The 179,784-nt window shown below is 66.3% G+C and carries 164 protein-coding genes and 1 riboswitch (1 of these 165 cut by a window edge); of the genes, 57 read left to right on the top strand and 107 right to left on the bottom strand.

Annotated features, from left to right (window positions below; genetic code table 11):
• Positions 1-181: 181 nt before the first annotated feature.
• A riboswitch (TPP riboswitch) is annotated at positions 182-298 on the top strand.
• 92 nt (positions 299-390) lie between these two features.
• Genes thiC through MUU56_RS24460 form a run of 5 tightly spaced genes read left to right on the top strand, consistent with a single transcriptional unit; the run spans position 391 to position 4,774 of the window.
• Complete coding sequence (thiC, locus tag MUU56_RS24480; RefSeq protein ID WP_244769884.1) at positions 391-2,214, top strand: phosphomethylpyrimidine synthase ThiC; 1,824 nt, start codon at positions 391-393, stop codon at positions 2,212-2,214.
• A 2-nt stretch (positions 2,215-2,216) separates the two neighbouring features.
• Positions 2,217-3,203, top strand: coding sequence for a glycine oxidase ThiO (thiO, locus tag MUU56_RS24475; RefSeq protein WP_244769883.1), 987 nt, complete (start codon positions 2,217-2,219; stop codon positions 3,201-3,203).
• Positions 3,200-3,397 (top strand): sulfur carrier protein ThiS, encoded by a 198-nt coding sequence (gene thiS, locus MUU56_RS24470; RefSeq protein ID WP_244769882.1) that lies wholly within the window; start codon positions 3,200-3,202, stop codon positions 3,395-3,397. Before thiO ends, thiS begins: the two co-directional genes overlap by 4 nt.
• Before the next feature lies 1 nt (position 3,398).
• Positions 3,399-4,172, top strand: a complete 774-nt coding sequence (locus MUU56_RS24465) for a thiazole synthase (RefSeq protein WP_244769881.1) — start codon at positions 3,399-3,401, stop codon at positions 4,170-4,172.
• Entirely contained in the window at positions 4,169-4,774 is a 606-nt protein-coding gene (locus MUU56_RS24460) for a thiamine phosphate synthase (RefSeq protein ID WP_244769880.1), read from the top strand. The genes MUU56_RS24465 and MUU56_RS24460 overlap by 4 nt, the downstream gene beginning before the upstream one ends.
• Here MUU56_RS24460 and MUU56_RS24455 read toward each other — a convergent pair whose 3' ends face one another.
• Positions 4,775-5,620 (bottom strand): amidohydrolase family protein, encoded by an 846-nt coding sequence (locus MUU56_RS24455; RefSeq protein WP_244769879.1) that lies wholly within the window; start codon positions 5,618-5,620, stop codon positions 4,775-4,777.
• Positions 5,621-5,795: 175 nt separating this feature from the next.
• Here MUU56_RS24455 and MUU56_RS24450 point away from each other — a divergent pair, with 175 nt between their 5' ends.
• Complete coding sequence (locus MUU56_RS24450) at positions 5,796-6,005, top strand: TOBE domain-containing protein (RefSeq protein WP_244769878.1); 210 nt, start codon at positions 5,796-5,798, stop codon at positions 6,003-6,005.
• Between the two features lie 56 nt (positions 6,006-6,061).
• Here the strand turns inward: MUU56_RS24450 and tsaA are convergent, their stop codons facing one another.
• Both tsaA and MUU56_RS24440 read right to left on the bottom strand, forming a co-directional pair.
• A complete protein-coding gene (gene tsaA / locus MUU56_RS24445) occupies positions 6,062-6,583 on the bottom strand; it encodes a tRNA (N6-threonylcarbamoyladenosine(37)-N6)-methyltransferase TrmO (RefSeq protein WP_244769877.1) in 522 nt (173 codons plus the stop codon).
• 116 nt (positions 6,584-6,699) lie between these two features.
• Positions 6,700-7,581 carry a helix-turn-helix domain-containing protein gene (locus tag MUU56_RS24440; RefSeq protein WP_244769876.1) on the bottom strand — a complete coding sequence of 294 codons (882 nt, stop codon included), beginning with the start codon at positions 7,579-7,581 and terminating at the stop codon, positions 6,700-6,702.
• Positions 7,582-7,676: 95 nt separating this feature from the next.
• On the opposite strand from MUU56_RS24440, the gene MUU56_RS24435 reads away from it, so the two are divergent.
• The 8 genes from MUU56_RS24435 to hpaI all read left to right on the top strand — a co-directional run bounded on the left by MUU56_RS24435 (position 7,677) and on the right by hpaI (position 15,366).
• Positions 7,677-9,236, top strand: a complete 1,560-nt coding sequence (locus tag MUU56_RS24435) for a 4-hydroxyphenylacetate 3-hydroxylase family protein (RefSeq protein ID WP_244769875.1) — start codon at positions 7,677-7,679, stop codon at positions 9,234-9,236.
• Positions 9,237-9,246: 10 nt separating this feature from the next.
• On the top strand, positions 9,247-9,759 hold the full coding sequence (locus MUU56_RS24430) for a flavin reductase (RefSeq protein ID WP_064331339.1): 513 nt from the start codon (positions 9,247-9,249) through the stop codon (positions 9,757-9,759).
• Positions 9,760-9,833: 74 nt separating this feature from the next.
• Positions 9,834-10,220, top strand: a complete 387-nt coding sequence (locus MUU56_RS24425; RefSeq protein WP_244769874.1) for a 5-carboxymethyl-2-hydroxymuconate Delta-isomerase — start codon at positions 9,834-9,836, stop codon at positions 10,218-10,220.
• Positions 10,221-10,242: 22 nt separating this feature from the next.
• Entirely contained in the window at positions 10,243-11,760 is a 1,518-nt protein-coding gene (gene hpaE, locus MUU56_RS24420; RefSeq protein ID WP_244769873.1) for a 5-carboxymethyl-2-hydroxymuconate semialdehyde dehydrogenase, read from the top strand.
• 60 nt (positions 11,761-11,820) lie between these two features.
• On the top strand, positions 11,821-12,801 hold the full coding sequence (hpaD, locus tag MUU56_RS24415) for a 3,4-dihydroxyphenylacetate 2,3-dioxygenase (RefSeq protein WP_244769872.1): 981 nt from the start codon (positions 11,821-11,823) through the stop codon (positions 12,799-12,801).
• A gap of 73 nt (positions 12,802-12,874) precedes the next feature.
• Positions 12,875-13,744, top strand: coding sequence for a fumarylacetoacetate hydrolase family protein (locus tag MUU56_RS24410; RefSeq protein WP_244769871.1), 870 nt, complete (start codon positions 12,875-12,877; stop codon positions 13,742-13,744).
• Positions 13,745-13,746: 2 nt separating this feature from the next.
• On the top strand, positions 13,747-14,550 hold the full coding sequence (hpaH, locus tag MUU56_RS24405; RefSeq protein WP_244769870.1) for a 2-oxo-hept-4-ene-1,7-dioate hydratase: 804 nt from the start codon (positions 13,747-13,749) through the stop codon (positions 14,548-14,550).
• Positions 14,551-14,559: 9 nt separating this feature from the next.
• On the top strand, positions 14,560-15,366 hold the full coding sequence (gene hpaI / locus MUU56_RS24400) for a 4-hydroxy-2-oxoheptanedioate aldolase (protein ID WP_244769869.1): 807 nt from the start codon (positions 14,560-14,562) through the stop codon (positions 15,364-15,366).
• A 12-nt stretch (positions 15,367-15,378) separates the two neighbouring features.
• Here hpaI and hpaR read toward each other — a convergent pair whose 3' ends face one another.
• Positions 15,379-15,882 (bottom strand): homoprotocatechuate degradation operon regulator HpaR, encoded by a 504-nt coding sequence (gene hpaR, locus MUU56_RS24395; RefSeq protein ID WP_244769868.1) that lies wholly within the window; start codon positions 15,880-15,882, stop codon positions 15,379-15,381.
• Between the two features lie 132 nt (positions 15,883-16,014).
• Between hpaR and MUU56_RS24390 the strand changes: the two genes are divergently transcribed.
• From MUU56_RS24390 to MUU56_RS24375, 4 genes are all read left to right on the top strand, one after another.
• Positions 16,015-16,728 carry a fumarylacetoacetate hydrolase family protein gene (locus MUU56_RS24390; RefSeq protein WP_244769867.1) on the top strand — a complete coding sequence of 238 codons (714 nt, stop codon included), beginning with the start codon at positions 16,015-16,017 and terminating at the stop codon, positions 16,726-16,728.
• Positions 16,729-16,921: 193 nt separating this feature from the next.
• Positions 16,922-17,359 (top strand): pseudoazurin, encoded by a 438-nt coding sequence (locus MUU56_RS24385; protein WP_244769890.1) that lies wholly within the window; start codon positions 16,922-16,924, stop codon positions 17,357-17,359.
• Positions 17,360-17,577: 218 nt separating this feature from the next.
• Positions 17,578-18,249 carry an ankyrin repeat domain-containing protein gene (locus tag MUU56_RS24380; RefSeq protein WP_317633309.1) on the top strand — a complete coding sequence of 224 codons (672 nt, stop codon included), beginning with the start codon at positions 17,578-17,580 and terminating at the stop codon, positions 18,247-18,249.
• 60 nt (positions 18,250-18,309) lie between these two features.
• Entirely contained in the window at positions 18,310-19,146 is an 837-nt protein-coding gene (locus MUU56_RS24375; protein WP_244769866.1) for a bifunctional allantoicase/(S)-ureidoglycine aminohydrolase, read from the top strand.
• Between the two features lie 48 nt (positions 19,147-19,194).
• Here MUU56_RS24375 and MUU56_RS24370 read toward each other — a convergent pair whose 3' ends face one another.
• Positions 19,195-20,382: a cyanate transporter gene (locus tag MUU56_RS24370; protein WP_244769865.1), complete on the bottom strand. Its 1,188-nt coding sequence runs from the start codon at positions 20,380-20,382 to the stop codon at positions 19,195-19,197.
• Between the two features lie 135 nt (positions 20,383-20,517).
• Here MUU56_RS24370 and MUU56_RS24365 point away from each other — a divergent pair, with 135 nt between their 5' ends.
• The gene (locus tag MUU56_RS24365) at positions 20,518-21,381 is read left to right on the top strand and encodes a LysR family transcriptional regulator (RefSeq protein ID WP_244769864.1); all 864 of its coding nucleotides are present in this window, start codon (positions 20,518-20,520) and stop codon (positions 21,379-21,381) included.
• Positions 21,382-21,520: 139 nt separating this feature from the next.
• The gene (gene treY, locus MUU56_RS24360; protein ID WP_263194210.1) at positions 21,521-24,079 is read left to right on the top strand and encodes a malto-oligosyltrehalose synthase; all 2,559 of its coding nucleotides are present in this window, start codon (positions 21,521-21,523) and stop codon (positions 24,077-24,079) included.
• Positions 24,080-24,125: 46 nt separating this feature from the next.
• Here treY and MUU56_RS24355 read toward each other — a convergent pair whose 3' ends face one another.
• The 5 genes from MUU56_RS24355 to MUU56_RS24335 form a co-directional block, all read right to left on the bottom strand.
• Positions 24,126-25,757, bottom strand: coding sequence for an FGGY-family carbohydrate kinase (locus MUU56_RS24355; RefSeq protein ID WP_244769862.1), 1,632 nt, complete (start codon positions 25,755-25,757; stop codon positions 24,126-24,128).
• 65 nt (positions 25,758-25,822) lie between these two features.
• Positions 25,823-26,551, bottom strand: coding sequence for an SDR family oxidoreductase (locus MUU56_RS24350; protein WP_244769861.1), 729 nt, complete (start codon positions 26,549-26,551; stop codon positions 25,823-25,825).
• Positions 26,552-26,577: 26 nt separating this feature from the next.
• The gene (locus MUU56_RS24345) at positions 26,578-27,822 is read right to left on the bottom strand and encodes a sugar ABC transporter permease (RefSeq protein WP_244769860.1); all 1,245 of its coding nucleotides are present in this window, start codon (positions 27,820-27,822) and stop codon (positions 26,578-26,580) included.
• A complete protein-coding gene (locus MUU56_RS24340; RefSeq protein WP_244769859.1) occupies positions 27,819-28,637 on the bottom strand; it encodes an ATP-binding cassette domain-containing protein in 819 nt (272 codons plus the stop codon). Before MUU56_RS24340 ends, MUU56_RS24345 begins: the two co-directional genes overlap by 4 nt.
• Before the next feature lie 74 nt (positions 28,638-28,711).
• Positions 28,712-29,758 carry an ABC transporter substrate-binding protein gene (locus MUU56_RS24335; RefSeq protein WP_244769858.1) on the bottom strand — a complete coding sequence of 349 codons (1,047 nt, stop codon included), beginning with the start codon at positions 29,756-29,758 and terminating at the stop codon, positions 28,712-28,714.
• A gap of 272 nt (positions 29,759-30,030) precedes the next feature.
• On the opposite strand from MUU56_RS24335, the gene MUU56_RS24330 reads away from it, so the two are divergent.
• Complete coding sequence (locus MUU56_RS24330) at positions 30,031-31,050, top strand: LacI family DNA-binding transcriptional regulator (protein ID WP_244769857.1); 1,020 nt, start codon at positions 30,031-30,033, stop codon at positions 31,048-31,050.
• 107 nt (positions 31,051-31,157) lie between these two features.
• Here the strand turns inward: MUU56_RS24330 and MUU56_RS24325 are convergent, their stop codons facing one another.
• Genes MUU56_RS24325 through MUU56_RS24300 form a run of 6 tightly spaced genes read right to left on the bottom strand, consistent with a single transcriptional unit; the run spans position 31,158 to position 39,011 of the window.
• Positions 31,158-31,850 carry a response regulator gene (locus tag MUU56_RS24325; protein ID WP_244769856.1) on the bottom strand — a complete coding sequence of 231 codons (693 nt, stop codon included), beginning with the start codon at positions 31,848-31,850 and terminating at the stop codon, positions 31,158-31,160.
• Positions 31,847-34,531, bottom strand: a complete 2,685-nt coding sequence (locus tag MUU56_RS24320) for a sensor histidine kinase (RefSeq protein ID WP_244769855.1) — start codon at positions 34,529-34,531, stop codon at positions 31,847-31,849. Before MUU56_RS24320 ends, MUU56_RS24325 begins: the two co-directional genes overlap by 4 nt.
• An 8-nt stretch (positions 34,532-34,539) precedes the next feature.
• Entirely contained in the window at positions 34,540-35,109 is a 570-nt protein-coding gene (gene kdpC, locus MUU56_RS24315; protein WP_244769854.1) for a potassium-transporting ATPase subunit KdpC, read from the bottom strand.
• Positions 35,110-35,111: 2 nt separating this feature from the next.
• Entirely contained in the window at positions 35,112-37,148 is a 2,037-nt protein-coding gene (kdpB, locus tag MUU56_RS24310; RefSeq protein ID WP_244769853.1) for a potassium-transporting ATPase subunit KdpB, read from the bottom strand.
• 11 nt (positions 37,149-37,159) lie between these two features.
• Positions 37,160-38,869 (bottom strand): potassium-transporting ATPase subunit KdpA, encoded by a 1,710-nt coding sequence (gene kdpA, locus MUU56_RS24305; protein WP_244769852.1) that lies wholly within the window; start codon positions 38,867-38,869, stop codon positions 37,160-37,162.
• Between the two features lie 19 nt (positions 38,870-38,888).
• Positions 38,889-39,011 (bottom strand): potassium-transporting ATPase subunit F, encoded by a 123-nt coding sequence (locus tag MUU56_RS24300; RefSeq protein WP_244769851.1) that lies wholly within the window; start codon positions 39,009-39,011, stop codon positions 38,889-38,891.
• A 265-nt stretch (positions 39,012-39,276) separates the two neighbouring features.
• Here MUU56_RS24300 and MUU56_RS24295 point away from each other — a divergent pair, with 265 nt between their 5' ends.
• From MUU56_RS24295 to MUU56_RS24285, 3 genes are read left to right on the top strand one after another with little or no spacing between them, the layout of a single operon-like run.
• A complete protein-coding gene (locus MUU56_RS24295; RefSeq protein ID WP_244769850.1) occupies positions 39,277-39,651 on the top strand; it encodes a COG4315 family predicted lipoprotein in 375 nt (124 codons plus the stop codon).
• Positions 39,635-40,201, top strand: coding sequence for an RNA polymerase sigma factor (locus MUU56_RS24290; RefSeq protein WP_244769849.1), 567 nt, complete (start codon positions 39,635-39,637; stop codon positions 40,199-40,201). The genes MUU56_RS24295 and MUU56_RS24290 overlap by 17 nt, the downstream gene beginning before the upstream one ends.
• On the top strand, positions 40,198-40,977 hold the full coding sequence (locus MUU56_RS24285) for an anti-sigma factor family protein (protein ID WP_244769848.1): 780 nt from the start codon (positions 40,198-40,200) through the stop codon (positions 40,975-40,977). The genes MUU56_RS24290 and MUU56_RS24285 overlap by 4 nt, the downstream gene beginning before the upstream one ends.
• An 83-nt stretch (positions 40,978-41,060) precedes the next feature.
• On the opposite strand, the gene MUU56_RS24280 is transcribed toward MUU56_RS24285, so the two are convergent.
• Complete coding sequence (locus tag MUU56_RS24280; protein WP_244769847.1) at positions 41,061-42,362, bottom strand: four-carbon acid sugar kinase family protein; 1,302 nt, start codon at positions 42,360-42,362, stop codon at positions 41,061-41,063.
• Between the two features lie 3 nt (positions 42,363-42,365).
• Positions 42,366-43,622 carry a 3-oxo-isoapionate-4-phosphate decarboxylase OiaX gene (gene oiaX, locus MUU56_RS24275; RefSeq protein WP_244769846.1) on the bottom strand — a complete coding sequence of 419 codons (1,257 nt, stop codon included), beginning with the start codon at positions 43,620-43,622 and terminating at the stop codon, positions 42,366-42,368.
• 150 nt (positions 43,623-43,772) lie between these two features.
• On the opposite strand from oiaX, the gene MUU56_RS24270 reads away from it, so the two are divergent.
• The gene (locus MUU56_RS24270; protein WP_244769845.1) at positions 43,773-44,483 is read left to right on the top strand and encodes a transcriptional regulator NanR; all 711 of its coding nucleotides are present in this window, start codon (positions 43,773-43,775) and stop codon (positions 44,481-44,483) included.
• Between the two features lie 3 nt (positions 44,484-44,486).
• Here the strand turns inward: MUU56_RS24270 and apnL are convergent, their stop codons facing one another.
• From apnL to MUU56_RS24205, 13 genes are all read right to left on the bottom strand, one after another.
• Complete coding sequence (apnL, locus tag MUU56_RS24265) at positions 44,487-46,355, bottom strand: D-apionate lactonase (protein ID WP_244769844.1); 1,869 nt, start codon at positions 46,353-46,355, stop codon at positions 44,487-44,489.
• Positions 46,352-47,386: a Gfo/Idh/MocA family protein gene (locus tag MUU56_RS24260; RefSeq protein WP_244769843.1), complete on the bottom strand. Its 1,035-nt coding sequence runs from the start codon at positions 47,384-47,386 to the stop codon at positions 46,352-46,354. Before MUU56_RS24260 ends, apnL begins: the two co-directional genes overlap by 4 nt.
• Positions 47,387-47,388: 2 nt before the next feature.
• Complete coding sequence (locus MUU56_RS24255) at positions 47,389-48,456, bottom strand: ABC transporter permease (RefSeq protein ID WP_244769842.1); 1,068 nt, start codon at positions 48,454-48,456, stop codon at positions 47,389-47,391.
• Positions 48,456-50,000, bottom strand: coding sequence for a sugar ABC transporter ATP-binding protein (locus MUU56_RS24250; protein WP_244769841.1), 1,545 nt, complete (start codon positions 49,998-50,000; stop codon positions 48,456-48,458). Before MUU56_RS24250 ends, MUU56_RS24255 begins: the two co-directional genes overlap by 1 nt.
• Position 50,001: 1 nt before the next feature.
• A complete protein-coding gene (locus MUU56_RS24245; RefSeq protein ID WP_244769840.1) occupies positions 50,002-50,640 on the bottom strand; it encodes a DUF2291 family protein in 639 nt (212 codons plus the stop codon).
• Positions 50,641-50,709: 69 nt separating this feature from the next.
• Positions 50,710-51,651 carry a D-ribose ABC transporter substrate-binding protein gene (locus MUU56_RS24240; protein WP_244769839.1) on the bottom strand — a complete coding sequence of 314 codons (942 nt, stop codon included), beginning with the start codon at positions 51,649-51,651 and terminating at the stop codon, positions 50,710-50,712.
• Positions 51,652-51,755: 104 nt separating this feature from the next.
• On the bottom strand, positions 51,756-52,583 hold the full coding sequence (locus tag MUU56_RS24235; protein WP_244769838.1) for a phosphogluconate dehydrogenase C-terminal domain-containing protein: 828 nt from the start codon (positions 52,581-52,583) through the stop codon (positions 51,756-51,758).
• Between the two features lie 324 nt (positions 52,584-52,907).
• Positions 52,908-54,608: a dihydroxyacetone kinase family protein gene (locus MUU56_RS24230; RefSeq protein ID WP_244769837.1), complete on the bottom strand. Its 1,701-nt coding sequence runs from the start codon at positions 54,606-54,608 to the stop codon at positions 52,908-52,910.
• Positions 54,609-54,679: 71 nt separating this feature from the next.
• Positions 54,680-55,534 (bottom strand): DeoR/GlpR family DNA-binding transcription regulator, encoded by an 855-nt coding sequence (locus tag MUU56_RS24225; RefSeq protein WP_398432045.1) that lies wholly within the window; start codon positions 55,532-55,534, stop codon positions 54,680-54,682.
• A 116-nt stretch (positions 55,535-55,650) separates the two neighbouring features.
• Complete coding sequence (locus tag MUU56_RS24220) at positions 55,651-56,598, bottom strand: D-ribose ABC transporter substrate-binding protein (protein ID WP_244769835.1); 948 nt, start codon at positions 56,596-56,598, stop codon at positions 55,651-55,653.
• A 117-nt stretch (positions 56,599-56,715) separates the two neighbouring features.
• A complete protein-coding gene (locus tag MUU56_RS24215; RefSeq protein ID WP_244769834.1) occupies positions 56,716-57,756 on the bottom strand; it encodes an ABC transporter permease in 1,041 nt (346 codons plus the stop codon).
• A gap of 103 nt (positions 57,757-57,859) precedes the next feature.
• The gene (locus tag MUU56_RS24210) at positions 57,860-59,398 is read right to left on the bottom strand and encodes a sugar ABC transporter ATP-binding protein (RefSeq protein ID WP_244769833.1); all 1,539 of its coding nucleotides are present in this window, start codon (positions 59,396-59,398) and stop codon (positions 57,860-57,862) included.
• Complete coding sequence (locus MUU56_RS24205) at positions 59,395-60,045, bottom strand: DUF2291 family protein (RefSeq protein ID WP_244769832.1); 651 nt, start codon at positions 60,043-60,045, stop codon at positions 59,395-59,397. The genes MUU56_RS24210 and MUU56_RS24205 overlap by 4 nt, the downstream gene beginning before the upstream one ends.
• Positions 60,046-60,818: 773 nt before the next feature.
• On the opposite strand from MUU56_RS24205, the gene MUU56_RS24200 reads away from it, so the two are divergent.
• The 7 genes from MUU56_RS24200 to derI all read left to right on the top strand — a co-directional run bounded on the left by MUU56_RS24200 (position 60,819) and on the right by derI (position 67,975).
• Positions 60,819-62,369, top strand: coding sequence for an FGGY-family carbohydrate kinase (locus MUU56_RS24200; RefSeq protein WP_244769831.1), 1,551 nt, complete (start codon positions 60,819-60,821; stop codon positions 62,367-62,369).
• Positions 62,370-62,413: 44 nt separating this feature from the next.
• Positions 62,414-63,925 carry a glycerol-3-phosphate dehydrogenase gene (locus tag MUU56_RS24195; RefSeq protein WP_244769830.1) on the top strand — a complete coding sequence of 504 codons (1,512 nt, stop codon included), beginning with the start codon at positions 62,414-62,416 and terminating at the stop codon, positions 63,923-63,925.
• 8 nt (positions 63,926-63,933) lie between these two features.
• Positions 63,934-64,869: a sugar phosphate isomerase/epimerase family protein gene (locus tag MUU56_RS24190; protein ID WP_244769829.1), complete on the top strand. Its 936-nt coding sequence runs from the start codon at positions 63,934-63,936 to the stop codon at positions 64,867-64,869.
• Between the two features lie 72 nt (positions 64,870-64,941).
• Positions 64,942-65,886, top strand: coding sequence for a sugar-binding transcriptional regulator (locus MUU56_RS24185; RefSeq protein WP_244769828.1), 945 nt, complete (start codon positions 64,942-64,944; stop codon positions 65,884-65,886).
• A gap of 85 nt (positions 65,887-65,971) precedes the next feature.
• Positions 65,972-66,742 (top strand): DeoR/GlpR family DNA-binding transcription regulator, encoded by a 771-nt coding sequence (locus MUU56_RS24180; protein WP_244769827.1) that lies wholly within the window; start codon positions 65,972-65,974, stop codon positions 66,740-66,742.
• A complete protein-coding gene (locus MUU56_RS24175; protein WP_244769826.1) occupies positions 66,739-67,503 on the top strand; it encodes a triose-phosphate isomerase in 765 nt (254 codons plus the stop codon). The genes MUU56_RS24180 and MUU56_RS24175 overlap by 4 nt, the downstream gene beginning before the upstream one ends.
• A 13-nt stretch (positions 67,504-67,516) precedes the next feature.
• Entirely contained in the window at positions 67,517-67,975 is a 459-nt protein-coding gene (gene derI, locus MUU56_RS24170; RefSeq protein ID WP_244769825.1) for a D-erythrulose-4-phosphate isomerase, read from the top strand.
• 57 nt (positions 67,976-68,032) lie between these two features.
• On the opposite strand, the gene MUU56_RS24165 is transcribed toward derI, so the two are convergent.
• The 6 genes from MUU56_RS24165 to MUU56_RS24140 all read right to left on the bottom strand — a co-directional run bounded on the left by MUU56_RS24165 (position 68,033) and on the right by MUU56_RS24140 (position 73,383).
• Positions 68,033-68,746 carry an aspartate/glutamate racemase family protein gene (locus MUU56_RS24165; protein WP_244769824.1) on the bottom strand — a complete coding sequence of 238 codons (714 nt, stop codon included), beginning with the start codon at positions 68,744-68,746 and terminating at the stop codon, positions 68,033-68,035.
• 1 nt (position 68,747) lies between these two features.
• Positions 68,748-69,470 carry an ABC transporter ATP-binding protein gene (locus tag MUU56_RS24160; RefSeq protein WP_244769823.1) on the bottom strand — a complete coding sequence of 241 codons (723 nt, stop codon included), beginning with the start codon at positions 69,468-69,470 and terminating at the stop codon, positions 68,748-68,750.
• A 3-nt stretch (positions 69,471-69,473) separates the two neighbouring features.
• Positions 69,474-70,256: an ABC transporter ATP-binding protein gene (locus tag MUU56_RS24155; protein WP_244769822.1), complete on the bottom strand. Its 783-nt coding sequence runs from the start codon at positions 70,254-70,256 to the stop codon at positions 69,474-69,476.
• Positions 70,253-71,224 carry a branched-chain amino acid ABC transporter permease gene (locus MUU56_RS24150; RefSeq protein ID WP_244769821.1) on the bottom strand — a complete coding sequence of 324 codons (972 nt, stop codon included), beginning with the start codon at positions 71,222-71,224 and terminating at the stop codon, positions 70,253-70,255. The genes MUU56_RS24155 and MUU56_RS24150 overlap by 4 nt, the downstream gene beginning before the upstream one ends.
• Before the next feature lie 4 nt (positions 71,225-71,228).
• Positions 71,229-72,098: a branched-chain amino acid ABC transporter permease gene (locus MUU56_RS24145; RefSeq protein WP_244769820.1), complete on the bottom strand. Its 870-nt coding sequence runs from the start codon at positions 72,096-72,098 to the stop codon at positions 71,229-71,231.
• A gap of 97 nt (positions 72,099-72,195) precedes the next feature.
• Positions 72,196-73,383 carry an ABC transporter substrate-binding protein gene (locus tag MUU56_RS24140; RefSeq protein ID WP_244769819.1) on the bottom strand — a complete coding sequence of 396 codons (1,188 nt, stop codon included), beginning with the start codon at positions 73,381-73,383 and terminating at the stop codon, positions 72,196-72,198.
• Positions 73,384-73,637: 254 nt separating this feature from the next.
• On the opposite strand from MUU56_RS24140, the gene MUU56_RS24135 reads away from it, so the two are divergent.
• Positions 73,638-74,318 (top strand): GntR family transcriptional regulator, encoded by a 681-nt coding sequence (locus tag MUU56_RS24135; protein WP_244769818.1) that lies wholly within the window; start codon positions 73,638-73,640, stop codon positions 74,316-74,318.
• A gap of 87 nt (positions 74,319-74,405) precedes the next feature.
• On the opposite strand, the gene MUU56_RS24130 is transcribed toward MUU56_RS24135, so the two are convergent.
• The 10 genes from MUU56_RS24130 to MUU56_RS24085 all read right to left on the bottom strand — a co-directional run bounded on the left by MUU56_RS24130 (position 74,406) and on the right by MUU56_RS24085 (position 83,902).
• Positions 74,406-75,542, bottom strand: a complete 1,137-nt coding sequence (locus MUU56_RS24130) for a GNAT family N-acetyltransferase (RefSeq protein WP_244769817.1) — start codon at positions 75,540-75,542, stop codon at positions 74,406-74,408.
• A gap of 31 nt (positions 75,543-75,573) precedes the next feature.
• Positions 75,574-76,437, bottom strand: a complete 864-nt coding sequence (locus MUU56_RS24125) for an ROK family protein (RefSeq protein ID WP_244769816.1) — start codon at positions 76,435-76,437, stop codon at positions 75,574-75,576.
• Between the two features lie 53 nt (positions 76,438-76,490).
• Complete coding sequence (locus tag MUU56_RS24120) at positions 76,491-77,585, bottom strand: ABC transporter ATP-binding protein (RefSeq protein WP_244769815.1); 1,095 nt, start codon at positions 77,583-77,585, stop codon at positions 76,491-76,493.
• Between the two features lie 4 nt (positions 77,586-77,589).
• Entirely contained in the window at positions 77,590-78,399 is an 810-nt protein-coding gene (locus MUU56_RS24115; RefSeq protein WP_244769814.1) for a carbohydrate ABC transporter permease, read from the bottom strand.
• A complete protein-coding gene (locus tag MUU56_RS24110) occupies positions 78,399-79,313 on the bottom strand; it encodes a carbohydrate ABC transporter permease (protein ID WP_244769813.1) in 915 nt (304 codons plus the stop codon). Before MUU56_RS24110 ends, MUU56_RS24115 begins: the two co-directional genes overlap by 1 nt.
• Before the next feature lie 11 nt (positions 79,314-79,324).
• Entirely contained in the window at positions 79,325-80,617 is a 1,293-nt protein-coding gene (locus tag MUU56_RS24105) for an ABC transporter substrate-binding protein (RefSeq protein WP_244769812.1), read from the bottom strand.
• Between the two features lie 93 nt (positions 80,618-80,710).
• Positions 80,711-81,724, bottom strand: a complete 1,014-nt coding sequence (locus MUU56_RS24100; protein WP_244769811.1) for a Gfo/Idh/MocA family protein — start codon at positions 81,722-81,724, stop codon at positions 80,711-80,713.
• Between the two features lie 25 nt (positions 81,725-81,749).
• Positions 81,750-82,415, bottom strand: coding sequence for an N-acetylmannosamine-6-phosphate 2-epimerase (locus tag MUU56_RS24095; protein WP_244769810.1), 666 nt, complete (start codon positions 82,413-82,415; stop codon positions 81,750-81,752).
• A 96-nt stretch (positions 82,416-82,511) separates the two neighbouring features.
• On the bottom strand, positions 82,512-83,351 hold the full coding sequence (locus tag MUU56_RS24090) for a MurR/RpiR family transcriptional regulator (RefSeq protein ID WP_263194196.1): 840 nt from the start codon (positions 83,349-83,351) through the stop codon (positions 82,512-82,514).
• A gap of 116 nt (positions 83,352-83,467) precedes the next feature.
• On the bottom strand, positions 83,468-83,902 hold the full coding sequence (locus MUU56_RS24085; protein ID WP_244769809.1) for an Lrp/AsnC family transcriptional regulator: 435 nt from the start codon (positions 83,900-83,902) through the stop codon (positions 83,468-83,470).
• Positions 83,903-84,028: 126 nt separating this feature from the next.
• On the opposite strand from MUU56_RS24085, the gene MUU56_RS24080 reads away from it, so the two are divergent.
• Positions 84,029-87,079 carry an aminotransferase class III-fold pyridoxal phosphate-dependent enzyme gene (locus MUU56_RS24080; protein WP_244769887.1) on the top strand — a complete coding sequence of 1,017 codons (3,051 nt, stop codon included), beginning with the start codon at positions 84,029-84,031 and terminating at the stop codon, positions 87,077-87,079.
• A gap of 24 nt (positions 87,080-87,103) precedes the next feature.
• Here MUU56_RS24080 and MUU56_RS24075 read toward each other — a convergent pair whose 3' ends face one another.
• The 3 genes from MUU56_RS24075 to nirK form a co-directional block, all read right to left on the bottom strand.
• The gene (locus MUU56_RS24075) at positions 87,104-87,799 is read right to left on the bottom strand and encodes a Crp/Fnr family transcriptional regulator (RefSeq protein ID WP_244769886.1); all 696 of its coding nucleotides are present in this window, start codon (positions 87,797-87,799) and stop codon (positions 87,104-87,106) included.
• A 75-nt stretch (positions 87,800-87,874) separates the two neighbouring features.
• A complete protein-coding gene (locus MUU56_RS24070) occupies positions 87,875-88,789 on the bottom strand; it encodes an SUMF1/EgtB/PvdO family nonheme iron enzyme (protein ID WP_244769808.1) in 915 nt (304 codons plus the stop codon).
• Positions 88,790-88,922: 133 nt separating this feature from the next.
• On the bottom strand, positions 88,923-90,065 hold the full coding sequence (gene nirK / locus MUU56_RS24065) for a copper-containing nitrite reductase (protein WP_244769807.1): 1,143 nt from the start codon (positions 90,063-90,065) through the stop codon (positions 88,923-88,925).
• 212 nt (positions 90,066-90,277) lie between these two features.
• On the opposite strand from nirK, the gene MUU56_RS24060 reads away from it, so the two are divergent.
• Complete coding sequence (locus MUU56_RS24060; RefSeq protein ID WP_244769806.1) at positions 90,278-91,492, top strand: NnrS family protein; 1,215 nt, start codon at positions 90,278-90,280, stop codon at positions 91,490-91,492.
• A 40-nt stretch (positions 91,493-91,532) separates the two neighbouring features.
• On the opposite strand, the gene MUU56_RS24055 is transcribed toward MUU56_RS24060, so the two are convergent.
• From MUU56_RS24055 to MUU56_RS24040, 4 genes are read right to left on the bottom strand one after another with little or no spacing between them, the layout of a single operon-like run.
• Positions 91,533-91,832: a metal-sulfur cluster assembly factor gene (locus MUU56_RS24055; protein ID WP_244769805.1), complete on the bottom strand. Its 300-nt coding sequence runs from the start codon at positions 91,830-91,832 to the stop codon at positions 91,533-91,535.
• Positions 91,833-91,836: 4 nt separating this feature from the next.
• A complete protein-coding gene (locus tag MUU56_RS24050; protein WP_244769804.1) occupies positions 91,837-92,370 on the bottom strand; it encodes a DUF2249 domain-containing protein in 534 nt (177 codons plus the stop codon).
• Between the two features lie 3 nt (positions 92,371-92,373).
• Positions 92,374-93,726 (bottom strand): hypothetical protein, encoded by a 1,353-nt coding sequence (locus MUU56_RS24045; RefSeq protein WP_244769803.1) that lies wholly within the window; start codon positions 93,724-93,726, stop codon positions 92,374-92,376.
• Positions 93,727-93,759: 33 nt separating this feature from the next.
• Positions 93,760-94,038 (bottom strand): DUF2249 domain-containing protein, encoded by a 279-nt coding sequence (locus tag MUU56_RS24040; RefSeq protein WP_244769802.1) that lies wholly within the window; start codon positions 94,036-94,038, stop codon positions 93,760-93,762.
• A 227-nt stretch (positions 94,039-94,265) separates the two neighbouring features.
• On the opposite strand from MUU56_RS24040, the gene hemN reads away from it, so the two are divergent.
• The gene (gene hemN / locus MUU56_RS24035) at positions 94,266-95,618 is read left to right on the top strand and encodes an oxygen-independent coproporphyrinogen III oxidase (RefSeq protein ID WP_244769801.1); all 1,353 of its coding nucleotides are present in this window, start codon (positions 94,266-94,268) and stop codon (positions 95,616-95,618) included.
• A gap of 67 nt (positions 95,619-95,685) precedes the next feature.
• Here hemN and MUU56_RS24030 read toward each other — a convergent pair whose 3' ends face one another.
• From MUU56_RS24030 to MUU56_RS24005, 6 genes are all read right to left on the bottom strand, one after another.
• Entirely contained in the window at positions 95,686-97,584 is a 1,899-nt protein-coding gene (locus MUU56_RS24030) for a nitric oxide reductase activation protein NorD (protein ID WP_244769800.1), read from the bottom strand.
• A gap of 9 nt (positions 97,585-97,593) precedes the next feature.
• Positions 97,594-98,406 (bottom strand): CbbQ/NirQ/NorQ/GpvN family protein, encoded by an 813-nt coding sequence (locus MUU56_RS24025; RefSeq protein WP_244769799.1) that lies wholly within the window; start codon positions 98,404-98,406, stop codon positions 97,594-97,596.
• 65 nt (positions 98,407-98,471) lie between these two features.
• Positions 98,472-99,818: a nitric-oxide reductase large subunit gene (locus MUU56_RS24020; RefSeq protein WP_244769798.1), complete on the bottom strand. Its 1,347-nt coding sequence runs from the start codon at positions 99,816-99,818 to the stop codon at positions 98,472-98,474.
• A gap of 84 nt (positions 99,819-99,902) precedes the next feature.
• Positions 99,903-100,355 (bottom strand): c-type cytochrome, encoded by a 453-nt coding sequence (locus tag MUU56_RS24015; RefSeq protein WP_244769797.1) that lies wholly within the window; start codon positions 100,353-100,355, stop codon positions 99,903-99,905.
• Positions 100,356-100,512: 157 nt separating this feature from the next.
• Positions 100,513-100,788, bottom strand: a complete 276-nt coding sequence (locus MUU56_RS24010) for a cytochrome C oxidase subunit IV family protein (RefSeq protein WP_244769796.1) — start codon at positions 100,786-100,788, stop codon at positions 100,513-100,515.
• 7 nt (positions 100,789-100,795) lie between these two features.
• Positions 100,796-101,347, bottom strand: coding sequence for a cytochrome c oxidase subunit 3 (locus MUU56_RS24005; RefSeq protein ID WP_244769885.1), 552 nt, complete (start codon positions 101,345-101,347; stop codon positions 100,796-100,798).
• A gap of 109 nt (positions 101,348-101,456) precedes the next feature.
• Here MUU56_RS24005 and MUU56_RS24000 point away from each other — a divergent pair, with 109 nt between their 5' ends.
• The gene (locus tag MUU56_RS24000) at positions 101,457-101,612 is read left to right on the top strand and encodes a hypothetical protein (RefSeq protein WP_023514989.1); all 156 of its coding nucleotides are present in this window, start codon (positions 101,457-101,459) and stop codon (positions 101,610-101,612) included.
• 9 nt (positions 101,613-101,621) lie between these two features.
• The gene (locus MUU56_RS23995) at positions 101,622-102,083 is read left to right on the top strand and encodes a hemerythrin domain-containing protein (RefSeq protein WP_244769795.1); all 462 of its coding nucleotides are present in this window, start codon (positions 101,622-101,624) and stop codon (positions 102,081-102,083) included.
• 6 nt (positions 102,084-102,089) lie between these two features.
• Here the strand turns inward: MUU56_RS23995 and ubiV are convergent, their stop codons facing one another.
• From ubiV to ubiT, 3 genes are read right to left on the bottom strand one after another with little or no spacing between them, the layout of a single operon-like run.
• Positions 102,090-103,025 (bottom strand): ubiquinone anaerobic biosynthesis protein UbiV, encoded by a 936-nt coding sequence (gene ubiV, locus MUU56_RS23990; protein ID WP_244769794.1) that lies wholly within the window; start codon positions 103,023-103,025, stop codon positions 102,090-102,092.
• A 9-nt stretch (positions 103,026-103,034) separates the two neighbouring features.
• Complete coding sequence (gene ubiU, locus MUU56_RS23985) at positions 103,035-104,012, bottom strand: ubiquinone anaerobic biosynthesis protein UbiU (protein ID WP_244769793.1); 978 nt, start codon at positions 104,010-104,012, stop codon at positions 103,035-103,037.
• Positions 104,003-104,503: a ubiquinone anaerobic biosynthesis accessory factor UbiT gene (gene ubiT, locus MUU56_RS23980; RefSeq protein WP_244769792.1), complete on the bottom strand. Its 501-nt coding sequence runs from the start codon at positions 104,501-104,503 to the stop codon at positions 104,003-104,005. Before ubiT ends, ubiU begins: the two co-directional genes overlap by 10 nt.
• A gap of 107 nt (positions 104,504-104,610) precedes the next feature.
• Here ubiT and MUU56_RS23975 point away from each other — a divergent pair, with 107 nt between their 5' ends.
• Both MUU56_RS23975 and MUU56_RS23970 read left to right on the top strand, forming a co-directional pair.
• On the top strand, positions 104,611-106,122 hold the full coding sequence (locus MUU56_RS23975) for a UbiD family decarboxylase (RefSeq protein WP_244769791.1): 1,512 nt from the start codon (positions 104,611-104,613) through the stop codon (positions 106,120-106,122).
• Entirely contained in the window at positions 106,119-106,697 is a 579-nt protein-coding gene (locus tag MUU56_RS23970) for a UbiX family flavin prenyltransferase (protein ID WP_244769790.1), read from the top strand. Before MUU56_RS23975 ends, MUU56_RS23970 begins: the two co-directional genes overlap by 4 nt.
• Positions 106,698-106,750: 53 nt before the next feature.
• Here MUU56_RS23970 and putA read toward each other — a convergent pair whose 3' ends face one another.
• Positions 106,751-110,437 (bottom strand): trifunctional transcriptional regulator/proline dehydrogenase/L-glutamate gamma-semialdehyde dehydrogenase, encoded by a 3,687-nt coding sequence (gene putA / locus MUU56_RS23965; protein WP_244769789.1) that lies wholly within the window; start codon positions 110,435-110,437, stop codon positions 106,751-106,753.
• A gap of 176 nt (positions 110,438-110,613) precedes the next feature.
• On the opposite strand from putA, the gene MUU56_RS23960 reads away from it, so the two are divergent.
• Positions 110,614-111,087: an Lrp/AsnC family transcriptional regulator gene (locus tag MUU56_RS23960; protein ID WP_244769788.1), complete on the top strand. Its 474-nt coding sequence runs from the start codon at positions 110,614-110,616 to the stop codon at positions 111,085-111,087.
• A 6-nt stretch (positions 111,088-111,093) separates the two neighbouring features.
• On the opposite strand, the gene MUU56_RS23955 is transcribed toward MUU56_RS23960, so the two are convergent.
• From MUU56_RS23955 to MUU56_RS23900, 12 genes are all read right to left on the bottom strand, one after another.
• Positions 111,094-111,843 (bottom strand): ABC transporter ATP-binding protein, encoded by a 750-nt coding sequence (locus MUU56_RS23955; protein WP_244769787.1) that lies wholly within the window; start codon positions 111,841-111,843, stop codon positions 111,094-111,096.
• Positions 111,840-112,673 (bottom strand): ABC transporter ATP-binding protein, encoded by an 834-nt coding sequence (locus MUU56_RS23950; RefSeq protein WP_244769786.1) that lies wholly within the window; start codon positions 112,671-112,673, stop codon positions 111,840-111,842. The genes MUU56_RS23955 and MUU56_RS23950 overlap by 4 nt, the downstream gene beginning before the upstream one ends.
• Entirely contained in the window at positions 112,670-113,587 is a 918-nt protein-coding gene (gene nikC, locus MUU56_RS23945) for a nickel transporter permease (protein ID WP_244769785.1), read from the bottom strand. Before nikC ends, MUU56_RS23950 begins: the two co-directional genes overlap by 4 nt.
• A complete protein-coding gene (locus tag MUU56_RS23940; protein WP_244769784.1) occupies positions 113,584-114,630 on the bottom strand; it encodes an ABC transporter permease in 1,047 nt (348 codons plus the stop codon). Before MUU56_RS23940 ends, nikC begins: the two co-directional genes overlap by 4 nt.
• Positions 114,631-114,669: 39 nt before the next feature.
• Positions 114,670-116,319 (bottom strand): ABC transporter substrate-binding protein, encoded by a 1,650-nt coding sequence (locus MUU56_RS23935; RefSeq protein WP_244769783.1) that lies wholly within the window; start codon positions 116,317-116,319, stop codon positions 114,670-114,672.
• Positions 116,320-116,541: 222 nt separating this feature from the next.
• Positions 116,542-117,507 (bottom strand): glucokinase, encoded by a 966-nt coding sequence (locus MUU56_RS23930; RefSeq protein WP_244769782.1) that lies wholly within the window; start codon positions 117,505-117,507, stop codon positions 116,542-116,544.
• Between the two features lie 10 nt (positions 117,508-117,517).
• The gene (locus tag MUU56_RS23925) at positions 117,518-118,543 is read right to left on the bottom strand and encodes a Gfo/Idh/MocA family protein (protein WP_244769781.1); all 1,026 of its coding nucleotides are present in this window, start codon (positions 118,541-118,543) and stop codon (positions 117,518-117,520) included.
• Positions 118,534-119,601 (bottom strand): Gfo/Idh/MocA family protein, encoded by a 1,068-nt coding sequence (locus MUU56_RS23920; RefSeq protein ID WP_244769780.1) that lies wholly within the window; start codon positions 119,599-119,601, stop codon positions 118,534-118,536. Before MUU56_RS23920 ends, MUU56_RS23925 begins: the two co-directional genes overlap by 10 nt.
• A gap of 66 nt (positions 119,602-119,667) precedes the next feature.
• On the bottom strand, positions 119,668-120,711 hold the full coding sequence (locus tag MUU56_RS23915; protein ID WP_244769779.1) for an ABC transporter substrate-binding protein: 1,044 nt from the start codon (positions 120,709-120,711) through the stop codon (positions 119,668-119,670).
• Positions 120,712-120,734: 23 nt separating this feature from the next.
• On the bottom strand, positions 120,735-121,514 hold the full coding sequence (locus MUU56_RS23910; RefSeq protein WP_244769778.1) for an ABC transporter permease: 780 nt from the start codon (positions 121,512-121,514) through the stop codon (positions 120,735-120,737).
• Complete coding sequence (locus tag MUU56_RS23905; RefSeq protein ID WP_244769777.1) at positions 121,511-122,302, bottom strand: ABC transporter permease; 792 nt, start codon at positions 122,300-122,302, stop codon at positions 121,511-121,513. Before MUU56_RS23905 ends, MUU56_RS23910 begins: the two co-directional genes overlap by 4 nt.
• Complete coding sequence (locus MUU56_RS23900) at positions 122,299-123,096, bottom strand: ABC transporter ATP-binding protein (RefSeq protein ID WP_244769776.1); 798 nt, start codon at positions 123,094-123,096, stop codon at positions 122,299-122,301. Before MUU56_RS23900 ends, MUU56_RS23905 begins: the two co-directional genes overlap by 4 nt.
• 257 nt (positions 123,097-123,353) lie before the next feature.
• On the opposite strand from MUU56_RS23900, the gene MUU56_RS23895 reads away from it, so the two are divergent.
• The 8 genes from MUU56_RS23895 (at position 123,354) to MUU56_RS23860 (ending at position 132,564) form a co-directional block, all read left to right on the top strand.
• The gene (locus tag MUU56_RS23895; RefSeq protein ID WP_244769775.1) at positions 123,354-124,457 is read left to right on the top strand and encodes a GntR family transcriptional regulator; all 1,104 of its coding nucleotides are present in this window, start codon (positions 123,354-123,356) and stop codon (positions 124,455-124,457) included.
• Positions 124,458-124,611: 154 nt separating this feature from the next.
• Entirely contained in the window at positions 124,612-126,162 is a 1,551-nt protein-coding gene (locus MUU56_RS23890) for a CehA/McbA family metallohydrolase domain-containing protein (RefSeq protein WP_244769774.1), read from the top strand.
• Positions 126,163-126,269: 107 nt separating this feature from the next.
• Positions 126,270-127,625: an extracellular solute-binding protein gene (locus MUU56_RS23885; RefSeq protein ID WP_244769773.1), complete on the top strand. Its 1,356-nt coding sequence runs from the start codon at positions 126,270-126,272 to the stop codon at positions 127,623-127,625.
• Between the two features lie 10 nt (positions 127,626-127,635).
• Positions 127,636-128,571, top strand: a complete 936-nt coding sequence (locus MUU56_RS23880; protein WP_244769772.1) for a carbohydrate ABC transporter permease — start codon at positions 127,636-127,638, stop codon at positions 128,569-128,571.
• The gene (locus MUU56_RS23875) at positions 128,568-129,395 is read left to right on the top strand and encodes a carbohydrate ABC transporter permease (protein ID WP_244769771.1); all 828 of its coding nucleotides are present in this window, start codon (positions 128,568-128,570) and stop codon (positions 129,393-129,395) included. The genes MUU56_RS23880 and MUU56_RS23875 overlap by 4 nt, the downstream gene beginning before the upstream one ends.
• A 1-nt stretch (position 129,396) precedes the next feature.
• Positions 129,397-130,932, top strand: coding sequence for a sulfatase (locus MUU56_RS23870; RefSeq protein WP_244769770.1), 1,536 nt, complete (start codon positions 129,397-129,399; stop codon positions 130,930-130,932).
• Positions 130,925-131,998 (top strand): ABC transporter ATP-binding protein, encoded by a 1,074-nt coding sequence (locus MUU56_RS23865; protein WP_244769769.1) that lies wholly within the window; start codon positions 130,925-130,927, stop codon positions 131,996-131,998. The genes MUU56_RS23870 and MUU56_RS23865 overlap by 8 nt, the downstream gene beginning before the upstream one ends.
• A 356-nt stretch (positions 131,999-132,354) precedes the next feature.
• Positions 132,355-132,564 (top strand): hypothetical protein, encoded by a 210-nt coding sequence (locus MUU56_RS23860; RefSeq protein ID WP_244769768.1) that lies wholly within the window; start codon positions 132,355-132,357, stop codon positions 132,562-132,564.
• Positions 132,565-132,711: 147 nt separating this feature from the next.
• On the opposite strand, the gene MUU56_RS23855 is transcribed toward MUU56_RS23860, so the two are convergent.
• On the bottom strand, positions 132,712-133,281 hold the full coding sequence (locus tag MUU56_RS23855) for a hypothetical protein (RefSeq protein WP_244769767.1): 570 nt from the start codon (positions 133,279-133,281) through the stop codon (positions 132,712-132,714).
• A 215-nt stretch (positions 133,282-133,496) separates the two neighbouring features.
• On the opposite strand from MUU56_RS23855, the gene MUU56_RS23850 reads away from it, so the two are divergent.
• From MUU56_RS23850 to MUU56_RS23820, 7 genes are all read left to right on the top strand, one after another.
• Positions 133,497-133,874, top strand: a complete 378-nt coding sequence (locus MUU56_RS23850) for a hypothetical protein (protein ID WP_244769766.1) — start codon at positions 133,497-133,499, stop codon at positions 133,872-133,874.
• 44 nt (positions 133,875-133,918) lie between these two features.
• Positions 133,919-135,919 (top strand): amidase, encoded by a 2,001-nt coding sequence (locus MUU56_RS23845; RefSeq protein ID WP_244769765.1) that lies wholly within the window; start codon positions 133,919-133,921, stop codon positions 135,917-135,919.
• 302 nt (positions 135,920-136,221) lie between these two features.
• Positions 136,222-137,307, top strand: coding sequence for an ATP-binding protein (locus MUU56_RS23840; RefSeq protein ID WP_244769764.1), 1,086 nt, complete (start codon positions 136,222-136,224; stop codon positions 137,305-137,307).
• Positions 137,279-139,606 (top strand): DUF5682 family protein, encoded by a 2,328-nt coding sequence (locus MUU56_RS23835; protein WP_244769763.1) that lies wholly within the window; start codon positions 137,279-137,281, stop codon positions 139,604-139,606. The genes MUU56_RS23840 and MUU56_RS23835 overlap by 29 nt, the downstream gene beginning before the upstream one ends.
• 21 nt (positions 139,607-139,627) lie before the next feature.
• Positions 139,628-143,569 carry a DUF4132 domain-containing protein gene (locus MUU56_RS23830; RefSeq protein WP_244769762.1) on the top strand — a complete coding sequence of 1,314 codons (3,942 nt, stop codon included), beginning with the start codon at positions 139,628-139,630 and terminating at the stop codon, positions 143,567-143,569.
• Positions 143,566-144,705: a VWA domain-containing protein gene (locus tag MUU56_RS23825; RefSeq protein WP_244769761.1), complete on the top strand. Its 1,140-nt coding sequence runs from the start codon at positions 143,566-143,568 to the stop codon at positions 144,703-144,705. The genes MUU56_RS23830 and MUU56_RS23825 overlap by 4 nt, the downstream gene beginning before the upstream one ends.
• A 3-nt stretch (positions 144,706-144,708) precedes the next feature.
• Positions 144,709-146,667 carry an SWIM zinc finger family protein gene (locus MUU56_RS23820; protein WP_244769760.1) on the top strand — a complete coding sequence of 653 codons (1,959 nt, stop codon included), beginning with the start codon at positions 144,709-144,711 and terminating at the stop codon, positions 146,665-146,667.
• 116 nt (positions 146,668-146,783) lie between these two features.
• Here MUU56_RS23820 and MUU56_RS23815 read toward each other — a convergent pair whose 3' ends face one another.
• The 18 genes from MUU56_RS23815 to MUU56_RS23730 form a co-directional block, all read right to left on the bottom strand.
• Positions 146,784-148,877 (bottom strand): xanthine dehydrogenase family protein molybdopterin-binding subunit, encoded by a 2,094-nt coding sequence (locus tag MUU56_RS23815; protein ID WP_244769759.1) that lies wholly within the window; start codon positions 148,875-148,877, stop codon positions 146,784-146,786.
• A 2-nt stretch (positions 148,878-148,879) separates the two neighbouring features.
• Complete coding sequence (locus tag MUU56_RS23810) at positions 148,880-149,356, bottom strand: (2Fe-2S)-binding protein (RefSeq protein ID WP_244769758.1); 477 nt, start codon at positions 149,354-149,356, stop codon at positions 148,880-148,882.
• Positions 149,353-150,411 carry a helix-turn-helix transcriptional regulator gene (locus MUU56_RS23805; RefSeq protein WP_244769757.1) on the bottom strand — a complete coding sequence of 353 codons (1,059 nt, stop codon included), beginning with the start codon at positions 150,409-150,411 and terminating at the stop codon, positions 149,353-149,355. The genes MUU56_RS23810 and MUU56_RS23805 overlap by 4 nt, the downstream gene beginning before the upstream one ends.
• A gap of 48 nt (positions 150,412-150,459) precedes the next feature.
• Positions 150,460-151,410: an electron transfer flavoprotein subunit alpha/FixB family protein gene (locus tag MUU56_RS23800; RefSeq protein ID WP_244769756.1), complete on the bottom strand. Its 951-nt coding sequence runs from the start codon at positions 151,408-151,410 to the stop codon at positions 150,460-150,462.
• Positions 151,407-152,159 (bottom strand): electron transfer flavoprotein subunit beta/FixA family protein, encoded by a 753-nt coding sequence (locus tag MUU56_RS23795; protein WP_244769755.1) that lies wholly within the window; start codon positions 152,157-152,159, stop codon positions 151,407-151,409. The genes MUU56_RS23800 and MUU56_RS23795 overlap by 4 nt, the downstream gene beginning before the upstream one ends.
• A gap of 70 nt (positions 152,160-152,229) precedes the next feature.
• Complete coding sequence (locus MUU56_RS23790) at positions 152,230-153,474, bottom strand: acyl-CoA dehydrogenase family protein (RefSeq protein ID WP_263194175.1); 1,245 nt, start codon at positions 153,472-153,474, stop codon at positions 152,230-152,232.
• Between the two features lie 191 nt (positions 153,475-153,665).
• A complete protein-coding gene (locus tag MUU56_RS23785) occupies positions 153,666-154,718 on the bottom strand; it encodes an alpha/beta hydrolase family protein (protein WP_244769753.1) in 1,053 nt (350 codons plus the stop codon).
• A 132-nt stretch (positions 154,719-154,850) separates the two neighbouring features.
• On the bottom strand, positions 154,851-155,183 hold the full coding sequence (locus tag MUU56_RS23780; protein WP_244769752.1) for a cupin domain-containing protein: 333 nt from the start codon (positions 155,181-155,183) through the stop codon (positions 154,851-154,853).
• Positions 155,184-155,192: 9 nt separating this feature from the next.
• Entirely contained in the window at positions 155,193-156,197 is a 1,005-nt protein-coding gene (locus tag MUU56_RS23775; protein ID WP_244769751.1) for a quinone oxidoreductase family protein, read from the bottom strand.
• Positions 156,198-156,228: 31 nt separating this feature from the next.
• Complete coding sequence (locus tag MUU56_RS23770) at positions 156,229-157,107, bottom strand: beta-keto acid cleavage family enzyme (protein WP_244769750.1); 879 nt, start codon at positions 157,105-157,107, stop codon at positions 156,229-156,231.
• Complete coding sequence (locus MUU56_RS23765) at positions 157,107-157,868, bottom strand: SDR family NAD(P)-dependent oxidoreductase (protein ID WP_244769749.1); 762 nt, start codon at positions 157,866-157,868, stop codon at positions 157,107-157,109. Before MUU56_RS23765 ends, MUU56_RS23770 begins: the two co-directional genes overlap by 1 nt.
• Before the next feature lie 3 nt (positions 157,869-157,871).
• Complete coding sequence (locus MUU56_RS23760; protein ID WP_244769748.1) at positions 157,872-158,798, bottom strand: dioxygenase family protein; 927 nt, start codon at positions 158,796-158,798, stop codon at positions 157,872-157,874.
• A gap of 17 nt (positions 158,799-158,815) precedes the next feature.
• Positions 158,816-159,601: a glutathione S-transferase family protein gene (locus MUU56_RS23755; RefSeq protein WP_244769747.1), complete on the bottom strand. Its 786-nt coding sequence runs from the start codon at positions 159,599-159,601 to the stop codon at positions 158,816-158,818.
• Positions 159,602-159,664: 63 nt separating this feature from the next.
• Positions 159,665-160,708 (bottom strand): branched-chain amino acid ABC transporter permease, encoded by a 1,044-nt coding sequence (locus MUU56_RS23750; RefSeq protein WP_244769746.1) that lies wholly within the window; start codon positions 160,706-160,708, stop codon positions 159,665-159,667.
• Positions 160,708-161,586 carry a branched-chain amino acid ABC transporter permease gene (locus MUU56_RS23745; RefSeq protein ID WP_244769745.1) on the bottom strand — a complete coding sequence of 293 codons (879 nt, stop codon included), beginning with the start codon at positions 161,584-161,586 and terminating at the stop codon, positions 160,708-160,710. The genes MUU56_RS23750 and MUU56_RS23745 overlap by 1 nt, the downstream gene beginning before the upstream one ends.
• 12 nt (positions 161,587-161,598) lie before the next feature.
• A complete protein-coding gene (locus MUU56_RS23740) occupies positions 161,599-162,327 on the bottom strand; it encodes an ABC transporter ATP-binding protein (protein ID WP_244769744.1) in 729 nt (242 codons plus the stop codon).
• Positions 162,327-163,073: an ABC transporter ATP-binding protein gene (locus MUU56_RS23735; protein WP_244769743.1), complete on the bottom strand. Its 747-nt coding sequence runs from the start codon at positions 163,071-163,073 to the stop codon at positions 162,327-162,329. The genes MUU56_RS23740 and MUU56_RS23735 overlap by 1 nt, the downstream gene beginning before the upstream one ends.
• Before the next feature lie 84 nt (positions 163,074-163,157).
• Complete coding sequence (locus MUU56_RS23730; protein ID WP_244769742.1) at positions 163,158-164,435, bottom strand: amino acid ABC transporter substrate-binding protein; 1,278 nt, start codon at positions 164,433-164,435, stop codon at positions 163,158-163,160.
• 318 nt (positions 164,436-164,753) lie between these two features.
• Here MUU56_RS23730 and MUU56_RS23725 point away from each other — a divergent pair, with 318 nt between their 5' ends.
• Positions 164,754-165,806 (top strand): LacI family DNA-binding transcriptional regulator, encoded by a 1,053-nt coding sequence (locus MUU56_RS23725; protein ID WP_244769741.1) that lies wholly within the window; start codon positions 164,754-164,756, stop codon positions 165,804-165,806.
• 87 nt (positions 165,807-165,893) lie between these two features.
• Here the strand turns inward: MUU56_RS23725 and MUU56_RS23720 are convergent, their stop codons facing one another.
• The 12 genes from MUU56_RS23720 to MUU56_RS23665 all read right to left on the bottom strand — a co-directional run.
• Positions 165,894-166,640: an SDR family NAD(P)-dependent oxidoreductase gene (locus tag MUU56_RS23720; protein WP_244769740.1), complete on the bottom strand. Its 747-nt coding sequence runs from the start codon at positions 166,638-166,640 to the stop codon at positions 165,894-165,896.
• A 15-nt stretch (positions 166,641-166,655) separates the two neighbouring features.
• The gene (gene rhmD, locus MUU56_RS23715; RefSeq protein ID WP_244769739.1) at positions 166,656-167,837 is read right to left on the bottom strand and encodes an L-rhamnonate dehydratase; all 1,182 of its coding nucleotides are present in this window, start codon (positions 167,835-167,837) and stop codon (positions 166,656-166,658) included.
• Positions 167,838-167,865: 28 nt separating this feature from the next.
• Positions 167,866-168,648 (bottom strand): L-rhamnose 1-dehydrogenase Lra1, encoded by a 783-nt coding sequence (gene lra1, locus MUU56_RS23710; protein ID WP_244769738.1) that lies wholly within the window; start codon positions 168,646-168,648, stop codon positions 167,866-167,868.
• A 12-nt stretch (positions 168,649-168,660) separates the two neighbouring features.
• Positions 168,661-169,074 (bottom strand): hypothetical protein, encoded by a 414-nt coding sequence (locus MUU56_RS23705; protein ID WP_244769737.1) that lies wholly within the window; start codon positions 169,072-169,074, stop codon positions 168,661-168,663.
• Positions 169,071-170,699 (bottom strand): GMC family oxidoreductase, encoded by a 1,629-nt coding sequence (locus MUU56_RS23700; RefSeq protein WP_244769736.1) that lies wholly within the window; start codon positions 170,697-170,699, stop codon positions 169,071-169,073. Before MUU56_RS23700 ends, MUU56_RS23705 begins: the two co-directional genes overlap by 4 nt.
• A gap of 3 nt (positions 170,700-170,702) precedes the next feature.
• Entirely contained in the window at positions 170,703-171,710 is a 1,008-nt protein-coding gene (locus MUU56_RS23695; RefSeq protein WP_244769735.1) for an ABC transporter permease, read from the bottom strand.
• The gene (locus tag MUU56_RS23690) at positions 171,703-173,274 is read right to left on the bottom strand and encodes a sugar ABC transporter ATP-binding protein (RefSeq protein ID WP_244769734.1); all 1,572 of its coding nucleotides are present in this window, start codon (positions 173,272-173,274) and stop codon (positions 171,703-171,705) included. Before MUU56_RS23690 ends, MUU56_RS23695 begins: the two co-directional genes overlap by 8 nt.
• Positions 173,275-173,378: 104 nt before the next feature.
• Complete coding sequence (locus tag MUU56_RS23685) at positions 173,379-174,356, bottom strand: substrate-binding domain-containing protein (protein ID WP_244769733.1); 978 nt, start codon at positions 174,354-174,356, stop codon at positions 173,379-173,381.
• A 108-nt stretch (positions 174,357-174,464) separates the two neighbouring features.
• Complete coding sequence (locus MUU56_RS23680; protein ID WP_244769732.1) at positions 174,465-175,226, bottom strand: FadR/GntR family transcriptional regulator; 762 nt, start codon at positions 175,224-175,226, stop codon at positions 174,465-174,467.
• Between the two features lie 52 nt (positions 175,227-175,278).
• The gene (locus MUU56_RS23675) at positions 175,279-177,363 is read right to left on the bottom strand and encodes a GGDEF domain-containing protein (protein ID WP_244769731.1); all 2,085 of its coding nucleotides are present in this window, start codon (positions 177,361-177,363) and stop codon (positions 175,279-175,281) included.
• Entirely contained in the window at positions 177,360-177,839 is a 480-nt protein-coding gene (locus MUU56_RS23670) for a putative pterin-binding protein (protein WP_244769730.1), read from the bottom strand. The genes MUU56_RS23675 and MUU56_RS23670 overlap by 4 nt, the downstream gene beginning before the upstream one ends.
• Positions 177,840-177,865: 26 nt before the next feature.
• Positions 177,866-179,784, bottom strand: partial view of a putative bifunctional diguanylate cyclase/phosphodiesterase gene (locus tag MUU56_RS23665; protein ID WP_244769729.1) — the 3' portion only. Its footprint extends 139 nt past the window's final position; only the last 1,919 of its 2,058 coding nucleotides appear in the window; its start codon lies beyond the right edge, outside the window — the gene reads right to left on this strand; it ends in the stop codon at positions 177,866-177,868.

The following is a 179,784-nucleotide window of genomic DNA, read 5'->3' as shown; positions in this document are numbered from 1 at the left end:
CAAACGGCGGCCTGGATCCTCTCGGCCTCCTTCCCGCAACCATCTTACATCAGACCAAACACACAGGATCCTCGGGTTAAACCCGAGGATGACGGAGGAGTGGTTTTCGCACAATATAATGTAAGATTTTACTTACGTATTTTACCATGTTGACAAATCATCCCCGAGCGTCTTTGCTTAGGGCATTCACCAGGGGGGTCCCGACAAGGGGCTGAGATACTGCTGGCATTCGCAGCGCAGTGACCCGTTGAACCTGATCCAGTTCATACTGGCGTAGGGACGGTGCGAGCGCTGTAGAACCCGAAATCCGCAGCCCGGATTCCGCCTACGCGTCCTTCCATCATTCCGGCTCTAGGACTGGGTCTCCAACCGCAAACTTGGAGCCTCACGATGAACATTGCCGCCCAGAAGCTCACCCCCACCGTCACGACCGGCGCCCTGCCCGCCTCGCGCAAGATCCACATAGCCGGCGAGCAGCACCCGGAGATCCGCGTGCCGATGCGCGAGATCGCGCTGCACCCGACCTCCGGCGAACCGCCGGTCATCGTCTACGACGCCTCCGGCCCCTATACCGACCCCGCCCATGTCGTCTCGATCGAGAGCGGCCTGCCGCGGCTGCGCGAGGCCTGGGTCGCGGCGCGCGGCGACACCGAGGACTATGAAGGCCGCCACATCCGCCCGGAAGACAACGGCTTTGCCACCGGCGAACGGCTGACGCCGGAATTTCGCGTGCGCAACCGGCCGCGCCGGGCAAGGGACGGCAAGGCGGTGACGCAGCTCGCCTATGCCCGCGCCGGCATCATCACGCCGGAAATGGAATTCATCGCCATCCGCGAGAACCTCGGCCGCAAGGCCGCAAAGCAAGCGCTTGTCCGCGACGGCGAGAGCTTCGGTGCCCATATCCCCGACTTCGTCACGCCGGAATTCGTTCGCCAGGAAGTCGCCAGCGGCCGGGCCATCATCCCGGCCAACATCAACCATCCGGAAGCCGAGCCGATGATCATCGGCCGGAACTTCCTGGTGAAGATCAACGCCAATATCGGCAATTCCGCCGTCACCTCCTCCATGGCGGAAGAGGTGGAAAAGATGGTCTGGGCGATCCGCTGGGGCGGCGATACGGTCATGGACCTTTCCACCGGCCGCAACATCCACAACATCCGCGAATGGATCATCCGCAATGCGCCGGTCCCGATCGGCACCGTGCCGCTCTACCAGGCGCTGGAGAAGGTGAACGGCATTGCCGAGGACCTCACCTGGGAGGTCTTCCGCGACACGCTGATCGAGCAGGCCGAACAGGGCGTCGACTATTTCACCATCCATGCCGGCGTGCGGCTCGCCTATATCCCGCTCACCGTCAACCGCGTCACCGGCATCGTCTCGCGCGGCGGCTCGATCATGGCCAAGTGGTGTCTCCATCACCACCGGGAAAGCTTCCTCTACGAGCATTTCGAGGAGATCTGCGACATCTGCCGCGCCTATGACGTCTCCTTCTCGCTGGGCGACGGGCTGCGTCCCGGATCGATCGCCGACGCCAACGACGCCGCGCAGTTCGCCGAACTCGAAACGCTCGGCGAGCTGACGCAGATCGCCTGGGCAAAGGATTGCCAGGTGATGATCGAAGGCCCCGGCCATGTGCCGATGCACAAGATCAAGGAGAACATGGACAAGCAGCTGAGGACCTGCGGCGAGGCTCCCTTCTATACACTCGGGCCGCTGACGACCGACATCGCCCCCGGTTACGACCACATCACCTCGGGCATCGGCGCGGCGATGATCGGCTGGTTCGGCACGGCCATGCTCTGCTACGTCACGCCGAAGGAACATCTCGGCCTGCCCGACCGCGACGACGTGAAGGTCGGCGTCATCACCTACAAGATCGCCGCCCACGCCGCCGACCTCGCCAAGGGCCATCCGGCGGCGAAGATACGCGACGACGCGCTGTCGCGCGCCCGCTTCGAGTTCCGCTGGGAGGACCAGTTCAACCTCTCGCTCGACCCGGAGACCGCACGCGCCTTCCACGACGAGACGCTGCCGAAGGAGGCGCACAAGGTGGCGCATTTCTGCTCCATGTGCGGCCCGAAATTCTGCTCCATGCGCATCTCGCACGATATCCGCGCCGAAGCGCAGAAGGAGGGGCTGGAGGCCATGGCGGCGAAATATCGCGACGGCGGCGACCTCTACATGCCGCTTGCCGGCGTCCCGGCCGGAGAATGACCATGCGCGTCCTCGTCAAGGGGGCCGGCGTTGCCGGCCTCACGGTCGCCTGGCAGCTCTATCGCCACGGTTTCGACGTCACCATCACCGAGCGCGCCGAAAAGGTCGGCCTCGGGGCCTCCGGCTTTGCCGGCGGCATGCTGGCGCCCTGGTGCGAGCGGGAGAGCGCGGAGGAGCCCGTGCTCATGCTCGGCCGCTCGGCCGCCGACTGGTGGGAGGCGGCCGTGCCCGGCCATGTCAGCCGCCGGGGAACGCTGGTCGTCGCCGCCGGCCGCGATGCCGGGGAGCTCGACCGCTTCGCCCGCCGCACGAGCGGCTGGGAATGGCTGGATGCCGCGGCCATCGCCGAGCTGGAGCCGGATCTCGCCGGCCGCTTCCCCAAGGCCCTGTTCTTCCGGCAGGAGGCCCATCTCGATCCGCAACGGGCGCTCTCGGCCCTCACCGCCGGGCTGGAGGAGGCGCGCATGCGCTTCCTCTTCGGCGCGGACGGCACGCAGGATGCGGCACGCTACGACCGCGTGGTCGACTGCACCGGCGCGGCCCGGATCGGCGTGCTGCCGGACCTCCGGGGCGTGCGCGGCGAGATGCTCTATGTGGAAACCCCGGAGATCAACCTCTCCCGCCCTGTCCGCCTGCTGCATCCGCGCCATCCGATCTATGTCGTACCGCGCGGAAGGAACCGTTTCATGGTGGGCGCGACCATGATCGAGAGCGCCGACGGCGGCGGCATCACCGCCCGCTCGCTCATGGAACTGCTGAACGCCGCCTACACGCTGCACCCGGCCTTTGGCGAGGCGCGGCTCACGGAAACCGGTGCCGGCATCCGCCCGGCCTATCCCGACAACCTGCCGCGCGTCAGCGAGCACGACGGCACGCTCCATGTGAACGGCCTCTATCGCCACGGCTTCCTGCTGGCCCCCGCCATGGCGGCGGAGGTCGCGCGGCGGCTTCTTGCAGAACAGGCACGACCGGAAAGGAGGGCATCATGACCTTCATCATCAACGGCGAGGAACAGGAGGTCGCGGCCGCGACGCTCGCCGACCTCCTCTCCGCCCTCGATTATGAGGGCGAATGGCTGGCGACGGCGGTCAACGGCGAGTTGGTGCACCGCGAGGACCGCGCCGGCTTCACGCTCGGCGCACGCGATCGCATCGAGATCCTCTCGCCCATGCAGGGAGGCTGACATGCTGAAGCTCTACGACAAAGAGGTGCGCTCCCGCCTGCTGCTCGGCACCGCCCGCTATCCCTCCCCCGCGATCCTCGCCGAGGCCGTGCGCCGCGCGAAGGCGGAGATCGTCACCGTGTCGCTGCGGCGCGAAACCGCCGGCGGCAAGGCGGGCGGCGCCTTCTTCGAGCTGATCCATGCGCTCGGCGTGCATGTCCTGCCCAACACCGCCGGCTGCCACAGCGTTCAGGAGGCCGTGCTGACGGCGAAAATGGCGCGCGAGGTCTTCCGCACGGACTGGATCAAGCTGGAGGTGATCGGCCATCACGACACCCTGCAGCCCGATGTCTTCGGCCTCGTCGAGGCGGCGCGCATCCTGACGGGCGAAGGCTTCCAGGTCTTCCCTTATACGACGGACGACCTCGTCGTCGCGGAAAAGCTGATCGAGGCCGGCTGCCGCGTGCTGATGCCGTGGTGCGCGCCGATCGGCTCGGCCATGGGGCCGGTGAACCCGATGGCACTGCGCACCTTCCGGGCGCATTTCCCCGACGTGCCGCTGATCGTCGATGCCGGCATCGGTCGCCCCTCGCACGCCGCCGGCGTCATGGAACTCGGCTATGACGCCGTGCTGCTCAACACCGCCGTCGCCGGCGCCGGCGATCCGGCGGCGATGGCCGAGGCCTTCGCGCTCGCCATCGATGCCGGCCGCCTCGCCCATGCCGCCGTGCCGCTGGAGCCGCGCGACATGGCCGTTCCCTCCACCCCCGTCATCGGAAAGGCCGTCTTCTCATGACGCTCGATCCCTTCTACCTCATCGTCGACAGCGCCGACTGGATCGACCGGCTCGTGCCGGTCGGCGTGAAACTCGTGCAGCTGCGCATGAAGAACACGCCGGACTATCGCCTGCGTGACGAGATCCGCCGGGCGAAAGCCACCTGCGCCGAACATGGCTGCCAGCTCATCGTCAACGACTACTGGCAGATCGCCATCGAGGAGGGCTGCGATTACGTGCATCTCGGACAGGAGGATCTGGCGACCGCCGATGTCGGCGCCATCCGCGCGGCCGGAATGAAGCTCGGCCTTTCCACCCATGACGATGCGGAGCTCGACATCGCGCTTGCGGCAAGGCCCGACTATGTGGCGCTCGGCCCGGTCTGGCCGACGATCCTGAAGAAGATGAAATGGGCGCCGCAAGGCGTCGAGCGGCTCAGGGACTGGAAGACGCGCATCGCGCCGCTTCCCCTCGTCGCCATCGGCGGGCTCAACCCGGATCGCCTGCCGGCCGTCTTCGAAAACGGCGCCGACAGCGCCGCCGTGGTGACCGACATCACGCTGAACGCCGATCCGGAGGCGCGCACGCGCGAATGGATAGAACGCACGGCACGCTGGCGGTGATCACGCCTTCGGCGTGATCTTCCAGAGCCGCCCGGCATTTTCCGAGAGCACGCAGCGCTTGTCTTCCAGGCTGACGCCTGACAGCAGCGCCTGCGTCGCGCCGACCCAGGTGGAAAGCCCGCCGCCGAGCGTGCAGACCGGCCAGTCACTGCCCCAGACCATGCGCTCGAAGCCGAAATGCTCCACCACATGGGCGAAATAGGGCTTCAGGTCCTCCAGCGTCCAGTCTTCCGCGCCATAGGCGGGGATGCCGGACAGCTTCACCGTGACGTTCGGCCGGCGCGCGATCTCCGCGACCGGCCCCTTCCAGGCATCGAAGCCGCCGCCCTTGATGTCGGGCACGCCGCAATGGTCGAGCACGAAGGAGGCGTCGGGCGCAAGGTCCGCCAGCGCGATCGCCTTCTCGATCTGGTGCGGCAGGACGCAGAGATCGAAATTGAGGCCGGTGCCCGCCAGCCGCCCTATGTTCTCGCGAAAGAGCGCGCCTTCGGAGACATCGTCCGGCACGACATGCAGCACGCGGCGGAAGCCGCGCACGAACGGATTGGCGAGGGCCGTCTCGAGATAGGCCGGAAAATCCGGCGATTCCGGCCGGCAGGCGGCGATGGCGCCGACGAGCAGGCTGCCCGCCTCTCTCGCAAGCCCCTCGACCATGGCCGTCTCGCGCGCAATATCGCCCTCCGCCACGTCCACTTCCATATGCAGCGCCGCGACGATGCCGAGGCGGCGCGCTTCGCGCGCATAGGTCTCCTGCGTGAAATCGGCATCGAGCGGCGGCACGCCGGCAAGCCAGGGATAGGACAGCCGGTCCCGGTAGATGAGATGCAGGTGCGTATCGACGATCATGCGCGGCCTCCTCCAAGCACGGCGAACACTGCCATAGAAGAATTGTCCATTCAAATACGAATTAACCGGAGCGCGGCGTCCCGCTTCACCCGGCGGTAAACAGCATGAACAACCGCAAAGGCTACCAATCCGGCCCGCCCCTCCTACCTTCCCTTCCAGCAACAGGAGGAACCGCATGAAGATCAGCGCACGCAACCGCCTCAAGGGCAAGATCGTCGAGGTCGTTCTCGGCGCGACGACGGCCCATGTCCGCATCGATGTCGGCGGCTCGATCATCACCGCCGCCATCACCAACGATGCGGTGAACGAACTCGGCCTTGCCGCCGGCCGAGAGGCCTATGCGCTGATCAAGGCATCGGACGTGATGGTGGGCGTCGACGATTAGAATGTGCCGGCGCAATTCCGGGCGCAAGACCGCTTCGCACTTTCACTGGAATTGCTTCATTCGTCGATTTTCTTGCACATACGCACCGGCTCGGTCGCGAAATCGCCCTTCTGCGGCGGCGCGATCGGCTTGAACAGGCTGCGCTCCGGCTTCAGGTCGATCAGCGGCGTGCCGTCGAGGCAGTCGAGCCCGCGCACGAAGAGCCGGTTGCCCTCGATCTTCTCCAGGACGACGATCGACGTGCCGATCGGATTGGGCCGGACGGGCGAGCGCAGCGAGAAGGTGCCGTGCACCTCGCCATTCGAGGCCGGGCTCTGCAGCACGAGGTCGCGGCGCGACTGATGCAGCCAGTAGAGCACCTCCAGCCGCTCGAAACGCTCCGTCCCCTTCAAGGCCTGCACCCAGGGCTCGAAGACCTCGATGGTGCAGACCGGTCCGTCGGGGCGCCCCTGGCGCGGCGTTTCCATGCGCGAGGTCCAGGGCGTCGAAATCCGGCCGATGAAGACGATGTGCGCATCCGCGGTCTCCGGCGGGGTGATGGCCACCTCGTTCTCGCGGATCTCATTCAACCGGACCATGCAACGCTCCATCGCTGTATTTCTTGAAATATGACGATAACCTCCGAACGCGATGAGGGAAAGATGCCCGGAGACAGGAAGACGGCGACAGATTGACCACCTTGGCGCAGGCAGCCTCAGCCGGCACCGGACGCCTCGGCATTCCGCGCACGCCAGTCCGTCGGGGAAAGGCCGGCCCGCTTGCGGAAGAAACGCGAGAAATAGGCGGGATCCTCGAAGCCGATCTCCCGGCCGATATCCTCCACCGGACGAATGGTGAAGCGCAGCAGGCGCTTGGCCTCCAGCAGGCGCCGTTCCAGCACCATGTCCTTCACCGTCTGGCCGAAGACCGTGCGCGCCGCCTTGTCGAGCAGGTGCGGCGTCGTCGCCAGCCGCTCGACATAGCGCCCGACCGGCCAGTCCTCCCGGTAGTGCCGGTCGATGGCGCGGCGCAATTCCAGCCCCAGCACGACCGCTGGCGAGGCCGCCGCAAAGCCGCCCGGACCGCCGAGCCGCGCCATCAGCGAGAGGACGACGCCGATCAGCCCGGCAAGCACCCGCTCGCTCGCCCCCGCGCCGCCGCGATACTCCTCCATCACCATGGCGAGCAGCGCGTCGATCCGCATCCAGCCGGGGGCATCCGCCGCGCCGGAAAGCAGCACCGGCGCATCGAGCGCCAGATCCACCTGCGGCGCCATCGCCCGCAGCTGGTCGTCCGAGATGGAGACGACGATGGCATCCGACTGTTCGCCGACATCGAAGCCGTGCACGACGTTGCTCGGCACGAAGCTGATCGCCGGAGCAGAAAAATTCCAAGTCCGATCCTCGATCCGGTAGCGCCCCTCGCCCTTGAACCAGTAGGTGATCTGCCCCATCAGCGGATGCTTGTGCGGCGCGACCTGCCCGAAATGCAGGCTTTTCCGCTCCATCACCGTCTCGACATGGAGGAAGCCGACGTCGAGCGTGCGGCTCGGCTCGCCATAGACGAAGAAGGCAGGAACATCCTTGCGAAGGGTCATGCCGGAAAAAGTACCAGCGAATTGCCGTGTTTGTCCATGGTGCTCCTGGCGGCCCCGACTTAGCGTTTGTCAGGATTTTCAAGGAGGAGCACCCCATGCGCGCGGAAGACCATCGCAGCGACAAGACCCGGCCGTTTACCGGCGCCGAATATCTCGCAAGCCTGCGCGACGGGCGCGAGGTCTATATCAACGGCGAACGCATCGCCGACGTCACCAGCCATCCGGCCATGCGCAATTCCGCCCGCTCCATCGCCCGCATGTACGATGCGCTGCACGACCCGAAGCGCAAGGAACGCCTGACATCGCCGACTGACACCGGTTCCGGCGGCTACACGCACAAATATTTCCGCGTCGCCCATTCCGCCGCCGATCTCGTCGCCCAGCAGGGCGCCATCGCCGATTGGGCGCGCATGTCCTACGGCTGGATGGGCCGCACGGCCGATTACAAGGCGGCGCTGATGAACACGCTCGGGGCGAATGCCGACTGGTACGGCCCGTTCAAGGACAATGCGCTTTCCTGGCACAGCCGCGCGCAGGAAAGCGTGCTCTTCATGAACCACGCCATCGTCAACCCGCCGATCGACCGCCACAAGCCGGCCGACGCGGTGAAGGACGTCTTCGTGCACATCACGAAGGAGACCGATGCCGGGATTTATGTCTCGGGCGCCAAGGTCGTCGCCACCTCCTCGGCGCTGACGCACTACAATTTCCTCGCCCAGAGCTCGGCCACCGTCACCGAGGACCCGTCGCTGTCGGTCATGTTCATCCTGCCGATGAATGCACCCGGCGTAAAAATGTTCTGCCGCACCTCCTACGAACAGACGGCAGCGACAGCGGCCCACCCCTTCGACTACCCGCTTTCCTCGCGCTTCGACGAGAACGACGCGATCCTGGTGCTCGACAATGTCTTCGTGCCCTGGGAGGACGTGCTGGTGCTGCGCGACGCGGCCAAGATCCTGTCCTTCCACCCGGCCTCGGGCTTCATGCACGGCTATTGTTTCCAGGGCTGCACGCGCCTTGCGGTGAAGATGGACTTTCTCGCCGGCCTGCTCGCAAAGGCCCTGCGCGCCACCGGGGGCGATGCCTTCCGCGGCAACCAGGCGATGCTCGGCGAGGTGATCGCCATCCGCCACCAGTTCTGGTCCTTCTCCAACGCCATGGCCTACAACCCTATCCCCTGGGCGAGCGGGGCGGTGCTGCCGAACCTGGAAGCCGCGCTCTGCTACCGCACCTTCATGTCGGAGGCCTATCCGAAGGTCATCGACATCGTGCGCCGCACGGTGGCCTCCGGCCTCATCTACCTGCCCTCCTCGGCAAAGGACTTCTCCAACCCGGAGATCGACCGCTATCTCGCGCAATATGTGCGCGGCTCTAACGACATGGGGCATGTCGAGCGCATCAAGATCATGAAGCTCCTGTGGGATGCGACCGGCACGGAATTCGGCGGCCGCCACGCGCTCTACGAATTGAACTATGCCGGCGCGCCGGAAGAGGTCCGCCTGCAGGTGCTGAAGGGCGCCGAGCGCGGCGGGCGGCTGAAGGAGATGGAGGCGCTGGTCGACGAGTGCATGGCCGACTATGACGAAGGCGGCTGGACCGGCGACACCTGGCTGCCGCCGCTTGGCGGCGATTCCGTCCGCGACGCGGCCGAATGAGGGGGCTGCCATGGACACCGGCATTTCCAGGACCGAGTTCCGCAATGCGATGGCCCGGGTTTGCGCCCCGGTCAACGTGATCACCACCAAGGGCGCCGCTGGGCGTGGCGGCTTCACCGCCACCGCCATGTGCTCGGTAACCGACGAGCCGCCGACGCTGCTCGTCTGCATGAACAGCCGTTCCGCACAGAGCGGGCTCTTCATCGAGAACCGCCGCTTCTGCGTCAACGTACTGACGCAGGAGCACAAGGCGCTCGCCGCCTCCTTCGCCGGGCGCGAGGCCGATATGGAGGCGCGCTATGCCGATGCGGCCTGGACCGACCTTCCCTCCGGCAACCAGGCGCTGGCCGATGCCATCGTCTCCTTCGATTGCCGGCTGACGGAGGCCCGGCTGGTGGGCACGCACAACATCCTCATCGGCGAGGTCGTGGACATCCGTTGCCGGCGCGACGGGCATGCGCTCCTTTATTTCGACCGCAACTACGTCCATGTGCCGACCCAGGCCGGCAGCTTCGGGGGCTGAGAACGGCGATAGCCCCTTGACAAGCGGCCTTCTATTTAACATGTTAAATAAAAATGCCGTGCGCGGGAGGAACCATGCCGCATCTGACAGTGGAATATTCGGCCAATCTGGAAGGCCGCGCGGATCTCGGCGCCCTCTGCGCGGCGCTGCTTGAAACGATGCTGGAAACCGGCCTTTTCGAGATCGGCGCCGTGCGCGTCCGGGCGCTGAGGGCCGACCACTACGCTATCGCCGACCTTCTGCCGGAAAACGCCTTCGTCGACCTCAACCTGCGCATCGGCAAGGGCCGCAGCGCGGAGGAGAAGAAACGCACCGGCGAGGCGCTGTTTGCCACCGCAAGCCGGCTCCTCGCCCCGCTCTTCGAGACGCCGCACTTCGCGCTTTCGCTGGAAATCCGCGAGATCGACGCGGAGCTGAGCTGGAAGAAGAACGCCATCCATCCGCGCCTGCGCGCCAAATAACGGAAATTCCCAGGAAGATCTCATGTCGAAACACCAGGAAAACATGGCGAAGGCGGCGGCCTATCTTGCCCGCTTCAAGGAGACGGGCGTCCTCAACCGCATCGCCGGCGAGGACCTGCCGGCCGAGGGCGGCGCGACCTTCGAGACCATCTCCCCCGTCGACCTCGCGCCGCTCGCCACGGTGGCGAAGGGCACGGCCGCCGATATCGATCGCGCGGCGAAGGCCGCCAGGACCGCCTTCGCCGACTGGGCCGCCATGCCGGGCGGAACGCGCAAGAAGCTCATGCACAAGATCGCCGACGCCATCGTGGCCCGGGCCGAGGAGATCGCCTTCGTCGAATGCATGGACACGGGACAGTCGCTGCGCTTCATGGCCAAGGCCGCGCTGCGCGGAGCGGAGAACTTCCGCTTCTTCGCCGACCGCGCGCCGGAGGCCCGCGATGGCAGGACGCTGCGCGCCGAGGGCCAGGTCAACATGACGACCCGCGTGCCGATCGGCCCGGTCGGCATTATCACGCCGTGGAACACGCCCTTCATGCTGTCCACCTGGAAGATCGCCCCGGCGCTCGCCGCCGGCTGCACCATCGTGCACAAGCCGGCCGAGTTCTCGCCGCTGACGGCGCGCCTGCTCGTGGAGATCGCCGAGGACGCGGGCCTGCCCAAGGGCGTGTGGAACCTCGTCAACGGCTTTGGCGAAGATGCCGGCAAGGCGCTCACCGAACATCCCCTCATCAAGGCCATCGGCTTCGTCGGCGAAAGCCGCACCGGCTCGATGATCATGAAACAGGGCGCCGACACGCTGAAGCGCGTGCATTTCGAGCTCGGCGGCAAGAACCCGGTCATCGTCTTCGCCGACGCGGACCTCGAACGCGCGGCGGATGCCGCCGTCTTCATGATCTATTCGCTGAACGGCGAGCGCTGCACCTCCTCCTCCCGCCTGCTGGTGGAGGAGAGCATCTACGATCGCTTCACCGCCCTCGTCGCCGAGAAGGCGAAACGCATCAAGGTCGGCCATCCGCTCGATCCGGAAACCGTCGTCGGCCCGCTCATCCACCCGGTGCATGAGAAGAAGGTTCTCGAATATATCGCCATCGGCCGGTCCGAGGGCGCGACGGTCGCGGCCGGCGGGGAAAAATTCGACGGGCCGGGCGGCGGCTGCTATGTCGAGCCAACGCTCTTCACCGGCGCGAACAACGGCATGCGCATCGCCCAGGAGGAGATTTTCGGGCCGGTGCTGACCGCCATCCCCTTCAAGGACGAGGACGAGGCGCTCGCGCTCGCCAACGATGTCCAGTACGGCCTCACTGGCTATCTCTGGACGGCGGACGTCACCCGCGCCTTCCGCTTCACCGATCGTCTCGACGCCGGCATGATCTGGGTGAATTCGGAGAATGTGCGCCACCTGCCGACGCCCTTCGGCGGCGTGAAGAATTCCGGCATCGGCCGCGATGGCGGCGACTGGTCCTTCGACTTCTACATGGAGACGAAGAACATCGCCTTCGCCACGAGCGCCCATGCCATCCCGAAACTCGGCGGCTGACCGCCGGAAGACCAGAATGCGCCCGTCCTCGCCTGCCGAGGCGGGCTTGAGGAGGAACCCATGCCCGTACCCCAGCCAAACCTCTACCCGCCGTTCAACATCGTGCGCCTCAGCCATGTCGAGTTCGGCGTCACCGACCTTGCAAAGTCCCGCGCCTTCTACGTCGACACGCTCGGCCTGCAGGTGACGGACGAGACCGCCGACACGATCTATCTGCGCGCCATGGAGGAGCGCGGCCACCATTGCATCGTGCTGCGGAAATCCGGCAAGCCGGAAGCCCGCGACCTCGGCTTCAAGGTCTTCGACGAGGAGGACCTCGAAAAGGCCGTGCACTTCTTCAAGGGCAAGGGCATGCCGGTGGAATGGGTCGAGCGCCCCTACCAGGGCCGCACCTTCCGCACGCGCGATCCGCACGGCATTCCCCTGGAATTCTACACGAAGATGGACCGCCTGCCGCCGATCCACCAGAAATATGCGCTCTATCGCGGCGTCAAGCCGCTGCGCATCGACCACTTCAACTGCTTCTCGCCCGATGTCGATGCCTCCGTCGCCTTCTACAACGAGCTCGGCTTCCGCGTGACGGAATATACTGAGGACGAAGAAACCGGAAAGCTCTGGGCGGCCTGGACCCATCGCAAGGGCGGCGTGCACGACATCGCCTTCACCAATGGCCGTGGACCCCGCCTGCACCACACCGCCTTCTGGGTGCCGACGCCGCTCAACATCATCGACCTGCTCGACCTGATGGCGACGACCGGCTGGGTCGACCATATCGAGCGCGGCCCCGGCCGCCACGGCATTTCCAATGCCTTCTTCCTCTATATCCTCGATCCCGACGGGCACCGCATCGAGATCTACTGCTCGGACTACCAGACGGTCGACCCAGACCTGGAACCCATCAAGTGGGACCTGAAGGACCCGCAGCGCCAGACGCTCTGGGGCGCTCCGGCGCCGAAATCCTGGTTCGAGCACGGCAGCCTCTTCGCCGGCACCGAGGTCGCGGATTCGCAGCTCAAGGCCCAGCCCATCATCGCGCCCTGAAGGGCGCGCCGACCGCATCGAGGACGCCGCCGGCAGAGGCCCCTGCCCGGTGGCACTGCCAGGGAACACCAGGATGGACCATCCCAGATTTGCCAGCTTCAGCATCGGCCCGCGCAAGGGCTACGGCCTGATCGCCGCGGACGGCGTGATCGACCTTTCCGCCCGGTTTGCCGGCCGCTTCCCGACGCTGAAGGAGGTCGTGGAAGCCGATGCCTTCGGCGAACTGCTGAGTGCCGCAGCCGGGCAGAAGCCGGATCATGCGCTGGACGAGATCACCTACGAGATCCCGATCCCCGCGCCGGAGAAGATCGTCTGCGTCGGCGTGAACTTTCCTGACCGCAACGCGGAATACAAGGACGGCCAGGCCGCCCCCGACAATCCCTCGCTGTTCATCCGCTTCCCGCGCTCCTTCACCGGGCACGACCGGCCGCTGATCCGCCCGCCGGAAAGCCCGCAGCTCGACTACGAGGGCGAGATCGTCATCGTCATCGGCAAGGGCGGGCGACGGATTGCCGAAGCCGACGCACTGAGCCACATCGCGGCCCTCTCGCTCTGCAACGAGGGCACCATCCGCGACTGGGTGCGCCATGCCAAGTTCAACGTCACCCAGGGCAAGAACTTCAACCGGAGCGGCTCGATCGGCCCCTGGCTCGTGCCCTATGCGGACGAAAGCCAGCTTGCCGACATCCGGCTCGAAACCCGCGTCAACGGCGATGTGCGCCAGAGCGACCGCACCGGCCGCATGATCTTCTCCTTCCGCAAGATCATCGCCTATATCTCCACCTTCACGACGCTCGTGCCCGGCGACGTCATCGTCACCGGCACGCCGACCGGCGCCGGCGCGCGCTTCGATCCGCCGATCTGGCTGAAGCCGGGCGACGTGGTCGAGGTCGAGGCCGAGGGCATCGGCACGCTCCGCAACACCATCGCCGACGAGGTCTGATCATGATGACGCCAGAGGAGATCCACGCCGCCGCGGCCAGCCTCGACGAGGCCGAGCGCACCCGCATCCAGACCGGCCTTCTCTCGCTGAAGCACCCCGGCATCACCATGGACGACGCCTATGCGATCCAGGGGGCCTGGGTGAAGAAGAAGATCGCCGATGGCCGCCGGGTGATCGGCTGGAAGATCGGCCTCACCTCCAAGGCCATGCAATATGCGCTGAACATCGACATCCCGGATTCCGGCGTGCTCTTCGACGACATGGTCTTCGAGGACGGCGCGACCGTGCCGGCCGGCCGCTTCATCCAGCCGCGCGTCGAGGCAGAGATCGCCTTCGTGATGAAGGCGCCGCTGAAAGGGCCGGGCATCACCATCTTCGACGTGCTGAACGCCACGGACTACGTCACCCCGGCGCTGGAAATCCTCGACACGCGCATCCTGCGCGCCGACCCCGAAACGAAGAAGGCACGCACCATCTTCGACACGATCTCCGACAATGCCGCCAATGCCGGCATCGTCACCGGCGGGCGCGCGGCGCGGCCGGACGCGATCGACATGCGCTGGATGGGCGCCATCGTCAGCCGCAATGCGGAGGTCGAGGAAACCGGCCTCGGCGCCGGCGTGCTCAACCAGCCGGCGCGCGGCGTCGCCTGGCTCGCCAACCGGCTCGCGCAGTATGGCGACGGCATCGAGGCCGGCCAGATCGTGCTCGCCGGTTCGTTCATCCGGCCGGTGGAAGCCCGCCACGGCGATACGATCGTCGGCGATTTCGGCCCCTACGGCACCGTCAGCCTGTTCTTCGCCTGAGGTGGAAAGATGCCCGCTCCGAAAAACCGATTCAAGCAGGCGCTCCGCGAAGGCCGCGCGCAGATCGGCCTCTGGCAGGCGCTCGCCAATCCCTACACGGTCGAGATCTGCGCCGAGGCCGGCTACGACTGGCTGCTGCTCGATGCCGAGCACGCGCCGAACGATGTGCCACTGCTCGTCTCGCAGCTCCAGGCGATGAAGGGCACGGCAAGCCACGCCGTCATCCGCCCGCCGATCGGCGAGACCTGGATCGTCAAGCAATTGCTGGATATCGGCGCGCAGACGCTGCTCATCCCGATGGTCGACAGCAAGGCGATGGCCGAGGCGATGGTGAAGGCCGTGCGCTATCCGCCGCATGGCGTGCGCGGCGTCGGCGCGGCGCTCGCCAGAGCCTCCGCCTTCAACCGCACGGCGGACTATCTGCAGACGGCGAACGCGGAAATCTGCCTGCTGCTGCAGGTCGAAAACCGCACCGGGCTGGAAGCGCTCGACGACATCGCCGGTACCGAGGGCGTGGACGGCGTCTTCATCGGCCCGGCCGACCTTGCCGCCGACATGGGCTTCCTCGGCAGACCGGGCGCGCCCGAAGTGCAGGCCGAGGTGGAAAAGGCGCTGAAGAAGATCCAGGCACACGGCAAGGCGGCGGGCATCCTGATCGGCGACCTCGGGCTTGCCAAGCGCTACCTGGAGCTCGGCGCCACCTTCGTCGCCATCGGCAACGACGTAACGCTGCTCGCCAATGCCACGACGAAGCTGCTCGCCGATTTCAGGGCCGCCGAGCCGGCGGAGGCACCGGCCGGCGCCGGGGTCTACTGATCCGGAATTGCCCTATTCCTCGCCGCCCGCCTTGCCGTCGAGCTTGAGGGCGGCGAGCTCTTCCAGCATGTCGAGCAGTTCCTCGACGCGCTCGGCGCCGAAACGGGCGTCGATATCCGCATAGACGCGGCGGGAATCCGGCATGACCTCGTCGATGACCGCCTGGCCGGCCGGCGCAAGCCGCAGCAGCACGCGGCGGCCGTCTTCCTTGTCCTTGTGCCGGGTGATCAGGCCGCGCTCCTCCAGCGACCGCAGCATGCGCGTCAGGCTCGGCGCCAGGATGAAGGCCTTCTCCGCCACTTCCGTCGCATCGAGGGTACCGGCTTCCGAAAGCGCGCGGATCACCCGCCATTGCTGCTCGGTCACGTCGTGATCGGCAAGGATCGGCCGGAAATGGCTCATCACCGCCTCGCGCGCCTTCAGGAGGCCGATGGCCAGCGACCGGCGGCGTTCGCGCGGCAGGGCATCCTTCGTTTCGTCGGGAATGTTCATGTCCAGAGGGGCACCGTTCGTCATCCTGCCTCTATCCGCGATTTTTCCGGCCTGCGCAATGTGCCGGGCCGCATGGGACAGCGTCAACGGATCGATTGCGGCCGCCCGGCGTGCTAGCGTCGCCGATGAAGCCAGCCAGCGAAAGTGCAACAGCCCATGACGCCTGAAACATCCACGTCCGACACGAACCTTCTTTTTCCGCCCGCGCCCGTCCCCTGCCTGCCGATCCGGGGCAGCGCCGCGCGCTTTCCGGTTCACCGGATCTATTGCGTCGGGCGCAACTTCGCAGACCACGCCATCGAAATGGGCCATGACCCCGACAAGGAGCCGCCCTTCTTCTTCCAGAAGAATCCCGACACGCTTGTACCGCCGGGCAGCGCCTTTCCCTATCCCGCCGCCAGCCGCGACGTGCACCACGAGGTCGAGCTGGTCGTCGCGCTTCACGGCGGCGGCACGGACATTCCCGTCGAGCGGGCGCTCGCCTGCGTCTACGGCTATGCCGTCGGTCTCGACATGACGCGCCGCGACCTGCAGGCGGAGGCGAAGAAACAGGGCCGGCCCTGGGAGGTCGCGAAGGCCTTCGAGCATTCCGCCCCCTGCGGACCGATCCACCCCGCCGCCGACATCGGCCATCCGGGCGAAGGCGCGATCCGGCTCACGGTCAACGATACGGTCCGCCAGGACGGCAACCTCAACCAGATGATCTGGAAGGTGCCGGAAATGATCGCCTACCTCTCGCGCCTCTTCACCCTGAAGCCCGGCGACCTGATCTTCGCGGGCACGCCGGCCGGCGTCGGCGCGGTGGCAAGGGGCGACAGGATGCTGGCGCATATCGACGGACTGGACGAGGTCGCCTTCACGGTCGCCTGAAAGCGGGTCGGAAACGGCGCCACGCCCGGCACCTGCCGGCGCCCCTCAAGGGCGCCTGCAGGACCTGCGACAGGACGCCACGCGCCATCGCCGCGTTGTTTGATTAAAGTCAAAGAGCAGGACCGCCGGCAGGTCTACTTCCTAGCTCATGAACGAGAGACGTTCGTCAGCAAGGAGAATTCCAGTGCGTACCATGGCAAAGAGCATCGTCGGCGCGGCAGCAGTCATTCTGGCGCTTGCGCTTCCGGCAGCAGCGGCAGATTTCGAAGTGCATATGCTGAACAAGGGCGCCGAGGGTGCCATGGTGTTCGAGCCCGCCTTCGTGAAGGTCGCCCCCGGCGATACCATCACCTTCATCCCCACCGACAAGGGACACAATGTCGAGACGATCAAAGGCATGATCCCCGAGGGGGCGGAGGCCTTCAAGAGCAAGATCAACGAGAACTTCAAGATCACCCTCGACAAGGCCGGCGCCTATGGCGTCAAGTGCACGCCGCATGTCGGCATGGGCATGGTGGGCGTGGTGGTCGTCGGCGATGCGCCGGCCAATCTCGACGCGGTCAAGACCGGCAAGCTGCCGAAGAAGGCCCGCGAGCGCATGGACGCGGCGATCGCGGCAGCGGGCCTGTAACGGCCCTTCTTTCGGGGCGGGGCGGAAACCCGGAGCGGAGCGATCCGCTCCGGGTTTTATTTGCCCGGTGACGGAGGAGCGCGGAAGCGCCATGCCCGTCTTCACGGCCGGTGCGGTGCGCGCAAGTTCCATCTTGTGCATGATGTGGATTTACACATTTAATTTTCTAATGGCATCCACCCCTGCTAATTTGCCGCCGTGAACCAACGGGAACGCGCATGCTGAAACTTGCCCTGCTGTCGGCCTGGCTCTTCCTCGCGGCCCTCTGCCCTCCCCTTCTTGCCGCCGAAAACGCCATGGATACGCAACTGCACAAGGCAGCCGCCGCCGATGATGTCGCCGCCATCAAGACGCTGCTCGCCAAGGGCGCCAGCATCGACGCGCGGGATGCCCGCGGCGCGACGGCGCTGCTCGTCGCCACGCACGGCAACACGGTGAACGCCGCCCGCGCGCTGATCGAGGCCGGCGCCGACGTCAATGCAAAGGACGATATCAGCGACAGCCCCTATCTCTATGCCGGCGCGCGCGGCCATCTCGAGATCCTGAAGCTGACGCTGGCCCACGGCGCCGATCTCACGAGCGTCAACCGCTACGGCGGCACCGCCATCATTCCGGCCGCCGAGCGCGGCCATGTCGAGACCGTCGACACGCTGATCAAGGCCGGTACCGATGTCGACCATGTCAACCGCCTCGGCTGGACGGCGCTCCTGGAGGCGATCATCCTCAGCGACGGCGGGCCGCGCCATGTCGAGATCGTCGCGCTGCTGATCGCCGCCGGCGCCGATGTCGAGCTTGCCGACAATGACGGCGTCAGCCCGCTCCAGCACGCCCGCGGCCGCGGCTATGGCGAGATCGCCGCGCTGCTGGAAAAGGCCGGCGCGAAAAGATGAGCGGGCGACGAACGCCCCGCCGAAGACCACCGGAAACACGCAACCAAAGGGCCTGAGACGATGCAACGAAGCTACTATTCCTCCCTCGGCGGGCACCCCCCGCAGAGCGACCTCCTGACCGGCCGCGCCGTCTTCACCGAGGCCTATGCGGTGATCCCAAAGGGGGTGATGCAGGACATCGTCACCAGTTTCCTGCCCTTCTGGAACGACACGCGCTGCTGGGTCATCGCCCGCCCGCTTTCCGGCTTTGCAGAGACCTTCTCGCAATATGTCATGGAAGTGGCGCCGGGCGGCGGCAGCGACCGGCCGGAACAGGATCCCGAGGCCGAGGGCGTGCTCTTCGTCGTCGATGGCGAGGTGGAGCTGACGCTGCCGACCGGCAAGCACACGCTGCAGCCGGGCGGCTACGCCTTCCTGCCACCGGCCCTGAAATGGTCGCTGCGCAACCGCTCCGGTGCCCATGCCCGCTTCCACTGGATCCGCAAAGCCTATGAGGCCGTCGATGGCCTTGCCCATCCCGATCCGCTGATCCTCGACGAGAAGGACATCACCCCCGCCGCCATGCCGGGCACGAACGGCGGCTGGGCGACGACGCGCTTCGTCGATCCGAACGACCTGCGCCACGACATGCATGTGACGATCGTCACGCTGATGCCCGGCGCCGTCATTCCCTTCGCGGAAACCCACGTCATGGAGCATGGGCTCTACGTGCTGCAGGGCAAGGCCGTCTATCGCCTGAACCAGGACTGGGTGGAGGTGGAGGCCGGCGACTTCATGTGGCTGCGCGCCTTCTGCCCGCAGGCCTGCTATGCCGGCGGCCCCGGCCCGTTCCGCTACCTGCTCTACAAGGACGTCAACCGCCATATGAACCTGCGGCCCTTCGGCGGCCGCCGTTAGGCCTGTCATCCTTCAAAGAAGCCCGCGCCGCCCGGCGCGGGTTTCCGGTCATGGAGCAAGGGGCATCGCCACCGGATAGTGCCGCGGGTCGAAGCGCAGATAGAGCAGCGCCGTTGCCAGCACGCAGCCGAGATGCATCCCCCAGCCCGCCGCAAAGCCGCCCGTCCAGTGGTGCAGCAGCGCCATCGCATAGGGGCCGAGCGCCGCGATCAGGAAGCCCCCGCCCTGCATCAGCGCGGCCAGCGCACCGGCCTGTTCCGGCTGCGGCAGGTGGTCGAGCGCCGTGACGATGGCAAGCGCGAAGCTGCCGCCGAGGCCCGCGCCGCACAGCCCGGCCCACACGGCCGGCGCCATGCCGGGAAGGCTCGCAAGACCGAAGAAGCCTGCGGCCTGGAAGAAGATCGTCAGCCAGAGCCAGCGGCGGCGGTCGACATTGCCACGCGCCAGGATGGGAAGGCCGAGCGCGGCGACGGCCTGGCAGATCGCCATGATCGCGACAAGGCCGCTGCTGTCGGCACTCGTCCAGCCCTGCGCCTGGTAATAGGGCGAAAGCCAGGCGATCATCGAGCAATAACCGGCATTGACCAGCCCGAAGGCACCCATCAGAGCCCAGGTCCTCGGCCGGCGCAGGAGCTGCCGCGTCAGCGCGCCGTCGGGCCGGCTCGACGGCACGGCCGGCAGGATGCGCCAGGACGCGGCGAGCGCGATCGCAACCGGCAGCGCCAGCCAGGCGAGCGCCGCCCGCCAGCCGTAGCCGGCATGCACGAGCACCGGCATCAGCCGCGCCCCGAAGGCGCCGCCGGCCATGATCATTGCCGAATAGAGCCCCGTCACCACCGGCACGCTTGTCGGGAAGCGCGCCTTGATGATGCCGGGAAAGGCCGCCTGGATGAAGGCGACGCCGATGCCGCAAAGCGCCGCCATCACGATCAGCGACAGGCCGTCCCATACAACGAGGCGCAGCGCCGAGCCGGCGAAGAGCACGGCCAGCGCGACCAACAGGCCACGCCGCGCGCCGAGCCGCACCAGAAGACCCGGCGCCACGAAGGCGCCGAGGCCCATCAGGACCATCGGCAGCAACGTCAGCATCGCGATGCCACCATAACCGAGGCCGGTATCGGCGCCGATCTCCATGAGGATCGGCGCCGGGGCCGCGAGGAAGGGCCGGAGGTTGAGGCCGATCAGGACCACCAGTGCAAGCATTGCCCAATCGCGGCTGGAGCGCGTATCCGTCATGGTTCGACTTTCGTGCTGAAAAGACGTGTCGGGCCGGGGCGCAGCCACCGGCCTCGCCTACCGCTATCACCCGCTTGAATCATGCGCAAATTAGATGTTTAGATAGCTATCATTCTGATTTTCGATGGAGATACTGTGCTCGATCCGCGCCTGCTCCGGGCTTTCGTGGCGATTGCCGATGCCGGCAGCTTCACCGCCGCAGCCGACCGGCTGCACATGACCCAATCGACGATGAGCCAGCAGATCGCACGCCTCGAGGAGGTGATCGGCCGGGAGCTGGTCGACCGCGCCGCGCGGCCGGTGCGCCTGACCGTGACGGGCGAGCGCCTGCTCGGCCACGCCAGGCGCATCCTCGCGCTGCAGACCGAGGCGCTGACGCTGGTTGCCGAGACCTCCGGCACCACCTCGGTGCGCATCGGCATGCCCGATGACATCGCGACGCCCGAAATGGCCCATGCCTTCGCCGCCTTCGCCAAGCGCCACAAGGAGGCGCGCCTCGACGTCACCACGGGGCTGCGCGCCGACCTTGCGCGGCGCTACCGCTCCGGCGAACTCGACATCGTCGTGCTCAAGGAGGACACGCCGAGCACCGACAGCTGGGCAAGCTTCGCGGAACCGATCGCCTGGTTCACCGCGCTGGATGCGCCGGCGGACCTGCCCGACCCTGTCCCGCTCGTCACCTTTCCGCTGGGCGGGCTCTACCGGGACGCCATGTTCGAGCGGCTGGAACGGGAACGGCGGCGCTGGTATGTCGCCTTCACCTCCGCCAGCCTGCGCAACGTGCTGATGGCCATCGAGGCCGGCCTCGGCCTCTCGCTGCTGCCCATCGATGCCGCGAAAGGGTGGCGCGTCAGGCCCTTCACCGATTTCCCGCCGGAACCGCCGATCATCGCCTCGCTCTACTCCTGGGAACAGAACGGCATCGTCGGCGAGCTCGCAAACGAGGTCCTCGATATCCTCAGGCGGCATTTCGCGCACGAAAGGCACACTGCCTCATAACGCCCCCGCCCATCTCGCCGCCCTCTTCCCCAACCGGGAGGCAGACGAAGCGAGACGGGGAACGCACCCGCAAGACGCTTTGGAACAATTCGGGAGGATTTGCGTTTTCTGGGCGAGAAAACGCACATTCCAGGACCCTATGACCCGCCCTTCCTCCACCTATCGCCTCCAGTTCCGAAATGGCATGGACTTCGGGAGGGCGCGTCAACTGGTGCCCTATCTTCAGCATCTCGGCATCAGCCATCTCCACGCCTCGCCGGTGATGACGGTCGTGACGGGCTCGTCCAACGGCCACGATATCGTCGATCCCAACGCGATCGATCCCGCCCTCGGCGGTCTCGATGGCCTGCGCCGGCTTGCCGGCGATCTTAAGGCACGCGGCCTCGGCCTCGTCCTCGACATCGCGCCGAACCACATGGCCGCGAGCCTCGAAAATGCCTGGTGGCACAGCGTCGTCACCTGGGGCGAGCAAAGCCTGTTTTCCCGGCATTTCGACATCGACTGGTCGAAAAAGCTGGCCTTGCCCGTTCTCGAAAAGGATTTCGCAACGGAGGTCGCGAACGGCGCGATCCGCCTCGCGCTGGACCCGGAGCGGGACATCCTGGCGCTGCATTATCGCGGCTCCTTCTATCCCCTGCATCCCGAGACGTACCGGCAGGCACTTGCCGCATATGAGGAACTGCTCCTGGTCACCGCCCCGGCGGCGGCCTTCGAAGGCGCGGCCGCCCTTGCCGGCCCGCTCGCCTTCCTCGACGAGCAGGAGGTCGTTGCACGGATGCTTGCCGAAATCTCGCGCGACCCCGGGCGGATCACGGCGATTCACGCGGCACAGCCATGGCGGCTGGTGGAACGAAAGACGGCGCACCGGCCGGCCGGCGACCGGCGCCTGTGCGGCTCCGCCGAGCTTGTCCGGCTGCGCCTCGAGGATGCCCGGGTTTTCGACGACAGCCACCGGCTGGTCCTCGACCTCGTCCGCGAAGGCACGGTGGATGGGCTGGCCATCCTGCATATCGACGGGTTCGCCGATCCGCATGCCTATCTGCAGCGGCTGCGCGCTGCCGTCGGCTCCGCCTACCTGATCGTCGACAAGCACCTTGCGGGAAGCGAACAGCTTGCGGCGGAATGGCCGGTCCATGGCACGACCGGGGGCGAGATCATCACAGCCCTCACGGATATGATGGCCAGTCATCCCCACCAGGCATCCAGTCCTCCCGATGGCAGTCCGCGGACGGAAACGGCGAGGGAGGCCGGCAAGCGGCAGATCTTCGGGACGGAACTCGAAGGCGAGGCTGCCCGCCTGACCCTTCTGGCGAAGGCTCTCGCCGACCAGTCCCACGCCGACCTCTCCCGCAGCGCCCTTGCCGAGGCGATCCGCGCCCTGATCGTCGCCCTGCCGGTCGCGCGGACCTATGCGACGGCCACGCATGTCAGCGAACGCGACCGCGAGATCATCGCGACAGCCCGGCAACAGGCACAGGAGGACAACCGGCCGGAGGTCCGCGAGGCGATCGATTTCATCTGGGAATTGCTGGCCGACGACAGGATACCGGCCACTCTGGCGGGCTGCGCCGAATTCCGCGCCCGCTTCCAGCAATTGAGCGGCTGCGTGGCAGCAGGGGCGCCGGATGACCTGCTTTTCTCCCGGGAGAATGCCGGCCGGCCGAGCGAGCCGGCGGACGGCCCCGCAGCGTTCCACGCGGTGATGCGGGCCCGTGCCGAAACCATGCCGCATGGCCTGTCCGCGATATCCCCGTCCGGTGTTGCCTATGGCGGAGACGCCAGGGCCAGGCTCCATGCCCTCGCCGAGGCGCCGGACCGCTGGCACGCGGCGCGGCAACGCTGGTCCGCCCTCGGCGCCGAGATGGTTCGCAACCCTGCCGGCCGGGCTGCTCCCGAGCCGGATACGGAACGGCTGCTCCACAATGCGATCGCAGCCCTCTGGCCGGTCACGGGCCTTCAGGATACCGCGGCGATCCGGTCCCTTGCCGCCGATCTGGAGATATTCATAAGAAGCGAAGGGCAAGTCAGCCCGCATGGCTACGCATCGGCCGGCAATCCTGCGCGGGCGCTGGCCGGCGTCATCGAAGGCCTGTTCGGCAACGATGCATTTCTCCGGGAACTCGACGCGACACTCTCGCCCTTCGTGGATGCCGGGCTGATGAACTCTCTCGCACAGACGCTGATAAAGCTGACCATGCCGGGCATCCCGGACATCCGGCAGGGCAGCGAACGTGGCGACTTCTCCTTGCGGCAGGCCGGCGCCCGGATGTTCGACACGCCCTCCCACGTCATGCCGGAAAAGCCGGCCGCGACGCGGGCGTCCTTCGCTTCCTACAAACAATGGCTGGTCGCGACCGTCCTCGCCGTGCGGGCGAAAGACCCGGATGGTCCGTTCGCCGGCCCCTACCTTCCCCTCGACCTTTCCGATGGCGGGGCCCAGGCCCTCGCCTTCCTGCGCGGCGCGCCGCAGGCCTTCGCCATCACCGTGGTCCCGCACCACACCTTCGGCAAGACACCGCCCGGCAGCCTGCGCCTGACGGAGGACGCCATGCGGGGAATTTCCATCACCATCCCCGATCGCTTCTACGGCCAAACGGCGCGATCCGTGCTTGACGACCGCCGATTGGTGCTGGGCAGCGGCATGCCGCTCGCCGAGGCGCTTGCAGGCGAGCCTGTCGCCCTCTTCGTCAGCGCCTGAGGCCGTTTCTGCAGACCACCAAGTGGCCCTGCAAAAAAACAGGCGCCTACCGGATCGTCCGGGCCAATGCCTGCAGCCGCGTGAAGGCGTCGTAGCGCTTGGCATGCAGGGCCGCGATGTCCGCGCCGGCCGGCCGAAAGGTGCGGTCGGTCGCCGAAAGGGCCGCCATCGCCGCGCGCACGTCCGGGAAGGCACCGGCGGCGACACTGCCGAGAATGGCGGCGCCGAGCAGCACCGGCTCTTCCGCCCGTGTTGCGAGCAATGTCTTTCCCGTCGCGTCCGACAGAAGCTGGCGGATGAGATCGAGCTGGCCCGCACCGCCGCTGATCACGATCCTGTCGATCGGCGCACCGGCGGCCGCCTGCGCATCGATGATCTGGCGCAGGCCATAACCGATGCCGCAAAGCCCGGCAACGTAGAGCGAAACGAGATTGGCAAGGTCCCGCTCCATGCCGAGGCCGACGATCGCCGCGCGCGCATGCGGATCGGCGAAGGGGGCACGGTTGCCGAGGAATTCCGGCACGACATGCAGGCCGTCCGCCAGCCCCGCCACGGCCGAAAGCGTCGGCGCCCCCTCCGCCGCAAGCCCCGCCAGGAAGACGGGCAGGGAAAGGCCCCGCGCCTTCGCCAGCGCCGCGGCCTCGCCGGCCGCCGGGTGGAAGGACAAGAGCTGCTCGATGGCCGCGCCGGCCGCCGATTGCCCCCCTTCGTTCAGCCACATGCCCGGCACCATGGCGGAATAGTACGGGCCCCAGACGCCCGGCACGAAGACCGGCTCGCGGGTCGAGGTCATGGTGCAGGAAGAGGTGCCGAAGACATAGCCCAGATTGTTTTCCGGCGGGCCGTCCACCCCCACCGTGCCGATGCCGCCCGCATGGGCATCGATCATGCCGGCGCCGACCGGCGTGCCGGCGACAAGGCCGAGTTCCGCCGCCGCCCGTGCCGTCAGGCCGCTGCCGAGCGGCGTGCCCGGCTCGACGACACGCTGGCCGATGCGGGCGAAATCCTCCTCCGCGAGGACCCCGAGGCCGATGCCGTGGAAGTAGCTCGGATCCCAGCGTTTCTCATGCGCGAGATAGGTCCATTTGCAGGTGACGGTGCAGGTGGAGCGCGCAAGATCGTCCGTTGCGCGCCAGGTCAGGAAGTCCGCAAGGTCGAAGAACTGCCAGGCGGCATCGAAGACCTGCGGGCGGTTCTCCTTCAGCCACAGCAGTTTCGGCGTCTCCATCTCCGGCGAGATGATGCCGCCGACATAGCGCAGCACATCGTGCCCCTCGGCATTGATGCGTTCGACCTGCTCGACCGCCCGGTGGTCCATCCAGACGATGATGTCGCGCTCCGGATCTTCCGACGGGCCGACGGGCAGCGGCTTTCCCCCTTCTCCCAGCACGACGAGCGAGCACGTCGCGTCGAAGCCGAGGCTGGCGACCTGCTCGGGTGCGACGCCCGCCTTGGCGACGGCCTCGCGCACCGAAGCGCAGACGGCGGCCCAGATCTCCGTGCTCGACTGCTCGACCATCGCGCCGGGTTCGCGGAACAGCGAGATGTCGCGTTTTCCCGAGGCCAGCATGCGGCCGGTCATGTCGAAGAGGCCGGCTCGGGCGCTTCCCGTACCAACATCGACGCCGACAAGGTAGCGTTCGCCGTCCGCAGGGCGTGCGGAGGAAGGAGTGCTCATGGGTCTACCGCCTGCAATCAGGAGTTCCTCGGGCAGGCGGCCCCATGCCGCCCGCGGGCTTTGCTTCAAAGATCGACGCTGTTCGGCAGGATCACCAGGTCGCGGACCGTGACATTGCGCGGCCGGGTCAGCATGAAGAGCACGGCGTCGGCCACCTCCTTCGGCTGCATCAGGCTGCCATTGGCCAGCGCCTCGTCCATCTTCTCCTTCGGCCAGTCATCGAGCAGCGCCGTCACTACGGGGCCGGGCAGCACCGCGCCGACACGCACGCCATGCTGTGCCACCTGCCGGCGCGTCGAATGCACGAAGGCCTGCACCGCGAATTTCGAGGCCGTGTAGATCGGCTCCCAGACGACCGGCACGACACCGGCGATGGACGAGGTGAAGAGGATGTCGCCCGTCTTCTTCCCGATCATGTAGGGCAGCACCGCATGAACGGAGCGGAAGGCCGCGTTGATGTTGAGGTTCAGCATGCGGTCCCAGGCGTCGGGATCCCCCTCCGCCACCGGTCCGCCGATATAGGCGCCGGCATTGGCGTGGAAGACGTCGAGCCCGCCGGCAATGTCGAGAATGCGCGGCAGCATGCCCGAGACGTCCTGCGGGTTCAGGAGGTCGACGACGAGCGGCAGGGCATTCGGGCCCAGCTCCTTGCAGAGCTGTTCCAGCTTGTCCTGCGCCCGGTCGACGAGCACCACCGTCGCGCCTTCGGCAAGGAGGGTCCTGGCGCATTCGAGGCCGATGCCGGAAGCGGCACCGGTGATGGCGGCGATCTTGCCCTTCATGAGGTCAGCCATGATCTAGAACTCCATTCCAGTATTCGTTAGGCGCGGCCGTGGCTGACGCGCGAGCGTCGGGCGAGCGAATCGACGATGACGGCGATGGCAAGGACGCCGCCGGTGATCATGTAGCGCAGCGACGACGAGAGGTTGAGCAGCGTCAGGCCGTTCGAGATCGCCTGGATCACGATGATGCCGAGGAGGGCCGAATAGGCGCTGCCGCGTCCGCCGAAGAGGCTGGTGCCGCCGATGACCGCCGCGGCGATGGCGTTGAGGTTGACGTCGCCTGTGCCGGCCTGCTGGCTGGAGGAGGCAAGGCGCGAGGCCGAGAGGATGCCGCCGAGCGCCGCGAGCGTCGAGCAGAGCATGAAGGCGCTCATGTAGATGCGGCGCACATTGATGCCCGAGCGGCGCGCCGCCTCCTTGTTGCCGCCGACGGCGAACATGGAACGGCCCCATTTCGTGCGCGTCAGCGCATAGTTGAGGATGACGGCGAGCGCGATGAAGAGCGCGAACATCCACGGAATGCCGCGGCCGAGATTAAGGTAGAAGACGGCGATTTCCAGCGCGGCCGTCAGCACGACGGCCTTCAGGATCAGCGCTCGCATCGGCTGGGCCGAGAGATTGGCGGCAAGGCGCTGGGTGCGGGTGCGAAGGCCCCGGCCGATCATCACAAGGCCGGGAACCAGCGCCAGCGTATAGGACAGCCAGTCGGGCATGATGAGGATCTGACCGAAACGCACCAGCGAGGAGGCATAGGGCAGGTTGATCGAGCCGGTCGGGCCGAGGATGTAGAGCTGCATGCCGAGCAGCGCCAGCAGGCCGGCGAGCGTTGCGACGAAGCTCGGCATGCCAAGCCGGTTGTAGAGCGTGGCATAGAGGAGGCCGACGGCCGCACCGACCACGAGGGCGGCAAGGATGGCCCCGACGATCGGCCAGCCCTGGTTCACCCAGAGCACGCCGACCATGGCGGAGGCAAGGCCGCTCATCGAGCCGACCGAGAGGTCGATCTCGCCGAGCACCAGCACGCAGACGATGCCGAGCGAGATGACGCCGACGGTGGCGCAGTCGAACAGGAGGTTCACGAGGTTGTTCGGCGCAAGGAAGATCGGGTTCAGCGCGGAAAAGACGACGGAGATGACGACGAGGCCGACGGCGACCGGCAGCATGCCGAGGTCGCCGGAGCGCACGCGGTCGATGAAGCCGCGCGCCATGGCGGAGAGGCTGTCGTCGTGGCGTACGCGCTCGTCGCTGCGGTCCAGCATCGGCTGGGAAGAGTTCTGGCTCATGCGGCACCCCCGTGGTTTTCCTGGACATGGGACTTGCGCTCGGCGCGGCGCGAGACGGAATTGTCCGTCGCGCCGGTAATGGCGGAAACGAGTTCCTGGTTGGAGGAATCCGGCGTGAAGATGCCGTTGTTGCGTCCGAGCCGGAGCACGACGATGCGATCGGCGACGGCCCGCACGTCCTCCATGTTGTGGCTGATGATGATGACGCCGAGGCCGCGGTCGCGCACGCGCTCGATGAGGTTCAGCACCTCAGCCGTCTGCGCCACGCCGAGGGCGGCCGTCGGCTCGTCCAGCATGATGAGCCTCGGGTTGAGCAGCAGAGAGCGGGCGATGGCGACCGTCTGGCGCTGACCGCCGGAGAGCGAGGCGATCGGCTCGCGCACGGACGGAATGCGCGCGGCAAGCTCGCGCAGCAGCGTCCAGGCCCGCACTTCCATGGCCACTTCGTCGAGCGCCCAGGGCGACATCTCGTGGCCGAGGAAGAGGTTGGCGACGACATCGAGGTTCTCGCAGAGCGCGAGGTCCTGGAAAACGGTGGCGATGCCGAGGTCCAGCGCCTTGGCGGGGCTGTCGAGCGTCACCTGCTGGCCGCAGAATTCGATCGTGCCCGAAGAGGGCTGGTGCACGCCGGCGAGCACCTTGACCAGCGTCGACTTGCCGGCCCCGTTGTCGCCGACCAGCGCGACGACCTCGCCGGCCTTCACCTCAAGCTCGATATCCGTCAAGGCGGAGACGGCCCCGAAATTCTTGGACACGCCGCGAAGACGCAGCACCGGTTCTCCCTTGGCGGGAGCATTTTGAAGCGTGGCTGTCATGGCCCCAGAACCTTCAGACTTACGGCGGATCGGAATGCCCGGCCGCAAAAGCGGCCGGACACGGATGGCGACGCTTACTGGATGATGCCCAGTTTGCGGCAACCTTCAACATATTCGCCGGTGCACACTTCCTCCGGCTTGTTGATGCCCTTGTCGAAGATCTCGGCCTTGATGTTCTCCGCCGTCACCACCGCCGGAACGAAGAGCTGCGAGGGCGTTTCATAGAGCTTGTGGGTGGCTTCCGGCGTTTCGCCCTTCAAGAGCTGAACGGCGACATTCGCCGCCGCAGCGGCCACGATCTCGGACGGCTTGGAGATCGTGTTGTACTGATCGCCCGAGATGATGAGCTGCAGTGCCGCGATGGTCGCGTCATTGCCGGTCACCGGCGGCATTTCCTTGACGCCGGCCGCCTTCAGCGCCGCGATCGCGCCGCCGCCCGTGCCGTCGTTCGCCGCAACGATGCCCTTGATCTCGTCGCCGAAGCGGGTGATCTGGCCGGCCGCCCATTCCTGCGCCTTCGGCGGCGCCCAGTCCGGCGTGTCGAACTCGGCGAGCGTCTTGTAGGGCGAGGCGTCGAGCGCGGAATCGATGCCGTCGCGGATGAGGCCGGCGGCGGCATCGGTCGGCGAGCCGTTGATCTGAAGAACGCCGGCACCGTCCGGAACGCCCTTGGCCTTCAGGTGGTCGACGAGCGACTGCGCGATGGCCTGGCCGATGCCCTGATTGTCGAAGGAGACGTAGTAGTCGGCCGGCTTGTCCGGGATCGGGCGGTCATAGGCGATGACCTTGACGTCCTGCGACTGGGCGATCTCGACGAGCGCCGCGGCGGCGGCCGAATCCACCGGATCGAGCACGACGACCTTGGCGCCCTGGGCGATCACCGAGTTGAACTGCTGCTGCTGGAGCGCGACGTCGGCATTGGCGTTCTGGTAGATCACCGTGCAGCTCGGGCACAGTTTCTCCATCTCAGCCTTGAAGCCGGGATAGTCGTGCTGCTCGTAGCGGGTCGAGGCCTGGTCGGGCATCAGGAAGGCGACGGTCGCCCCTTCCTGGGCAAGGGCGGCACTGCCGAGCGACAGGACGAGGCCGGTCGAGGCGAGCAGATGGGTAAGCGTCTTCATTGGGTTCCTCCACGGTTGATTTTTCGCCAGTTCCCTCAAGCCTCCCAGGGCGACAGGACCGACGGCCTCCACGCATCGAAAGGGCGCAGATCATCGTTCGCCGCGGCAATGCCGCAACGTCCGGCTCGTCGATGCTCCGTCTGACTCCTCCCTTGGGTCAGCCTTGCTGTTCAGGCAACTTCATCGATGGAGCATGCTTGCTCAATCGATGAAGCAAGAATTGCCACCAATCGCCATTGGTGTCAAGGTGGCTCGTGAAACGGAGAGGACATGTGAACAGGACGACGCAGACGAAAAGGACGACCATCTACGATCTGGCGGAGCTGGCGGGCACCTCGGCCAGCGCCGTCAGCGCCGTTTTGAACGGCAACTGGAAGAAGCGGCGCATCAGCGCGAAGCTTGCCGACAAGATCACCAAACTCGCCGAAGAACAGGGCTACGCGCTCAACATGCAGGCGAGCGTGCTGCGCCGCGAGCGCTCGAAGATCATCGGCATGATCGTGCCGAAATACGACAACCGCTATTTCGGCTCGATCGTCGAGCAGTTCGAGACGCTGGCGCGCGAACGCGGCCTCTTCCCGATCATCACCTGCACGCGGCGCGATCCGGCGCTGGAGGTGGAGGCGGCCCGCGCCATGCTTTCCTACCAGGTCGATTGCCTGATCGCCACGGGCGCGACCGATCCGGACCGCATCGTCGATCTTTGCGCCGCCGCCGGTGTGCGCACCATCAATCTCGACCTGCCCGGGGCGCGCGCGCCGTCGGTCATCTCCGACAACTATGGCGGCGCGCTGGAGCTGACGCGCCGCGTGCTCGCCAATTGCGAGAAGGAATATGGCGAGAAGACGCCCCTGCTCTTCGTCGGCGGCCGCGGCACGGACCACAACACGATGGAGCGCGTGCGGGGCTTTCGCGATGCCCATGCCGAGGCCGGCGTCACGGTCGACGAAACGCTGATGCTGACCTGCGGCTATGCCCCGGAAAAGGCGGAGAGCGCCATGCGGCAGCTTGCCGAGCGGCTCAGCCCGCTGCCGCGCGGCATGTTCGTCAACTCCACCATCTCGCTGGAAGGGGTGATGCGCTGGATCCGCCGCTCCGGCCACTATGCCGGCCGGGTGCCGCAGCTCGGCTGCTTCGACTGGGACCCCTTCGTCGCCATGCTGGGCGATCATATCGAGATGGTCCGGCAGGACGTGCCGAAAATGCTGGAGGCCGTGTTCGGCATCATCGATTCCGGCGCGACGGACCTCACCGTCGTACAGATCCCTCCGATCGTCGAGAAGATCGGCTGACGAGGTTTCGAGCATTGCCGGCCGAAGCGAAGTCGCTTCGACGTCGGATAATGCGGAAAGAGCAAGAATCGAGAGCATTTCCGGTTCACCGGAAATGCTCTAGAAACTCAGTCGCCCTCGACGACGAGCCGGTATCCGACGCCCGGTTCCGTGCGCACGACGGCCGGACGGGTCGGCTCGCGCTCGATCTTCTGGCGTAGCTGGCCGATGAAGACGCGGAGATAATGCAGGTCCTCGCCATGCGCCGGCCCCCAGACGGAGGTCAGCAACGTCTTGTGCGTGACGACCCGCCCGGCATGCCGCGCGAGCAGCGTGAGGAGATCGTATTCCTTGGGCGTCAGCCGGATCGCCTCCCCGTTTCGCGACACCAGCCGCCGCACCGTGTCGATGACGAGGCCATCGGTGACGAGCGTCGCCGGGGCCGCCTCCGCCCGCTCGCGATGGCGCAGCGCATTGCGGATGCGGGCAGTGAGCTCGCCGATGCCGAAGGGTTTTTCGATATAGTCGTCGGCGCCGAGATCGAGGGCGGCGATCTTCTCGCTCTCCCGCTCGCGGGCGGAGAGGATGATGATCGGGATCTGCGTCCAGCCGCGCAGGCTGGTGATGACCTCCTTGCCGTCCATGTCCGGCAGGCCGAGATCGAGGATGACGAGATCGGGCGCGGCCGTCGCCACCGCCTTCAGCGCCTCGCCGCCGGTCGCCGCCTCCACCACGTCGTAGCCCGCCGCCTTGAGGGCAGGCTTGAGGAACCGCTGGATCTGCGGCTCGTCGTCAACCACCAGAATGCGCTCGTTCGTCATGTCGCCTTGCCAGTCCTTGCCTTTTCACCCGCGGGGAAGCGGATGACGATGCGCGTGCCCTTCTTCTTCACCGCCGGGCTTTCCGCATGGATCCTGCCGCCCATCGCCTCGACGAAGCCGCGGGCGATGGAGAGGCCGAGGCCCGTTCCCGGCGCGCGGCCGTCCGGCCTGCCCCGACGGTAGAATTTCTCGAAGACACGGTCGATCTCGGCCGGCGGAATGCCCCTGCCGAGATCGGTGACGGAGATGAGCACATCCTGCCCGTCCCGCCGCGCATAGACATTGACCGGCTCGCCGCCGCCATATTTCACCGCATTGTCGAGCAGGTTGAACAGAACCTGGCCGAGCAGCACGCTGTCGCCCTCGATGAGCGGCAGGTCGGCCGCAATGCCGGTCTCGATCACCTTGCCGGGAAAATACTTGCGCGCTCGCTCCACGGCGGACTGCACGACGTCGGAGACGTCGACCCAGTCGCCCTTGGGTTTCAGCGTGCCGGATTCGATGCGCGTCATGTCGAGCAGGTTGGAGACGAAGCGGCTCATGCGGCTGCCCTCCTCCTCGATCGACTGCAGAAGATCGTCGCGGCTCTCGGCGGTCATGCGCTCGCCGAGCTGGCGCAGGCTCGTGACGGCACCCATGATGGTGGCGAGCGGCGTCCTGAGGTCATGCGAGATCGAGGAGAGCAGCGCCTCCCGGTAGCGCTCGCCCTCGAGCTTTGCCGCCTGCATCACGCTCTCCTCCGAAAGCCGCGCCCGGTCGAGCGCGATCGCCGTCTGGTCGAGGATGGCGGACAGCGCCCGCTCCGCATTGAGGTCGAGGCGCTCCTCTCCCTGCTGGATGCCGCAGACGCCGACAAGACCGTGCGGCCCCATCAGCGGGCGGAATTCGAAGCGGCTGTTCGGCAGGGTACCGGTGCCGAAGCCGGCCTTCTCCTGCTTGTCGCAGGTCCAGCGCGCCGCCGTGAAGTCGGTGACGTCGAGCTCGGTATCCGGCGGCCAGACGGCGGCGACCTTGAGATCGTTCTTCTCCGGCAGGAGCAGCACGATATTGCGCTTGAGGCTCGCCTGCAGATGCGACACCGCCACCCAGTTCGCATCGTCGGCCTTGCCCGTCGTCGAAAGCTTTCGCGAGAAATCGTAGAGCGATTGCAGCGCCGTTGCGCGCACGCGGGCGACCTCCGCCTGCTCCTTGATGCGCGAGGCGAAGCCGCCGGCGATGATGGCGACCGACAGGAAGACGATCAGCGCGAACACCTCGTGCGGCGCGGTGATCGTGAAGGTGTGCAGCGGGTCGATGAAGAGGAAGTTGTAGGCGAGCGCCGACAGGAAGGCAGCGATGAAGGCGGAGGCATACCCGCCCAGCACCGCCGCACCGAGCACGGCAAGCAGGAAGAGCAGCGAGATGTTCGGCAGCTCGGCAAAGAGATAGACCAGCTTGCCCGCCGCCGCCGTGGCGACGACGAAGGCCGCCGCGATGAGCGCCGATTGCCGGAACGAAGCGATGGCCGGAAGCGCAAGCCGCGCCGGCACCGGCGCCCTCTCCTTCCTGTCGGGCGTCACGAAATAGACGCCGAGGCCGGCCGCCTTGCGCGAGAGCGCATCGGGCAGGGACGGCGAAACGAACCGCCGCCAGCCGCGATCGCGCCGGGCGCCGATGACGATCTGCGTCGCGTGCTCACGGCGCGCCAGCTTCAGGATCTCCTCGACGAAATCGTTGCCGACCACCCGGCGCGTCTCCGCGCCAAGCTGCTCGGCGAGCCGGAACAGCGCCTCGATGCGATGCAGGTGCTCGGTCGTGCCGACCTCCCGGTCCGCCCGCTCGATCGACACGACGATCCAGGGTGCATTGAGGCCGGAGGCAAGCCGGCTCGCCACGCGCACGACCTTTTCCGACAAGTCGTCCGGCCCGACGCAGACGAGCAGGCGCTCGCCCGTCGCCCAGGGGCCTTCGATCGCATGCTGCTTGAGATAATCGACCATCTGGTCGTCGACCCGGTCGGCCGTGCGCCGCAGCGCAAGCTCGCGCAAGGCCGTCAGGTTGCCCAGCCGGAAAAAGCGGTCGATGGCGCGGCTGGCGCTGTCCGGCAGGTAGACCTTGCCCTCCTTCAGCCGCTCGATCAGCTCCGTCGGCGGCAGGTCGACAAGCAGGATCTCGTCGGCCTTCTTCAGGACGACGTCGGGCACGCGTTCGCGCACCGTGACGCCGGTGATCTGCGCGACAAGGTCGGCAAGGCTTTCGAGATGCTGGATGTTCAGCGCCGTCCAGACATCGATGCCGGCCGCGATCAGCTCCTCGATATCCTGGTAGCGCTTGGGATGCCGGCTTCCCTCCGGGTTGGAATGGGCCAGCTCGTCGACGAGCACGATGCGCGGGCGGCGGGCAAGCGCACCGTCGAGATCGAATTCCTCCAGCCCGCGGCCACGATGGGTGATCTGTCTTCGCGGCAGAACCTCCAGCCCGTCCAGCAGGGCGGCCGTCTCCCCGCGCCCATGGGTCTCGACGAGGCCGACGACGACATCGACGCCCTCGGCCTTGAGGCGGCCGGCGCGCGACAGCATGGCATAGGTCTTGCCGACGCCGGGAGCGGCCCCCAGGAAAACGGTCAACTTGCCCCGGCGGTCTTTCTCCGCCAGGGCAAGCAATGTGTCGGGGTCCGGCCTGCGGCTGTCGTCGTCCGCCATTCGTCTTCTCATGATCCGAGCGCGTCGAGCGCCATGTTGAGCTGCAGCACGTTCACCCGCGGTTCGCCGAACACGCCCAGGAGCCGGCCTTCGACCTGCCGCCCGACAAGCGCCTCGACCGTCGTTTCCTCCATGCCCCGCGCCTTTGCAACCCGCGCGACCTGCGCCCGCGCGAAATCGGGCGAGATATGCGGATCGAGGCCCGAACCGGAGGTCGTGACCGCATCGGCCGGGATCGGCACCGCCATGCCCGTCGCCGTCAGCCGGCCGACATCCGCCGCGACACGATCCCTGAGCTTGGCCGAGGTCGTTCCGAGGTTCGAGCCGGACGAGGCAGCCGCGTTGTAGGCTTCCGGCCCCGTCGCCGAAGGACGCGGCCAGAAATATCTGTCCGAGGCGAAGGCCTGGCCGATCAGGTCGGAGCCGACCACCACCCCGTTCCTTTCAACGAGCGAGCCATTGGCGACAGCCGGCATCAAGGCCTGCGCGATGCCGGTCACGGCGAGCGGATAGGCAAGGCCGAGAAGCGCCGTCAGGGCGAGGACGAGGGAGAGGGCCGGGCGAAGTTGTTTCAGCATGATCACACCAGATTTAGGGCGCTGACGGCAAGATCGATAGCCTTGATGCCTGCAAAAGGCAGGACAAGGCCACCGAGACCATAGACGAGGAGGTTACGGCGCAGTAGTGCGGCCGCCCCCGCCGGACGATAGGCGACGCCGCGCAGGGCCAGCGGAATGAGCGCCACGATGATCAGCGCGTTGAAGATGACGGCCGAGAGGATGGCCGATTGCGGCGAGGCGAGGTGCATGATGTTGAGCGCATCGAGCGCCGGATAGGTGGCGACGAAGAGGGCCGGAATGATCGCGAAATATTTGGCGACGTCGTTGGCGATCGAGAAGGTGGTCAGCGAACCGCGCGTCATCAGCAACTGCTTGCCGATCTCGACGATCTCGATGAGCTTGGTCGGGCTGGAATCGAGGTCCACCATGTTCGCCGCCTCGCGGGCCGCCTGCGTGCCGGTCTGCATGGCGACGCCGACATCCGCCTGGGCGAGCGCCGGGGCGTCGTTGGTGCCGTCGCCGCACATGGCGATCAGACGGCCGCCCTGCTGTTCGCGGCGGATATAGGCGAGCTTATCCTCCGGCGTCGCCTGGGCGAGAAAATCGTCGACGCCGGCTTCCGAGGCGATGGCCGCGGCCGTCACTGGGTTGTCGCCCGTCACCATGACGGTGCGGATGCCCATGGCGCGCAGCGCGGCGAAACGCTCCTTGATGCCCGGCTTGACGATGTCCTTGAGGTGGATGACGCCGAGCAGGCGCGAGCCATCGGCAACCGCGAGCGGCGTGCCGCCGCTGCGCGCGATCGTCTCGACGGCGCGACGGAACTCGGCCGGCGCATCGTCCTCCTGAAGGCCGGCAAAGCGCAGCACGGCGTCGACCGCACCCTTGCGCAGCCGCCGGCCACCGAGATCGATGCCGGAAAGGCGGGTCTCTGCCGTGAACTCGATCACGGCATCGAAGCGCACCCGCGGCATCGCCACCGAAAATTCACCCGTGGCAAGCGCCACGATCGACCGGCCCTCGGGCGTCTCGTCGGACAGGCTGGCAAGCAGCGCGGCTTCGGCCAGGTCCGAGGGGCTTACGCCCGGTGCCGGCAGGAAGTCGCTCGCCATGCGGTTGCCGAAGGTGATGGTGCCGGTCTTGTCGAGCAGCAGCGTGTCGACGTCGCCCGCCGCCTCCACCGCGCGCCCGGAGGTGGCAATGACGTTGAAGCGCACGAGGCGGTCCATGCCGGCAATGCCGATGGCCGAGAGAAGGCCGCCGATGGTCGTCGGGATGAGCGTGACGAGAAGGGCGGCGAGTACGGTGACCGTCAGCACCGTGCCGGAATAGCCCGCAAGTCCCCAGATGGCGACGCAGACGAAGAGGAAGATCAGCGTCAGGCCCGAAAGCAGGATCGACAGCGCGATCTCGTTCGGCGTCTTCTGCCGCTGCGCACCCTCGATGAGCGCGATCATGCGGTCGACGAAGGAGGAGCCGGGCGCGACGGTGATCTTCACCGTGATCTCGTCGGAAAGCACCTGCGTGCCGCCGGTGACGGCCGAGCGGTCGCCGCCGGATTCGCGGATCACGGGAGCGGATTCGCCGGTGATCGCGCTCTCATTGACCGAGGCGACGCCCTCGATCACCTCGCCGTCGCCGGGAATGAGCTCGCCGGCGGCGACGAGCACGATATCGCCGATGGCAAGGCTGGTGGCCGGGACCGTCTCGACCGTGCCGGAAGCCGTGCGCCGCCGGGCGACGAGTTCCGACTTCGTGCGCTTCAGGCTGTCGGCCTGGGCACGGCCCCGCCCCTCGGCAACAGCCTCCGCGAAGGTCGCGAAGAGCACGGTGAACCAGAGCCAGGCGGCAATCTGGCCCGAAAAGCCGGCCTGCGCGCTGCCGGTGACGAGATCGCGCAGGAAGAGCACGGTGACGACGGCCGCGACGGCCTCGGTGACGAAGATCACCGGATTGCGCACGAGCTGGCGCGGATCGAGCTTTGCGAAAGCGTCGCGCGCGGCCGGCAGGAGGATGGCAGGGTCGAGAAGGCCCGGCGCGTGGTGGTCCTTTGACATGGTCTGTTCCTTCAGAAGGTCTGGCCGGCAAGCATCGCCAGGTGCTCGACGATGGGGCCGAGGGCAAGCGCGGGGAAGAACTGCAGGCCGCCGAGAATGAGGATGATGCCGATGAGGAGACCGACGAAGAGCGGCCCGTCCGTCGGGAAGGTGCCGGACGACGGCGGCACCTTCACCTTGGCCGCCAGCGAGCCGGCGATCGCCATGACGGGCACCACATAGGCGAAGCGGCCGAGCAGCATGGCGATGCCGAGCGTCGTGTTGTACCAGACGGTGTTGCCCGTCAGCCCGCCGAAGGCCGAGCCGTTGTTGGCGGCCGCGGACGTATAGGCATAGAGGATTTCCGACAGGCCATGCGGGCCGGCCGTGCCGATGCTGGCGACGGCCAGGGGCAGCATGGCGGAGATCGCGGTGAAGCCGAGGATGGCGAGCGGCAGGACGAGCACGGCGAGCATGGCATATTTCATCTCGCGGCCCTCGATCTTCTTGCCGAGGAATTCCGGCGTGCGGCCGACCATCAGGCCGGACACGAAGACGGAAAGCAGCGCGAAGACGAGCATGCCGTAGAGACCGGACCCGACGCCTCCCGGCAAGACCTCGCCGAGCTGCATCAGGAACATCGGCACGAGACCGCCAAGCCCGGTGAAGGAGCCGTGCATGCCGTTGACGCCGCCATCCGAAAGGCCGGTCGTGACGGCGGCATAAAGCGCGGTCATCGCCTGGCCGAAGCGCACTTCCTTGCCCTCCATGTTGCCGGCGGCGGCATCGACGCCAAGGGCGGTCAGGACCGGGTTGCCCGCGGCTTCCGCCCAGTAGATGGCGGCGACGCCGGCAATCAGCAGGATCGCCATGGCGCTGATGATCGCCCAACCCTGGCGACGGTTGCCGACGAGCTGGCCGAACGTGTAGACCAGCGCGGCCGAGATCGACAGCATCGCGAAGATATTGAGATAGTTGGAGAACGTCGTGGGGTTCTCGAAAGGGTGGGCGGCGTTGACGTTGAAGAAGCCGCCGCCATTGGTGCCGAGCTGCTTGATCGCCTCCTGCGAGGCGACGGGGCCGAGCGCGATCGTCTGGCTGGCGCCCTCGAGCGTGGTCGCCGTCACGGCACCGTCCAGCGTCTGCGGCAAGCCCATGGCGACGAAGGCGAGCGCGACGACGATCGCCATCGGCAGCAGCACGTAGAGCACCGCCCGCGTCATATCCACCCAGAAGTTGCCGAGCGTTGCGGCCTTCGAGCGGACGAAGGCCCGTGTCAGCGCCATGGCAAGCGCCATGCCCGTTGCGGCGGACAGGAAATTCTGCACCGTCAGCCCGGCCATCTGGCTGAAATGGCTGAGCGTGGTTTCCCCGCCATAGTTCTGCCAGTTGGTGTTGGTGACGAAGGAGACGGCCGTGTTGAAGGCGAGGTCCGGCGCCATGCCGGCAAAGCCTTGCGGATTGAGCGGCAGATGGGCCTGGAGGCGCAGGATCGCGTAGAGCGCGAGGAAGCCGGCGACGGAGAAGGCGAGCATCGAGGCCGTATAGGCGAGCCAGCCCTGCTCCTTGTTCGGGCTTATGCCGGAAATGCGGTAGAGATCGGCCTCCAGGCGCCCGAGGACCGGCGACAGCGCGGTGCGCTCTCCGGCAAAGACACGGGCCATGTACAGTCCGAGCGGCTTGATCGTGACGAGCACCGCGAGGAAGAAGAGGGCGATTTGCAGCCACCCGATCATGGTCATCAGGGTTTCTCCTCGAAGATCAGAAGCGTTCGGGCCGCAGCAGCGTGACCACGAGATAGGCGCCGAGGACAAGCGCGACGAAAAGGCCGAAAAGGGGTTCGAGCACCGTTGCCTCCTCAAAGCCGGTCGAGCGCGCGGGCATAGGCGGCGAACACGACGAACGTGGCGCAGCCGAGCGCGAGGAATATGAAATCGGACATGGCCGTCTCCTGTTTATGCTGGCGGCACACTAGGAGCGGACGGGATCAGGTTTCGATTGGGAAGGCGGGAAGGCGACGTAAGGAAAAGATAAAGAGGCGCTGTCCGGTTCTCGGTCGGTTTTTTCAAGGCGCCGGGAATAATCGGGCAGGCACCGGTGTCTTGGCAGGGGCGGCTCAGGAAAGTCGCCGTAACGATGGGAGACGACCATGAAGTTCCTAGTCCTCGTGCCATTCGCCGTCGCGGCCCTTGCGGGTACGGCCTTCGCCGCCGAGCCGTTCACGACCGTCAAGACCGACAAGGGCGAGGTGCTTGCCGGCGAGAAGGGCATGACCCTCTACACCTTCAAGAACGACACGCCCGGCACCTCGAACTGCTACGACAAGTGCGCGACGAACTGGCCGCCGGCCATCGCCGCTTCCGACGCGGTGGCGGAGGGTGCATATTCCCTCGTCACCCGCAGGGACGGGGCGAAACAATGGGCCAAGGACGGCATGCCGCTCTACTACTGGATCAAGGACACCAAGGAAGGCGATACGACCGGCGACGGCGTGAACGGCGTCTGGGATGTCGCAAAGCCCTGACCCGCATGGCGCCGAGGCGGGCAGCGGGCGGGAGGGCGCTCCTGCCCCGCCCCTTTCCTTCGACGCCGAGATCCTTGCCCTCCTGCCGCAGCTCCGTCGCTATTCCCGCAGCCTGACGCGATCGGACGCGGAGAGCGAGGACCTGTTGCAGGACTGTGTCGAAAAGGCCCTCAGCCACCGGACGCAATGGCGCGGTGCGAACATTCGCGCCTGGGCCTACCGGATCATGACCAACCTGCATCTCAATGCCCGCCGCGCCGTTGCCCGGCGGCCCTCCGTCGGCATCGAGGCGGCGGAGGGCCTCGCCGAAAGCGTGCCGCCCTCCGATCCGCTGGCGAGGAACCGCCTCGTCCAGGCGCTCGATACCCTGCCGAAGGAGGCAAGGGCCGTGCTGATGCTGGTCGCCGTCGAGGGCCATACCTATCAGGAAGTGGCCGAAATCCTGGATATCCCTGTCGGCACCGTCATGTCGCGCCTCTCCCGCGCCCGGCAGATGCTGCGGGAGAAACTGGCAGCCGAAAACGTCATTCACCTGCGGAGCCCCCGATGAGCGAGAGCCGCCCCGTGACCGAAACGGACCTGCACGCCTATGCCGACGGCTTTCTGGATGCGGCCGAGCGCGAGCGCGTGGAGGCCCATCTTGCCCATAATCCCGAGGCCGCACGCCGCGTGTCCGACTGGCAGGCACAGAACGACGGCCTGCGGGACGCCTTTGCCGCCTATGCCACGGCCCGCCCCTCCGATCTCCAGCTCGTCGTCGGCCACCGGGCCGCGACGAAAGCCGCAACACCGCGCCTTGCGATGGCGGCCGCGGCCGCGCTCGTCTTCATGCTCGGTGGCCTTGCCGGCCATTTCGGCCCGATGCTCTTCGAAAAGGCGCCGACGGCGACGGCCATGGATGCCCTGCCGCACGAGGCGCGCAACGCCTATCTCATCTATGCGAGCGAGGTGCGCCACCCGGTGGAGGTCTTCGCCGACGAGGAGGCGCATCTTGCGCGCTGGCTGGGAAAACGCCTCGCCATCGACGACCTGAAGGTCCCGGACCTCAAGGCGATCGGCTTCAAGCTGGTCGGCGGGCGCCTCCTTCCCGTCACCGACAAGCCGGGCGCCCTGTTCATGTACGAGGACGAGACCGGGCGGCGCGTCACGGTCCTCGTCGCCCGCAACGAGGAGAACCGGACGACGAGCTTCCGCTTCGCCGCCGCCAGCGGCGTGGAGACCTTCTACTGGATCGACGGCGACCTCGGCTACGCGGTGACCGGCGACATTTCCCGCGAGCGGCTCCAGCAGATCGCGGAGGAGTGCTACCGGCAATTCCCGACATGAGGCCTTCGCAAATCCGGGCATTGCAGCCGGAAAGCCGGATTTGACGCGCGGCCTGCCGGTCAAGGTGATGGCGGTCGATGCGATCAGGCCCGGCCGGCGCGGATCATCGAAAAATAGTCGTCGCCACCGACCTGCCCGCCCTTCAGCGCGATCTCGAGGCCATCCGCCGCCCCGCCATGAGCGATGCAGAGCGGCGAGCCCGGCGTCTGCGGCAAAGGCATTTTCAGCGTAAGCGCCGCAATGCCCATCTCGCCGAGCGCATGGCTGGATGTATCACCGCCGGCGACAACCGCGCGGGCAAGCCCGGCACGCGCGACGAGTTCCGACTGGATACGTCCCAGCGCACGTCCGAGGCGATGGCGGGCGCCGGTCGAGGAATTGAGCGCGCCGCCGCGATCCTCCGCCGGTCCGAGCGCGGTGTAAAGCACCACGCTGCGCCCCTCCCGCAGAACGCCGAGACCGGCCTCGACGGCCGCCTCCACCGCAGCCCCGCTCCCCTCGCCCGACAGCGCAAGCGGATCGAGCGTGACCCCGGCAAAGCCGTTTTCCAGCGCGTGGCGGATCTGCCGCTCGGTGGTGGGCGAGACGCTGCCCGAAACGACGGCGATGCGATCGACCGGCCCGGCGACCGGGAAGCGGGGCTTTTCCCCGATCAGGCCCTGCTCCCGCCAGGTCGGGATCAGGGCATATTCGAGGCCGGAGGAACCGCAGGCGAAGCGGCTCCTTTCGCGCAGCCGGTTCCACAGCAATGCGCCGGCGGCGGCCTGCGTCGCCGCGTCGAGCACGTCGATGAGCAGGATATCGGCGTCCTCGGGCTGCGGGCCGGCCAGCAGCGCGACCATGTCGATGAGCGCGGAGGAGAGCGTCGTCTGCCGCGAGAGATGCAGCAGCAGGTTAGCCTCGTCCATCGGCGTCACCGGATGGCGCGCCATGACCGGGTGGCGATCGATGCGATAGTTGCGCCCCTGATAGGCTGCGAAAAGTTCCCCGAAGGCCGTGTAGCGGCGGATCTGCGGCGCGCCCACGATGAGCGGCACGGTCGCCTTGCCGAAGACGGCGCGGCCGATCTCGATGGCCCTGCCGATATTGCCGACATGGGGGGCGGAATCGAAGGTCGAGCAGACCTTGTAGTGGCAAAGTGCGGCATCGAGCGTCTTCAGCCAGCCGAAGGCCGAGCGAAGATGCACGTCCATCCAGTCCGGCGTCTCGCTGCGGCTGGTGCCGGCAAGGCCGAAGGCCCGCGCGCCGGCAAACCGCGACAGGAGATCCGCATCCGGCACATCAAGGAAAAGCACGGTCTCCACCCCGTTCGAGGCGAGTGCTTCCATGACGTCGGTCGAACCGGTGAAATCGTCGCCGTAATAGCTGATGAGGGGACGCGTCATGGTCTAGGCCGCCTTGCCATCGGAAAACTTTGCGATGGATTGCGCAAGTTCGGCATGGTCCTTTGCATAGGTCTCAAGCGGCACGCCCGCCACGGCTGCCTCCCAGGCCTGCCGCACGGCCTTCACGCCCGCGCCCGGTCCGCCCGGATGGCTGACGATGCCGCCGCCGCACAGATAGAGGAGGTCCGTCGAGCCACCCGTCGCCGCGATCGTCTCGGGCGCCTGCCCGCCCCATTGGCCGGAGCCGATGACCGGCAGCGCCACGTCCCTTTCCGAAAACAGCGGCGTGCTCACCGCCTCGTAGGAGCGCACGAAGCTCTCGTCCGGCTCCCAGTATTTCACGCGGATGCCGTTGATCTGGAACTGGTCGATGCCGAGCAGACGCCAGAACTGCTGCCAGACGGAGAATTCGAAGCCGAGGCCGGCATGGCGGGTCAGGATATCCCAGCCGTTGCGATGGGCATGTAGCACGAGGCCGGAGCGCTTGCGCAGGAAGGAAAGGCCGCCGAAGCCGATGGAATTGATGTTGACCACGGCGCAATTGCCGCCGGCCGCAAGCACCAGATCATGGTTTCGCATCATCTCGTCGGGATCGGCGTGGCTGATGCCGAAGGCATACATCACCTTCTTGCCGGTCTTCTGCTCGTGGTCGAGGATCCTCGGCATGATCGCCGCCACGCGGTCCTTCAACGGCGAATAGGCCGGGCTCATCAGCTTCTCGTCGTCCTTGATGAAATCGACGTCCGCCTCGATCAGTTCGCCGACCATCTCGGCCGTCTCGTGCGGCCGCAGGCCAAGCGCCGGCTTGACGATGGTGCCGATGATCGGCCGGCCCGTCACGCCCGTCAGCGCGAAACTGCCGGGAACGCCGAATTGCGGACCGGGATGGGCGGCGGCGAATTCCGGCGGCAGCTTCATGCCGACGATGCGGATGCCCGTCATGCCCTTGATGGAGAACACGCCGCCGATCGCGATGGTCATCAGCGCGGAAAGATCGGTGCCGACCGCATCCATCGGAAAATCGATATCGGCATCCGCCCGGTGGAAGAGACCGGCCCCACCGGCCTCGTCGGGGAAAGAGGCCCGCTCGACGGGCGGCAGGGGACGGATGGCGACGACGCGCGCCGCAACACGCGCCTTCAGCTCCTCCGTCTCGCCGGGCAGGGCCACGAAGGTGCCGGTCGACTGGTCGCTGGCGATCTTCCGCGCCATGGCCTCGGGCGAGCCTGCGGTTTCTATCCGATAGGTCAGACGGATCACGTTTTCTCCTCCCGCTTCTGCCGCGTCCCGCTTGTGCAAATACATCAACTGGTATAATGAGTATTTATGTTATTGCAAGCTGGCATTCGCGAAAGCTGTTGCGGCAATGGAACTTGATGCATATTCAAACCTGTCGAAACCAGGTGCCCTATGAACGTCGCTTCCGAACCGATCGTCCGCAAGAAACTCTCCGACGAAGTCTTCGCCCGACTGAAGAACATGATCGAGACCGGCGAGTTGAAGGCCGGTGACGACATGCCCTCCGAGCGCGAGCTGATGGAGCGCTACGGCGTCGGCCGCCCGGCCATCCGCGAGGCGATGCAGGCGCTCGCCGGCAAGGGCCTGGTCGAGATTTCGCAGGGCGAGCGCGCCAAGGTGCTGCGCATCACCGCCGAATCCATCATCCGCCAGGTCGACCTGCCGGCCAAGCTCATGCTCTCCGGCTCCTCGGACACGCTGGAGCACCTGAAGAGCGCCCGTATCTTCTTCGAGCGCGGCATGATCCGCGAGGCCGCTGCCAAGGCGAGTCCCGCCCACATTGCCGAATTGCGCGCCCTGCTCGACAAGCAGAAGCAGAGCCTCGGCGATGCGGACGCCTTCATCGAGGCGGACATGGAGTTTCACCAGTGCATCGCGCGGATTTCCGGCAATCCGATCTTCGCGGCCGTCAGCGGCGCGATGCTGGGATGGTTGAAGTCCTATCATACGGAAATGCTCATCTGGACGGGCCGCGAGAATTTCACGCTGGCCGAACACGAGGAAATCATCCGCACCATCGAGAAGGGCGATTCCGACCTTGCCGAAAAGGCGATGATCAAACATCTCGAACGCTCCCGCGCGCTCTATGCCCTCAAGAAATAGGGCTCAGAGCACGACCTCGACCGCACCATAGGGCGGCAGGCCGATCCTTTCGGCCGCCGGCAGCTCGGCGCCATCGCCGCCGATCAGCGACACCTTGCGCGGCAATGCGGGGAGAACAACCGCCTGCATGTCCCGCGTGATGTTCGCCAGCAGCAGCCTGTCCGTCGTGGCAAGGCCCAGCACCGCATCCGGACGGGACGTCTCGACGGCGACCAGCACCGCGCCCGAGAGGCTGCCGAGCCGCGCCAGCACATGCGCGAGCGGCCGAAGCCCCCCTCTGGGTGTCGCCTCCCCCTCGCCCGCCACGAGCCCGAACGGTCCTGCCAGCGTCGACAGCGTCAGCACCTCCGGCCCGGCCGGAGCGACTGTCGCGGCATAGGCCAGCGTCCAGGCCGCACCGAATGCCCCGTTGTGGCGGGGGTCCGCATTGGCCATGGGAATGCGGCCGCCCGCCGGATTGTCCTTCGTCGCGCTGCCATAGGGATTCTGCCGCATGGCGATCGTCGAGGGGCCGATGCGGTAAGGCCTGTCGCCATAGAGCGCGCGCACCGAACGTGTGACGAAGCGCAACGCCTCGAAGGTCTGCATGACGGAAAGATCATCGGCCGCATGCACGATCGGATTGGTGCAATGGCTGATATAGTCCAGCAATTCGTCCGGCACGCGCTTGCGGTTGAGCTCGGTGAAATAACTCATCATGCCGCCGCCGAGCCGCACGCCCGGAAAGGCCGCCCGCGCCGCGGCATAGACCGCCTCCAGCGGCGGGCATTCCGGCCAGGTGCTGCCGGGCGGCGTCGATTGCCGGTCCACCGCGGGGCAGACGAACAGCGTGTCGAGTCTCAGCCCAGACTTACCGACAAGTGCCGCAATGTCCGCCATCTCCTCATCGAGCGGCTGCTGGCATGGCACGGCAAGTTCCAGCGTCACCTTGAGGCCGGACCGCGCGGCGATCTCCGCATAACCGGTCAACGCGTCGATGCCATGGCCGGCGGCAGGATCGAAATGGGCGATCAGGTGCCGTGCACCCACCATCTTCAGGACATCAAGCGCAGCCCGTTCCCCGGCAAGGCATTCCGGCCTGAGCCCGACGCCGATCTCGGGAAACCGGCGCGGCGTCGGCGCCAGCCGCAGCGAGACGGCATCCGCGGCGCCGGCCGCGGGCGCGGCGTCGGCGTCCGCCTCGATCACGACGGAAATCCGCTGGCTGAACGGTTCGTTCTTCGGCACGCGATAGGGCCAAGGCAGGGCCAGCGGCCGTACATAGGTCTTATAGGAGCCGTCGGTCCAGTTGCGCTGGTCCTCCATCTCGAAGACATTGCCGGAAAATTCCGTCGTCGCCGCAATGCCGGGCGCGACGCGATGGGTGATGGCGGCGATCTCCTTGAAGGGCTGCCAGGGCTCGATCCGGTCGGGCCACAAGGCCCGCTCGATGCTGCCGTCGCCATGGCGGATTTCGACCGGCTCGCCCGCAACGCCGACGACCGGATGCAGCACGACGAAGCCGGCACGGGCAGTCTCGAAATCGGCATCGCTGACGCAATCGGCGGAAAGGGTCACGCCCTCGGCGCTGCCGGCAATCGAGATGGCGCAGTCGAGATTGGCGCCGGACGGGGCCCTGAAGCGGGCATCGTAGCGAACGGAGAAGCCAGCCGCCGTCTCCTCCACCGCGAGGTTGGCGATGGCGGCACCGCAGGTGCCCCAATCCTTGTCGCGCACGAGGAAGGCAATGGCGCGCAGCACTTCATGGCCGCGAAACCGCAGGGTGCGCAGGTTGCCGTCCTGAAGCTCCACGTGCAGATCACCCGCCATGAGCGTCCGGCTTTCCGGCTCCTTCTCGCTTGTGCCGTAAAGCCGGAGCAGGTCCTCGCTCATCCCAGTAGGTCCCCGAGATCGACCGTCTCGCCGCGTTCGGCGCTGAGATAGGCCGCCTCCACCAGCGCGAAGGTCTTGAGGTTGTCGCGGCCGGACGTGTCCGGTTCGCGGCCCGCAGCCAGACGCTCGACCCAGTGTTTCTGGATCAGCGCCACGCTTTCCTGAATGTTGTGCCAGGGCCGCGAAGCCCAGGGCAGCAGGGTCGGCGCAACGCGGTTTTCGCGCGTGCCATCGGGCCCGTGGACCGTGAGCCTGTAGTCCTTGCCGAGCCGCAGCGTGCCCCTGCTGGCGTCGATCTCGACGAAAGTCTCCGGAAACGGCTCTTCCGGCAGCTTCGTCGCATAGCTGACATCGACGATCGAGGTGACGCCGCTGTCATGGTCGAGCAGCATCGTCGCCACGTCCTCGCCGGCGATGTCGGGGTTGATGCGGCGCGTGCGGGCCGTCATGCGGCTGGCATCGCCGAAGAGGAAGCGGGCGATGTCGAGCGAATGGATGCCGAGATCTTCGATGATGAAGCGCTTGCCCCTGGCGAGATAGGGCTGGCCGGAGAAGACGTCGAAGCCTGAGCGGAAGGAGACGCGGCCCCAGAAAGGTTCGCCGATCGCGCCGCTGTCGAGCACCGCCTTGACGGCGAGGATCGGCGTCTGCCAGCGGAAGTTCTCATGGATCATCAAGGGTATGCCGGCCACCTCGGCGGCGGCGACCATGGCCTTGGCATCCTCCAGCGTCGGCGCGAAGGGTTTCTGGCAGATCGCCGGAACCTTGTGCCGCACGGCAAGTTCCACCAGCGCGCGATGGCTGCCGACCGTGGTGGCGATGTCGACGAAATCGAAGCCGCCATCGAAAAACATCGCCTCCGCCGACTGGTAGCGCCTGTCGACGGCGAATTCGTCGCCGACGATGCTGAGCCGCTCCGGATCACGGTCGCAGATCGCCACCATCTCCACCTCCGGCAGGTCCCGCCAGCCATGCATCTGGTTGACGGCGAAGAAGCCGCAGCCGATCAGCGCGCCCTTCAATTTCCTCATGCTCAGCCCGCCTTCGCCATCTGCATCAGGGTGACGCGCTGCTGCAGCCGGCGCTGCGCCTGGTCGACCACGACGGCCACGATGATCACGAGCCCCTTGATCACCATCTGCCAGAAGGAACTGACCCCCATCATCACCAACCCGTCGGAAAGAATGCCGATCACGAAGGCGCCGATGATCGTCCCACCGATCGTGCCGCGCCCGCCCGACATGGATGTACCACCGAGAACGGCCGCCGCAATGGCGTTCAGCTCGAGATTGGTGCCGGTCGCCGGGTGCGAGGCCATCAGTTCCGAGGAGATGATGAGGCCGACGATTGCCGCACAGAAGCCGGAGAACATGTAGACGAACATCTTCACGCGGTTGACGCGGATGCCGGACATGCGCGAGGCGCGCTCGTTGCCGCCCACCGCGAAGATGTGCCGGCCGAGCGGCACGAAGCGGGCGAAATAGGCAGCGCCCAATGCGACGACGATCAGTATCCACACGGAGACCGGCAGGCCGAGGATCGAACCGGAGCCGAGATAGGAAAAACCCTGGTTGCCGAGGTCTTCGCGCCCGGTGAGATTGGGCAGGGTCTGGCCATCGGAATAGAGCAGCGCCATGCCGCGCGCCACATAGAGCGTGCCGAGCGTGGCGATGAAGGGTGCGACGTTGAGCCGGGTGATGAGCAGGCCGTTGACCGCGCCGATCAGGATGCCGACGGCCATGACGATGATCGCCACCTCGACCACGTTGAAATAGACCGTGTAGCCGAGCGGCAGCGCCACGCCGTACATGATGAGCCCGCCGGCGATCATGCCGCAGAGGCCGACGATCGAGCCGACCGAAAGGTCGATGCCGCCGGTGATGATGACGAAGGTCATGCCGATGGCGAGGAAGGCGTTCTGCGTGGCGTGCTTCGACATCAGGATCATGTTCGCGGTCGAGAGGAAATTCGGCGCGAAGATCGAGAAGAAGATGATCACCGCGAAGAGCGCGATGAAGGTCCTCAGCTTCATGATCGTGAGCAGGGCCGCGCCTGTCGAGAGATGGTTGCCGGCGGCGGCAGTGTGCGTTGCTGTCGTCATCACGCATGCATCCTTCTGGTTTTATGTCCCTCCGCGGAGGCCGAGACGATCATGTCCTCGGTGGCGTTCCTGCGGTCCACCACCGTCACGAGGCGGCCGTTGCTCATGACGGCGATGCGGTCGGAGAGCGCCATGACCTCCTCGAGGTCGGAGGTGGAAAAGAGGATCGCGAGCCCCTCGCCCGCCAGCCGCCGCATGGTGCGGAAGACGTCCGCCTTGGCCCCGACATCGATGCCGCGGCTCGGCTCGTCCATCAAAAGCACCTTCGGCCCGGTCATCAGCGCCTTGCCGATGACGACCTTCTGCTGGTTGCCGCCGGACATGGAGGTGACGTCGAATTCCGGGTTCTTCGCCTTGATCGAAAGGCTGCGGATCGCCTCCAGGATCGCCGTCTTCTCCAGCTTCAGGTCGATATGGAATCCGCCCTTCAGGAACTGGCCGAGGCTTGCCATGGACAGGTTGTCGGCAATCGACATGGACTGCACCAGGCCCTCGCGCTGGCGATCCTCCGGGATCAGCGCCAGGCCCTCGCGGATGCGCCGGGTCGTGTCGCGCCCCTTCAGCTCCTCGCCTTCGATGAAGATCTTTCCCGTATAGTGCTCATGCCGGCCCATGATGCATTCGAAGAGTTCCGAACGCCCTGCGCCCATCAGGCCGTAGATGCCGAGGATCTCGCCCTTGCGCACGCCGATCGAGACATGGTCGACCGCATAGCCGCCCTGCGCGCGCGGCAGGCAGATCTCTTCCGTGCGAAACACTTCCGCGCCGGGCTCGTGATCGACCTGTTTCGCGAAATCCTTGGCGTCCGAGCCGATCATCGAGCGCACGATCCAGCGTGTATCGATATCCTTGACCATGGCATGGCCGGTGATCTGGCCGTCCTTCAGGACGGTGATGTAGTCGCCGATGCGCATCAGCTCCTCCAGCCGGTGCGAGATATAGACGATGGCGACGCCGCGCGCCTTCAGGTCGGCGATGACGCGGAAGAGCACATCGACCTCCGCCGCGCTGAGCGCCGAGGTCGGTTCGTCCATGATGAGGATGCGCGTGTCGAGCGAGACGGCGCGCGCGATCTCGACGAGCTGCTGCTGGCCGATCGGCAGGTCTTCCGCCAGCGTATCGGCGGAAATGCCGGCTTCGAGACGGTTCAGGAACTCGTTGGCCTTCTCCACCTGCGCCTTGTGGTCGATGCCGCGAAGGCCTCTTGTGATCTCACGCGTCGCAAAGATGTTCTCGGCAACGGAGAGGTTGCCGAACAGGTTCAGTTCCTGGAAGACGATGCCGATGCCGTGGCGCACCGCGTCGGCGGGGCTGTTCAAATGGATGCGCTCGCCGTCCATCCAGATTTCGCCGAGCGTCGGCCGCTCCACGCCGGCGATGATACGCATCATCGTCGACTTGCCGGCGCCGTTCTCGCCGACGAGCACGTTGACCGCGCCGCGCCGCAGCTTCAGGTCCGCCTTCTTCAGCGCCACGATGCCGGAATAGGCCTTGGTGATATCCTTGAGTTCCAGAATGACGTCGCCGTCGTCGATGCCACTCATCTCAGCCCCCGACGGTGATCGTGACGGGCACGAATTGCGGCAACTGGCCCTTGGCCGGCAGCGGATAGGCGCCGGTCGCCTTGATCGTCCTGCCCGTCAGGTTTTCCCGCGGCAGCTTTTCCAAAAGCAGGCCGTTGACATGGGTGTTGAACGACTTGCCGTACTGAGCCCATTCGATCTGGTTCTTGAACTCGTTGAAATTCACGAATTTCAGGCTGTCGCGGATCGCCGTGCCGCGAATGGCCGGGCCGATCGAGACACGCACATCCGCTTGCCTGTCGCCGTTAACATCCACGTCGACATAGGCCGCGCGCGACTTCGTCTCCTCGGCGACGATCACGCCGTCGATCCTCGCCGCAAAGGTCCAGGGCGCGTTGCCCTGCTTTTCCTTGTGGCCGTATTTTTCAGCCGCGGCATTCAGATCGCTCGCCGCAAGGGCGGAAACCTCCTGGAACGGGCCGGCGCGCTCCTCGATATAGGGCACGACCCTGGTGTCCCAGATATCGGCGACCAGCTTGTCCGGATTGAAGGCGCCGGCCGCCGCCTGCTTCCGCTCGTCCTCGGTCTTGACGAATTTGCAGCCGCCGAGCGCCAGCGCGCCAGCAAGCAGGACCGGAAAGGCAGCCTGAAACCTCAGCATTCGCATTCTCCGTCATGAACAGAAATGCGAGGCGGGACCGCACCCCGCCTCGCACCCTCGCGGGGAGGATTATTCCGAGAGCGCGAAGGTTTCGAGCTTGTCGGCGTTGTCCGCGGTGATGAGCACGCAGTCCATGAGCTGCTTTTCCTCGGCCGGCGCCTTGCCGGTCGTGATGTATTCATGCGCCTGGGTGACGGCGAGCTGGGCCTGGGCGTAGGCCGGCTGCATGACGGTGGCCTTGATGCCGCCCGCCTTGATCGAGTCGCGCACGTCGTTCGAGCCGTCGAAGCCGACGACGATGACGTCCTTGCGGCCGGCGGCCTGGAGCGCCGCGATCGCGCCCATGGCCATGGTGTCGTTGCCGGCGATCACGCCCTGGATATCGGGGTTCGCCTGAAGGATCGTCTCCATCTTGGAATAGCCTTCGGTCTGGCTCCAGTTGGCCGACTGCTGGGCGACCATCTTCATGTCGGGATATTCGTCGATGACGTCGTGATAACCCTTGGAGCGGATGCCGGCATTGAGATCGGCTTCGCGGCCGAGCAGCTCGACATAGTTGCCCTTCTCGCCCATCAGCCTCACGAACTCTTCCGCGCCGAGCTGCGCCCCTTGGTAATTGTTCGAGACGATCTGCGAGACGGCGACGCCCGTGGCGTTGATCTCGCGGTCGATCAGGAAGGAGGGAACGCCCGCGTCCTTCGCCTTCTGCACGGCGGCGATCGAGGCTTCCGAGCCGGCATTGTCGAGGATGATCGCCTTGGCGCCGCGGCCGATCGCGGTGTCGATGAGCTGCGACTGCTTGTTGGCGTCGTCGTCATGCACGAGGACCAGCGTCTCGTAACCGAGCTCCTTGGCCTTCGCCTCCGCGCCGACGGCTTCCGCCTTGAAGAACGGGTTGTCGTGGCTCGGCGTGATGATGGCGATGAGATCGGCGGCGAAGGACGGCATGGCGACGCCGGCGGCCATGACGGCGGCGAAACCGACGGTGATCAGTCTGCGGGTAATGTTCATGTTTTTCCTCCCGGTTAGGCACCGGTGTCTCCAGCGGCCATTCCTCCATTGAAAAGGGCCGCCCCGGTGCAAGTTGGTTCATCGGCGGGCGAACCCGCCGGGCATCAGGTGATGCGCCGGATGCTGGCCGCGATTTCCGCAGGCTCGAAGACGCGCTTCCAGTCGTCCTTCATCAGCACGGGCTTGCCGAACTCGATCGCCTTGTTGCAGGCGTCGGAGAAGACGCCGGGCGTTTCTTCGAAGATGACCGCGCCGAGCACGTTCATGTGGCCGAGCAGGAAGTCGCGGGCGGCCTCCTTGGCGACGCCGCGCCGGACGCACTCGTCCATCGCCTCGCGCATCACGACGAGCAGCGAGGCGCAGACCGTTTCGGAAAGGCCGGGCTCCAGCAGCGCCATCTGCTCGACGGTGACACGGTGCGAGCGCATGACCGGCGCCCAGATGACCTTGGCGATCTCCTCGCCGAGCGCATAGGTCTCTTCCGGTCCCTGCATCAGCGCGGACACGATGTGCTGCTTGGCAGCGATGCCGCCGAAGAAGTCGCGCTTGGCGGCCGGGTCCGTCTCGTCGTTGAAGATCGGCGGATGGCAGGGATGCGTAACGAAATAGGTGAGGTCCGCGCGCTCCGGCAGGTGGCCGGCGAAGGGCGCGGCCGCATCGAGCACGACGACCATCGTGCCCGGCTTCAGCTTGTCGACGATGCCGGCCGCGACCTTGCCGATCGCCGTATCGGGAACCGCGAGGATGACGACGTCGGCGCCTTCGAGGCCCTCATCGGCGGAAACGCAGGAAAGGCCGAGATCGTCGGCAAGCCGCGCCCGGCCGGCGTCGCTCACCTCGATGTGGCGGACATCGAAGCGCGAGCCCTTGAGATTCTTGGCAAGCCGATAGCCCATTTTGCCACCGGCACCGAACAGCGCGATCGATGTCATCGAAGACCTCCCTGAATGCGGCAGCCGGATTCCATGTCGCCCGGCCGAAATTTCCTCCGCCGGGCACCCGGCGCAGGCCTATATTTCCGAACTGGTATAATATGTCAATGATTATCTCTTAGAATATGTGATATCACGACGAACATAACACGGCATCACTTCGACGCTACGTCGAACCGGCCAAGGCATACTATTGAAAATACAGAGACTTCGCTGCCGGAACGACAAACGAAAAAAGCCGAACGCACGCGCCGTTCGGCTCAATGTCACAGCAGGAATGTTGATATCGCGCCCCCTTAAGGAAAGGACGTGCGATGAAACCCGTCAAAGCCGGCTGGCGATCGTCCTTGCGACCAGGGCCAGCGAGACGGCGCCGGCATCCGGATGACCGATGCTGCGCTCGGCAAGCGGACGCGCCCGGCCGAGCCGCGGCGAGAGCGGCGCGGTGGCCTGGGCCGCCTCTTCGCAGGTGACGCTCGCCTTCCGCCAGGCGTCCTTCAGGGACAAGCCGTCCGCCCTCGCCGTTTCGAGCGCCGCGACGAAGGGTACGAAGGCATCGACGAGGGTCTTGTCGCCCGGTTTCGCCCCGCCAAGACGCATCACGTCATCGAGCGCCAGGCGCGCGCCCCGCACGATATCGGCCTCCAGCAAGGCCTTCTCGTCGGAGAAGGCGGAACTCCACGACCGCAGCAGCAGGCCCCAGATCGCACCGGAGGTTCCGCCGGCCCGATCCGCCCAGGCATCACCGGCGACGGCCAGCGCTGTTTTCGCACCGGCGCCGCGCGCCATGGCCTGATGCATGGCGTCCCGCGCGGCGGCCGCGCCGCGCCGCATGCCCTGGCCATGGTCTCCATCGCCGGCAAAGGCATCGATCCGGCCGAGTTCGGCCTCCGCCTCCTCCAGCGCCGAAACCATGGCGTCGAGAATGCCGGCAAGGCAGCGGGCACTCTCGCGCGAGGCGCCGGAAGCCGGGCCGACGGCCGGCGCCTCGTCCGCGGCATCCTCCACGAGTGCGGCGGGCTGCGTTTGAAAACCCTCGCCGCGTCGGAAGACCGGCGTATCGCAGGGCGCAAGCCAAAAGCGCTCCAGTTCCTCGTCGAGCCACATCACCGTCAGCGAGCAGCCCTGCATGTCGAGGCTGGTGACATATTCGCCGGCCTCGGGCGCGACAAGATCGACCCCGGCCGCCGCAAGCCGCCCCTCGACCGCGCCCCAGAGCACGAACAGTTCCTCATACTTGGTGGCGCCGAGGCCGTTGAGCAGCACGGCGGCGCGGCGCGCGCCGGCCGGACGCTCGGCGAGCACCGTATCCACCAGCAGCGTTGCAAGGTCGCCCGCCGGAACGATCTGCGTATCGCGGATGCCGGGCTCGCCATGGATGCCGAGGCCGAGCGCCATCATGCCCTTGGGCACGGTGAAGAGCGGCGCCGTCGCACCCGGCAGCGTGCAGCCGCCGAAGGCGACGCCGAACGAGAAGGTGCGCGCATTGGCGAGCCGCGTCACGCGCTCGACCTCGTCGAGGGACAGCCCCGCCTCCGCCGCCGCGCCGGCCACCTTGAAGACGAGGAAATCGCCGGCGATGCCGCGCCTTTGCAGGTGCCTATCCGCCGGCGCGCTCGCCACGTCGTCCGTCACGGCGACGATGCGCACGTCGATGCCTTCCGCCCTCAACCGCTCTGCCGCAACGCCGAAATTGAGCACATCGCCGGCATAATTGCCGAAGCCGAGCAGGATGCCGCCGCCAAAGTCCGCCTTGCGGCAAACCCGGGCGACCGCTGCCGTCGAGGGCGAGGCGAAGATCTCACCCGCCACGGCCGCGTCCGCCATGCCCGGCCCGACATAGCCGGCAAAGGCGGGATAATGTCCGGATCCGCCGCCGACGATGACCGAAACCTTTCCGCGCGGCACCGCGGCGGCGCGCACCACACCACCCTTCACCAGCCGCACGTAACGTCCGTAGACCCGAGAGAAACCCGCCAGCGCCGCCGAGGCAAAGGTTTCGGGATCATCGACAATCTTCGTCATACCGGTCCTCCCCGCAGGCAATCACGCCGCGAAGATGCAATATTGGTCGAAGGGAGAAAAGAGCAAAGGGGTCAGGCGGAACGCTCGGCATCCGCCACGATGACGTTGATGCCCTTCGAGCGCATGCGCGAGAGATGCGAGATGGGGATATCCTCGTCGACGATCACGGCGTCGAATTCCTGCAGCCCGGCAAAGTGGTGCAGCGCACGCCGCTCGAACTTGGTGTGATCGGCCAGGAGCACACGCTTGGTGGAACTCTCGAACATGGCCCGTTTTGTCTCCACCGTCTCCGGCGACTGGTGATAGACCACGTCATCGACGATGGCCGAGAGCGACATGAAGACGGTATCGGCCCTCAGGCGCCGGATCTCGTTGGTGGTGATGTGCCCCATGAAGGCATTGCACCAATTGTAGAACTGGCCGCCGAGACAGATGAGGTTGACGTCGTTGACGTCCTTCAACTCGTTGATGAGCACGAGCGAATTGGTGATGACCGTCAGCGGAACCTTGGCCGGCAGGAAGGCGGTCATCTCGTGCACGGTGGTGGCGTCGTCGAGAAAGATGGCCTGTCCCGGCTCGACGAAGCGCATGGCGGCACGGGCGATCGCCTTCTTCTCCTTGGCTTGTTTCGTTGCCCGGTAGACGTCGGAGGATTCGATGAGGCTGGTCGGCGCGGCGGAAACGATGCCGCGCGTCTTGCGGAACAGGCCGCGGCTGACGAGTTCGTCGACATCGCGGTGCGCCGTCATCAGGCTGATGCCGAAGCGCTCGGTCAGGTCCTCGATGCGGATGGAGCCTTCGGCGATGACCGTCTCGGCGATCATCTGCCGGCGCACCAGCTGGCGCGCATGCCGGCTGTCGCTCGGCAGCTCTTCCGAAAGCAAATCCTTGACGTCGACTTTCTTGTTCACCGGAGACCCTGCCAATATTTCGAGGATAGCGTTTCGTATCTCGTATCGGGCGGCAAGGGAAATGCCAAGCTGACCCCGGGCCTCGCCGGGATGCGAAAGGAGAGCGCCCGCAGGGGCGCTCCCCGCGCCGATTACTCGCTCAGAACGAAGGGAGCGGTGTACTTGTCGACATTGTCCTTGGTGATCAGCAGGCAATCGAAGAGCTGCTTCTCGCTCGCCGCACCCGTGCTACCGTTCTTGATCACGTTGTCCGCCTGCTTGACGGCCTCTTCGGAGAAGACGGCGACCGGCTGGAGAACCGTGTACTGCAACTCGCCCGCCTTGATGGCGGCAACCGCATCCGGCGAACCGTCGAAGCCGCCGACCTTGACCTGCTCCAGCTTGCCGGCCTCTTTCAGAGCCGCGATGGCACCGAGCGCCATTTCGTCATTGCCGCTGATGACGCCGATGATATCCGGATTCGCCTGCAGCATGGACTGCATCTTGGCGTGACCCTTGGTGCGGTCCCAGTCGGCGACTTCCTTGGCGGCCTTTTCGAGGTCCGGATACTGCGTCAGCACGGTCTCGTAGCCGTTCGAGCGCGTCGCGGCATTGTTGTCGGCCGGATTGCCGAAGAGCTCGGCATATTTACCCTTGTCGCCGACCGCCTCGACCCATTGCTGCGCACCGAGGGCCGCGCCCTGGGCGTTGTTCGAGACGAGCTGCGCCTTGGCAAGGCCTTCCTGGTTGATCTCGGCATTGACGAGGATGACCGGAATGCCCGCGGCGACGGCCTTCTTGACCGCGCCGACCGAACCGTCGGCATTGGCCGGATCGAGGATGATTGCGACCGACTTGTTGGTGATCGCGGTGTCGATCAGGTTGCTTTCGGTGTTGGTGTCCCCCTTGTGGGCGCCGACATTCGCGGTATAGCCGAGCTTTTCCGCCGTCGCCTTGGCGACTTCGCCTTCCGTGAACCAGTAGGGGTTGGACGGATCGTTGACGATGATCGTCATCAGGCCTTCGGCGAAGGCGGAGCTGAAGAGCAACGGCACGACGGCGGTTGCTGCGAAGAGTACACGCATACCTTTTTTGAACATGGTCTCACTCCCTTTGTTGAGTCCGGTTGCGCCGATTTCGGCAATACTTTCTGCTGCCGGGCGCTCGATGGTCCGCCTCTCCCGGCCGCAGTCAGTTCCTGTCAGTCGCCGCTTACCTTAGCGGCGACCGTATTTGATGCTGTTCAACAGAACGGCGGTGACGATCACGGCGCCGGTGAAGACCGTCTGCCAGTAGGCCGAGACGCCGATGATCACGAGGCCGTCCGACAGGAAGCCGATGACGAAGGCGCCGAGCATGGTGCCGATGACCGTGCCGCGTCCGCCCGTCAGCGCCGCCCCGCCGATGACCACGGCGGCGATCGCCGTCAGTTCGTAGGTCGTGCCCGCCGTCGGTCCGGCCGAGGTGAGCTGCGAGGAAAGCACCAGGCCCGCGACGGCCGCGCAGACGCCGGAGAGCACATAGACGGTGATCTTGACCCGCTTGACCGGCACGCCCGAAAGCTCTGCCGCCCGCTCGTTGCCGCCGGAAGCATAGAGCCAGCGGCCGAAGGCCGTGCGCGTCAGGAGGATGTGGCAGATGATCGCGAAGACGAGCAGGACGAGGACGCCGATCGGCACGCCGGCAAGGCGATTGAAGCCGAGCCAGTCGAAACCGGTATTGCCGAGCTCCGGGCGGCCGCCGAGATTATTGTAGGTGAGGCCGTTGGTCATCAGGAGCGCGATGCCGCGGGCGACATAGAGCACGCCGAGCGTCGCGACGAAGGCGGGCACGCGCAGATAGGCGATCAGCACGCCATTGACCGCCCCGACCACCGCGCCGAGCAGGCAGGTCAACACCACCACGACCCAGACCGAGGGATAGAGGATGACGCCAAGCTGCGGCAGAGTCACGCCCTGCATGAGAAAGCCCGCGACGACCCCGGCAAGCCCGAGCGTCGAGCCGACCGAAAGATCGATGCCGCCATTGAGGATGACGAGCAGCATGCCGATGGCGAGCAGGCCGAAGATCGCCACATGCGAGGCCATGATGAGGAAGTTGCTGACCGTGAAATAGTTCGGCGACATCAGCGAGAAGACGACGACGATGGCGATCAGCGCGAAGAAGGCGCGGCCTTCGAACAGGAGCTCGACGAAGCCCTTCTTGCGCTTGCCGCTGCCGGCCGCTGCCTTTGTGTCGATTGCAGGTGTGACTGACATTGCTTCAGCGCTCCTAGTGCATTTCCAGCCGAAGCATCGCTTCGGCGTCGGAGAATGCGATAAAAACAACAACCCAGAGCAATTCCGGTGAACCGGGATCGCTCTAGTGGGCATGCACGGCTTCGCCGGAGGCGGCCATGATCTGTTCCTTGGTCACGTCGGGACCGAATTCCGCGGAGATGCGGCCGCGCCGCATGACGAGGATGCGATGGGCGATGCTGAGGCATTCGCCGACCTCCGACGTTGTGTAGACGACGGCGAGACCCTGTTTCGCCCGCTCGGCGAGCAGCTTGAAGACCTCGGCCTTGGCGCCGATGTCGATGCCGCGACTCGGCTCGTCGAGCAGGATGACGTCGGGATCGGTCGCCAGCATCTTGCCGATGACCACCTTCTGCTGGTTGCCGCCGGAGAGCGAACCGATCGCCGCCCCGCCGCCATCGGTCTTGATGTGCACCTTGCGGATGGCGTTGCCGACGAGGCCCGCCTCGCGGGTGTTAGAGGTGAAAAGCCCGCGCGTGAAGGCGCCGAGGCTGGCGAGCGACAGGTTGCGGCCGACCGTCATGGTCTGCACCAGGCCGTCGCGCTGCCGGTCTTCCGGCACGAGCACCAGGCCGTCGCGGATGCACTGCGAGATCGACTGCCCGGTGACGTCGCGGCCCTTCAGCACCACCCTGCCGGCCGACGCCTTGAGGCGGCCCGCGACCGTTTCGAGCAGTTCCGTGCGGCCCGCGCCCATCAGGCCATAGATGCAGACGATCTCGCCCGCCCGCACCGCAAGCGAAAGCCCGTCGACGACCGCATAGCCGGCACCGCCCGGATCTGCCACCGTCAGCCCTTCGATGGAGAGTGCGACATCGCCCTTCTCGTAGCCGGCCGGCGGGGCGCCGAGATCGAAATTGTCGCCGACCATGTGGCGGACGATCCATTCTAGGTCGATATCCTTGCGCTCGGCATAAGCCGTCATCGCACCGTCGCGCAGCACCACCGCATGGTTGGTGATCTGCAGGGCCTCTTCGAGATGGTGCGAGATATAGACGATGGAGACGCCGCGATTGGTAAGGTCCCGAATGACCTTGAACAGCACCTCGACTTCGGAGGCGCTGAGCGCCGAGGTCGGCTCGTCCATGATGAGGATGCGCGAATTGACCGAAAGAGCCCGCGCGATCTCGACGATCTGCTGCTGGCCGAGGCGCAGGTCCTCGACCGGGGTAAGAGGATCGATATCCTCTTCGAGTTCAGCCATCAGGAGCCGCGTCTGGCGCTCTTCCTCCGCGAAATCCACGCCCGTCGCCGTCATGATCTCGCGGCCCATGAAGATGTTGTCGCGGACGTTCATGTTCGGCGCGAGGCTCAGCTCCTGATGGATGATGGAGATGCCGCGGTCGCGTGCTTGGGAGGATGACGCGAAAACGATCGGATCTCCATCGAGAAGGATTTCGCCGGACGTCGGCTGCACCACGCCGGAGAGGATTTTCATCAGCGTCGACTTGCCGGCGCCGTTCTCGCCGAACAGCGTCGTCACCTGGCCGCGGTGAATGTCGAAATTGACGCCCTTGAGGGCATGGATGTTGCCATAGGCCTTCGCCACGTTGCGCGCGGCGAGCACGACCTCATCCTTCCGGCCGGGATCAAGCGCGCTCATTGGACGTCGAGCCTCACGGGCGTGACGATCCAGCTCTTCGGATTGACCAGCTTGAAGACGCCGATCACCGAGACGGTCTTGCCGGTGAGCGCCGCCGGATCGATGCCGGTGAGCACGACCTTCTTAACCTCGTTGTTGATGGCGGAACCCGCGTCCTGGTATTCGATCTGGTTCTTGAACTGGCCGAATTCGATCTGGCCGGTCGCATCGCGCAGGTCCGTGCCGTTCAGCGCCGGCCCGGTCTGCACGCGCAGGGTCAGCTCGGCCGGCAGGCCCTCAACGGCGACGACATTGTAGTTCGCCTTGCGTTCGCCGACGGTGCCGGTGAACTTGACCGGGATCACCGGCCCGACCGAGGTCGCAACGCCGTATTTCTCGCCGGCCGCCTTCCTGTCGGCGGCGATCGCCTGCGCCAGCTCAACGGCATCGACAGCGCGCGTCTCGACGCTCTGCTTGATCATCGGGAACTGCTCGGCGCCGAAAGCCTCGGCCGAGAATCTTTGCACCTGAACGTCGTTTTCCGAGCCGATGCGCACGATCTTCGTGTCGAAGATCATGGCGCCGACCAGCACCGCGGCGGCGGCGACACCGATCCAACGGACGTTTCGCGCGGGCTGGGGCGATTTCGATTGCGTGGCGTCAGTCATGTCGATGGGCCTTGCGATTGAACGAAGGAAGTTTTTAGCGGGCGCTCCGGCACGGCGCCGATGGCGCACGCGCGTCTGCATATGCGCTGCGGCCATCGGGCTGCGCTCTCTTCCGAGCAAAAAGGGTCATGACATCCTCCCATGAACGGCGCCCGCCAGTCTCCTCACCGGCTTCGCGCTGCAGTGCACACATTTTCGCAGTTGCGGTATAAATGTGTTATATGTCGCAATGTATATGTTAAATTAACACAACCTGTCAATCGGCCTTTTTGCCCACTGCATCTCCTTCCGCCACGCCCACACTCAAGAAATCACCCCTGCAAGAGAGGACAGAACGAAGGAAGCGCTGCTGCCGGGCGGCCTCCGGCACAAACAGGCAGGCGGCATTGATAGTCAATCAAACCATTGATTAAACTGAGCATAAATTGAAGTACAAGCGCCGACTACACGGCAGCGACCGCATGCCGGCACCATGGCACGGGAAAGGTAGCGGCGGACGAGCTGCAAAAGCCGCCCGCCGCCCGTGAACATGCTTATCGCCTATAATATCTGAAAAAAAATTCGATGCTCGAAAAATTTTACGAGACACATGATAACTTTGTGGTATGTTCCATGGCGACATTCGGGAGGTTCGTGGTAAATTCCGTACGGACGGGCAGGTCCTGATCCGAAAACCACGCATTAAGGCCGAAGAGACTATCGGGAGGATCGAATGCTCTGTTTCGGGTCAGGCGAAGCGGCACGGGCTGTCGCGGGATCCGCGGGTGCATGCCATGGTTGAAGCGGCTGACCTGATCATCGGCATCGACGCCGGCACCTCCGTGATGAAGGCCGTCGCCTTCACGCTTGCGGGCCGCCAGATCGCCAGCGCTTCCGTGCGCAACACCTACAGGACCGGCGAAGACGGCGCCGTCACCCAGTCGCTCGACCAGACCTGGCTCGACTGCACGCGCGCCCTGCGCGGCCTGGCCGAAAAGGTCGAAGGCCTCGCCAAGCGCACCGCCGCCATCGCCGTCACCGGCCAGGGCGACGGCACCTGGCTCGTCGGCGCGGAAAACCGGCCGGCCGGCGACGCGTGGCTCTGGCTCGACGCCCGCGCCGCACCGACCGTCGAGCGGCTGGCCGCTGCGGACGCCGACCGCGTACGCTTTTCGGCGACAGGCACCGGCCTCAACACCTGCCAGCAGGGCACGCAGCTTGCCCATATGGACCAGTATTTCCCGGAGCTGCTCGCCGAAGCCGAAACGGCCATGCACTGCAAGGACTGGCTCTACCTCAACCTCACCGGCATCCGCGCCACCGACCCGTCCGAGGTGAGCTTCACCTTCGGCAATTTCCGCACCCGCCGCTATGACGATGACGTGCTCGCCGCCCTCGGCCTCACCCATCGCCGCAGCCTGCTGCCGGAGGTCATCGAGGGCACGCAGACCGTACATCCGCTGACGGCCGAAGCGGCCGCCGCCTCCGGCCTCGTGGCCGGCACGCCCGTCTGCCTCGGTTATGTCGACATGGTCATGACGGCGCTCGGAGCAGGCGTGCGCAGCGAAGGCCGCAACGCCGCCTGCTCCGCCATCGGTTCGACCGGCGTGCATCTGCTGGCAAAGCCCGTCGGCGACGTGGTGCTCAACGCCGAGCGCACCGGCTATGTCATCACCCTGCCGATCCCCGGCATCGTCACCCAGGTCCAGACCAACATGGGCGCGACGATCAATCTCGACTGGCTGCTGCAACTCGGCGTGGACCTGCTCGGCGAATTCGGCATCCCCGTCGGCCTTGACGAGATGATCACCCGGATCGACCCCTGGTTTGCCGAAAGCAGGCCCGGCAACATCCTCTATCATCCCTATATTTCCGAGGCCGGCGAGCGCGGCCCCTTCGTCAACGCCCGGGCACGCGCCAATTTCACCGGCCTTGCCAGCCGCCATCGCTACCCGGATCTCGTGCGCGCCGTCGTCGAGGGCCTCGGCATGGCGACGCGCGATTGTTACGCCGCCATGGGCGCCCTGCCGCCGGAACTGCGCATCAGCGGCGGCGCAGCACGCTCCGTGGCGCTGCGCGGCACGCTCGCCGCGGCGCTGGGCGCGCCGGTGCGGGTCAGCAGCCGGGAGGAGGCCGGCGCCGCCGGCGCTTCGATGATGGCCGCCGTCGCCATCGGAGCCTACCGCACCATGGACGATTGCATCGCCGACTGGGTGACGCCCGAGCTTGGCACGGCCGAACCGCCGGCGCCGCAAGGCACCGAACGCATGACGCGCCTCTTCGCCGCCTATTCGGATGTGCGCCGGGGCATCGCTCCCGCCTGGGACATCCTGGCTGCGCATTGAGGAAAACGATCGCGCCTTCCCGCGGGGCGCCGAAGGAGACTGAGATGAACGAACCCGAGCATATCGACCTCTTCGTGATCGGCGGCGGCATCAACGGCGCCGGCATCGCCCGTGACGCGGCCGGCCGCGGGCTGAAGGTCGTGCTCTGCGAAAAGGGCGATCTCGCCGAGGGCACCTCCTCGCGCTCCGGCAAGCTGGTGCACGGGGGTCTGCGCTATCTCGAATATTACGAATTCCGCCTGGTGCGCGAGGCGCTGATCGAGCGCGAGGTGCTGCTCAACGCCGCCCCGCACATCATCTGGCCCATGCGTTTCGTGCTGCCGCACAGTCCCGAGGATCGCCCCGCCTGGCTCGTGCGTCTCGGCCTCTTCCTCTACGACCATCTCGGCGGCCGCAAGAAACTGCCGGGCACGCGCACGCTGGACCTGAGACGCGACCCCGAAGGCACGCCGATCCTCGACCAGTATACGCGTGGCTTCGAATATTCCGACTGCTGGGTGGACGACGCCCGGCTCGTCACGCTCAACGCCGTCGGCGCGGCGGAAAAGGGCGCCGTGGTGCTGACCCGCTCGCCCGCGATCTCCGCCCGCCGCGAAAACGGCGCCTGGACCGTGACGACGAAGAACAGCCTGACCGGCGAGACCCGCACCTTCCGCGCCAGATGCGTGGTCAACTGCGCCGGCCCCTGGGTTTCCGACGTCATCAACCGCGTCGCCGGCTCCAACTCCACGCGCAACGTGCGCCTCGTCAAGGGCAGCCACATCATCGTTCCGAAATTCTGGGCCGGCGCGAACGCCTATCTCGTGCAGAACCATGACAAGCGCGTCATCTTCATCAACCCCTATGAGGGCGACAAGGCGCTGATCGGCACCACCGACATCGCCTATGAGGGCCGCGCCGAGGATGTCTCTGCCGACGAGAGCGAAATCGACTACCTGCTCAAGGCGGTGAACCGCTATTTCAAGGAAAAGCTGCGCCGGCAGGATGTGCTGCATAGCTTTTCCGGTGTGCGTCCGCTGTTCGACGACGGCAAGGGCAATCCCTCCGCCGTCACCCGCGACTATGTCTTCGATCTCGACGAGACGGGCGGCGCGCCGCTGCTCAACGTCTTCGGCGGCAAGATCACCACCTTCCGCGAGCTTGCCGAACGCGGCATGCAGCGCCTCAGGCCCATCTTCCCGAACATGGGCGACGACTGGACGGAAAAGGCCCCGCTACCGGGCGGCGACATGCCGAACGCCGATTACGAGACCTTCGCCAACACCCTCTGCGACACCTATCCCTGGATGCCGCGCAAGCTGGTGCACCACTACGGCCGCCTCTACGGCACGCGCACGAAAAACGTCGTCGCCGGCGCAAGCAATCTGGACAGCCTCGGCCGGCATTTCGGCGGGCAATTCTATGAGGCCGAGGCCCGCTATCTCGTCGCCAGCGAATGGGCCGAGACGGCGGAAGACATCCTCTATCGCCGCACCAAGCACTACCTGCACCTGACCGAAGCCAAGCGCGCGGCCTTCGCCGTCTGGTTCGACACCGCCCGCCTCGCCGCCGCCTGAGGACCGTTATGCCGCTGACGCTCTCGCTCAACACCAATCCGCTGGTCAACCGCTTCGCCGATCCCGACGACCTGATCGACACCGTCGCGCGAAAACTGCGCCTGCGCGACCTCCAGCTCACCCATGAATTCATCAATCCGAGCTGGAACACCGCGACGATCCGCCGGCTGACGCGGCAGATGGACAAGGCGCTCCAGCGCACCGGCGTGCGCGTCACCTCGGGCATGACCGGCCCCTACGGCCGCCTCAACCATTTCGGCCATCCCGATGCGGAGGTGCGGCGCTACTATGTCGACTGGTTCAAGACCTTTGCCGATATCATCGGCGATCTCGGCGGCGCCGCCGTCGGCACCCAGTTCGCCATCTTCACCTATCGGGATTTCGACGATCCGGCTCGCCGCGCAGAGCTGATCGACATCGCCATCGACTGTTGGGCTGAGGTCGCCGAGCACGCAAAAGGCGCCGGCCTTTCCTATGTCTTCTGGGAACCGATGAGCGTCGGTCGCGAATTCGGTGAGACGATCGAGGCCTGCCTGTCGCTGCAGGACCGGCTCACCGCGGCAAATATGGCGATCCCCATGTGGATGATGGCCGATATCGACCATGGCGACGTCACCTCCGACAATCCCGACGATTTCGACCCCTATGCCTGGGCGCGCGCGGTGCCGAAGGTGTCCCCGATCATCCACATCAAGCAGAGCCTGATGGACAAGGGCGGCCACCGGCCCTTCACCTCCGAATTCAACGCCAGGGGCCGCATCCAGCCAGAGCCGCTGTTGCAGGCCTTCGCCGAGGGCGGCGCCGTCGACAACGAGATCTGCCTCGAACTTTCCTTCAAGGAGCGCGAGCCGAACGACCGCGAGGTCATTCCGCAGATCGCAGAAAGCATCGCCTTCTGGGCTCCTCACATCGATACCGGTGCATCGGACCTGAAGCTGGGCTGACCATCCCGAGGCCGCTTGCTAAGACTGGGCCTGAAGACCGCTTCCGGTTGAAAGCAGGACAGGACATCGCCGATGACCGACATTGAAGACTCCCTCGCCGTCCGCGCCGCCTGGCTGCACTATGTCGGCGGGTTCACCCAGTCCGCTGTGGCGAAAAGGCTCGGCATTCCCTCGGTGAAGGCGCACCGGCTGATCGCCCGCGCCGTCGCCGAGGGCGTGGTGAAGGTCAGCATCGACGGCGAGATCGCCGAATGCGTCCAGCTCGAGCTCGATCTTTCCACCCGTTACGGGCTCGACTATTGCGAGGTCGCACCCGATGTCGACGACGATCCGCTGGCCCTGACCACGCTCGGCCATATCGGCGCGGATTTCCTTCGGCGCGAAATCGAACGCGGCGAAGCCGCCGTCATCGGCTTCGGCCACGGCCGCACGCTCTCGGCGGCCGTGCATCATCTGCCGCGGATCAGCGCCAGCGGCACGCGCTTCGTTTCGCTGCTCGGCGGCCTCACCCGCAACTACGCCGCCAACCCCTACGACGTCATGCATCGCCTGGCGGCCAAGACGGGCACCCAGGCCTATGTGATGCCGGTGCCGTTCTTCGCCAACACCGAGGAGGACCGGGAAGTGCTGCTCTCGCAGCGCGGCGTCAGCGAGGTGTTCAACCTCGCCCGCAGCGCCGATCTCAAGGTCGTCGGCATCGGCACCGTCGACAACCAGGCCCACCTCGTAACCTCGGGCATGTTGCAGCCCGACGAACTGGAGGAGATCGTCGCGCTCGGCGGCGTCGGCGAACTGCTCGGCCATTTCTTCGACGCCAAGGGGCGCATCCTCGAAACCGCCGTGACCGCCCGGACCCTTGCCGCCTCGTTCTCGGAAGCGGGCGGGGACCGGATCGTCGCGATTGCCGGCGGGCCGGTGAAGACCGAGGCCATCCGCGCCGTGCTTCACAGCCACACCCTTCACGGACTCATCACGGACGAGCGGACGGCGCGGCAGCTTCTGCAGAGCTCGACATAGAAAAATCACAAAATCACATATTTTGTGTTATATTATGTGCGAAAGGATGTTATAGGCCTGACCGCAGCGTGAGATGGAGAACGCCGTGAAACGAGAAGAGCGCAGGCAGGAGATCATCAATCTTCTGGTCGAAAGCCGGGCCGTCGAACTCGACGACGTCGCGGCACGCTTCGGCGTCTCCAAGATGACCATCCACCGCGACCTCGACGATTTGGAACGAGCAGGCGTGCTTCGGAAAGTGCGCGGCGGTGCGACGATCGATGCCGGCACCCAGTTCGAAAGCGATTTCCGCTTCCGCGAACTGCAGGAGGCCGACGTCAAGCGGGCGCTGGCCGAGGCTGCCGCGGAACTGGTCGAGCCGGGCATGACGGTGATGATCAACGACGGCTCGATGGCCTCGGTGCTCGGCGACGTTTTGTGCGCGAAGAAGCCGATCACCCTCATCACCAACAACGCCGCCATCCTGGAACGCGCCAAGGGCATTTCCGGCGTGACGCTGATCGGCCTCGGCGGCGTCTTCTCGGCGAAGTTCAACGCCTATTTCGGCATCGTGACGGAAGAGGCGCTGTCGCGGCTGCGCGCCGACATCGCCTTCGTCTCGGCCCCGGCCGCCTCGGGGCGCCTCTCCTATCACATGGACGAGGCCGTGGTGCGGGCCAAGCGGGCGATGATGGCGGCGAGCCGGCAGAAATGCCTGCTGATCAACAGCCGCCGCTTCGGCCACACGGCGCTGCACGTGCTCGCCGACCTTGCCGAATTCGACACGGTCATTTCAGACAAACCCCTGCCGCACGACACCGCCGCGGAACTTGGCGGCCGGACGACGATCAGGATCGCAAAGGAGACGACGTCATGAGCCGCACATTCTGGGTCGGCACGAGCTGGAAGATGAACAAGACGCTGGCGGAGGCAACGGTTTTCGCCGAGGGGCTGAAAGCCGCCGATAGCGGCCGCGAACCCCGCATCCAGCGTTTCGTCGTCCCGCCCTTCACCGCCGTGCGCGAGGTCAAGGCGCTCCTTGCCGGCACCTCGGTGAAGGTCGGCGCGCAGAACATGCACTGGGCAGACGAAGGCGCCTGGACCGGCGAGATTTCGCCGGTGATGCTGAAGGACTGCAATCTCGATCTCGTCGAGCTCGGCCATTCCGAGCGCCGCGAGCATTTCGGCGAAACGGACGAGACGGTCGGCCTGAAGACCGAAGCTGCCGTGCGCCACGGCCTCGTACCGCTGATCTGCATCGGCGAAACGCTCGCCGACCGCGAAGGCGGCCATGCGACCGAGGTTCTCGCCCAGCAGGTGCGCGGCGCGCTCTCGCGGCTCGACACCACGCAGAAGCAGGCGGACATCCTGCTCGCCTACGAGCCCGTCTGGGCGATCGGTGAAAAGGGCATCCCGGCAAGCGCGGACTATGCGGATGCCCGCCATGCCGAGATCGCCGAGGTCGCGGAAAAAGTCCTCGGCCGCCGCATTCCCTGCCTCTACGGCGGCTCGGTCAACCCTGAGAACTGCGAGGAACTGATCGCCTGCCCCAATATCGACGGGCTCTTCGTCGGTCGCTCAGCCTGGAAGGTTGAAGGCTATCTCGACATCCTGGCGCGTTGCGCCGCCACCATCTGAAAGGAGACTTCCCATGAAACTCGCAATTGCCGGTGACAGCGCGGGCGAAGGCCTCGCCAAGATTCTCGCCGATCACCTGAAGGACCGCCATGAGGTGCACGAGATCTCGCGCACCGATGCCGGCCCGGACGCATTTTACGCCAACCTCTCCGACCGCGTCGCCTCCGCCGTCATCGCCGGCGACTACGACCGCGCGATCCTCGTCTGCGGCACCGGCATCGGCGTCTGCATCTCGGCCAACAAGGTGCCCGGCATCCGCGCCGCACTGACGCACGACACCTATTCGGCCGAGCGCGCCGCGCTGTCCAACAACGCCCAGATCATCACCATGGGCGCGCGCGTCATCGGCTCGGAACTGGCAAAGTCCATCGCCGACGCCTTCCTCGCCCAGACCTTCGACGAGAACGGTCGCTCGGCCGGCAATGTCCAGGCGATCAACGAGGTCGACGCCAAGTACAACGCCGGCAAGTAAGCCGAGCGCGAAAGCGGAATGCGGCCCGGCCGCGTTCCGCTCTTTTGTAGGAAAGAGCTAACCGAGCGCCGCCCGGAGCTTGCTCGGCGGCGGCGGGGCGTAACCGCCGAGGCGGGATGTACGCAGGTTGAGGCCGGCCATGGCCTCGGCCAGCCTGACCGCGCAGGTGACGCCGTCGAGCACCGGCAGACCATGCTCGCCGGCAAGATCGTTCGCAAGGCTCGCCATGCCGGCGCAGCCGAGCACGATCGCCTCCGCGCGATCCTCGGCGACGGCAAGACCGATTTCGGCGCTGATCTTCTGGCGCGCATTGGAGCCCGGCTGCTCCAGTTCCAGCACCGCCACTTCCGAGGAGCGTACACGGGCGCAACGAGCCGAAAGGCCGTAGCGCGAGAGATTGTGCTCAAGCGCCGGCACCGAGCGGGCGAGCGTCGTGACCACCGAGAACTTGTTCGAGATCATCGAGGCGAAGTGATAGGCCGCCTCGCCGATGCCGATCACCGGCCGATCGGTGAGGCAGCGCGCCGCATCGAGCCCGGTATCGTCGAAACAGGCGATGACGACGGCATCGCAATCCGGATTGTCCTTGATGACACCGAGCAGGCCGGCAAGGCTCATCGCCTCGTCGAAATAGCCTTCGATCGAGACCGGCCCCTTCACCGGGTTGACGGCGACGATCTCGGTTCCGGCAGAGGCGGCGCCGCGCGCCGCCTTGCCGATATGGTCCGTCATCGATGCTGTGGTGTTGGGGTTGATGACGAGGATTTTCATGTCAGAGTTCGCCTCCGAGATAGGCAGCCTTGATGCGGTCGTCGTTCATCAGGTCCCTGGAATTGCCCGACAGCGCGATCGACCCGGTGGAAAGCGCATAGGCGCGATTGGAGATGGACAGCGCCATGCGGCTGTTCTGCTCGACGAGGAGGATGGAGACCTTCTCGTCGCGGCTGATGGCGACGATGGCGCGGGCGATGTCCTGCACCAGCTTCGGCGCGATGCCGAGCGACGGCTCGTCCAGCAGCAGCAGCTTCGGGCGGGCCATCAGCGCGCGGCCGATCACCATCATCTGCTGCTCGCCGCCGGACATGGTGTTCGCCTGCTGGTGATAACGTTCGCGCAGGCGCGGGAAACGCGTCAGCACGTTCTCCAGCGTCTGTTCGATCTCCGCCTTGTCGGTGCGGGTGAAAGCCCCCATCAGAAGGTTGTCCTTCACCGACATCAGCGGAAAGGCGCGGCGGCCCTCGGGCACCATGGAAATGCCCTTGCGCACCACATCGGACGCGGGGGTGCCGTCGAGGCGCTGGCCCTGGTAGAAGATCTGGCCGGACTTGACCGGCCGGAGCCCCGTGATCGCCCGAAGGATCGAGGATTTGCCCGCCCCGTTCGCGCCGATCAGCGCGACGGTTTCGCCCTCGTCCACATCGATGGAGACGCCCTTCAGCGCATAGATGTGGTCGTAGTAGAGTTCGATATTCTCAACGCTCAATATCTTCGTCATGGCTTACATCCCGATCGCCGCATCTTCGGAGCCGAGATAGGCTTCGATCACCTTCTCGTTCTCGCGGATTTCCTGGGGGGTGCCCTCGGCCAGCTTCTGGCCGAAGTTGATGCACACGATGCGGTCGCTGATCTTCATCACAGCGGGCATGTCGTGCTCGACGAGAAGCACGGTGACGCCGCGCTCATCGCGCAGGCGCCGCACGAGGCCGACCATCTTCATCGTCTCGTCATGGTTCATGCCGGCGAAGGGTTCGTCGAGCAGGATGACCTTCGGATCGGTGGCAAGGCCGATGGCCATGCCGAGCGCGCGCAGATGCCCCTGCGGCAGGTTGGAGGCGAGCTCGTTGCGGATGGCCTGGAGGCCGAGGAAATCGACGATGTCGTCCGCCGAGGCCGCGAACGCCGCCTCGTCGTCCTTCGCCTGCTTCGTGCCGAGGAAGAAGCCGAAGAGGCTCGCCCTCGAGCGCAGGTGATGGGAGACGATGATGTTCTCGCGCACCGTCATGGAGCGGAAGATCGTCGTTTCCTGGAAGGTGCGCACGACGCCCATGCGGGCCACCTTGTGCGGGGCGAGGCTGGAGATGCGCTCCCCGTTGAAGAGCACCTCCCCGCTGGTCGCCGGCACGAAGGAGGAGATCAGCTTGAACAGCGTCGATTTTCCCGCGCCGTTCGGGCCGATCACCGAGAGGATCTCGCCCTTGTTGACGTCGAAGGAGACGTCGTTGACCGCCGTCAGGCCGCCATAGCGCTTGGTGATGTTCTTGATCTGCAGGATGGTGCTCATGCGCGACCCTCCTTCTTGTCGAGAAGGCTGAGAACCCCGTTCGGCAGGACGAGCATGAGCAGGATCATGACGCCGGAATAGACGAGGAGCTGGTATTGCTTGGCGATCGACAGGAGGTCCCAGCCGAAATAGAGCAGCAGCGTGCCGAGCATCGGGCCGAAGACATAGCCGAGGCCGCCGAGGAAGCAGTAGAGCATGAAGTTCACACTGTCGGCGACCACGAAGGAGGACGGATAGATCGACTGGGCGATGGAGGCGAACATGGCCCCGGCAATACCGCCGAAGAACGAGGAGATCGCATAGGCGAGCACCCTGAGATAGGCGGTGTTGACGCCGATCGAGGCCGAAAGCTCCTCGTTCTGCTGGAGGCTGCGGCACAGATGCCCGAGCCGCGAGTTCACGATGCGCCAGAGCACCAGATAGGTGACGACCATCAGCACGACGGCCATCATGTAGAAGCCGATGCGCGGATTGGAGAGCGAGCCGAAGGCCGGGATGATCGTCAGGCCGAAGAAGGAAAGCTCGCCCGGCAGCGGGATCGAGGTGATGCCCTTGGCACCGTTGGTGACCGGCAAGGCGAGCGCGGAAAGGCGCGCGACCTCCGTCAGCACCAGCGTCACCATGGCGAAGTAGACGCCGCGAAGACGCAGGATCGGCAAGCCGATCACCACCGAGATGGCGGCGCAGAAGAGGCCGGCCAGCGGCAGCGTCAGCCAGAAGGAGACGCCGGCTTGCGTGACCAGGATGGCCGACACATAGCCGCCCACAAGCGCATAGGCGCCCTGGCCGATATTGATGCGGCCGATATAGAAGGTGAGCCAGACGCCGGCCGCCCCGACGGAGAGGAGCGCGACCGAGGTCAGCGTATAGAAGAAATCGACGCGACCGGTGGCGCCGATGAACAGCGGCACGAGCACGAAGACGGCGAGAAGGAAGACGGCGAAGCCGAGCAGTTTTTTCGTGTCCATGATCTCAACCCCACGGCTTGCCCATCAGCCCCTGCGGGCGGACGGCCAGGAACACCATCAGCGAGGCGAAGATCACGAGATAGGTGATGTCGCCATAGGCCGAGAGCACGGTGAGACCGACGCTCTCCATCATGCCGAGGATGAAACCGCCGGCGATCGCCCCGGAAATCACGCCCGCGCCGCCGATCATGATCATCAGGAAGGCCTTGATCGAGGTCGGGCCGCCCATGCCGAGATTGACGCCGGTGATGGTGACGAGCAGGCCGCCGACGAGGCCGGCCAGCATCGCGCCGAGCGCAAAGCCGATCATCGAATAGCGGGCGACGTTCACGCCCATCAGCTGGGCGGCCATCTTGTCCTGCGCGAGCGCCCGCATGGCGCGCCCGGTCTTGGAGTAGTTCATGAAGGCGATGAAGGCCACGATGAGCAGGATGGCGAGCACGCCGATCAGGATGCGGTCATAGGGCATGATGATGCGCATGTCCCAGTTGAAGACGCCGTTGACGATCTTCGGCACGCCGCGCTGCTTTTCCCCGAAGAACAAGAGGATGACGGCATCGAGGAAGAAGGCGACGCCCGCGGCGAGCAGCATGGTCGATTCATCGCGCTTGGAGCGGCGGACGACCGGCGCAAAGAGGAATTTCTCGATCGCCGCGCCCATGACCGCAAGGACGATCGCCGAGGCGAAGAGGCCGACGATGAACGGCAGGCCGAGCTGGACGACGACGGTATAGGTGACGAAGCCGCCGAAGACGTACATCTGCCCGTGGGCGAAGTTCAAGACGTTCATCAGCGAGAAGATCAGCGTCAGCCCGAGGGCGATCAACGCATATTGCGCCCCGAGGTAGAGACCATTGGCGATTATCTGTTCCATCGTGAGCCTCCAATGGAAGAAGGTTCAGGCAAAGAGAGACCCGGCCCGACGACTTGGCGCCGTCCGGGTCCCCATCTTGAAAGTGCCTAGGCTCCGATCAGTCGACCTGGCCGACGAACAGCGTCTCGAACTTGCCGCCCTTGTACTCGTTCACGACGAGCGGCACCGAGACCTGGCGCTTCTGGCCGAAGGAGGTCGTGCCGACATATTTGAGCTTGGCGTCGCCCTTCATGAAGGGGTTGGCGGCCTCGAACGTGTCCATGGTCTTCTTGTACTCCTCGACATTGTCGATCGCCGCCGGGTTCGCCTTCAGCGTCTCGATGATATATTCGAGCGCATAGACCTTGGTGTTGGACTCGTCATTGTATTCGCCGAACATCTTCGTGTAGCGCTCGACGAATTCGTTCATCGCGTCGCTGGCAAGCTCCGGCGTCGATGCGCCGCCGACCGAGATGAAGCCCTCGGCAAGCTCGCCCGCCCCTTCGGCAAGCACGGTCGCATCCTGCGCCGTTTCCGTGGAGATGAGGCCGGTATAGCCGAGTTCGCGCGCCGAGCGGATGAGCTGCGGCGCATTGGCCGGCGAGACGCCCGAAAGCACGAGCAGATCGGGCGAGGCCTGGATGACCGGCAGCAGCACCGGCGTGAAGTCGGTGGTGTCCACCTGGTAGGTCACGTTTCCGGAAACCACCTCGAGGCCGAGCGCCTGCGCCGCCGCAATGCCGGATTCACGCTGGCTGAGCGGGTCGGATTCGTTGGCCGCGACGAAGGCGACCTTCTTCACACCCTTGTTTTCCATGAGATATTTGTAGATGGCCGGGCCCGACTGGTAGTTCGCCACCATGCCGAGGATCGCGTTGGACGCCGGCGGCGTGTAGAGCTCCTTCGGGAAGGCGTAGGGGAAATACATGATGCCGTTCTGCTCGGCGACCGGGCGGACCGCGGCCGCGCCGTCATCGACGTTCGGGCCGACGACATAGTGCACGCCGTCCTGCGCCATCTTCTCCATGCCGGCGATGGCACGCTTGGGGTCCTTCTGGTCGTCGAAGGGCACGATCTCGATATTGTAGGTCTTGTCGCCGATCGTCACGCCGCCGAGCTCGTTCAGCCAGGCCGCGCGCGCCTCCATCGAGCGCTGGTTGGAAATGCCCCAGGCCGCTGCGGGGCCGGAGGTGACGCCGACGAAGCCGATCTTCAGCGTGGCGTTCTGCGCATAGGCCATCAGCGGCAACGACAGCATGGTCGCTGCGGCAAGAGCGGAAACTTTCAGGAATGTGCGCTTGTGCATGATTGTTCTTCCTCTGGGCCATTGATCTGTTTTTGATAGGCGCATGGGCCGCAAGGTGCGGCGCCAATCGGCCTTGGCAGAGGCATTGAGCGCATTGTTAACGATCTTGTCAAGTGGTTGTGAACAAGACGTGTTGAGCGGTGTCGACGAAATCGGCGCTTGTTGGTCAACCAAATCAGCCTTATTTAGAGGCTGTGCAACAGACTGCGCATGTCAGGGTGAGTTCGGTGGTTGATGTAGGCAGGGAAAATCTGATGGAAGCGGAGGAGGTCGACGAGAGCGATATCGTCGATCGCATTTTCGAAGCGGTCATCGAACAGAGATTGCCGCCGGGCACGAAGCTTTCCGAATCGGCGCTATGCGAAGCCTTCGGCGTCGGGCGCATGCGCATTCGCCGCAGCCTGCTGCTGCTGGCGAGCCGCGAGGTCGTGGAGCTGCATGCCAATCGCGGCGCCTTCGTCGCCTCGCCGACGCCCGAGCAGGCCCGTGAGGTCTTCGAGGCCCGCCTCGCGCTGGAGCCGAACATCGCCCGCCTCGCCGTCCAGCGTGCGAGCGAGGCGGACATCGCGGCGCTGACCCGCCATCTGGAAATGGAATATGTGGCACACAAGGAGCGCCATCGCCACGACGCGATCCGCCTGTCCGGCCAGTTCCACACCTTGCTGGCGCAGATCGCCGGCAATGCCATCCTCATCCGCACGATGAAGGAACTGGTGACCCGCACCTCGCTGATCATCGGCCTTTTCGGCGCGCCCGGCGTCAGCAATTGTCGTGACGACGACCACGCCGCCATTGTCGGCGCCCTCCACACGCGGGATGCGGAAAAGGCGGCCTGGATGATGACGCTGCACCTCCGCCACATCCAGGACCATCTGGAAGCCGGCGCCAAGACCTCCGACAGCGTCGATCTCATGGCCCTGTTCGGCAAGGCCTGACCCAGAGCAGGTTCTCCGAGGAAGAACAGGTCGGCCGCAAGCCCGTTCGTCGGCCCGACATGCTTTCCAACCGCGAGCGGCCGGTCGTCAGAAGTGTTCGGCAACCCATGGCGGCGGGCCGGCGAAGATGCGGTCGGCAAGGGCAACAGCTTCCGCCGTGCCATCGGCATGACCGGCCCTTTGCAGGAAACTGGCCGGACGGAAACCGGAGAACAGGCTGGGGAACTGGGCCTCCTCGATCGTCAGGACCGGCCCTCCATCGCCATCGGCCGTGCAATGCGCTGTGCCATCGCGAAGGGCAAGATGCAGGACCTGACGTTCCGCCCCCTCTATCGCCAGCGTCAACTCGCCTTCATCACAGGCATAGCCGCGCGCCGTCAGCGCGGCCGCCGGCTCCAGCACACGCAGCAGAAACTCCTCCTGGTGGACCAGCGACCAGCCCTTGTCCGGCATGGCGAAGATGAGGGCATCCTGCGGGGCGCCGTGCCAGCGCACCTTGCGATAGACCGTCGAGAAGGTGCCGATGAATTTCAGGATCTGCCGGGCCGCCGCGCCGTTCAGCGCGGCCCAGTCGCGAACATCAAGGACGTTCTCGTCCGACGTGTCGATTACCACGTAAGCTGTATCCTCGTCGAAGACGAAGACCGAGGGGATGCTCGCCGTCTCGTCGAGGCGGGCATTCCAGTGGGCATCGTGGCGGTCCAGCAGGCCGGACTGCGGGCGGCAGGCACGCCGGTAGATGGGCTCGAGCACGGCGCGCGCCTCGCCAAGCGATACACGGCGGCAGCGGATGTCCTGCCGGATCTTGTAGAATTCCGACGTCTCGGCCTCGTAGATCATCTCGTGACCCGCAAGGTTGAAGCCGGAGCGGCGATAGACCGGCCGCGTCGAGGCGAAAAGGCTGGCGAGCAGCGCCCCGCCCTTGCGGGCGTCCTCGCAGGAGAGATCCAGGATGCCGGCGGCAAGGCCGCTGCCGCGAAACTCCGGCTGGATGGCGACATGGGCGATGTTGGCCGCAGGAACCACCCGGCCGCCGAACCAGTGGCCGCAGGAAATGACCGCCCAGACCGCGGCCGGCTGCCCGTCGCTCTCAAGGACACGGAAACAATCGAGGCCCGTCATCTCGACATAGCGGCGGGTGCACGCCTCGTCGAAGGCGAAGGCGAGGCGATAGGCGTCGATGATGAACGGCAGGTCTGCCGCTGCGGCCTTGCGAACCACCATGGTCGGTTTCTCCTTCTGTCGGCGACCGGTCTTAGCGACCCGCGCCCGAAAATGCGATACGGGCCATATCCGCGACCCCGAGGATACCGGCCCGAACGCCGAGTTCGGCGCGGCAGACCGGCACCGGCGCAACGGGGCCGAGCGGCGGCATCAGCGCACGCACCCGGTCGATGACCCCTTCCGCAAGGCCGATGCCGCCGCCGAGAACGATGCGCGGCGGATCGAGCGCCAACTGGATGTTGCGGCACAGGCGCGCGACGCGCCGCGCGGAGGCCGCAACGATATCCATCGCCCATGCTTCCCCCATTGCGGCGCTGGCAAAAACCTGCCGCGCATCCGCCGCCTGTCCGTGACGCCGGGCTTCGGCCGCCATCCAGCGCCCGGAGACGCGATCCTCAAGAAGGTCGCCATCCTCGCCTTCGGTCGTCAGTCCGAAATGCCCGGCGAGCCCCTCCCGCAGACGGCCGTTCAGCACGATGCCGCCGCCGATGCCGGTGGAAATGGTCAGGAAGACGAGATCCTCGCCCTGCCCCGCCCCGAGCGCATGTTCGCCCCAGGCGGCGGCCTGCGCATCGTTGACGGCGATGGCAGGGCGGGAAAACAGCGCCTCGACCCGCGAAACGAGCGGATAATCCGGCGGGATACCGAGGGTCGCCGGATTCATCGCCGACCACCGGCCATCCCGCACGAAGCCCGTGACGGCAAGGCCGATGCCGGAAAACCGCCCGCGCCAGGGCCCTGCCGCGACAAGGGCCGCCTCCAGCCAGCGATCCGGTCCATCCTCCCGCCTGGTGGGAACCGTCACCTCGCCCACCACGCCGGATGCACGAACGAGCGCGACCAGCGTCTTGGTGCCGCCGATATCGACCGCGAGGATTGCCTTGTCGTCCGTCATGCTCATCTTTCCGGCTTCACCCGAAGCCGTTGCGCATTTGTGCTGAAACCGCCCTAGCCAATCAGCCGCCCGGCGGCCGCGTCGAAGACCGAAACCTTTTCCGCCGCAATCGTGACCGGCACGACGGACCCCTGGGCGACGCTCCCGGTCTCCATGCGGGCGACCAGCGAATGACCGTGAAGCGACAGCGTCACATTGTCCTCCGGCCCGGTGGATTCCACCATCTCGACGCGCGCCTCGATAGCCGGCTGCCCCTCGCGCGCAAGGCGGATATGTTCCGGCCGGATGCCGAGCAGGACGTCGCCCTTCGCCACGGTTCCTTCCGGCAGGGCAAGCGGCAGCGACCAGCCCTTCCGGTCGTCGAAGGCCGGCCTGCCATTCGCAAGCACCAGGTCGCCAGGCACGAAATGCATGGCGGGCGAGCCGACGAACTTCGCCACGAAGAGATTGGCGGGACGGTGATAGATCTCGTAGGGACTGCCGATCTGCTGTACCTCGCCCTTGTTCATCACGACGATCTTCGTGGCCAGCGTCATCGCCTCGATCTGGTCATGGGTGACGTAGATCATCGTCTTGCGGATGCGCTCGTGCAGCTGCTTGATCTCCGCCCGCGTCTCGACGCGCAGGGTGGCGTCGAGATTGGAGAGCGGCTCGTCGAACAGGAAGATTTTCGGCGCGCGGACCAGCGCCCGGCCGATCGCCACGCGCTGGCGCTGGCCGCCGGAGAGCTCGCGCGGCTTCCGCTCCAGGAGCGGTTCGATCTGCAGGAGTCGCGCCACCTCGGCGACCTTCGTCTCCTTTTCCGCCGCGCTGGCGCTGCGCATGCGCAGCGGGAAGGCGATGTTCTGCCGCACCGTCATGTTCGGGTAGAGCGCATAGGACTGGAACACCATGGCGATGTCCCGCTCGCGCGTCGGCACCGCCGTCACATCGCGGCCCTCGATCTCGATCAGGCCGCCGTCGATCGGGTGCAGGCCGGCGATGGCGTGCAGGAGGGTCGATTTTCCGCAGCCCGAGGGGCCGAGCAGCACGACGAAATCGCCCTCCTGCACCTCGATGTCGATGCCCTTCAGCACGCTGACGCTGCCATAGGATTTGCAGATGCTCTTCAGCAGCAGGGATCGCTTCATTGTGTCTGTTCCCGTCATCGTTCTATCCCTTGATGCTACCGAGCGACATGCCGCGCACCACCTTGCCCTGGACCAGCATGCCGAGCACCAGCATCGGCAGCATGACCAGCGCCGCCGCCGCCGTCAGCGGCCCCCATTGCACGCCTTGGAAGGTGAGGAACGAGGTGATGCTGACCGGCAGGGTCTGCGTATCGCGCCCCGTCAGGACAAGCGCGATGAAGAATTCGTTCCAGGTGAAGAGCACGCACAGGATGAAGGTGGCGACGATGCCGCCGAGTGCCACCGGCAGGAAGATCTCGCGGAAGATGGTGAATTCACGCGCGCCGTCAACCTTCGCCGCATCCCTCAGTTCCCGCGGAATATCCTCGAAGAAGGTGATGAGCAACGAGATTGCGAAGGGGATGTTGACGAAGGCATAGACGCCGATGACGATCCAGTGGTTGTTGAGCAGCTTCATCTGCGCCGCCAGGAAATAGGTCGGGATGATGAAGATCAGCGGCGGCGCGATGCGAAGGCTCAGGATGAACTTCTCGTTCTGCCGCTTGGTCGGCTCGTCCTGCGCCACCAGCCCATAGGCGACCAGCGCGCCGACGCCGACCGAGATCACGCTCGCCGAAAGCGAAATGACGACGCTGTTGAAGAAGGCACGGATGAAGACGCCGTTGTTCAGCACCTTGGCGTAGTTCTCGAAGGTCGGCGCGAACAGCCAGACCGGCGGCATGGCGAAGGCGTCGCGCTGGGTCTTCAGCGAAGTCGCGATCACCCAGTAGAGCGGAAACAGCACGCAGAGAAGAAGAACGGCGAGCGCAACCCAGAGCACGATCCGGCGCATCAGGTCTCTCCTTGCTTGGGCGCCTTGAAGGCGAGGTTGTAGAGCAGGAGCAGCGCGACATTGGTGAGGATGGTCAGCACCAGGGCGATGGTCAGTGAATAGGAGATGTCGAAATTGGTAAAGGCGGAGATGTAGCCGTAGAGGTTGAGCGTCTCCGTCGACAGCGCCGGCCCGCCGCGGGTCATGATGTAGAAGATGTCGAAGGCTTTCACCGCATCGATGGCACGGATGAGCGCGACAACCATGAGCGCCCGCTTCAGCGCCGGCAGCGTGATGAACCAGAGCACCTGCCATTCCCGCGCGCCATCGACGCGGGCGGCGTTCTGCGGGTCGCCCGGCAGGGATTCGAGCGAGGCCATGGTGAGCAGCACCACGAAGGGCGTCCATTGCCAGATATCGGCCATCAGCAGCGAGAAGAGCGCAACATTCGGATTGCCGAGCCAGTCGACCGGGCCGAGGCCGATGGTGGAGAGCAGGTAGTTCATCATGCCGTTGGAAGGATCGAGCAGGAAGCGCCAGGTGAGGCCCACCACGACGGGCGTCATGACGATCGGCACCAGCAGGATGCCGCGCACGATGCGCTTGCCGAGGAATTCGCGATCCACCAGAAGCGAGATCGCAAGACCCAGCGCCACTTCGATGACCGTCGCCGCGACGGTGAACAGCACCGTGCGCCCGAGCGCATTGATGGCGCGGCCGTCGAACAGCAGCCGGACATAGTTGTCGAAGCCGATGAAGCTCTCCTGCCCCGGGCGAAGCAGGCTGATATTGTGCAGCGTCAGCCACAGCACATAGACGGTCAGGATGACCGAGACCGAGCCGAACAGAAGGACGATCGGACGGTAGAAATAGGTGGTCGCATCCTTCATGGCGCCGCTCCCCGCAAGGCCGGCCATGCCCGGCGAACCGGGCATGGCGCTTGTTCTCAACGGCTGAGCGCGGCGTCGTTCGCCGCATTGGCCTCGGCGAGCGCATCCTTGGCCGATGCCGTGCCGGCCAGCACCTTCGAGACGGCGATGCCGGCATTGTTGATGACCTCGTTGGCGGCCTCGACGGTCGGCAGGTATTGCGGATTGCCGGCATTGATGGAGGCGAGCATGGCGTCCTTGAAGGCGCCGTAGCGCTTGGCGAACTCCTCCGAATTCAGCGCGGCGAGCGAGGTCACGCCGGAATTCGGCGCGAGGGCGAAGGACTTGATCTGCTGTTCCTTGGCCGTCGCCCAGGAAGCGAAGAGCCAGGCCGCCTCCTTGTTCTGCGAGGCCTCGGAAATGTAGAGGCTGTGCACGGCGAGCGAGGAGGAGCCGCCCTTCAGCGTGTCGGTCTCGACCGGCACCGGCACATAGCCGACCTTGCCGACGACGGACGAGATGGACGGGTCCTCGTTGAACGCGCCGTTGACGGTGGCGTCCATCGTCATGCCGGCCTTGCCCTGCTGGAAGAGCACGCGGTTCTCCTCCCAGCCGAAATTGGCGACGCCGACCGGTCCATAGTCGCGCAGCACGCTGGCAAAGGCGTCGAGCGAGGCGGCGGCCTCGTCCGTGCCGAGCGCCGACTTGCCGTCCGCCGTGATGAACTCGCCGCCATAGCCCCACAGCCAACCGGCCCAGACATAGACGTTCTGGATGCCCTGCGCGCCGCGCATGGTGATGCCGGCGACCGCGCCGTTCGACTTTTCCTTGATCGTCTTCGCGGCCGCCGTCACCTCGCCAAAGCTCTTGGGAGGAGCGATGCCGTATTCTTCGAACAGGTCCTTCCGGTACATCAGGAAGGTGCTTTCGCCATAGACCGGCAGGCCGTAGAGCTTGCCGTCGACGATGTTGGTGTTGAGATAGCCCGGCACGAAGTCCGCCTTGTCGTAGTCCGCGGGGAACTTGCCCGCGAGCTCGTCGAGCGGCGCGATGTAGCCGGCCTTCAGGAAACCCGGAATGTAGATGATGTTGTTCTGGACCACGTCGTAGCGGCCGGAGCCGGAGGAAAATTCCAGCAGCATCTTTGCCGTGATGTCGGATTCCGGCACCACTTCGAGTTCGACCTCGATGCCGGTCGCCGCGGTGAATTCCGGCAGCAGCGCCTGGATGCCGTCCGTCGTCGGATGGCCTTCCATCAGCACGGCGAGACGGGTTCCCTTGTAGGGCTGGTCCGCATCCTGCGCGAAGGCCGATGCGGCCACGGACGAGGACAGTGCAAGCGCAAATGCAATGAAGTGACGTCTTTTCATGTCGTTCCCCTTTTGAATGTCGCTCGTCGATGAGCCGTCAGTCGCACTTCGCAGCGCCGAGACGCGCTGTATCTCCCTGAATTTCTGTCGCGTTCAGAACCGCTGCACCTCGCCGGTATCGGCCGAGCGCACGAGCGCCTGCGTCAACTCCAGCGACAGGAGCGCCTCCTCACCGGTCGCGACCTGGCATTCGGCGCCGCCGATCCATTCGAGCACGCTGGAGAGCTGGAGGCGGAGATCCCCGCCGACCCTGCCGCCGATCTCCGGCCAATGCTGGGTGTCGATCTCGCGCGAGGCCTGGTTGTCGGCGAAGTAGAGGCCGCTGTCGCCGCACTGCACCTCGAAGGAGCCTTCCGTGCCGATCATTTCAAGGCGTGCGTCGATCATGTGGCGCGCGCCCGCCGGCAGCGACCAGGCGCTTTCGAACGTCACCACCGTGCCGCCGGAAAAGCGCACGACGCCGGCGATCGTGTCCTGCGTGCCCATTTCGCCGAGCAGGATCTCGGTCTGCTGCGCATAGGCGGTGACCGGCGTCTGGCCCTTGAGCATCCAGAGCACCATGTCGACATCGTGCACCGTGACGTGCATGGCGAGAGGCAGGGTGCCGGCATACCGCTTCGGTCCTTCCGTGCGGGCACTGTTGCGCCTTGCATAGACATGGATCGGCGTGCCGATCCTGCCGGTCTCGATCAGCTCGCGCGCCTTGTAGTAGCGCGGATCGAAACGCAGGAGGTAACCGACGCCGAGCTTCACATTCGCCGCCTTGCAGGCGTCAACGATCCGCCGGCCATCCTCCAGCGTCGAGGCGATCGGCTTCTCGATGAAGAGGTTGACGCCCTTTGCGGCGATCGCCAGCGCGGGCTCGAGGTGCAGGTGATCCGGCGTGCAGATGCTGACGAGGTCGAGCGTCTCGGCCGAAAGCAGCTCCTCATGCGAGCCATAGACGCGGACGCCGCCGCCGAGCCCGTCGGCCACAGCCTGCGCCCGGGCGCGGTCGCGGTCGACGATGGCCACCAGCTCCGCCCGCGGATCGCTGGCGAAGATCGAGGCATGCATCGAGCCCATGAACCCGGCGCCGATGACGGCCACTTTTGCTGTCTTGATCATGTCATCCTCCAAAATATCGGGGCCGTCAGCCGGCAAGCGCGTCAGCAAAGCGCCGGGTGATCTCGTCGGGCCGGGTGATTGCCGAGCCGACGACGACGAAGGCCGCGCCGAGCGTGAGCGCGCGCCGCGCCTGCTCCGGCTCCCAGATGCGCCCTTCGGCGACGAAGGCAATACCGGCCTGCGCAAGGTCGCCCATCAGCGCGAAATCCGGGGCGGCCGTGCCTGCGGTATAGGGCGTGTAGCCGGAAAGCGTGGTGCCGACGAAATCCGCACCGGCGGCAATGGCCTGCCGGGCCTCCGCGAGCGTGCTGACATCGGCCATGCCAGCCTTCCCCAGCCGCGTAATCTCCGACACGATATCCGCAACCGGCACGGGGCGCGGCCGGTCGGTGGCATCGAAGGCGATGACATCGGCGCCCGCGGCCACAAGGCTGCGCACGTCTTCCAGCGAGGGCGTGATGTAGACGTCCGAGCCCGGCTGGGCGATCTTCGTGATGCCGATGATCGGCAGGTCGATGGCGCCGCGAACGGCCTGCACGTTGCGCACGCCCTCGATCCTCACGCCCGCCGCACCGCCGAGAGCCGCCGCCCGGGCGAGCGCCACGATATGCTCCGTGGCATGGAGCGGGCTCGTTTCCGCCGCCTGGCAGGACACGACGAGCCGGCCCCGCATTGTTTCCATGATGTCCATGAACACCGCATCTCCCTGAATGGAAGGGACGTTACGGTCTTTGATGGAAATCGTCAATAATTTTCTTCATATGAAGATTATCTTCAAAACTTATCTTCAGATGTTGCGGTCGCTGACGCTCTCCGCCGTGTCCTTGATCGTCTCCAGCCGTGCCGGATCGAGCTTGGTGATGGTGCTGGCGATGGCATCGACGATCAGGAGCTGGCTGATCTTCGACTGGAAGGCTCCCCCGGTCAGCGGCGTTTCCGGCGAAGAGGCGAGCAGCACGAAATCGCAGATCGCCGCGAGCGGGCTCTTCGTCCGGTTGGTGATGCCGACGATGCGCGCGCCCCGTGCATGGGCATTCTCCGCCACGCGCAGCGTGTCGATGGTCGAGCCGGAGGTGGAGACGAGGATATAGAGGTCGGCGGCCGCCGCGGTCGCCGAGGCCATGGTGGCAAGATGCGAATCCCGGGCAATATGGGCGGAAATGCCGAGCCGGGCGAGCTTGTATTCGAGATATTGCGCCGTGATGGCGGAGGCCGCCACGCCGAAGATCTCGACATGGCGGGCGGACAGCAGCAACGACGACACGTCCGCAATGACCTTGCGGTCGAGCAGGCGCTGCGTCTCGTCGAGCGCGATGCGCGCCGTATCGACGAGTTCCTGCACGACGTCCCCAGGCGTCGCCGTGGCGACGGGCTGCTGCAAGGTCGCAAGCTCATGCGCCAGGGCCAGCTTGAAGTTCTGGAAGCCGGGGTAGCCGAGCTCGCGGCAGAAGCGGATGACGCTCGCCTCGGAGGACTGTGCCTCTTCGGCAAGCTCCGTTATGCTCTTGAAGAGAACGGATTGCGGATCGGCAAGCACGAAGGCGGCGACCCGCTCCAGGGCGCGGGTCATCGTTGGCGCATGCGAGCGGATTCGCGCGATCAGCGGCGGTTGAGGATGTACGTCCACCTGGTTTCCTTGCTGGATCTAAGCTTTCGGGTCGCCTGATTCATAGGCGACGGAGGGTTGAAAGAAAACAGTCCGCCGCTGGAGCCGCACGCATGCGGCAGCCAGGCACTCCGGGATCAGCTCCGCTCGATATCACGCCGGAGCACGATGGAGGTCGTCAGATCCTCGACATTGTCCATGGTCGAGACCTCGTTGCGCAATTCGTTGAGCGCATTGATCGAGCCGACCTCCACCTCCACCACGAGATCGAGCTGGCCGCTGACCGAGGAGACCTTCCGCACTGCGGAAAAGCCGGCGAGGCGGTCGAGCACGCCGATGGAGGGCGTGCGCTTGAGGGTGACGAGCAGGAAGGCCTGGATCTGCCCGTCGTCGAGCTGGCCGATATCCGCCCGGTAGCCGCGGATGATGCCCGCCTTTTCCAGCCGGCCGACACGCTCGGTGGTGGCGCTGCGCGAAAGACCGATCCGTCCCGCCAGCGACTTCATCGGAATGCGCGCTTCGCGTGAGAGGATGCTGAGGATCGTGCGATCGATGGCGTCTGTATCCTGCATGGCCCCTCCTAACAACACGCCGACAAGATGACGGTTATTATAAACAGAGTGCCGGCACAACCGGCATAATGCCGGATGCGCCGCCGCGCCGTCCATGCAACTCTTCCGACAGGAACGAGGATGACCATGAACGACATGCTGAAGACGATCCCGGATTTCTCCATCGACGCTGCCGCTGCGCTGCTTGCCGAGCATTACGGCCTTTCCGGCACGCTTTCGCCGCTGGCCAGCGAACGGGACCAGAATTTCAAGGTGGAGACGGCGGAGGGGACCTTCATCCTGAAGATCGTCAACGCTGCGGAACCGGAGGTCGAGAGCGACTTCCAGACGGCGCTGCTCGCCCATCTCGGCGCCCATGCCGGCGACCTGCCGGTGCCGCATATCCGCCCGGCGCTGTCCGGCGCGAGCCTTGCCTCCACCACCGGGCCGCATGGCGTGCGCCATCGCATCCGGCTGGTCAGCTGGGTCGAGGGCAGGCCGCTCGCCGAGACGGAACGCAGCGATGCCGCGCTCCACGCCCTCGGCCGCATGCTCGGCCGTTTCGATGCGGCGCTGAAGGGCTTCATGCATCCGGGCGCCCTGCGCGATCTCGACTGGGACATCCGCCATGCCGGCCGCTCCGCCGGGCGCCTGCAGCATGTCGCCGCCGCCGAGGACCGGGCGCTGCTCGAACGCTTCCTTACGCGTTTCGCCGCCATCGCCCCGCGCCTGGCGATGCTGCGCGCCGCGGTGATCCACAACGACGCCAACGACTGGAACGTGCTCGTCGACAATGGCGATGCCGACCGGATCTCCGGCCTGATCGATTTCGGCGATGCGCTGCATGCGCCCGTCATCGCCGAGGTCGCCATCGCCGCCGCCTATGCCGGCCTCGACCATGCCGACCCGATCGGCGCGGCCGCCGCGATTGCCAGCGGTTTTCATGCCGAATATCCGCTGCAGGAAGAGGAGGTCGATCTCCTCTACGACCTCATCGCCATCCGCCTCGTCACGTCCGTGACGATCTCCGCCTCGCGCCGCAGCCACACGCAGGACAACCCGTATCTCGCCATCAGCGAGCGCCCGGCCTGGACGCTGCTGCGCAAGCTCGACCGCATGAACCCGCGTTTCGCCACCGCCATCCTGCGCAAGGCCTGCGGCTTCGAGGCCGCGCCGGGCGCCCGCGCTGTCGCCGGCTGGATCGCGAGGAACCGCAAGGCGCTCGCCCCCCTGCTGGAGCGCCCGGCCGCGGCCTATCCGGCAGCCCTTGTCCCCTATGGCGACCCGGCCCACCCGATGACCGTCACGTCCGCCGCCGGGCAGCCGGACGCGGCCCAGGCGATCTGGGAGGCCCATTGCCGCGAGAACGGCATCGAACTCGGCATCGGTCCCTTCGGCGAGGAGCGCACCGTCTATGCCGGCGAGATGTTCGTCTCGCGCTTCATCGAGAAGACGCGCCGCACCCGCCATCTCGGCCTCGACCTCTTCATGGCCGCCGGCACGAAGGTCTTCACGCCGCTGCCGGCGACCGTCGTCAGCGTCGAGATCGAGAAGGAGCCGCTCGGCTACGGCTGCCTGATCGCACTGCGCCACGAGCCGGAAGGCTGCCCGCCCTTCGTCAGCCTCTGGGGCCATCTCGCCCATGAGGCGACGGGCCGCCTGAAGGCCGGCGAACGGCTGGAAGCCGGCACGCTCGTCGGCGAGATGGGCCTACCCACGGAAAACGGTGGTTGGGCGCCGCATCTCCATCTCCAGCTCTCCACCGACACCAATCTCTCCGCCACCGAGATCCTCGGCGTCGGCGAGGCCCGCTATCTCGACGTCTGGGCGGAGCTTTTCCCCGATGCCAGCACCTTTGCCGGCATCGCCGGGGAGTTCTACGAACGCCACGGCCGCTCGCATGAGGAGATCGTCAAGCTCAGGCGCGAGCTGCTCCTGCCGAACCTTTCCATCTCCTACGACAATCCGATCAAGTTCGTGCGCGGCGAAGGCGTCTTCCTGATCGACGACAGCGGTCGGGCCTATCTCGACTGCTTCAACAATGTCTGCCACATCGGCCACGCCCATCCGGTCGTGGTGGAGGCGATGGCGAAGCAGGCGGAAACGCTCAACACCAACACCCGCTACCTGCACGACAACATCGTCGCCTATGCCGAGCGCCTGACGGCGACGCTGCCGAAGGAGCTGACGGTCGCCGGCTTCGTCAACAGCGGATCGGAAGCCAACGGCCTGGCGCTCAGGCTGATGCGGGCACATACCGGCCGCGAGAACGCCATCACGCTCGACTGGTCCTATCACGGCACGACGCAGGAGCTGATCGACATCAGCCCCTACAAGTTCCGTCGCAAAGGCGGCAAGGGGCCGAAGCCCCATGTCCATGTCGCGGCCGTTCCGGACAGCTACCGCGCGCCCGACGACTGGCCGGTCGAGGAGCACGGCAAGCGCTTTGCCGAAAGCGTCGCGGAACTGATCGCCGGCATGCAGGCCAGGGGCGAAGGCCCCGGCTTCTTCATCGCCGAATCCATTCCGAGCGTCGCCGGCCAGGTCTTCCTGCCGGAAGGCTACCTCAAGGAGGTCTACCGGCTGGTGCGCGCGGCAGGCGGCGTGTGCATCGCCGACGAGGTTCAGGTCGGCTTCGGCCGCGTCGGCAGCCATTGGTGGGCCTTCGAGACGCAGGGCGTCGTGCCCGATATCGTCACCATGGGCAAGCCGATCGGCGATGGCCATCCCATGGCCGCGGTAGTGACGACCCGCGCGGTGACCGACAGCTTCAACAACGGCATGGAATATTTCAACACCTTCGGCGGAAACCCGGTTTCCTGCGCCGTCGGCCTTGCCGTGCTCGATGTCATCGAAGGTGAAGACCTGCGCGGCAATGCGCTGGCCATCGGCAATTATCTGATGGACGCCTTCCGCGCCATGCAGGCGCGATACGACGTGATCGGCGACGTGCGCGGCCTCGGCCTCTTCCTCGGCATCGAGCTCGTCACCGACCGCAGGACGAAGGCGCCCGCCACCGAGTTCGCCCGCGCCGTTTCCAACGGTGCCCGCCGCCGCGGCGTGCTGATGGGAACGGAAGGGCCGCATGACAACGTCCTGAAGATGCGCCCGCCGATGATCTTCTCGAAGCGGGACGCCGACCACCTGATCGCCGTGCTCGAGGAAACCTTCGCCGACGTCATGCGGACCCTGGGCTAGGAGAAGCGCGCCCGCAAGTGGCGCCTATTCGCGCGCGCCCTCGGCGAGCGCCGAAAGTCCTGCCATGTCGCGGATCAGCAGTTTCTGCCGCCCGCCCTCGACGAGGCCGCGCGCCTCCCAGGCGCTGAGAATGCGCGAGACCGTGTGCAGCGTCGTGCCGGTCATCTCGGCGATATCCTGCCGCGAGATCGGGAAGTCGATGCGGATACCGGCCTCTTCCTTCCGCCCGGCCTGCTGGGACAGGCGAAGCACGGCATGCGCCACCCGGCGCTCCACCTCCTGCGTGGACATCTCGCGGATACGGGTATGGGCCTCTTCCAGCCGCTGGCCGATCGTCTGCATGGCCGTGACGGCAAGGCGGGGGTTCTGCTCGACGAAATGCGGCCAGAGATCCGTCGGCCAGCCGAGGATGACGCTTTCCGTCGCCGCCCGCGCGGTGCCCGGATAGTCCGTGCGCTGCAGCGCCTTGGCAAAGCCGAAGAGGTCGCCGGGATGCACGACGCGAACGATGATCTGCTGGCCGTCTTCCGTCACCTGCGTCACCTTCAGCCGGCCGTGCAGCAGGAGGAAGAAGCTCGACGCCTGCTGGCCCTGTTCGAAGACGGCGTCGCCCTGTGCCACGCGGCGCGCCGTCGCATGGGTCAGCAGCCTGTCGAGGTCCTCGTCGCTCATCCTGTCGAACAGGGCAAGCGAGCGGACGACGGTCCGGTCGATCTTCACAGCCAAATCCCTCTCGCGTGAAAGCTACCGGCTTCTATCACGCCATGCCGCCACCTGAAAGTTTGAACATCCCCGTCAGAAAGAAAACCCCTTTTCCTTCAAGGCGACGAGCAGGGGCGCATACCAGCGCGTGTCCTTGACGAGGCGGAAGCCGACATTGTCCGGCGGCACGCCGACGGCGCAGCCGCCGCCCTTCGGGTTGCGCACGAACGAGCTCATCGCGGCCCGATGCTTGCCGCTGGCAATGTAGATGCCGCACGACGACACGTCGTTCACCACCCGGCCCGCCTTGTCGAGATTGACGCGCCGGTGGCAGGTCGCGGTCCATTCCCAGACATTGCCGGCGAAATCGGCAAGGCCGAACTCGTTTTCGCCGAAGCGGCCGAGCGGCTGGGGAACGGGATCGCGCGAGGCCTTGCGCGCCGCCTCGCGGCGATAGTCCGCAAGCCAGCGCTCGGCCGGATTGGTGCTGTTGATGTCGACGCCGAGCGCATCGTCGGGAAAGCGCGTGCCGGCGGCGAAGGCGAGATCCTCGTCACGCGGCAGGGTCCAGATCTCGCCGGTGCGGGCGCTCAGCCAGCCGGCATAGGCCATCGCATCGTCATAGCTGACGCCCGTCGCCGGCGCCGTGGCCGCTTCCGCCGGCACGAAGCCGGGTTCGGCCGGCGCGCAGGCGCCGTCTGCGACGCAGCGCCGGTAGTCGGCCGCGCTCACCTGATATTTCATGATGGTGAGCGGGCGCCGCACGGTGACCGTCTTGACCGGCCCGTCCACGGCAAAGCCGTTGCGGAAGAATTCGCCGCTCTCGCGGTATTCAAAACGGCGCGGCGCGATCTCCACCGTCATCGGCTCGTCCAGCACGGGACCGGCAGGCGTAGCGCCGATAAGGTCCGTCTTCACCGCGATACCGCCGGCAAGCGCGGCGAGGAGCAGCGCGGGAAGGGCGAGCGATGTCCAGGTAGTGGCGGGTTTCGAAGTCAGTGCAGCCATGACGGCCTCCTTGCGCATCGCCCGGACGATCGTTCGGCGTCCGGGACGGGCGCCGCTTTCGGACCGGGCCGCCGGCGGCGGCCCGCATTGGCACGCCCGCCCTCACGAACGGGCATGCCGGCAGCACAGGGTGTCAGGCACCGCTCGGCGGCGTGACCGAGGTCATCAGGTCGTCGTTCCACTCGCCGGTGACCGTGAAGTGCGCGGCGGCGCCCAGTTCGAAGGCCTCGATCAGGTTGTGGTTGACATAGGCGTAGATGCCGGGCTGCTCGAAGGTGTAGAAGGCAGCGCCCGCCGTGCCGCCCGGGATGAACCAGGTCTCCTGGTCGACGTCCGGCACGTTGCGGAACTTGCCGGTCGCCCAGACATAATCGCCATGCCCGCCGATCAGGTGCGGCCTGGTATCGCGGTTGGCCTGCGAGTGCACGATCAGCACTTTCTCGCCCACCTTGGCCTGCAGGGCATTGTCGCCGGTCAGCGCCCCGACGGCGCCGTTGAAGACGATGTGGCTCGGGGTCAGCGTGCGCATGACTTCGAGCGTATCGGCATACGATTCGCCGACGCTCTCATACTTCTTGTAGTTCCCTTCGGCGTCGCGCGGCACGTAAAAGTCCTGCTCGCCGACATAGTAGACCCGGTCATAGGTCAGCTCCTTGCCGTGCCCGTCCGTCAGGCCCTCGCGCGGCAGCACCATGATGGCGCCGTTCATGCCCGAGGTGACGTGCCAGGGCACCATTCCGGGAGGTGCGCAGTGGTAGACGAAGACGCCGGCCTTGGTGGCCTTGAAGCGCAGCACCGTGCGTTCACCGGGATTGACCACGGTCAGCGCGCCGCCGCCGAGCGCACCCGTTGCCGAGTGGAAGTCGATATTGTGCTGCAATTCGTTGGTGTCGGGGTTGATCAGCGTCAGCTCGACATAGTCGTTCTGGTGCACGACCATCAGGGGCCCCGGAACCGAGCCGTCGAAGGTCATCGCATGGACCTCGGTGCCCTTGTCGTCGAGGATCATCTTCTTTTCCTCGATCGTCATGGTGAATTCGTAGACTTTCGGTCCGCCTTCGGCCTTCTGGGTGTGGGCGTGAACGAAGGGCGGCTTGACCAGCTCGACCTTCACGCGTTCCAGCTTGGCGATGTCGGCCGCCGTTGCGACTGCATTTGTCTCGATGGCGCCGCCTTCCGCTCGCGCCATCGACGCCGCAATGATCGGCGTCAGGACGCCGGCAAAGGCGGCTCCGCCCAGGATTGTGCGGCGTGTCATCTGAAACTGCTCGGTCATTGTTTCTCTCCTTTTGAAAGGACGGAGCGGTGTATCGCCCGGTCCTCTCTGTTCTAGGAGCATTCGCGCCGGCCTCTTTGTGATGGGACAAACAGGTCTTTCCGGCCGCTGCGGCATTTTGGCAGATGCTGATTTGCTCTTTGCCATCTCGCAAAGAAAGAGCCCCGCGGGTGCCCTAGAAAGAGCTGACAAATGCGAAGGAGCAGATCCAAATGAGCGCAAGCCAACCCGCAACGCGCATCAGCCGCGCCGTTCCCCGCGGCCTTTCCCGCACCGGCCCGGTGTTGTTTTCCTATGGCTTCCGGCCGTTCTTCCTCGGCGCCGGCCTGTGGGCGGTCGCCGCCATGACATTGTGGATCGCAGCGATCACCGGGCATATCGAGCTTGGGGGCGATTACGGCGCGCCCAACTGGCACGCCCATGAGATGCTGTTCGGCTTCGCCTCCGCCGTGCTCGCCGGTTTCCTGCTGACGGCGGTGCCGAACTGGACCGGGCGCCTGCCCGTCTCCGGCTGGCCGCTCTTCGCGCTGTTTGCACTCTGGTGCGCCGGACGTATCGCACTGCTCGTGCCAGACACGATCGGCGTGACCGCGGCGGCCGTCATCGACGGGCTCTTCCTGCCGGCGCTGCTTGCCATCTGCACGCGCGAGGTCGTGGCGGGGCGCAAGTGGAAGGACCTGAAGGTACTCGGCGGCCTCCTCGCCTTGTCGGTCGCCAACAGCATCTTCCATGTGGCGGCCATCGGCGGCGAGCACGACCACATGGCGATCCGCCTTGCCGTCGCCGCCTATGTCGTGCTGGTGATGATCGTCGGCGGCCGCATCCTGCCGAGCTTCACCCGCAACTGGCTCAACAAGTCCGGCCGCACGGATTTTCCCGTGCCCTACAACCGCTTCGACATGGTCGCCATCCTTGCCGGCGTCGGCGCGCTCACCGCCTGGACGCTCGCGCCCGAGCACCCCGGCACCGCCGGCCTCGGCCTGGCCGCCGCCCTCCTGCACTGCATCCGCCTCCACCGCTGGCGTGGCTGGACGACGCGGCCGGAAAAGCTGCTCGTCGTCCTCCACGTCGCCTATGCCTTCGTGCCGCTCGGCCTCGCGTCCATCGCCCTCAGCGCGCTCGGTTTTCTGGAGGAGCGCTCCGTGCTGCATCTTCTCTCGGTCGGCGCCATCGCCTGCATGATGCTGGCCGTCATGACACGGGCGAGCCTCGGCCATACCGGCCGCCCATTGCAGGCCTCGCGCCTCACCGTCACCGCCTATGGCGCACTGATCCTCTGCGCGCTCATCCGCCCGCTCGGCGAGGTCTTTCCCGAGGCGAGCCACCTCGTCTACGCCGCTTCCGGGCTTCTCTGGATCGCGGCCTTTGGGCTCTTCTGCCTGGAATATGCGCCGATCCTCGCGCGCAAGCACCGCGCACCGCTCTGAACGCGAAACGGCCCGGAAGCAGTTCCGGGCCGTTTTCTGCCTAGCCTTCCACCGCCATCATCTCCGGCGTCCAGGGCGGCTCGTAGGTCAGCCGCACCTCGGCATATTCGACGCCCGGCACATACCAGACGCAGTTGCTCACGGCATCCTTGAGGTAGTCGCTCGCCGGGCAGCCCCGCGTCGTCGTCGTCATGGCGATGCGCGCGATGCCGCCCTCCTCCACCGCGATCTCGTAGATCAGGCCGAGATCGACGATGTTGCGGCCGATCTCCGGGTCGATGATCATGCGCAGGGCATTGCGGATGGCCTCGGTCAGCGCAGCCTTCTCGTCCTCGTCCATCGGATCACGCCTTTGCCCGGCCGGTCCGCACGAGGATGCGGTAGGCCGAACCCGTCTCGTCGAAATTGCCGGCCCACTGGTGGCCGCGCTTCGTCAGTTCGGGGAACAGGAACAGCGGCTCGCGGGAAAGAACCGCGAAGAGGACCTCGCCCGGCCCGAGCGTCTCGGCCGCCGCAAGGATGCGGACCATCGGCTCGGGCGGATCGAGGTCGCTTAGATCGAGATGAAGCGAGGGATCCGGCCAGGTCTCAGGGCGATCCGCATTGTCGGAGGTTTCGACGGGTGCCACCACCTGCTGCGGCGTGAAGAGGACCTCCCAGTCGCCGCCCTCGATCTCATGGGCCTCATGGTCGAAGCCGCGACTCGCCATGACGCGGAACAGCGGCTGGGGTCGGAAGGTGGCGAAGAGCCGGAGCCCCTGCCCGGGGCCGAGCGACTGCACCGCCTCCATGATCGCCTGGAACGGCTCGCCGCCACTTTCCAGGATCGGCCGCACGTCGAGAATCTTGGGGGCGATGGCGTTTGAGGCGTCGGACATCGGTTATCTCCTTGAAACAAATGTAGGCAGGAAGAGATGGGGGCGCACCATGCCGACCGGCGCCCGCAGCGCTTTCGGCACGATGCAAAGCCGGCGCGCGCGGATGAGTTCTCCTATCAACCCCAGCGTCGCGGCCAGCTGCACGAGGACCGCCGCGCGAAAAACGCCGGAAGCCTCCGCGAAAAGCGCGAGCGTGGCCGCCGCCACCGCGCCGTAATAGAACCAGAACAGGACACGCCCGCGTCCTTCATCGACCAGATCTTGCACGCGCGGCACCGGCGCGCGGCCGAGCACCGGCCCATAGGCCTCCAACCATGTCAGGAAGGCGACGATCTTGTAAAGCTGGGCAAGCCCCAGCCCCGTCAGCCAGCCGAAGACAAAAAGGTAGACGACCGCCGCAAGGCCCTCGCCCGCACGGACGCCAGGCAGATTGAGCAGGGCGACGGACAATAGAAGTGCGCCAAAGGCAGCGAACGTCGCCCGGATGTTCAGCTCCGCCTGCTTGCGCTTGCGCGAGCGGTAGAGATGCACGACGTCGCCGCCATAGAGCAGCACCGCGGCGAGCGTCAGAAGGAAGGCCGCAGCAAAGAGCGCCGTCACACCGGAGGCGGCGAGAAGGACAACCGGAATGCAAGCGGCGACAAGACCAATGGCAAGGCTCGCCGCCCACCAGACTATGCGGCTCGTCGGCCGCTCCGCCTCGGGCGCCAGCAGGAACATGGCGAGCAGCCGGTAACTGACACCGAGCGCGGTGACGCTCAGCCAGCCGCCAAGGCCCAGCGCCGCATGCAAATCCACGCCGTCGGCGACGAGCCGGACAAGCAACAGATTGTCGCTGGTGCCGGAAAGGGCAAGCGTGAAAGCGAAACCGACAAGGGCCGCGCCGACGAGCGCCGACAGCCCGACGGCGACGAAGCGCGCCGGTAGCGGAAGGGGCCGCGCCGCGAGAAGCGTGGCGGCGAGGACGGCGGCGAGGAGGACGAAACCGGCCAGCAGCAATCCGCCCCCGAGGGGCAGGAGCGCGAGTGGCAGGTCGATGGCGCCGGACAGCGCCACGAAGCCGCCGACCAGCGCGCCGAGCCCGGCAACGATGAGCAGCAAGGCAGGCGCCGCGAACCGCCCGCCGACCAACGGACGGGCGATCAGCACCGGCACGAACTGCAGGAGCGCCCCCGCCATCAGGAGGCTCAGCCAGCCGATCGCAAGGATATGGACGAGCACCAGGGTTTCCGGCGCGCTGACGGCGACGGCCGGATAGCCGTAGCCCGCCAGCATCAGGCCCTGTCCTGCGACGAGCATCAGACAGGCCAGGGCGAAATAGGACATGGTCCAGCGGGAGAGCGTCGCGCCCTGCATAAGGTTTCCCCTTCGCCGTGTGCCGTCTGCCGCCTAGTGGTCCGAGCCGCAGCAGCAATCGCAGCTGCGGTCCTCGATCCGGTCGATCTCGACGCGCCAGACCTCCGGTCCCTGTTCGAGATAGTCCCAGCCGAACTGGCCCGGGAAATTCGTCTCGAGCTGGTAGTGCAATGGCCGCGGATCGTGGTCGCTGGTGATCAGCATCGATTTACCGGGAAGCAGCGCGCCGAGCATGCCGAAAATGCGCGGATGACGCTCGCGCGGGGCAATGGTGCGGACATCGATGGAAGACTTGGCCTGGTCGTCTGACATGGTTTTCTGTTCCGTCCCAGCCGCTCCGAACCCGTTCCGGAAGGCACGGCCCGACCGACCGGAACCAGCCGACGCTAACCCCGCGACCTGCCCGCCACTTTGACGTTGCGCAAACAATTCCGGAAATGCGCGGCCGCGACGTCCCACTGCTTGGCTTTTCGCAAAGAAGCACTCCGGCCCGGCCCCTAGGCTCCTCCCATTCATCCACTTGGACAAAGGAATGCGCCATGCAACAGGCCCTGATCGAAAAATACGGCGAGGCACGGCTGCCGCGCTATACGAGCTATCCGACGGCGCCGGGCTTTTCGCCGACCGTCGGCACCGGCACCTATGGCGACTGGCTTGCCGCTATCAGGCCCGGCACCGATGCCTCGCTCTACCTGCACATTCCCTTCTGCCGCTCCATGTGCTGGTACTGCGGCTGCCACACGACAATCACCCAGCGCGACGAGCCGATCCTCGACTATATCGACATGCTTCGAAAAGAGATCGACCTCGTCTCCGGGACGATCAGCGGCCGGCCGACCATCCGCCATGTGCATTTCGGCGGCGGCACGCCCACCATCATGCAGCCGGAAGAGTTCCGCGACCTGATCGGCCTCCTGCGCGCCCGCTTCGCCTTTGCCGGCGGCGCGGAGATCGCCGTCGAGATCGACCCGCGCACCCTCTCCGCCGAGATGGCGGTCGCGCTCGGCGCAGCGGGCGTCACCCGTGCGAGCCTCGGCGTGCAGAGCTTCGATCCCGTCGTGCAGAAGGCGATCAACCGCATCCAGAGCGAGGCGCAGACGGCCGAGGCCGCCGCCGGGCTGCGCAAGGCCGGGATCAGCGGCATCAATTTCGACCTCATCTACGGCCTGCCGCACCAGACGGTCGCTTCCTGCATCGCGACCGCGCAGGCGGCGATCCGCATGCGGCCGGAGCGTTTCGCCGTCTTCGGCTATGCCCACATCCCCTCCTTCAAGAAGCACCAGCGGCTGATCGACGAGCGGGCGCTGCCCGACGCGGCCCGACGCAGCGCACAGGCCGAGGCGATCGCCGCAACGCTTGCCGCCGCCGGTTATGTGCGCATCGGCCTCGACCATTATGCCCTGCCGGAAGACGACCTCGCCGTTGCCGCCCGGCAGGGCCGGCTGCGCCGCAATTTCCAGGGCTATACGACGGATGCCTGCACCACGCTGATCGGCTTCGGCGCCTCGTCGATCGGCCGCACGGCGGAAGGCTACGTGCAGAACGAGGTGCCGCCCGGCCTCTATGCCCAGCGCATCGCCTCCGGCCGCCTCGCCACCGCCAAGGGCTACCGGCTCACGGCGGAGGACCGGTTGCGCGCCGAGATCATCGAGCGCCTGATGTGCGATTTCCGCGTCGACGTGACGAGCATCGCCGCGCGGCACGGCTTCGATGCGGCCCCGCTTCTTAACGGCAATGCCAAGCTGGCGGCGCTTGCGGAGGATGGCGCGATCGACATTCGCGGCGGCACCGTCACGGTGCGGCAGGACCACCGCTTCATCATCCGCGCGGTCGCCGCCGCCTTCGACGCCTATATCGACCAGTCGGCCCGCACGCACAGCAAGGCGGCCTGAAACCCAAACGAAAAAAGGGCCCGGCATGGTGCGGCATGCCGGGCCCTTCCTCGCAGATCTTGCGCCTCTATCCGACAAGACCGCGATAGATCGCCGGCAGCGCCGCAGGCAGCCGAGCGATATTGCTGACGATGGCATAGCCGTTGCGGCCGAAGATGGCCGGCACATAGGCCTGCGCCTCCCGGTCGACCGTCACCCCGAACACGCTGACGCCGGTGCGCCGCGCCTCGTTCACCGCCCGGCGGCTGTCCTCCAGAGCGAAGCGGCCCTCATAGTGGTCGACGTCGTTCGGCTTGCCGTCGGTGAGCAGCAGGAGGAGCTTTCGCCGGTTCGGCTGCTCGCGCAGCCTTGCCGCCGCATGGCGGATCGCCGGGCCGATGCGGGTGTAGAAACCCGGCTTCAGCGCCGCGATACGCGCTTCCACGGCATGGTTCATCGTCTCGCCGAAATCCTTCACCGTCTCGACCCGCACCCAGGAGCGCCGCCGCGAGGTGAAGGTGAGGATCGAGTGGCTGTCGCCGCAGGCCGCAAGTCCATGCGCCAGCACCAGCAGCGCCTCCTTCTCCACATCGAGCACCCGGCGGTTGTCGAACCAGGCGTCCGTCGAAAGCGAGACGTCGACCAGAATGGTGACGGCAAGGTCGTGCGCCTGCGGCCGGCTCATCAGGTGGATACGGTCGCTGCCCTGCCCGCCGGCGGCAAGGTCGCTGCGGGCGCGCACCACGGCATCGAGGTCCAGCTCCGCCCCGTCGAGCTGCGCGCGCAGCATTTCATGGCGCGGCCGCAGCACTTCGAACTGCCGGCGCACGCGGCGGATCAGGCTCTTCGTGTCGGCATCGGCCTCGGGCACGGCGGCCATGTCCGGCGCCGGCGAGGCGAGCACCCGGCAATGGTCGGGCAGATAGGTGCCGATGCGGAAATCCCATTCGGGATAGGTGTGCTCGCCGGTCAGCCGCGTTCGGTCGAGCGCCTCCGGCGGCAGGTCGAGATCGAAATGGAAACGGGCGGACGGGCGGCCCTTGCGCTCGCCGAGCGTCATGTCGTCCAGTTCGTCGGCGGCGCTCGAATCGTGGTCGTCGCTGTCGTCGCCGGGGCGGTCGACATTGACCATCTCCGCCATGGCGAGGATCTTTTCGAAGCGGTTGAGAATGAAGGGGCTGCGCTCGTTCTTGCGGTTCTCGGCCTTTTCGCGCAGCGCGACATGGCGGCTGGTCTCCGGGGTCTCGGGCGTGCCGCCCGCCGCCGGCTGGTCCTCCTCGCCGCGCCCCTCGCCTTCCTCGCGCAGGAGCGCATCCGGCCACAGCGGCACCGGCAGCATCGGCAGATAGCCGGCCGGCGCCCGGTGCGGGAAGATGACCGGCAGCGTCTCGTCCGCAAGGCCGGCGCCCTTCCTCAGGAGGCTGAGGATGCGGTTCTCCACATGCCGCTCGACGGAGGGAAGCGGCCGGCTGCGGCGCACCGAAAGCGTGGCGGCCGAAAGCCGCCGGTAACGCCGCGCAAGCCCCGGAAAGGCCGAAAGCACCGCCTTTACCGTCGCCTCCGCCCGCTGGAGAATGGCAAGGTCGCGCTGGAGCGGATCGCCCTCCACAATCGGATCGAGCGGCATCACCGCCATCGTCGCCGCGAGCCAGACATAAAGGTCCCGGTTGAGGCCGCGATCGGCGAAGAGGTCGATCGCGGCGGGCAGCATCAGCGTCGCATGGTCACGGCCGGGCTGCACCAGCTTCTCCTCGCCGAGCCCCATGCGCTGGCGCAGCCGGAGGCGATGCGCCGAGGTGCGCCCGCGGGCGGGCGCGATCTGCACCGCGCCCTCGCCGCCGAAGCCGCGGAAGCAGACGGCGAGCACCGGCCGGACATCCTCCAGCCGCACGGCATGCTCCGGATGGCGCGGCCAGGTGCCGGTATTGCCGACGAGCCGGTGCCAGGCCCGGCCGACCGTTTCCTCAAGCTCCAGGAAATCCAGCATGGCGGTTCCTCAGCGGATCATCGCGTCGGCGATTTCGAGAAGGGCGGCCCGGACATCCGGTTCGTCGGTCAGCGGCTCGATCATCGCCGCCCGCACCGCCTCGCGCATGGTCATGCCGCTGTCGATGAGGCAGGCGCAGTAGACGAGGAGGCGGGTGGAGACACCCTCTTCCAGGTCGTGCCCCTTGAGCGCCCTCAACCGGTGTGCCAGCGCGACGAGCGGCGCGACCTGCGCCTCGTCCAGCCCGCTTTCCGTGGCGACGACGGCGATTTCCTGGGGCTTCGGCAGGAAATCGAACTCGATGGCGACGAAGCGCTGGCGGGTGGAGGGCTTCAGCGCCTTCAGGAGGTTCTGGTAGCCGGGATTGTAGGAGACGACGAGCATGAAGCCGGATGGCGCTTCCAGCACCTCGCCGGTGCGCTCCAGCGGCAGGATACGCCGGTCGTCGGTGAGCGGATGCAGCACGACGGCGACGTCCTTGCGCGCCTCGACGATCTCGTCGAGATAACACACGCCGCCCTGGCGCACCGTGCGGGTCAGGGGCCCGTCCACCCAGACCGTATCACCGCCCTTCAAGAGGTAACGGCCGGTGAGGTCGGCAGCCGAAAGATCGTCATGGCAGGAGACGGTGGAGAGCGGCAGACCGAGCCTTGCCGCCATGTGGCTGACGAAACGGGTCTTGCCGCAGCCGGTCGGCCCCTTCAGGAGCAGCGGGAGCTGGCGCGTCCAGGCCGTCTCGAACAGTGCGCATTCGTTGCCGGAGGGGCTGTAGGCCGGGATATCCGGAACGGGACGGGGCGTATCCTTGAGCAGGACGTTCATTCTGATCTCCAAGAAACTGTCGAAAGAAGGTGCCGGCCCCGCGGGATGACGGGGCCGGCCAGCGCTCACTCGGCCGGCTGGACCATCCGGGTGAGGCTGTCGCTACGCTCGCGGCCGGGCACGAGCACCGCCCAGATGAACATCAGCGCCGAGACGAGCACGACGACGCCCGAGCCGAGGCGCACCCAGTAGAACAGCGCGAGCTGGTCCTGGACGTCCATGAAGCCCTCGCCGAGCACGCGCTGCAGGTGGACCTGCACGACGCCGGCGAAGGTCAGCGCGAAGGTCATCACCGACATGGCCGTGCACATGATCCAGAAGCTGGCGATGGAGAGCCACTGGTTGAACGGCGCGCGGCCGCGGATTTCCGGGATCGCATAGGCCATCATGGCAAGGTTCAGCATCACATAGGCGCCGAAGAAGGCGAGGTGCCCGTGCGCGGCGGTGACCTGCGTGCCGTGGGTATAGTAGTTGACCGACGACAGCGTGTGCAGGAAGCCCCAGACGCCGGCGCCGAAGAAGGCCATGACCGAGCAGCCGATCGACCAGAGGAGCGCCGCCTTGTTCGGGTGGTTGCGGCCGGCCTTCCAGGTCATGACGAAGGTGAAGATGACCATGGTGAAGAAGGGCGCCACTTCCAGCGTCGAGAACAATGAGCCGATCCACTGCCAGTAGCCCGGCGCACCGATCCAGTAATAGTGGTGGCCCGTACCGAGGATGCCCGAGAAGAGCGCGAGGCCGACGATGACATAGAGCCACTTTTCCACGACCTCGCGGTCGATGCCGTTGAGCTTGATCATCAGGAAGGCGAGCACCGAGGCCATGATCAGCTCCCAGACGCCCTCGACCCACAGGTGGATGACGTACCACCAATACATCTTGTCGAGCGCCAGGTTGACCGGGTTGTAGAAGGCGAAGAGGAAGAAGAGCGCGAGGCCCCACAGGCCGAACAGCAGGATGTTGATGACCGTGGTCTTGCGGCCCTTCAGCGCGGTCATGGTGATGTTGAAGAGGAACATCAGGACGACGACGACGATGCCGACCTTGGCGATGAAGGTCTGCTCGAGGAATTCGCGGCCCTCATGGATGCGGAACATGTAGCCGACGACCGTCAGGCCCGCCGCCACGAAGAACATCCAGAACTGCAGGACGGCGAGTCTAGGACTGTAAAGCTCCGTCTCGGTCTCCTCCGGAATCATGTAGTAGGTGGCGCCCATGAAGCCCATGAGCAACCAGACGACGAGCGCATTGGTGTGGATCATGCGCACGATGTTGAAGGGCAGCAGCTCGGAGAGCACGTTCGGCAGCACGTAGATCGTGCCGGCGAGGACGCCGAAAGCCACCTGGGCGAGGAACAGGCCGAGCGCGCCGTAGAAATACAGCATGGCGACCTTTTGCGTTTGATATTTCATCTCTTGTCTCCTGAACGCCGGGAGCAATTCCAGTAAAAGTGCGACGCGGTTTTGCGTCCGGAATTGCGTAAGAACGGAAAGGCTTCAGCCGGCATCGTTCGGCGGCCAGTTCTGGGTGTTGATCCTGCTCGTCCATTCGAGGAAATCGGCGAGATCGTTGAGTTCCTGTTCGGTGAGGTTGAACTGGGGCATCTGCCGCCGGCCCTCCGCTCCGCTCGGCTGCGCCGCCATCCAGGCCTTGAAAGCCTCGCGCGCGCCTTCCGGGTCGTCTGCCCCGCCATAGCGCTTCCACACATTGCCGAGCTCGGGCGCGAAATAGGCGCCTTCGCCCAGCAGCGTGTGGCAGTTGATACAGGCGTTCTTCTCCCAGACATGCTTGCCGCGCGCGACGCTGTCGGTCAGCGTCGTCTCGTCGGTGGCGGTCGTGCGCATGTAGTAATGGGAATGGGCGGTCAGCCCGACGAAGATCGTGAAGAAGAAGATGGACCCGCCATAGAAGACGTTGCGGGCCCCGGTCTTGGTAAGGCGCTCTGCCATCCCATGGTCCTTTCCCTTGCCGGAAACTCCATGGCTCCGGCGAAAAACCCCCGCCGACTTTCTGCCGGCGAGCCCCTCGCCGGCACTGCGGGACGTCCCTGTTCTAGCGGGAGGGAAAAAGCCTTCTTTGCGCATTGGCAAAGAGCGGGGCGGTTCGTCAGCCGATGAACGCGACGAGGACCGAACGGGCAAGCGCCAGCGACAGGAGCAACGCCGGCCAGGCAAGCAGGGCCGGCCGCAGCGCGCTGCGGCTCGCGCGCAATTCCATGAAATCGAGGATGACGAAACGACCCTTGGCATAGGCCATGACCAGTACCGCGGTGATCGGCACCAGAAGCCCACCGCTGAGCCCACCGACGAGGGCGCCGCCGACGGCGAGCGTCAGCAGCATGGCAAGGGTGGCGATGAACTGTTCGCGGGCCTGTCGGGTCATGGCAGTCTCAGGTGAGGTAGACGATCGGGAACATCACGAGCCAGACGAGGTCGATCGCATGCCAGAGCGTCGCGATCATCACGACATTGCTGCGCGACGGGCGCCAGGCGACGAGGAAGAGGATGGCCGCGCCGAAGACGACGTGCAGCAGGTGGAAGCCGGTGACGAGGAAATAGAGTTCGGCAAGCGTGCCTACCCCGCCGATGCCGGAGCGGACCTCCATCCCGTATTCGGCGAGTTTCACCGCCGCGAAGGCAAGGCCGAGAAGGCCCGCAAGGACGAGGGAACGGCGAACGCCCGAAAGATCCGCCCCGCGGCGAACCGCCAGCGCCGCCTGCCAGCCGCTGAGGACGAGGAGGACCGTGTTGAGCGCGGCAAGGCCGGGATGGAGATGCGCGCGCAGGAAGGATGCATTTCCGACGTCCACCAGCGTCATCACCATGAAGGCGACGAGCAGCGCGCCGAAGGCCAAAAGTTCGCTCCACACCAGGATCCAGAGAAGAAGGCAATCGCCCTCCCCGCTCTCCGCCTTCGCAACCGCCGTGCGCATATCGTCCATCGTCGCCATGGCCCATCCCTAGCCCATGAAGCCGCGGGCTTCTTTGCGCCGGCGCAAAGAGCGGGGATGCCCAACGCGGCATGATGGCGGCAACGGAAAGGACCTTCCCATGACGGATGCACAGTTCGGTCTCCTCATCGCCGCTCCGGTTATCGCCGGCTTCGCCCTGATGCTCTACCGCATGGGCGTGCTGCAGGGCGCGGGAACGCTGTCCGCCGTCAGCGCCTCGGTGGTCATCGCCGCCGTGCTCTTCTTCGGCCAGTAGGAGGCGGCGATGGATGATGCGAGCCTCAACGCCGCCGATATCGACCGGCTGGAAACGCTTCACCAGGCCCTGCTCGATCTCTGCCTGCGCCTCGAGGAGACGGCAAGCGAGCCGGGCACCGCTGGTGAACTGCGCGCGCTCGCCGACACCATTCCGCCCGCCCTCAAGGCGGTGCACGAGCTGGAGGAGCGCCTGCTCTTTCCGGATTTCGACCGGCATGCCGGCTCCTGCTTCGCCGCCCTGGCGATCGAGCGCCTGAAGGCGGAGCACCGCTGCGACCGGCTCGCCGCCGAGGAGCTCTCGCTGACGCTGAAGGCTGTCGCCGACGATCGCTGCGGGCTTTCGCCCGAGACGGTGTCGCGCATGATAAGCGGCTTCCAGGAAAGCCTGCGCCGCCATGTCTTTTCCGAACAGATGATCCTGGAGACGCTCATCGCCGCCAAGGCGGAGGCGCGCGACGTCTTCGCCTGACCGCCCTCAGTCCCGTCCCATCGCCGCGTTTCGCCCGCGCGACACCCAGGCCGCGCCCTCCTGCCGGTGCAGGAAACCGTTGGAGAAGCGCACGCCGGGATAGACCTTCACCAGGTCCGCGATCGCCTCCTCGCCGTCGATCCTGCCATCGAGCACCCCGCGGTAGAGGCTTGCCACCTTCACCATGTCGCAATCCTGCGGGGAGAGCCGCACGCGCGACAGGCCCGCTTCGACGAGCGGCGCAAGATCATCGACGAGCACGACGCAGCTGTTCGACAGGGTCTGCACACCGTTCAGCACGAGGAAGGACTGGCGGTCGAGCGTGCGCAGCGGCAGGCCGTCGGGCTCCTCGCCGCACACGAACTGGCAATTGTCCTTCGTCAGCCCCTTGGAGCGCGCATGGGCGCAGCGCGCGGAAATGGCGAGCGGCATGCGGCCGAAGGCGAAGACCTCTAAGGAGAAATCCGGCATGGCCTCCAGCATCTGCCGGATGGAGCCGGCCGGCAGCTCCGGCGGCAGACAGATGTTCTCGGCACCGCGGGCGACAAGCGTGCGGGCCGTCGCGGCATTGTAGACATTGACCAGCGGGCCGATCGAATGCGGCCGGCCCTTGAGGAGGCCGAGCGCGGAGAGGTCGTTTGCCTCCACCGGATGCAGGCTGTCGGCGATCAGGTCGCGCATATGCCGGCTTTCGCGCGGCAGAGTGACCATGGCGAGCGTGGAGAGCGTCACGCGCTTGCCCGCCGCCTCCAGCCGCTCGACGACCTCGGCGACATGCGGCTCGCTGAAATGCTGGCGCTTGGAACAGACCGTTTCCCCGAGCGTGACATGCTCGACCGCCGCCTCGTCGGCGATGCGGAAATAGAAGTCCCGCCATTTCGGCCCGTCCCAGAGGAAATAGATCGGGCCGAGGCTCAGCGCCGGTTTGCCTGTCGTCGCCATCACCGTCTCCTATCGCCAGCGTTTGTCATAGGCACCCGTCGTCGTGCGCTGGCCCTCGCTCATCGCGCGGAGCCGGGCGACGAGGGCCGCGCGCTCGCCGGGTGAGGCGACGAGCGCCTTCTTGAGCGACGACACCACCTCGGCGACATAGGCCTTGCCGCGCTGGCGCCCTTCGATCTTCAGCGCCGAGACGCCGGCCGCGCGCAACGCGTCGATCTCGTCGATGACGTCGAGCGAGACAGGATCCTCGAAGGCATACCCCTCGACGTCGCCGATCTCGAAGCGCCCCTTGCAGAGCGTCGGATAGCCGGAGGCCTCGCCGGGGCCGAAGCGGTTGATGGTGTAAGCGCCGAGCTCGGAGACGAGGTCCGCGCCGTCCTGCCGGTAACGCACATGGCTCGCCGGCGAGCAAACGCCGTTCATGTTGGGCGACTTGCCCGTTGCATAGGAGGAGAGCGAGCAGCGCCCCTCCGCCATGACGCAGAGCCCACCGAAGGCGAAGACCTCGACCTCGCAGTCGATCTGCCGCGTCAGCCGGGCGATGTCCTGCACGGTCAGGACGCGCGGCAGCACGACGCGTTTTGCCCCGAACGCCTCGACGAGGAAGCGGATCGCCTCCGGGTTCGAGGCGGAGGCCTGGACGGAGACATGCAGCCGCTGCTGCGGGAATTTTTCCGCGACATAGGCCATCAGGCCGAAATCGGCGAGGATCAGCGCATCGGCGCCCATCGCCACCGCGTCATCGGCGGCCGAATACCACAGCGCCTCGTCGCCCGCCCGCATGAAGGTGTTGAGCGCGACGAAGATCTGCACCTTCTTGCGGCGGGCAAGCACGATCGACTGGCGCAGCTCCTCGCGGCTGAAGTTGAGGCCCGGGAAGTTGCGGGCATTGGTCTCGTCGCGAAAGCCGCAATAGACGGCATCGGCACCGGCCTCCACCGCCTCGCGGAAGGCGGCGGGGGTGCCGGCGGGGCAGATCAGTTCCATGTCGCATCCCTTCCTTCGAGCGCCTTGCCGCGGATGTAGCGCGCCGTGCCGGCGATGAGCGGCGAGAGCGGGCCGGCCAGTGCGCCGAGCTCGCGCGGCAGGTCGATGGCGCTGTCGTCGAGCGCGTTGCGCAGCGCCAGCATCGCCTCCATGTCGCCGGTGACCGAGAGGTCGCGCGAGAAGAACAGCGCATCGGCATCGCAGCGGCCTTCGAGCAGGCCGAGAAGCAGCACCAGCGGCCCCTCGATCCGCGCATCGACAGGGGGCGCCGCGCCGCGCGAGACGGTGAGCGCCTTCATGGCCGGCACGACGGTGAAATGCAGCGGCAGATCGACGGGCGAAAAGCCGTAGCGGGTGCGGCGATAATCGCCGAGCCGCTCAAAAAGCTCGGGATGGGCCTTCAGCACGCCGGAAAACAGGGTGCGCGCCACCCGCTCCACCAGCCAGAGGGGCGCGAGATCGACCGGTTTTGCAAGGAGCGGGGGAAGCATGCGGCTGGCCTTCGGCAGAAACGAATACCCGACCCTAGGGAGCCTTGCACCGCGGGAATTTGCGCCAGGTCAAAGACCACAACATTTTTCCCCTGCAAGGGTGCCGCATGAAAGCCGATACCCCCGTTCCGCCCCGTTTCGAGAGCCTTCAGGATTTCGTCGCCCTGCTGGAGCGGCGGGAAAGGCTGGTGCGCATCGCCGAGCCCGTCTCGCTCGTCCACGAGGTGACGGAAATCCACCGCCGCGTGCTGGCCGAGGGCGGACCGGCGCTGCTCTTCGAACGGCCGGTGGATGCCGCGGGCCGTGTCCAGCCTATCCCGCTTCTCGCCAATCTCTTCGGCACACGCGAGCGCATCGAATGGGGTTTCGGCCTTGAGGCCGGCGGCCTGCCGCGCCTTGCCGCCTTCCTCGCGGACCTGCGCGACCCGCAGCCGCCGCGCTCCCTGCGCGATGCCTGGCAGAAGCTGCCTCATCTGAAAGCCGCGCTCTCGATGCATCCGCGCGAAAGGCGCCGCGCGCCCTGCCAGGCGACCGTCTGGCAGGGCGAGGAGGCCGATCTCGACCGCCTGCCGATCCAGACCTGCTGGCCGGGCGAGCCCGCCCCGCTCGTCACCTGGCCGCTCGTCATCACCCGGGCGCCGGACGATCCGGCGGACATCAATGTCGGCATCTACCGCATGCAGAAGCTCGGCAAGGACCGGCTCATCATGCGCTGGCTCGCCCATCGCGGCGGGGCGCGCCACCATCGCCTCTGGCAGGCGGCCGGGCGCGACATGCCCGTCGCGGTCGTCATCGGTGCCGATCCGGCGACGATCCTTGCCGCCGTCATGCCGCTGCCCGACGGCATGAGCGAACTCAGCTTTGCTGGTGTGCTGAACGGCCGGCGACAGGAGACGGCCTGTGGCCTCACCGTGCCGCTGCCCATCCCCGCCAGCGCGGAAATCGTGCTGGAAGGCACGGTCTCGGCCAGCGAGACGGCGGACGAAGGCCCCTATGGCGACCACACCGGCTATTACAATGCCGTCGAGCCCTTCCCGGTCACGACGCTCTCGGCGATCACCCTGCGCAAGAACCCGCTCTACCTCTCCACCTATACCGGCCGGCCGCCGGACGAGCCGTCGAGGCTGGGGGAGGCGATGAACGCGCTCTTCGTGCCGCTGGTGAAGCGCCAGTTCCCGGAGATCCTCGACCTGTGGCTGCCGCCCGAAGCCTGCTCCTACCGTGCCATGGTGGTTTCCATCGACAAGCGCTATCCCGGCCAGGCGCGGCGGGTGATGATGGGTCTCTGGTCCATGCTGCCGCAGTTCAGCTACACCAAGCTGATCATCGCCGTCGATGGCGACATCGATGTGAAAAGCTGGCCGGACGTGATCTGGGCGCTCTCCACCCGCTTCGATGCCAGCCGCGACCTGATGCTCGTGGAAAACACGCCGATCGACTATCTCGACTTCGCTTCCCCGAAATCCGGCCTTGGCGGCAAGCTCGGGCTGGATGCGACACGGAAGATCGGCACGGAGAGCGAGCGGGAATGGGGACGGGTCCTCGCCATGGCACCCGACGTCGTCGCCAAGGTGGACGGCCTCTGGGCCTTTCTCGGCCTTTCGGAGCCGGTCGCATGAGCCCCGAACGGGTGATCGTCGGCATCACGGGCGCTTCCGGCGCGGCGCTGGCCGTGCGTATCGTCGAGCGCCTTGCCGCGCTCGGCGATATCGAGATCCATCTCGTGGTCTCCGATGCCGCGCGCCGCACGCTGGACCTCGAATGCGGCGCGGACGCGCTGGAACGCCTGTTGCCGCTCGTCCATCGCCATCATCCGACAGGCGATATCGGCGCATCGGTCGCCAGCGGCTCGTTCCCCGTCCGCGGCATGATTGTCGCCCCCTGCTCCATGCAGACGCTGTCGGCCATCGCCACCGGCCGGACCGACACGCTGATCGGCCGCGCCGCCGATGTGCAACTGAAGGAACGCCGCCGGCTTATCCTTCTGGCGCGCGAGACACCGCTCCATCTCGGCCATCTGCGCAACATGTGTGCCGTGACGGAAATGGGCGCGATCGTCATGCCCCCGGTGCCGGCCTTCTACCATCGCCCGCAATCCGTGGCCGACATCGTCGACCACCTCGCCGCCCGCGCGATAGACCTGCTGGCGATGCCGCACCCGTCCCTTGCCAAGCCCTGGGAGGGGGCCGGATAGCTGGAAAACGAAAACGGGCCGCTCGAAGGAGCAGCCCGGATTTCGAGGATGCCTTAGCCGATGCTCATCAGGCTGGCATTGCCGCCGGCAGCGGCCGTGTTGATGGAGGTCGAGACCTCTTCGAGCAGCCAATTGAGGCAATAGGCATCCGCCCCCGCCCGGATTTCCGCCGTGGTGGCGGCCTGCGTCAGGACGAGCGGGCCGGGCAGCGCGGCGATACGGCGGGCGGCCTCGATCACCCTGTCCCCGTCCCCTTCGACGAGCGCCCCCGCATAGGGACCATCCGCCGCCCAGTCGGAGGACCAGGAGACTAGCGCTGCAAGGCTCGCCGGAAGGCCGGCAAGCGCGGGCTGGAGACCGGAGGCGGCGTCGATCACCGCCCTGTTGCCGGTGGCGAACACCGCGCCGAGCTGGGCGAGCAGCCCCTCTTCCGTCGCCGGCGCGAGGAGGATCCGGCCGCGCGGATGGAGCGCATAGAGGTTCTTTTCGCCGACGGGGCCGGGAAGCTCGAGGTCCAGCCCGAGCGCCGAATTGCTGCCGAGATCGCGGACCTGATCGGAAAGCCCGGCCTTACCCTTGCCGCGCAGCCATTGGGCGAAATCGAGCACCGCCGGCTGAATATGCACGGAGCTGTGCTGCGGGGGAACCGGCGGCACCTGCACGAGGCGGCCGATATAGAGCGGACCGCCGGCCTTGGGCCCGGTGCCCGAGAGCCCCCGGCCGCCGAACGGCTGCAAGCCGACGATGGCGCCGATAATGTTGCGGTTGACGTAGATATTGCCCGCCTTCACGCGGCTGGTGACATGGGCGATCGTCTCGTCGAGGCGCGTGTGCAGGCCGAAGGTGAGGCCATAGCCCGTCGCGTTGATATCGTCGATCAGGCGGTCGACATCCTCGCGCTTGTAGCGGATGACATGCAGGACCGGACCGAACACTTCGCGCTCCAGATCGGCAAGCGATTGCAGCTCGATGATGGTGGGCGAAACGAAGGTGCCGCGGGCAGCTTCCGCGGGCAGCGCCACCTGCTCGATCTTGCGGCCGCGCGCGCGCATCTTCTCGATATGCGCCTCGATCGTCTGCTTCGCCTCCGCGGTGATGACCGGGCCGGTGTCGACATTGAGCTTGTCGGTGCGGCCGATCGTGAGTTCGGCAAGCGCGCCCTTCAGCATGGTGAGCGTGCGGTCGGCGACGTCCTCCTGCAGGCACAGCACGCGCAGCGCCGAGCAGCGCTGGCCGGCGCTGTCGAAGGCGGACGCGATGACATCGAACACCACCTGTTCGGCAAGCGCCGAGGAATCGACGATCATCGCATTCTGCCCGCCGGTTTCGGCGATCAGCGGGATCGGCTTGCCGGCCGGCGAGAGACGGCCGGAGAGTTCCTTCTGGATGAGGCGGGCAACTTCCGTCGAGCCGGTGAACATGACGCCCGCCGTTTCCGGCGCACTGACAAGGGCGGCACCGACGCGGCCGTCGCCGGGCAGCAATTGCAGCGCGCCGGCCGGAATGCCGGCTTCATGCAGGATGCGCACGGCCTCGGCGGCGATCAGCGGCGTTTCCTCCGCCGGTTTCGCAAGCACCGGGTTGCCGGCGACGAGCGCGGCCGCGATCTGGCCGGTGAAGATCGCCAGCGGGAAGTTCCACGGGCTGATGCAGACGATCGGGCCGAGCGGCGCATGGCCGGCGCCGAGCGTGCGCCGCGCCTGTTCGGCATAGTAGCGCAGGAAGTCGATCGCCTCGCGCACCTCGGCAATGGCGTTGGCGGCGGATTTGCCCGCCTCGCGGATGGCAAGGCCGATCAGCGTCGCGATCTCGGCCTGCATCAGGTCGGCGGCGCGGTCGAGCCGATCGCCGCGCTCGCGCGGCGGCACGGCGGCCCAGGCCGGGGCCGCTTCGAGCGCAAGCCTCGCAGCCTTCGCGACGCCCGCATCCGTCGTCTCGACGACGGTGCCGACCATGTCCCTGTGATCGGCCGGATTGAGCACCGGCCGCCGCTCGCCCTCGCTGGAGCCGTCGGCGATCTTGGGCGCGGCCTTCCATTCGACGGCAGCCGTCTTCGCAAGGTCCTGCGCCAGCTTCGCCAGCACCGCCTCGTTGGAAAGGTCGAGACCGGCGGAGTTCAGGCGACCCTTGCCGTAGAGTTCCGCCGGAAGCGCGATCTTGTCATGCTTGCCGCCCGGCACCGGCATGGCGCGCACCACGGCGGCCGGATCGGCAATGAGCTCGTCGACCGAGATAGCGGGATCGGCGATGCGGTTGACGAAGGAGGAGTTCGCACCGTTTTCCAGCAGGCGGCGGACGAGATAGGCCAGCAGCGTCTCATGCGTGCCGACCGGCGCATAGATGCGGCACGGACGGTTCAGCTTCTCCTCGCCGACGACCTCGTCGTAGAGCGGCTCGCCCATGCCGTGCAGGCACTGGAACTCGTAGTCGCCGACGCGGAAATCCGGGCCTGCGAGCTGGTAGATCATGGCGAGCGACTGGGCGTTGTGCGTGGCGAACTGCGGAAAGACCACATCCTTCGCCGCCAGCAGTTTCCGGGCGCAGGCGATGTAGGAGACATCCGTGTGGATCTTGCGCGTGAAGACGGGGAACTCTTCCAGCCCGTCGAGCTGCGCGCGCTTGATCTCGGCGTCCCAATAGGCGCCCTTGACGAGGCGTACCATGATGCGCCGGTTGGAGCGGCGGGCAAGGTCGATGATGAAATCGAGCACGAAGGGGCAGCGCTTGCCATAGGCCTGCACCACGAAGCCGACGCCGTCCCAGCCCGCAAGGGCCGGATCGTGGCAAAGCTCTTCCAGAAGATCGAGCGACAGTTCCAGCCGGTCGGCCTCCTCGGCATCGATGTTGAGGCCGATATTGTAGGACTTCGCGATGGCGGCGAGCGCCTTCACCTTCGGCAGCAGCTCGCCCATCACCCGTTCGGCCTGGGCGCGCACGTAGCGCGGATGCAGCGCGGACAGCTTGATCGAGATGCCGGGACCTTCATAGATGCCGCGGCCGGCCGAGGCCTTGCCGATGGCGTGGATGGCGTTCTCGTAGTCGCGATAATAGCGTTCCGCATCCGCGGCCGTCGTCGCCGCCTCGCCGAGCATGTCGTAGGAATAGCGGAAGCCCTTGCGCTCCAGGGCGCGCGAATTGCGCAGCGCCTCGTCGATCGTCTCGCCGGTGACGAACTGCTCGCCCATCATGCGCATGGCCATGTCGACGCCGCGGCGGATGACCGGCTCGCCGCAGCGGGCGATGAGACGCGTGAGGGCGGCGGAAAGGCCGCGGTCGTTGACGGTGGAGGTCAGCTTGCCCGTGACCACGAGGCCCCAGGTGGCGGCATTGACGAAGAGCGAGCGGCCGCCCCCCATATGCGACTTCCAGTCGCCTTCCGAAATCTTGTCGCGGATCAGCGCGTCGCGCGTGGCATTGTCTGGAATGCGCAGCAGCGCCTCGGCAAGGCACATCAGCGCGACGCCCTCCTGGCTGTAGAGCGAATATTCATGCACCAGCCCCTCGACGCCCGAGCCCTTGTGCTTGGCGCGCAGCGCGACGATCAGCGTGCGTGCCGTCTCGCGGATGCGCGCGGCGACATCGGCCGGCAGTGTGGCCTTTTCGAGCAGCGGCCGGACCGCGTCCTCTTCCGGCGTGCGGTAGGCGGCGGTGATGCGCTGGCGCAATTCGCCCTGCGGCCGGATCGGCGGCGCGAAGTCAGCGAAAGCGGAGATTTGTTGTTCGTTTGCAGACTGGACCATTTCCATCACCATCTCGGGTTCGGCCACTGGATGCGAGGAGAGGATACACCGCTTGCCGATGCATTCCAGCCTCATGGCGCTGGCGCGGAACATAGTCGATTGCCGTGCGACTTTCTCACCATTATATGCGTATAGACAGGAGCTATCTCCATATATTGGCGCTTTAGGTGAGACAAATGTCCAAGGCAAAGCCGTTTCCTGGCGAAATCGACGCGATCGACCGCAAGATCCTCGATCTTCTCGTTGAAAATGCTCGGATTTCCATCACCGAAATGTCCGAAATCGTCGGGCTTTCGAAGACGCCCTGCACGCTGCGCCTGCAGCGCCTGATCAGCGACGGCTATATCGACGGCTTCCGCGCCGTGCTCAACCCGAAGAAGCTCGGGCTCGACCATGTCGCCTTCGCCGAGGTGAAGCTTTCGGACACCAAGGAGGCGGCGCTCAACGCTTTCAACAGCGCGGTGCGCAAGATCAAGGAGGTCGAGGAGTGCCACATGATCGCCGGCCGTTTCGACTACCTGATCAAGATCCGCACCGCCGATATCCGCCGCTACCGGGAGGTGCTGGGCGAGAAGATCTCCAGCCTGCCGAATGTCGCCAGCACCTCGACCTCCGTCGCCATGGAATCCATCAAGGAAGGCGGGCGCTGAACCCGGTCAGCCGTTGCGGCGGAAGCCTTCGCTGGCGGTGAGCAGGCTGCGCGTATAGTCCTGCGTCACCCGGTGCGCCGCAAGGTCCGTGGAGGCGAGCTGTTCCACCGCCTGCCCGTGCTGCATCACCATCAGCCGGTCGCACATATGGGTGACGACGGCAAGGTCGTGGCTGACCATGACGAAGGTGAGCTTGCGCGCCGCGCGCACCTGCTCGAGCAGGTTCAGCACCTCGGCCTGCACGGAGGCATCGAGCGCGGAGGTCGGCTCGTCGAGCAGCAGGATGGAGGGTTCGAGGATCAGCGCCCGGGCGATCGCCACGCGCTGGCGCTGGCCGCCGGAGAGCTGGTGCGAATAGCGGAAGCGGAAGCTCGCGCCGAGCCCCACCTCATCCAGCGCCCGCACGATGCGGCTTTCCGAATCGTCGAAGCCGTGGATGGCGAGCGGTTCCAGCAGCAGCCGGTCGACCGTCTGGCGCGGGTGCAGCGATCCATAGGGATCCTGGAACACCATCTGCACCTGCCGATAGAAGGCCTTGTCGCGCTTGTCGCCGAGCATCTTGCCGTCAACGACAATCGTGCCGGCGGAAACCGGGGCGAGCCCGGCGACCGCCCGCAGCAGCGTCGATTTGCCGGAACCGGATTCCCCGACGAGCCCGAAGGATTCGCCGGGCGCCACCGTGAGGCTGACATCCTCGAGGGCAACGAAATCGTCGAAGACGACGCTGAGGCCGTCGATGGCGAGAGCCGCCGTCATAGCGCCCACTCCGGCTTGCGGTCGAGGACGGGCAGGGGATGCCGGTCGACCCCGATCTTCGGCATGCAGTTGAGCAGGCCCCGCGTATAGGGATGCTCGGCCTCGGAAAGCCGGGAGGCCGGCAGTTCCTCGACGATGCGCCCGGCATACATGACGATGACCCGGTCGCAGAAGGACGACACGAGCCTGAGGTCGTGCGAGATGAAGATCAGCCCCATGCCGCGGTCGGCCACCAGCCGATGGAGGATGCCGAGCACGTCGAGTTGCACGGTCACGTCGAGCGCCGAGGTCGGCTCGTCGGCGATCAAAAGTTCCGGGCCGGCCACCAGCATCATGGCGATCATGGCGCGCTGGCCCATGCCGCCCGAGACCTCGTGCGGATAGAGGTCGAAGACGCGCTCCGGGTCGCGGATCTGCACGGCGGCCAGCATGTCGAGCGCCCGCCTGCGCGCCTCCGCCCTGCCGACCGGCTCGTGCGTGCGCAGCGTCTCGATGATCTGGCGGCCGATGCTCATGACCGGGTTGAGCGAATATTTCGGGTCCTGCAGGATCATGGCGATGCGCTTGCCGCGCAGCGCGCGCCGCTCGGCCTTCGACGCCTTGGTGAGGTCGATGCCGTTGAACTCCAGCTTCTCCGCCGAGATGCGGCCATGCTCCGGCGTCAGACCCATGATGGCGCGGCCGGTCTGCGACTTGCCCGAGCCGCTTTCGCCGACGATGCCCAGCCGCTCGCGGCCGAGGGTGAAGGAAACGCCGCGCACCGCCTCCACCATGCCGGTGCGGGTGGGGAAGGAGACACGCAGGTCCCTGACGTCGAGAAGCGTGCTCATTGGCTGCTCCCGCGCGGATCCAGCGCATCGCGCAGGCCGTCGCCCAGAAGGTTGAAGCCGAGGCTGACGACGAGGATGGCGAAACCCGGCATGGCGGCCACCCACCACTGGTCGAGGATGAAGCGGCGGCCGGAGGCGATCATTGCGCCCCATTCCGGCAGCGGCGGCTGCGCGCCGAGGCCGAGGAAGCCGAGGCCTGCCGCTGTGAGGATGATGCCCGCCATGTCGAGCGTCACGCGCACGATGAGCGAGGAGATGCAGAGCGGCATGATATGGCGCAGCACGATGCGCCAGGGCGAGGCGCCCATCAGCCGCACGGCCGAGATATAGTCGGAATTGCGCACTGTCAGCGTCTCGGCGCGGGCAATGCGCGCATAGGGCGGCCAGGAGGTGATGGCGATGGCGATGATGGCATTGCCGATGCCGGGCCCGAGCGCCGCGACGAAGGCGAGCGCCAGAACGAGCTTCGGGAAGGCGAGGAAGATGTCGGTGATACGCATCAGCACCGCATCCACCCAGCCGCCGGCATAACCGGCGACCGTGCCGACCAGAAGGCCGAGCGGCGCGGCGATGATGGCGACCAGCACCACGACCTGGAGCGTCAGGCGCGAGCCGTAGATGAGGCGCGAGAGGATGTCGCGGCCCTGGTCGTCCGTGCCGAGCCAATGGGCAGCGTCCGGCGGCAGCAGGCGGGATTTGGCGAGATCGCCGACATAGGGCGAGTACGGCGCCAGCAGCGGCGCGAAGATCGCGAGCACGATCAGCCCGAGGATGATCAGCATGCCGATGACGGCGAGCCGGTTGGCGGCAAACCGCCGCCAGGTGACATAGGCGCGGCCGAGCCGGGCCTGCAGGCGCGATTGCGGCCGGTCGGTCAGGAGCCATTCGCGGCGGGTCATGGCGGTTTCGCTCATCGTGTCCTCGTCCGCGGGTCGAGCATGCGGTAAAGCACGTCGGATAACAGGTTGATGGCGATGAAGACGGAACCGATGACGATGGTGCCGCCGAGAACCGCGTTCATGTCGGCATTCTGCAGCGAATTGGTGATGTAGAGGCCGAGGCCCGGCCAGGCAAAGACGGTCTCCGTCAGCACCGAGCCTTCCAGCAGGCCGGCATAGGAGAGCGCGATCACCGTGACGAGCGGAACGGCGGCATTGCGCAGCGCATGGCCCCAGATGATGCGGGTTTCCGACAGGCCCTTGGCGCGCGCCGCGACGATATATTCCTGGCTGAGCTCGTTCAGCATGAAGGACCGCGTCATGCGGCTGATATAGGCGAGCGAGAAATAGCCGAGCAGCGAGCCCGGCAGCACGATATGCGAGACGATGTCGCGGAAGGCCGCCCAGTCACGATTGAGGATCGCGTCGAGCAGGAAGAAGCCGGTGATCGGCGTGAAGGTATATTCGAACACCACGTCCATGCGGCCGGGACCGGAGGTCCAGCCGAGGCGGGCATAGAACACGAGGAGGGCGAGGAGGCCGAGCCAGAAGATCGGCACCGAATAGCCGACGAGGCCGACGATGCGCACGATCTGGTCGGCAAGGCTGCCGCGCCGGACGGCCGCGAGCACCCCGAGCGGGATGCCGAAGGCGGCGCCGATGACCGTGCCGACGGTGGCAAGCTCCATGGTCGCCGGAAAGACGCGGCGGATATCGGTCATCACCGGATTGGTGGTGAGCACCGATGTGCCGAAATCGCCCTGCAGCACGCCTTTCACATAGAGGAAGAACTGCTGGTAATAGGGCAGGTTGAAGCCCATTTCCTGCCGCACGCGCTCGACGACATGGGACGGCGCGCGGTCGCCGACGATCGCCAGAACCGGATCGATCGGCACGACGCGGCCGATGAAGAAGGTCACGGCGAGAAGACCGAGATAAGTGGTGGCGACGACCACGACGAAGCCGGCGATCGCTTTGAGGGTCGCGAAGGCGCGCCTGTTGGCGCGCCTTGCCGGCATCCGTCTTTCAGCAGGGCTCAAGGGACCGGTCCTTCAGACTTAGTCCTTGGTCACAGGCGCAAGGAAGTTCGTATCGAAGTTCGGTCCGAGCTTGTAGTTCTTGACGTTGCCGCGCATGCCGGCCACTTCGGTCTGTTGGAAGATCATGACGAAGGGGCTCGTGTCCAGCGCCTGCTGCTGCAGCTTCTTGTACATCTCGGCGCGCTTGTCGTTGTCACGCTCCAGAAGCGCCGCTTTCACCTCTCCCGTCAGCTCGGGAATGTCCCAGGCGTTGCGCCAGGCCAGGGTCTTGACCGAGGCCTCGTCGCCATTGTCGGGGTTCGAGGTGAAGGCTTCCGCGTTCGAGTTCGGATCCCAGTAGTCCATGCCCCACTGGCCGATATACATATCGTGGTTGCGGGCGCGGTACTTGGTCAGCGTCTGCTTACCATCGCCGGGAATGATCTCGACCTTTACGCCGGCCTGGCCGGCGGTCTGCTGGAAGGATTCGGCAATCCCGGTCACGGGCTGCGTGTTGCGCACGTCGAAGGTGACGGAGAAGCCGTCCTTCAGGCCCGCCTTTTCCAGCAGCTCCTTCGCCTTGGCAACGTCGAACGTATAGGGGCTTGCATCGAGCGCGCCGAGCACGCCCTTGGCCTGGTAGGTCTGGCGAATCTCGCCGATGCCCTTGATCAGCGTGGCGCCGATCGCGTCGTAGTCGACGAGATATTTGAGCGCCTCGCGCACTTCCGGCTTGGCAAGGTTCTCGTTCTTCTGGTTGAGGCTGATGTAATAGACCGTGCCCTTCGCCGCGCTGGTGGTGGCGAGATCGGCGTTCTTGGAAACCGCCTCGAAATCACCCGGCTCAAGATTGCGCGCGACGTCAATGTCGCCGGCCTCGAGCATCAGGCGCTGCGTCGCGCTTTCCTTGACATGGCGGTAGATGACGCGGGTGAGCGCCGGCTTCTCGCCGTAATAGTTGTCGTTGCGCTCCATCACGAGGATTTCGTTGGCGCGCCAGTCGCGGATCTTGAACGGGCCGGAGCCGGCATAGTTGGTTTTCATCCACCCATAGCCGAAATCCGTGTCGTACTTGTATTCGTCGCTCGGCGTCCTGGCTTCGGCGTGCTCCATGACGAGCTTCTTGTCGAGCACGGCGCCCACGGTCGCGGTAAGGCAGTTGAGCACGAAGCTCGGCGCATAGGCCTTGTCGACGGTGAAGACGAACGTGCCCTCGTCCACGGCCTTGGCCTTTTCGGTGACATTGTCGCCGTTAAGGCCGAACTGGGTGAGGATGAAGGCCGGGCTCTTGTCGAGCTTGACGACGCGCTCGAAGGACCAGGCGACGTCCTCGGCGGTAACGGGGTTGCCGGAGGCGAACTTGATGCCCGGCTTCAGCTTGAACGTATAGGTCAGGCCGTCCTCGGACACTTCCCAGCTCTCGGCGATGCCGCCCTTGACCTTGGTCGTGTCGTCGATATCGAGACGCACCAGCATGTCGTAGCCGTTGCCGAGGAATTCGGCCGGGCTCAGCTCGAAGGATTCGGCCGGGTCGAGCGTGATCGTGTCGTCGATCGCCCAGGCCTGCACCAGCGTGTCGGCCGGCGTCTCGGCAAAGGCCGGCGCCATGCCGCCGGATGCAAGCAACAAAGAGAAGGCCGCGCCGGCCAGCAGCGGACGAACGCGTACGGTGATGGTTTCCCTGTTCATTCCAGTTCCCCGTTTTGCACGATTTTCCTTCGGTATCCGATGCACACGCGTGCACCGAATGCCATTCCTAAAATTCAATCACGATATCGACGGCAAAGACAATCCCCCTTCGGGGCCATACAGCAGAAAACAGCGACGCCACTCCTGCGGGAGCGGCCGGAACGACGATTGCCGAGCAATATGAAAGCCTTTGCTAACGAACACGACCTGGCATCACCGGCATCAAGCTGCCGAAAGGCGCAACCATTCCGCGCATCCGTGAAGCGCCGTGCGATCATCGAGAAGCAGGTGGACGGGAAAGCTTTCCATGAAATCTGCCTGGCGGCCTTTGGCGCGGAAGGCGTCAAGGAACGTGGGGTCCTTGGAGAGGGAACGCGCAAAGGCGCGCGAGACACCGCCGGAAAGGTAGACGCCGGAAAAGGGCAGATAGGCGAGCGCCAGATCGCCGCACACCCGCCCGAGCAGGCGCATGAACATGTGCCCGGCCTGCTCGCAATCCCTGTCCGCCCGCGTGACCGCAAGACGCGACACGTCCGCAGCCGTCGCAACGCTGGGCACCCGGCCGGCCTTGGCGCATTGCCATTGATAGATCTCGAAGAGGCCGCGGCCCGACAGGGCGCGCTCCACCGACGCCCGTCCGCGCCCAGCCGAAAGCGCGCCCTGCAACGAGAATTCCGCCTCGCCGGCGAGCGGCAGCGTCATGTGCCCGCATTCCGCCGCCACGACATGGGGCGCCGCGCCGAAGCGGGAGGGACACCAGGCCGAGGCGTTGAAGCCCGTGCCCGCACCGAGCACCAGCCGCGGCCCCGGCCGGCCATGCGCCCTGCCCGGCGTCAGGCATTGCGACTTGAGCTTTTCCACCTGCCCCATCGCATAGCCGAGCGCCTCGAAATCGTTGATGAAATCGACCCTGCCCGCACCGGAGGCCGCCGCCACGCGGTCGCGGGCGATGGTCCAGTCCCGGTTCGTCAGCGTGGCGCCTTCGGCTGTCGCCACGGCCGCAAGGGCGATGCAGACGCTGTCGACACGCTGCGTGTCGCGCTCGTGCAGGAACGTCGCGGCTACGGCATAGAAATCCTCGAAATCGTCATTGGAATAGCTGCCCGTGCTCCCGGAGAGCAGGATACCGTCGCGGACAAGGCCGAGGCGGGTATTGGTTCCACCGATATCGCAGGCCAGTGCAAGCATGGAAATCCGCCTATCGCGCAATCGGCTGGGCGGCACCGGCGGCGGCGGCCCGATAGGCTGCATCGATCATCGCGAACGCCCTGCGGCCATCCTCGATCGTGACCGGCATCGGGCCGCCGTTCTTCAGCGCATCGACGAAGGCCCAGGCGACATGTTCGTGAAACACCCCCGTCTTGAACGCGGGCACGACCGGCAGGGCGGACCATCCCCCCTCCTCGCCGCGCCGGAAGACGCGTAAAAAATCCGTCTCGCGCGCCGGGCGCGAGGCAATGTCCACGCCGGAAAGCAGGATCGAGCCCTCCGTCCCGTAGATCTCGATGGACGTGTCCGCGCCGGCAAAGCACCAGCTCGTCGTCACCTCGGCGATCATGCCGTCCGCATAGCGGAAGGTGGCGACCGCGGTGTCCTCCACCGGCAGGCCGAGCGTGGAGGAGAGCGTGGCATAGGCGGTTTGCGGCTCGCCGAACATCCAGCGCAGAAAATCGGCGGCGTGCACGCCCTCGTCGAGCAGCGTGCCGCCGCCCGAGCGCGCCGGATCGACGAACCAGGCGGAGCGGAAGGCCTCCGTCAGGCCATGGCTGTGGCCGTGCCGCACACGGCACAGCGTCACGCGGCCGAGCGCCTTTTCCTTCAGGAGACGCGCGATCTCGTGGTTGGCGGGGTCGAAACGCTTCGGGAAGCTCTGCATGAAGCGGATGCCGGTGCGCGCCACCACATCGGCGATGGCATCGCACTGGGCGCGGTCGATACCGAGCGGCTTTTCGCAGAGCACCGGCCGGCCGGCGGCGGCCGCCGCCTCCACCAGCGCCAGATGATCGCTCGTCGCCGAGCAGATGGCGACCGCGTGGCTCTTGCGGATGAGACCCGAGAGATCGGGCGCCACATCGAGGCCATGGCGGGCGGCAAAATCCGCCGCCGCGGCTCCGGACGCATCCCAGACGCCGACGACCTGCACCTCGGGCCGCTCCAGAAAGGCGCGGGTCCAGAAATTGGCGTGGTAGTGCTCGACGCCGAGTATCGCGATCTTCAGGCGCATCCGGCCTTCTCCCCTTGCCCGCCGACCGGCATCCGCGTGCCGGACCGCGCTGCTGCATAAAGCGTTTCGGCCACCTCGACCGAGCGCAGCCCGGCGGCGGCCGTATCGTCGGCCGGCGCTTCGCCGCGCACGACGGACAGCCAGTGGCGATGATGGGCCGCGCCGAGCGGCTCCTCCGGCAGGTCGGGCGTCACCCAGCCCGCCGCGCCGGTGACGGACGGCGCGTGGATGGTCGCCGCGCCGCGCTCCGTGCGCAGCCAGACGGTGCCGCGCTCCGCATAGAGTTCCAGGCGGAACCGGTCGCATCCGGCAAGCTCGGTATAGCTCATCTCGTGGCTCACCCGCGCGCCGCCAGCCAGCCGGTAGGTGGCGAGCACATTGTCCTCCAGCTCCGTCCGCACCGTTCGCCCATCGGCAAGGCGGCGCTCCGGCTTGGCCGTCATCATGTCGGCGGCGACGGTTTCAATCGGGCCAAGGAGGTGCTGCACGAGATCGATGCCGTGCACGCCGAGCTGCATGACGACGCCGCCCGAAACGTTGCCGGGCTTGAAGAACCAGTCGTTCCAGTCCGCCCCGGGCGTCGCGTTGCGAAGGCGCACCGAATGGATCGCCCCGAGCGCTCCGGCCGCGATCTGATTGCGCAGCCAGCGCACCTCCGGGAAATAGCGGTGCATGAAACTGACGGTGAGGCGCCGCCCCGCCCGTTCATCCGCGGCGAGGATGGCGCGGCACTGGGCGCTGTCCAGCGCCATTGGCTTTTGCAGCAAAACGGACTTTCCCGCCTCCAGCGCGTCGATGGCGATACGCTCATGCGTATCGTCGGGCGTTGCGATGACCACGGCGTCGATGGCGCTGTCGTCGAGCACGCAGCGATAGTCGGTCTCGGCCCGGCCGATGCCGAGCGCCGTGGCCCGCGCCCGCGTCGCCTCCGCCCGCCGGCCGACCAGCGCGGCGACATCCGCCCCGCCGGCGGCGCGAAGGCCATCGATATGGTAATCGGCGATGAAGCCGGCGCCGATGACGGCAACGGCGATCCGGTCGGCAGCCGAACGGGACATGGTGATCAATCCGCTTTGATGGCAAGGGGGCGCCCGCCGCGGCAGGCGCCCGGTTTCTTCAGGGCATCAGGGCGCCCACTGGCCCTCGACCGACACGGCCGCGGCATCCACCGCCTTCAGCGGGGCTGTATAGGTATAGGTGAGCACGTCCTTCGCCTCGCCCGGAATGCGGTTCGTCGCCTTGAGGTAATCGACGATCGCCGCCATGTCCTCGACATAGGACTGGTCGACATCCGGCGTGAACGTGTAATCGCCGAGGAGCGCGGCATTCATCTCCACCGGCTGCTTCTGGAAGTCGGAGAAGATCTTCAGGACCTCGTCCTTGTTGGCGGGATCGGCCACATAGGCCTGCGCCTTGGCGAGCACATTCACCAGCGCCTCCGTCGCGACGGGATGGGCGCGCACCCAGTCCTGCGAGGCGACCCAGACGGTGCGGTTGTTGGAGACGGCGACGTCCTCGCCATTGTTCTTGGCGAAGAAGCTCTTCGTGCCCGTATGCACGATCTTGGCGCCCTGCTCCTGCACGGCGCGATAGGGGAAGGGCTCCCAGAAGACGATGCCCTGGATCTCGTTGTTGGCCATGGCGGCCATCGCCTCCGGCGGCGCAAGGTTCACCGTCTGGAGCTTCGTGGCGTCGAGGCCGTAGTGTTTCGCGACATTGGCGAGCAGCGCGCCGGAGGTGGAGGAGACCAAGAGGCCGAGCTTCACCTTGGCGAGGTCTTCCGGGGTCTCGACACCGGCATCCTGGCGCACCACGATCTTCTCCAGCCCGTGGCTGACGGCATTGGTGCCGAGGATCACCACGGGCACGCCGTTATGCGCCATCGAGACCGGCGGCAGGTTGCCGGGCGTCCAGAGCTGGATCTCGTCGGCGAGCAGCGCCTCGCCGGCGAGATTGCCGGAGGCGAAGGTCTTGAACTCGACATTCTTGAAGCCGGCCTCGTCGAACCAGCCCTTCTCCTTGGCAACGATATGGACGAGGAACGGCAGGTCCGGGCCGATACTGATGGACAGCGTGTCGGTCTCCACCTCGGCGGCGGCGGACGGGCCGGCCGCAAGCAGCATGCCGGCCATGGCGGCGGATATCAGGGATTTCAGGACGATGCGCATGTGGTTCTCCCTCTTGTTATCTCTCAGGCGCCGTGCCAGCGCCCGATCCAGCGTTTGATCGCGGCGCCGATCGCCGCGTCGGTGATGAGGTTGAGCGCGCCGATAAGCAGGATGCCGACGACGATGACGCCGACGGAACCGCCGGTGTTGCGCTCGTTGATGATCATGTAGCCGAGCCCCCTGTCGGCCGCGATCAGCTCGGCGGCGACCAGCACACCGAAGCTCAGCCCCCAGCCGATGCGCACGCCCGTCGCAAGATCGGGCGCGGCGGCCGGCACGGCGACGCGCAGGAGCAGCGGCACGCCGCTGAGCCCGAAGGTCTGCGCCGCCTTCAGCAGCATCGGATCGATGCTGCGCATGCCCTGATAGGCCGCCGTGACGACGGGAAAGAAGGCGCCGAGGAAGATGATGAAGAATTTCGACGGCTCGCCGAGGCCGAACCAGATGATCGCAAGCGGGATCCAGGCGAGCGGCGGGATCGGCCGCAGAAGCTCGATCAGCGGCCGCGCGATGGCCCCGAAACCGCGATACCAGCCCGCCGCGATGCCGACCGCCGCGCCTGCCAGCGCGCCGAGCAGGAAACCGGAAAAGACGCGCAGCAGGCTCCAGAACAGGTTGTCCGCGACGGTCTCGGCCGTCAGGCGCTCGGCCGCCGCGCGGATGGCGAGCGACGGGCTCGGGAAGATCGCCGGATCGACCAGCCCGGTGCGGGCGCTGATTTCCCAGGCGGCGACGGCGAGGATCGCGCCGATGAGGCCGAGGGTGAGGTCGCTGGCGGCGGAAAGGCGGGAAAGCGGCTTCATCGGCGCACCCGGTCGAGATTGCCCGCCCAGGGCAGCATGGCGCGCTCCAGCGCCATCAGGCCGGCGGAGATGGTGAAGCCGATGAGGCCGATGACCAGCATGCCGATGATGGTGATCTCGCTGCGGTAGAAGGTGCGCGCCTCCATGATGAGTGCGCCCAGCCCCTCGATCGTGCCGATCATCTCGGCGCCGACGATGACCATGAAGCCGACGCCGAGCGCCATGCGCGCGCCGGCGAAGATGCGCGGCAGGGCGGCCGGCAGCACGACGCTGCGATAGAGCTCCAGCCCTTTCAGGCCGAAGGTGCGCGCGGCCCTGACGAGCGTCGGATCGACATAGCGCACGCCGGCGATCACATTGGACAGCATGACCCAGAAGCAGCCGTAGCCGATAAGGAAGACCTTGGTCAGCTCACCCGCGCCGAACCAGACGATGACGAGCGGCAGGAGGCTGAGCGTGGCGACCGAGCGGCAGAAGACGATGAGCGGCGCGGTCAGCTTGTCTACCACCGGCAGCGCGCCGATGACGAGGCCGAGCGGGATCGCCAGCGCCAGCGCCGCACCATAGCCTTGGAGGACACGCAGGATGGTGGTCAGCGCATGCGACCAGATCGACACGCCCGTCGGAAAGCCCGTCGTCGACAGTTCGACGAAGCCGCGCGCGATGCGGCTGACGGGCGGGAACTGGTAGGGCTTGAGAAAGCCGTAGCGCACTCCCGCCTCCCAGAGGAGGAGAAGCACGGTGAAGGCGGCTAGCGGCGGAAGCGCCTGAACGAGTTTGCGCGTCATGTCGAAAGCTCGTTCCAGATGGCCTGGTAAAGCGCATTGAAGCCCGGATCGGTGCGCAGGCGCGGGCGCGGCAGGTCGACCGGGAAGATGCGCTTGATGCGCCCCGGATTGGGCGCGAGCAGCACGATCCGGTCCGACAGCATCAGGGCCTCGCTGATCGAATGGGTGACGAAGACGATCGTCTTGCGCCGCGCCTCCCAGATGCGCAGCAGCTCCTGCTGCAATTCGATGCGCGTCAATTCGTCGAGCGCACCGAAGGGTTCGTCCATCAGGAGGATCTGCGGATCGAGCGCCAGCGCGCGGGCAATGGAGACGCGCTGCTGCATGCCGCCGGACATTTCGCGCGGATAGCGCCCCGCCGCAGCTTCCAGGCCGACGAGCGCCAGGAGATCCAGGGCGCGCCGGCGGCGCTCGGCCTTGGCAAGGCCCGACTTGTGGAAGCCGAAGGCGACATTGTCCACCGCCGTCAGCCAGGGAAACAGCGCATGCTGCTGGAAGACGACGCCCTGCCCCTGTCCCGGCCCGGTGACGACCTTGCCGGCAATGGCGATGCGGCCGGCCGAAACATCCTCCAGCCCGGCGATCATGTTGAGAAGGGTCGTTTTGCCGCAGCCGCTGCGGCCGATGAACGAGACGAATTCGTTCTCCGCAATGGCGAGATCGACATTGTCGAGCACCGGCACGGCACCGCCGCTGCGCTGCGTGAACACCTTGCGCGCACCGTCGATGCGGATGAAGGCCGTTTCGGCAGGCCCGTGGCCTTCCACGCCGGCATCCGGGCTGCGTCGTTCCATGACAGGGCTCTGCGACACGACGGACTCCCCTTCCGATCGCTGCGATGGATGGCTTTTGCCATTCCGGGGTCAAGCGTATACGTGAAAATCAAATTGTAAAGTGCAATTTGTATTCGCTATAATACAATCAGGCGCGAACATGGGGCCCATCTCCCCGGCCAATCGGCCGACGAGGCGGGATTGCCGGGGCGGGATTCAAAATGTATCCGGTTAGAAGCAACAAGAAGCAGACACGAATCGACGATCGGGGCAGACCTTTGCGCGCAGCCTCCTCCCATGCGGTCCTTGCATCCCTGCGGGACCAGATTGCCCGGCTCGACGACGGCGCGCGGCTGCCGACGGTGCGCGAGCTGATGCGCAGCCACCAGGTCAGCCAGGCGACCGTGCAGGAGGCGCTGACGCGCCTGCGCGAGGAAGGGCTCCTCACCTCGCAGGTCGGCCGCGGGACCTATGTCGTCAAGGACGGCGATGCCGCCGTAAACGGTGGGGCGGACACCGCAAGGCACCTCGACAGCTTGCTGATCCTGTCGAATGCCAGCCTCAACGAACGCTGCATGCTGGTGCAGAACCACATCGTCGGGCACCTGTCGCGCACGGGCAGCAAGGTGGTGCAGATCTCCTATCACAATACCGGCCACCTCTTGGACATCCTGACATCGGTCCCGGATTTCGACGCGGCGATCCTGCAATCCCATTACGAGAACATCCCGATCCGGCTGCTCCATCTCCTCCAGGGCAAGACGCGCGCCCTCGTCGTCGATGGCAATTCCGTCGCGGGCGTCGATATCGACCGGGTCGGCACCGACTGGGAAGAGGCGCTGGACCTCGCGCTGGAGCATCTTTCGGAGCTGGGACACCGCTCGATCGCGCTGGTTTCGCTGGATTCGATGGCCCAGCCGATCCTCTCCGTCCGGCGCGCCTTCGACCGGCTCGGCCGCCGCCACAAGGCAGGCTGGGAGCACACCGAAAGCATCGCGCTCGGCGGCGTGCTGCATCCCACCCAGCGGGTCGGCGACGCCCTGAAGACGGCGCTCGGCGCATTGGTCGACCGGCACGGACGGCTTCCCTTCACGGCGATGGCGACGCTCGGCATTTCCGATAGCCTCGGCATCCGGCAGTGCCTCACCGAAATGGGCATTGCCTGCCCGCGGGACCTCAGCCTCGTCGTGCTCGGCCACCACGACGTTCCGACCGAGCATTTCGGCTTCATGAGCATGGCCGGCAGCTCCTATCTGGCCGCTGCCAGGAGCCTGATCGAGGTCATCCACAAGCGCATCGCGGCGCCGCGCGAGGCGCCGCAGATCGTCTATCTCGATTGCCTCGCCGAGTTCCGCGACAGCACCGGCGCGCCGTCCCGCTGAAGGACATGCGCCGGCCGGACGACGGCACGCACCTCTTCCCAAAAAACACGCTTGCATCGAGGGATGCATCTGCTACGGTACAATACATATTGTATCAGGCGAGTTCGCCCGGGGCATGGCGCTTCCCGGCCATTCGCAATGGGAGGGGTGCAGTATGTTGGGTGAGCGTCTGCCGGAACGGCTACAGCCCCTTGCCGCGCGCTTTGGCGTCCGGCCCTATTACGGCGACATCCACAACCACTGCGACATTTCCTATGGCCATGGCAGCCTCGAACAGGCGCTGCGCCGGGCGCGGCGCCAGCTGGATTTCGTCTCCGTCACCGGGCATGCCTATTGGCCGGACATGCCGGTCGACGACCCGCGCGTCGCCCACATCGTCGATTTCCACGTCAAGGGCTTCGCCAGGCTCGAAAAGCTGTGGGACACCCATTTCGATACGCTGGCGGCGGCGGACGAGCCGGGCGTCTTCACCGTCTTCCCGGGCTATGAGATCCATTCCTTCGCCCATGGCGACTATACGATCGTCTATCGCGACATCGCCCGCCAGGAGGTTATCAAGGCCGATACGCCGGCGGACCTGCATGCCAGGCTGCGCGCCGCCTATGGCGACGGCGTCTTCGCCTTCCCGCACCATATCGGCTACCGCCTCGGCGCGCGGGGGGTGAACTGGGATACGGTCGTGGAAGACCTTTCGCCGGTGATGGAGATCGTCTCCATGCACGGCTGTTCCGAGACGTCGGTCATGGACCGGCCGTTCCTGCATTCCATGGGCCCGAGCGACGGCCGGTCCACCGCCCGCCACGGCCTCAACCGCGGCATCCGCTTCGGCTTTCTCGGCAATACCGACCATCACAGCGGCTATCCCGGCTCCTACGGCCACGGCCGCTCGGCCGTCTATGCGCCGGAGAATTCCCGCGCAGCGCTCTGGGACGGCATCCACCGGCGCCGCACCAATGCGCTGACCGGAGATGCGAGCCATCTTTTCTTCGCGATCGGCGATGCCGTGCAGGGCGGCAGCGTGGCCGCCGGCGGACATGACATGCTGGAGCTTGAAGCGGCCGCGGGCGGTGCCATCGACTATATCGACCTCATCCGCAACGGCGACGTGGTCGGCCGGGTGACACCGGACCTGCAAAGAAGCCCGGTCGACACCGCCGACGGCAGCATGGAAACGCTGCTCATGCTGGAACTCGGCTGGGGCGCGCGCGGAAAATTCCACGACTGGCAGGGCTCGCTGGCGCTTTCCGGCGGCGACATCCTCTCCGTCGAGCCGCGCCTGCGCGGTTCCGAAGTGGTCTCGCCGCTGGAGGGCGGCGGCGACGCGAAGGACGAGAACGACATCCGCCTTTCCGGCAACCGCATCGACTTCACGATCCGCTCCATCGCCAATCCCAACAACACCACTGCCTCCATGCAGGCGATCGCCGCCCGCATCCGCATCACGCCGGATGCATGTGTCCGGCTGGTGCTCGACGGCCAGCGCTTCGAGGCGAGCGCCGAACGGCTGCTGGAGGGCGCGCTGTCGGGCAATCTCGGCCCGATCGACAGCCCCGCCTTCCGCCTGCATCCGCTGCCGCGCCCGCATCAATGGCAGTGGCGCGGCCGGCTCGCCATCGAGCCGCTGCGCAAGGGCGACTGGATCTATGCCCGCATGCGCCAGGCCAATGGCCAGTGGAACTGGGCAAGCCCGATTTTCTGCGAATAGGAGAACGGGGGCAAAGCGAATGCGGCGTCAAGGCCGCGGCGAGCACCCGTTTTCTTGGATGCCGAGACCAAGCAGTGAACAATCATGAGGCAATGGGAGACTCATCGATGACCTTTACGACCCGCATTCCAAGACGCAACGTCCTCAAGGGCATGGGCATGGCGGCCACCGCCAGCCTCGTTCCCGGCGCATTCCGGCCGCTTTATGCCGCCAGCGTCGCACCGATCACCATCGTGATCAACCAGTCACCCTGGTTCGAAAGCTTCCGCAGGACGGTGGAGGCCTACGAGGCCGAGACCGGCAACAAGGTGGAACTCGACGTCAACCCCTTCGCCGGCTCGCTCGAGAAGCAGCGCAACTCCGTGCGAGCGAGCGCGGGCCAGTACGACATCCTGATCATGAACTCCGGCTGGTTCGCGGAAATGTATGCCGGCGGCTTCGTCGAGGCCATCACCGACATCGATCCCGGCTTCCAGCTCGACCCGGAGATCTACACGCTCGGCGACACGATCTACTACGATGCCGCCAACAAGACGATGACCAAGGCCGGCAAGCTCATGTCGATGCCGGTCTCGCCGCTGATCCCGATGCTCTACTATCGCGGCGACCTCTACCAGGAGGCGGGCCTTTCGGCACCGAAGACCTTCGCGGAACTCGAAGCCAACGCCAAGAAGTTCCACAACCCGCCGGGCATGTACGGCATCGTGCAGCGCGGCGCGCGCGGGCCGCACACCGTCGCCTACGACTTCTACCCCTATCTCTACGGTTTCGGCGGCGGCATCTTCAAGGACCAGGCGACAGGCGACTACTCCGTCACGCTGAACTCCGACCAGGGCCGCGAGGCGCTCGACTACTATGTGCGCCTCGCCAAGGAAGCCGGCCATCCGAAGACGGCGGCCTCCGACCAGGCCGAGGTCATCCAGGCCATGGTCACCGGCCATACGGCGCATATCATGATGGTCATCGCCGCCTGGTCGCAGATGGACGATCCGAACAAATCGGCCATCGTCGACAAGGTCGAATGGGCGCCGACGCCCTCGGTGGAGGGCTTGACCACCTCGCCCGGCCTCGGCCACTGGCTGGCCGGCATTTCCAGGAACGTGCCCGACGACCGCAAGCGGGCCGCTGTGGAGTTCCTGCGCTGGTTCCAGACAAAGGCCGCACAGCTCGAAACGGCCAAGGCCGGCGGCATCCCCGTCAACGCGGCGGTCTACAAGGAACCGATCGCCGACGAGCGCCGCTACCGCTGGATGAAGCCGCTTGCCGAGGCTCTGCCGCATGCGGTGAACATCTACCAGTTCCCGGAGGCGAGCGAGGTCATCTCGGTGCTGGAGCTCGGGCTCAACCGGGCAGTCGCCGGCGAGATCACGACCGTCGACGCGCTGAACGGCATGTCCGACGAGATCGAGAAAATCATGGCCGGCCATTCCTACAAGACCGGCAAGCTCGATCCGCTGAAGTAAGGACCGGACCATGGCCGCCGCGCAAGCACAGACCCTATCGTCCCCGCGGCGACCAGCAAAGGTCTCCGAAGACCGCGGCCAGCGTCTCTGGCGCTGGCTGACCTTCGGTCCGGCCCTCGCCATGATGCTCGCCCTCAGCGTCCTGCCCATCGCCAACCTGTTTCTCACCAGCTTCCAGAACATCACCTGGGCGGACGGGCAGCAGGTGCGCACCTGGGTAGGCCTCACCCATTACCAGGCGCTGTTCTCCGACAGCCTTTTCGGCGCCGGTATCTCCAACACGCTGATCTTCGCCTTCGGCGCCGTCGCCGGCCAGATGGTCCTGGGCTTCGCCATGGCGCTGCTCTGCACCAAGATCGTGCGCGGCCGCGTGCTCTACCGGGCGATCTTCATCCTACCCATCCTCATCCCCGGCATCGTCATCGGCGCCATCTGGAAGCTGATGCTCAATTTCGACTTCGGCCTCGTCAACAAGGCCCTCGGCCTTATCGGCATCCTGCCGCACGACTGGCTGGGCAGTCCCGAAACCGCCCTCCTCTCCGTCATCGCCGTCGATATCTGGCACTGGACGCCGTTCTGCTTCCTCCTGTTCCTCGCAGGCCTGGAATCCCTGCCGCAGGATGTCTTCGAAGCCGCCCGGATGGACGGCGCCGGCGCCTGGCAGGAGCTCGTCTACGTCACACTGCCGCTGATGATCCCGACGATCATCGTCACTTTCGCCTTCCGCCTCGTGCTGGCCTTCAAGGTCTTCGACGAGGTCTATCTCCTCACCAGCGGCGGCCCCGGCACCTCGACCGAGGTGATCAGCTTCACGCTCTACCAGCGCTTCTTCACCGAGGACAAGGCGGGCTACGGCTCGGCCATGTCGGTCGCCGTCATCTTCCTCGTCTCGCTGCTTCTCGTCCTTGCGCTTTCGGCGCGCCGCCGTACGGGAGCCGCCTCATGAGCCGGCGCACGGGTTCCGTCCTTCCGGTCCATGTCGCGCTGGCGGCCGGTGCCGCGCTCGTCCTCGTGCCGATCATCTGGACCGTCGCCGCCGGCTTCCGCACGCAGATCTCGCTTCTGATGGGCGACGTGCTCTTCACGCCCATCGGCAGCAACTTCGCCGAGGTGCTCTGGTCGAAGACCTCCGACTTCCTGCTCAACTACCGCAACTCGATCATCGTCGGCATCGTCAGCACCGTGCTGTGCGTCGTCGTCGCGACGCTTGCCGCCTTCTCGCTCAACCGGATGCGCTGGCCCGCCTGGACCGTGCATCTCTTCCTCGCCTGGACGATGATCTTCCACATGATCCCGCCGGTGGCGCTGGCGAGCGCCTGGTTCACCATGGCGCGGGCGGTGGGGCTGGAAAACACCTTCACCGGCCTGATCCTCGCCCATGCGACGCTCAACCTGCCGATGGCGATCTGGCTGATGGCGGTCTTCGTGCGCGACGTGCCAAAGGAGCTGGAAGAGGCGGCGATCATGGACGGGGCGGATACGCCGCATATCCTGTGGCATGTCATCCTGCCGCTGATCACGCCGGGCCTTGCCGCCACCTCGATCCTCACCTTCATCTTCTCCTGGAACGAATTTGCCGTCGCCCTGACGCTGACGATGAAGCAGACGGCCACCGTGCCCGTAGCCATCGCCAAGTTCGCCCAGGATTTCGAGATCCAGTACACCCAGATGGCCGCCAGCGCCGCGCTGGCCATGGTCCCGGCCATCCTCGTGCTGCTCGTCGCGCAGCGCTACATCGTCAAGGGGCTCACGCAAGGAGCGGTGAAATAGCATGAAGGCGGTTTTTGTTCTTTTCGATTCCCTCAACCGGCACCTGCTCGGGCCCTACGGCGGAACGCGCATTCCGACGCCGAACTTCGACCGGCTCGCCGCCCGCAGCGTGACCTTCGACAAGCACTATGTCGGCAGCCTGCCCTGCATGCCGGCACGGCGCGACATGCTGACCGGCCGCCTCACCTTCCTGCACCGCAGCTGGGGCCCGCTGGAGCCCTTCGACAATGCCTTCCCGGAGATCCTGCACCGGGAGCGCGGCACCTACAGCCACCTGGTGACCGACCATTTCCACTATTGGGAGGACGGCGGGGCGACCTATCACAACCGCTACGATTCCTACGAATTCGTGCGCGGCCAGGAGGGCGACCGCTGGAAGGCCATGGTGCAGCCGCACTGGGAGCGCCTGCGCGAGAAATACCATGCCCGCCAGTTCAGCGACCAGCGCCGCTCCTATTTCGGCCAGAACATCATCAACCGCGAATTCATCAAGGAAGAGAAGGACTTCCCCTCCGTGCGATGCTTCGCCGAGGGCTTCGACTTCCTTGACCGCAACCGCGAGGCCGACAACTGGCTCTTGCAGATCGAGACCTTCGACCCGCACGAGCCCTTCACGGCGCCGGAACGCTTCAAGGCGCAGTTCGATACCGGCTGGCAGGGCCCGATCCGCGACTGGCCGCGCTACGGCCGCGTCGACGAGCTGCCCGAGGAATGCGAGGAGCTGCGCGCCAACTACTATGCCGTGGTGGCCATGTGCGACCACCTGCTCGGCGAGCTCCTCGACTATTTCGACCGGCACGACCTGTGGAAGGACACCGCCCTCGTCGTCACCACCGACCACGGCTTCCTGCTCGGCGAGCACGATTTCTGGGCGAAGAACCGCATGAACCTCTACGAGGAAGTGGCGCATATCCCGCTCTTCGTGCACGACCCGCGCCACGCGGCACGCGCCGGAAGCCGCTCGCAGGCCCTCACCCAGTCGATCGACCTTGCCGCGACCTTCCTCGATCTCTTCGGTGCCGCGCCGCCGGCCGAGAACGAGGGCGTTTCGCTCTGCGCCACGGCCGCCGGTCCGTCGCCGCGCGAGGGGGCCTTGTTCGGCTATTTCGGCGGTGCAGTAAACGTCGCCGATGGGCGCTACACCTATCACCGCTTCCCGGAGGATCTGTCGCAGCAGGAACTCTACCAATATACGCTGATGCCGACGCATATCTTCTCGCCGTTCACGCCGGCTGAGCTGGCGTCCGTCAAACTCTCGCCGCCGCTCGATTTCACCAAGGGCGCGACGCTGCTGAAGGTGCCGGTGATCGAGCGTTCGCCGATGTACAACAATTACGGCCCCGGCGCGCTGCTCGAATCCGAAACGCGGCTCTATGATCTTGCGAGCGATCCAGGCCAGGAAAAGCCGCTCGCCGACCCCGGCGAGGAACAACGCCTTGCCGACCTGATGACCCGGCTGATGCGGGCGAACGGCGCGCCGCCGGAAGCCTTCTCGCGCCTTGCCTTCGGCACGGCCTCGGGAGGCGACCATGGCTGAGGTCCAGATCCGGGAGGCCCGCAAGTCCTATGGAAGCGTCGAGGTGCTGCGCGGCGTCGACGTCGATGTCAGGGACGGCGAATTCGTCGCGCTGGTCGGGCCGTCCGGCTGCGGCAAGTCCACCCTCCTGCGCATGATCGCCGGGCTGGAAGGCATTTCCGGCGGCGAAATTCGCATCGGCGCGCGCGTCGTCAACGACATCCCGCCGAAACAGCGCGATGTCGCGATGGTCTTCCAGAACTACGCGCTCTATCCGCACATGACCGTCGCGAAGAACATGGGCTTCTCGCTGAAGCTCGCCGGCAAGCCGAAGGAGGAGATCGACAGGCGCGTTGCGGCCGCCGCCGAAATCCTCGACCTCTCCGCCCTGCTCGACCGCCTGCCGCGCCAGCTTTCCGGCGGGCAACGCCAGCGTGTGGCGATGGGCCGTGCCATCGTGCGCGATCCGCGCGTCTTCCTGTTCGACGAGCCGCTGTCCAACCTCGACGCCAAGCTGCGCGTGCAGATGCGCGCGGAGATCAAGGCGCTGCACCAGCGCCTCGGCACCACGACGGTCTATGTCACCCATGACCAGGTCGAGGCGATGACCATGGCGGACAAGATCGTCGTCATGCGGGCCGGCGTGGTGGAGCAGGTGGGCTCGCCGCTCGATCTCTACGACCATCCCGCCAACATGTTCGTCGCCGGTTTCATCGGCTCGCCGGCGATGAATTTCATCGAGGGTCGCGTCGAGAGGGGGCAGTTCATCGCCGGCTGCGGCCTGTCGGTCGCGACGGGGACGATCGCCGACACCGCCCGGACCGTGCTCGGCATCCGACCGGAGCACCTGACGCTCGATCCCGCGGGCACGGCCGCGACCGTCGTGGTCGTCGAGCAGACCGGGTCTGAAACCCTGCTGCTGCTCGACATGGCCGGGCAGAAGCTCACCTATCTCGGTCGCGACCGCCTGCACATCCGGCCCGGCGAAACCGTCCATATCCTGCCCGACGCCGCGCGCCTCCACCTCTTCGACCCGCAAAGCGGCCGCCGGATGGGTGACGGGCCGGGCACCGCCGCACGGATCTGAGCTTTCAGTCATCCGACCTGCACGGGCTTCGACGGTGCACGCCAGCCCGGTTCGCCATTCCGCATGCAACCGCCAGAACGGCGCGCCAAAAGCCTACACCTCCCATATCCCGGGAGGCGTTGCCTTTTGGCGCGGCTCGCTTCGACGTCGGGACGGCTTGGCGGGGAGACCGGATTCAACCGGCCTGCCCGTCACTCCGGCCCATCGGCCGATGGCCCATTCCGGCACGGCGGGTAGACGATTGTTTACCTTTCGCGGAGTCGAACGGTGCATACAATCAAAAGTAGGTAGGCCCCTGCGAATGGCTGGGTAAACGTGAGCCCGCTCCATGACGGAGCCGATTCGAGGTGCCTTTCATGCCCATGCAGACCCTTCACCGTCTGACCAACGACCCCACACCCGCCCAGCGTCTTGCCCGTGCCATCAAGGACATCGACAGGCGGCTGGACTGGGTCCACCGACACAACCAGCCCGTCCCCCTGAACGCCTACCGTGCCCGGCGCATCCTGCACGAGGCGCTTGCCCGTTGCCGCGAGCGCAACACCATTCTCCCGCCGGTTCGCTGACGGGAGACACTGCGCCGGCGGATGCGATGCCCAAGCCGCGCCGCTCGCGCAGGGACCCGGTCGAGCGATACGAGGCGCTCCCGGGTCTTCCTTCTTCAAACGGACCCGACATCCGAAGCGGGGCAGGCAGGAAGCGGGTGGCGCCACCTAATCGCTATGTGCAATGTTGACGCCGGTGCTCGATCCGAACTGCGAGAACGAGACCTCCATCGCCCCCTCCTTCCAATAGGCTGTTGCACCGGAACCGGATTTATCAAGGGTGTCGGGAGTCCCCAGGTGCTCGGTCAGGGCGTCCAGGAGCGCGGAGGGGCCGGCAAGGGAATAGGAGCATGCCCTGTGGCTGTTCGCCCCCTTCGCTATCCAGAAAGACAATAGGCCGGCACCCTCGTTTTCTCCCCGCCGCCAGCCTATCACGTCCACCGATCCGCCATTGTAAGCCAGGAAACTCGTGCGCCACGCCGCGGTTTCCTGATCTCTCATCCGGCCCCATCCGAGCGCGCTTCCCTTCGCCGCTGCTTCCGAAACCGTGGACGACAGGCAGATGTCCAGAAGCTGCGCGACAGTCGGGGTCGGTGGCATGGCGACAGCTGCTTCAGAAATCGGAAGGACCATGAGCACTGCCGCCATTGCTATCCGGATCATGCGAAAATCCTTGCTGCCGCCGGAAAAGTCCCGGCACGATTCCAGACAATAGCCGGCGGCGGCATCATTTTCCATGGCACGGCATGCGGGAACAAGATCGCTGAAAATCGACGTGATATGCGGCCGAAAACCAGCTAATACGGCTTGTGCGGCACCCGTCGGGCAGGTGAACGAAACATCCTCATACCCGGCAACGCCGCCCGCAAAAGCAGGACCGATCTAAAATCCATCATCTGCGGGGACTTGGATGCTCCGCTGTGACGTACAGGGAAGCGCAGAAGGAGAGACGGATGGCGAACCCACCCGACATGACGAAACATCGCGGCTTCCCGTCCGGCATGCCAGGCACAGGCGTCCAGTTCACCATCAGGCGCGCCAATCCAAGAGGCGTGACCCCGATCAAGACCCTGCCGCGCCGGGCCCGCCCGGGCACGGCCGAACACCGTATCGACGCCGCCTTCCTCCACGCCCTCTGGCATCATTTCGGTGCGGAACCATTCGAACGCGGCAACCTCGACGCCGCGCGCCTCAACCTTCTCTTCGGCCGCGAGGTCCTGCCCGCCGGGAAGGACTTCGATCCGCTCTCCTACGAGGCGCTCCTCGTCATCAATGAAAAAACCGCCCGCCAGACGTTTCCCGAATCCTTCGACGAGGTCTTCGAAGTCTGACGGCGCTGCGTCAGGTGAGACATAACTCTTGCGGGAGAGCATCGATGAGGATTGTCGAAGCGTCGATTGATGAACTGCGCGAAGCGCTTCGAACCGGTCGGGCAACCAGCGTCGGCCTGGTCGCGGCCTATCTGAACCGCATTGCGCGTTACGACCGGCACGGCATTGCCCTCAACGCTGTGCCGGTGCTCAATCCCGATATGTTCGCCGAAGCGCACGCTTCGGACCTCAGGCGCGCGCGCGGCGAAAGCCTCGGCCCGCTCGACGGCATTCCCTACACCGCCAAGGACAGCTACAAGGTGAAGGGGCTGAGCGTCGCCTCCGGTTCGCCCGCCTTCGCCGATCTGATCGCGACCGAGGATGCCTTTGCGATTTCGCGCCTGCGGGCCGCGGGCGCCGTGCTGATCGGGCTGACCAACATGCCGCCGATGGCCAATGGCGGAATGCAGCGCGGCGTCTATGGGCGCGCGGAATCCCCCTACAATGCCGACTGGCTGACGGCCGCCTTCGGCTCGGGCTCCTCGAACGGATCGGGGACCGCGACCGCCGCGAGTTTCGCGGCCTTCGGGCTTGGCGAGGAAACCTGGTCGAGCGGGCGCGCGCCGGCCGCCAACAACGGGCTCTGCGCCTATACGCCGAGCCGGGGCGTCATCTCCGTGTGCGGCAACTGGCCGCTCGTGCCGACGATGGACGTCGTGGTGCCGCACAGCCGTTCGATGGCGGACATGCTGGAGCTGCTCGACGTCATCGTCGCCGACGATCCCGAAAACCGCGGCGATTTCTGGCGTCGCCAGACCTGGGTCGCGATCCCGAAAGCCTCCGATATCCGGCCCCGGTCCTATGTCGGGATCGCCCGAACGGCGAGCCTTTCGGGCAAACGGTTCGGGCTGCCGGCAATGTATATCAACGCCGACCCGGCGGCGGGAACCGGCGAGAAGCTGGGGATCGGCGGACCGACCGGCCAGCGCATCGAGACGCGCACCTCGATGATCGCGCTCTGCCTTGCCGCGCGGGCGGCGCTCGAAGCGGCCGGGGCCGAGGTCGTGGTGACGGATTTCCCAGTCGTCAGCAACTACGAGGGAGACCGCCCCGGCGCGCCGACCATCGCGACGCGCGGCCTCGTCAGCCCGGATTACCTACACCGCGAAATCATGGACCTATCCGCCTGGGCCTGGGATGATTTTCTGGCGGCCAATGCCGACCCCGCCCTGCAGCGGCTTGCCGATGTCGACGGCAGGCGCATCTTCCCCGCGCCGGAAGGCAGCCTGCCCGACCGTTACCACGGCTTCGACGATCGCATCGCCGACTATCCCGTCCATCTGCGCGAGCATCCCATCGCCGTATTCGACGATATCCCGGGCCTTGCCGAAGGGCTCCGGGGGCTTGAGGAGACCCGGCGCGTCGACCTTGAAGCCTGGATGGACCGGCTGGAACTCGACGCGGTGATCTTCCCGGCCGTTGCCGATATCGGCCCGGCGGATGCCGACGTGAACCCCGCCTCGGCCGATCTTGCCTGGCGGAACGGCACCTGGGTGGCCAACGGCAACCTGGCGATCCGCCATCTGGGCATTCCGACGGTGACCGTTCCGATGGGAATGCTTGCCGACATCGGCATGCCGGCGGGGCTGACCTTCGCCGGCCGGGCCTTCGACGACACGGCGCTGCTCGCCTATGCCTGCGCCTTCGAAAGGACCGGCGCCTATCGCCAAGCGCCGCCGCGGACGCCCGAGCTTCCGGACCTGCCCGGCGTCGCGGAAACGGAACCGCCGGACATGGCCGGACTGCGACTGACCGCCTCGATTGCGCCCGACGGTTCTGGACGCCAGCGTCTGTCGATACAGGCGCAAAGCCCGACACCACTGCTCTGGCTGACGGTGAACGGCGAGCCGGTCTCGTTCCGGCAGGACGGCATGCAAATCAGCGCAAGCCTCGTCGTGGACAAGAACACCCATGTCCATAGCGAATGGCGCAATCCCTACGGCCATGTCGTGATCGCCTGCGCGCAGGGTACGGCCGCCTATGCCGTCGTCGGCGGCACCGCCTGAGCCGACAGATCGACCGCATCGGGAACAGACCAAGCCGGCATCTGCGACCCGGTGCATGTACTCCCCGTGGCTTCCCGCCGTACAAGGGCCGCGGCTTGAAATCCTCTCATGGATGCCACCGGCCCGGCGGCAGGTCCTTTCCCGAGAAGGAACGCGGGCATTTATTTCAAGCGGCGGCCGAAGAAAGCCGGACCTTGAAACGTAACCCCGGAGCAATATGTTGCCCTTGGCTGCTCTTCCAGGCGGCCAAGGAATTTGATCCCGTTTCGACGCAACCCGCCAGAACAGGACCGTCCCGCCGCATGCCCCATCCGACCGCCGCCGTTCAGCGCCCCCCTGCCGAAATCGCCTATCGAGAAGAACTGGAAGCCCTGCGCCGCAGCGACAGGGACCCCCGGCCGCCTGGCTGGGCACTGTCCCTGAGGGCGGTCAAGGCCTTCGTTCTCGGCGGTGACGGAGCGAGCGCAAAGCTCGTTGTGTCCCCCTCCCTCATCGAGCGCGCCATGGTCACGCTCGCGACGTCCCGCGCGCTTATCCTCATCGGCGAGCCGGGCACGGCCAAGAGCCTGCTTTCCGAATTGCTCGCAGCCGCCATCAGCGGGGATTCGACGCTCACCATCCAGGGCGGTGCGTCGCTGAACGAGGATCAGATCAAGTACGGCTGGAACTATGCGCTGCTCGTCGCGGAAGGGCCGACCCGGCGCGCGCTCGTCCCCGCGCCTCTCCACCACGGCATGTCGGACGGCAAGATCGTGCGTTTCGAGGAAATCACGCGCTGCCCGCTGGAAGTGCAGGATTGCCTGCTGTCGATCCTGTCCGACAGGGTCATGGCCGTGCCGGAACTGCCCGGCGAGGACGGCATGGTCTTCGCCCGCGACGGGTTCAACGTCATTGCCACCGCCAACACCCGCGACCGCGGCGTCAACGAAATGTCGGCGGCGCTCAAGCGGCGCTTCAATTTCGAGACGGTCTTTCCCATCCGCGATGCCGACGAGGAGCTGGCGCTGGTCAGGCGCGAGGCGGCGAAGCTGCTGGCCCGTTCCGGCGTGCCGGCCGCACCCGACGACGACGTGCTGGAGGTGCTTGTCACCTGCTTTCGCGACCTGCGCGACGGCCTTTCGGCGGAAGGCGGCGTGGAACGGCTGAGTTCGGTGATGAGCACCGCCGAAGCGGTCAGCGTCGCCCATGCGGTCGGCGTGCGCGGCCACTACATGCGCGGCGACCGGGGGCGGCCGGAAGACATCGTCGAATGCCTTGCCGGCACCGCTGCCAAGGACAATGCGGACGATCTGGCAAAGCTCCGGCGCTACCTGGAGCAGAAGGCGGCGAAACGGTCCGGCGAAGCCTGGAAGGCATTCTATGCGGCTCGGCATCTTCTCACGCCCTGAGCGCCAGGCGACGGCTGCGGACGAAAGGCTCGTCGTCATCGGCGTACGCCACCATTCGCCGGCCTGCGCCCATCTGGTGCGTCGCGCCGTCAAGCGGCACCGTCCGGCTTTCGTGCTGATCGAGGGACCGGCGGATTTCAATCCGCATCTTGGCGACCTGAGGCTCGACCATCAGCTTCCGCTCGCCATTTTCAGCTATCATGCGACGCGGCACCGCAGCTTCGCCTCCTATTCGCCCTTCTGCGCATATTCGCCGGAATGGCAGGCCCTGCAGGCGGCGTGGGAGGCGGGCGCGACGCCGCTCTTCTGCGACCTTCCGGCATGGCACCCCGATTTTGGCGCGCGGGCCAACCGCTATGCCGATCCGCACGGTCGGCACGCCGCTGCCGCCGAGGCGGCCGTCGCCCGTGCGCTCGGCGAGGATGGCCGCGATGCGGTCTGGGATACGCTGGCCGAACAGGCGCCGCCGGACGAACTGGACCATCGCCTCGAGCGCTATTTCGACCTGCTGCGGCCAGGCGGGGACGAGGATCCGCTCGAAAACGCGCGCGAGCAGTTCATGGCGCGCCATGCCGCCTGGGCCCTGCGGGAGGCCGGAAGCCGCAAGGTCGTCCTGGTTTGCGGCGGCTGGCATGCCGAAGCGATCCGGCGGCTGGCGCGGGCGGCGGACGGGGCGCGGCCCGACGTGCCCGTTCCCGCCGACGACGAGCACGCCGGCAGCTACCTCGTGCCCTACGACTATCGCCGGCTCGACCGCTTCACCGGCTATGCCTCCGGCATGCCCTCCCCTGCCTATTACGAACAGGTTCATGCACGCGGGCTGGAAGCGGCGGCAAACTGGGCTGAAAATGCAATCGCACAGGCGATGCGCGCAGCCGGGCAGGTCGTCTCCACGGCCGACCGTGTTGCATGGCACGCCCATGGACAGGCGCTCGCGCTTACGCGCGGCCACCGCACGGTATTGCGCACGGATCTGCTCGACGCCGCCCTCGCGACGCTGGTGAAGGACGGGCTCGACCAGCCCGCCGCCTGGACCCGCGAGGGTGCCGTCCGGGCCGGCACCCATCCCGCGCTGGTCGCCATGCTGAAGGCGCTGACGGGCGAACGGCGGGGGCGGCTGGCGCCCGGCACGCGCCGGCCACCGCTGGTCATCGATATCGAGGAGAGGCTTGAGCATGCCGGGCTCACGCCCGGGCACAGCGCGCGGCGGATCGAGCTGGACTGGCGCGTGCCGGCCGACAGGGAGCAGGCCCATATTCTCAACGCCTTGCGCGTCCTCGGCATGCCCGGCCTTGAGCGGCTCGAAGGACCGTCGGCGCCCCGCCCCGCCGCACCGCAGGAAAGCTTCCGGTTGATACGGCACCGTGATGCGGAGGGCATGCTGATCGAGGCCTCCCGCTGGGGCGGCACGCTGCCGATGGCCGCGACCGCCCTGCTGGCGGACCGGGCGGCGGAGGCGCGAAGCGACCTCAAGGCGCTTTCGGCCTGCTTTGCCGATGCGCTGTTCGCCGGCCTGCTGGCCCTTGAAAACGACCTGACGGCGCAGCTCGCACACGGCATCGGGCTTTCGCACGACATGGGCGCCGTCGGCGCAGCGGGCCGCATGGCCATGGGCCTCTACCGCTTCGGCGAGATTTTCGGTGCGGCGGCGCACCGGGCGCTGGGCGAACTCTGCGAAGCAGCTTTTAGCCGCGTCCTGCAGGCCGCCGAAGCAATCCGGAACGACGAGGAAGGCCTGCGCGCCATTCCGGCATTCGTTGCCTGCCGCGACATGCTGCGCGACGGCCCCGACCTAGCCATCGAACGCGGCGCCTTTCTGGCTATGCTCGGCCGCTGCCTCGCGAATGCGCAGACCGCCCCGGCCGTGGCTGGCGCGGCGCTCGGCACGCTCGTCGCCTGCGGTGAAAGCAGCGGCCACGACATCGCCGGGCACATGCGCCGCTTCAGCCGGCCCGATCAGCTCGGCGACTTCCTCTCCGGGCTTTTCGCGCTGGCGCGGGAAGAGATCGCAGCCGACAACGCGTTGATCGATGCCGTGCGCACGCTCGTCGACGACTGGCCGGACGATGCGTTCCTGATCGCGCTCCCGGCGCTGCGGCAAGCCTTTGCCTTCTTCCCGCCGCGCGAGCGGGAGCGGTTGTCGCGCGTCATCCTGCGCGCGACGGGGATAGGCGAGGCGCAGGCCGAAATCCGGGCGCTCGAATGGATGCGCCAGCCGGCAGATGTCGCCGATCAGGCGGCGGCGCTGGCGCTCGAAGCAATCGTCGCCCGGCGCCTTGCCGATGCCGGGCTGGTTTGATGGAAGATGAGGAAGGACCGCATGGAACGCTATGAACTCGTCGAAGGAAAATCGTCCAAGTTCTGGGAAGCCGCCGTCGAAGGAAACCGGCTGACGGTGCGGTTCGGGCGGATCGGCACGCAGGGCCAGACGAAGGAGAAGGATTTCGACAGCGCCGAGGACGCCGAGAGGGAAAAGAAGAAGCTCGTCAAGGAAAAGACCGGCAAGGGCTATGTGCCAGCGATGAATGGCGCAGCCGCTCCTGCCGCATCCGCACCGCCAAAGCCGCAGGAGGCCGGGGTACGGCCGGAAATGGCGCGGGAACCCGCGCCAGCCGCAGCAGAGGACGAAGCATCGGCCGCCACGGTGTCCGGCGATGACGTGCCGCAGGACGCATCCCCCGAATTCCGTCCGGACGAGGCACAGCTCGATGCCCTGATCGGCAAACCCCTCGCCACTCGCTCGCGTCCGCACGGCTCTCTCGACGCGGCGAGCGCCTGGGCGCATCTCCTTGCGGACCTGCGCAGCATCAAGCCGGCCGTAAAGAAGGAAGGCAGCGACGCCTTCGCCTGGCTGGAGGAGAATGTCGGCGAGACCGGCCCGAAGGGGTCCGTCTCCGGCTGGTTGAAAACCACGCTCACCGGCAAGGCACCGGCCGCCCCGGACGCCGCCGAGGCACAGAAATGGATCGCACGCATCCTGCTTGCGAGTGGCGGCCTGGTCATGCACAAGGACGGCGAAGAGGGGCGGCCGGCAGGCATTTACTGCCTGCGCGCCTTCCTGTTCTGGCTGTCCGCGACCGGCGGCGTGGAGCGGGTGATCGAGGCGGCAGCGCCCTTCATCGGCGTCAACCACGACAAGCACCGCGCTTATGATTCCTCGTCCTGGAGCAAACCGTTCGACCTTGCCTTGCGCGATGTGCTGACGAGCCTGCCGCAGGAGGACTACGAGCGGGCGATCGGCCTCCTGACGCCGGCCTACCATGCCGAACAGGACTGGCCACGCAAAGCCGCCTATTCCTTCATCCTGGCCGATGACCGGCCGGTCGAGCACGACCTCAAGCCGCTTGCCGTCATCCACGAGGCGGCCGCCGCCGGCCAGGATATCGGAGCCTCGCTCCCGATGGTGCCGCTGCTCGTCGATGCGCCGGCCGCCACCACGGGAAAGTGGCGCACGCGACGATCCTACTTCATGTATTACGGCTATTTCGACGTCCCGCTCGCCGATATCGCGGCCAGCGTCATCGCCAATGCGCGCCATCATGGCGAGCCCGCCGTTCCCCTCCTCGACTGGCTGCTCCACTACGGCTACGACGCCCAGCGAACGCAGCTTGCCCGCATCATCCTGGCAACCGGCGAAGACAACGCGCTGGCGCAACTCCTGCCGTACCTGCATGAAAAATGGATCCGTGCCGCCCTCGACGAGGCCATGGCCGCCAATCCGGCGCTCGGCTTGCGCCAGCATCTGGCAGTCCTCGCCGGCGGAAGGAACGAGCCGGTGGTCCGCGCCCGCGTCATGGACCTCGTCAAGCAATATCCGGCGGGAACGCTGCGGGTATGGGCCGGCGGGGGGCGCCCGCTCGCACAGCTCGAAAAGTTGCTCGAAACCGGCAACGTTCCTCTCGCTCCGCCCGGGAAGGTGCCGATGGTCCTGCGTGACCCGCCCTGGCGCAAGAAGGCCGTCAAGAGCGAGGACAGGGTGCTCGACCTCGCGCCGATCGCCACGCCGTTCCGCTATCATCGCGAAGGTCCGCTGCCCGAGGACAACAGGTGGCGCCTGTCCCGCGTCCGTACCGTCAAGACGACCGAAAAGTTGATCGAGGCGATCCGCGAATTCGAATCGAAAGCGCTTCCCGCCTGGTACAACGTCCCGCGCGCGACGAACCTGCCCCAGCGGGGCGACGACGAGGAAAAGGTCCTCGGCTTCGTCTCGCAGCGCGTGAACGAAATCATCCATGCCCGCTCCTACGGGCTCAACGCGAGCGGCTGGAATACGCTGATCGACGGCCTCGAAAGCCAACCCGACCGGCTTGCGCTGACGCTTTGGGACTGCCCCGGCGCTGTGGCCAGCTATTTCATGGGCGATATCTATCCGCGCATGATGGAGCGCTTCGGGGAAAGGGCCCTGCCGGGCCTCCTCAGGCAGGTCGAAAACGACCCGGTCGGCATGCTCGACAAGGTGCGCGACACCGATGCGGCGGAGATCGCCCCGCTGGCCGCCCGCGCCCTCCTCAAGCTCAAGAAGGCGCGGCTTCCCGCGATGCAGTGGCTGCGGAACCATCGCCCGACCGCCATCACCCGGCTCATCCCCGATGCGGTCGGCAGGAAGGGTGCGGCGCGCGATGCCGCCGAGCACACGCTGCGCTGGCTGGCTGCCGATGGCACGGAGGCGCGCACCGAGATCGAGACGATCGGCCGGGCCTATGAGGCGCAGTCTCCCGATGTGCACGAGGCGCTTGCGGAAGTGCTCGACCGCGATCCGCTCGGCCGGTATCCGGCACGGATCGGCAAACTGCCTGCCTGGTTCAAGCCCGCCAGCCTGACGCGGCCCGTCCTGAAGGACGGTGGCGCGCTGGCGGACGAGGCGATGACGGCGCTTGCCGAGATGATCTCCTTCTCGACGCCCGAGGCCATCTATGCCGGCATCGACGTCACGAAGGAGGCGGCAACGGCCGACAGCCTTGCCCGCTTCTCGTGGGACCTGTTCTCCGCCTGGCTGGCCGAGGGCGCACCGGGCAAGGACGGCTGGGCGCTGCGCGCCATCGGGTGGCTGGGCGATGACGAATGTGCCCGACAGCTGACGCGGCTGATCCGGAAATGGCCGGGCGAATCCGCCCACCAACGCGCGGTGACCGGGCTCGACGTGCTTGCCGATATCGGCACGGACGTCGCGTTGATGAACCTCAACGGCATCGCCGAGAAGCTGAAGTTCAAGGGCCTTCAGGAGCGGGCGCGCGAGAAGATCGCCGCCCTTGCCGAGGCGCGCGACCTGACGCCGGAAGAGCTGGCCGACCGGCTCGCACCCGACCTCGACCTCGATGAGCGCGGCGGCCTGGAGCTCGATTTCGGGCCACGCCGTTTCCGCGTCGGCTTCGACGAATTCCTGAAACCCTGGGTGAAGGACGAGACCGGCAAGCGGCTCAAGGACCTGCCGAAACCGCTGAGGTCGGACGATGCCGAACGTTCTGCCGCCGCGGTGAAGAAATGGTCTGCGCTGAAGAAGGATGCGCGCGCCGTGGCCAGCCTGCAGATCGCGCGGCTGGAAAACATGCTCTCCACGTCGCGGCGTGTGGCACCGGCGGTGTTCTGGACCTTCTTCGCCAGCCATCCGCTGATCCGCCACCTTTCTCAGCGCCTCGTCTGGGGCGTTTATGACGACCGTGATCCGCGCACCACGCCGACGACAATCTTCCGTATCTCGGACGACCTGTCCGTGACGGATGCGGCGGACGACACGCTCGATCTCGATTTTTCCGTCGACGCGCCGGGAGCCATCGGGCTTGTCCACCCGCTGCACCTGCCGGAAGGCGGGCTCGACGCCTGGGGCGCGCTCTTCGGCGACTATGAGATCTCGCAGCCCTTTCCGCAGCTCGGCCGCGAAATCCATATGCTGGACGAGGCCGAGAAGTCCGCCCACGAGATCGGCCGCTTCGAAAACCTCAAGGTGGAATCCGCCCGCATCCGCGGCATGGCGGCCCGCGGCTGGCAGCTCGGCGCACCGCAGGACAGCGGCTGCATCTGGTGGCTGGAGCGGCCCGTGCGCTTTGCCGACGGCACAACGAAGGACGCCATGTTCTATTTCGGCGACGGCCTTTTCGCCGGCGCGGCGGACCTGGAGGACAAGCACCAGACTCTCGGAAAACTTTCGCTGGAATCGCTCTATGGCAAGAAAGGCGCCACGCGCACGTTCGGCGACCTCGATCCTGTAACGGCGAGCGAGATGCTGCGTGGGCTCGCGCTTCTGGCGGAAACGGCGGTGAAATGACACGGCCTGCCCTCGACGCCTTGACGCGCTGGCGCCTCGTCCTCGGCGAGGCGGCGGACGGAGCATGCCGCTCTGCCGGCTGCAGCCTTTCGGGCGAGGCGATCGCCATGGATGCCGCGCTCGACTGGCTTTACGGCCGTGAGGAGGAAGACGGCACCCGCAACATCGCGCGCCAGGGCGGCCGGGGACCGTCCGCGCTCACCACGCCGCAATGGATCAACGACATCCACCGGCTTTTCCCGAAGGAAACCATCGAGCGGCTGGAACGCGACGCCATCGAGCGTTACGACATCGACGACGTCGTGACGAATCCCGAGGTTCTGGCGCGCGCCGAGCCGAACGAGACGCTGCTGAAGGCGGTGCTGCGCACCAAGCACCTGATGTCGCCCGATATCCTCGTGCTCGCCCGCAAGCTGGTGCAGGAGGTCGTGCGCCAGCTGATGGAAAAGCTCAGCCGCGAATTGGCGCTTGCCTTTTCCGGCGTGATCGACCGGCGGCGCCACAGCCGCTTCCGCATCGCCAGCGACCTCGATTTCCGGCGCGTGCTGAAGGACAACCTCAAGCACTACGATCCGAAGACGCGCCGGCTGACCGTCGAGAAGCTGCATTTCTTCGCGCGCAACCAGCGGCACATGAAGACATGGCAGATCATTCTGCTTGTCGACCAGAGCGGCTCGATGCTGGATTCCGTCATTCACTCGGCGGTGACGGCCGCCTGCCTCTGGGGCCTGCCGGGCGTGCGCACGCATCTCGTCGCCTTCGACACCAATGTGGTCGACCTGACGCGGGATGTTGACGATCCATGCGAGCTTCTGATGAAGGTGCAGCTCGGCGGTGGCACCGACATCCAGGGCGCCGTCGCCTATGCGGCAAGCCTTATCGAACAGCCCGAACGGGCGATCGTCGTCCTCATCTCGGATTTCTTCGAGGGGGCAAGCGAGGCCATGCTGGAGCAGCGCGTGGCCGCGCTCACCGCCCAGCGCACGCTGGTGCTGGGCCTTGCCGCGCTCGATTCGGACGCGGCGCCCGCCTATGACCGGGACATGGCACGCCGCCTCCTCGCCGCCGGCGCGGACGTCGGAGCCATGACGCCGGGCGAGCTTGCCGGCTGGCTCGCCGAAAAGATCGGGCGCTAGGCGATGGCGCGGCCTGATCTCATTGCGCTGACCGACGAAGGATTGATCCAGCTTTCCAATGCGGGGCTTGTCAAGCGGGCAGTCCGCGAACTGGCGGCCGGCACCGGCCCGGCGATCGCGGAAACGGCAGAGGGGGTGATCGAAGCCCGCTTTGCCGACGGCACGCTGACCCGTCTTGCCCCCGGCCAGGGCCTTGCCGATGCAAGCTGCACCTGCCCCTCCTCCGGTGTCTGCCGCCACCGCATTATGCTGGCGGTCGCCTATCGGGCGGAAAGGGCAGAGGCGGCAGGCGGCACCACGCCGGACAGGGAGGCCTGGAGCCCGGCGTCGCTCGATCCCGAGGTCTTCGAGGCAACGCTCGCACCATCGACACGGGCGGAACTGACCCGTCTTCTGGCATCGCGCCATACGATCCGCCTCGACTACGGGCAGACCCCCACGGCGCATCTCCCGATGGCAAGCGTGCGCTTCCTCGTGCCCGGCGACCTGTCCTATGCCCGCTGCGACTGCGCCCAGGGACAACATTGCGCGCATGTCGCCCTGGCCATCCGCGGCTTTCATGCAGCGGCTGGCGGCAGGGAAACGACCCTGGGCGGCGGCGATGCTGCCGCAGACGGCGGGGATCGGGAGAGGCTGCGCACGGCGTGCGATGCCGTCATCACCCGTCTCGTCGAGGCCGGTATCGTCGCAGGACCCGCCGCCTACGAGCAGCCGCTGGCAGCGGCCCTCCGGCATGCGAGTGACTGCGGCGCGGCGCAGATCCTCCTCGTCCTCGGCGCGCTTTCCGAACAGGTCGAGGCCTACGAGGCCCGTAGCGCCCGCTACGACGAGCGGGCCGTGCTCAGGCTCGCGGCCGAGCTTTTCGCCCGTACGCGTGCCGGGGACGCGGCCACCGCCCTCGGCATTGGCGAGCCTTTCGAAACCGCCATGGGCAAATCGCGCCTGGTCTCGCTCGGCGCCCGGCTCCGGCAGGAGGGTGCCGATATCCGCGCGTCCGTGTTGCTCGCCGATAGCGACATGGGCGCAACCATGCTCATCGAGAAGCTGTTCTCGCCGCTCCCGGCGGAGAAGCACGCCTTCCATGCCACCGTGCGCCGCCGGCAGATGGCGCCGGGACTGCCGGTCGCCGGTGTCGGCCGCGGGCAGATCCTCACCAGCGTCGCACGGCGCCGGGCCGATGGGCTGCTCAGCCTCGGCAGCGGTTCGGGCGGACGCACGCAGGTCATGCCGCGCGACGCCGCCTTTTCCTTTCCAGCGCCGCTTGCGGCCGCCAGCCTTACGCCGATCGCCACGGCCCTGCGCAGCCGGCCGATCTCGCTGCTGCGCCCGCGCAGGCTGTGCGATACCGTGCATGTCTTCGATATCGACGCGGTTCTCGGCCAATCCTGGGCACCCGGTCGCCAGATATGGGAAGGAGCGGTGCGCCTGTGCAACGATGGCGGCACCCTCCATCTCGAACGCGAATTCGATGCCGCCGCACCCGGTGCGACCGGGATTCTCGCCGCCGCGCTATCGGAAAGCTGGGGACCGGTACGCCATGTCGCAGGACCGGTGAGAATGGAAGGCGGCGCGCTCGTCTGCACGCCGTGGTCGCTTTCTGCCGACCGCTTCATCGTGCCCGACCTCGACGCCGACGACGACAGCACGCATGCGGTCACTCCCGCACTCCGGGATATGCCGAACGACCTGCTCGAGGAAACGGAAATCCTCCTCGGCGGCGTGCTGCACGGCGGAATGCGCGCGCAAAACGCCGCAGGTGCGACGGGCACCACGCTGGCAACGCGCCTCGACAATGCCGGCTACCGCGCGATGGCCGAAAGGCTCGCAGGCTGGATCAGCACCCCCGCCCCGGACATCATCGCCCCGTTCTGCAACGCCGCGATCTGGCTGCTGACCCTGCACGAAAGCCGGGAGGCCGCCGCACCTCTTGCCATGGATACCGATCGGGGCCCTCCTGCCTGAACCGGATCGCCGCCGCAAAGCCCGCCCGGACGATCGCGACATCAAACTCCACGCTGTCGCGATCGTCGATCCCTCGCAGCCGGGTCGCGGAAAATCGGACCGAATGCGAATACCGGTCAGGCGCCCATGAGCACCTCGACCAGCCGTTCCCGCGTCAGCGGCAGGTCGCGCAGCGTCAGGCCAAGCGCCCGGGACGCGGCGTTTCCGATGGCCGCGGCCACCGGCCCCTGCGCGGCCTCGCCCGCACCGAGGGGCGCGCGCGCCGGATCGACGATGAACCGCGTCTCGATCTCGGGAATTTCCGAGAACGTCAGGATCGGATAGGCACTCCAGTCGAAGGCCGGCACCCGGTCGCCCTCGACCTTCACCTCCTCCTTGAGGGTCCAGCTCGCCGCCTGGATAGCACCTCCCTCGATCTGGCTTCGCGCGCCTTGCGGGTTGACGACAAGGCCCACATCGGCGCAAAGCCATAGCCGTTCCAGCCTGATCTCCTCGTCCACCGAGACTTCCGCGACGGCGGCAAGCCAGGCACCCTTGTTCTTGTAGCGGGCAGCAGCGATCCCGAGCGCCCGCCCTTCGCCCGCCCGATGGCTGCCGGGCCAGCCGCTCATCTCCGCCGCCCCTTCGAGAACGGCGCGGCAGCGCTCGTCGCTGAGATGACGCAGCCGGAAGTCGAGCGGATCGGCGCCGGCAAGATCCGCCAGCTCGTCCATCGCGGACTCGATGGCAAAGACATTGAGATGGGCGCCCAGGGAGCGCAGCGAGGAGGTGCGGATGCGGCTGCGCGTATCGAGCCGGACGGTCACTTGCTGGCCCGGGAAATCGTAGATCGCCACGGCATTTCGCGCGGCACCGCCGCCGGCGGCAGCGGGAAGGTCCTCGACCTTTCCCGGCAGACGTGCGCTGTCGAGCGCTTCGGCCGAGCTGAGATTGACATGTCCCCCGAAGCCCGGGCGCTGGGCATGCGGCTCGCTCACGACCGACAGGCGCCACGATGCCACCCTGCCGGCAGCGTCGATCTCCGCCACGACCCCGGCCGACATGGCGGCCCCCAGCGGGCCACGGCTCAGCTCGTCCTCGCGCGACCACAGTACGCGCACCGGCTGGCCCGGCAGTTCCAGCGCGACAATGGCCGCGTCGAGCGCGGCATCGTCAGCGCCGTTGTGGCCGTAGCAGCCGGAACCATGCGCATGGATGACCCGTACCGCCGACAACTCCAGCCCGAGGCACCCGGCAATCTGCGCGCGAAGCGGGAAAATACCCTGCGAATGGCTCCACACCGTCAACCGGCCGGCATCGAGCCAGGCCAGTGCGCAGGACGGTCCGATCGATGCGTGCGCCACATGCGCCCGCGAATATCGCACGTCTATGCCGGCCGCCCCGGGAGAAGACGGAACCGTTCCGGGCCGGATGACCGTCTCGCCGGCCGTCTCCGCCGGACGCCAGCGGCCGGGCGCCTCTTCCCATGCGGTGAATTTGTCCGCTTCGGCATGTGCGGCATGGACACCGTACTCATCGGGTCCGACGAGGGCGAGGAAATCGTTCTTCCGCAGGACCATGATACCGGGATGGCGACGCTGGAGCCACGCGTCATCGACATTGGCCAGACGCGCCAGCCGGAACGGTTGCCGGACGACCCTGGCATGCAGCAGCCCCGGCAGGGAAAGATCGTGGATAAAACCGCCGCCGCCACGCTTCGGCGCCATGTCGATGCGCGGATGGCTCTCCCCCACGGCGCGATACGCCCCGACGGGCTGCACGGGCACGTCGCCGCTGACATGCTGCCGCCAATCGACCTCGGGCGCGAGAAACCAGAAATCGAGCCCCGTCGGTGCGCCATCGAGAAGGATGCCCCCATCGCGACAGGACAGGCCGGCATGATCGGCGCCGAGGCGGGCCGCGGCAACATCGATCAAGGCCGCACGCGCCTGCGCCATGGCGATGCGGATGGATGCCCCCGAGACCTCGACGGACTGGCTGCCGGCGGTGATGCCCTCATCCGGCGACCGATCCGTGTCGCAGGGAACGAGCGCGACCAGCCCTGGATCGAGAAGCAGTTCGTCCGCGGCGATCTGGGCAAGGGCCGTGAGGATGCCTTGGCCGAGTTCGACCTTGCCCGATCGGATGCCGACAATGCCCGGCTCGTCGAAGGAAACCCAGCGGCCCAGCTCGGGATTGTCCTGGAGGCTTTTGGGGAGCGCATTGTCCATCATCATGCTCCCCCGCCGAGACGGGCCGCGGCGCGCTCGACGGCCCGCAGGATGCTGCCATGCGCGCCGCACCGGCACAGATGCTTGTCGAGCGCGGCAACCACCGCCTCACGGCTCGGCCGGCATTGCGCCTTGAGCAGCGCGTGGACACGCATCAGGATGCCGGAGATGCAATAGCCGCACTGGCCGGCCTGCTCTGCCTCAAACGCTTCGAGCAGCGCCATCCCGACGGGATCGCCACCCAGCCCCTCGGGGGTCGTCACATCGGCCCCGGCCAACGCAGACACCGGCAGCGTGCAGGAGTAGCGCGCCTGCCCGTCGATGCTGACCACGCATGCGCCGCACTGCTCCAGGCCACAGCCGAAATGGGCCGCCTTGAGGTCGAGCCGGTTCCGCAGCACGAAGAGAAGGGGCTCGTCGCCAGCCTCATCCACCCGCACCATTGATCCGTTGAGCTGGAATGAGATGGAAGAGCTCATGGTCTGCGCCTCGCGGCACTGTCGATAGAGGTCGGAACCGAACGCCGGGTACCCGCCTGCGGCGAGAAGGGTCGCTCGGGCACGGAGGCGGCGAGGTTTTCCTTGGCCCGTTTCAGCCGGTAGGCGCTCGGCGTCATCCCCGCCGAACTCTTGAACGCCCGGAGGAAATACTTCTCGTCGTTGTAGCCGACGCGGTAGGCGATCTGGCCGATCGTATCGTCGGTCAGAACCAGGCGCTCCCGCGCATCCTCGATCCGCATTTCGCGGATCAGCACCTGAAAGCTGGTGCCGGTATACTGGCGGATCAGGGCACACAGCCGGCTCTTGGAAAGGCGCGCCGCCGCAGCCGCTTCATCGAGGCTCGGGCCGCGCGTATAGTTTTCACCAATGAACTCGGCGATGCGGCGCATGTGCCCGCTGTCGCGGCCGACCACCGGCAGGGTCCTCGACAGTTCCGCGAATTCGGCCTCGTAGTCCTGGCACAGGGTGGCCAGCATCAGCGTCAGCTCGGCGCGAACGATCTCCATCGCGCCGATACGCTCGGACCGGTGCTGCTCGATCATCGAAGCGATCGCGCGCTCCGTTCGTTCGCTCTGCGCGGCGTCGAGATCGAAACTCACATGGTTCTGCCAGGCGAAGGGCGTCAGTTCCGGCGCCAGCCGCACCAGCTCCGCCATGGGGTAGGACCGCGTGATGTTGGGGCGAAGGAAGTCGAGATCGAAATAGGCGACGATGCAGCGCGTCGCATAGTCGAACCGGATCTGGTGCGGCACCATCGGTGCAATGAAGTAGATGGAGCCGGCCTTGGGCTTGTGCGAGGTCAGGCCGATCCGCATCGCCGGAGCATCCGAGAGGAAGTAGAGGATCTGGAAATAATCATGCTTGTGGGCGGGGTAGAGCCGCTGGGTGTTCTCCACCAGCCGGATGTGGAAACGCGGGCTGCCGGACCTGTCGAGCGCGTAGGAGCGAAAGGGGACGGCATCGGTCCGATCTTCCGGATTCTCGTCCGGATCCGAATGCGGCGGCACCGTCTTCCTGCCCCTTCCCTTGGCCATGTTCGCTCCTGTCCTGCGGTCGTTTGGCGAGACGTGGTTCCCGATCACCTAGGCTTTTGCGCCTTCGGCAACCGCTGCATGAAATTCCGGCACGGCTTCGAACAGATCGGCAACCAGACCATAGTCGGCGACCTGGAAGATCGGTGCATCGGGATCCTTGTTGATCGCGACGATCACCCTGGAATCCTTCATGCCCGCGAGATGCTGGATCGCACCGGAAATGCCGCAGGCGATGTAGAGGTCGGGCGCAATGATCTTGCCCGTCTGGCCGACCTGGAGATCGTTCGAGACATAACCGGCATCGACGGCCGCGCGGCTCGCGCCGATCGCCGCACCCAGCGTATCGGCCAGCGGTGCCAGCACGGTCTCGAAGTTTTCGGCGGAGGACAGCGCCCGGCCGCCCGACACGACGATCCGCGCGCCCGCCAGTTCCGGACGCTCGGACCGCGAAAGCTCGCTCCGCACGAACGACGACCGGCCGGGGTTTTCCGGGATGGCGACGGCTTCGACCGGCACTGCCGCCGCCGCGACGGACGCGGCGGGGAAGGAGGATGCGCGAACGGACAGCACCTTTTTCGCGTCCGTGGACCGGACGGTCTGGATCACGTTGCCCGCATAGATCGGGCGCTGGAACAGGTCCGGCCCGTCGATCGCGACGACGTCGGATATCTGCATCACGTCGAGCAGCGCGGCGACGCGCGGCAGGATGTTCCTGCCGCTGGTGGTCGAGGGTGCGAGGACGGCGTCGTAGCCGCCCGCAAGGCTGACGATCAGGGCCGCCACCGGCTCCGCGAGCCGGTTCGACAGGGAGGGGCCGTCCGCGAGGAGGACCCGGGCGACGCCCGCAAGGCCCGCCGCCGCTTCGGCCGCCGCCTGGCAGCCGGACCCCGCGACAAGGACGTGGACCTCGCCGCCGATCCGCCCGGCGGCGGAGATCGCCTTGGCGGTGGCGTCATCAAGCTGCGTATCCTGATGCTCTGCCAGAACGAGAATGGTCATCGGAGAACTCCTGCTTCCATACGCAACCGCTCGACAAGTTCGCCCACCGAGCCGACCTTGATGCCGGCCTTGCGGGTTGCCGGCTCGTGCACCCGCACGACCGTCAGGCGCGGCTCGACGGCTACGCCGTAGTCGGCGGGCGTCCGTTCATCGATCGGCTTCTTCTTTGCTTTCATGATGTTGGGCAGCGAGGCGTATCGCGGCTCGTTCAGCCTGAGATCGGCGGTGACCAGCGCCGGAAGCGGCAGGCCGACCGTCTGCAGGCCGCCGTCGACCTCGCGGGTGACCTCGATCGCCTTGTCGCCGACGACGAGCTTCGAGGCGAACGTCCCCTGCCCCCACCCCAGCAACGCCGACAACATCTGGCCGGTCTGGTTGGCGTCGTCGTCGATCGCCTGCTTGCCGGTGATGATGATGTCGGGCCTTTCGGCCTCGGCGACGGCCTTCAGGATCTTGGCGACGGCAAGCGGCTCGACAACCGCATCCGTGCGGACCAGCAGGCCACGATCCGCCCCCATCGCGAGGGCCGTGCGCAGGGTCTCGGCCGATTTTTCCGGGCCGATCGACACGACGACGATCTCATTCGCCCGCCCGACCTCCTTCAGGCGGACGGCCTCCTCGACGGCGATCTCGTCGAACGGGTTCATCGTCATCTTGATGTTCGCAAGATCGACACCCGAACCGTCCGCCAGGGCACGCACCTTGACATTGGGATCGGCAACCCGCTTCACCGCAACCAGTATCTTCATCTGTGTTCCTCCCTTGACCGGGACAGGCGGTAGGGTCCTCCGGCCCTGCCGTCCGCCCGCCCGCTTCGCTTCAGGTTTCCGGGCCGGCATATTTGCCGGCGGTGGCGGGGAACATGTTCTTGATGATCTTCATGCGGCTGACGTCGACCGTCGCATCCATGTGCAGGAAGATCGCGGCATCGCGGAACAGCTTCTCGATGCCGAATTCGAGCATCGCGCCGTTGCCGCCGTGAAGCTCCAGCGCATGGGTCGCGACCTTCATGATCTCCTCCGACGCGTAGACCTTGGCCATGTTGCACAGGATGTCGGCATCCGGATGCGCTTCGTCCACCGCCTTCGACGCCCGCTCCACCAGCGAGCGCACGGCCTCGATGCGCGTCGCCATGTCGGCAAGCCGCAGCGCCACGGCCTGGTGCTTGATGAGGATGCGCCCGCCCTGGACATAGTTCTGGACATAGTCCGCCGTGCGCTCGAAACAGGCGACGCCGACACCGAGGTTCTTGGCCGCCTGGATGATCTTGCCGGCGCGGAAATACTGGCCGGCGGAGGCCAGCGCCGTGCTTTTGACGAGCAGGTGGTCGGCCGGGATGCGGCAATCCTCGAAGACCAGCTCGCCGTTGTTCATGAAGCGGCAGCCCATCGTCTCGTTGCACTTGGTGATGGTCAGGCCCGGCGTTTCGCGGGGAACCAGGAAGCTCGACGTGCCCTGCAGCATGCCGACGGAAGGATCGGTATTGGCATAAACGACATAGAGGCTGGCGTCGAAACCATTCGAGATGAACTGCTTGCGGCCATTGATGACCCAATGGTCGCCGTCCGGCACCGCCCTGGTGTGCATGGAGGCTTCCGGGACGTTGTAGGGCAGCCAGCGGTCGGAGGCGCCCCTCGGCTCGGTGAGGCAGTGCGCCAGGAGGAACTTCGGGTCCTCCAGCAGGCGCGGGAACCACTTTTCCTGCAGGTGTTTCGCCGCGAACTGGCGGATGACGATCGAGACCTTCCAGTTCTGTACCAGCTTGTCGGCAAGGCCTGAATCGCCACGGGCGATCTCCTCGGCGATCAGGGCGAAGGTGCGCACCTCGGTCTCCCGCTCGAGATCGATCCCGCCGAATTCCTCCGGCACGCCGAGGGTGCGGATGCCGATAGCCTCGGCGCCTTCGAGGATCGCGCCCGGCAACCGTTCGCCCGGGCTCATGTCCCATTCGCGCTGCCAGTTCGACCGGATGAACGGCGTCACCACATCGTCGACAAACGATCGGCAGCTGTCACGCATCAGGCGTTGTTCCTGGGACAAGATCCCGTCATCGGCGTGAATCATCTTCGCTCCCCTTGAGTGCAAAGCAGTCGGCTGCTTGGCCTTCCGCTGTGCCGCAATTGGTATCAGCACCCGGGATATCGGATCAGGTGCCGGCGTCCGCTTGTGGTGGACAATCGTCCAGTTTCGGGTGGACTTTTCCTGTTTCACACCAGCCCGAACGACCTGCCATCCGGCTCCATTGCCCCGCTGCGCTACGCCTTCAACCGTTCCGCCAGCCAGTCGGCGACGAGCGGCCGGTACATCCAGGGAATGTTGTTGCAGACGTGGTTTCCGGTGGGAAAGACATGCAGTTCCGCGCCGGCCCGGCAGATATCGGCGCATTTCTGCGCTTCCGACGGCGGAAAGATCCTGTCGCGGCCGCCATGCAGGACGAGCGCCGGCACCGCCGGCCCCTCGATATCCGCCAGGGTGAAACGACGGGCGCTTTCGACGACGTCGTCACCACCCAGCGCGAAGGTGATGTTGTCCTGGTAGACCTTCGGCAAGCTCGGCCAGAGCGCCCCGAGATCATAAAAGCCGTTGATGGAGACGACGGCGGCGAGCCCTTCCAGCGCCGCCGCCGCCCGGAGCGCCAGGAAACCACCGAATGCCATGCCGACGAGGCCGACAGCGCCCGTAAGGCCGGGCCGGTCCTCGACCGCCTTTATCGCCGCGGCGACGGCTGGCGCGACGTCGGCCCGCAGGTGGCCGTGCGACCGGCCCTCGCCCTGTCCCGGACCGTCGAGCGACAGCGTCGCCATGCCGCGCAGGAGAAAATGCCGTTCGAACGCCGGAAACTCCTCCTTGGTGGAATCCGAGCCGGGGATGATGAGCGCCAGCGGATGCGGCTCCTGCCCCGCCGGCCGGCGGAGATAGCCGCGCAGCACGCCGCCTTCGAACGGCACCTCGACCGGTTCGCCGGGCTGCTCCAGCAGCGGCGCGGCCTTGCGGAACGCTGCCACCTTCAGCGCCGCGACGCGCTCCTTCGCGTCAAGGTCGTCGAAAGCCATGAACTGGCCGAAGTGGTAGAACAGGCTGGCGCGGGCAAATGCCTCGCCGGCGGTGACCCTGCGGCCCCGCGCAAGGGCCGCCTCGCCCATCCCGGCATGGCGGTCGCCTTCGGCGCTCCAGGCCGCAAGCCAGTTCTCCCAGACACCGGCACTGTCGATCACGGCCTTCGCCGTCGCCGAAGGGATGCCGGCGACCTCCATGCGCGGCAGCCAGTGTTCCACCACGCTCAGCAACCTGTTTTCCGTCTCGCTCATTCTCTTGTCCTTCCAGCGGTGCCGGATATGTCCCATCGTCAGGGATCAAACGCCTGGATTCACGCGGACAGGATTCCGCCCTCGACCGATGTCTTTCCGCTCCGCACGACAGGTTTTGCCGTTCGTTCGGTTTCAGGTCGGCATCGCGAGCAGGATCGATGCCGGCGCGTTGGTACGGTTGACCAGCGCGCGCGCCTCGCCCGGCGCCAGCCGGCAACTGTCGAGCACACCAAGCGTGACGGCGGCATCGACGGTTTCAACTGTGACTTCGCCGGCAACGACGATGTAGATCTTCTCCACCGCCGCCCCCTTGAGCGATGTGCGCCCGCCCGGCAGGAGATGCGACAGGCCGATCCAGATCGTATCCGTCGCCGTCGCCTCCTTGCCCTGCAGGCGCAGACAGCGCATGTCGTAATGTTCGGGAGCCTCGTAAGGCTTCGCCTCGCTGTAGCGGGTGACCTGCATGGTGCCTCCTTACGGCTTGAGCAGCACCCGCTCGGGCGTTCCACGCAGCACCGAGGCATAGGCCTTCGCAGCGTCCTTGAGGTCGTAGCAGCAGTCGGGGTTGATCGGGAACGGCTTGAGCAGGCCCTCCTCGAACTTCAGCTTCAGCCTGTCGAAGATCCGCGCGCCATCGACGGAGGACAGCGCCAGCGTGTCGATGCCGATATATTTGTGGCGGCCGCGGAAGAAGTTGAAGATGTCGAAGGGCACGGCGCGGTCGAAGGTCGAGATGAAGATCTGCCGCGCCTGCTTGGCCATTGCCTTGTTGGCGATCTCGAAATAGGGGCTGCCCACGGTGTTGAAGACGATATCGGCGCCATGGCCGCCCGTCATGTCGCGAACGATGGCAGCGACGTCGTCGACGGCGCTGTTCAGCATCGTGACCGGGCCGTTGGCGTGGCCCATCAAGGGCTGCGCGTTGTATTCGACGGCGAAGACCTTCGCCCCGGCCATGGTGGCGAGCTGGATCGCCGCCTGCCCGACCTTGCCGTTTCCGCCGCAGACGAGAACGACGTCGGTCGGCTGGGCGCCGCCCGCCTCGCGCAGGCCCTCATAGGCGGTGATGAACGGCACGCCGACCGAGCCGGCCTCCTCCATCGAGAAATTCTTCGGCTTGGCGCGCACCGCCTTCTGGTCGAGCACCATCCATTTGCCGTGGCTGCCGTCCTGGCTGATGCCGAGTTCGCCGCCGCCGCCCCAGACCTCCATGCCGATCATCTGCGACGGTCCCTCGCGCACGATGCCGCCGAAGTCGCGGCCCGGTATGCGCGGCCAGACGGCATGCGGCATGTGGCCGAGCGAGGCCTTGACGTCGCTGGGATTGACCCCCGCCGCCACGATCTCGACCAGCACCTGGCCGGGGCCGGGGCGCGGTACGGCCACCTCGACGACGTCGATCAGAAGGTTGTCGAGATCCGGCGACTTCTGGGAAACCCTGAGGGCATTGCCGGCTTTGGCGCTTGCTTGAATGTTCATGTCTTCGTCTCCTTTGCTCCAGCTGCGCCGCTCAGGCCGCAAGCCCCAAGATTTCCCTGGCCTCCGACGGACCGGCAATCTGCCCGCCGAGTTTCTCGATGAGATCGCGGGCGCGCTCCACGAGCTCGCCGTTTCCCTTCGCCAGCACGCCCTTGGCGATGTAGGAATTGTCCTCGAGGCCGACGCGGACATGCCCGCCGAGCAGATAGGCCTGCATCGCCATCGGGAACGACATCCGGCCGATACCGAAGCCCGTCCACACGGCATCGCGCGGCAGCATGCGCGCGGCGGTGGCCATGACGTCGGTGGTGGAGGGAAAGCCGTATTTGACTCCGGTGACGATGGTGAACATCGCCGGTGATTTCAGCACGCCCGCCTTCATCAGGTCCTGCGCGAGCACGATATGGCCGGTATCGAAGACCTCGAGCTCCGGCTTGGAGCCGGCCTCGTTGATGAGGTCGGCCATGATCTTCACATTGCCGGGGGTGTTGATCACCACCTCGTTGCCGAAGGTCATGGTGTTGAGGTCGAGCGTGGCGATGTCGGGCTTCAGCGCGGTGATGTGCTCGACGCGCTTTTCCGGCCGCATCAGCGTCGTGCGCGGGCCGGCCACCGCTGGGTTTTCATCGCTCGGGTGATAGCGTCCTCCCGGTCCCGTGGTCACGTTGAGGATCAGGGCACTGTTCTTCGCCCTGATCCTTTCGACCACCTCGCGATAGTGCTTCAGCTCCATCGACGGTTTCGCCGTTTCGGGATCGCGCACATGGATGTGGGCGATCGCGGCCCCGGCATCCGCCGCCTCGAGGCAGGCATCGGCGATCTCTTCCGGCGTCACCGGCAGGCCGGGATGGTTCTCCCGCGTCGTCAGGTTGCCGGTCACGGCGCAGGTGATGATGACTTTCGGCTGCATTACAGGTGCCTTCCTCCATCGACGACGATCCGGCTGCCGGTCGAGAACTTCAGGTGCGTGGCGCAGGAAACGATCGCCTCGGCGACGTCCAGCGGGCTGGTAATCCGCTTGAGCGGGGTGGTCGCGGCGACCTTGTCGGCAAATTCCTTGCCCCTGCCGGGCACGAATTGCGTGTCGACGGCCCCGGGCGAGACCACCATGACGCGGATCTCGGGGGCGAGCGCCCGGCCGAGCGAATTCGCCATGATGTCGAGGCCCGCCTTGGCGCCGCAATAGGCGACATTCGAGCCGATGCCGGTGAAGGCGGCGATCGACGAGACGTTGACGATCAGGCCGTCGCCACTTGCTTTCAGCGCCGGCGCGAAGGCGCGGATCGTGGCGAAGACACCGCGCCAGTTGTTGATGAAGATGCGGTCGATCATCGCGTCGGTCAGGGCATCGAGGTCGCCATGCGCCACCGGTTCGGTGACGCCTGCCGTATTGACCAGGATGTCCACGCGGCCGAGCGTTTCCAGCACTCCATCCCGGAACGCCTCGATCGTCGCGGTCTCCTCGATGGAGACCGGCAGCGCGACATGGCCTTCGCCGGCAAGCTCGCCGACGATCTCCGCCGCCTTCTGCCTGCCCGAACGGTAGCCGACGACGACGGTGGCACCGGCGGCGGCAAGCATCCGGCAGGTCTCGCGACCGATACCGCCGGAGCCTCCGACAACGACGGCCACCTTGCCCTCAAGAGGACGATGGGAGTCTTGCGCAGCCATGGCTCAGCTCTTCTTTCCCGAAATCGGCGGGACGGGCAGCGTCGACTTGCCGCGCACCAGCTTGAAATCGTATTCGCAGGTGTAGAAGGGCAGGCTCGCATCCGGATAATCGGGATGCGGCGCGGTATGCATGACGAAGTTGCCGACGATCTGCTGCTTGGCGCCGAACACGACATCCGCCGCCAGCGCCTCGGGCGTGTCGGAGAAGATCTGCGTGATCAGGGTCTTGTGCCCCGGCGCGGACACGATGAAATGGACGTGCGCCGGCCGCATCGGTTCACGGTTCTGGGCCCGCAGCAGCACGCCGACAGGCCCGTCGGTCGGCACCGGATAGCCGGCGGGCTTGACCGAGCGGAAGTGGTACCGGCCATCGGCCTCGCTGATGAACTTGCCGCGAAGGTTGCAATCCTCCTGGGTTTCATCCTGGTTCTCGTAGAGGCCAACGGGCGATGCCTGCCACACATCGAGCATGGCCCCGGCGATCGGCGCGCCGTCGGTTCCGATCACCCTGCCGGAGAAGAAAAGCGTGGCGCCGGGCGTCTGCGAGCGGGCGATACAGTCGCCGTTCGCGCAGACCGGCGCGTCGCCGCGGTAGAACGGCCCGAGCAGCGCCGACATCGTCTCGCCCTGCATGCCGTCATTGTTGATGAGGTCGATCAGCGTGGACGCGCCGAGCACGTCGGCGGCGAGCACCACCTCGTTGTGGAATTCGTTCGTCCGCTGGCCGATCTCGACGATCCAGCGCAGCGCATATTCGAACTCCTCCTCCGTCGGGCGCGTCTTGAGGATGAACTGGTGGAGATGTTCCACCAGAACGGTCATGATTTCCTTCAGCCGGGGATTGTCGGTATCCGCCATCGCCGCAAGAACGGTGGGCGTCACGTCGGCTTCCTTGGTGATGAGCTTGGGCGGGGTGCTGACATAGTCCATTTCATCCTCCACTGCGTTCATGCGTCCATGGGTTCGGACCGCCTGGCGGCGGCCGCGAGATGCGGGTACTTCTCGGTCAGCAGCGACCCGTGATAGTAGGTCGCGGAGAAGGCGGGCGTTTGCCGGATCCTCTCGAGCCAGCGGCCGATGGCGGGCGCTTCGCGCCACATCCCGGCAAGCCGGATGTCGTCCATCCGCACGATGACGGGCATGATCGCGATATCGGCAAGGCTGAGCTCTGCGCCCATCAGCCAGGGCCCGCCGCTGGCGGCAAGCCATGTCGCCATGCGGTCGATGCCGCGCTGCAGGCGCGCCAGGGCCTCGTCCATCTCAGCCTTCGGGAACCCGGTGCGCCCCATCTTCATGAGGAATTCGCGGCGCAGGGGCTTGCTGTCGCACAGCGCCTGGAACTCTTCATCGCCCATCGCCTGGAAGTGCGGCAGGAAGGCGAGGTTGTACGACGGCACGCGGATTGCCGGCGTCGGCACCTCGTCGATGAAGCGCAGCATCGCGCGCATCTCGGCCACCTTGAGCGGATCGCCGGGCCTCAGCGGCGTAACGCTACCGAGGATTTCCTCCAGATATTCCATGATGACGGCGGAATCGGTCACCGGGGCGCCGTCATGCAGCAGGGTCGGGACCACGCCATTGGGATTGATCGCGAGGTATTCGGGCGTGAGCTGATCCCCCTTGAAGAGATCGAGCCTGTGCTCCTCGAAGACCCTGCCCTTCGCATGAAGGACATAGCGGACCCGCTGGCTGCATGTGGACTGCGGCGCGTTGTAGAGAACGAATTCCGGCATGTCGTTTTCCTCTCGTTGACCGTACGAGCCGTATCCTCGATGTCGGGGCCTGGCGGAGCCCTGCTAGTCCCAGTTGAGGATGCGGGGGAGCCTTCCGCTTCTGGCGAGGGTTCCGACCAGTCCCAGCGGGAAGAAGATCAGGCCGATCGCCATCACCAGGCCGGTGCCGAGAATGTTGATTTCAGAGGCCCCCATGGTGGCGACGAAGAGCTCGTTGAGCGCGACGATCAGGATCGCGCCGATCACCGGCCCGGCGATCGTACCCTTGCCGCCGAGGATGCACATCAGCACCATGTTGGCCGAGACCAGGATGAGCAGGAAGATGTTCGGCCGCAGATAGGTGAGGTACTCCCCCCACACCGCGCCCACCATTCCGACGAAGAAGGCCGAGAGCGCGAAGGCCGCGACCTTGTAGAAGCGCGTGTCGATACCGGCGCTTTCCGCCTTGATCTCGTCCTTCGAAAGAGCACGCAGGCCGAGGCCGAACTTCGAGTGCTTGATCTTGTAGGCCGACCAGACGGTGAAGGCCGCGATCGCCAGCATCGCATAGTAGTAGGGCAGCTTGGCCCACTGCACCGAAAGATCGTTCGGCGGCAGGGTCAGGCCGTTGGCGCCGCCGATGAAATGCCAGTTGTCGAACAGGATGCGGGCGATCATCAGAAGGGCGATCGACGAGATGATGAAGCTCGGGCCGCGCACCTTGAGCGTGACCAAGCCCACGGCATAGCCGATGGCCGCCGCGACGAGGCCGGCGAGCGGCGCAGTGATCAGCGTGGAAATGCCGTAGCGCGCCAGAAGCATGCCGGAGAAGTATCCCCCGACGCCGAAGAACACGGCGTGGCCGAGCGAGACATAGCCGGCGAAACCGCCGAGGATGTTCCAGCCCGAGGCCATGGCGACATAGGACGCGGTGAACAGCACCAGGTGCAGGACGTAATTATAGTTGCCGACGAATTGCAGCAGCGGCAGCGCGGCGAGCAGCGCAAGCAGCGTGAGCGGGAACCAGGTCGCCCGGGTCTGGTCCGCCTTGCGCGACAGTTTCTCGTTGTGGGCGCGGCGTGCCTCGATGACGGCGCTGGCGCTGGAATCCTGAAGGGTAACGGCCATCATGCCATCTCCGGTTTTTCGCCGAACAGACCCTGGGGCCGAACCAGCAGAATGATGAAAAGGGCGAGGAAGAAGGTCAGCGTCGACCAGGTCGCCCCGATCCAGGTGCCGACAAAGGCGGCGACAACGGACAGGATCAGCGCACCCACCACCGTGCCGAGGATGCTGCCCATGCCGCCGAGCACCACCACCGACATCAGCATGGCGATCCATTCCCAGTGCTTGGCCGGGAAGAAGCTGAACACGAAGCTGACCAGCGATCCGGCGGCGCCCGCAAGGCCGATGCCGATGGCGAAGGCGAGCACGCTGATGAACTGCACGTTGACGCCGAGGAGCTCCGCCGCCTCGCGGTTCTGCGTCGTGGCGCGGATGGCATAGCCGAGCCGCGAATATTTGAGGAACAGGGACAGCGCCGCGATGATCGCAAGCGAGACGAGGCCGGCATAGAGCTGCCCCTTGGGGATGAAGACATCACCGATGAAGAAGGCGGCGGTGGCGTAGTCGGGCGACGTCACCCGCTGCGTGTTGGTGAAGAGACCGCCGAGCAGCCCTTCCACCATCATTGCCAGCGCGAAGGTGAGAAGCACCGTCATCTCGGAATATTTGGCGCTCTTGGCCTCCCGCTGGAACAGCAGCCGGTAGAGCACCACGCCGACGGCGGCCATGGCGACGGCTGCGACGGGCAGCATGGCGATCGGATCGATGTCGAACGTCTTGAACGCCAGGTAGGTGATGTAGGCGCCGCCGATGATCAGCGCGGGATGGGCAAGATTGACGATGCGCATCACGCCGAAGACCAGCGACAGGCCGGAGCCCATGAGGGCGATGACGCCGCCAAGCGCCAGGCCCAGGATCAGAATCTGCAATATCTCTGCCATGTCTGCTCCTCGTCAGGCGGCCTTCTTGCCGCCGAGGTAAAGTTCCTGGATGCGCGGATCGGCCAGCACCGTGGCGGCCGGGCCTTCGAACAGCGTCCGGCCGAGATCGAGCACCACGCCCCAGTCGGCGTTCTTGAGGCCCATCAGCGCATTCTGCTCGACGAGGAGCACGGTGACGCCTTCCGCCGACATCATCTTCATGATGTCGAACATCTCCTGGACGACCTTCGGCGCCAGGCCGAGGGACGGTTCGTCGAGCATGACGATGTCTGGCTTGATGATGAGCGTGCGGGCCATGGCGAGCGTCTGCTGCTGGCCGCCGGACATGGTGCCGGCATGCTGGTCGGCACGCTCGCGAAGGATCGGGAAGCGTTCCAGGATGCCGTCGATGCGGCGCTCGAGCTCCCGCTTGTCGTCGAGGATGAAGCCGCCCATGCGCAGGTTCTCGCGCACGGTCATCTTCGCGAACAGCGCGCGCTCCTGCGGCACGAAACAGATGCCCTTGCGCAGGATCTGGTCGGGGCGCAGCCCGTTCAGCCGCTCGCCCTTGAACACGACGTCGCCCTTGCGGATCGACAGCATGCCGCAGATCGCCTTGAGCAGCGTCGATTTTCCGGCACCGTTCGGGCCGATGATGCAATGGACCTTGCCGGGCTCGATGGTCAGCTGGGCACCATCGATGATGGCGGGGCCGTCGCCGTAGCCGGCGGTGATGTTGGTGACTTCCAGAAGCTTCGTCATCAGGCTGCCTCGTCTTCCAGGACGCCGCCGAGATAGGCATCGAGCACGTGGGGATCCTTGCGCACCACATCGGGCGTGCCGGCGCAGATGACCTTGCCGTGCGCCATGACCACGACCTTGTGCGAGAGCCGCATGATCAGGTCCATGTTGTGCTCGACGATCAGCACCGTCAGGCCCTTGTCGTTGAGCGCGCGGATATGGCCGACGATCTCCTCCATCAGCGACGGGTTGACCCCGCCGGCCGGCTCGTCGAGCAGGATGATCTTGGGATCGGACATCAGGAGCGCGGCAAGGTCCATGAGCTTCTTCTGGCCGTAGGAAAGGTTGTGGCCATCCTCGTGGGCGATGCGGGTGATGCCGAGGAAATCGAGGATCGACATCGCCTTGTCCTTTTCCTCGCGCGACATGGCCGGGCGGAACAGGCCGCGCAGGCCATCGACCCTGGACTGGACGACGACATTCTCGATCACGGTCATGTCGCCGAGATTGCGCGAGATCTGGAAGGTCCGGCTGAGGCCCTTCGCCGTGATCTTGTGGGGGCGGAGGTGGTCGATTCGCTCGCCGTCGAGCCAGACCTCGCCCGATGTCGGCGCCGCCGTCCGGCTGATGCAATTGAACGCGGTCGTCTTCCCGGCGCCGTTCGGTCCGATCAGGGCGGTAATCGCGCCTTTCTCGACCGTGAACGTGACACCGTCGACGGCCTTGATGCCGCCGAAATGCTTACAGAGGTTCTTCACTTCAAGCATGCGCCATCTCCTCTTCCGAGTTGCGCTGACAATGGCCGCAGTGGGAAAGATGCCCGGACCGGGCACCTTTCCGCTGCCGTCTTCTCAGAACCCGTTCTTGGGGTAGCGGAACGGCGACACGCCTTCGAATTCGCCGGTCGGATAGACGAAGGTCAGGCTGCCGTCCTGCCACTGCGTCATGATGTGGGACTTCTCCACCGGCAGGCCGACTTCGTCCCAGGAGAAGCGGCCAAGCACGGTGCGCACGGGATCGTCCTTGGTGCGCGCATGCAGCCATTCACCCATCTTGGCATTGTCGGTCGTGCCCGCCCCGAGGATCGCCTGCTCGATGCCCTGGCAGACGGCGAACGGAATGGCGCTGTCCTCATCCGGCTCGACATCGTATTCGGCGGTGAAAGCCTTGACGAAGTCGGCATTGTTGAACGGCTTGCCGGCCAGTGTGCTCTCGAACGGCACGTCCTTGTGCCAGGTGGTGTGGATCAGCACGCCATCGGCCGCTTCCTTGCCGACACCCTCGACGAACTCCGTCTGCGCACCCTGGCTGAGATAGACCAGCTTGGGCGTGGCGCCGACGGTCTTGAGGCTGCGCGTCAGCTGCACGGCCTCCTCAGCCGAGGCCGTCAGGCCGATGACCATTTCTGCGCCGGAGCGCTTGATCGAGTTGGCGAGGTTCAGCCAGTCGTTGAAGCCTTCCTCCGGCCACTTTTCCTGCATCAGCACCTCGATGCCCGCATCGGAAAGATAGCCTGGCGCCAGATCGGCGATCTCCTTGTCGGTCGCCGGGTCCTTCACCTTCTGCCCGAGCAGGCCCGCCTCGATGGCATTGGCGAAGAAGTCGTCGGCCGAGACCACGGCGACCGACTTCGGCGTCTCGCCCGCCGGAATGAGCTGCTTGATCACCGCGGCCACGTCCTTGCCGGTATATTCGGCAGCGTTGACCTGGAAGTAGAACAGGTTCTTGTAACCCTGCTCGTAGATGCGCAAGGCGCCGCCCGAGGGAATGGCGTGCACCATGTTGTATTTCGAAAGGATGCTAGCGACGGGAAAGGTCAGGCGGCTCGAAAACGTGCCGTATACGACCTCGACCTTGTCGACATTGATGAAGCGCTCATACTGGTTGATCGCGGTTGCGGTGTCCGACCGGTTGTCGCTGACGACCAGCTCGACCTGCCGGCCGAGAATGCCGCCGGCGTCATTGATCAGCTTGGTGCAGAGTTCATAGCCGCGCCTGTGCTTCTCGCCGCTGACCGACAGACCGCCGGTAATCGGCAGCGAAGCGCCTATTTTCAGGTTTTCGGCATGCGCCGCGCCTGCCATTATCGCCGCCGCGGCCGTTGCCGCGAGCAATGTGTTCAATCTCATACGCCTTCCTCCCGTTAGCGCTCGATTGCATCGATAACCAGGCGTCCGCTATTGGGACACTCGGCTGCGTTCCATGCCCGGCAAAGTTCGTCCTGCGGCCTTGCCCGCTTTTCCGTCCGGGTCCATTGGGGATGTTTGCTCGCCCGCCCTCCTTGACGACCAAGCAGTTGCTCGATGCACGAACACTCCTCCAAGCCTTTCTGTGCAATCGATTGCGAAGATGAGGTATCATGGGACTTGCGTTTGGTCAAGGATTTTTGCAAACGATTGCGTACGCCATCCGCGATCTGCTAATATGTGCAAATCAAAGGGGGCCAGATGCGGCAGAAACGGATTACGCTGAAGGACATCGCCCGTGAGACGGGCGTGCACGTATCCACCGTCTCCCGGGCCCTGGATCCGGTCGAGCGCAAGTCGATCACGGAGGAAGTCGCCAGCCGCATCCAGGCTGCGGCGGACGCGCTGGGATATCGGCCGAACCGCATCGCCGCGGGCCTGCGCACCAATCGCACGATGACCGTGGGCGTGATGATCCCCGACATTACCAACGTCATCTTCCCGCCGATCCTGCGCGGCATCGAAAGCGTTCTGGAGCCGCTGGGCTATGCGTCGATCATCGTCAACACCGACAGCGAGCGGGACAGGGAAACCCGCCTCGTCGACGTGCTGCGCGACCGCGGCGTCGACGGCATCATCCACGCGGCGGTGCTGAGGAGCGACCCTTCCATCGCGAGGGCGGCAGCCGAAGGCCTGCCGGTGGTGACGCTGAACCGTAAGGTCGAGAACTCGCAGATCCCCTACATCATCAATGACGAGGATGCCGGCATCTGCGAGATGTTGCGCCATCTGCGCGACCTCGGGCATCGCGACATCGCCCATGTGGCCGGCCCGCAGGATCTGTCGACCGGCCAGCTTCGCCTGGCCGCCTTCCGCAATGCCGCCGCGACACTCTCGCTCGACTTCGATCCGGCCCTCGTGGCGACAGCCCGGCGCTTCGACGAGAAGGAGGGCGCACGCTGCATCCGGGAACTGCTGGCATCGGGCAGGAGATTCACCGCCGCCCTGTGCGCCAACGACCGTCTCGCGCTGGGCGCGATCGACGAACTGCGCGAGCACGGCATCGATTGCCCCCGCGAAATCTCCGTCACCGGCTTCAACGACATGCCGTTCCTCGAACTGATCCGTCCCCGGCTGACGACCGTGCGGATTCTCCAGCACAGCGCCGGCCAAACCGCCGCCACCGTGCTGCTGAAGCTCATGAACGGCGACAAGGCCGAAGACATTCCGATGGAGACGATCCTCCCCGTCGAAATCGTCGTTCGCGAGAGCACCGCCCGGGTCAGGCAGGACGATGAGGACCGGCCGGCATGAGGCAAGTCAGCCGGCGTAGTCCGTCGGCACAGCAGACTGGCCGCCACGTCCCCCTTGCTGGGAATTACCCTTGGCAGCCCGCCGGCATCAATAGGTCGCCCGGCCGCCCGAAAGGTCGAACACGGAGGCGGTGGTGAAGCTGTTTTCGCGGGAGACGAGCCAGGCGACCATGCTGGCGGCCTCGTCGACCTCCAGGAACCGGCCGCGCGGGATCTTCGACAGCATGTAGTCGATATGCTCCTGCTTCATCTGGTCGAAGATGCGGGTGCGCGCGGCGGCCGGCGTGATGGCGTTGACGGCGATGTCCTGGCCGGCCAGCTCCTTGCCGAGCGACTTGGTCATGCCGATCACCCCCGCCTTCGAGGCTGAATAGGCCGATGCGTTGGGGTTGCCTTCCTTGCCGGCGATCGAGGCGATGTTGACGATGCGGCCGTAGCCGCGCGCCTTCATGCCCGGCACCACCGCGCGGTTCACGTAGAAGGCGCCGTTGAGGTTGATGTCGATGACGCGCTTCCAGTCGTCGAGCGGATAGTCGTCGAGCGCATGGTTCGGCCCGGCGATGCCGGCCGAATTGACGAGGATGGAAATCGGCCCGCGTTCCGCCTCGGTCCGCGCCACCGCATCGACCACCGCCTGCGGATCGGTGATGTCGACGGCGACGGCGCATGCCGCTTCGCCGAGTTCAGCGACAGCCCTTTGCAGTTCGGCAGCGTCAACGTCCCAAAGCGCGACCCTTGCGCCCGACGCGGCGACGCGCCTGGCGATGGCGAAGCCGAGGCCCTGCGCGCCGCCGGTGATGACGGCCGTCTGGCCGGTGAGGTCGATCTGGTTCATCCTGTTGATCCTGTCCTATTCGAAAAGTGTCAGCATCGCCCGGTCGGCGATCTCCATGCCGAAGCCGGGGGCATTCCCGACGGTGAGCTTGCCGTTCCGCGGCATCGGCTCGTCCCTGAACAACCGGCCGAAGACCGGAAGCACCGAGCGCCCGTCCGGGCTCGCGGCGACGTATTCGCAGTAGGGCGAATGCGGCTGGGAGGCGATGAAATGGTAGGAATAGGGGCCGCTGCCATGCGGGATGACAGGGATGTCATAGGCCGAGGCATGCGCGGAGATGCGCAGCAGCTCGGTGAGGCCGCCCACCCACATGACATCCGGCTGCAGGACGTCGATCAGCCGTTCCTCGATCAGCCGCCGGAAGCCGTAGCGCGAATATTCGTGCTCGCCGGTGGTCCAGCGGACGGTCGGCTGCGCCTGCTTGATCAGCCGGAAGCCCTCCACGTCGTCCGGATGCAGCGCCTCCTCCCACCAGTAGATATCGAGCGGCTTGCAGGCTTCCGCGAGCCTGATGGCATAGGGCACGTCGAGCGACATGTAGCAATCCACCATCAGGGGATAGCCGGGGCCGACCTTTTCCCGGTGTCGGGCGAGGAAGGCGACATTGGCGCGCAACCCCTCCTCGCCATCCGCGGGACCGTGCGGCAAGGGCACCTTACCGCCCCAGAAGCCGAGCGCCTTGACCGCGTCCGGCGCCGGCCCCGTGCAGTAGAAGCTGATCTCCTCGCGGCTCAGCCCGCCGATGAGATTGTAGACCGGCTCTCCCCGTACCTTGCCGACGAGATCCCACAGCGCAAGATCGACCACGCTGATCGCGGCGATCGGCAGGCCCTTGCGGCCGTAGAACATCGAGGCCCGGAAGAGCTGGTCCCAGATGCGGTTGATGTTTCGGGCATCCTGGCCGACGAGGAAGCGGGAAAAATGGTTGCGGATCAGCCAGAGAGCGGGCGGCCCACCGAAGCCGGTGGCAACGCCTGTCGCCCCCGTCTCCGTCTCGATCTCGACGACGATGGAGCCGAGCACGCCGATGCCCCAGCTCGTGCGGCTGGCCTTGTAGTCCGGATAGGCGGACATCGGGTTGCTGATCAGCGTGTCGATCAGCCAGTGCCCCTCCTTCTGCCGGTGGTAATCGCCGCCATCCCCCTGGCTTTCCACGAGGTAGGTGCGCACGGCGACGATACGGAAGGGTGAACTCATGGCCTTGCTCCGGCGGTCAGGTGGACTGTCATTGAAGATTGACGAACATGCCGCCGTCGACGAGCAGCGAGGCGCCGGTGACATAGGCCGCCATGTCGGACGCGAGGAAGGCGACGCAGGTCGCGACGTCCCGGGGCTGGCCGATACGGCCGAGCGGGATGCGCTTGCTGAAATAGGCAAGCTTCTCCTCGTCCTCGAGGTCCTCGCGGTTGAGGTCCGTCAGGATCGCGCCCGGCATCACCGAGTTGCAGCGGATGCCATGGGGGCCGAGCGCGATGGCGGTGGACTGCATCAGCGAATGCAGGCCGGCCTTGGTCGGCGTATAGTGCGTCTGCATGCCGCCGCCGACGAGCGCCGAGATCGAGCTCGTGGCGACGATGGCGCCGCCCGTGCCCTGCGCCTTCATCCGGTTGGCCGCCGCCTGGCAGATGTAGAAAGCCCCCTCGAGATTGACCGCGACGGTGCGCTGCAGGATCTCCGGCGGCATGTCGAGGAAACCGTGGAACGGGCAGATGCCGGCATTGGAGGACAGAACATCGACGCCGCCGAACGCCGTCACCGCCGCATCGACCAGTTTCGCGGCCGTGGCCGGCTCGCCGATATTGCCTTCGACGGGCACGCATCTGCGGCCGAGCGCCTCGACCTCGGCGACGACGCCGTCAACCGCCGAAGCCCTGCCGTAGCCGCTGTCGTTCTCGCCGAAATAGCCGAGGACCACATCCGCGCCCTGCCGGGCGAACTCCACGACGATGGCACTGCCGATGCCGCGCGATCCGCCGGTGACGATGGCTCTTTTGCCTTCGAGAAGCATGGTCGGTTCTCCCTAGATGGCACGCGGCGCAAAGCCGGCTTCCAGCACCGGCATCAGCAGGTCTTCGAGATCGGCGACATCGACCCGCGCCGGTTTCGGCTCGCGCCCGGGAAAGCCGACGGCCGCGCGCACGTCCGGCGAAAGGAAGTAGATGGCCGCGATGGTCTCGCAGAAGGTGTCGTAGGTCGCCGGATCCGCCGCCTTCAGCGTAAGGAGCGCCGGTCGCGGCGGCGCATCGCCGACGGCGGCGATGACCTTGTGCAGCACGGTGACCAAGCCGGGGGCATAGGCCAGCGCCTGCTCCAGAAGCACGCCGGAAATGCCGGCCTCGCTGGCGGACAGATGACCGGGAGCCGGCGGGATGAGGGTATCGGAAAGCCCTTCGAGACGGCTGCGTTCGGCCTGGGTCAACGATTCTGTGCTCATGACGCCATCCTCTGGCTTGCCCGGTTCGCAACGACATGGGCGGCGCTCCACGAAGCGAAGGCGGCGATGGTGGCGGTCGGGTTGACGCCGGCCGAGGTCGGCCAAACGCTGCCGTCGACGATGAAGAGATTGGCAACGTCATGGGCCCGACCGTAACGGTCGACCACGCTGTCTTTCGGGTCGTCGCCCATCTTCGCCGTGCCGAGGATGTGCCAGCCGGATTCGCGGCTTTGCGGGGCGGTCACGGTGCGGTAGGCACCCGCCTCGATCAGCGATTCCCGCGCCCGCTCGGCCATGAACTTGAGCATGCGCCGGGAGTTCTCGCCCGTCTTGTAATGGATCTCCACGCCCGGCATGCCGGTGTCGTCCGGCGCCGCCTCGTCGAGCTCCACGCGGTTCTCCGTGTCCGGCAGGTCCTCGCAGATGATGCCCCAGGAGACCGACCGGCCGAAGCGGCGGGCGAACTCCTCGTGGAAGGTCTCGCCCCAGAGCTGGTTCTCGTCCCCCCACGGCCAACGGCGGGCGATCTGGGCCGGGCTGCCGGTCGGTTGCAGGCTCCATTTCGAGCCGCGCACGAAGTCGCGGTCCTTCGATGTCTCGTAGAACTGCAGCGTATAGGCGACCTGCCCCCAGGCGCCGCGATAGCTTTCGAGCGGCTGGTCGAACAGGCCGACGACCGCGGCGGTGGGATGCAGCATCAGCCGCTTGCCGACGAGGCCGGAACTGTTGGCGATGCCATCTTCCTTGCCGGGCACGCGGCTGGAAAGCAGCAGGCGCGGCGTGCCGATGCCGTTGGCCGCGATGACGACGATGGCGGCCTTGGCGAGATGCTCCCTGCCCGTCGTACGGTCGATATAGACGGCACCCCGCGCCAGCCCCTGCCGGTCGAGCTCGATGCGGATGACGCGGGCATTCGTCACGAGGCGCACGCCCTGGCTGATGAGGGCCGGCCAGTGCGTGCGGTCGGTCGAGGCCTTCGCCTTCTCCACGCAGCCCCACATGCAGGCGGTGCGCTGCTGGCACGGCTCCATGCCGTTGCGGGGCACGGTGGCGATGGCGTTGGTGCCGGGCCACCAGTGCCAGCCGAGCCTGTTCTGCGCGGCGGCGACGAGGCGGCCCGCTCTCGTCAGGTCCACCGGCGGCAGCAGCTCGTCCTGTCCGGGATACATCGGATCGCCTGCGACGCCCGACACCACGAATTCACGCTCGGTGCGCGCGTAGTGCGGCATCAGGTCCTCGTAGGAGATCGGCCAGTCATCGGCGACGCCGTCGAGCGTGCGCACGCGGAAATCGCTCGGCAGGTTGCGCATCCAGTTCGCCGCCCAGGAGATGGACGATCCGCCGACACCGTTCCAGTAGAGCGGGATGATATCGGAATCCTCGACGGCGATGGGATAGTCGCCGGATTTTTCGCGCTTGGTCGGCACATATTGCCAGTCGCGCGAGGCGGTCAGTTCGAAGCCGGGCTTGTCCGAGATCGCCTTGGAGTAGTCGACCCAGTCGCCCTGCTCGAGACAGACGACGCGCATGCCTGCCTCCGCGGCACGCTTGGCGAAGACCGCGCCCGAGGGGCCGGAGCCGACCACCAGCACGTCGCAATCGATGGGTTTCAGCGTCTCGGCCATGTCTTACGCACCCTTGCGGTTGCGCCGCGCGCCGTAGCGGGAGGCGAGGATGTTCAGCAGCACGGCCGCCACGATGATGACGCCGCTGACGACGGGCTGCAGGTAGGAGTTGACGCCCATCAGCACGAGGCCGTTGCCGATCAGCGAGATGACGAAGATGCCGAGCAGCGTGCCGAGGATGGAGCCGCGCCCGCCGGAAAGCGCCGTGCCGCCGACCACGACGGCCGAGATGACGCTGAATTCGAGCCCGCTGCGCGAGACACTGGCATCGCCGACGCCGTTCCGCGCGGTGAGCAGGATCGCGGTGACCGCGGCGAGCACGCCGGCGATGACGAACAGCGCCACGCGGATGTTCCGGACCTTGATGCCCGCCAGATGCGCGGCGCTGGCATTGCCGCCGATGGCGAAGATGGAGCGGCCGAATGCCGTCTTGCGGCTGATGAAGACGAAGACGCCGAAGAGGACGAACATGACAAGCGCCGAGATCGGCAGGCCGAACAGCTCGCCGCCCAGCCAGTCGAGAAAATCGTTCGCCGGAATGGTGACGGGGACGGAGTCGGTGAAATAGAGCGCCAGCCCGCCCAGCGCGCTCCAGAGGCCGAGGGTGCCGATGAAGGACGGCACGTCGAACACGGCCCGCAGGATGCCGGGTATCGCGCCGAGCGCCCCGCCGATGACCAGCGTCAAGAGGAAGGCCATGACCATGGGCATGTCGTCGGACTTCAGCAGGAAGGCGAAACAGACCGACAGAAAGGCCACCATGGGCCCGACGCTGATGTCGATCTCGCCCGCCACGATGATCAGCGTCGCACCCCAGGCGGCGATGCCGAAGGTCGCCGCATCGCGCAGGATCGACACCTGGTTGCGGAAGGTCAGGAAGTTGTTGGCGTAGAGATAGAAGGCGAGATAGAGCAGCGCGATCACGACCAATAGGCCGATCTCGTTCATGCGCTGGAAATCGAGGCGGCGCTGCGGCCTTGCGGCCGCCCGTGCGGCAGTGACGTCAGTCATGGTCCGTTCCATTTCGATGGTTCCGACCGGCGGGGTCGGGCACCTGGCCAGCGATGCTGGCGGTCATCAGGTCGTCGGTGCTGATACCGGGCGCAGTGAAGGTCTTCACGATGCGGCCCTCGCGCAGCACCAGCACCCGGTCGCAGACCCGGGGCAGTTCCTCGATCTCGCTGGAGACGAAGACGATGCTCCGGCCTTCGGCCGCGAGCTTGCGGATGATGGCGTAGATCTGGCTCTTGGCCTCGACGTCGACGCCGCGCGTCGGCTCGTCGAGCAGGAGCAGGCGCGAGCCGGCATAGACCCAGCGGCCGATCACGATCTTCTGCTGGTTGCCGCCCGACAGCGTGCCGATCGGCGTCGTCGTCTCCGGCGCCTTCACGCTCATGCGCTCGACGATCCCGCGTGTCGCGGCCGCAACCCGCCGGGCCGACAGGACCCCATAGGATGTCACGGCACTGGCGTCGGTCATCACCGTATTCTCGTCGATGCCGAGCAGCGGCACGATGCCGTCGTCCTTGCGGCTTTCCGGCGTCATGCCGAGTCCGCGCTTCAGCATGCCGGCCCAGCTCTCGCCGGTGACGTCGACACCATCGAGGCTCACGCTGCCGGCATCGGCCCGCTCCAGGCCGGCGATGATGCGCAGAAGCTCCGTCCGGCCCGAACCGAGCAGGCCGGCAATGCCGAGCACCTCGCCCTGCCTGAGATCGAAGCTGATATCCTGGAGCTTCGGCCGATAGCTGACATTGCGGACGGACAGCAGTGTCTTTCCAGCCGCACGCGGCGTGACGAGGTCGTCCTTCTTCTCGTCATGGCCGAGCATCATGCGCACGATGTCCCGCGTGTCGGCCGCGCCGATATCGAGCGTCGAGACGATGTGGCCGTCGCGCATCACGCTTGCCGTGTCGGCGATCTCGCGGATCTCCTTCATGCGGTGGCTGACATAGATCAGCGCGACCCCGCGCTCGCGCATGCGGCGGACCGCCGCGAACACCTGCTCCACCTCCGCCGCCGCCAGCGAACTCGTCGGTTCGTCGAGGATCACCAGCTTCGGCGCGCCCATCGTGGCGCGGGCGATTTCGACGAGCTGGCGCTCGGCGGGACTGAGCGCGGCGATCACGGTCGCCGGATCGAGGAAGAGGCCGAGATTTTCCAGCGCCTCGGCGGTGCGCCGGCGCATCTCGCGATGGTCGAGCACACCCCACCGGCGCGGCCAGGCGCCGAGGAACATGTTCTCCGCGATGCTGATATCGCGCACCAGGCTGAGTTCCTGGTAGACGGACCGCACGCCAAGCGCCGAGGCCTGGCGCGTCCGGTTCTCCCCGGACTGGTCGAGGGCCTCGCCGGCCAGCGTCACGGTTCCCTCGTCAGGCGTCTCGGCGCCGGTGAGCAGCCGGATCAGCGTCGACTTGCCGGCGCCGTTCTTGCCGAGCAGGGCGCGCACCTCGCCCGGCCGCACGGCGAAATCGACACGGTCCAGCGCAACGACGCCGGCATAGCGTTTCACGGCGCCCGAAATGCCGGCAATGGGCTGGACCGGTTGCTGCGATGGAGCTGGTGCTGCCATAGGGGTCATTCGTTTCGAGAAAGGGAGCGTCGGCGTATCGCCCGACAGGAAGGAACGTGCCGGCCGGAACGCGACCGGCACGCTCGAACGGAAAGGCTACCGCCTCACGGCAGGCCGTCCGGATGGGCCGCAAGCCAGGCTTTCGCCTCGTCGGCGCTGGTGTAGAGGTCGATCGGGTTCGGCACGATCAACGCGCCCTGCGGCTCCTTCTCGATCGCCTTCACCGCCTGCTGCAAGGCGAGCTTGCCGAGCGCCTGGCCCGAGACGTCCACGGTGCCGCGCATCACGTCGCCGGCGATGATCTCCTGCGCGATCTCGGTGGTCATGTCGGAGCCGTAGGCCATGATCTTTCCGGCATTGCCGGTATTGCGGATCGCCTTGGCCGCGCCGAGCGCCGCACCGCCGGATTCGCCCCACAGGGCATCGAGGTCCGGATTGGCGGTGATGATCTTCTCGCCCGTCGAGATCGCCTTGTCGAGGATCGTCGCCTCCTGGTTGGAGACGATCTTGAAGCCCGGCACCTTCTCGCCGAGCGCCTTCTCGAACCCGAGCCGGCGCTGCACGCAGACATCGACGAATTCGCAGTTGAGAATGCCGATCTTCGGCTCGGTCTTGCCCGCCTTGACGAAATCGTCCGCCGCGACCTGGCCGATCTTGTAGCCGAACTGGAAGGGATCGCCGACCGCGTAGGCGTAGACGTATTCCTTCATGTCCTTTTCGTTGAGACAGGTGTTGTAGCACACGATCGGTATGCCGGCCTCATGCGCCCGCCTGATCGCGCGTACAGATCCGTCCGGCGACACCGCCGAAAGGATGATCGCCTCCACGCCGGCCGAGACCAGCCGGTCGATGAAGGACGCTTCCTTGCCCACGTCGCCGCCGGCATTCGTCTCGATGATCTGGACATTCTTGCCGAGCTCGGCGCCGCCGACCTGAACGCCCTTGCGGACGCCGGCGTAGAAACCCTGCGCGTCCAGATAGATCGCGCCGACGGTCAGTTCATTGTCCTGCGCGAAGGCAGAACCGTTCTGCATGACGGCCGCCAGCGCAAGCGCTGCGACGGTCGTGGTGAGTCTCCTCAACAAATCGAATTCCTCCCTGATGACGCTCCTCCATCGGCGCAACAGCATCATCGGCAGAAACGCGAAAGTTGTCAACCGGTAATCTTGTAAGCTAAGTTTACAGGGCGACTAAAAGGCGGCCGGCGCCCCGTCCCGCCTGCGGGTCTTCTCGGTGCCGACACGGTGCATGGCGTCGTAGGTCGTGCGGTTGATGGAACTCAGATGGGCCTGCATGGCCGCAGCGGCGGCTTCCGGATCGCGCGTAGCGAGCGCCTCGACGATCGCCTCGTGCTCGGCCGCGCTGCGGTCCAGTACGCCCGGCGTTTCGGAGGCGACACGGCGGTATTCCATGCCGAGCTGGTAGAGGCTGCGCGCCACCACCTCCATGAAGGGATTGCCGGCGATCGTCATGATCTGCTCGTGGAACTCGAGATCGAGCACGCGGAAGCCGACGGGATCCTTCGTCAGGCCGTAGCCGGCGGTCACCATTTCCCGCAATCGGGCAAGCGTCGCGTCATCGACGAGCGCGGCACCGAGCCGGATCAGTCCCACCTCGATGATCAGCCGCGCCTCATAGAGCGCGTTCACATTGCTTTCATCGAGCGCGATGACGAACTGGAGCGGCGCGAGAAGCCGGGAGACTTCGAGGCTGGTCACGTAGCAGCGCCCGCCCTGGCGGCTTTCCACGACACCCATGATCGAGAGCCCGCGCAGCGCCTCGCGCACGACGGGACGGCTGACCTGCAGCGCGCGCGCCAGGTCGTTTTCGGACGGCAGCACGTCGCCGGCCTTCAGGTTGCCGGACCGTATCAGTTCGAGCAGTTGGTTGGCGACCCGCTCGGCCGCCGCCGGCGCACGCTCCAGCGGCGTGATCTGTCCCAGCTCTTGCATTGAATTCTCCACGTTTGCAGGCACGGCCGAACGGCCGAGACGAAGGTGGAGACTACAACGCGGCTCCAAAACCTGCAAACTTGTCTGGCAAGACGTCAGCAACCGTTCGGTTTTCACGCTTGACGATCACATCAGGCGCAACGTCGCCCGGCGCCGCGCCCTTTTCCCTGGTCACGGCGTCGAACGCCCCGAAGCCCTCGTCAAGGCGCTTCACGAGCTCCGGTGGCGACAGTACGGGCGAAAGCGCACGGCCCTCGCCCAACGCGATGTTCATTTGGCGAAGACGCTTCAGATCGTCGGTGCTGTCGATGCCCTGCGCAACGATGGCGGCCGACATCTGGCGCGCCAGAACCGCAAGGCCTGCAACGACGCCGCGGCTGCGTTCCGACCGGCTGACCTCCTCGACGAGCGCGCGGTCCAGCTTGAGCGTGCCGAAGTCCAGATTGGCGAGCCTGTTGCGCCGATCGATGGCCCTGCCGATATCCTTCGTGGCGAAGGCGACGCCCGCATCCCGCAGGCGCCGGATACTTGCGAGATAGGTCTCGCCATAGTCCGGTTTCGCGGCGCGCCGCAGCTCCAGCTGAAGGCGGCCGCGCTCGATGGAGAATTCATCGAGGAGGCGGCACAGATGGCCCGCGAAGGTCGGCTGCGACAGCAGGTTTTCCGGAATGTCGAGGTAGAGTGTGGGAATCCGCTGCAGGACACGAGGGCCAAGTGCGCGGAATGCCTTGCCGAGGATGCCTGCGGAGAGTTCCAGGGCGAGATTGCCGTCCTCCGCGATCGCCCTGATCTCCGCCGGCGCGATCACGCCATAGGTTTTGTCGGTCCAGGCGGGCCGGACCTCCACTGCTCGCAACGCGAACGTCCTGAGGTCCAGGATCGGCCGGAAGACTACATCGACCGCACCGCGGCGCACCGCCTCCGACAGCGCCTTCTCCAGCCGGACCTTTCGCTCGTGGCCGACCAGCATGGGCGGGGCAAACGGCCGGACGCAGTTCCGGCCGGCGGACTTGGCAGCGTAGAGGGCAAGGTCCGCATTGCGCATGAGGGCGTCGGTCGCCTCGCCCGCGCTGAGATCCCGCATATGGGAGAAGCCCGCGCTTGCCGAGACCTGGACGATGTTCTTCGCAAGGACCGCAGGCCTGGCGATCCGGTTGACGGCCCTCTCCGCATAGGACGAGGCCTCTTCGGGGCCGCCGACGAGAAGCACGGCGAACTCGTCCCCGCCAAAGCGGAACGAGGCCGCGGCCTGGTCCTTGTGGGTCGCGACGAGGATGGACGCGACATGCTTCAGCAGCGTGTCGCCCATCGCATGGCCGAGTGTGTCGTTGACCTGCTTGAAGCCGTCGAGATCGAAATAGATGACGGAGAAATCCGCCTGCGGAACGGCATCCAGCTCCTTCAGCAGATTCTCGAAACAGGCGCGGTTGCCGATCCCGGTCAGATGATCCGTGAAGAGCAGCTGGCGGTTTTCGGCAATGCTGCGGCCGAGGCGCTGGTTGAGGCGGCGGGTGAGATACAGCTCCGTCAGCACGTAGATCACGGCGCCGACGCCGAGGACGACATAGGCGATCTGGATGCGCTTCAACGTCGTCACGCTCTTGAGGTGGGTTTCGACCGCCTTGTTCATGCGCTTGCGGCGCGCCTTGTTGGCATCGTCGCTGAAGGCGATGATCCGTTCGCGGTATCGTCGCGCGAAAGCCCCGACGTCCCGATAGCTTTCGGGCTTTCCCTGCCGGAGCGTCGCGGCCGCCTGCTCCAGCGCCGGCATCGCCGACAGCAGCTCCGTGATCAAGGCCTCATCGAGCGCTTCGTCCTCCTGGATCCGCCGATAGGACTTGGTCGAAAGGACATCCACCCGCGACCAGAAGAGATCGAGCGCCAGCCCGACCTCCTTTTGCGTCCGCCGCGCATCGCCCTCGGCAAAGGCTTCCGCCTTGCTGAAGAAGGTCGTGGCTTCGAGCTCGAGCCGGCTCGCCTCCTCCAGCCGAGCTGAAAAGTAGAGCCGGTTGTTGATCCCGTCGGCAATGCCCGCCAGGCCGAGATAGCTGACCGGCAGCATGATGACGAAGAGCGCCAGGATGATGGGGAAGCGTACCAGCGGCAGCTTGCCGAGAAGGGTTCGCAATGCCGTCATTGTGCCACGAGTTCTTTCAGCTGCCAGACGCTGCGGGATTCGTAGAGCGGGTCGGCAAGGGCGGGATTGTCCGTTGCCGGATAGACGATCCACGCCGGGCCCTTGTCGCGCACGGTGAGAGCCTTGCCGTCGACCTCGACCGCGGCGATGGCCCCGTGGGCCTTGAAGTCTTCCGCCGGCACTTCGATCTCGTAGTTGTCGAGCGCGACGGCCATGTAGTTCGCCGCGTCGATGCCCGCCTCGTCGAGCAGCTTTTGGATCAGCGGTCCCTTCACCTCGTGGACAGCCCCGTCCGTGCCCGGCAGGATGGTCCGGTAGGTGACGCTTCCCACCCTGGCCATCATGTCCGCGGTCACGTCCAGGGTCCTGGCGCTGTCGGCGGTGCGGATCGTGAAGAGCGGGTCGGCAAGGGCCGGTACGGCGCCGAGCGCGACGGTGATGGCGAGGCCTGCTGCGATTTTGGAAAGAATGGACATTTCGATCTCCGTTGGTGGGGTGAAGGTCAGGCAGGGCGGCGCGCGGCTTGGCGGCGGCCTGCAAAGTTGCGTCGGCGAGGTTTTGGAAACTCGGCGGGTTCATTTTGCGATCGGCGGGAAACGGCCGTTCCGGCAAAGGTCGCGTCGATGTAGCCCAGCACGGCATCGGCGGGCAGCGGACGCGAATAGTAATAGCCCTGGACAAGGCCGCAATCGAGCTCGCGCAGCGTGTCCAGCTCCTCGACGGTCTCCACGCCTTCGATCACGCAGTTGATCTTCATGTCGCGGCAAAGGGCGATCACCGATTTGACGATCTTGTAGCCGGTGGTGCTCTCGTTGATGTTGGTGACGAAGCTTCGATCGACCTTGATCTTGTCGAGCGGGAGCCGGTTGACTTGCCAGAGCGTGGAATAGCCCGTGCCGAAGTCGTCGAGCGAGATACCGGCCCCCATGGCTCTCAGGACGGTGACGGCCTCCACAAGCTGATCGAAGTCGCCGACGACGGCCGTTTCCGTGATCTCGAAATCGATGCGCCCGGGATCGACGCCGCTTCGGTTGAGGATCGCGACCAGTCGCAGCACGCTGTCCGAGGAACAGATGTCCTGCATGGAGAGATTGAAGGAGAGCCTGAGCCAGGCCGGCCAGGTCGCCGCGACGGCGAGCACCTTGGCGAGCAGCACGCAGGTGAGCCGATTGGCGAGACCCGCGCGCTCGGCGACAACGATGAACTCGTCCGGCCGGACCGGCCCCAGGTCCTGGCTGTCCCAGCGGGCCAGCGCCTCGAAGCCGATCGGCAGGCCGGAGCGGACGTCCACGATCGGCTGGAAGGCAAGCGTCAGCTCCGCATCGAGGTCGGTCGTCTGCATCGCCTGCTCCAGGATCGAGTGCCGCCGGATCGCATCCTGGTGGTCCATCGTGAAGAGCGTCACGCGCCCGCGCCGGTGGTTTCGCTTCGCGTGGACCAGCGCATATTGCGCGGCCTCGTGGATCGAGCGGGCGCAGCCCGCAACGGTCCCCGACGAGGACAGCCCCATCGTGGCCGAGATGCGGGCCTCGACGCCGCCGATCGGATAGGGAACGGCGAGCGAGGCACAAATTTCCTCGCACTCGGCCAGAACGGCGGCGACGCCATTGCGCGGCCGCTGCCAGACGAGCCCGAATTCATCGCCCCCCAGCCGGAAGACCATGAAGTCGATGTCGTCTTTGCTCCCGAGACGTCGGGCAGCCTCCATCAGGACGTGATCGCCGTCCTGGTTGCCGAAGGCATCGTTGACGGCGCGGAACCCGTCGAGGTTGACGACCGCGATGAAGAGTTCCGCATGCCTTGCGTTCACGCTGGAAAGGGCGGCATCGATCGCGGCGAGGAAATTGTGCCGGTTGGGAAGCCCGGTCAGCGCGTCGTGATTGGCGAGCCACCTGTTTTCGGCGGCCAGGTCCTCGATTTCCGCCTGCTTCAGGCGCTGGCGCCGGCGCTCGCGAATGAGGCTCGCAAAATCGTTGTAGTGCGTGCCGAGGATCGCCAGCATCGCCATCGATACCAGGAAGATGTTGACGGCAACCGCGATGGAGGCCTGGTTGCCGGTCGAGACGAGGAAGACAACGAAGGGGATGTTGACGATGACGGCCGCGCACAGGGCGGCCAGAGGCAGGTGGATCAGGCAGAAGATGCAGCCGACCACCGTAATGCCGATGAAGAATGCCACCTGCCCCTGGGTGAACGCCGTCCCGTAGCTGTAGAGCGTCAGTCCCCAGGCAAGGAAAGCGGCGGCGAGGAGGCCTGCCAGAACGGTCGTCGCCCTGAGCGAGCGGCTGGCCTCGGAAAACGATGGTTCGGCCTGCGAACGGCGCCGCCACCGCAGCAGGCGCGCAACGCAAAGCCCCGTGAGGATGACGGGTATATGCAGGGTCAGCGGCACGGGTGCACTTCCATGGTGGGAAAGCGCCA

This window comes from Shinella yambaruensis (genome assembly GCF_022899355.1).
In the GTDB taxonomy this organism is placed as follows: Bacteria; Pseudomonadota; Alphaproteobacteria; order Rhizobiales; family Rhizobiaceae; genus Shinella; species Shinella yambaruensis.
The sequence above is the reverse complement of the archived record's forward strand: the minus strand, read 5'-3'. Positions and strand labels throughout refer to the sequence as shown.

Coding starts and splice junctions, on each gene's coding strand:
- thiC (WP_244769884.1), top strand. CDS start 391: ATGAACATTGCCGCCCAGAAGCTCACCCCCACCGTCACGACCGGCGCC.
- thiO (WP_244769883.1), top strand. CDS start 2,217: ATGCGCGTCCTCGTCAAGGGGGCCGGCGTTGCCGGCCTCACGGTCGCC.
- thiS (WP_244769882.1), top strand. CDS start 3,200: ATGACCTTCATCATCAACGGCGAGGAACAGGAGGTCGCGGCCGCGACG.
- MUU56_RS24465 (WP_244769881.1), top strand. CDS start 3,399: ATGCTGAAGCTCTACGACAAAGAGGTGCGCTCCCGCCTGCTGCTCGGC.
- MUU56_RS24460 (WP_244769880.1), top strand. CDS start 4,169: ATGACGCTCGATCCCTTCTACCTCATCGTCGACAGCGCCGACTGGATC.
- MUU56_RS24455 (WP_244769879.1), bottom strand. CDS start 5,620: ATGATCGTCGATACGCACCTGCATCTCATCTACCGGGACCGGCTGTCC.
- MUU56_RS24450 (WP_244769878.1), top strand. CDS start 5,796: ATGAAGATCAGCGCACGCAACCGCCTCAAGGGCAAGATCGTCGAGGTC.
- tsaA (WP_244769877.1), bottom strand. CDS start 6,583: ATGGTCCGGTTGAATGAGATCCGCGAGAACGAGGTGGCCATCACCCCG.
- MUU56_RS24440 (WP_244769876.1), bottom strand. CDS start 7,581: ATGACCCTTCGCAAGGATGTTCCTGCCTTCTTCGTCTATGGCGAGCCG.
- MUU56_RS24435 (WP_244769875.1), top strand. CDS start 7,677: ATGCGCGCGGAAGACCATCGCAGCGACAAGACCCGGCCGTTTACCGGC.
- MUU56_RS24430 (WP_064331339.1), top strand. CDS start 9,247: ATGGACACCGGCATTTCCAGGACCGAGTTCCGCAATGCGATGGCCCGG.
- MUU56_RS24425 (WP_244769874.1), top strand. CDS start 9,834: ATGCCGCATCTGACAGTGGAATATTCGGCCAATCTGGAAGGCCGCGCG.
- hpaE (WP_244769873.1), top strand. CDS start 10,243: ATGTCGAAACACCAGGAAAACATGGCGAAGGCGGCGGCCTATCTTGCC.
- hpaD (WP_244769872.1), top strand. CDS start 11,821: ATGCCCGTACCCCAGCCAAACCTCTACCCGCCGTTCAACATCGTGCGC.
- MUU56_RS24410 (WP_244769871.1), top strand. CDS start 12,875: ATGGACCATCCCAGATTTGCCAGCTTCAGCATCGGCCCGCGCAAGGGC.
- hpaH (WP_244769870.1), top strand. CDS start 13,747: ATGATGACGCCAGAGGAGATCCACGCCGCCGCGGCCAGCCTCGACGAG.
- hpaI (WP_244769869.1), top strand. CDS start 14,560: ATGCCCGCTCCGAAAAACCGATTCAAGCAGGCGCTCCGCGAAGGCCGC.
- hpaR (WP_244769868.1), bottom strand. CDS start 15,882: ATGACGAACGGTGCCCCTCTGGACATGAACATTCCCGACGAAACGAAG.
- MUU56_RS24390 (WP_244769867.1), top strand. CDS start 16,015: ATGACGCCTGAAACATCCACGTCCGACACGAACCTTCTTTTTCCGCCC.
- MUU56_RS24385 (WP_244769890.1), top strand. CDS start 16,922: ATGGCAAAGAGCATCGTCGGCGCGGCAGCAGTCATTCTGGCGCTTGCG.
- MUU56_RS24380 (WP_317633309.1), top strand. CDS start 17,578: ATGCTGAAACTTGCCCTGCTGTCGGCCTGGCTCTTCCTCGCGGCCCTC.
- MUU56_RS24375 (WP_244769866.1), top strand. CDS start 18,310: ATGCAACGAAGCTACTATTCCTCCCTCGGCGGGCACCCCCCGCAGAGC.
- MUU56_RS24370 (WP_244769865.1), bottom strand. CDS start 20,382: ATGACGGATACGCGCTCCAGCCGCGATTGGGCAATGCTTGCACTGGTG.
- treY (WP_263194210.1), top strand. CDS start 21,521: ATGACCCGCCCTTCCTCCACCTATCGCCTCCAGTTCCGAAATGGCATG.
- MUU56_RS24355 (WP_244769862.1), bottom strand. CDS start 25,757: ATGAGCACTCCTTCCTCCGCACGCCCTGCGGACGGCGAACGCTACCTT.
- MUU56_RS24350 (WP_244769861.1), bottom strand. CDS start 26,551: ATGGCTGACCTCATGAAGGGCAAGATCGCCGCCATCACCGGTGCCGCT.
- MUU56_RS24345 (WP_244769860.1), bottom strand. CDS start 27,822: ATGAGCCAGAACTCTTCCCAGCCGATGCTGGACCGCAGCGACGAGCGC.
- MUU56_RS24340 (WP_244769859.1), bottom strand. CDS start 28,637: ATGACAGCCACGCTTCAAAATGCTCCCGCCAAGGGAGAACCGGTGCTG.
- MUU56_RS24335 (WP_244769858.1), bottom strand. CDS start 29,758: ATGAAGACGCTTACCCATCTGCTCGCCTCGACCGGCCTCGTCCTGTCG.
- MUU56_RS24325 (WP_244769856.1), bottom strand. CDS start 31,850: ATGACGAACGAGCGCATTCTGGTGGTTGACGACGAGCCGCAGATCCAG.
- MUU56_RS24320 (WP_244769855.1), bottom strand. CDS start 34,531: ATGGCGGACGACGACAGCCGCAGGCCGGACCCCGACACATTGCTTGCC.
- kdpC (WP_244769854.1), bottom strand. CDS start 35,109: ATGCTGAAACAACTTCGCCCGGCCCTCTCCCTCGTCCTCGCCCTGACG.
- kdpB (WP_244769853.1), bottom strand. CDS start 37,148: ATGTCAAAGGACCACCACGCGCCGGGCCTTCTCGACCCTGCCATCCTC.
- kdpA (WP_244769852.1), bottom strand. CDS start 38,869: ATGACCATGATCGGGTGGCTGCAAATCGCCCTCTTCTTCCTCGCGGTG.
- MUU56_RS24300 (WP_244769851.1), bottom strand. CDS start 39,011: ATGCCCGCGCGCTCGACCGGCTTTGAGGAGGCAACGGTGCTCGAACCC.
- MUU56_RS24295 (WP_244769850.1), top strand. CDS start 39,277: ATGAAGTTCCTAGTCCTCGTGCCATTCGCCGTCGCGGCCCTTGCGGGT.
- MUU56_RS24290 (WP_244769849.1), top strand. CDS start 39,635: ATGTCGCAAAGCCCTGACCCGCATGGCGCCGAGGCGGGCAGCGGGCGG.
- MUU56_RS24285 (WP_244769848.1), top strand. CDS start 40,198: ATGAGCGAGAGCCGCCCCGTGACCGAAACGGACCTGCACGCCTATGCC.
- MUU56_RS24280 (WP_244769847.1), bottom strand. CDS start 42,362: ATGACGCGTCCCCTCATCAGCTATTACGGCGACGATTTCACCGGTTCG.
- MUU56_RS24270 (WP_244769845.1), top strand. CDS start 43,773: ATGAACGTCGCTTCCGAACCGATCGTCCGCAAGAAACTCTCCGACGAA.
- apnL (WP_244769844.1), bottom strand. CDS start 46,355: ATGAGCGAGGACCTGCTCCGGCTTTACGGCACAAGCGAGAAGGAGCCG.
- MUU56_RS24260 (WP_244769843.1), bottom strand. CDS start 47,386: ATGAGGAAATTGAAGGGCGCGCTGATCGGCTGCGGCTTCTTCGCCGTC.
- MUU56_RS24255 (WP_244769842.1), bottom strand. CDS start 48,456: ATGACGACAGCAACGCACACTGCCGCCGCCGGCAACCATCTCTCGACA.
- MUU56_RS24250 (WP_244769841.1), bottom strand. CDS start 50,000: ATGAGTGGCATCGACGACGGCGACGTCATTCTGGAACTCAAGGATATC.
- MUU56_RS24245 (WP_244769840.1), bottom strand. CDS start 50,640: ATGCTGAGGTTTCAGGCTGCCTTTCCGGTCCTGCTTGCTGGCGCGCTG.
- MUU56_RS24240 (WP_244769839.1), bottom strand. CDS start 51,651: ATGAACATTACCCGCAGACTGATCACCGTCGGTTTCGCCGCCGTCATG.
- MUU56_RS24235 (WP_244769838.1), bottom strand. CDS start 52,583: ATGACATCGATCGCGCTGTTCGGTGCCGGTGGCAAAATGGGCTATCGG.
- MUU56_RS24230 (WP_244769837.1), bottom strand. CDS start 54,608: ATGACGAAGATTGTCGATGATCCCGAAACCTTTGCCTCGGCGGCGCTG.
- MUU56_RS24220 (WP_244769835.1), bottom strand. CDS start 56,598: ATGTTCAAAAAAGGTATGCGTGTACTCTTCGCAGCAACCGCCGTCGTG.
- MUU56_RS24215 (WP_244769834.1), bottom strand. CDS start 57,756: ATGTCAGTCACACCTGCAATCGACACAAAGGCAGCGGCCGGCAGCGGC.
- MUU56_RS24210 (WP_244769833.1), bottom strand. CDS start 59,398: ATGAGCGCGCTTGATCCCGGCCGGAAGGATGAGGTCGTGCTCGCCGCG.
- MUU56_RS24205 (WP_244769832.1), bottom strand. CDS start 60,045: ATGACTGACGCCACGCAATCGAAATCGCCCCAGCCCGCGCGAAACGTC.
- MUU56_RS24200 (WP_244769831.1), top strand. CDS start 60,819: ATGGTTGAAGCGGCTGACCTGATCATCGGCATCGACGCCGGCACCTCC.
- MUU56_RS24195 (WP_244769830.1), top strand. CDS start 62,414: ATGAACGAACCCGAGCATATCGACCTCTTCGTGATCGGCGGCGGCATC.
- MUU56_RS24190 (WP_244769829.1), top strand. CDS start 63,934: ATGCCGCTGACGCTCTCGCTCAACACCAATCCGCTGGTCAACCGCTTC.
- MUU56_RS24185 (WP_244769828.1), top strand. CDS start 64,942: ATGACCGACATTGAAGACTCCCTCGCCGTCCGCGCCGCCTGGCTGCAC.
- MUU56_RS24175 (WP_244769826.1), top strand. CDS start 66,739: ATGAGCCGCACATTCTGGGTCGGCACGAGCTGGAAGATGAACAAGACG.
- derI (WP_244769825.1), top strand. CDS start 67,517: ATGAAACTCGCAATTGCCGGTGACAGCGCGGGCGAAGGCCTCGCCAAG.
- MUU56_RS24165 (WP_244769824.1), bottom strand. CDS start 68,746: ATGAAAATCCTCGTCATCAACCCCAACACCACAGCATCGATGACGGAC.
- MUU56_RS24160 (WP_244769823.1), bottom strand. CDS start 69,470: ATGACGAAGATATTGAGCGTTGAGAATATCGAACTCTACTACGACCAC.
- MUU56_RS24155 (WP_244769822.1), bottom strand. CDS start 70,256: ATGAGCACCATCCTGCAGATCAAGAACATCACCAAGCGCTATGGCGGC.
- MUU56_RS24150 (WP_244769821.1), bottom strand. CDS start 71,224: ATGGACACGAAAAAACTGCTCGGCTTCGCCGTCTTCCTTCTCGCCGTC.
- MUU56_RS24145 (WP_244769820.1), bottom strand. CDS start 72,098: ATGGAACAGATAATCGCCAATGGTCTCTACCTCGGGGCGCAATATGCG.
- MUU56_RS24140 (WP_244769819.1), bottom strand. CDS start 73,383: ATGCACAAGCGCACATTCCTGAAAGTTTCCGCTCTTGCCGCAGCGACC.
- MUU56_RS24135 (WP_244769818.1), top strand. CDS start 73,638: ATGGAAGCGGAGGAGGTCGACGAGAGCGATATCGTCGATCGCATTTTC.
- MUU56_RS24130 (WP_244769817.1), bottom strand. CDS start 75,542: ATGGTGGTTCGCAAGGCCGCAGCGGCAGACCTGCCGTTCATCATCGAC.
- MUU56_RS24125 (WP_244769816.1), bottom strand. CDS start 76,437: ATGACGGACGACAAGGCAATCCTCGCGGTCGATATCGGCGGCACCAAG.
- MUU56_RS24120 (WP_244769815.1), bottom strand. CDS start 77,585: ATGACGGGAACAGACACAATGAAGCGATCCCTGCTGCTGAAGAGCATC.
- MUU56_RS24115 (WP_244769814.1), bottom strand. CDS start 78,399: ATGCGCCGGATCGTGCTCTGGGTTGCGCTCGCCGTTCTTCTTCTCTGC.
- MUU56_RS24110 (WP_244769813.1), bottom strand. CDS start 79,313: ATGCCCGGTTCGCCGGGCATGGCCGGCCTTGCGGGGAGCGGCGCCATG.
- MUU56_RS24105 (WP_244769812.1), bottom strand. CDS start 80,617: ATGAAAAGACGTCACTTCATTGCATTTGCGCTTGCACTGTCCTCGTCC.
- MUU56_RS24100 (WP_244769811.1), bottom strand. CDS start 81,724: ATGATCAAGACAGCAAAAGTGGCCGTCATCGGCGCCGGGTTCATGGGC.
- MUU56_RS24095 (WP_244769810.1), bottom strand. CDS start 82,415: ATGGACATCATGGAAACAATGCGGGGCCGGCTCGTCGTGTCCTGCCAG.
- MUU56_RS24085 (WP_244769809.1), bottom strand. CDS start 83,902: ATGCAGGATACAGACGCCATCGATCGCACGATCCTCAGCATCCTCTCA.
- MUU56_RS24080 (WP_244769887.1), top strand. CDS start 84,029: ATGAACGACATGCTGAAGACGATCCCGGATTTCTCCATCGACGCTGCC.
- MUU56_RS24070 (WP_244769808.1), bottom strand. CDS start 88,789: ATGGCTGCACTGACTTCGAAACCCGCCACTACCTGGACATCGCTCGCC.
- nirK (WP_244769807.1), bottom strand. CDS start 90,065: ATGACCGAGCAGTTTCAGATGACACGCCGCACAATCCTGGGCGGAGCC.
- MUU56_RS24060 (WP_244769806.1), top strand. CDS start 90,278: ATGAGCGCAAGCCAACCCGCAACGCGCATCAGCCGCGCCGTTCCCCGC.
- MUU56_RS24055 (WP_244769805.1), bottom strand. CDS start 91,832: ATGGACGAGGACGAGAAGGCTGCGCTGACCGAGGCCATCCGCAATGCC.
- MUU56_RS24050 (WP_244769804.1), bottom strand. CDS start 92,370: ATGTCCGACGCCTCAAACGCCATCGCCCCCAAGATTCTCGACGTGCGG.
- MUU56_RS24045 (WP_244769803.1), bottom strand. CDS start 93,726: ATGCAGGGCGCGACGCTCTCCCGCTGGACCATGTCCTATTTCGCCCTG.
- MUU56_RS24040 (WP_244769802.1), bottom strand. CDS start 94,038: ATGTCAGACGACCAGGCCAAGTCTTCCATCGATGTCCGCACCATTGCC.
- hemN (WP_244769801.1), top strand. CDS start 94,266: ATGCAACAGGCCCTGATCGAAAAATACGGCGAGGCACGGCTGCCGCGC.
- MUU56_RS24030 (WP_244769800.1), bottom strand. CDS start 97,584: ATGCTGGATTTCCTGGAGCTTGAGGAAACGGTCGGCCGGGCCTGGCAC.
- MUU56_RS24025 (WP_244769799.1), bottom strand. CDS start 98,406: ATGAACGTCCTGCTCAAGGATACGCCCCGTCCCGTTCCGGATATCCCG.
- MUU56_RS24020 (WP_244769798.1), bottom strand. CDS start 99,818: ATGAAATATCAAACGCAAAAGGTCGCCATGCTGTATTTCTACGGCGCG.
- MUU56_RS24015 (WP_244769797.1), bottom strand. CDS start 100,355: ATGGCAGAGCGCCTTACCAAGACCGGGGCCCGCAACGTCTTCTATGGC.
- MUU56_RS24010 (WP_244769796.1), bottom strand. CDS start 100,788: ATGACCCGACAGGCCCGCGAACAGTTCATCGCCACCCTTGCCATGCTG.
- MUU56_RS24005 (WP_244769885.1), bottom strand. CDS start 101,347: ATGGACGATATGCGCACGGCGGTTGCGAAGGCGGAGAGCGGGGAGGGC.
- MUU56_RS24000 (WP_023514989.1), top strand. CDS start 101,457: ATGACGGATGCACAGTTCGGTCTCCTCATCGCCGCTCCGGTTATCGCC.
- MUU56_RS23995 (WP_244769795.1), top strand. CDS start 101,622: ATGGATGATGCGAGCCTCAACGCCGCCGATATCGACCGGCTGGAAACG.
- ubiV (WP_244769794.1), bottom strand. CDS start 103,025: ATGGCGACGACAGGCAAACCGGCGCTGAGCCTCGGCCCGATCTATTTC.
- ubiU (WP_244769793.1), bottom strand. CDS start 104,012: ATGGAACTGATCTGCCCCGCCGGCACCCCCGCCGCCTTCCGCGAGGCG.
- ubiT (WP_244769792.1), bottom strand. CDS start 104,503: ATGCTTCCCCCGCTCCTTGCAAAACCGGTCGATCTCGCGCCCCTCTGG.
- MUU56_RS23975 (WP_244769791.1), top strand. CDS start 104,611: ATGAAAGCCGATACCCCCGTTCCGCCCCGTTTCGAGAGCCTTCAGGAT.
- MUU56_RS23970 (WP_244769790.1), top strand. CDS start 106,119: ATGAGCCCCGAACGGGTGATCGTCGGCATCACGGGCGCTTCCGGCGCG.
- putA (WP_244769789.1), bottom strand. CDS start 110,437: ATGGTCCAGTCTGCAAACGAACAACAAATCTCCGCTTTCGCTGACTTC.
- MUU56_RS23960 (WP_244769788.1), top strand. CDS start 110,614: ATGTCCAAGGCAAAGCCGTTTCCTGGCGAAATCGACGCGATCGACCGC.
- MUU56_RS23955 (WP_244769787.1), bottom strand. CDS start 111,843: ATGACGGCGGCTCTCGCCATCGACGGCCTCAGCGTCGTCTTCGACGAT.
- MUU56_RS23950 (WP_244769786.1), bottom strand. CDS start 112,673: ATGAGCACGCTTCTCGACGTCAGGGACCTGCGTGTCTCCTTCCCCACC.
- nikC (WP_244769785.1), bottom strand. CDS start 113,587: ATGAGCGAAACCGCCATGACCCGCCGCGAATGGCTCCTGACCGACCGG.
- MUU56_RS23940 (WP_244769784.1), bottom strand. CDS start 114,630: ATGCCGGCAAGGCGCGCCAACAGGCGCGCCTTCGCGACCCTCAAAGCG.
- MUU56_RS23935 (WP_244769783.1), bottom strand. CDS start 116,319: ATGAACAGGGAAACCATCACCGTACGCGTTCGTCCGCTGCTGGCCGGC.
- MUU56_RS23930 (WP_244769782.1), bottom strand. CDS start 117,507: ATGCTTGCACTGGCCTGCGATATCGGTGGAACCAATACCCGCCTCGGC.
- MUU56_RS23925 (WP_244769781.1), bottom strand. CDS start 118,543: ATGCGCCTGAAGATCGCGATACTCGGCGTCGAGCACTACCACGCCAAT.
- MUU56_RS23920 (WP_244769780.1), bottom strand. CDS start 119,601: ATGTCCCGTTCGGCTGCCGACCGGATCGCCGTTGCCGTCATCGGCGCC.
- MUU56_RS23915 (WP_244769779.1), bottom strand. CDS start 120,711: ATGCGCATCGTCCTGAAATCCCTGATATCCGCCGCCATGGCCGGCATG.
- MUU56_RS23910 (WP_244769778.1), bottom strand. CDS start 121,514: ATGAAGCCGCTTTCCCGCCTTTCCGCCGCCAGCGACCTCACCCTCGGC.
- MUU56_RS23905 (WP_244769777.1), bottom strand. CDS start 122,302: ATGACGCGCAAACTCGTTCAGGCGCTTCCGCCGCTAGCCGCCTTCACC.
- MUU56_RS23900 (WP_244769776.1), bottom strand. CDS start 123,096: ATGGAACGACGCAGCCCGGATGCCGGCGTGGAAGGCCACGGGCCTGCC.
- MUU56_RS23890 (WP_244769774.1), top strand. CDS start 124,612: ATGTTGGGTGAGCGTCTGCCGGAACGGCTACAGCCCCTTGCCGCGCGC.
- MUU56_RS23885 (WP_244769773.1), top strand. CDS start 126,270: ATGACCTTTACGACCCGCATTCCAAGACGCAACGTCCTCAAGGGCATG.
- MUU56_RS23880 (WP_244769772.1), top strand. CDS start 127,636: ATGGCCGCCGCGCAAGCACAGACCCTATCGTCCCCGCGGCGACCAGCA.
- MUU56_RS23875 (WP_244769771.1), top strand. CDS start 128,568: ATGAGCCGGCGCACGGGTTCCGTCCTTCCGGTCCATGTCGCGCTGGCG.
- MUU56_RS23870 (WP_244769770.1), top strand. CDS start 129,397: ATGAAGGCGGTTTTTGTTCTTTTCGATTCCCTCAACCGGCACCTGCTC.
- MUU56_RS23865 (WP_244769769.1), top strand. CDS start 130,925: ATGGCTGAGGTCCAGATCCGGGAGGCCCGCAAGTCCTATGGAAGCGTC.
- MUU56_RS23860 (WP_244769768.1), top strand. CDS start 132,355: ATGCCCATGCAGACCCTTCACCGTCTGACCAACGACCCCACACCCGCC.
- MUU56_RS23855 (WP_244769767.1), bottom strand. CDS start 133,281: ATGGAAAATGATGCCGCCGCCGGCTATTGTCTGGAATCGTGCCGGGAC.
- MUU56_RS23850 (WP_244769766.1), top strand. CDS start 133,497: ATGGCGAACCCACCCGACATGACGAAACATCGCGGCTTCCCGTCCGGC.
- MUU56_RS23845 (WP_244769765.1), top strand. CDS start 133,919: ATGAGGATTGTCGAAGCGTCGATTGATGAACTGCGCGAAGCGCTTCGA.
- MUU56_RS23840 (WP_244769764.1), top strand. CDS start 136,222: ATGCCCCATCCGACCGCCGCCGTTCAGCGCCCCCCTGCCGAAATCGCC.
- MUU56_RS23835 (WP_244769763.1), top strand. CDS start 137,279: ATGCGGCTCGGCATCTTCTCACGCCCTGAGCGCCAGGCGACGGCTGCG.
- MUU56_RS23830 (WP_244769762.1), top strand. CDS start 139,628: ATGGAACGCTATGAACTCGTCGAAGGAAAATCGTCCAAGTTCTGGGAA.
- MUU56_RS23825 (WP_244769761.1), top strand. CDS start 143,566: ATGACACGGCCTGCCCTCGACGCCTTGACGCGCTGGCGCCTCGTCCTC.
- MUU56_RS23820 (WP_244769760.1), top strand. CDS start 144,709: ATGGCGCGGCCTGATCTCATTGCGCTGACCGACGAAGGATTGATCCAG.
- MUU56_RS23815 (WP_244769759.1), bottom strand. CDS start 148,877: ATGGACAATGCGCTCCCCAAAAGCCTCCAGGACAATCCCGAGCTGGGC.
- MUU56_RS23810 (WP_244769758.1), bottom strand. CDS start 149,356: ATGAGCTCTTCCATCTCATTCCAGCTCAACGGATCAATGGTGCGGGTG.
- MUU56_RS23805 (WP_244769757.1), bottom strand. CDS start 150,411: ATGGCCAAGGGAAGGGGCAGGAAGACGGTGCCGCCGCATTCGGATCCG.
- MUU56_RS23800 (WP_244769756.1), bottom strand. CDS start 151,410: ATGACCATTCTCGTTCTGGCAGAGCATCAGGATACGCAGCTTGATGAC.
- MUU56_RS23795 (WP_244769755.1), bottom strand. CDS start 152,159: ATGAAGATACTGGTTGCGGTGAAGCGGGTTGCCGATCCCAATGTCAAG.
- MUU56_RS23790 (WP_263194175.1), bottom strand. CDS start 153,474: ATGATTCACGCCGATGACGGGATCTTGTCCCAGGAACAACGCCTGATG.
- MUU56_RS23785 (WP_244769753.1), bottom strand. CDS start 154,718: ATGAGCGAGACGGAAAACAGGTTGCTGAGCGTGGTGGAACACTGGCTG.
- MUU56_RS23780 (WP_244769752.1), bottom strand. CDS start 155,183: ATGCAGGTCACCCGCTACAGCGAGGCGAAGCCTTACGAGGCTCCCGAA.
- MUU56_RS23775 (WP_244769751.1), bottom strand. CDS start 156,197: ATGAACATTCAAGCAAGCGCCAAAGCCGGCAATGCCCTCAGGGTTTCC.
- MUU56_RS23770 (WP_244769750.1), bottom strand. CDS start 157,107: ATGCAGCCGAAAGTCATCATCACCTGCGCCGTGACCGGCAACCTGACG.
- MUU56_RS23765 (WP_244769749.1), bottom strand. CDS start 157,868: ATGGCTGCGCAAGACTCCCATCGTCCTCTTGAGGGCAAGGTGGCCGTC.
- MUU56_RS23760 (WP_244769748.1), bottom strand. CDS start 158,798: ATGGACTATGTCAGCACCCCGCCCAAGCTCATCACCAAGGAAGCCGAC.
- MUU56_RS23755 (WP_244769747.1), bottom strand. CDS start 159,601: ATGCCGGAATTCGTTCTCTACAACGCGCCGCAGTCCACATGCAGCCAG.
- MUU56_RS23750 (WP_244769746.1), bottom strand. CDS start 160,708: ATGGCCGTTACCCTTCAGGATTCCAGCGCCAGCGCCGTCATCGAGGCA.
- MUU56_RS23745 (WP_244769745.1), bottom strand. CDS start 161,586: ATGGCAGAGATATTGCAGATTCTGATCCTGGGCCTGGCGCTTGGCGGC.
- MUU56_RS23740 (WP_244769744.1), bottom strand. CDS start 162,327: ATGACGAAGCTTCTGGAAGTCACCAACATCACCGCCGGCTACGGCGAC.
- MUU56_RS23735 (WP_244769743.1), bottom strand. CDS start 163,073: ATGCTTGAAGTGAAGAACCTCTGTAAGCATTTCGGCGGCATCAAGGCC.
- MUU56_RS23730 (WP_244769742.1), bottom strand. CDS start 164,435: ATGAGATTGAACACATTGCTCGCGGCAACGGCCGCGGCGGCGATAATG.
- MUU56_RS23725 (WP_244769741.1), top strand. CDS start 164,754: ATGCGGCAGAAACGGATTACGCTGAAGGACATCGCCCGTGAGACGGGC.
- MUU56_RS23720 (WP_244769740.1), bottom strand. CDS start 166,640: ATGAACCAGATCGACCTCACCGGCCAGACGGCCGTCATCACCGGCGGC.
- rhmD (WP_244769739.1), bottom strand. CDS start 167,837: ATGAGTTCACCCTTCCGTATCGTCGCCGTGCGCACCTACCTCGTGGAA.
- lra1 (WP_244769738.1), bottom strand. CDS start 168,648: ATGCTTCTCGAAGGCAAAAGAGCCATCGTCACCGGCGGATCGCGCGGC.
- MUU56_RS23705 (WP_244769737.1), bottom strand. CDS start 169,074: ATGAGCACAGAATCGTTGACCCAGGCCGAACGCAGCCGTCTCGAAGGG.
- MUU56_RS23700 (WP_244769736.1), bottom strand. CDS start 170,699: ATGGCCGAGACGCTGAAACCCATCGATTGCGACGTGCTGGTGGTCGGC.
- MUU56_RS23695 (WP_244769735.1), bottom strand. CDS start 171,710: ATGACTGACGTCACTGCCGCACGGGCGGCCGCAAGGCCGCAGCGCCGC.
- MUU56_RS23690 (WP_244769734.1), bottom strand. CDS start 173,274: ATGGCAGCACCAGCTCCATCGCAGCAACCGGTCCAGCCCATTGCCGGC.
- MUU56_RS23680 (WP_244769732.1), bottom strand. CDS start 175,226: ATGCAAGAGCTGGGACAGATCACGCCGCTGGAGCGTGCGCCGGCGGCG.
- MUU56_RS23675 (WP_244769731.1), bottom strand. CDS start 177,363: ATGACGGCATTGCGAACCCTTCTCGGCAAGCTGCCGCTGGTACGCTTC.
- MUU56_RS23670 (WP_244769730.1), bottom strand. CDS start 177,839: ATGTCCATTCTTTCCAAAATCGCAGCAGGCCTCGCCATCACCGTCGCG.